Below are 209,824 nucleotides of genomic sequence, written 5' to 3'. Positions count from 1 at the left end.
TCTTGCTGGAATTAGCGAAGGAAACATGCACCAGCAGTAGGTGAAGCATCAACCATTTAATCCGCTTACTCTAATATTCTCGCTACTAAGTTAATGTGGTAACCCCGGAAACATTGTTCATCGCCGCATGGATTCTTATTGGTGGCGCCTATCTTTTAACGTAATTTATAGTAATGAAGCTTTGGTGTATTAATGATGTTCTTTGAATACAGATCAATCGGATTTAATTCGTAACCGTCCATTTGTGACGCATTTTTATGTGTTGACGGTGTATTGAGGCTTCCAGTTCCAGGGCAGGAGGTCATCGATCTGGTTTGAGGGGTATCCGTTGGTCATGCGGGTGAGGATATCTTTCAGGTAAGCATAGGGCTCGATGTTGTTGAGTTTGGCTGTTTCGATGAGTGAGCAGAGCATGGCCCAGCGCTGTCCGCCGCCATCACTGCCAGCGAACATGTGGTTCTTGCGACCGAGAGCTACAGGACGGATAGCGCGCTCCACGGGGTTGGTGTCCAGTTCAATGCAGCCATCGTCAAGGAACCGGCACAGTGCGTCCCAGCGCGTGAGGGTATAGCGAATGGCCTCGGCCAGGGTGCTTCTGGCAGCGACGCGATGCAGCGTTGCCTCCAGCCAGGGCTTCATGGCCGTGATCATCGGTGCGGCATGCTTTTGTCTTTCCTGCCATCGTTCATCCGGGGGCTTGTTGCGAATGTGCTTTTCGATGGCATAGAGGGCTGCGACCCGTTTCAGAACCTCGGCGGCAATGGGGGATTCAGTGGCTTGATGGACCTCATGGAACTTGCGCCTTGTATGGGCCCAGCAGGCCGCCAGATGAATGGTGCCTTTGGCGGTTAATTGCTCAAAGCCTGCATACCCATCGACATGAAGAACGCCCTTGAAGGATGTCAGATGGCTGGCTGGCCGCTCTGCCTTGCGATCAGGCGCGTAACAGTAGATGGCGGCGGGCGGATCAGTGCCGGCCCAGGGTCGCGGATCGCGGACATAAACCCATAATCGACCGGTTTTCGTGCGCCCGCGCCCCGGGTCAAGAACCGGGATCGGTGTGTCATCTGCAAACAGATGGGATGAGGCCAGAAGATGATGATGCAGCCGGTCGTACAAGGGCTCGAACCACCAGCAGGCGCCGCCTACCCAGTTGGCGAGGGTGGAGCGATTTAGATCAATGCCATGGCGGGCAAAGATCTGGGACTGGCGATAGAGAGGTGTATGATCGCAATATTTGCTGACCAGGACCTGGGCCATGAGGGCCAGTGTGGCCAGACCCTTTGCAATGGGGCGTTCCGGAGAGGGGGACTGGTGGATACGACCACAACTCCGACAGCCATACTTCGGGCGGCGGATCCGCACCACCCGGAACTGGGCCGGCACCCAGTCGAGCATCTCGCTGACCGTCTCCCCCGCGGGATGAAGCGTCCCGCCACAACCGGAACAAGCGGTATGTTCAGGATCCAGGGCAACCTCCGTGCGCGGGAGGTGATCGGGCAATCCCTTCGGTGATGGATCCTGTCTCCTTTCAGAGGCGGGCAGAACCGGTATCTGGCGGGCAACTTCGGTGCGGGCGATATCCTGTTCCAGGTCTTCCAAAGCCAGATCCAGCTGGTCCGGATCGAGCCGTTCCGAACGGCGGCCGTATTGGGCCCGTTGCAGCTGTTTGATGATCTGGCGGAGGCGGTTAATTTCCTCATCCCGGTGGGTCATCACACGCGTCATGTCGAGGACAAGACGTTGCAGAAGGGCCGTATCAGAGGGCAGATTGTTCAGGTCAACTTGCATGTCTGATTATACATCAGAACACCCCGTAAATGAATGATAAAACAACCTGTCAGACCTTGTTATCCAGCCTTTTCCGGCCGCCAGATCCGTTCCGGCGCGCGCCAGTCGATGCCCTCGATCAGCATCGACAGTTGGGCAGAACTCAGCACTATCTTGCCGCCGGGATCATCGGCCTGGGGCCAAACGAACCCACCCTGGTCGAGGCGCTTTGTGAACAGGCACAGGCCATTACCATCCCAGTAGATAATCTTGATCAGATTGGCCTTGCGGCCGCGAAAGGCAAACAGATGTCCCGAGAACGGATCCTCGGCCAGCACGCCCTGGACCAGCATGGCGAGACCGTCGAGGCCTTTTCTCATGTCGGTAACACCTATAGCAATATGAACCCGGACGCCTGAAGGGAGCATCATCATGACACAGCTCCTTCCAGAAGGATCACGAGACTGCGCATGGTCTCCGGATCCACATCAGGGGCAAAGCGGACCCGGCGCCCGCCGACAAGCTCCACCTCGATCCCCGGAGCGGACCGTTCGACGATGACCGGTGCTGGCGTTGGTTCGGGGGAGAGCAAGGGGAATGTGGCCGACGCATCACTGACCGTGACGGGCAGGAAAGTCGTTTCCGGCTGTTGCGATGAAGACGAGTCCTGTTTCCATTTGAACAGCAGGCGGGGTGCAATCCCATACCGTCGGGCAATCCCGGATACCGAGTTTCCCGGCCGGCAGGTCTCCTCTATGATACGCTTCTTGTCCGCCTCGTTGAAATTCCGGCGTGGTTCCGGAACCGTTGTTCGGCCGGAGGGGATGTAGCCTGGCGAGACCGGACCAGTTTCCCTGTTAATCATATGCTCAGTCATATGATTAAGGCCCCCGCCGCGCCGCCAGAGCAACTTGCCCTTGGGCACCGACCCGTCATCGCCAAGCGTCGCCCGCCAGTTCCCGAACCGTTTCAACGGCAGGCCGTGACGCTCGCAATATTCCCGCTGGTTCAGCGTGCCCCGTTGCCAGGCCTCAAGGTGAGAGCGCCAGAACGCCTCGAGTTCCGCCGACTTTTGTGAACTAACCCTTGCCATGTCATCTCCTCCTTCACGATAAAAACCGTCAGGAGAAAAGCGCATTTAGCCACCAACAAACAAGTGTGTCACAAATGGACGCTTACGATCAATCGGATTTATTTCCCTGTTCTCAACTATTAATTCCCTGATCAGAAATTAATTTTCCCTGTTAAGTTTCTTTGGATAATTCTGAAAACATTAATAAAAATAGTGATTTACGGTGGCGCGATGATTTAATTGGGGTCAAAATCGCCAAAAATCCCAGTATTTTCCCTGTTAAACAGGGAAAATGGCAGAGACGGGTTCGCATGGGACTGCTACCTCCGCCACCCACCCCTGATAATTCGTCTCTGATTTTACCTGGCGTCGTAACCGCCCGTAACAGGGCGATATTTCGCGGCCAATCCCTTTTTTGCTCTTGTCTCCGGACCGTCAGATAGCGGTCATTCGGGCGCAAATTACCCGCCAGTCTGATGGTAGGGTGAGTTTCCCTTGAACAGGGCGTTAGCAGGGAATAATTGATAAAAAAGCCGTTAACAGGGTGCTGACCGGGAGCAGTCTTATACGAGTGCAATTTCTTCTACGGGAAGCATTCTAGTTTGAGATGTATCCAGAAAATTCTGCTGATCAGCGAGTGCTTTCTGTCCCTGATCCGAGGCTAAGGCACGCTCGAAATCACTGAGATTGTCGAACCAAAGCTCAACCATGCCGTCAAATAGGGGATCCCCTGAATCGGACGGTTGTGCATAGTTAAACACATACTTTTTAAGTCCTGGTAGCCCGCAAGTAAGAGGGCCATGTGTGTTTGTACTATAGGCTTGGTAAGCCTTACGACTCATGTCGCTCCGTTTTTTGACAAGAAATATTATCTTGAACATTTAAACCTCACTTTTTTTCTGTATCTGTTTGTTATGGCCTCTATGCAGCCGGATTGTTTGGCTGTCTCACAGCCTTAAGTACGGAAGCAATTAATCTCAGTTACATTTTGGCTACCCGTCTTAGACAATTTTGATGTCCTTAATGTTGCTTCCAGTAAGCTTTTGTGGCTCTCAATATAAAAGATATATCGAGTGCGAATAAGATTAGAAATTGCCACAAACGGGTTGTTTCTGCCAATCAGGGAAACTAATTATCAATGGAGGGGAGGGTTAAATGAAAAGCAGGTCTGTGACTTCGGTTAGTTTGGTACTATTACCTGAGGCGATGGCATCTACTTTGATTAGCTTGTTTGATGTACTCAGCGCAGTGGGCACATTGGCGAATAACACTCACGTATTTGAGGTTAGTATAGTGAGCGATTCTTTGGAGCCTGTGACCACCGCAAGCGGAATCACAATCGCCCCGACTAAAACCTACACCCAGGTTTCACATACGGACATTGTAATAGTGCCTTCGCTGCTAACCCGCGAAAATCGATGGCCCACAGAAAAGTATCCGCAATTGATTGATTGGCTGAAAAGGCAACATATTGGCGGCGCGGTGATGTGTTCTGCGTGTTCGGGGATTTTTCCGCTTTTGGAAGCTGGCTTATTCAATCAATACCCGGTTACATGCCATTGGTCGTCTGTTAAAACTCTTAGAAATAGTTTCCCTGATGTGCAGGTACAAATTGAACGTACCTTGATCGTTTGCGGCGAAGAAGACAGGCTGATTATGTCTGGTGCTGCCGGGTCCTGGCAGGATTTAATTCTATATTTGGTGAACCGTTTTGCCGGACCAAGTACAGCCGGTCTTACCTCGAGCTACTTTCTTTTAAATTGGCATCCAGAGGGCCAAACGCCCTATATTCCATTTCAGGAAGACGTCAGTCATGGCGACGGAGTGGTTAGTAAAGCGCAGGCGTGGATCAGGGAACATTCACACGAATCTATTCAGGTAAACACCCTTACCAGCCAATCGGGCTTGCCGGAGCGTAGTTTTAAAAGAAGATTCAAGAAAGCTACAGGGTATACAACAATCGAGTATATACAGCGTTTTCGAGTAGAGCAGGCAAAACACCTTTTGGAAGCAAGCGGTTTACCGATTGATGAAATTGCCCATCGTGTAGGCTATGACGAACCGGCTTTTTTCCGCAGGCTATTCAAGAGAATTACCTCAATTACGCCAAGCGCTTACAGGACAAAATTCTGTGCTCCCGAGACCATCCGACAAAAACTATAGATGGTAACCGGCATGTCAGAAGAAAATCGATTTTTGACTATTCGCCCATCGACAAGCCGCAAAGCATGACAAAAAGAAACACATTTCGCTATTTCAAAATACCACCTGATGTACATCAGGTTTACGTTGTCCTATCGCAACGTCAAAGATTTTCTCCATGAAGGAGGATTCAACAGCTGTCATGAAGCGGCATGGGAATCCAAATAAATATATCGGATAGTTTACGTTCATATTGTGCCGCCATGAAGTCCGTCGGAAACGCCGAGGTTCAAGAGGTTTGCCGTTGGAAGAACAATTGCTGTGAAAATTCCCATCACCCGTTCCGACGACGAAAGCAAGCTATGCCGAAATTCAGGCGCCTACGAAGTTTAAAAAAATTCATCTCAATCCATGCATCAGTCCATAACCACTTCAACTCGGAACGCCATCTCAACTCAAGACCCACATTCAAAGTTCAACTTGACGTTGCTATTGCCGAGTGGCAGCAACTCAGTGCGGCATAATAGGGGAACCCTTATGCCGAATTATGCCAAACAGTGACTACGCCGCATTCGTCGGACTGCGCCAAAATATGACTCAAACATCAAAACGTTCTTCAAGTATTGCCGCGATCCGCAGGGCAAATCGAGCAGATGCCACCGGAAGCGTACGCCCTTTTAACTGGCCTAGGAAGAGATTGCCGACGGGGACATCCTTGCTCGAAATTTCCTTTGTAACAAAGGGTCGTTCAGAGTCTTGTTTAAGGCCAATCGGTATCTGAAAACCTAAACAATTTTCCTGCAACACATAATGCCGGATGAATTCGAAGGAATCCGTTTCAACAATCGGTGCGGTCGTTCTTGAAAGGCGATGCGCTGATGCCTCAATCAAATGCCGAATTGCGATATGAGTTGTGGGTAAGATATGTGGGTAGTCTAAACAATCTCGCAATCGAATCTCATCCGCTCCCGCTAAGGGATGGTCCGGCGACATTAAAACGGTAACCGGCTGGGGAATCGCACAAATCACTTCAAAATCGACAAGGTGAACAGGCTCGAACACCAAGGCAAGGTCACTGGCGAATGTGCTTAACTCTTCCTCCGCCTGCGCCCTGTCCCTTACATTTACAGAAAAACTGACTCCGGGATGTTCGGCTCTATATTTCGCAATTTCGATAGGCAGGAAATACGGTAGAAGGGCTTGAGAGCAAGCAATTGAAATGTGCCCCCGGCGCTCCCCTGAAAGATCGGCCACCTGATTTTGCACTCTTATCAAATCCGAAATTTGGCTTCTTATATGCTGCAACACCAGCTCACCAGCCGGGTTCAAGCGAACACCACGGGAGAGCCGCTCGAATATTTGCGAGCCAAATTCTGACTCAAATCGCTGTATTCGCCGGTTTAGGGCGGACGCCGTAATGTTCATATCTTCAGCCGCCTTCCGGATAGAACCGGCTCGGCTTACGGCTTCGATTAAATGAAACGTCTGTAAATGCTTCACAATCGACTCTCCTTTTGCAATCGATGCAAAAAATGCACCGCTTTTGTGAATTTATAGCATTGGAAATAACACAAAGAAAGAGGCACGGTTTAAAGCGCTACACAAGAATCCCCATTCGAGTTTTATGCGCTGAAAGGAATTACGATGACTCTATCAACGTCCAGAAGAAATTTTCTTAAAATCTCAGGTGGGGCACTGGGTGCAGCCAGCTTACCTTTCCTGAAAGTATTGCCCGCACAGGCGGCCAGTGGCGATGTCATCGTCGCTGTAACAGGTCAAACAATAAACAGCCTTGATTTGCACCGGAAAGGAACCAACAGAGCCAGCTATCAAATCGCCGTTAATTGCTATGACCGCTTGGTATCCTTTGGAACGAAAGAAGCCCCTGGCGGTGGACTATCTTACGATTACACCAAAATCGAGCCAGAACTGGCGGAAAGCTGGAGTATTTCTGACGACGGATTAAAACTCACCTTCAAAATTAAGTCGGACGCAACCTTCTGGGACGGAACAAAAGTCACAGCAGCGGATGTCAAATGGTCCTTTGACCGGGCTGTTTCTGTTGGTGGTTTTCCGAGTGTCCAGATGAAGGCCGGTGGGCTGGTCAAGCCAGAGCAGTTTGAAGCAATTGATGATGAAACATTTGTTATAACCCTGGAAAAAGCCTCCAAACTTACTCTCCCGGATTTGGCCGTGCCGGTACCTTTTGTCATTAACTCAAAAGTCGCGAAAGCCAATGCAACGGAAAAAGATCCCTGGGCAACCGATTATCTTCACAATACCCCTGCCGGGTCCGGTGCTTTTAAAGTAATCAAATGGAATCCTGGTGAACAGCTTGTGTACGAACGCAATGACAACTGGGTCGGTGGGCCACTTCCCGCGATCAAACGCGTCATAGTCAGAGAAGTTCCCAGCCCCTCCACCCGTCGTGCCTTGATTGAAAAAGGGGACGTCCAGTTATCCTTCAATATTCCGAATAAGGATGCGAAAGAGTTGGCGGATAAAGTGGATGTCTACTCAACACCGATAGAAAATTGCATGCATTGTGTTGGTTTGAACTATACGTTCGAGCCTTTTCAGGACCCAAATGTTCGAAAAGCAGTCGCTTACTCTATTCCGTATGAAGAAATCTTTCAAGCAGCTGCATATGGCAGAGGTGCCCGCTTGTGGGGCGGTCCTGAAACAATCGACTCAATCGAATGGCCACGCAAATCTCCCTATTTTACGGATCTGGATAAGGCGAAAGATCTTATGGCCAAATCCGGCTTTTCCGAAGGTTTCTCTGTTCCCTTCTCCATCAGCCTCGGGCTGGCGGACTGGATGGAACCGACAGCGTTGCTGATTCAGGAAAATCTGGAAAAAATCGGCATATCGACTGAGATCGAAAAAATTCCAGGTGCCAACTGGAGAACCGCCGCATTGGTCGAGAAGAAGCTCCCGCTCCACCTGGAAAACTTCGGTGGGTGGCTGAATACGCCCGATTACTATTTCTTCTGGGCATACAAAAATGGGCATCTGTTCAATTCCTCCAACTACATGAACCCGGAGATTGAAAGCCTCGTCGACAGCACATTGCATATGCCAATGGATGATCCAAAATATGCACCGAATGTTATGCGTATGTTCGAGATTGCCTTCGAAGATCTTCCGCGAATTCCACTTTGGCAGCCAGCTCTCAATGTTGCGGTGAATGGTGCGAAGGACTACGAATTCTGGTTCCATCGTCAATTGGATGTCCGTCCTTTGAAGGGAGCTTAATTGATGCCTCCTCGTTTGCGCGCCATCCTCCAAAGGCTTGTTCAGGCTATTCCGGTTGTCGTTGGTGTTGTGGTCATCAGTTTTGTGTTGACCCGCGCGCTGCCAGGTGATCCTGCCGTCTATTTTGCTGGAGCGGCCGCAGACGAGGAGTCAATTGCCCAGATCAGAACGTCAATGGGCCTGGATAAACCTTTGCCTATTCAGTTCCTAAAATATGTAACGGATTTGTTGCAGGGTGATTTCGGTCAGTCCGTATATAGTGGACAGCCGGTCGCCGAAGATCTTGCAAGCCGATTGCCTGCATCACTGGAGCTTACCCTGACCGCATTGATCCTCTCTTGCGCCATCGCCATTCCAATCGGCGTATTTGCCGCCAAGAATCCTGGATCATTAATCGATCAATTATGCCGAATATTGGTAACCGCCGGAGTATCCCTGCCCACTTTTTTTACAGGGATACTGCTTATCTATATTTTTTATTATCTCCTTGGATTGGCCCCGTCTCCTCTTGGACGGCTGGATTTCTTGTACATCGAACCAGACGACGTTACGGGTTTCTATTTAATTGACGCGGTCATTGCCGGAGACTGGGAAACCTGGTTTGCCGCTCTCAAGCAACTTATCCTTCCCGCAATTACACTTGCTCTTTTTACATTGGCCCCGATTGCCCGAATGACACGTGCCGCCATGCTGAGCGCTCTGTCGTCTGATTTCATTCGAACAGCAAGGGCGGCCGGGTTAAGTGATCACAAAGTTACATACGGATATGCCTTCCGGAATGCGCTTCTTCCGATCATCACCACGTTAGGTATGGTCTTTTCATTCTCTCTCGGCGCGAATGTGTTGGTGGAGAAAGTCTTTGCCTGGCCCGGCATTGGATCCTATGCCGTTGAAGCTCTGGTAGTGTCGGATTACGCGGCAGTACAAGGGTTTGTACTCGCCATGGCGCTCCTGTTCGTTACCCTCAATCTCATCATCGATTTGACATATAGCCTTATCGATCCTCGCATAGGATTTGATACAGAATGACAGAAATCAGTGAAAATGCGAATCCGGGATCTGACAGCAAATCAACCAGCATTTCCCATACTCTTTATGTTCTTAAAGAGAACCCTGTCACGTTAATCGCCTTTGCTCTGTTCGGCTTCTACGTCCTTTCCGCTATCTTCGGGCAGTACCTGGTTCCCTTTGATCCGCTTGCGTCAGATTCAGAAAACGTCCTGCAACCGCCCAACTTGAAACATTGGTTTGGAACCGATGCGCTCGGGAGGGATGTTTTTAGTCGGGTTATTTCTGCTACCAGGCTTGATCTCCTCATTGCTGTATCCGCTGTCGCTATTTCATTTGTTGTCGGCTCAATCCTGGGAAGTGCGGCTGGCTATTGGGGCGGGAAGCTGGATATTATACTCAGCCGCACACTCGATACCATTATGGCATTCCCCATTTTTGTATTGGCGATGGGAATTGTCGCCGCACTTGGAAATACAATAGAGAATATCGTTTACGCAACCGCCATAATCAATGTTCCTTTCTACGCTCGGCTGGTTCGGGCGGAAGTCAATATCCGCCGCAATTCGGGCTTCGTCCAATCTGCGAAACTCTCCGGAAATTCGGATCTTCGGATCTTGGCGCTACAAATTTTCCCCAACACTCTGCCCCCCATGATGGTCCAGATTTCCCTCAATCTGGGATGGGCAATCCTGAATGCCGCAGGCCTGAGTTTTATCGGCCTCGGGGTACGTCCCCCGACACCCGAGTGGGGTATCATGGTCGCCGAAGGTGCGAATTTCATTGTTTCTGGGGAATGGTGGCTTGCCGTTTTCCCGGGTCTTTGGCTTATGCTGGCGGTCTTCACCTTTAATCTGCTAGGCGATGGCCTTCGCGATATGGTTGACCCACGGCAAAGGACCTGAACATGCTATCAATTCAAGACCTGAGTGTATCTTTCAAGACTCGACGAGGCACAGTCGATGCGGTCCGGGGTGTTTCTCTGGACGTTCCCAAAGGCCAAATATTGGGAATTGTAGGTGAATCCGGTTCAGGCAAATCGGTAACGTCTTATGCACTGATGCGTATTCTTGATAGAGGCGGGGTAATTCGCCAAGGGGAGATCAACTACAGCGGAATTGATCTACGTCATGCTACAGAAAGGCAAATGGCAGAAATCCGTGGCCGCGAGATATCAATGATCTTTCAGAATCCGCGCGCGGCCCTCAACCCTATACGGAAAGTCGGACATCAGTTAGAGGACGTCCTCCGCCAACATGCCCAAGCCACTCGATACACCGCAAAAGAAAAAGCGATTGAAGCCCTGGAAGCCGTGAAAATCAAAAATGCAGCGGAACGCTACAATGCCTACCCGTTTGAGTTATCCGGCGGAATGTGCCAGCGTGTCGTTATTGCCATCGCACTTGCCTGCAACCCAAAGCTTTTAATCGCAGATGAACCGACGACCGGCCTGGATATCACCACGCAAAAGGCGGTAATGGATCTGGTTCTAGAGTTAATTCGGGATCGAGAGATGAGTGCCATCCTGATCACCCATGATCTGGGCCTCGCGACAGAATATTGTGACCAAATCTCTGTTATGAAAAACGGAGAAGTTGTCGAACAAGGGACCCCCCAGAAAATATTCTCATCGCCAGAGCATCCCTATACCCAAAAGCTCGTGAAGGCGACACCCTCGAAAGGCAGCTCTATTCGGGACCTACTACCGGACGGCGCGAATTCCCCATTACCGCCACGCCAAATCAGTGAGGTTCCTTTGATTGAAGTTGAAGATCTCAGGAAAACATATATCGGAAAATCTGGGCCTGTCGATGCTGTGAAAGGTGTGTCATTCAAAATTTTTGAAGGCCAAACAGTTGGTCTCGTTGGCGAATCCGGCTGCGGGAAATCAACGACATCTTCCATGCTGGTGCGGCTTCTGGACAGCAGTTCAGGCAGTATATTATTTAACGGCGAAGATCTGACCAAAGTGCCTGCCAAGGCATTTGCCAAAGATCCACGGCGAACGGATATCCAAATGGTTTTTCAGGATGCAACTGACAGTCTCAATCCGCGTTTTACCTCCCGGCAATCCATTGCAGACCCTCTTAAGCAGCTTTTGAAGTTGCACGGGGCGGCCCTGAACGAACGGATTGAGGAATTGGCCAGTCTTGTTGGCCTGCCCTCACATCTTCTTGATCGTTTTCCCCACCAACTTTCCGGGGGACAGAAAGCGCGTGTCGGTATCGCAAAAGCGATCTCTGTAAATCCCAAGTTCCTGATCCTGGATGAACCGACAGCGGCTCTCGACGTGTCCATTCAGGCGATCGTCCTCAACCTCCTCGCCGACTTGAGGGCCAAGCTGGGAATGAGCTTCCTGTTTGTCAGTCACGATTTGCAGGTAGTCAAGCTCTTGAGCGACTATGTCATTGTGATGCGTGACGGCGAGATAGTTGAACAGGGCACAACGGATATTGTCATGAACCAGCCCTCCTCTGAATACACCCGGACCCTCTTGTCTACCGTGCCAAAGCCCCCCAAAGGCTTGACAGCAGCTTGATTACTACAGGTATTTTTGATGAATAACATCCCCTTTACAATATCCGTATTGCATGATTCCTACCGAAATGGAACACCGCTCACGGAAATAGTTGAGCAGGCTTACTCGCGAATTGCATTGGTCAACGACCCAGGCATCTTTATTCATATGCTGAATATAGAGGAAGTGATCGCGGCAGCCCGCGAGCTCGGGGAATTTGATGACAGCAAGCCTTTATGGGGTATTCCCTATGTTGTTAAAGACAACATTGATGTAGAAGGGATGCCGACTACGGCGGCATGTCCGGACTTTACCTATATTGCAAAAGATGACGCCTTTGTCGTCAAATGCCTGAAGGAGGCCGGCGCGTTATTATTGGGGAAAGTCAACCTTGATCAATTTGCCACAGGTCTTGTCGGGATCAGATCGCCCTATACACCACCGAAAAATGCGATAGACCCCAGTATCGTACCGGGCGGCTCCTCATCAGGCTCTGCTGTATCTGTCGCTCATGGCTTTGCCTGCTTTTCCCTTGGAACGGATACTGCAGGCTCAGGCCGCGTACCCGCTGCACTGAACAATATTGTAGGGCTGAAGCCAACACTCGGGGCCTTTTCCGCTTCCGGGGTGGTTCCCGCCTGTCGGACCCTCGATACCATTTCCGTATTCGCGTTGACGGTTGAAGATGCCTATAAGGTATTTGAAGTTGCTTGCAAATTCGATGAGGCGGATAGCTACTCGCGAAGGATTTCGGCTAAACCTCTGCCCACCATTCCGCCCAAAATCATAGTGGGAGTCCCTGACCCGAAATCTATCAAATTTTTCGGGGACAAAATACAGGAGGCCTCTTTTCGAGAGGGTCTTGATGACCTGACGAAACTTGGCGCAGAGATCATCGAAATTGACTTCACGCCATTTTATGACGTGGCGCAAATGCTTTATGAGGGGGCTTGGATTGCCGAGCGCTATACAACTATCGAAAAGCTGATGGAGACAAATCCCGACGCAATCCACCCTGTCACGCGTGAAATTATCTCCGCCGCAGAGAAGTTTTCCTCTGCAGACGTTTTTCGGGGCATGTATAGGCTGGAACATTTAAAGCGATTAGCGGAACCGATATTGGCGGCGTTGGACTATTTATGCGTTCCGACCATCCCGACATTTTATAAAGTGGAAGACCTGGAGAAAGATCCTGTAACACCGAATTCCAATTTCGGGACTTATACCAACTTTGTCAATTTATTGGATATGTGTGCCGCTTCCTTCCCGATCGGCCCAAGAAGTGACGGGCGCCCGGGTAGCTTGACCCTACTCGCGCCCGCAGGAAAAGACGCGGAAATTGCGGTGATCGGCCAGGAAATTCAATCCCGGCTGCAGCGAAAAATGGGTGCTACTGATTGGCCCACTCCACCATTTCTTCAGCAGAAGGCTGGCAGCGTACGTGCCAACGAAATTGAAATCGCGGTGTGTGGCGCGCATATGTCCGGTTTGCCGCTAAACAAGGAACTGACTTTGCGCTGTGGACGTTTCATCAGAAAGGCGTCAACTGCAAACGAGTATCAGTTTTATGCCTTGGCCGGAGGGCCACCAGATCGCCCCGGCCTGGTTCGCACAGAACCCGGAAAGGGATATGAAATAGAGCTTGAAGTCTGGGCGCTGCCAAAAGAAGAACTGGGCTTCTTCATGGAAAACATTCCGTATCCGCTTGCGATTGGAACGGTGCAATTGAATGACGGGACCAACTTGAAAGGCTTTGTCTGCGAAGCAGCCGGAGTACACGGCGCGAAGAACATCAGTGATCTCAAAACCTGGCGCCGTTACGTGGCCTGAATAATCTCGATATATTGTTTTGGCAGTGCAAATGCGCTGGCAGATGCTATCAGAAGAAAAGAGGTTGTTGTCCTATTTGCCATCTCCCGCTCTCCCTAATTGAAAAAAAGAAACTCATTTCGCTATTTCAAAACACCACCTGAAATCATCCGCCTTGCGGTGATGATGTACGTCAGGTTTCCGTTGCCCTTTCACAACGTTAAAGATTTTCTCCATGAAGGAGGATTCAACAGCTTTCATGAAGCGGCATGGGAATCCAAATAAATATATCGGATAGTTTACGTTCATATTGTGCCGCCATGAAGTCCATCGGAAACGCAGAGGTTCAAGAGGTTTGCCGTTGGAAGAACAATTGCTGTGAAAATTCCCATCTCCCGTTCCGGCGACAAGAGCAGGCTATGCCGAAATTCAGGCGACTGTGAAGTCTGCGAGAATTTGTTTCTATTCTCTCATCAGTCCATAACTTCTTCAATCATGAACGTCACCTAACCAGCCGAGAAGAATTGGTGCTTCAGAGAAATGCCGCACTGGCCGAGTGGCAACAACTTGGCGCAGCATAATGGTGGCACCTTATTGCCAATTGCGCCAAAAGGAGACGAGAGCGCATTCGTCTGACAATTTCCTTAAGAAAGAGCTGCTTTTCCATAGCAAGACGTTGTTCCTTAGATATATAATATTCCTATAATATCAGAAATACCAAAATGGTATGTTGGCTGAAAATTGAAAAACTTTTCTGATTCAACATAGTAATTGATATATATTGATATAAATTTTGATCGGAGCCGCCAGTTGGATACGTTGTGTAAACCCTGTTATACAGGCGATTGTTCAATTTTTTTTGATCGATTCATAAAAAAATTAATTTATACGGTTGTGCTATTTGGAGAATCTTGTTGTAATCAGTTTATACAGGAAGGTGAACTAATGGATTTGTTTTATCTACTGAATAGGAAAAGAGGGGACCAATTTGGTTGATACAGTGGAGGAGCATGCGTTCGTCGAATTCGACCGTGTGCAGAAGAGTTACGATGGCGAGACTTTGGTTGTCAAAGATCTGAACCTCTCAATGCCGAAAGGCGAATTCTTGACGATGCTGGGGCCATCGGGGTCGGGAAAGACGACATGTCTCATGATGCTGGCCGGATTTGAAACGGCGACTCATGGGGATATCCGGTTGGATGGGAAAGGCATTAACAATATTCCGCCACATAAACGCGGAATTGGCATGGTGTTTCAAAACTATGCTCTTTTCCCCCATATGACGGTAAACGAGAACCTCTCATTTCCGCTTGAAATTCGCAAAATGAGCAAATCCGAGCGTGAGGAAAAAGTCAAACGCGCGCTTGAGATGGTACAGATGGGGGCTTTCGGCGCCCGCCGTATCGCCCAGTTATCTGGCGGACAACAGCAGCGCATAGCGCTGGCGCGCGCTCTGGTTTTTGACCCCAGTCTGGTTTTGATGGATGAACCGCTGGGCGCGCTTGATAAACAGCTTCGCGAACATATGCAGTTTGAAATTAAACGCATTGCCGATGACTTGGACATTACAGTGGTTTATGTGACCCATGACCAGACAGAAGCCCTGACCATGTCGGATCGGGTTGCGGTGTTTGATGATGGGCGTATCCAGCAGCTGGCGCCGCCCGATCAGCTCTATGAAGAGCCTGAAAACAGTTTTGTTGCTCAATTTATCGGCGAGAATAATACGCTTGATGGCGTAGTGGAGGAAATCCGTGGCGATCAGGCGTTGGTTCGGCTTGATGGCGGCGGCATAATTGACACGACGCCGGTGAATGTAAGTAAAGTTGGAGAGCGTACCAAAGTCTCAATTCGTCCGGAAAGAGTTGAATTCGGTCGTGATCGTCTGGGTGAAGATGCCCATACGCTCAATGCTGAAGTGCTTGAGTTTATCTACATGGGTGACATCTTTCGTACACGTCTGAGAGTGGCGGGAAATGAAGATTTCATTGTCAAGACACGCAATGCTGCTAATCAGGTCCGGTTTGAGCCGGGCCAACAGATTGAGATTGGGTGGTTGGCAGAAGATTGTCGGGCACTTGATGCTTGATAACAGGGAAGCCCTGGCGACGACAACCTTGCAAAAGGCGGATTGTGTTGGGGTATCCCGTGTACCAATTAGTATCACAATAAAATAACTGAGTGATTTTACAGGAGGTTTTTATGAAAATGTTTACAAAACTGTCCATAGCGATTGCTTTTACGGCTGTCAGTGCGACAGCGGTAACAGCAGCTGATATGGCAGATGAAATGACGATCGTGTCTTGGGGTGGAGCCTATTCAACATCTCAGATGAAGGCTTATCATGAGCCTTATATGGAGAAGACCGGCATTAATATCATTAATGACGAGAGTTCCGCTGAAGCAGTCGCAAAACTGCGGGCGATGGACGAAGCCGGGAATGTAACCTGGGACCTTGTGGACGTCGTTGCATCCGATGCCATTCGTCTTTGTGACGAAGGACTGGCTGCGGAAATCGACCATGACAAGGTTTTGGCAAACGCTCCGGATGGCACGCCTCCAAGTAAAGACTTCGGGGACCTGATTGTTTCTGACTGCTTTATTCCGCAGATCGTTTACTCCACTGCTTTCGGGTACCGCACGGATTTGGTGGGCGATAAAAAACCAACCGATATTTGTGCTATTTTCGACACCAAGACCTGGCCAGGTAAACGGTCACTGGAAAAGCGTCCGATCAATAATATGGAGTGGGCTCTGCTGTGTGACGGAGTCGCCAAGGGCGATGTCTATGATGTCCTCGCGACTGAGGAAGGGCAGGAGCGGGCTCTTGCCAAGCTCGGCACAATCAAGGACGATGTAATCTGGTGGTCTGCCGGTGCTGATACGCCTCAGCTTCTGGCCGATGGCGAAGTTATTATGGGTTCGACATATAACGGTCGGCTGTTTTCATTGATTGAAGAGCAGAACCAGCCTGTGGCAATGCTCTGGGACGCCCAGGTGTTCGACCTTGACGGCTGGATTGTTCCGGCTGGTCTCAGTGATGAACGTAAGGCTCGCGTAATGGACTATTTGAAGTTCGCGACGGATACCCAGCGTCTTGCTGACCAGGCGAAGTATATCTCTTATGGCCCGGCCCGGAAATCATCTGCGCCGCTGGTTGGCAAGCATGCTGACCTTGGTATCGAGATGGCGCCGCATATGCCGACTGATCCGGAAAATGCCAAGAATACGTTCTTGTATAACTACGAATTCTGGGCAGATTATCGCGACGATATTGACGCGAAATTCCAAGCTTGGTTAGCCCAATAAAACTATAAAAGAGCAGGTGCATCGGCACCTGCTCTTTTTGCATGCCGGCAGGGAGATTCCGGCCAATTTTAGAATTTTAAAATGGCGACTTAAGAATGAGTGATTCCACCGACAATGGTCCCGTATTATCTGCTGATGGGACACCCCTAAAGCGCAGCCTGAAACGCTCTTTGCGTCTGCAGAAGTTCAGGGCTTTATTGTTAATTGCCCCATTACTTGCATTCATTCTGATCACGTTTATCGCGCCTATTGCCGACATGTTGTTTCGTTCGGTGGAAAACAAGATTGTCGAGGAAACCCTACCTCAAACTGTTGCCCTGATAGATACAGACGGTGAAATTGAATCCATCGTGCCAAGCGAGAAAGTCTTTTCTGCGCTTTATGTAGACATGTTCGTGGCGGCAGAAAACAAGGAACATACGCGCCTCGGCACCCGCCTTAACTATGAGGAATCCGGAATTTCATCTCTTTTCCGGAAGTCAGGGCGCCGGGTAAGCCGCCTCGACGTGGAAGTTTACAGGGACCAATTCGAAGATGTTGATCCCAGCTGGACGGAAATTGCAACCTGGCAGTCTCTTGCTGATGATGCGACTGCCAGGGAGCTGCTGCCAAGGGCCATGTGGGCATATGATGCCTGGCGGGATTATGTGATTGCCGATGGCGACAATCCGGACGAAGAAGCTCTGGAAGATTTCATGTATGTCGCCCTGTACGATGATCTGCTGGCGCTTGATGATGCTTCCGAAGCCAGTGATTTGATCCAGAAAAGTGCGGCTGCCGTTCCGGATTTCGAGACCGTCAATTTTAAGGAAGCCTTCGTCACATTTGACAAGGACTGGACTAACGAAGATGTCTGGAAAACCCTGCGAACCTATTCTTCGCGCTATACAGAGGGGTATTTTCTGAATGCCATAGACCTTCAGAAGGATTTTGAAGGGTACTCGGTGCGCCCTGAGAATGAACGGATTTATGGCGTCTTGTTCATGCGGACATTGTTTATGTCCCTTGTTATTACCGGCTGTGCGATTTTGCTGGGCTATCCGATTGCCTGGCTGATGTCGAACCGCCCAATGCGGGAAGCCAACCTGCTCATGATCATGGTTCTGCTGCCGTTCTGGACATCCTTGCTGGTCCGGACATCGGCATGGAAAGTCATGCTGCAGCAACAGGGCGTGATTAACGACACCCTCGTCTGGCTCAATCTGGTGGATGAGGCCGGGCGATTGGTGCTGATTAATAACCAGTTTGGCACAATTGTAGCCATGACACACATACTGCTGCCCTTCATGGTGCTGCCGCTGTATTCGGTTATGCGCACAATCCCCGAGACCTATACCCGCGCCGCGAAGTCGCTCGGGGCGACAAACTGGACGGCCTTCTGGCGGGTTTATTTCCCGCTGTCCGTACCCGGTATTGGCGCCGGCTCAATCCTGGTGTTTATCCTGTCAATTGGCTACTACATCACGCCGGAAATCGTTGGCGGTACAACGGGTACATTTATTTCCAACCGGATTGCCTACCATATTTCCAGTTCTCTCAACTGGGGCCTTGCCGCCGCCCTCGGAACAATCCTGCTGGCCGTCGTCTTGCTGCTTTACTGGGTATATGACCGTATTGTCGGCATTGATAATGTAAAGTTGGGGGGGTGAAAACATGATTGCACAAAAAACAGAAAAACCCGTTGTCGCCTCAAACCAGCTTGTAGCTGGAGGCGGCGCGTTCTTTGCTGCCGTATTCGGTTTACTGTTCGGCATGACGCAGGATATTCCGCTGATTGGCTTGATTGGCGGGCTGGTGCTCGGCGGTATCGTCGCCTTCGGCATCGTGAAGATTGCCAAATCCCGGCGGATTTCCCAGATTGTGATGGTCATTCTCGGATTAATATTCGGCTATCTGCAGGCGCAGATTTCCGGGGCCATCATCGGGGCTATTTTTGGCTGGGTTTTTACCTGGTTCGTCTTCTGGCTTGCAACAGGGGATTACCGGCGTCGGCTGCCGTCTTATGCAACACCGGGTCAGGTATTGTGGCATCATACCTTCGTGGTTATTTGCTGGGCGATTTTCTTATTTCTGATCACACCGATTATCGTTGTGATGCCGCTTAGTTTCAATGCCGAGAATTTCTTTACCTTTACGCCGGCTATGTTGAACTTTGATCCTGCGGGTTACTCACTCAAGCATTATGAAGATTTCTTCACCAATTCCGACTGGCAGGGCGCGCTCAAGAACAGTTTTGCGATTGCTCCTGTCGCGACATTGCTGTCGGTTTCACTGGGGACGCTGGCGGCAATCGGGCTGAGCCAGCCGTTTGTACCTTTCCGCCGGGCAATTATGGCGATCCTGATTTCTCCCATGATTATGCCGTTGATTATTTCTGCGGCCGGGATGTACTTTTTCTACAGCCGTGTTGGCCTGCAAGGGACGTATTTGGGCGTTGTCTTGGCCCATGCTGCTCTTGGTATACCCTTCGTCATCATTACTGTGACAGCGACACTTGTCGGCTTCGATCACAGTTTGACCCGGGCAGCCGCAAATCTTGGTGCAAATCCGGTGACGACATTCTTCAGGGTGCAGATGCCGCTTATCCTTCCAGGTGTTATTGCGGGCGGCCTGTTCGCATTTATTACTTCCTTCGACGAAGTCGTGGTCGTTTTGTTTGTCGGGTCGGCGGGGCAAAAAACATTGCCTTGGCAAATGTTTACCGGCCTGCGCGAACAGATCAGCCCGACCATTCTTGCCGTGGCAACGATCCTGGTAGTGCTGTCAATTCTGATGCTGACCACTCTTGAAATGCTCCGCAGACGTTCTGAGAGATTGCGTGGCATTTCGCCTGGTTGATGGAGCTTTTCAAGGGCGTCATCAAGAACAAGAGATCGCCAAAAGATTTTCCCGTATGAGCCTGCACTCTAGATGGCGGTCACGAAACCGTTCAGTATGGAAGGGTGCGGATATGGCTGGCGGACTGAGTGCGAAACCGCATGTGCCTTCATCGTCCAAAGGATTGGAACGATGAAGGATCACATTAAGGGCATTGGGCTATCAGGCGGCAGATCTCTTGGCGTCGATCAGATCGTAGCCCGCCTTTTCGATAAGCGCCTTGTGTAGAATTTCAACAGCCTCGTTATAGCTCCCATCGGGGAAGGCGAACTGGATATCGACGCCGCGCCCTGAAACATGGGTGGCGAGAAGTTCGAGATCGGAACTCTCAATGGCCGAAATTGCGCTGCCGAGCAGGTTCTTTGCCCGAAGATTTGCCCCGATTGCCGAGACAATATCGACTTTGCGGGTCTGAATGTCCGCGCCGGGTTGATGCTTCTGGATATTCTCAATCACACGGCGTATCTGCTTCAAAGGTGCGGAGACATAGAAGGACATCGTATTTGCATTCATGCTCCAGCTGACGAGCGGTACCTTGAAGCGACGGAAAGCCGTCAGGGCTATCTCGCCGGAGCCCGGGATGCCAACCATATCCTGGTCAAACACCTCGACTTCAAAGGCATTTTCAAGGCCGGTCACAATCTCGATGCGGGCCTCGTCAGGTTTCCAGCTCTCGTCAATAACCGTGCCGGGATGATCCGGCTCAAATGTATTGACAATGCGAAGGGGAATGCCCTGTTGTCGCAAACCTTTCGCGGCCCGGGGATGGATTGCCTCCATACCCATGTTGGACAGCTGATCGGCGACATCATAGTTTGTCCGGCCAATGGGTTGCACCTTGTCGGCACCGACGATCCGGGGGTCGGCGCTCGAAAGGTGGAACTCCTTATGAATGACAGCCTCTTTGGCGCCGGTAACACAGGCAATCGCGGAAAACGTCACTTCTGAATATCCACGTCCGTAAATTCCCATCAGGCCGTCGGCGGCCTGGGTGTAGCCGGTGACAATCGGCAACACCTTCTTTACGTCGATGTCGGCGAAGGCATTGCGGATGCGGTCTTCAAGGCTCATGCTTTCGCTTTCGCGCCAGCCCGAAAGATCGACAAACTCCGCGTTTACGCCACGGCGGCGCAGCAACAGCATTGTGTTATGGGCGCTGTGGGCCTCACCAATGCCGCTTATCATTTCCCGCACCGTCATCAGATGCTCTTTAAGCTTGAAATGACCGTATCCGCAGATACGCTGCAAATCGATCAGGCAGCTTCGAACGCCCTCGACCCGTTCCTGTACGAAGCGGTCGGCGAGTTTGCGGTCAGCTTCGTCATCAAAGGCGTTGGCATTGAGTTCCAGCATATGGCTTTGCACCCTGGATAAGGCATCGCCCCATGCCCAGTCATTTTCCGACCCGGCATAGAGTGCAAAAACACCCGGTTCGCCCGTTTTTTTGTTTTCCAGCAGTAGATCCGTGACGCCGCCATAGGCAGAAACAACGAAAATCCGGTTATAGAGCGCTTCCGCTTTCCTGTCGCCGATCAGGATGTTATCGAACACCACCTCGATATTCGACATCGAGGTGCCGCCAATCTTGTGGACGGTATGAGTCTTCCGTTCCTCGGCTATTTTTGCGCTTTTGGAGGCTGGACTTTGATTACTGATCATTGGTTTCCCGTTTCCGCGCACTCAAGCGTCTTGAAGCGCTTCTTCGTTCAATTGGTAGGCGCCGTCCGCATCATGGACCTCGCGACCGTTAAGGGAAGGATTAAAAGCACAGGCGAGCTGCATATCCTCGGTTCCACCCCGCAGGATATGCTGGTCATTCTTGTTCAGGATATAGACAGTGCCGGGCTCGATCTTGTAGACCTTGCCGTCGCTGACAGTTTCTACTTCACCATTGCCGGAGATGCAGTACACCGTCTCGAAATGGTTCTTGTACCAGATCGGCGTTTCCGACCCGGCATAGATCGTCGTGATATGGAACGAGAATCCCATGCCGTCGTCGGCGAGCGAAAGGCGCACGCTTTTCCATGTGTCAGTTTTTATTGTGCGGTTCGAGTTCTCACACTCTTTAAGGGTGCGAACGATCATAGTAGTCTCCTGAAAATTTATTAGTCATTTTGTCTCAGTTACTCAGCGGCGATCAGATCTGAATTTCCTGCATTAATAGCTGCGGCAAACGCCTGCTTGAGGATTTCCAGTCCGCGGGTCAGTTCCTCATCCGTTATGGTGAGGGAGGCGAGGCATTTTACAACTTCGCCATGCGCGCCGGAGGTTTCGATGACCAGTCCGCGCTTGAAGGACTCCTCTACGATACGTCCCGCGAGATCACCAGATTCAACAACAATGCCGCGCATCATCCCGCGCCCGCGGAGTTCAACAACTTGCTCGGCGTAGTTTTTCTGGATTGCTTCAAAGCCATTGCGTAACTTTTCGCCTTTATCCTTCACACTGTTTGCAAAGCTATCATCCTTCCAGAATTTTTCGATAGCGACAGTGGCTGTAACGAACGCATGATTATTGCCGCGAAACGTGCCGTTATGTTCGCCGGGCTCCCAGATATCAAGTTCACGGTTAATAAGCGTAACGGCAAAGGGCAAGCCATAGCCGGAGAGCGACTTCGAAAGCGTTACCATGTCCGGTTTGATGCCCGCCGGTTCGAAACTGAAAAAGGTGCCTGTCCGCCCGCAGCCGGCCTGAATATCGTCGACGATCAGCAGGACATCATGCTTGCGACATACTTTTTCCAGATTCTGCAGCCATTCCATACGTGCGGCAGTCAGCCCACCTTCACCCTGGACGCATTCGACAATGACAGCCGCAGGGAGGTCGATACCGCTGGACGGATCGCCCAGTACACGGTCGAGATATTCCGTACTATCTGTTTCCTTACCGAGATAGCCGTCATACGGCATGGCTGTACTTCCCGGCATATCCACGCCTGCAGCGCCGCGATGATGTTCGTTTCCTGTGGTCGCAAGGGCGCCAAGTGTCACCCCGTGGAAACCGTTAGTAAAACTAATGATATTGCTGCGCCCCTTGGTCTTGCGGGCCAGCTTCAGCGCGGCTTCGACGGCATTTGCGCCGGTCGGGCCAGTAAACTGCAACACATAGTCCATGTCGCGCGGCTTAAGGATATGTTCTTCAAATGCTGTCAGGAACGCAGCCTTGGCCCGTGTATGCATATCAAGGCCATGGGTAATACCGCACGAGCCAAGGTATTCCATCAGGGCATCGCGCATGCCCGGATCATTATGTCCATAGTTCAGGCTGCCGGCCCCGGCGAGGAAGTCGATATACTCTTTTCCATCCTCATCCGTAAGGGTAGCGCCTTGTGCCTTGTCGAACACAACTGGGAAGGATCTTGCGTAGCTCTGAACTTGCGATTCACGTCTTTCAAAAATAGAGATAGCGACCTCACTTTTTTGCTGGGTTAAAGAAATAGCCGTTTCATAAGCCATGTAGCTGCGATCCGGGTACCGGATGCATCCGCTCAGTTTGACTAAATAATAGGATGTTTCCGGTTTTTATGCCGCGCTGGAGAGTGCCGACATTATATCCGCCCGCTTGAACGGTCCGATATTCCAAAGCATTTCCGTATTTTGTTGACCATCGAAATGCTCTTCCTCGTCGAACAGGACATCTCTGTCTACGTCAGCGCCCATTTCCCGGGCGATCGATTTAAAGACACCGTGGGACGCCTTGTTATCGGGCGTAATCGTCGTCTTGATATATTTTACCTTTTTTGCCGAGGAGCGATGCAGGATATCGAAGATCATGCGTTTGCCGAGAGACAACCCCCGTGCGTCAGGTGAGACAGCGACCTGCCAGACAAACAGACTTTCTTCATCTTCGGGGATCATGTAGCCAGACACAAAACCGACGACCTCCCCATCAATTTCCGCCAGGGAACAGGTCTCGCTAAAGTGTGAGCACTGCAGCAAATTACAATAGACAGAATTTTCGTCGAGAGGCTTGCACTTCTCCACCAGGTCATTGATGGCAACGCCGTCTTCGGGGGACGGGCGCCTGAGAATAATTTCTGGGTCACGGTCTTTCGTTGAACTCATCGTACTTAACTTCCCTCATATTATTATATCAATTTACAATATAATTTTCTTGCGTATGACATAACCAGCCATCGCTCTCATGTCAACCAAGTCACCAAAAATTAATAATTTATTTTATTATCGTGTGTTTAAAGCTACTATATGGGCCGGTTTCTCCGGTAATGGGTAATATAAATACATTGATATTTGATTGAAATTTCGCTACTGCAGAATTTATGGAAGATGATTCATCAATTTTGAGCTATGTATCGTTCCCGGACAGTGCCCGCAACCCGCACAGGATAACGCATATGGATCAGCTGAACGAAGCGCTTGTCTCTATTCGCAAGATTTTGCGAGCGACAGAACTGCATGGAAAAGCCCTCAGGGTTGCAACAGGATTGAAGACGTCTCAATTGATTGTCTTGCAGGCCCTTGAAGAATCACCCGAACTGACAGTTGGCGAAATTACGGAGCGCGTGCACATGGCCCAGGCCACGGTGACCATGATCGTAAGTCGTCTCGATGCGATGGGGTATGTACAGCGGACGCGAGGCACCAGCGACAAGCGGAAAGTCTTCGTCAGCCTGTCTAATGCCGGAACTGAGGCTCTGGCCCAGGCGCCGGAAGCCCTGCATCAGCGGTTTGCTGAGCAGTTCGAACCTTTGGCCGTTTGGGAGAAGACAATGTTGATCGCCTCCCTGCAACGGGTCGCCGCGATGCTGGATGCCTCAGACATAGATGCTGCACCGCTGTTGCAGTTGGGAGATGCTCACGTGCATGACACAGGCGTCAAGTAGGAGAGCAATTTCTCTATTGTCGGTGATAGTTGCTTAGATGGCACCAAGATAGTCGACAATTCCATCCGCAGCGACAGCCCCGGTGGCGAAGCATCCCTGTAAAAGGTAGCCTCCCGTCGGTGCTTCCCAGTTCAGCATTTCACCCGCAACAAATTGCCCGCTCGTGCCTTTAATCATCAGCTTGTCAGTGAGGCTTTCAAACTTCACGCCGCCTGCGGATGAGATGGCGCGAGCGATCCCCTGCATGCCGACGAGGGGAACGGGGAGGGCCTTTATTCCTTTTGCGAGTTTGTCGGGGTCCGTGAAGTCGGATTTGGGCATGAATTCATGGAGCAGGGCAATATGCAGCGGCGAAAGCCTGAGTTTCTTTCGAAGGAAATTCGAGAGGGACATTTTGCCCTGGGGAACGGAAATCTGCCGGGCAACTTTCTCTTCCGATATAGCGGGTTTCACATCCAGTTCCAGCGTGACAGAATTGCTTGTTTCTAAAGCTTCACGCAAGGGCTTGCTAAGGGCATAGATGGCGCTGCCTTCAAGGCCTGCTCTGGTAATGACAAGATCGCCGGGAACAGTTCGCCCTTGAAAGGAAAGCCGGATGTTCTTGAGCGGGGCTCCCTCGAACTTACCTAGGAAGAAATCACTCCAATCAACATTAAAGGCACAATTACTGGGTTGTAGCGGAGAAATTTCGACGCCCTTCTCCCGCATCGGGCCGATCCATGCCCCGTCGGAACCAAGATGTCCGTAACTGCCGCCTCCCATGGCGTAGAGAACGGCATCGGCGTCAAACTCAAGGGTTTTTCCCTCTGCGGTCCGGAAAATGAGGATCTTGTTTTCTTTGGTCTCGATCCAGGAATGCTTAAGGTGAAACTGCACCTTCTGCTGATCAAGATGTGTTAGCCAGGCCCGCAAAAGGGGTGTCGCTTTCAGGCTCGTTGGAAAGATGCGGCCGCTGGTCCCCGTGAAGGTTTCAATGCCGTGCGCCTTGGCCCAGCTGATCATGTCCCCAGGTGAAAAGCGTTTGAGATACGCAGAAAACCGGCCCGAATTCTCCTCATATTTTTGAGTGAACTGCGCGATGTTCTCGGAATGCGTCAGGTTTAGCCCGCCACGTCCCGCAATCAGGAACTTACGGGCGACCGATGGTTTGTGGTCGAAAAGATGTATTTCGAGGGAAGAATGTTGGCTCAGGACCTGCGCGGCCATCAGTCCCGCCGGGCCCGCGCCGACAATCGCCACAATTTTTCCGGAACCCGTCGTCATAAATGCCCTGCCTGCTTGATATATGGAGGTCCGGTTATAGTGAAAAGGGATGGGCAGTCAAAGCGGAATACGGTCCAGAGGCATCCGGACATTAAAAAAGGCGCGACCCGAAGGCCGCGCCTGGACGAAAGTAGCGGATGATTACATCTTAGGGAGAATCGTAATATCGCGGATTTCGCTGGAGGCTCCTTCAATCATGCCTTTGCTGTCCGCTTTGCCGGTTTCCAGATCAACACTGTAAAGGGTGTTCTGGTTCACGAGCCAGGCTGTATTTTTCATGTCCGATGTTGTCTGGACATCAAATGCGTAAGCGCCGGAACCGTCAAAGCCGAACTTACCGATTGCAGCAAGCGTGCCGTCATTGGGGGATGTCTGGCGGATCAGGGCGCCGATTTTGGAGTCAACGTCATACATGGCTGTTTTCTCCGGCTTGCCATAGCTATTGATATAGGCGGCAGCGGCGATTTCCGGCATTTCGTCCTTGTGCATGTCACCCTCCTGATAGGCAAGGCTGCCATCGACAGTGACGGCACCTGTATCGACATTAACGCGGTGGTTCGTCGTGCCGGACATGTAGCGGAGCTTGTCTGCGGCCGGATTGAAGTCCACAATGACGGGGCCGCCATTCATGGGAAGGGCCTTGTCCATTTTAGAAAGCTCAGTTGCGGCGCCGGACATTGTGTCGATTGTGACAACGGTGTTGTCCGGGGTCACTCCGATCAGCATGCCGTTGGACGGACGAAGATCAATGCCGACAAGGCTGTCAACGCCTGTGACATCCATGGTGCCGGAGACAGTAAGCGTGTCCGTATCGAACATAACCAGTGTTTTATCGCCAACCAGGCCGATTGCGGGGGCGGCCGCAACCGCAGAAATTGAGAATGCAAGAGCTGCGGAAGTTGCAAGTGTCAAACGTAACATGTGAGAACCTTTCTGTAGTTCAGTTGTTGATCACGGAAGAGCGACGCTTTTCGACGGCTCTAACCTGAAGACACGGCAGCGACGGTTTTGGATGCAAAAAAATAAATTTTTTATTTTTTCTTGAATTTACTGGGGCATTTTGGTGCATATTAAAGGCTGAGATGTAGAGAGTTTTCCAATTTAGGATATTGATGTGACCGAAGCCGCCAGTTCTGAAATTTGCTCTGTTGAAGAGGCTGTTGGCATTTGCGCGGCGGGTGACAACCGGGGCATCGATATGATCCTGAGCGAAGAAGGCGGCAGATTACTTGGGGTCGCCATGCGTATGTTGACGCGCCGCGATCTCGCGGAAGAGGCTGTGCAGGATACAATGGTGCAAGTCTGGCGCAAGGCCTCTCAATACCGGGCGGAGACCGGTTCGGCAAAGGGATGGCTCTATACGATATTGCGTAATCGGTGCCGCAACATTCTGCGCGACGAGACACGTTTGACGGCCTTGCCCCCGGATGAGTTGACGATGATGCAGGACGCCCGCCAGGAGAGTGTCACGCTGGAAGGCTGGGAGATATTACCGGGAACGACAAGATTAAAAGACTGTCTTGCGTCCCTCGATGCCTCCGGACGGGAAGCGATTCTGTTGGCGCATGTCGCCGGTTTCTCCCACGGCGAAATTTCCGCGCGACTTAAAGTTCCGGTGGGGACGGTAAAGTCCTGGGTCCGGCGAAGTCTGGTGTCTTTGAGGGGGTGCCTGTCATGATCAATGACAAAGACGAAATTGCCCGTCTTGCCGACGAATATGTCCTTGGCCTGCTTGAACCGATGGAGGCCGAGGCCGTTGAGGTGGAAATGGAAACGAATCCTGACCTCGCAAAAGCGGTCGGAGAATCACAGGACTGGTTTTTGCCGCTGGATCTCAGCGCAACCAGCGAGACGTTGAGGGAAGGTTTCGCGGACGAAGTGAAGCAGGCGCTCGGGCCGGAGCAGGAAGCCGCGTCCGCAACATCAAAGGTGGTGCCGATGACCGCCAGTAAGAAGAAATCGCCTTGGTTGTCGAAACAGGGCCTCTGGCCCGCGATTGCCGCGACCATTATCGGAATTATTATCGGCAGCTATCTTCCGTTAAACCGGCCAGAGCCGGTCATCGTTGCCGTATTGGTGGACGCCAACGGTGTCGCGCAGGCAATTGTCGAGGATTACGGAAACTCCGAAGCGCAGATCAGGTTCGTCTCGGATGTCGAAGTGCCGACTGGTAAAACCATGCAGCTCTGGACGCTGCCGTCACCGGAAACCGGCCCGGTCTCGCTCGGTGTCTTGCCGGGCGTCCAGCCCGCCGTTGTGGACGGACCAAGCCTACCCGCGCCCAAACAGCAACAGCTGTATGAAGTGACCTTTGAACCGCTTGGCGGCTCTCCTACGGGCAAGCCGACAGGACCTATCCTTGGCAAAGGCCTCGGGGTGCTGCAAGGCAGCTGACGCTGTCATGTAAAGTTCACAAATCTGTTCCTGTTACGACACATAACTCTCTTACTATCCCCCTCACAATGGAAGAAATCGCCGGAGCGTCTCCGGTGAGGGGGATGTGTGTCCGAGGGAAATACCGAAAACAATCAGGAAGCGCGGCGTCACTGGATGGGTGTTCTCGCCCGGGCGAGCGTGGACGATCTTGAAGATCACTGGGTAAGAGAAGGAGAGGGCGTTGACTACTCTTTCTTGCGCCCGCCTGAAACCGGCCTTGTGATGACACAGGGCCGCGCCGGCGGGACCGGCCAGCGGTTCAATCTTGGCGAGATGACCGTGACCCGATGTGCCGTCCGGTTTTCGGAAGGGATTGTGGGGCATGCCTATGTCATGGGCCGGGACCGGCGTCATGCGGAGCTTGCCGCGGCGTTTGACGCCCTCATGCAAAGCTCTCCGGGTTGGGGTGAAATCCAGGCCCGCGTTATTCAGCCACTTGACGATAAGTTCAACGGGGCGCGGGAATTGCGGTCAAGAAAGGCCGCCGCGACGAAGGTGGATTTCTACACGATGGTGCGCGGTGAGGACTTGGCATGAGGACATCAGAGACAGCGCCCTTATCTGGCGGTTTCGAAAATAGCGTGCTGGATGCCACCGCCTGCTTTCGTGTCGTACTGGATGCCATGTCCCGACCGGCGAAAATTCATTCCTTGCCAGTTTCCATCAGTCCACCGTGTGGATTGAGCGTTGGAACGGTGGCTGTTTTGCTCACACTTGGCGATATGGATACGCCGGTCTGGCTTGCGCCGGAATGCGATACGGCGGAGGCGCGGGCTTATCTGCGCTTTCACGCGGGCTGCCCGATCCTTGATGATCCGGAACAAGCCGTCTTTGCCGTGATGTCGGTCGAGCGGGACCTCAGCATCACGGAAGAACTGTCGCTGGGATCAGCGGAATATCCGGATCGCTCGGCAACGGTCATTCTGGAAAGTGAAGGGCTGATTGAAGGCGAGGGACCATTATTCTCCGGACCGGGTTTCGATAAGCCGCGCCGCTTTTGCGTGGAAGAGCAGCCAGCGTCCCTTTGGTCGCGCGTCGCAATCAATCAGACACTCTTTCCGCGCGGGCTTGACTGGATATTCACCAGCGATAGCCAACTTGCGGCATTGCCGCGCAGCACGAAAGTAGAGGTTTAAGCATGTATGTGGCGGTCAAGGGTGGAGAGAAAGCCATCGAGAATGCGCATCGCTATCTGGCCGAGGAGCGGCGAGGTGATCCGGCTGTTGAAGAGCTCAGCCTGAAGCAGATCGCAGAGCAATTGAGCCACGCGGTTAGTCGGGTCATGGCGGAAGGATCCCTGTTTGATTCGGAGCTCGCCGCGCTGGCCATCAAGCAGGCGCGGGGGGACCTGATCGAGGCGATTTTCCTAATCCGCGCCTACCGGACCACATTGCCGAGATTTGGATACAGCGTGCCGATTGACACAGCCAAAATGGCGCTGGATCGCCGGGTGTCCGCGACGTTCAAGGATTTGCCGGGCGGACAGATACTGGGGCCGACATTTGATTATACTCATCGGCTTCTTGATTTCGCCCTGGCAGCGGAAGGACTGGAGACGGGAAGCGCCAAACAGGCGGAAGTACCGATTGAGGAAGACATTCCCCGCGTGCTTGAGCTTTTGAATAAAGAGGGATTGATCGAGACAGCCGCTCCTGATGACCACAGCGACAGCCAATCCGTCGGCGATTTGACACGGGAGCCGCTTGAATTTCCGGCAGGCCGGGACTTGCGACTACAGAATCTGGCGCGAGGCGATGAAGGCTTCATTCTCTCCCTCGGATATTCAACGCAGCGCGGTTACGCCCGCAATCATGCCTTTGTCGGCGAAATCCGTATTGGCCATGTCGCCGTTGAGTTCGTTCCCGAAGAACTCGGCTTTGCGATCGAGATCGGGGACATTCTGGTCAGCGAATGCGAGACCGTGAACCAGTTTCAGGGCTCCAAAAAAGTACCGGCGCAATTTACACGTGGCTACGGCCTCGCCTTTGGTCATTGTGAGCGCAAGGTAATTGCCATGGCGCTGGTGGACCGGGCCTTACGCGCAGAAGAACTTGGCGAGGAAAGGAACGCGCCTGTGCAGGATGAGGAGTTCGTCCTTTCCCATAGTGATAATATTCAGGCGACCGGCTTTGTCGAGCATATCAAACTGCCGCATTACGTTGATTTTCAGTCGGAACTGGAGCTGGTGCGGCGGCTGCGTTCAAACGCGCTGAGAGATCAGGAAACACTGGAGGCGGCGGAATAATATTATGAGCAAATTTGAGAATGCCGCCTATAACTTTGCCTATCTGGATGAGCAAACAAAAAGAATGATCCGCCGCGCCCTTTTGAAAGCGGTTGCCATTCCGGGGTATCAGGTGCCGTTCGCCAGCCGTGAAATGCCGATGCCCTACGGATGGGGGACCGGCGGAATACAGGTGACGGCGGCCGTGATCGGTCCGGAGGATGTCCTGAAGGTCATTGACCAGGGTTCCGATGATACGACGAATGCCGTCAGTATCCGCAATTTCTTCAAAAAGACGACCGATGTTGAAACGACTGAGGATACGGCAAAGGCCAGTCTGATCCAGACCCGTCATCGCATTCCCGAAACACCGCTGACCGATGGCCAGATACTGGTCTATCAGGTGCCGATACCGGAACCGCTCAGGTTTCTGGAACCCCGGGAAACCGAGACACGAAAAATGCATGCGCTGGAGGAATACGGGTTGATGCATGTGAAGCTGTACGAGGATATATCCCGCCACGGGGATATTGCGACAACCTACGCCTATCCGGTAAATGTTGCCGGGCGATATGTGATGGACCCGTCACCAACCCCGAAATTCGACAACCCGAAAATGAATAATATGCCCGCGCTGCAGCTGTTCGGGGCGGGACGGGAAAAGCGCATCTATGCGATACCGCCCTATACCGAGGTCGTCAGTCTCGATTTTGAGGATTATCCCTTCACCATCCAGAAATGGGAGGAACCTTGCGCCCTTTGCGGCGAGACGGAGAGCTTTCTGGATGAAGTGATATTGGATGATGCGGGCGGGCGGATGTTCGTTTGCTCTGACAGTCATTATTGCAAGTCGCGGCAGGAGCAGGGGTATAGCGGTTCGCAGTCTCCCGATACGGAGAGAGCACCGCGGGAGGTGACGGAGTAATGACGATGAATTCACTTTTGACGGTCGAAAACCTTACCGTAAAATATGGCGACCGTGTTGGCTGTCGGGATGTCAGCTTTGATCTGTTTCCCGGCGAAGTCTTGGGCGTAGTCGGAGAATCCGGGTCAGGAAAATCCACGTTACTGAATGCGGTTTCGGGGCAGTTAGAGCCGAGTGGTGGTCGGGTCTCATACAAGACACGGCTGAACGATCGAAGCGATATATACAAGATGACAGAGCCCGAACGGCGCTTTCTCATGCGAACGGACTGGGCCTTCGTCCATCAGAATCCACGCGATGGGCTTCGGATGTCGGTCAGTGCGGGCGCCAATATCGGAGAGCGTCTGATGGGCGTTGGGTGGCGGCATTATGGAGAAATTCGGGAGGCGGGTCTCAATTGGCTCGAAAAGGTGGAAATTGATGATGATCGTGTGGATGATCTCCCCTTGACTTTCTCCGGTGGCATGTTGCAGCGGCTGCAAATCGCCCGCAACCTTGTCTCCAAGCCGCGTCTTGTCTTCATGGATGAACCCACCGGCGGCCTTGATGTCTCGGTGCAGGCGCGCCTTCTGGACCTTTTGCGGGGTCTTGTCTCCGATCTTGGGCTGTCGGTCATGATCGTGACGCATGATCTCGCTGTCGCCCGGCTTTTGTCACACCGGTTGATGGTGATGCAGGGCGGTCGGGTTGTTGAGAGCGGCCTTACGGATCAGGTGCTGGATGATCCGCAGCACCCCTACAGCCAGCTACTCGTTTCCTCAATACTGCAGGTTTAGGAGCATAAACCCATGGAAATGCTGAGAGCGGAGAATGTCGGTAAAAGCTTTACCCTGCATGTCCAGGACAGCACCGTCATCCCGGTTTTCGAACATATCGATTTTGCCTTGAAAAAAGGCGACTGTGTTGCGCTCACGGGGGCGTCTGGCGCCGGCAAAAGCACCTTCATGCGGATGATCTACGCGAACTATATCTGTCAGGAAGGTATAATCCGAGTGCGTCATGGCGAGGACTGGGTTGATATGGTGAGTGCTGCGCCGCATACAATCCTGGATGTCCGCCGCCGAACCATGGGGTATGTCAGCCAGTTTCTGCGGGTCATTCCGCGTGTCGCAACCCTTGATATCGTTGCGGATCCGCTGAAAGCTATGGGGATCGGGGTTGAGGCAGCCCGCGACAGGGCGGCCGTCATGCTGACGCGCCTGAACATACCGGAAGCGCTCTGGTCCCTTTCGCCCCTCACATTTTCCGGCGGGGAGCAGCAGCGGGTCAATATCGCTCGCGGTTTTGTCGCCGATTATCCGATCATGCTACTCGATGAGCCGACAGCATCGCTGGACGCGGGTAACCGCGCCGTCGTTCTCGATCTTATATCGGAGGCGAAAAAGCGCGGCTCGGCTTTGATCGGCATTTTCCATGATGAGGATGTCCGGGATGCCGTTTGTACGTCCGAGTTTGAAATTACCAAGTTCAGGGCTGTAAATGATGGCTGAGCAGATTTTTACCAATGCCCGGCTCGTCCTTGCCGATGAGGTTGTTGAAGGTACCTTGGCGGTTCGGGACGGCGTTATCACCGCTATAGACAGGGACCATTCCCGGCATGGCTCGGCAATTGATCTTGAAGGTGATTATCTGATGCCGGGTTTCGTCGAACTCCATACGGACAATCTTGAAAAGCATATGACACCGCGACCCAAGGCGGAATGGCCGCCGGTTTCTGCCGTTATCGCGCATGACGGCCAGATGGCAATGAACGGGATTACAACTGTACTCGACGCCATGGGGCTGGGCGATGTTAATCAGGGCAGTGCCCGCATGGCGCGGCTCAACGACATGATCGACGGGATTGGAGAGGCGCAGGCCAAAAACCTCCTCAGGGCGGAGCATTTCCTGCATTTGCGGTGCGAGGTGAGTTATCCCGATCTGCCGGCCGTGCTTGATCGTCAAATCGGGAATCCGCATATCCGGATGCTGTCTGTCATGGATCATACACCGGGACAGCGCCAGTTTGTCAGTCTAGATGCCTATTACACCTATTATCAGGGGAAATATGGCCTTTCCGACGATGAAATGGAGGCTTTTATTGCTAGTCGCCAGCTTGATCATGCGCGTCACAGCCAGAAGCACAGGAAGCTTGTTGTCGAGCTTGCCCGGCTCCATGATATCGTTCTCGCCAGCCATGATGACGCGACGGTTGACCATGTGACGGAAGCGGTGGAAGATGGCATCCGGGTTGCCGAATTTCCGACAACCGTAGAAGCGGCAAAGGCATCTCATGATGCCGGACTGCAAGTCTTGATGGGAGGGCCGAATATCGTGCGGGGTAAATCACATTCAGGCAATGTGTCGGCCCGGGAATTGGCGCGGCTTGGCTATCTCGACGTAATATCGAGTGACTATGTGCCGCACAGCTTGTTGTTCAGTGCGCTCCAGCTCGTCGACGAGATTGAAGATATCACGCTGCCTCATGCCATTCGCCTTATCAGCAAGACACCGGCCGAGAGTATCGGCCTTACGGATCGTGGCGAGATTGCCGTGGGCAAGAGGGCTGATCTGGTGCATGTCCATCACACACCGCATCATCCCGTCATTCGGGGTGTCTGGGCAAATGGACGACGCATTGGCTGAGGTCGGGATACTCTTTCTGGTTGTCGGGCCAAGTGGGGCAGGCAAGGATACCTTGCTCGACCGGGCACGGGAAAAGCTGCACGGGGATGACCGCTATGTCTTTGCCCGCCGCGTTATAACCCGGCCAAGCGAGCCCGATTATGAAGATCATGAAAGCGTAAGCCCTGACGAATTTAACCGGCTGTTGGAGGACGGAGCGTTCTCTCTCTCCTGGGAGGCGCATGGCCTTAAATACGGTATCCCGATGACATATGAAGTGGAGCGGCAGAAGGGTCGGCATGTCATTGCCAATGTTTCCCGACAGATCGCTGTGGAGGCCCGGAAACTGTTTTCGCCCGCCCGCATCGTTGTTGTTACGGCGCCGAAAGAGCTGCTTGCGGCGCGTTTGTCCCTTCGAAGCCGGGAAAGCGCGGCGGAGATAAAAGCGCGCCTGAGCCGGCAGGCACCGGAAATTTCGGATATCGACGGGGCCGTCATAATCGAAAACAGCGGAACAGTTGCGGACGGAGTGACAGCGTTGCTGCGGGCGCTAAAGTTCCGTGATCTGGCCGCCACCCCCTAGCGGATAGCGTTTCAGCAGGCGAAACGGCTTACTATCTCCGGGATCACCAAAAAGGGAAATATCCCGAACAGTAACCGGCGTTACCAAAGCCGGGGCCATGTAGTCTGTCAGTTTTTTCTCTAATGTGGCGCGCTCAGAGGATCCGAGACGGCCTGTCAGGGTCATATGGAACCGGAATTCCTCCATGACATATGGATACCCCCATTGTGTGAGAAGGTTTTCTTGCCGCGGGGTGAGATTGTTTCTGCGGCGCGCAAGTTCCTCATCGCTCGCGGGCTGCCGGAAATCATCCAGTTCCTTCACGCAACGATCGGCTAACTCATTGAGAGCTTCAACCGGTGGCATGGGAACGATGGCCAGAAAATCACCAAGCGGACGGACGACCATATCGACGACATCGAAAGGCGCGATTTGCGCTGCCAATTTTTGAACTTCGAGGTCGAGTTCCCAAACGGTGCGGTTTTCGCGAAGGAAGAACGGAGGTTTCAATGTGCCGTGAAAGCCATAGCGGGACGGGGCTTTTGTGATATTCACGATATCCTGCGGCCTGATTCCGTCAATTTGCGGCCAGTCCAGCTCTTTGCCCGTTTCGGGGTCGGTACCAAGCCAATGATTGCCGAGTCTGGCAAGACGCGATCCACTCTCGGGCGCGAAATAGAGGGCGTACCGCTTAAAATCCTCGGACATTTTCAAAATCTGCTCAGGTGACGAGTTTGCGTAATCTCTGCGACAATAGATCAAGCAGGCTGACGGAGACAATAATTAGGATCATAACAGCGGCGGTTTCTGCGTAATAAAAACCGCGGATATACTCCCAAAGCAGCATGCCAATCCCGCCTGCACCCACAATACCAAGTACGGTTGCGGAACGGACATTGGATTCGAACCGATAGAGGGAGTAGGAAATCCAGAGCGGCAGCACCTGCGGAATGACACCGTAAATGATTTCATGAAGGGCATTTGCGCCGGTCGCCCTTATGCCTTCAATAGGGCGGGGGTCGATAGATTCGACCGCCTCGGAAAACAGTTTAGCCAGAACGCCGGTTGTATGTATCCAGAGCGCCAGAACGCCCGCGAAAGGTCCGAGACCGACGGCGACGACGAAGAGCATCGCGAATACCATCTCGTTAATCGCCCGAAACATATCCATAAGACGCCGCGTCGGCTGACATATCCACCAGGGGACAATATTCTCCGACGACATAATACCGAAGGGGATGGAAAAGAGAATGGCGAGCGCCGTTCCCCAAACAGCTATCTTAAAAGTAATAATAATTTCAGAGACATACATCTTCCACTCGGTGAAATCCGGCGGGAAAAAGCCCGACGCAAACTGTGCCATATTGCCGGCATCATTATACAGATCCATGGGACGCATATCCGCATCCTCCCACGACCAGGCAAGCAGCAGGAAAAATAAAGCCCATCCAATGAGGGAAACGACAGAGCGTTTAAGGTCACGAGGGGGCGTTTGCGGATCGGAGTGGCGGTGCGTCACGGTTGTCATGAGGTGGCCCTTGGCGGTTTATGCAGATAATTCTGCAGGTAGATACGAAAAGGGGCGTCGGCAGGAACCGACGCCCGAAATCCAGTCAACCGGGTTACTGATTGGCGACCATGATATCAAGATCGGCAAGTTGCTTGTCGATCATTGAGACCTTTTCTTCTTTTTCTTCTGCGGAAGCGCCTGCCGCATTCATGATCTTAATCTTGTCCTTGAACAGGGCGAGCTGACGGATCGGATAAAGCTGGGTGTTGTTGCTTTCCATGAAGAAGCCCTGTCCGTCGCTAATATTGGCAAGAACTTCCTTTGCAGCCTCAGTGTCACCGAAACGACCGTAGGAAAGAAAAAATCCCTTGATCTCCGACTTCAGTTCTTTCGAGAGATCTTTTCGATAAACCATTGGATCTGAAGGAATAAGCGGGGATGTCCAGATCACCTTGATTTTTGAGGCAGCATCCGGTGCCTTGAGCTGGGAACGGCCAATCTGCTCAGAGTTGTTGGCGGCAATATCGACCTGCTTGTTGGCGGTGGCCATCAGGTTGGTTTCATGGTTGGCGTTGCGGACGGTTTTGAAGCATTTCTTCGGATCAACGTTATTTTTGGCGAAAACATAATATGTCGGCACCAGGAAGCCGGACGTCGAGTTCGGATCGCCAATCCCGAAGTTCAAGGACTGGTCACATTTGAAAATATCTTCAAGGCTGTTGATCTTGTCATTATCGGCATGGGTGATGATATGGGAATAATATCCTTGCGTCCCATCTGCCTTGGATGTCTGGGCAAAGACTTCACCACCGGCGCGATCCACGGCTTCCATGCCGGATTTATTTCCGAACCAGGCGATCTGCACCTTGCCAAAGCGCATGGCCTCGATAACACCGGCATAATCGGGAGCAAAAAAGGCGTTTACTTTACGGCCAAGCGCTTTTTCCATATCCGCCATGAAGGGGAGCCACTGCTCTTTCAGGTTGGACGTCGATTCTGTGGAAATAATTCCGAAATTGATTTCCTCCGGATCGCCCTCCAATGGCTTGAAGTCGGCAAAGGCGGCTGTGGCTGTCAGGGTTGTCGCCGCAATTACGGCGGCAGATAGGAATTTGCGTATCATCTAGTCGTCTCCATGAGAAAAATGCCTGAAAGGTTGTTACTGACAGACGGTTATTGGGTGAGGCTGCTACCTCGCTGCGTAGGCCAGAACCAGATCACCGTCGGCTTTTGGCTGGGCGGGCTGGTCGGCACTCTTGCTCTCTGCCTTGCGGCGTTGTTCTTCGGGCGACAGAAGCTCAATACTTTCGGCGCCATATATTTCCTGCAGGAATTCGGGTGTGAGAAGGTGGCTCGGGCCGTCAAATACGACCTCGCCCTCCCGCATTGCAATGGTTCGGGGGCAATATTTGATGGCATAATCGACCTGATGCAGGGACACCAGGACGGTGACACCGTCTTCGCGGTTCACATGCGCCAGATTGTCCATGACCTTCCGCGATGACGCGGGATCGAGGGAAGCAATGGGCTCATCCGCGAGGATCAGTTTGGCGCCCTGCACGATTGTACGTGCGATAGCGGCCCGTTGTTGCTGTCCGCCGGAGAGATTGGAGGATCGTTGTGAGGCGTGACTGGCAATACCCACGCGCCCGAGTGCATTCATGGCTTTTTGCTTTTCTTCCATGGTGAAAATACCAAGGAGGGTCCGCCAGCTCGGTGCCACACCAAGGACACCCATCAGGACATTCGTCAGAACCGTCAACCGCCCGACAAGGTTAAATTGCTGAAAAACAACGCCGATTTCCCGGCGATGTTTGCGCACACCCTTAGCAAGCGTCCCGTCTTTCTGGATGGCCGTGCCAAATACGTTGATTTCACCGCGACCCTTGTCACTGACAACCAGTCCGGCAATATGTCGAATGAGGGTGGATTTTCCAGAGCCTGAGGCACCGATCAGCGCCACCATTTCCTTTTCGCCAAGTTCTACGGAGACATTTTTTAGTGCCTTGTTCGCACCGAATGTCTTGTCCAGGTTCCTGACGGAAATGGCCACCATGTTCATTCTCCCCTCTGTGATTCTTGCGTCGGGAAGAAAATTATGGCTCCTCGGTATCAGAACGGTGATAGTACTGTGACAGTTTTGTGAAATAGATGGATGGCATGTCGTCGGAGGAGACAAGAATATCAAAACTCCCGATCTGGGTGGGGCGCATCCGGATGGAACCGCTCGACGGCGGTCTTACCAACCGGAATTATCTGGTGAGAGATTCAAAACGCCGCGCCGTGGTGCGACTCGGCTCGGATATCCCACATCACCATGTCTATCGGGCAAACGAACTGGCAGCGAGCCGGGCGGCCCATGCGGCAGGCGTTTCCCCGGAAGTCCTGTATGCGGAGCCGGGCATATTGGTTCTCGATTATATCGCGGGGATAACCCTGACCGAAGACGATGTCCGGACATCTGGATACCTTCAGAGAATCATTCCTCTTATACATGCGGCCCATAGCCGAATTCCGGAGCATCTGGATGGGCCGTCAATGAATTTTGACGTTTTCGCCATTCTGCAGGATTACAGAAAAACTCTTAAAAGGGAGGGCAGCCAGTATATTAAAAAGCTGCCTGAACTGCTCAAGATTGCGGCCGGTCTGGAAAAAGCGGCTGGAGTTTCGGAAACGATCTTCGGGCATAATGATTTGCTGGCGGCGAATTTTCTCGATGACGGAAAACGGCTCTGGCTCATTGATTGGGATTACGCCGGATTTAATACCCCGCTGTTTGATCTTGGCGGGCTGGCCTCCAATAACGGTTTTTCCGAAGAGATGCAAAGAGGTCTTCTGGAAAGCTATTTCAGCGCGCCCCTGGATATCGCGCTGTGGCGACAGTTTATGGCGATGAAGGCGGCCTCTCTCCTGCGGGAGACCATGTGGAGCATGGTTTCTGAAATTATGTCCGAGCTCAGTTTTGACTATGCCGCCTATACAGAAGAAAATATAAAAAGATTTGAACAGGCCTATGACGAATTCCGCCAGATATAAGAGACATTCATGAAAGAACTTCCCAGAACTGCAAAAGCCGTTGTGATCGGCGGCGGCATTGTCGGCTGCTCGACCGCCTATCATCTGGCGAAGCTCGGCTGGACGGATACGGTCCTGCTGGAGCGGAAGAAACTCACCTCCGGGACGACCTTCCATGCGGCCGGGCTGGTCGGTCAGCTCCGTTCCAACGCCAATATCACTCAGCTTCTTGGCTATTCCGTTGATCTTTATGACCGACTGGAGAAAGAGACCGGCCTTGGAACCGGATGGAAGATGAACGGTGGGCTGCGCCTTGCCTGTAACGAGGCGCGTTGGGAAGAGGTTAAGCGACAGGCGACAACGGCGCAGTCCTTCGGGTTGGAAATGCAGCTTCTTTCGCCCTCTGAGGCGCAGGCGCTATGGCCGGTCATGACGGTCGACGATGTGATCGGCGGTGCCTATCTGCCAACGGACGGGCAGGCGAACCCCTCTGATATAACTCAGGCGCTGGCAAAAGGTGCGCGGATGGCCGGAGCATCGATTTTTGAGGATACTGCCGTTTTTGATATCCAGATCGAAGACGGAAAAATAAAGGGTGTTCAAACGGATAGAGGATTTATTGAATGTGAAATCGTCGTTTGCTGCGCCGGGCAATGGACACGCGAATTCGCGGGACGATTCGGCGTGAATGTGCCGCTGGTCTCCCTTCAACATCAGTATATCATCACCGAACCGATCAAGGATCTGCCGCGTGATCTGCCGACATTGCGCGATCCGGATCGGCTCACTTACTATAAGGAGGAGGTGGGTGGCCTCGTCATGGGCGGGTATGAGCCGAACCCGATGACCTGGGCAGTGGACGGTATACCGGAGGATTTTCACTATACCTTGCTGTCATCCGATTTCGATCATTTCGAGCCGATGATGGAACTCGCGCTTGGCCGGGTGCCAGCGCTTGAAACGGCGGGGATCAAGGAACTGGTGAACGGGCCCGAGAGTTTTACGCCGGATGGAAACTTTATCCTGGGCGAAGCACCGGAGCTGAAGAACTTTTTTGTCGGAGCAGGCTTTAATGCGTTCGGGATTGCCTCCGGCGGCGGGGCGGGGATGGTGCTTGCCGAATGGGTTACAAAAGGCGAGCCGCCATATGATCTCTGGGCTGTCGATATCCGGCGCTTCGGTCGTGTGCATTTCGACACGGACTGGGTCCGCACCCGCACCATTGAGGCCTATGGCAAGCATTACACCATGGCCTGGCCGCATGAGGAACATGCCAGCGGTCGGCCGAACAGGACGTCTCCGCTCTATGAGCGATTGAAGACGGCTGGAGCCTGTTTCGGGGAAAAGCTGGGATGGGAACGACCGAACTGGTTTGCCGATCTTGCGGCAGGGGAGGCACCGAAGGATCAGTATAGCTTCGGGCGGCCAAACTGGTTTGACGCCGTCGCGCGGGAGCATCGCGCGGCACGGGAGGCGGCTGTGTTGATAGATCAGACCTCTTTTGCAAAATTCACCCTGAAAGGCCCGGACGCGGAGGTGGCGCTGGACTGGATTGCCGCCAATGATGTTATGAAGCCCGATGGCTCGCTCATCTATACGCAGATGCTCAATGACCATGGCGGAATTGAATGCGATCTCACGGTGGCGCGGATCGGTCCGGAGGAATATTACATCGTAACCGGAACCGGCTTTGCCACGCATGATTTTAACTGGATTTCACGGAACATCCCGCCCGGCATGAAGGCAAAGCTTATCGATATTACACCGACAATGGCTGTCTTGTCCCTGATGGGGCCGCATGCCCGGAGAATCCTTGAGGTAGTAACTGCCGATGATGTGTCCGATAAGTCATTCCCGTTTGCCAGCTTCAAGACCATAACCATCGCTGGATGCGCCATCCGTGCTTTGCGCATTACTTATATGGGGGAACTGGGCTGGGAGCTGCACCTGCCGGTCGAACAGGCAGGAACGGTGTATGACATGTTGATGGCTGCGGGGCGGGAATTCGGGCTCGCAAATGCCGGTTACCGTGCCATTGAAAGCTGCCGGCTGGAAAAAGGATACCGGGCATGGGGATCGGATATCGGACCCGACCACACACCGCTTGAGGCCGGGCTCGGCTGGGCGGTCAAGCTTAAAGCCGGTCGTGATTTCAAAGGCCGCGCCGCCATTGAGGCTCAGAAGAGAGATGGCGTCAGGAAGATGCTTGCTTGCTTCACTGTGGATGATCCGGATGTTGTCCTGCTCGGGCGGGAAACCATTTACCGCAATGGGGAGCGGGTAGGCTGGCTTTCCAGCGGCGGCTATGGTCACACAATTGCAAAATCCATCGGCTATGGATATGTTCGAAGTGCAGTGGGTGTTGACGTGGATTTTGTGCTGGATGGTACATATGAGCTGGATGTAGCGCTCACCCGTGTTCCCTGCGAAGTGCATCTAAAACCGCTTGTCGATCCGTCGATGAAGCGGATCAAACAATGAATTTTGAGTAGAGAGCTAGCGATGACGAAACTCGACTTTTCCGAAATAACCAAGGACAATGTTGTCGATTTTATCGCCGGAATTTTCGAACGGCGCGGGGCGGAGGAGTATCTGGGCGAACCCGTTACGATATCAGAGCATATGTATCAGAGTGCGCAGTTGGCCGAAGAGGCAGGCGCGAGTGAGGAATTGATTGTTGCCGCGCTGCTGCATGATATCGGGCATTTTACTAATGAATTTCCGGATAATGCAGCCGAACTGGGCATCGACAGTCATCATGACCGGGCAGGGGCCGCAGTTATCGCCCCGTATTTTCCGAAGATGGTAACAGATTGCGTGCGCCATCATGTTTCGGCAAAGAGGTATCTTTGCGCGACGGATCCGGATTATTTTGCCAAACTGTCAGATGCGTCCGTTCTCAGCCTCGAGCTGCAGGGTGGCCCGATGACGCCGGAGGCGGCAGAGAGATTTGCTCGCAATGGTGATGTCGAGGCAATTGTGCAGGTTCGCAAATGGGATGACGAAGCCAAGGTGCCGGGCAAGAAAACCAGGCCTTTCGAGTATTATGCGCCGATGCTGCAACGGGTTGTAGGCAGGGCGGCAACAGATTAAGCCGCCACCGACTTTAGCCGGTCCCGCGTCATTTTCATGAACGCACTCACCAGATTGCCTTTTCCGCGCTCCTTGAGGCAGATCAGCGCCTCGTCCATCAGAGGCTTGCAGCCGGAAATGGGGATTTTGCAAAGCCGTTCATCATGACCGAACTCCGCTTCCGAGACGATGCCGATGCCGGCGCCGCTCGCAACGATTTCCCGGATCGCCTCGCGTCCGACCGCTTCAATCGTCGGTGTCAAGGTTATGCCTTCGGAGGCGGCAATCTGCTCTAGCTTGTAACGGGTTTTCGAGCCTTTCTCCCGAAGGACCAAGGGTTGCTGGGCCAGTTGCTGCAGGGAAATGGAGGTCAGTTTCGCCGCCGGACTGTTCTTCGCGGCAAAGGCAATAATCGGAGTCGAGCTCAATTTGATAACCTCAAATTCTCGGGACTCGGGGATTTCGCCAAGTACACCGATGTCCGCCTCATAACTACAAAGCTTATCAACGATCTCGGTCGTGTTTCCTGTGCTGACGGAAATGAACACGCCCGGATATTTCTGACGGAATGGCCCCAGTACCGGATTCAGATGCTGCACGGAATCGGCAATGATCCGCAGTTTGGCAGAACCTAGAGCCCGCGATTCCGATAGCAGGACATGTGCCTGATCCTCCACATCAAACATGCGGTGTGTAATCTCAAGCAGCTTTTTCCCGAAATCCGTAAGGGTAATCTGCTTTTTTTGCCGGCTGAACAACAAAACGTCATACTCGGACTCTAGTTTTCTTACCTGATCCGAAACGGCAGGCTGGGTTAATGACAGGGCCTCGGCTGCGCGTGAAAATCCGCCATGGATGGCGACATTATGAAAGGCGCGTAACTGAACATATCGCATATTTAGTCCGATCGAAAATATAACCCAAAATACCTGTAACCCGAAGTTTCTTCAGGCTCTATAAAATATCGTTTTAATTTATATGTCAATTTTAAATAACGATTTTACAAATATTACGTTGGGGATTACGTTTTGGATCACTTCTGAAATTTTTTGCCTGGAAGGGCTTGGAGCAATGGCAGTGGATCATGACAAGGTGTCGAATGTGGCGTTTCCTCCTCCGCATATGGGGGAGCCTTACCTGCTGACGCCCGGTCCCCTTACAACGTCCCTGAAAGTCAAACAGGCCATGCTGAAAGACTGGGGTTCCTGGGACGGAGACTTCCGGGCGATGACGGCGGCCATGTGCCAGAAACTGCTAGCCATTGCCGGAGACGGCGGCACGGAATTTGACTGTGTTCCGATGCAGGGCAGTGGCACTTTCGCCGTCGAGGCGATGCTCGGCACCTTTCTTGCCAGGGACAGCAAGACACTGGTGCTTGTGAACGGGGCTTATGGAAAGCGGATCGTTGATTCACTGCGGTATCTCGGGCGCGATCATCTGGTGATTGACAAGGGCGATTACATGCCGCCGCGCGGTGACGAAGTGGCGGCGGCCCTGGCGAACGATCCCGCAATTACCCATGTTGTGTTGGTACATTGCGAGACCAGCTCCGGCATTCTCAATCCCGTACAGGAAATATCCGAAGTTGTTGCTGCGGCGGGCCGTAAATTGCTGATCGATTCCATGAGTGCATTTGGCGCACTGCCATTAGATGTGCGCGAGACGCAGTTTGAAGCCATGGTATCTTCCGCTAATAAATGCATCGAAGGCGTGCCGGGATTCGGCTTTATTATCGCCCGCAAGTCGGCATTGGAAGCTGCGGCGGGAAACAGTCATTCCCTCAGCCTTGATGTGCATCAGCAATGGGTTAATTTCAAGAAAACCGGACAGTGGCGTTTTACACCGCCAACGCATACCGTCGCTGCCTTTACGGAGGCGCTGAACCTGCATGAGCAGGAAGGTGGCGCTCCCGGGCGGCTCGCACGGTATGAACGGAACCGGGATGTCATGGTGGCGGGAATGCGGGATCTGGGGTTTGAGACGCTGCTCAAGGATCGCTGGCTGTCGCCGATCATTGTCACTTTTTTCAATCCCGCCCATCCAAATTTTAGTTTTCCACAATTTTACGACCTGATGAAGGGGCGGGGCTTTATCATCTATCCGGGCAAGCTGACGGTGGTAGACAGTTTCCGGGTCGGCTGTATCGGCCGTCTGGACGAGCATGTTATGCGCCAGGTCGTGGTGGCCGCCCGTGAATCGCTTGCCGAAATGAATGTAGACAGTGCCTGTCCGCCGGAATCTGCCTTGAAGGAACGCGCCAGGCTGGCCGCATAGACTTTCTCAGAACTGGAGTTTTTTGATCCATGAATAAAATGTCGCGAAATGATATTACCGTAAATGACCGGAGCTATCCCTTTCCGGGCCGGACAGCGGTTGTCATCTGCCTCGATGGATGCGAGCCTGCCTATATCGATGCGGCGATTGAGGCCGGGGTGATGCCGACGATGAAGCGCATTCGGGAAAAAGGCACTATGCATCTGGCCCATTGCGTCATCCCGAGTTTCACCAATCCCAACAATATGTCGATTGCGACGGGCCAGCCTCCTGCCGTGCATGGTATTTGTGGAAACTTCCTTCTCGACCCCGATACGGGGGAAGAAGTGATGATGAATGATCCGAAGTTTCTTCGCGTGCCGACAATCTTCAAGAGCTTTTATGACGCCGGTGCCCGCATTGCCATTGTGACCGCCAAGGACAAGCTCCGGGCACTTTTGGGGAATGGCCTGAAGTTTGATGAGGGAAGGGCAATCTGTTTTTCGACGGAGAAGTCCAATACCACAACACTGGAGGAACATGGCGTTGATAATGCATCGGAAGAACTCGATATCCCGGTGCCGAGTGTCTACTCTGCGGAGCTTTCCGAATATGTCTTTAACGCAGGTGTCAAGCTGATGACGTCCTTCATGCCGGACCTGATGTATCTCACGACAACGGACTATGTCCAACATAAGGCCGCGCCGGGCACAAAGGACGCCAATGCCTTTTACGAGATGTTTGATTCCTATCTTACGAAGCTCGACTCCCTCGGCGCGGCGATTATCGTGACGGCCGATCATGGTATGAAAGCCAAGCACAAGTCGGACGGAACGCCGGATGTGATATATTTGCAGGACCTGTTGGATAAGTCGATCGGGGAGGGCGCTGCGCGGGTCATCCTGCCCATTACGGATCCGTATGTGGTGCATCATGGAGCGCTTGGTTCTTTCGCGACGGCCTATCTGAAGCCGGATGTGGACAAGATGGCCGTGATAGAAAAAATAAAGGCGACGGAAGGTATCGATCTCGTGCTGGACCGGGAAGCCGCCGCGGCGCGCTTTGACCTGCCTGCGGACCGGATCGGGGATATCGTCATTGTTTCGGGAGAGAATCAGGTGCTGGGCACGTCGGCGGACCGGCATGACCTTACGGCCCTGGATGTACCGCTGCGTTCCCACGGTGGATTAAGCGAGCAGGTTATTCCCTTTATTTCCAATGTAGCAATACCTGATTTGCCGGAGGCGCCGGAGCTGCATAACTATGATGCGTATTATTATGTAACGCGCGCCGCCGCGACGGCCTTTGCAAAATGAACCAGATGACGGCAGGAAAAGCGGCACGTTCAATCCGCAAGGAAGCGATGCGGATCGGTGGCCGAAAGGTCACGACAAAGGATGTTGTCGAGGTTCGTTATCCCTACACCAATGAAGTGATTGGAACGGTGCCTGCCGGCACCGCAGAGCATGCGCGAGAGGCATTTGAAATAGCAGCAAGATACAAACCCAAACTCACCCGGTATGAACGACAGCAGATTCTTCTGCGGGCAGCAGAGCTTATCCGTCAGCGGCGGGAACAGTTGGCGGATGTGATCACGCTGGAGCTCGGCATCTGTCAGCAGCATGCGCTCTATGAAACCGGCCGTGCCTATGACGTTTTCACGCTCGCGGGGCAGCTCGCTATTCTCGATGACGGGCAGATTTTCTCCTGCGATCTGACTCCTCACGGGAAAGCCCGTAAAATCTATACCAAGCGGGAGCCGGTGAATGTGATTTCAGCGATCACGCCGTTTAATCATCCGCTCAATATGGTGGCCCACAAAATTGCCCCGGCGATCGCCACGAATAACTGTGTTGTCTGTAAACCAACTGAGCAGACGCCGCTGACGGCGATTGCCCTTGCGGATATCCTTTATGAGGCGGGGTTACCGCCGGAGATGTTTCAGGTCGTGACCGGTTGGCCGAAGGACATCGGCGAAGAGATGATCATTAATGAGCAGATTGATATCATTACCTTTACCGGGGGTGTCCCCGTCGGCAAGATGATTGCCGCCAAGGCGGGGTACAAGCGCCTCGCGCTGGAACTGGGCGGAAACGATCCGCTGATTATTCTCGATGATCTGAGTGATGGCGATCTGGTCAAGGCGGCGGAAATCGCTGTCGCGGGCGCCACGGGCAATTCGGGGCAGCGCTGCACTGCCGTCAAACGCATCCTTGTTCAGGAAAGTATCGCGGACAAGATCGTGCCGCATATCCTTGAAAAAGCGAAGAAAATCAAATTTGGTGATCCCGAGGATCCGGAAACGCAACTGGGCTGCGTGATTCATGAACAGGCGGCGGAGGTTTTTGAAAACCGGGTCTTCGCGGCCGAAAAGCAGGGCGCCAAAATTCTCTATCATCCGGAACGGAAAGGGGCCTTGCTCCCGCCGATCGTTGTTGACCATGTTCCGCATGACAGTGATCTGGTGTTTGAGGAGACGTTCGGACCGATTGTCCCCATTGTTCGTGTGCCGAATGATGATGTTGAGTTGATGAAAATTTCCAACTCGACGCCGTTTGGACTCTCCGCAGGCGTTTGCACCAACCGGCTTGATCGGATTACGCGATTTGTGGACGGGCTCGATGTCGGGACTGTCAATATCTGGGAGCAGCCGGGATACCGTATCGAAATGTCGCCTTTCGGCGGCGTGAAGGATTCGGGGAATGGCGTTAAAGAGGGGGTGCTGGAGGCAATGAAATTCTTTACGAACGTCAAAACCTATTCACTGCCATGGCCGACAGAATAATGCTATAGTCATCAAAAGCGACGCCCCCAACGTCTTTGCGCAATACAGTAATATCGTTTAAATTTATATGTTTATAAGTATAATAGATTTCTTCTATTTGTCACATTGCGCCAGTATTGAAATGAGTACCGATAGATTATCGTCCGGATAAAGATCAGATATGATCCTAAAGGGCCGGTTTATTTCAGTTATTTCTAAATTACTTACTAAGGGAGAGCGAAACGATGATAGACTTTAAGAAGGTAGCGTTGGCAGCTGCCGGGGGCCTGTTGGTTGCCGGTAATGTGACGGCAGGCGAATTGACTGTTTATACGGCGGTTGAGGCAGAAGACCTGAAACGCTATGCCGAAGAATTCAACAAGGCCCATCCGGATATCGAGATCAAGTGGGTGCGTGACTCCACCGGTGTTGTCACTGCCAAGCTGCTGGCTGAAAAAAATAATCCGCAGGCCGACGTGATCTGGGGTCTGGCCGCGACATCCCTTTTGCTGATGAAATCGGAAGGTATGTTGGAGCCATATGCACCGGCAGGTGTTGAAAAGCTCGACAAGAAATTTGTCGACAAGAGCACGCCTCCTGCCTGGACAGGCATGGATGCCTGGGTAGCATCTGTCTGCTTTAATACAGTGGAAGGTGAAAAGCTTGGCCTGAAGGCGCCGACTTCCTGGAAAGACCTGACGAAACCTGAATATAAGGGCCATGTCATTATGCCGAACCCGAACTCATCGGGAACCGGCTTCCTGGATGTTTCCAGCTGGCTGCAGATGTTCGGTGAAGAAGGGGGCTGGGAATATATGGATGCCCTGCACGAAAACATTGCCCGCTACACCCATTCAGGATCCGCCCCTTGTAAACTGGCGGCGTCCGGTGAAATTCCGATTGGCGTTTCTTTCGCCTTCCGCGGCGCCAAATCCAAGGCTGATGGTGCTCCGATTGAAATTATCGTTCCGGAAGAAGGTGTTGGCTGGGATATGGAAGCAACTGCCATCGTCGCCGGTACAGACAACATTGAAGATGCCAAAAAGCTGGTCGACTGGACCATCACCAAGGAAGCAAACATGATGTATAACACCGGCTATGCCGTTGTTGCTTATCCGGGTGTTGCCAAGCCGGTCGAATTTTTTCCGGAAAACCTGACCGAGAAGATGATCGACAACGACTTTGAGTTCGCGGCGAATAACCGCGCGGCCATCCTTGAAGAATGGCAGAAGCGTTACGATTCCAAATCCGATCCCAAAGGCTGATACAACAGCAAACAAAAAGAAGGCATCGCAATTGCGGTGCCTTCTTTTTATAATGATCGAACAGACGCCGGATTATCATAAGGGGGTATAATGGGTGCGGAGACTTCGCGTGTGAAAAGCGCTGACGGTGACCAGCAGGAATCCTATCTTCGGATAGATAATTTGTGGAAGGCCTTTGGCGATTTCATTGCACTGAAAAATATCTCGCTCACTATCTCTGATGGGGAATTTGTCTGTTTTCTCGGACCCTCGGGCTGCGGAAAAACGACCTTGCTTCGGGCTATTGCCGGCCTTGATTTGCAAACCTCCGGCGGTATCGAACAGGCGGGGAAGGACATCTCCAACCTGCCGCCGGCTGAACGGGATTTTGGCATTGTTTTCCAGTCCTACGCCCTCTTTCCTAATCTGACAATTGAGAAAAATATTTCCTTTGGCCTGGAGAATGCGGGCCTGTCCAAGTCGGTGATTTCGGCGCGAGTAAAGGAACTTCTGGAACTTGTTGGATTGCCTGAACAGGGGAAGAAATACCCGGCCCAGCTTTCCGGTGGTCAGCAACAACGTATTGCACTTGCCAGGGCCATCGCCATGTCCCCGGGGCTGCTCTTGCTGGACGAGCCATTGTCCGCCCTTGATGCCAAGGTTCGGGTCCATCTGCGCCATGAAGTGAAGGAACTTCAACGCAAGCTCGGGATCACCACAGTGATGGTCACCCACGATCAGGAGGAAGCCCTGTCCATGGCGGACCGGATCGTCGTCATGAACCATGGCGTGATCGAGCAGATCGGTACACCGACGGAAATTTACCGGGAGCCGGCAACCTTGTTCGTTGCCGATTTTATCGGGGAGATGAACCAGATTGCAGCAACGGCAGCCGAAAAGACCGCGGATGGAAGATCGGCTGTCAAAATCGGATCAAAAGTGTTTACTTGCGGCGATCATGATTTTCCGGCGGGCACAGATGTTATTGCGGCGGTCCGTCCGGAGGATATCGTTCCCCATGGCGCCTACTTTCACGACAAGATTGCTGAGACTGAAAATGCTATTGCCTGCCGGATAAAGGAGATGGAGTTTCTCGGCTCGTTTTGGCGGACCCGTCTGTCAAGCGACACGTTGGGCGATGCCGAAATTTTCGCGGACTTTTCCATTAACGCCATCAGGCGGCTGGATATTGCCGAAGATATGGATATCGCCGTCGAAATTCCCGGAAACCGGCTCAAGATATTCGCTGCCAAACAGGATGTTCATTGATGTCAGTGACAACGTCGGATCGTTTACCTAAGGGACGGCCGCTTACCGCCAAACTCGGGCGTGACGACTGGTTGATGCGCTCCTTTATTCTCGTGATTGCGCTTTACTTGGTGCTGACTCTGGCCTTCCCGCTTTATGCAATGCTCTCGAAGGCCTTCTCGACCTTTCAGTTCGACCTGACACAAATTGAATTGCAGGTCAGTGACGAGCAGGGGAACTTCGGTGGTGAAATCCTCTCTGCCGCAGCGCTGAATGAGGAACTCGACGCCATTCCTGAAGACGACATGGCAACGAGCAGTGACGGTCGGTTGAGCCTGGTACCGCTGTTTCCCGATTTCAGCTTCCGAAGCCCGGTCCTGTATAAAGTCCGCGGGACGACACCGGAGGCTGTTTATCTGATCGGGTCGGAGCGTAAAGTCGGAACGGACTGGAATGAAGTCGATTCCAATACGTTCCGTAAAGTGGTGTTGAGGCCGGTCAAGTCCGTCGGCTTGAGTAACTTTACGACCTATTTTTCGACACCGTCCCTGTTTCAGTCTATCGGTAACTCTGTCTTTATTTCAGTCGTCAGCACGATCGTGACGGTAAGCCTCGCCTTCGCCTTCGCCTATGCGCTCAGTCGAAGCTGCATGCGTTTCAAGGGGGTGTTCCGCCTGATTGCCATGGCGCCTATTCTGGTGCCGTCGCTGCTTCCGGGAATTGCGCTGGTTTACCTGTTTGGCAATCAGGGCATGCTGAAAGAGTTGATGATGGGGGAATCCATTTACGGCCCTTATGGTATCGTCCTGGGTTCGGTGTTCTTCACCTTTCCTCATGCCATGATCATCATCACAACGGCTCTCGCCATTTCCGACGCGCGGCTATATGAGGCGGCGGTGTCCCTCAGGGCCAGTGCCTGGAAGACCTTCTGGACCGTGACAATACCCGGTGCGCGCTACGGCCTGATATCGGCCGCCTTTGTTGTGTTCAATCTGGTGATAACCGATTTTGGCCTGCCCAAGGTTATTGGCGGGCAATACAATATGCTGGCCGTTGACATTTACAAGCAGGTGATCGGGCAGCAGAATTTCGAGATGGGCGCGGTGGTTTCGGTCGTCCTGCTGATGCCGGCCTTTCTTGCATTCGCTGTCGATCGGCAGGTACAGAAAAAGCAGGTCGCTTTGCTTTCGGCGCGTTCTGTAGTGTATGAGCCAAAGCCCAGCCGACGGTTTGACTGGATATGCTTTGCTTTCTGTACTCTGATGGCTATCTTTATCCTGGGCATTCTGGGAGTTTGCCAGTTTGCGGCGCTGATCAAGTTCTGGCCCTATGATCTTTCCTTGAGCCTGAAAAATTATAGCTTCGACCTCATGGATGGCGGCGGATGGGACGCGTATCGTAATTCTATCAAGCTCGGCATATTGACTGCGTTTTTCGGGACGATTGTTGTCTTCACCGGCGCCTACATGGTGGACAAGACGCGGGGCTTCCGCACCGGGCGGAGCCTGTTCCAGTTTCTGGCCATGTTGCCCATGGCGATCCCCGGCATGGTTCTGGGCCTTGCCTATATCTTCTTTTTCAATAATCCGGACAATCCGCTCAGCGCCATTTATGGCACGATGGCCATTCTGGTGATCGTGACGATTACCCATTTCTATACAGTGTCGCATCTGACGGCAGTGACGGCGCTCAAGCAGATGGATGGAGAGTTCGAATCCGTTGCTGCGTCTTTGAAACAACCGTTCTACAGGCTTTTTGCACGGGTGACGGTGCCGGTCTGCATGCCGGCCATTCTGGATATTGCGATTTATCTGTTTGTGAATGCCATGACGACGGTTTCGGCCGTGGTTTTCCTCTATTCCACGGATACCGCGCTGGCGTCCGTTGCTGTGTTGAATATGGATGATGCTGGTGATATTGCGCCTGCGGCCGCCATGGGGATGATGATTTTCTACACCAATGCTGCCGCGCGTATCCTTCATCTGATAGTATCAAAAGGCATACTGAAGCGAACGCAGGCCTGGCGGACGCGCTAAAAGGTTTTCAAGGCGATCCAGATGGAATTTGATCGGGAAAATACACATGTCTATTACGCGGATATTGGCGAAGAGGGCGACCTCGACCTGAACCGCTGCTGGATGGCGTTGAGTGATGCCGAAAAGGCACGTGCGGGACGTTTCCGTTTTGATCTTCACCGGCATCGCTATGTGCGGGCGCATGGACAGATGCGGCATATCCTTGCGACCTATCTTGACGCGCCCGCAGACCGCATTCCGATAGAGACGGGACATCGCGGCAAGCCCTTTATCTCCACAGAAAAAATTTACTTCAACATGTCCCATTCCGCAGACACCGGTGTTTTCGTGGTGACCCGGAGCGGGGAAATCGGCATCGACGTCGAGATGTTCGATCGCAAAGTGGAAGTGGATGATCTCAGCCGTCATTATTATACGCCGTCCGAGCAGGCCCATCTTGCGTCTTTTGATGGTAACAACAGACGGGAGCTGTTCTTCTGGTTGTGGACGGCGAAGGAAGCGCGGATGAAGGTCACAGGGGAGGGATTGGCGCTGGATCCCCGTCATATAGATGTGGAAATTGTGGCCGGTAAACCGGTTTCCTACCGGTTACCGGAGCGGCCCAAGGCGAGCCTGGCTCATGTAGTCCTGCCGGAACTTGCCGGGGCCTGCAGCGTGGCCGGGTTGTTCACGCCTTTGCTGGATATAAAGACGTTAGCGGTTTCGGGCTAAATGGCCGTCAGCTTTTGATGTCCAGCGTGACTTTTTGAAGTTCGTTCCAGACTTCGAACATTTTTACATTCGCCTTGTAGCTATGCAGAGCGAGGTTCTGATTAATAATCTCGCTCGCAAGATCCACATTCGGGCTTTCAATGAGGCCTTCGTCATTGGCAAGGGGGTTATTTGGGGCGAATCCACTAACTGTCGCCGGGTCGCGCTCGCGAACCCTTACGGTTGGCGCACCTGCCTCATCCGTGGTCTGGACCGGCTCAACCGCTTTATAGGATTCATTTTCGCCTTTGGCGCCAGGGGTACCGACGGTATTGGCATTGACGATATTCTGTGCCGATACCTCTACCCGTTTTGTCGCTGCCGTCATCCCGCTGATAGTGGAACCGAGTATGGTGGTCATGATTGTCTCCAATCAATACAATTTTAAATAAACTTTATACGAATATAATAATTCATATAAACACTTTATAAGAGCGTATTCGTTAACAAATCGTTAAGAGAATGGGGTGTTCCTGATTACAAAGGCCCGCCAGCGGTCCAGAAGATAGAAAAGATCTTCGCGCTTTCCCTCCTGCTGCCGTCCGCCATCTTCAAAAAGCGGCTCGATTAGATATCTGTCCGGTGTTAGCGTCAGGGAAAAAGCATTACCGGTGATCTCAAATCCACCCCCAAGCGCGTTTGCCGTTCTATCGAACAAATAGTCGATAAGGGCAATATCTCCTTGAATTTCTGTTTCAAGAAATTCCTCCAATATCTTGTTTTCCGGAGATATTTCCGCTGTAATCAAACCGGTTTTTTCGTCGCGCGCCATCAATATTTCCAGCATGCAACCCCTCTCAATCGGCGACATAGAGTGGATAGGCTGTATTTATGTTTCCGTTTGGGGAACGGTAGCCCTCGATCAGAAAGTCATGACCTGACCGCCCGCGCCATCTTGCCCCGTCGGGAAGTTCATTCGTCGAGATGGCGAGAAGGATGCTGTCGATAATTTCCTCTTTCGTAAGCTTATTCGGAAAAAAGCTGGAGAATTTCTCTTTCCACCGCTTTTCCGCAGGATCATAAATTTCGACTGTGGCCGTATACACGCCGGCGCGGTTCGGCCCCGAGAGTCTCTCTTTTATGCGCGAATGGCCGTCGCGGCCGCTCCGCGGGGCAACATGAAATCCTACGGGCTTGCCCCGGCGATTGATCTCTCCCTCAAAGATATGAGGGATATCAAGGGAGGCTGCAGTTGTTGTTGCCGTATCAGGGGGCTGGTCGGAAAATTGCGGGGATAGCGCGAGATATGCTGCAAGAGCGGCCAATAAGACAATGAAAAGTCCCGCCTTTTTAAGCGGAGATAATTTGCGAACGGGTTTTCGACCGCTAGCCCGCCCCATTGACAAAACTCTCAACCAGGCTTTTCGCCACAAGGTTCCAGCCATCGACCAGCACGAAGAAGATCAGCTTGAAGGGGAGCGAAATCATCACTGGAGGCAACATCATCATACCCATGGACATCAGGATGGACGCGACGACCATATCGATCACAATAAACGGCACGAATAGCAGGAAGCCGATTTCAAAGGCGCGCTTGAGTTCACTGATCATGAAGGCGGGGACAAGTACTTTGAGGGGAATTGCCTCTGGGCCTTCTGTCTCTGGTGTTGCACTCAGGTCCATGAACAACAATACATCTTTTTCGCGGGCGTGCTGAAGCATGAAGGTCCGGAAGGGAGCGACCGTTCGATCAAAGGCTTCCGCCTCGTCAATCTGCTCGTCAATCAGCGGGACAATCCCGTTCTCATAGGCACTTTCAAAGGTTGGGGCCATGATAAAGGCCGTCAGGAACAGGGCGAGGGAGATAATAACCACGTTCGGAGGTGTCGACTGAACCCCCAGCGCGCTTCGAAGCAAGGAGAGTACGACAATAAGCCGCGTAAAGGATGTTGTGACAATCAGGATTGCCGGGGCAAGGCTGAGAACCGTCATCAGGACGACCAGCTGAACGATCCGCCCGGTTAGCGGTCCGGCGTCCTCCCCGAAATCAAGGGATACGGACTGCGCCAACACTTCCAGCGGGAGGGCCAGAATCGCAATCGCAAATGCCAGACCGAGCAGGGACCCCTTGTTTTCTGCCAAAAAGCGCAAGCCGCGAAATCCGGATAATTTACTCATGAGAACTCATCCCGCTCTGTGCGGCAGTATTTTTTATTGGGATATTCTGCTCGACCACCAGATCTCGCTCTGGTCCGAGGAGCAAAAGATGCTCCCGATCGTCGCGCTTGACCAGAACAAGGCGTCGCTTTGCATCGATTGCAATCACATCAGTAACGGAAAGCCGTTTCGGGCTGGAAGGATCGCGGGTTACCCTCGGAACCATGCCAAATCGCCGTGCGAGCAGCGTAATGAGCGCAATGAGGCCAAGGACAACAAGCAGGCCGACAATATATTTCAGGTATTGTACGGGTTCCATATGCCTGCCATTTTTGTCTTCGTCCGGTTAAATTACGCGTCTTGGACACACAGTAGCGGGCCTTTGCGAATTTGAAAACTATTCTTTATGCATGCCGCTTTCCATGGCGTGAATATCACGGCCCAGCGTATCATGCCGCTGCTGGATTTCGTTAGAAAGGGCGTTCAGCGATTGCATTACCTGGTTCATGAATTTGGTGAGTTCAATCCGGTCGTCTCTTGGGGCGCTCTGGACACGGCCCTGAACGCGGACGATTTTTTCAGGCAATGATGCCATATCAACCATGATGCCATTTCGGGTCTGTTCCAGATAGACCGAAATATCATTCAACAGATCCGAAATTTCCGAATTTATTGTCGACATGTTTTCCATCGATAGCGCTATTGTTGTACTGGTTGTTAATCCTGACACCGGTATAGATATGACAAAATCTCCGAAACCGCGGCGAATGCCTCAAGCGGGATAGGGCAATCTACCTCGATTTCCGATAGTATTTGTGCCAGATCGGAATCGGTGCGCACCTTTACACCACGAGCGAACGCCAATTGCAAGATTTGTTCGGCGACTTCACCTTTTCCGCTCGCGGTCACCCGGGCGAGGGCGTCCGGATTTTCCGCATAGCTAAGCGCGACGGCAATGGTGCCATCCGTGCTGTTGTGAGGATCATTTTCGTTCTGGGTCATGTGTTTCTCCGGCCGGATGTGGCCAGTTTGAGGGACGGTAACGGATGACAATTAATATTTCTTTACTTCTTTCCTAATATTAGAGCAGTTGATGTCACTTCCCTCTTGCAACTCTGAAAGGGAAGGATTATGTTCCGGTTCGCCGGACAATGGCAACTCAGCCAATTTATATTGTCGACGGTACTGTGCAGCATTACTGACAGGGGCAATTGCTCCGATTTGCACAACAGAAACTGAACAAATGTCTTAGAGACACGAACGGTCGTCCTGAAACAGGACTGGCCCTGCAACATTGAATGCTCCCGTCGTTCAATAAGTTAAATGCGCGCGGTGGAGGCCTAGAGACTAGAGGAGTGATTTGTATATGAGTGATTTGGAAAATGCGTTAAAAGGTAAGTCCGTTGCTATTCTTGTCGCCAACGGATTTGAAGAATCCCATATGACGAGCCTGCATAAAAGCCTGGTCCTGACCGGAGCAGAGGTAAAGATCGTTTCACCGGAGAAGGGCGTCGTGAATAGCTGGCATGGGAACGGCTGGGGACACTTCTTCCCGGCAAATGCGCATCTGGCTACATCCATGTCCCATCACTTTGACGCCGTTGTTATTCCAGGCGGTACGCGCCACGTCAATCGCCTGATCTCCGATCCGCAAACCGCGCGGTTCATGCGCGGCTTCATGGAAGACAACAAACCGGTTGCCCTTTTGGAGGGAGCCCCGAAAATTCTGGCTGAAGCTGACTTGCTGGCGGATCGAGCCGTCATCGCCTTTGACGAAGTGAATGATGCATTGACGGAAAAAGGGGTTAAGCTGATCGAGAATGACTTCCATGTCGATGACATGTTGGTGAGCAGCAAATTTGCCGATGATACGCTGGTCGAAAAGTTTGCGGATCGTATTATGAATTACGAACCCGAGGCATGGGAAGCTGCCTGAAACCTTCCAATTCGATGAATTGATAAAAACGCTCCTGGTTTCGGGGGCGTTTTTTTTGGGCTTAAGCGGCGGATAGGGCAATAATTTACAGTCTGTTAACATTTATCTTCTAGTTTAGGGTCAGGAAAAACCGCGAACAGAAGCGATTTAGATATGAATTTGGATAAAATTCCAATCTTCGCCGCCCTGACGGAGAAAATGAAATGGCTTACTGCCCGGCAGAGTGTGCTGGCGCAGAATATCGCCAATTCAGATACGCCGAACTATCGGGCGCGGGATCTCAAGCCGCTGGAATTTCGCGAGATGATCGAAGGGCCGAAGGAAGAAGATGGCGTGCAGATCAACCGGACGAATATGAGACATATTTTTGTTGATGAAATCGCGTCATACGAGACAGTAATCAACCGCGATTCAAGCCAAACGACACCGACCGGAAACGCGGTCCTGCTTGAACAAGAGATGATGAAAGTTGCGGAAACGCAAATCCAGTATGAGCTGACAACGTCGCTCTACAAGAAAAATCTGGGGATGTTGAAAACAGCCCTTGGTCGCCGTTAACCGGATCGAGAAAGGATACCGATAACATGGATCTTCTAAAAACGATGACAATCTCGGCCTCAGGCATGGATGCCCAGGGGCAGCGTATGCGGGTTATTTCGGAGAACCTGGCGAACAAGGACAGTATGGGCAAGACGGCCGATGAGGATCCCTATCGCCGGAAAATCATTTCCTTTCGCAATGTTCTGGATCGTGAAACGAATGTGACGAAAGTCAAGGTCGGGCGTATTTCCGAGGACCGGACAGATTTTGACCTGAAATTCAATCCAAGCCATCCGGCAGCGAATGCCGACGGGTATGTCAAGATGCCCAATGTCAATTCCCTGGTTGAGATGATGGACATGAAGGAAACCCAAAGGTCTTATCAGGCCAATCTCGGTGTGATTGAGGCATCGAAAAAGATGATCATGCGAACGCTGTCAATTTTGCAGCAGTAATGAATAGGGACGAGCGGAGAGTAGAAAATGGCTGATACGAGCGCAATTGCGGCAACGCAGGCCTATTCAAAAGCGATAAACAATGCCTTGGGCGCCAAGCCTGATGCCGCGTCTTCTGACGCAGCGGCGGTTGGCGGGCCGAGCTTTGCCGACATGCTGGCGGAAGCGGGCACCGAAGCAGTTGATGCAGGTATTGCCTCCGAGCAGATTAGCCTTGAGGCTGTCACTGGAAACGCTGGCCTTGCGGACATCGTCACGGCCGTCAGTAATGCCGAGGCAACTCTTGAAACCGTGGTCGCGGTACGTGATCGTGTAATTCAGGCTTATCAAGACATCATAAAAATGCCAATCTAGGCTGTAAGGTTAATTTACAGCAAAAGGATTGACGCGATATGAGCCCAACCGATGTCGTCGACGTAGTACGCGAAGCGATTTGGGTCCTTTTGGCCGTTGCCGCACCGGTAATGCTTGTCGCATTAGGCGTTGGACTGGTGATTGCCCTTATTCAGGCATTGACGCAGGTACAGGAAATGACGCTTGTCTTCGTGCCCAAGATTCTGGCGATCTTTCTGTCTTTAATCATTTTCATGCCCTTTATGATTTCGTCGATGATCGGGCTGATGGAACAGATAGCCCAGCGTATCGCGGGCACATGACCACCGGTGGCCGCTAGATGCTGGATGAGTTTCTCAGCGTTAATATTTTCGCCTTTCTTCTGGTTTTCATCCGCCTTGGCGCGGCCTTCATGGTTGTTCCGGGTTTTGGGGAGGCATTTATCCCGCCCCGCGTGCGTCTTGGCATTGCCCTGGCGGTAAGTTTGCTGGTCTTGCCTTTCGCGGCCGATCAGATTCCGGTGGAACCGGCGACACCGATTGAGCTGCTCCTCCTCATGCTGGGTGAGATCGTGATTGGTCTGGTCATGGGCGGTGTGTTGCGATTGCTGCTTAGCAGTTTGCATGTCGCCGGAACGATCATTGCGCAGCAATCCGGACTTGCCGCCGCCCAGTTTTTCGATCCCGCCCAGATGACGCAGGGCGCCATTACCAGCACATTCCTGACCCTGATGGGGCTGACGATGATTTTCGTTACCGATATGCATCATATTTTTATCGAGGGGACTTTTGCGACTTACCGCCTTTTTCCCGTCGGGCAGGTGCCTGATTTTGGTAATATAAGCATACTGATAACGGATTTTGTTCAATTATCATTTAAACTTGGATTCCAGATGTCCGCGCCATTTCTGGTGTTTGGTATTACGTTCTATATCGGGATCGGCCTTATTAACCGGCTGATGCCGCAGGTGCAGATCTTTTTTGTCGCCATGCCTTTGCAGATTATCCTTTCTTTTGCAATTCTGGCGATTACAATCGGTGCCAGTATGATGTGGTTTATTAATTATTACGAGGAAGCGCTGATGCGTTTTCTCGGGGAGTAGGGCGGATGGCTGACGATTCAGATGATGCCCAAAAAACCGAAGAGCCGACCGCGAAAAAGCTGGAAGATGCCTTCAAGAAGGGGCAGGTGCCCAAATCCCAGGAGGTTGGCCATTGGTTTATGACGATCGGAATCACGCTGGTTGTCATGATTTTTATTGCCGGGCTTGGCAATGGCCTGACATACGACCTCCTCAAGTTTATCGAACAGCCGCACACAATTGCGACGGACCGCTTTCATCTGGGTCAGGTATTTGGCGATCTGGGCTGGGAAATCATCTGGGTCGTGGCCCCGGCGCTCGGGACATTGATGATTGCCGGGCTGCTCGGTAATCTCATACAGCATCGGCCCGTTTTTTCGGCTGAGCGGATTAAGCCAAAGCTTGAGAAACTCTCACTGCTGAAGGGCGCCAAGCGGCTGTTTTCCCTCAAATCGATTGTGGAGTTCCTCAAGGGAATTTTCAAAATCACTCTTGTCGGCTCCATCGCCATCCTTTTTGTTTTGCCGTCGATGGATCAACTGCCCGTCGTTGTCTCCTATGATGTGCTGCAGGTCTTGAACCTTATGCAGGATCAGGCGCTGTTGTTGCTCGCCGGTGTTGTTGCGGTAATGAGTGTCATTGCCGGACTCGATTTCATGTATCAGCGCTACAACCACATGAAAGAACTGCGGATGACGAAGCAGGAGATCAAGGACGAGTATAAACAGACGGAAGGTGACCCGATGATCCGCGCCCGGCTTCGGGCCCTCCGTGCGGAGCGTTCGCGACAGCGAATGATGCAGTCAGTACCGGAAGCCGACGTGATCATCACCAACCCGACCCATTTTGCCGTCGCGCTGCAATATAAAGCGGAAGACGAGCGGGCGCCGGTCGTTGTTGCCAAGGGTATGGATAATATCGCCGCAAAAATCCGTGAAATCGCGAACGAGAATGATATTCCCATCGTCGAGAATCCGCCGCTTGCCCGTGCTCTGCACAAGGCTTGTGATCTTGATGACGAAATTCCCTATGAGCATTTCAAGGCCGTCGCTGAAATCATTGGTTATGTTATGCGGCTGAACAAGAACAAGCTGAAGAACTAGGCGGGTTGATGCAGAAACTAATTAGCAGACGGCGGCGCAACCCGAAATTTTCCCTGGGCATGGATGCCCGTCAGCTTGCCGCGGCCTTTTTTCTTTTGGCGGCCCTGATTGTAATCTCTGCGCTGTTGGGACAGGAATTGGGTCTTGTCAATATTATCATCCTCAGTGCTATGGTTGTTGCCGCAATGGGAATTGGCCTTTGGTACCTGATCTTTCATGGCCTGCGACAGGCTGCGAGCGGAAATCTCGACCTGCTATCTGATATCATTTCCACGAGCCCTGAAGGGCGGTTGCTGACAACGAAAGATGGGCGATTTGTTTACGCAAATGATGCCTATTGTACGCTATTGGAGCTTTCGCAGAAGGAACAGCCACAAACATTGGGTGAATATTTTGCGGCGGATAGTGAGGCAAGCGAGAAAATAGACAAGCTCCTGAAAACGGCGGTTTATGCGGGGACCACCGGCGGGCGGATCGATATTGAGACGAAAACCGGGCGGTGGCTTTCTATTCTTGCCCATACCATGGATGTTATGCCGGATAATATCATCTGGTACATAACGGAAACCACGCGGCAGCACCGGCTAGAAGAAGACGAGCGGATCGCGCGTCAGAAATTGTCGGAATATTTCAACAATGCGCCTGTCGGCTTCTATTCGCTGGATGGCGACGGAAAGCTCCAGTTTGCCAACCGGATATTTGCCGACTGGCTTGGCTATCAGCAGGAAGAATTAACAGACAGCCTGATTTCCTTTACGGATCTTGTCGTCAAAACCAATGAAAACCAGTTGGACCTGATGGAGATTTTCTCCGCAACCGGCCCGCTTTATGAAGGGGAACTGACCTTGCGCCGCCGGGACGGCACTTTGCTCCCTGTCCATGTCACCCAGACAATTGTTCGAGATGACGAAGGCACGGTTCTGGGATCCCGCTCCGTGGTACGGGAGTTGCTGCAGGAGCAGGAATGGCGTGAACGTGTTGCGAATGCGGAGCTACATTTCCGGCGTTTCTTTGAGGCAGCGCCGATTGGTATCCTGCTACTTGATAGTGACGGCATCGTCAAGGAAGCAAACCCGGCCTTTCGTGCGCTGACCGGAACGGTGATCAACAAGGCAATCGGTAGTCATGTGACGACACTCGTGCAGGACAGTGACCATGATCTCTTGCGCCAAAAACTGATCGAGGCAAGCGCCAGTGAATTGGCAGCCCCTTCAGTTGAAGTCAAACTACTTGGCACGACAGAGCGGGCAGCAAGCTTCTACATTAGCGCTATTGCCGGTGAAGACCCTGATTCCGGGCGCCTGCTTGTCCATGTAATCGATACGTCGGCGCAACGAAGCCTGGAAGTACAGTTTGCGCAAAGTCAGAAGATGCAGGCCGTTGGCCAGCTTGCTGGCGGGATTGCGCATGATTTCAATAATCTCCTGACAGCGATGATCGGGTTTTGCGATCTGTTATTGCTTCGCCATCAAGTCGGTGATGCTTCTTATTCCGATATCAACCAGATCAAGCAGAACGCCAACCGCGCCGCTGGTCTGGTGCGTCAGCTGTTGGCTTTCTCGCGCCAGCAAACCTTGCGGCCGGAAGTGACTGACCTGACAGACGTACTTGCAGAACTGTCAAACCTGCTCCGACGACTGATCGGGGAGGCCATCGAGCTAAAAATAAATCACGCCCGTGACCTCTGGCTGGTCAAGGTTGACCGCGGACAGTTTGAACAGGTTGTTATTAATCTCGCGGTGAATGCGCGCGACGCCATGTCTGGCGACGGCCTGCTTACATTCGAGACGGAAAATGTGACGGTCCGGCCAAAACAAAAGGAATTCAATGAACTTATTCCGCCTGGTGATTATAGTCTGGTGCGGGTCTCGGATACGGGAACCGGCATTTCGAAAGAAGTGATCGGCAAGATATTCGACCCCTTCTTCACTACCAAGAAAGTCGGCGAGGGCACGGGCCTTGGCCTTAGTACCGTTTACGGCATCATCAAACAAACAGGCGGCTTCATCTTTGCCGAGAATAATGAGGATGGTAAGGGAACAACATTCAGTATCTATCTGCCGCGCCATATGGAAGCAGCCAAATCTAAAGAAAACGGTGAAGCGTTGCAGCAACCCGCTCATCGTGATTTGACAGGGAAGGGAACCATCCTCCTGGTGGAAGACGAGGATCCTGTCCGGCTTTTTGCGGCCAGAGCCCTTGAGAACAAGGGATACACCGTCCTTCAGGCGGATTGCGGTGAAATGGCGTTGGAAGTTGCCCATGATCATGATGGTGAAATTGATCTTCTCATTACTGACGTCGTCATGCCAATCATGGACGGTCCGACACTGGTCAAGAAGATCCTCGGCGAGAAACCGGATCTGAAAGTAGTCTTTATTTCCGGATACGCCGAAGATGCGTTCCGCAAGGACCTTGATTTTGATGTCAGTAAAATCGACTTCCTGCCAAAGCCCTTTTCGCTGAAAGAAATCGCGACGAAGGTAAAAGAAGTTCTCGTACGCGATTGAGGTGAGTAGGGTATGAGAATGGCAATGCAAGGGGTCTTGCATTGAAAGGGCCGGGCATAGGCTGGAATGCATTAACCATGGTTGTCGTGGAGGGCATAATTTATCTTTTCTGGATTGGCACACAAGGAGCCCTGTACCTACGCCAGATTGTGAAGCACTCCAGTGGCAATATAAATACGGTGATACCGCAGCATGGAATAAATACGTTCATCGCGCCAACACCAACAAGTCCAACCGCTCAACCTAATACAACGGCCTTACAACTGGTCAGCACGCATTCTGTAATAAATAATAATCCAAATGAGAACGATGATGATGCAGCGAATGATTCTGAAGATGAGGATCAGAAATCACAAAGCGATGGCAGAACTCAAAACGTAAATCCTGAGTTACAAGGAGACGGTACTGATGATTCATCCGAGAAACCATAAAATAGTCTTCGTTACCAAGCGTATGTAATTTAACACTTGTTTGACAAACTTTGCTTCCCGCCGGAACTTTAAACCGGCGGGAAGTTTTTTTGAGTTCGGCAAAAGGTAAAGGATTTTTTCAGGAAAAAATTCATTCAAACGTTAATGACTTGACATAAGAAAAGCATTTGTTAGTATTTCTGTGCGCAAAGATGCGCAGAAAATTCGAGCGACGTAGCTGAACACCATACAGTGGGATGATGCTTGTCGCTTTTTTTGTGTTGTGTTCAGTCGCGTCCGATTCTAACAGGAGGACGTGATAAATGAGACGAATTCTAACAGGTGTATGTTCCCTCGCGCTTACGGCAGGTCTATGTATGGGGACCGCAGTTGCTGACACAAAGATTGGTGCAATTTTTGATCTGACCGGCGGCTTAAATATTTACGGTGTACAGCAAAACAACGCTTTGCAATTGGCGGTGGAAGATATCAATGCCAAAGGCGGCGTGCTGGGCGAGCCCATCGAAGTCATCACTTATGATGCCCAGTCAGAGCTGAGCAAATATACCCAGTTTGCGAACACGGCTATTCTCCGGGATGACATCACCGCGCTTTTTGCGGGCCTGACCAGTTCCTCACGCGAGGCCATCCGGCCTATCGTTCGTAAGGCGAAAATTCCCTATTTTTATTCTTCTCTTTATGAGGGCGGGGCATGCGATAAAGAAACATTCGTGACCGGCTCTTCGGCGTCACAGCAGATGTCCAAACTGATCGAGTGGGGCGTCAGCACTTACGGTCCAAAGATTTATATTATGGCTCCCGATTACAACTTCGGAACCATTTCCGCCCATTGGGTTCACGAATATGCCGAACAAAATGGCGGTGAGGTTGTTGGTGAAGATTTTCTGCCGCTAACGGTTTCAGACTATGCGCCTACCTTGCAAAAAATTCAGGCTTCCAAGCCTGACTTCGTTGTAGCATTGCCGGTGGGTGCCAACCAGACTGGTTTCCTTGAGCAGTTCGCGGCAGCTGGCCTGAAGGATCGCATCGGTATTGTTTCCACCAACTATGGCTCTGGCAACCAGCAGGTTGTTGTCTCTCCGGAGGCAGGAAAGGGCATTATCGCCAGCGCTGGTTACTTTATGGAAGTGGCGAATGACGAAAACGCGGAGTTTGTCAAGAAGTGGCAGGCTAAGTACGGCACGGAAATTCCCATCGTATCTGGCGCCGTTGACGTCTGGAATGCAGTGCATTTATGGGCACTCGCGGTGAATAAGGCGGAAACCTCCGACAGCGCTGCAGTAATAGAGGCACTTGAAAGTGGACTCAGCTTTAAGGCTCCTAATGGGACGGTATCTCTCGATCCTAAATCGCATCATTTGAACCAGAACATCTATATTGCCGAAGGCAACGCCGATCACGGTTTTGATATTCTGGTGACATTTAACGATGTACCGGCGGCTTTCGAAGCTGAAAAATGTGATCTTATCAAGAATCCTGGCATAGCAGAGCATTTTACACCTGAGAGCTGACATTAAGGAAGGGAGTGCCTTCATCAACAGACGGCACTCCCAATTTTGGAAAAAAAGAAAATGGATTATTTTGCAACAGTTCTGATTTCGTCGCTTTCGAGTGCTTCAATACTACTGATCGCGACTCTCGGATTGGCAGTTGTGTTCGGTCTAATGGGCGTAATTAATTTGGCGCACGGGGAATTTATTATGCTGGGCGCTTATTCTGCCCTAACGGCGACGCAACTCGGAATTCCCTTTATCGCGGCCATTCCGATCGCCGTAATTTTGACAATGGCCTTTGGCGCCTTGGTCGAGATAATCATTATACGTCGCCTTTACGGGCGATTGTTCGACACAATGCTGGCCACATGGGGATTAAGCCTGGCCTTGTACCAGGGCGCAGTATTGATCTTCGGCTCAGTATCTCCTGGCATTGGCATGCCGCAAATGAATTTCAATGTTGGAGATTATACTCTGGCAACTTATCCAATTTTCATGATTCTCGTCGCTGTCATCATGCTTGCGGGCATTTATTTGCTCTTGACGCGTAGTGTCTATGGCATGAAGGCGCGAGCAGCCATTCAGGTGCCTGATATGGCGCGGGCTATTGGTATAGATTCAGCCCGCACAAATACGCTGACGTTCGCCATTGGGTGCGGACTGGCCGGGTTTGCCGGAGCAATCCTCCTCCCTATTGTTCCGGCAACCCCGTCCATGGGCTTTGCTTTTGTTATCAAGGCGTTTTTGACCGTCGTGATTGCCGGCCCAGTCACACTTGCGGGCAGCGCGCTCGCAGCTATTGGCGTTGGTACCGGCGCCAGTGTTGTCGCCAGCTTCATGACATCTGTTGCTGGCGACCTTTTTTTCTTCATTCTGACAGTTGTTTTACTGCGGCTTTATCCTCTGGGAATTTCCGCCAAGTGGCGCATGAAGTTGTAAGGGGGAAGAAATGAAAAATAACATAACTCTCGCTGAAAAGATCTATGGATCTATTGGCTATACAGCTCCGCTTGTTGTCGTTATCGTGGCACTTTCCGCCTCTGGCCTGCTCGATCCTTATTTGGCATATGTCGCGTCATTGTGGGTGATTTTTGGCCTTCTAGGTATGAGCCTGGATCTGGTATGGGGGCGCGGTGGCGTGCTCAGCTTGGGGCAAACCGCGTTTTATGGGCTGGGCGGGTACTTTGGCTCGGTTGTCGCTATCAACTTCTCACATCTCACGGGGAACAGCCTGATTTGGGCGTTGCCAACGGGTGCAATTTGCGGCGCATTGACGGCAGCTGTCATTGGCTACTTTATTTTCTATGCCCGTACCGGACCCCTTCAAACGACAATTCTTACCTACACTTTTACCATTCTTCTTTGGACGCTATCCCAGTCGTTCAAAATCACAATTGGTGACGCCAAAATAGGCGGAGATAATGGCATGGCCAATATCCCCGGCATGATTTTGGGCTTTGGGAAGGATGCACAACAACTTGAACCAAATGCCATGTTCGCGACGGTGGTTCTTATTTCAGCGGTTATATATTTCGCAACCCGCAAGCTTATGAGTGGCCCGTTTGGGAGAATTGTAGACTGTATTAGGATTGACGGCGAGAAAACCGAATTACTTGGCTATGATATACGCAAGTATCAACTGCAGAATTTCATGGTTGCTGGCGCTATCGCAGGTCTCGCCGGCGCCTTGTTTGCTGCGTGGTCAAATTACTTGAACCCGTCGATTTTCTCCGTACAGGAGGCATTGATGGTGCCTATATATGTGCTCGTCGGCGGGGCGGGGACATTGTCAGGGGCATTTATTGGCGCTGTGTTGATTGGCGGGCTTTCGTTCTGGCTGGGCGGGGGAACCATTGGCGGTCAGACGACCCTCATACTTGGTTTAGTCCTGATTGTCCTGGTGGTCTTCTTAAAGAACGGAATATTGGGCGCATTAGATAATTTGTGGCTCCGCTTTCTTCCTGATCGCAATAAGGTCGTGAATTCCATTCAGCCCGTGACGATTGATTCTGCGGTAGTGGAAAATATCCTGACGGATGCTGAAATTGCCGCCGGTCCGCCAAAAACTCTAGAGACGAGAAATGCCGTGAAGGCATTTGGCGGCGTTGTTCCGGTGAACGAGGTTTCCCTGAAGTTTGAGCCGGGTCTTCCGCACTCCGTCATTGGGCCAAACGGTGCTGGCAAAAGTTCATTTCTTAAAGTCTGTGTTGGGATGTATCCGCCCGATTCCGGTAAAGTCCTGCTTGGGGGAGAAGTCGTGTCGCATTCTCCTATTTTCGAATGTGTATCAAAGGGACTTGGGGTCAAAAACCAGAAACCACAGGTATTTGGCGAACTTTCGATTTTCGAAAACTTATGGACCGCCGCATATTCGATGACGCGCGACAAGGAAAAAGCCAACCGGATTGCCGATCAGATACTGACAATGCTGGGCATGCATGAGCAGGGAGATGTTGAAGCTTCTGCCCTGTCCCATGGACAACAACAATGGTTGGATATTGGCATGGTGCTGTGTCTCACTCCACGAACAATTTTGTTCGACGAACCAGCGGCAGGTATGACGAACGAAGAAACACGAGAGCTTTCCCGACTGGTAAGGATTCTCGCCAAGAAGACCACGGTCCTGGTGGTTGAGCATGATATGGAGTTCGTGCGGACGCTGGAAGGCATGGTAACCGTTCTTCACCAAGGAGCCTTTTTTGCAAAGGGTGATATCGGAGAATTACGGGCCGATGATCGTGTTTTGGATATTTACCTGGGGAGACGGAAGCATGTTCAGAGTATCTGACGCGACTGGTGGTTACGGGAAAACTGTCATTATTCATGATGTAAGTCTCAATGTTAAGGAAGGCGAGATTGTCGCTCTTCTGGGCCGCAATGGTGTGGGCAAGTCAACATTGATGAAATACATGACGGGCATTATTCCAGCAAAAAAAGGTAAGGTGGAAATCGCTGGACGTCCCGCACCCAGCACCACTTTCGGGCGGGCTCGGGCCGGATTGGGATATGTGCCGCAGGGACGTTTTGTGTTTCCGCGCATGTCTGTCTCCGAGAATATTGCCGTTGCCGCCGCCACGAACGGCAAAGACCCGTCCGAAGCTGTTGAAGAAGCCCTGGAGGAATTCCCTCTCCTCAAACCAAAAGCAGCGGATCTGGCTGGCGGATTGTCTGGTGGACAGCAACAAGTGCTGGCGCTGGCCAGAGCCCTTGCGACGGATCCATGTGTCTTATTGCTAGATGAACCTACGGAGGGTGTACAGCCGTCTATTATTGACGAAATTGCCGGAACCCTTCTTCGCATAAATAAGGAAAGAGGCCTTTCAATGCTTGTCGCAGAGCAGGACCTGGATTTTTGCCTTTCTATTGCGGAGCGAGCCTATGTGATGGAAAGAGGCGCTATACGGCTCGAAACAGATCGCGAAAATCTGCAAAAGGATAAATCATTGCAGCAAGAGTTGCTGGGAGTGTGACATGAATAAAGAGACAGCATTATCTGACCTGCAAAAGCAACACATAGAGGCAACTCTTGTGAGAATAAGAGGAGGACTAGCTAAACAATGCGATCCGAATCTTGAACCGGCACATATCTTTATTCCGGAGATTTTTAGTGACAGAACAATTGAGTATTGAGAGAAATTGGACTGTCAGCTCTCAGTCCAAAGCCATGGCAGCCGGCGATGTTTCGGCGATGGAATTAGCGGAAGTCGCTCTCCAGCAAGCAGCGGAAAAATCTGTTTTAAATGCGGTCGTTTCGTTGGATCCTGAAATTGTTCGCCGACAGGCGGCGGAGTCCGATGAACGGAGGGCATCCGGACAAACCTTGAGTGAGATTGATGGCATCTGTATTGCGGTAAAGGATAATTTCTGGACGAAGGATTATCCGACAACCGCCTGCTCTAATGCGACCCCGCGGGTTCCAGAAAAAACAGATGCATTTGTAATTGCGAAGCTCCGATCGGCAGGGGCCATAATTTTCGCTAAAACGAATATGCATGAATGGGCGTATGGCGCAACGAACGCGACGTCAAACATTGGCCCGTCCCGAAACCCACACAATATTGAATACACAACGGGCGGCAGCAGCGGAGGATCTGCGGCAATGGTTGCTGCAGGAATTGTTCCAGCTGCTTTGGGGAGTGACACCGGGGGTTCGGTTCGCATACCTGCTGGCGCCTGTGGGATATATGGGTTCAAACCAAGTTATGGCCGCGCATCTCGGCACGGCGTGCTACCGTTATCCTGGTCCTTGGATGCGCCGGGGCTGATGGCCACGACCTTGCATGACTTAGAAATGCTGTTGCCGTTTTTCTTGGGCGCGGATCAGGCTGACCGAACAACGGCCCTGTCAAGGCCCTACACACCCAGTAGAACCACTGATAACCTAAGACTTATAAATCTTGTGGGCGATGGATTGGAGCGCAGTGACGAGGTGGATATCGTGCACAGCAGGGCTCTGAGGCAGGTTCAAGGCGCTGCGGAAATTCGCACATCAGGTATTCCCGGCGTAGCATCATATTTCGCAGCATGGGAAGCGATTCTCCATGCGGAAGCATCAAGTTATCATCTTGAGCAGATGACGGAAGACCCGTCAGGGTACAGTCCTGTCACCCGATCTCACCTTGAGGCCGGAAAGATGCTGTTGGCAACTGAACTGCTGAAAGCCCAACAACTGCGCACTGAGTTTTGCCTGGCCTTAGAAAAGCTCTGGCAAGATGCGGACGCTTTGGTCTTGCCGACCCTTCCTGTCACCGCACCAAAAATTGGCGAAGACTGGCAGGAATTTGGGAATTTGCGGGTTACTAGTCAGGACAGCATGACCTGGTTTTGCTGGCTTGCCAATCTTGCAGGGCTGCCGTGTATCTCTATTCCGTGCGGCATATCCAGTACCGGCATGCCAATAGGAATGATGGTCATGGCGAAAGCGGGTGAGGATGAAAAACTAATTGATATTGTGCATAAAATGGATTTTTCTATCAATCCTTGATAGGGTAGATTGATGAAACAAAACCCGTTTAGCTTCGGCGTCCTGTTCTCGCAATCAGGAATGATGGCGGTAACAGAGATCGCGCATTTGCAGGGTGTGTTACTTGCCTGTGATGAAATTAACATGGGGGGCGGGATAAACGGCCGCTTGCTTGATCCGATTATATTTGATCCACAAAGTGATGCCTCAACTTATGCCCGAATGACAACGGAACTCTTGTTGCGGCACAACGTCAATGTGATTTTCGGTTGCTGCCTTTCATCAAGCCGAAAGCGGGTTTTACCAATTGTTGAAAGGTTCAACGGGGTCCTTTTTTATCCCTCAGTCTATGAAGGATTTGAATACTCACCAAATGTTATTTATGGCGGTGCGACACCAAATCAGATGGTTATTCCGCTGTTGGAATATTTATTTTCCAGGGAATGGAAAAAAGCTGTCCTTATTGGGACGGATACTCTTTTTGCGCGCGAAATAAACCGGATTGTGGCGGAGTTTTTATCGGAAAGCGGCGGAAATTTTATCACAAAAAATTATGTGCCCCTCGGGACGCCTAAAGAGGTTTATAAAAATATAGCGCTCCGCGCCATAGAAAGCCAACCTGACATAATCCTCTCGACTTTTGTCGGCGGAGAAATTCAAAAATTTTATGAGTGCTTTTCAGAATTAGCTGAAACCCACAAATTGCCGCCAATTGCGTCTTTGACGACGACTGAATCTGAGTTGGCGAAACTTCCTGAGAACGCACGCTCCGGTCATTTGACGGTTTCGCCATACTTTGGTTCAGAGGACAGCGTATCAAACAAAAAGTTTGTCGAACTGTATAAATCGAAGTATGGAGACACGCATCAACCAAGCGTTTATACTGAGACGACGTATAGTCAAATTCACTTGCTTTGCGAAGGCCTGAAGTGGTCGGCCAGTGATTCAAGTCAGGATATTTTAAGTTCGCTTTCCAATATTATCTTGGACACGCCGGGCGGGCAAATTTCACTGGACAAGAATACGAATCATACTATTCTGAAGAGAATGATCGGTGAGTCCAATGAAAATGGTGAATTTGACATCGTTTGGAGTAGCCCTGAAGTTGTGAATCCTGATCCGTACCTGATGAGTTATGACCGCCTGATTGTTCCTAAAAGGATGATATGATCGACTCAGATATATCTATTCTGAGAACCTTACGCAAAACTCATACACTCGTCTTACACCCAGATGATGAGGATGGTGTGGCGTTGACACGTCATTTGGCCCGGATAGGATGTGTTGCTGAAAGGGTGTGGCCCGCGCCATCTGAACTGCCGGCGGAGGTCAATGTAGTTTTGTTCCTTCTCAGTCCGGACGAGGACAGCAATTCATATGAATGGATGAGTTCTGAAGTAGATGTGGCGCGCATTGCAATCATTTCCTATGAGACCCCTGAAATTCTTGTACAGTTAGATAAACTTAATGCACACAGCATCCTCACGAAACCCATACGGCATTTTGGTGTTCTTGCTGCCGTTACCAATTCTATTCAAGTTGCAAGCCACATCGCTCGGTTAAGGCGACGAATCCAATTGCAGGAAGAAACTCTCAAAGGTCGTCGTAAGGTGGAAACGGCAATCGGTATTTTGCGAGAGTCCAGAGGTATTTCCGAAGAGCAGGCCTATCGCCTGCTCAGAGAAAAATCGATGAGGGACAGGATTCCAATCGGCGAAATTGCTGAAGCTTTGATAGTCTCAAGTGACTTGTAATCCTGAAAATGGCAATGTTCGGCGTGGTCCGATTGCTTAAAATTCTATACGGTTCACTTCTGCAATCATGAGACGGAAATCCGGGGCCGATATACTTTGTAGGAGTGTTCGGAAAAAGATATGCAAGACACTGTTACTGCATTAGTTATTCTTCCACGGATGCAACTATTTTTCCGCGGGACTTGGTGGGTTAACGCGTGATGAAGTGGGATAGTAATTCCATGACTTATCAATATATTTTGGGCCGCAAAAACTCCGGAAGTGTTTCCGAAGGCTTTTGAATTGGCTCCCCGAACAGGATTCGAACGAGTATACCCGGATTTGCAACCCGCTGCGTCACCACTCCGCCACCAAGCCTCTAACTTGTGGTGTGTTGCCAAAAGCCTAGGTTTTGTAAGGCTTTCGGCAGGGAGTCTCAAGCGCAGCGATGGCGTGCGGAAGCGGCCCGCCGCTGCGTCAGGCCCCGACTTTAACGCCCGACTGGAAATGATCCATGGGCCCGTAGAGCTTGAGGATTTCGGCGAATTCTGTGCGGTCATAGAATTCGCAGTCGCCCGAGGTGAATGCCTTCGCCACCTCAACGGAAAAACGCGCGGCGGCCTCAACGTCGATCAGATGTGTCGCCCCGGTGGCGCAGCCGGCAACCGGCACTTCCGTCGTGATGGCTACACCGACGACTGGCGCCGCCGTCGCCGTGCAGGGCTGCAAAATGCTATTGAGGTGATAAAGGCCGTTGCCGTAAGGGGTGATGTCCTGCTGGGTGAGGGCAAATACATGTGGCAGTTTGCCTGTCACCTGCGCCATCAGATCGAGAAGATCGTCGCTGGTTTTCAGGATATAGCCTGACTTCACAGTCGGGGAGATGGCAAAGCCCCGGTGATTTAGGATCTTGTTGCCCTTGGTCGTATCGACCGAGAGGATGGCATCCATCTCCGCCGCGACTTCCCACGCATTCTTGATCTCCATGGGGATCGGCGAATCCATGAAGGGAACGGGCTTGTGCGGCCGGGTCGGCGCATCGGGGCAGATATGGGTCGTGAAGATGACATCGCCCGCGAGCCGGTCGCCCTGCATCGCCATTTTTGCGAGTTTCGCCGCTGCCGCCAGCACGGCTAGCGCGCCATCACCATCGGAGACGAACCCGATCCGCTCCGGCCGGGCACCAAGGCCGCCGAGACGGCCGATAATGCCGAGGGTCGGGGCGTCTCCGCCCGCTGTTTTCCCGCTCGTTCCCGGTATGTTGAACTTGATGAAGTCCGTCGCGCCGTTGTCGGAGGTGGCGCGCTTGATTTCGCACTCGGCCTTCCCGGTGTCCCTGATATACTCCTGCACCAGGGCGCCGCTCGCCGCCGGCGAATCCAGAATTTCAAAGATATCGATGATTTGTTTCAGCATGGTTCGTCGCCGTCATGTTGTTATTTCCCAGCTTCAGGCTACCTTGCTTTTGGAAAAGCTGACTATGAGGGCGACTACGTATTCCGTTACAGCACCAGCACCTGGCGGATCAGGCCGGAGACCGTGGTAACACCGAGTTTCTTCATTACCCGGCCGCGATGGATTTCGACGGTCCGGTGGCTGATGTCGAGGACGCGGGCGATCTCCTTGTTGGACAGCCCGGCGACGACATTCTCGGCAACCTCGATCTCCCGACGGGTGAGCTGCGGATAGGCCTGTGACATGCGCACGGCGATATTCTTCCTTTCGCGTGCGCGGGTATCAGTCATGGAATTGAGCTGCATCCGGAGCGAGCTTGCCAGAATATTGCGGGCCGTGGCGACGGGTTTTCCACTCTGGGCACTGACTTTCTGCGCCATTTCACCGGAATAGGCCATGCTGTACATGACGATGAAGTCGCAGTTCCGCAAGTTGCTGGTAATATCGTCGATATTGCCGCTGGGGCCGGGAAGGGTATAGCTGACCGACTGGCGGATGGCGGAGCCGTGGGTGAAGATGTTCTCGGTTCCCTGCAGGTCGACGGAATAGATGATACCGACGCGGCAACCGACCATGGAAAGGGACTGCACCCATGCTTCGACAATCGTCTGGCCGTTGAGAAGCGGGGTTTTTGTCACAATGTCATGTTGCAGGCCGGTGCTGACGATGACAATGAAGTCAAAATTTTCCTGATCCAGCTTCTCACAGAGCGCGGCTATCCTCTGTTCCACGAAATCCGCCGAGACAATCTTGTATTCGCCATTCGCGAAACGGGTGTGCAGGGTGATCTGGTTGGGGGAGAGGGGGAGCCGGTCGAATTCTGACGGGTCAATGCCGTCTAGGGCACCGAATTCCTCGATGATGATCTCGGTATCGAGCTGGCGGACGAGCTGCGGCACGATGTCAGGCCGGGGGGCCTGGCCGATCGTGACGAAAGCAATTCTCGGTAGTCGCGCCATCTTTGCTCCTTCGTTGAAAATGCCGTTATAATCGCACTTTTCCGCGAAATTCAAGGCATCAGGAGGGTGTAAGGGCTCTTACGTATTTCATCAATCCGTAACAAGGTTCAAACTTCCCATACTGAATAAATCAATTTTCAGAATATTCGGGGGCAAGTCAATGAGCATGAAAAAGATCAACGGCAAGCGGCTGGCACTGGTAACGATCGGACAGGCGCCCCGCGTGGATATCACCCCGGATATGATGAGCGGTTTCGAGACTGAATACGACATTACCGAGTTTGGGGCACTGGATGGCCTGACAAAGGAGGAGGTCGCCGAACTGGCGCCTAAAAACGGCGAGGCCTGCCTTGTCTCCCGCATGACCGATGGCAGCGAAGTTGTCTGCTCCGCCGAGGAGATCGAGAAACGGCTGGAAACCCTCTTCAAGAAGATCGACCCGGAAAAATTCGACGCAATCCTGATGCTCTGTTCGGGCAAGCTGGACGCGGCGGTTCATACGCTGCCTGTCTTTTCTCCTTATGACACTCTCAGTGCAGAGATTGACGAGCGCCGTGCCGCGAAGAACATGGTCGGCGTCATTTCGCCTCATGCGGACCAGATCGGCAAAATGCAGGAGCATTTCACATCCGAAGATGAGGCGCGCTTCGCTTCGGCGTCCCCCTATGCGGTCGACGAATTCGCTAAGGCGGGCGAGACGCTGAAGGAGACGGATGTCATCATTATGAATTGTATGGGTTTTGACAGCGCCATGGCGGCGAAGGTCGAGGCGGCGGCAAATGTGCCGACGATGACCGTGCGCCAGCTGTTCATGAAGCATGTCGGACAAACATTACGGCAGAAGGCCCCGGCATAAGGGGTCAGGTGGGAATAGAGCCGCATAAAAATCGCGGCAGTGTAGAATTCAACCTGGAGGACGAGAAGATGAATAACCTAAGTAGACGTAGTTTTGGCAGGCTTGTGAAAGTCTGTGCCGTTGCGGGGGTCGCGATGGCGAGCCTTGGGACGGCGACACAAGAAGTCGCCGCGTTCGAGCGGGTCGATGGTGGCAAGATTCTGGTCATCGCCGGGCGCCAGCCGGTCTCGACCCTGGACCCGAGCATCAAATACAACGCCTCCATCCGTAGCCTGCAGCAGGCGCTCTATGATGCGCTGGTGAAATATGACGGCAATCCGCCGGAAGTGAAGCCGTGGCTTGCGGAAAGCTGGGAGCAGAGCGAGGATGGCAAGACCTGGACCTTCAACCTAGTTAAAAATGCCAAGTTCCACAGCGGTAACCCGGTCAATGCCGAGGCGATCAAATATTCCTTCACCCGCACGCTGGAGCTGAAGCAGGGACCGTCCTGGATGCTGTCGGACTTCCTGAAGCCTGAAGGTATCGTGGTTGTTGATGATTACACGGTGCAGTTCAATCTGGAAAAACCCTATGCGGCGTTTCTTTCCTTCATTCCGTGGTGGTACATCATGGATCCAGCCGTTGTGAATGCCCATGTCGAGGATGACGACTATGGTCAGAAATGGATGACCGAGAATGAAGCAGGCAGCGGCCCCTACACGCTGAAACGCTTTGATCAAGGCACGCTCTATGAAGTCGCGCGGGTCAAGGATTACTGGAAAGGCGACGGCGGCTCCAATATCGAAGGGATCGTCTACAAGCTGGTTCGTGAAACCTCGGCGCAGCGCGCAGCACTGATTCGCGGTGAGGCAGATATCGTGCTCGATCTTTCCCCTGACGAATTTGAACAGGTTGCCAAGGCCGATGGGATCAAGACCTCCACCGAGCCGGCGCTGACCGCCTTCGGCCTGAAGTTCAACACCCAGGGCAAATACATGTCCGACAAGAACCTGCGCAAGGCCGTTGCCTATGCCTTCGATTATGACGCGCTGGTCTCTATCTTCAACGGCAACGCCGTCCTGCAGACGAGCCCGTTCACCGATGATATCAAGGGCAAGATCGATGTGCCAGGCATTCCGCGCCACGACATGGAAAAAGCCAAGGAGTATCTGGCGAAATCCCAGTGGCCGGATGGCGGGATCGAGCTGGAATATGTCTATGTTCAGGGCCTCGAGATCGAACGCCTGATGGGTCTTGTGCTGATCGACAAGCTGAAAGGTCTGAATATCACCGTGAAGATGGTGCCGCTGACTTGGCCGAACCTGGTCGCACGTGGTTCATCGGCGGAAACGTCGGCGGACATGATGGCGATCTTCGCAACGCCGGTCTCCACCGATCCAGACGCGGTTGCCTATCAGTATCACCCGGAATCCTGGGGCAAGTACTATGGCACGCATTTCTACGAAAATCCGAAGGTTACGGAACTGATCGAGAAGGCGCGCTATACCACTGACTGGGAAGAGCGGGCGCCGATGTATGCGGAAATCCAGAAGCTGATCGTCGAGGATCAGCCGGAAATCTTCGGCATGATGCGCAAAAGGCTTATCGCCTATCGCGACTATGTCACCGGTTTCTCCTATACGCCGGTCCGTATGACATCGGAAATTGACTATTACGGCTTAGGCATCGGAAAATAACTCCCTTCCTGCCTGTCCTGTCGGATCTATAATGATCCGGCAGGACCCTTTACATGCCTGAGGAAATGACATGCTTTATATGATCGGTAAGCGCAGTATTCTGATGCTCGGCATGCTTCTGGGGCTGCTGATTATCACTTTCACCATTTCCCATGTGGCCCCGGGCGATCCTGCCGCCCTTGCCGCCGGTCCGGATGCGACCAAGGAAATGGTCGAACAGATCCGCGAGAAATACGGCTTCAACAAGCCGCTGGTGGAGCAGTTCTTTATCTATGTGGGGGGCATTTTCGAGGGTAATCTCGGTCGTTCCGTCTATACGACGCGACCCGTGGCGCAGGACCTCATGGTCTATTTTCCGGCAACGCTGGAACTTGTGATCTATTCGATCCTGTTTGCGATTGTTCTTGGCATTCCCATGGGCGTTATCTCCGCCGTCAAACAGAACGGCTGGGTTGATAATATCGTCCGCCTTATCTCTTCTTCCGGCGTCGGGCTGCCGATGTTCTGGCTCGGTCTGATGTTACAGCTCTATTTCGGTTTGCAGCTCGGCTGGTTTCCGCTCGGCGGCCGTCTCGATTTGATGACCGACCCGCCGACGACGATCACCGGCATGTATACGATCGATGCGCTCCTGACGCTGCGTTTCGGCGTCTTTGTCGAGGCGCTCCATTACATGGTGTTGCCGGCGGTGGCGCTCAGTTTTCCGGCGCTCGCCTCCATTGTCCGGGTCAACCGCGCGGAAATGATTGAGACGCTGAGCCTTGATTACGTCACCAACGCGCGGGCGCAAGGCATCTCCCGTTTTCGCATGATTGCAGTCTATGCGCTTAAAAACGCGATGCTACCGACCCTGGCGATCATCGGTTTGCGCTTCGGCTGGATGCTGGGTGGGACGGTATTGATCGAATCCGTCTTTGACTGGCCCGGCGTCGGCCTATACGCGCTGCAGGCCGTTACCGCCTCCGATTTTGAACCGGTCATGGCCGCGACCCTGATCCTCGGCGCCTGGTTCATGCTGACCAATTTTCTCATCGATATCATCTACGGCATACTCGATCCCCGAGTTCGCCAACAGGCATAGAGAGGGGCTGATGACCGACATTATTGACGACGCCGCAGAGCCGACGTTCCGTGAACGTCACGCCAGCACCATCCGTACCTGGCGGCTGTATGCGCGGACCTTTCGCAATAACGGCGCGGCGATGCTCGGGCTGATCATTATCACCGGGTTCATGTTTCTGGTGATCTTCGGCCCGTCCATCGTGCCCTATCCCGAAGACGCCCTTGGCGCAACCCATATCGAGAACAAGCTGCAGCCGCCGAGCGAAAAACATTGGTTCGGTACGGACGAGGTGGGTAATGACGTTTACACCCGCGTGGTTGTCGGCGCCCGTGTCTCGCTGCAGATCGGCCTGATCATCACCGGCATTTCCATGCTGATCGGCGTGCCGCTCGGGATTATCGCAGGCTATGTCGGCGGCTGGGTGGAAGAGTCGATCATGCGGGTGACCGACGTCTTTCTCTCTATTCCCGGGTTGATCCTCGCCATTGCGATTGTCGGAGTGCTGGGGCCGGGGATCGGGAATGCGATGCTCGCCATCTCGCTGGTCTGGTGGCCGGGTTATGTCCGGCTGGTGCAGGCAAAAACCCTCTCGTTGAAGAGCGCGATCTACGTCGATGCTGCCCGGTCCATGGGCGCGAGCAAGATGCGGATTGTCTTCATACATATCCTGCCCAACTGCCTGTCGCCGATTATCGTCAAGGTCAGCATGGATATGGGCATGGCTATTCTCTATGCGGCGAGCCTTGGCTTCCTCGGTCTTGGCGCGCAGCCGCCGTTCCCCGAATGGGGCGCAATGATCAGCGTCGGGAGAAACTATCTGCCGGACTGGTGGTGGTATTCCTTCTTTCCGGGCCTCGCCATCTTCCTGACGGTGCTCGGCTTCAACCTGCTGGGCGACGGCCTAAGGGACATTCTGGATCCGAAGGGGAGAGAATAATGACGGAGCTTCCGGTTCTTGAAATTCGCGATTATCGCTTGAATTTCAATACGTTCGACGGTGTTTATCATGCACTGGACGGCGTTAATCTCGCAGTCGGAAAAGGACAGTCCCTCGGGATCGTGGGAGAGACGGGCTGCGGGAAATCCGTGACGGTCCGGAACGTACTCGGCCTGCTGCCAAGCCCGCCTGCCGAAGTGATCTCCGGCGAGATTCTCTATAACGGCAAGGACATGCTGAAAGTCACACGGGAGGAGATGCAGAAGATCCGCGGGATCGAGATTGCCATGATCTTCCAGGACCCGATGACCTATCTCAATCCGGTGTTCACCATTGGCACGCAGATGGTCGACGTGATTCTGACCCATCAGAAGGCCCTCGATAAGCGCGCCCGAAAGAACAAAAAGCAAGCCCGGGCCCATGCGATCGAGATGCTGCGCAAGGTGCATCTGCCAAATCCGGAGAGCCAGATCGACCGCTATCCGCATGAGCTCTCAGGCGGGATGCGGCAGCGGGTGCTGATCGCCATGGCGCTCTCGGGCTCGCCGAAGCTGCTGATCGCGGATGAGCCGACAACTGCACTCGATGTGACGATCCAGGCGCAAATCCTCGACCTCATCGCGGAGCTAGTGGAGGATATGGGCCTTTCCGTTGTGATCATCACCCATGATCTCGGCGTGGTGGCGAAAGTCTGCGATAATGTCGCAGTGATGTATGCGGGGCAGGTGGTCGAGTATGGCACGATCGAGGAGGTGTTCGGCAATCCGAAGCATCCCTATACGGAAGGGCTTTTGAAATCCATTCCGCATCCGGGCAAACCACCGGAGGAGCTTTATGGCATTCCGGGCTTCCTGCCCAATCTGCTGACCCCACCGGCGGGTTGCCGGTTTCAGGCACGCTGCCCCAAGGCGATGGAAATTTGCGGAACGCCACCGGTAAACCGGAACAACGCGGCCCACGACCGGACTGTGCTGTGTCACCTTTTTGAGGAAGGATTTGCGGATGCTTGAAACCCATGATCTGACGGTCGGCTTCCGGGTCCGCGCCGAAGGCAAGAAAGCCATCCTGACGGCGGTCAACAAGGTTAATATCCGTATCGAGAAGGGCGACGCTCTCGGGCTGGTGGGCGAATCCGGCTCCGGCAAGTCGACGGTGGGGCGGACAATCCTGCATCTGAACAGGGCGACCGGCGGCAGTGTTATGCTTGACGGGCAGGACATCACTCGCCTGAATTCAGCAGATGAAAAGGTTCTTCGCCGCCGGGCGCAAATGGTGTTTCAGGACCCGCACTCGGCGCTGAATCCGCGCATGACGATCATGCGCTCGGTCGCCGAACCGCTGATCCTGCATACGAAACTGCGCGGCGCGGCATTGCGGGAGAAAGTCGGATCGCTGCTGGAAATTGTCGGACTACAGAAGCAGTTCCTTTATCGTTATCCTCATGAGCTTTCCGGCGGGCAGAAACAGCGCGTCTGTATCGCGCGGGCCATTGCGCTCAACCCGGAGCTTCTGGTGCTGGACGAGCCGACCTCGGCGCTCGATGTGTCGGTGCAGGCGCAGATCCTGGAATTCCTGAAAGCGATCCAGAAGGAACTCGACCTCACCTATCTCTTTATCTCCCATAATCTTGCGGTGATTCGTTATGTCTGCAACCGCGTCGCCGTGATGTATCTCGGCCAGATCGTTGAGCAGGGAGACACGGAGGAAGTCTTCAGCAACCCCAAGCATCCCTATACCCGGGCGCTTCTGGAGGCGGTGCCGCTGCCCGAACCCGGGCAACCGAGGCGCAGCAAGCCGCTCACCGGCGATATCCCGAGCCCGCTCAACCTGCCGAAGGGCTGCTTTTTCAATACGCGCTGTGAAAAGGCGATGGCGGGCGTGTGCGACGTGAAGCCGATTCCCAATTTCACCACCGATGACGGACGGCTCGTGCGCTGCGTTCTCTACGATCCGGAAATGCAGCCAAAGGCCGTGGCCGCCGGTTAAATCCGCGCGTTTGAGATATTGCGGACGATCAGCCGCATCAGTTCCCCGCCTGTGGAGACCCCCATTTTTGCAAGCATGCGGGCGCGGTGGATTTCGACCGTGCGCGGGCTGATGCCGAGCTCCGCGGCAATTTCCTTGTTGGCGAGTCCCTTGATCAGATGGTCGAACACCTGACCCTCCCGCTTTGTCAGCTTTTCGAGCCGCAGGCTGAGCGCGCTCCCCTCCAGCAGTTCGGCGCTGGTCGAGGTTTTCCGGCTCTGTTTGAGGATTTTCGCAAGGGTGCCGGAGATGATCCGCCGCATCTGCACCACGGGCCGGCCGGATTCCTGCTTGATCAGCTCCCGCATCCGCCCGTCATAGCCGACGGAATTGAGAACGATGATATCGCAGTCGGCGAGCTTTTTCGCGGCATCGATGAGGGCCGTGTCGCTGAAGGCTGGACCATAGACGGACTTGATCCGGGACGCGCCGAATTCCTTTCCCGGCGCGAGCTGGCCCTTCAGGGGGCGGACCTGCCCGACCTTCTGGCCGGCGATCAGGATCGATTCCATAAACCGGTCGAGAACATTCTGTGCATGGACGACATAGGGGTTGGTGGTACCAAGATCGAAGACACCGGTGGAGGCGATGACCGTCAGGTCGTTAATGCTCTTGCCGCGCCCCTCGCACAGCTCCAGTATCCTGTGGCGCAGCCAGCTTTCCGAGATAGCGACGATGGACCCGTCTTTCAGGCTGGTCGCGATGCCGGTTTCATCGGGCCGGGGTTCCAGTTCCATGATTTCGGCGAACGGCATATCGTCAAGCGCGCCGAGTTCCACCACCTCGACCTTTTCCGGCAGGTCGGCGACGATTTCGTCAATCATGTCCTGTCGTGGTGATTGCCCGGCGGTGATGAAGGTGATGCGTTGCAAGCGGATGTCCTTGTCCTGGTCGCTCAGTATGAGCCCATAGTATATCGCGCCAGATGTCGCGCGCCAGTTTAAAGGAAACATGAAACCGGCCTCTAGGTGCCGCTACGTATTTATGTAAACCAGCGATCGATCTAGGGTTAGGGCATCCTATCGAAACGAGATTGCGAGATTAAAATGGCTGAACAGTTAGGGCACGCATCGACAGCGCAAGGCGAGGAACGCCCGCTTGGAACCGGAGAGCGCTATATCACTGCGGAGGAGGTCGAGGCGCTGGCACTCGGTGCCTGGATACTTGGAACAGGCGGCGGCGGCTCGCCCTATCTCAATCTCCTGAATGTGCGGGAGCTTTACAAGAAGGGGCACCGGGTTGTCCTTAAAGACCCGATGAGCCTGCCCGATGACGCGCTGGTCGCGGTTCTTTCCACGCAGGGCGCGCCGATTGTCGGGATGGAACGGCTGGCGGACCCTGAAAATTCCCTGAAACCGCTGCGTATTCTCGAAGATTATCTCGGGCGCCGGTTCGATGCGGTGATGCCGGTGGAAATCGGCGGCGGCAACGGCATGCTCCCCCTTGCGGTTTCCGCGATTTCCGGCCTGCCGACGATTGATGCCGACAGCATGGGCCGCGCCTATCCGGAAGCCCAGATGACGAGCTTTTCCGCCGCCGGGCTGCAATGTTACCCGCTTGCCATGGCCGATATCCGCGAAAACGAGATCCTCATCAAGACCGCTGACAGCTGGAAATGGATGGAGCGGATCAGCCGGAAAATATGTACCGAGCTGGGGTCCACCGCCTCCACCTGCAAGGCGCCGCGCTCGGGCGCGGAAGTCAAGAAGTTCGGTGTGCTGCATACGACGACGAAGGCGATCAGCCTTGGCCGCGCCGTGTTCGAGGCGCGCGAGAAGCATACCGACCCTGTCGCGGCGATTGTCGAGAATTGCAAGGGCCTCAAGCTGTTCAAGGGCAAGATCACGGATATTGAGCGGCGCACGACGGAGGGTTTCCTGCGCGGGCGCGCCGAACTTGAGGGGATGGATGAGGATCAGGGCAGGCAATTCACCCTCGATTTCCAGAATGAATATTCCGTCGGATCGCAAAATGGCGAAGCCGTGGTGATGACCCCGGACCTGATCTGCGTTGTCGACAGCATCAATGGCGACGGTATCGCAACGGAGACCATCCGCTATGGCCAGCGGGTCACGGTGCTGGCGCTTCCGGCGCCGGAAATCTTCCTCACCCCGCGCGGTCTTGAGCTTGTGGGCCCGCGCGCCTTCGGGTTTAATTTCGATTATAAATCAGTATTTTAAGGGAATAATCTCATGCAACGCATTGGCATTGATGTCGGCGGTACAAACACGGATGCGGTTCTCGTCGATCAGGACAAGGTGGTTGGTGCGGTCAAGACCCCGACGACCCGGGATGTCACCGGCGGCGTGCGCAAGGCGCTCGAAGACCTCATTTCGCTTGTCGGGCCGGAGGCGAAGAACGCGAGCTCCGTCACCATCGGCACCACCCATTTCCTGAACGCGGTGGTCGAGCGGCGGCGGCTCAACAAGGTGGCGGCGGTGCGGCTGTGCCTGCCCGCCTCCGCGAGCCTGCCGCCCTTCGTCGACTGGCCCGAAGATGTCGCTGCTCTGGTCAATGGCGGGCGCTATCTGGTGCAGGGCGGCCATGAATATGACGGGCGGGAGATTGCCCCGCTCGACGAGGCGGAACTGTCCCGCATCGGCAGGCAGATCGCGGCGGATGGCATCACCTCCGTCGGGATCAGCGCCGTCTTCTCGCCGCTCAATACGGAATTCGAGGAACGGGCGCGGCAGATTATCGAGACCGAATGCCCCGGCGTGCGGGTCACCTGTTCGCACAGCCTTGGCCGTCTCGGCCTGCTGGAACGCGAGAACGCGACGCTGCTCAATGCCGCGCTTCTGGACCTCGCGGAAGAGGCAACGGATGCCTTTCAGCAGGCCCTCGAACAGCTCGGTATCACTGCGCCGCTCTATATCGCGCTCAATGACGGGACGGTGACGAATGCGGAAATGACGCGGAAGTTCCCGGTCTACTGCTTTGCCTCCGGCGCGACCAACAGTATGCGCGGCGCGGCATTCCTGTCGAGGATCGAGAATGCCATCGTCTGCGATGTCGGCGGGACGACGACGGATATCGGCAGTCTCGTCAACGGTTTCCCGCGCGAGGCCAACAGCACCGTCACCGTCGGCGGGGTACGGACCCTGTTCCGCATGCCGGACCTGATTTCCATCGGCATCGGCGGCGGCACGCGCATTCATGACGACCCGCTTGATGTCGGGCCGGACAGCGTTGGATTTCGCCTGACCGAGGAGGCGCGGGTCTTCGGGGGCTCGCAACTGACGCTCACCGACATTGCGGTTTCGAAAAAGCTGATGGCGGCGGGGGACGCATCGAAAATCGCCGATCTTGATCCGGCATATGTCGAGAAGGTGCTGGCCATCGTGCATGATCGGATCGCCAGCAATGTTGACCGGATCAAGACGGAGGCGGCGGATGTGCCGCTCATCGCGGTCGGCGGCGGCGCACCTTTGATCCCGACAAAAATTCCCGGCATCTCGCATGTCCATCATGTCGAGAATTATTCCGTCGCCAACGCAGTCGGGGCGGCCATCGCCCAGATCAGCGGTGAGGCGGACCAGGTGTTCCAGGGTCTCAGCCGCGATGAGGCGCTGGCCGAAGCCCTCAAAATCGCAGGAGAGCGGGCCATCCAGTCCGGCGCAGCGGAAGGCACTCTCAAAACCATCGAGATGGAGGATTTGCCCATCGCCTATATCCCCGGCCATGCTATCCGGGCAAGGGTGCGTGTCATCGGTGATATCGCGGCGCTTTCGGGATCGTAACCCAGAAAATTCTTATATTCGTCACTCGGAGTTTCAAGGAGTTATTTATCCGAAGCGGAAAATGAAAAAGGCAAGCCTTCTATTGAAATGATTATAGGTATTGCTGATTATTTCACGCACTTAAATGTCCATTGGCTACTTACTGGCGAAGGTTCGTTTCTTAGTCCAGTAGCGTATGATGAAGATGGATGGAGTATCCCGAGAGAATGTCATTTAGATTATCGTTGTTTGCTTAATGTTTTTACGCTTATTGTGGAGAAGTTGGGAGAAGACTGACTCATTCGACAAAAGGGTCCGCAATCAGGAAAAATATCTATAACCTATTGAAAACTATGAATTTCATATTGAGGACCCTTCAATATTCATGAAAATCAATAACTTAACTCCATTTCATGGAAAAATAGCTCCATCCGAATCTATCTAATATGGAAAAATAAAAGAATCCGGATCATAGGTCACTGGGGAGGCGTTATTGATCTCCTGGCCTGGAACAAATCAAAAACAATTCCTATTTTCCCTTAATTAACAAGCATATATAAAGTTCTTGCAAATAAGAACAAAACATGTACATTTATGGCAGTTGCATCCGCTACAGACCTATGGAATAAGGGGAGATCGATGGTAAATTCAGCTCTGAAACTCGTTGAAGCAGGTGGCATGGACAAGAAAAAAGCGTTGGAAGCAGCCTTGAGTCAGATCGATCGGGCCTTTGGTAAGGGATCGGTCATGCGGCTCGGCCAGCAGGAGACCCTGGATGTGGCGGCGGTACCGACCGGATCGCTCGGTCTTGATATCGGACTCGGAATCGGTGGACTCCCAAAGGGGCGCGTGGTTGAGATTTATGGACCGGAAAGCTCCGGTAAAACTACCTTGGCGCTGCATGTGGTGGCGGAAGCGCAGAAGCAGGGCGGAACTTGCGCCTTCATCGATGTGGAACATGCGTTGGATCCGGTTTATGCCCGCAAGCTTGGCGTGGATGTGGATGAATTGCTGATATCGCAGCCGGATACGGGAGAGCAATCGCTGGAAATTACCGATACGCTGGTCCGCTCTGGCGCGATTGACGTTCTGGTGGTTGACAGTGTCGCGGCACTGGTGCCGCAAGCGGAGCTGGAAGGAGAGATGGGGGATACCCATGTCGGGCTGCAGGCACGGCTAATGAGCCAGGCTTTGCGGAAACTGACTGGTTCCATCTCGCGCTCCAACTGCATGGTGATTTTCATCAACCAGATCCGCATGAAGATCGGGGTAATGTTCGGCAGCCCGGAAACAACATCCGGCGGGAATGCCCTGAAGTTCTATGCGTCCGTTCGGCTTGATATCCGCCGGATTGGGCAGATCAAGATCAAAGATGACATTGTTGGCAACCAGACCCGGGTCAAGGTCGTGAAGAACAAGGTGGCGCCGCCGTTCAAGGTGATCGAGTTTGACATCATGTATGGCGAGGGAATCTCGAAGACGGGTGAAATTCTCGATCTGGGGGTCAAAGCGGAGATTGTCGAGAAATCCGGCTCCTGGTATTCCTACGATAGCCAGCGCATCGGGCAGGGACGGGAACAGGCAAAAATTTTCCTGAAGGAAAACCCGGATATTGCCAAGGCAATTGAGCAGAAAATTCTGGCAAATGCTGGTGTCCTCTCAGAGGTGCTGCAGGGTAATCCGGAAAGCGATACCGCTCATGATGAACTGATGGCGGATGATTGATACGACATCTTCATGAATCTATAAAAAGCCGGCCCTGAAGGCCGGCTTTTTCTTTGAAGCAGTCTGAAAGCTAATCAGGCCATTTCTTTTTGCAGGTTCGCATCCAGTGCATCGAGGAACTGGTTCGTGGTCAGCCATGGCTGATCGGGGCCGACCAGCAGCGCGAGGTCTTTCGTCATCTCACCGCTTTCCACAGTTGCGACGCAAACCCTCTCGACGGCCTCGGCGAACTTCTTGAGCTCCTCATTATTATCGAGCTTGGCACGATGCAGAAGGCCGCGCGTCCAGGCGAAAATGGAGGCAATGGGGTTGGTCGAGGTTTCCTCGCCCCGCTGATGCATCCGGTAGTGGCGCGTCACAGTTCCGTGGGCGGCCTCGGCTTCGACAGTGTTGCCGTCCGGGGTCATCAGAACGGAGGTCATCAGGCCAAGGGATCCGAAGCCTTGTGCAACCGTGTCCGACTGGACATCGCCATCATAGTTCTTGCAGGCCCAGACATATTTGCCAGACCATTTCATGGCGCAGGCGACCATATCGTCGATCAGGCGATGTTCATAGGTTAGGCCGCGCTTGTCGAACTCTGCCTTGAACTCATCCTGGAAGACTTCCTCGAAGAGGTCCTTGAACCGTCCGTCATAGGCTTTCAGGATGGTGTTCTTGGTCGAGAGATAGACCGGCCAGTTCCGGTTGAGGCCATAGTTCATGCAGGCCCGCGCAAATCCGCGAATGGAGTCATCCAGGTTATACATGCTCATGGCAACGCCACCGGAAGGGAAGTCAAACACTTCGAATTCCTGGGCTTTTCCGCCGTCAGCAGGTTCGAACTTCATGGTCAGTTTGCCAGGGCCCTTTACAACCTTGTCCGTTGCGCGGTACTGGTCGCCGAAGGCATGACGGCCGATAACGATGGGATCTGTCCAGCCCGGAACCAGCCGCGGCACGTTAGAGCAGATGATGGGTTCGCGGAAGACGGTACCGCCCAGAATGTTGCGGATTGTGCCGTTGGGGGATCGATACATCTTTTTAAGGCCGAATTCCTCGACCCGCTGTTCATCCGGCGTGATCGTGGCGCATTTGACGCCGACACCGTATTTGATAATGGCGTTTGCCGCATCGACCGTGATCTGGTCATCGGTTGCGTCGCGTGCTTCCATCCCGAGGTCGTAATATTTAAGATCGATATCCAAATAGGGGAGGATGAGCTTGCTCTTGATAAAGTCCCAGATGATCCGGGTCATTTCGTCGCCATCCAGTTCCACGACTGGATTTTTGACTTGAATTTTTGGCATATCGACGTCCTTCTTAGCCTATGGGTTATTTGTTCTGCGGCTGCAAAATATCACTGACGGCGAACTGTGCAAGCGCATCCGTCAAAAAAACTGGGTTTTATCGCTAGAATTTTGAAATATCGGCCCTGAATTCCGCCTCCGGCTCGTTCATAAGGGTTGGAATGATCTCCTCCAACCGTTCGACTACAGTAAAAAACTCGCGCGCTTCCGCCTCGACGAATCCTGCATCGATCATATGGTCCATAAGATCGAGCAGCGGTTGCCAGTACTTCTTGTGATTAACCAGCAGGATCGGCTTGTCATGCAGGCGAAGCTGACGCCATGTGATCATTTCGAATGTTTCATCGAGGGTTCCGAGCCCGCCCGGCAATACAGCAAAGGCATCGGACATCTGAAACATCATTTCCTTGCGGGCATGCATGCTGTCGACAACATGGAGCTCTGTCAATTTCTCGTGACCAACTTCAATATCATGTAGATGACGAGGGATAATCCCGATAACCTGTCCATTAGCCGCAAGTGTGGCATCGGCGATGACGCCCATCAGCCCGACGTGACCGCCGCCATAGACAAGCCGGATACCATTTTCGGCGAGTGCTTGTCCGAGGGACTTGGACGCGTCAATATGAGAGGGGTCCGTCGGCATCCGCGAGCCGCAGTAAACGCAAAGGGAAGATATTTTGGTCATAGATCAGACTATATTGGTAAAATACGGAATATGAGAAATATATTTGCCGTCATTGTTTGCTGTTTCCCGATCCTTGCGTCAAGTTCTGCTTTCGCGGGAGAAGCGGATGTGACTGACGTCAAGGTAGTGAAAGTTGACGCTGACGTCTTCCGGTTCAGTGTGACCGTTCGTCATGCCGATGAAGGATGGGAGCATTATGCGGATCGTTGGGAGGTTCTCGATATGAACGGAAACAGTCTTGGCAGCCGGGTGCTTATGCATCCCCATGTAAACGAGCAACCCTTTACCCGATCCATGACGCTATCCCTTCCGATGAATGTGAAAGAGGTACGCGTTCGGGCACACGACAAGTTGCACGAATACGGTGGTGAGGAGATGGTTGTCGCGGTGCCGGATTAATTGGACCTCTTGGGAAGCCGGCAAGATAATGCTATGATTCTGTTTATAAGATTTAACTGCAAGGGAGTGATGAGATGAGAGTAATGCTGACCAAAACCGCAATTGCCGTGCTGGCGGGCGGTGCTATGTTCCTTGGGATTGCCAGCGCGCATTCCGAATCCACAGGAAATAAAGAAGCGGACTTCCGGATTGCCGAAATGAAAAAACTTGGCGGCAATATGGGCGCCATCGCCAAGGTCGTCAAAGGGGAGGCGAACTATACTGAAGCCCTGATTGACAATGCGAAGGAAATTTCTGCAATCGCGGCAAATATGGCGAAACTCTTTCCTGAGGGCTCCGGCGTTGAAGCCTCTCGCGCCAAACCTGAAATATGGGATGCTCAATACGCAGCAGATTTCCAGGAGGATATAGACGCTCTCCAGGCTGCCAGTACGCAGCTGGTTGTCGCGGTTGAATCGGGGGACGTTGCGATGATTGGCGCGGCCTTGAAAGAAACCGGCGGCACCTGCGGCGGTTGCCATAAACAATTCCGTAAACCGAAGGAATAATTAGCGGTTGGTTTTTGGGGTGATCTTTCAAAAAGGACAAAAGCGACCTTCGATAAGAAGGTTCGCTTTTGCCCTTCTTGGTGCCACGGCGATCCTGCTGACTATTGGAGCAAACGATAGTCCGGCCCAGGAGGACGAGGATAAGGGCGCTTATCTTACGGCGGCCGGTGGGTGTTACGGCTGCCATACCGATATAAAGAACGGTGGCAAGCCGTTCGCTGGAGGGCGACCTCTGGAAACTCCGTTCGGGATTTTCTATACACCGAATATAACGGCCGATCCGGGAACGGGTATTGGACGCTGGACGGATGAAGAATTCCTGAAAGCCCTTAAAGAGGGGTTAGGGCCGTCCGGTCATCCCTATTTCCCCGCTTTTCCCTATACCAGCTATACCAAGATGACAGATGAGGACGCGCTTGCGATCAAGGCGCATTTGATGTCTCTGGCGCCAGTTGTTCTGGAGAACAGGCCCCACGACGTTTCTCCTCCATTTTCCTGGCGTTGGCTGCAATGGGGCTGGCGCCTTCTCTTTTTTGATGAGGGTCCTTATGTGCCGCCCTCCGATGCGACAGAACAGGTGGCCCGCGGAGGGTACCTGGTGGATGCTTTGACCCATTGCGGGGAATGTCATACGCCGCGCAATTTTCTGGGCGGGTCGGACAAAAGCCTTTATCTGGCCGGTGCGGCAAATGGTGCGGAAGGGGAATTGGTGCCCAATATTACCCCCGATGATGCCACCGGGATCGGAGATTGGTCAGAAGGGGATCTTGTCAGTTTCATGAGTGATGGCATGATGCCTAATTTTGATAATGTACAAGGCTCGATGGCCGAGGCAATTGATCACAGCCTGTCCAAACTAACGGAAGAAGACCGCGCCGCGATTGCCGCATATTTGAAAAGCATTCCGCCAATAGAAAATAAGGTTAAACGGTCCGATCCCTGAATTTCCATGAATTTTACTAAAGATTGCGTGAACAGCCTCAGACGTTCATAATAGCATCATATAAGGTTAATTGAGTGAGGCTCCGGTGCGCGTATTTGGTATCCTGGCAATATTGCTGCTTTTGGTGGCTGGTCTGTTTCTCTACCGTAGTGACATTTTCTCCGGTTCTGTGCCGCAAGGCCCAATTGAGTCGGCTCCTCCTTCAGCGACAGCAACTGGCGGTGAGGGGACGGCGACAGAAGATAAGACAGCCGACAGCTCGACAGAAAAGAACACGAAACAGGCTTCCGTCTCTTCCGCCACGGTCATTGACAAGGAACTTGACGATGAGTCAGAGACCGAGGGCCAGAAGATGGCGCTCCTGCGCCCCAGTTTCGATGTTATCCGTATAGACCGCAATTGTGATCTTGTTGCGGCGGGGCGGGCGGTGCCGAACGCGGCGGTGGAAATATACATTGGTAGTGAAAAAGTGGGCGACGCGACAGCGTCCAAGAATGGCGATTGGGTCTTTATCTCCAGCAGGCCGCTTCCTTCCGGCTCGCAGACGGTTAATCTCAGCGCGCAGAATCCGGATGGCCAGCAGCTGGAATCCGGCACTCTTGTTGTCATGAATGTTCCCGATTGCACAGTCCCACTTGAACAGCGGGCGCCCGCCATCGCGATGATGGTCCCGAAGGAAGACATCCAGAAGACGGACGACGGTCAATCCGTTAAGCTCTTACAAGTTCCCGAGGCGAAAGGAGATGTTTCCGCCGCCAAGGAACTCTCCCTTGGCTCGGTAAACTATGATGACAAGGGCACGCTGGGGCTGTCGGGGCGGGGGCTGCCGGGAAACAGTGTCGTTATTTATGTTGATAACAAGCCGGTCGGTACGGCTAATATTGACGCGGACGGCAATTGGGAGCTTGTGCCGGATCAATCCATTCCCGCGGGCAATCATACACTCCGTATTGATCAATTGGATACAGCCGGGAAAGTTATTTCGCGTGTCGAACTTCCCTTCCAGAAAGCCCCGGCAAGCGATGTCGTCCTTGCACAGGCAAGTGGCGGACTAAGTGCTATTGTCCAGCCGGGGAACAGCCTGTGGCGTATTGCCCGGCGTGTCTATGGTGAAGGGATGGAATATACTGTGATCTATCAGGCCAATCAGGACCAGATCCGTGATCCCGATCTGATTTTCCCGGGGCAGATTTTCAACCTTCCGGGCAAGCAATAGAGCGTAATCCAGCCTCCGGAATGTGGCCACGGTCACAATTATCCGATCAAAACAGAATTCCCGTCTTTAATCGCCAGCTATTACGCTATGTTAGCAAGACTTGCAGCCACAGCGGATAGAATATGAGCAGCCAGAAATTCGACACGCATTCGCACCAGGAAAGACGGAGTCACTTTGCGACCCTGCGGTCTCTGATTGAGTATCTTTGGGTTGAAGGACGGCGCGATCTGAAGTTTCGTGTTGTTCTGGCGTTTACCCTGCTGGTCATGGCCGAGGTGGCGTCCGTTTACACACCATATCTGATGAAATTTATCGTTGATGACCTGACCGGTGATGTGAACCCGGTTGTCCTCATGCCGCTGGGGCTGATTGTCGCCTTCGGGGTCGCCCGCGTTTTGACGCAGTCCTTTTCCGAGTTGCGCGATGCGGTGTTTGCCAAAGTCGGGCAGCATGCTATCCGTCAGGTGGCGCTGAATACATTTCGGCATTTGCACCGGCTTTCCTTGCGTTTTCATCTCGACCGGCAGACCGGCGGTTTAAGCCGGGTGATCGAGCGGGGCACGAAGGGGATCGATTTCCTGCTTCGCTTCATGCTTTTCAACATTGTCCCGACGGTCTTGAAAATCCTCTTTATCTGCGGAATATTGCTTGTTGAATATGGCTGGCTGATGTCGCTGATCACTTTCGTTACGCTGCTCGGCTATATATATTTCACCCTGGCGGTCACGGAATGGCGGTTGAAATATCGGCGGACCATGAATGAGAAGGACAGCGAAGCCAACACCAAGGCGATTGATAGTCTGCTGAACTTTGAGACCGTGAAATACTTCGGCAACGAAGACCATGAAGCGCGCCGGTTCGATCGGGCGCTTGCTTCCTATGAGACGGCGGCGGTAAAGAGCAATACGACGCTCGCTTACCTCAATATAGGACAGGGGTTGATTATCAGCTCCGGATTGGTCGCGGTGCTGCTACTCTCGGCGAAGGGGGTGGTTGACGGGGAATATACGGTTGGTGATTTCGTGGCAATTTATGGATTTTTGATGTTACTGATGCAGCCGCTTAACTTTCTTGGCTTTGTCTATCGGGAGATTAAGCAAAGTCTGGTCGATATGGAGAAGATGTTTGAGCTGCTGACCGTCTCCCGCGAAATCGACGATGCGCCGAATGCGGTACCGTTGGTACCTGGCGGAGGCGAGATTGAATTTCACAATGTCGATTTCGGCTATGGAGCGGATCGGCAGATTCTGCATGGTGTGTCTTTCAAGGTCCCGTCCGGCAAGACCACGGCGATTGTCGGCCCGTCGGGAGCGGGTAAATCGACCATTTCGCGCATCCTTTTCCGCTTTTATGATGTCGATCGGGGCAAGGTAACCATCGACGGGCAGGCGATTGACGAGGTGACGCAGGATTCCCTTCGCGCGGCTATCGGAATCGTGCCGCAGGATACGGTTCTCTTCAACGATACGATTCGGTATAATATTGCTTACGGGCGGCCGGGCGCTAGCGAGGCGGAAATCGAAGAGGCGGCGCGACTTGCAAGCATCGACGGTTTTATCGAGAAACTGCCGGACGGATATAATGCGATGGTGGGGGAGCGTGGGTTAAAGCTCTCCGGCGGCGAAAAACAGCGGGTTGCCATCGCAAGGGCGATATTGAAACAACCGCGAATACTGCTCTTTGACGAGGCAACGTCGGCGCTTGATTCCCATACGGAGAAGGAAATCCAGGCAAGCCTCGCTGAAGTGTCAAGAGACCGCACGACCCTTGTCATCGCCCATCGCTTGTCCACCGTCGTGGAAGCAGATGAGATCATTGTGCTTGAAAACGGGCGGATTCAGGAGCGGGGCCGCCATCATGATCTTTTGGCGCAAGGCGGAAAGTATGCGACCATGTGGGCTCGCCAACAGGAAGCGGCGAACTATCAGGAGAAACTTGAGCAAATCAAGGATTAGGCGTTAGAATTCGGCTGTTGGTAACGCACTTATCTTTTTGTTCTTTTTGACGCTAACATGCGTTATGACCTAGGTTCAGTATCAGACCGCGTGGTGAAGGGACTCTATTATGGATACGTTAAAATCAGTATTGGTGCCTATAAACAAGGAAGGGCATCGGTTTATCGCCATATTTGCGGCGATTACCCTGGCGCTGTTCCTATTCACCTGGCCACTTCTGGGTTGGATTGGGGTAATCCTGACGCTGTGGTGTGTATATTTTTTTCGTGACCCTGACCGGAATGTCCCGACGCGGGACGGCCTGATCGTCAGTCCGGCCGACGGCGTCGTGCAGATGATTGAACGCGCCGTTCCGCCGGAGGAGCTTGGCATGGGCCCCGATGCCCGCCTGCGCGTCAGCATCTTTCTCAATGTCTTCAACGTTCATGTCAACCGCGTACCGTTAGGCGGAACAATCATCCGGCAGGTTTATCGGCCCGGCAAATTTCTCAATGCGGCGCTCGACAAGGCGTCGGAGGAAAATGAACGACATGCGGTCCACTTGCGCGATGAGAAGGGAAATGACATCGTTTTTGTCCAGATCGCCGGTCTGGTTGCACGGCGTATCGTCTGTTATCTTACGGATAGTCAGGAAGTAAGAACGGGGGAGCGCTTTGGCCTGATCCGGTTTGGCAGCCGCACCGACATTTACCTTCCGGACGGAGTGGAGCCGCTTGTCGGACTCGGTCAGTCAATGATTGGCGGGGAAACGGTCATCGCTGATCTCCATGCGAAAAACGAGGCGCCGATGGCAGTGGAGGTCCGCTAAATGCCTGTACAACGTCGTCGCCGCCTGCGGTTTATGCCGCTCAATTCCCTGATCCCGAATATATTGACGATGCTGGCGCTTTGCGCAGGTTTAACGTCGGTTCGCTTTGCGCTCGACGAAAAGTGGGAAATGTCGGTGATTGCGATTCTGGCGGCCGGGGTTCTTGATGGCCTCGACGGACGGATGGCGCGGCTGTTGAACAGTGCCTCCAAATTCGGGGCGGAGCTCGACTCACTTTCTGATTTTGTCAGCTTCGGTGTTGCCCCTGGTTTGGTTCTATTCCTCTGGACGCTTGAGAGCGGGCTCGGTGGTGTCGGCTGGATTATCTCACTGATTTTTACGGTTTCCTGCGGCCTTCGGCTGGCGCGATTCAATTCGATGCTGGAGGAAAAACAACCCGCCTGGGCGAGCCGGTATTTTACGGGTATCGCAGCGCCGGCAGGGGCGTCGATTTCGCTGCTCTTTATGGTCATCAGCTTTTATACCGGTGATGATTTCTTCCGCTCTCCCATTCTGAACGCGGCCTGGATGCTGTTCATGGCCTTTATGATGGCGAGCCGTATTCCGACCTTTTCGATAAAGCGGATCCGTATCGCCCGGCGCTTTATCATGCTGATCCTGCTTCTTGTCGGCGGTCTGGCGGCGGTGCTGGCCAGCTACCCCTGGCAGCTGTTATCACTCATCGCCATTATCTACATGGCAACCATTCCATTCTCCATTCTGAGCCATCGGCGCTTGCAAGAACAGGAGGCACGGAAGGCGTCCAGTCCAGAAGAAGATGATGAAACTGCGGCCGATGATAGCGATGATGACAGGGACAAGGAAGCCGGGGACGCCTGACTGGGTCAGGCCTCCCCGCTCTAGTTAGGCTGGTGCTATTCCGCTGGCTCGGGATGTGCTGCTGTATTCCTTTTCTCTGCTTTGCGAACACGTCGACGCTCCAGAGCTCCGTTTACATTCGCGCCTAGCATCAGAAGCGCCGGAGTCATCACGAGCGTCAGCAGCGTTGCGAAGGTCAAGCCAAAGGCAACCGCTGTGGAAAGCTGAACCCACCATTGGGAGGAGGGGGCCCCAACCACAACGCCCCGGCTGATAAAGTCGATATTGATCTGAAGCGTCATTGGTAACAGCCCGAAGATCGTCGTAATGGTTGTCAGCAGCACCGGCCGAAGACGTTGGGCGCCGGTACGAAGAACCGCCTCCATCGCATCCATGCCTTGGCGATGCAGATGCGTATAGGTATCAATCAGCACAATGTTGTTATTCACGACAATCCCTGCCAGTGCAATCACACCAACCCCGGTCATGACGATGCCAAAGGGCTGTCCGGTGATGATGAGGCCAACGAACACACCGATGGTGGACATAATCACGGCCGTCAGGATGAGGAACGCGTGATAGAAGCTGTTGAACTGCGTCACCAGAATGATCGCCATGACGAAGAGAGCCACGGCAAAGGCTTTTCCTAGGAATTCTTGTGCCTTTTTCTGTTCTTCGTCCTCGCCTTTGAAAACGTAAGAGACTTCCGGATCGATATTGGCCTCATTTTCCATCCATGCCTGAATTTCCTTTACTTTTTCGTCAACAAGGACGCCTGCCACCACATTCGCCTTGACGGTCATGATCCGCTCCCCGTCGGCGCGGTTTATATTGCCGACCTTCTGACGTGCCTCCCGCTTGACGAAGTTGGAAATGGGAACCATGCCGTTCTCGGTCATGACCCTCAGGCTGTCCAACTGGTCCATGGTTCTCTTGTCATCGGGAAAACGTAATCGGATATCGATTTCATCGTCCGCATCATTGGGGCGGTATTCATCCGCCTTGATCCCGTTCGTCACAAGCTGAATGGTTTTGCCAACCGTTTGAATATCCGCGCCAAACCGTCCGGCCTGTGCCCGATCCACCGTAACCTGCCATTCAATGCCGGGAATGGGACGGCTGTCCTCGATATCGATCAAGTCTTTTACGTTATTCTCGAGGTGATTACGGATCTTTGCTACCTCGGCCGGTAAAAGCTCAGGATTACGGGACGACAGCTGTATCTGGACGTGCTTTCCCGTTGGCGGGCCGTTGTCGGGCTTGCGCGTTTCAACCATTATGCCGGTAAGATGCTGCGTTCGTTCGCGGATATCCTCGAAAACCTCATCCGCCGAGCGACGCTCCTGCCAGTCCTTGAACTCGATCTGGATGGTGCCGATTACGTCTTCCGATACATCCTGCTGCCCTTGCGCCGGGCTGCCCGTTCGGGTGTAAAGTGCTTCAAAATCATCAAGTTTCAAGACTTCGTTTTCGACCTGCCGGACCAGTGTATCCTTCTCATCAGTCGACATGTTGCCGCGTGCGTGAATATAGACAAGCGCCATTTCCGGCTCGACCTTCGGAAAAAATTCGACACCATTTCCATGGGTTGCGTAATACATTTGTACGCCAACCAAGGTAGCCAAGCCGACCAGCACAATTTTCAACGGATGGCGCAAACAGACAGAGAGAAACCGGACGTAGCGACCGGTAAAGCCACCGATGGAGCGAATATCGCCAGTCTCTGCCGCCGCGAGCGCGGCAAGCGTATTGGAGTTGGTTGAGCCGGCCCGGCCGAAGACCGACCCGAGAGTAGGCACAAAAATAAGAGCCATCAGAAGGGAGCCGGTCAGCGTCGTGATCAGGGTGAGGGGGAGGTACTTCATAAACTCCCCGACAACGCCCGGCCAGAACATCAACGGCATGAAAACCGCGAGGGTTGTCGCTGTCGAGGCGATGATCGGCCATGCCATACGCTTGGCCGCCAGGCTGTAAGCTTCCTTTTTGTGGATGCCTTCGGCCATTTTCCGGTCGGCAAACTCTGTCACAACGATCGCTCCATCCACCAGCATCCCGACGGCGAGAATCAGGCCGAACAGGACGACGATGTTAATGGTCAGGCCAAACAGATACATATACAGAATGCCGATCAGGAACGACCCCGGAATAGACAGTCCGACGAGGCCCGCTGTGCGCACGCCAAGCGCGCTGATCACCACGATCATCACCAGGATAATTGCACTGATGATGTTGTTCTGAAGGTCAGACAGCATTGTCCGGATATCGCCGGAGCGGTCCTGCGTATAGGTGACAACGACATTTTCCGGCCAGTATTTCTTCTCTTCGGCAACCGCGCGTTTCACATCCTCAATCGTTTCGATGATATTCTCGCCGACCCGTTTTTTGATCTCCAGCGCCACTGCCTGTCGGCCATTGAGCCGGGCATAACTGTCTGCATCCTTGAACGTACGGCGTATCTCCGTCACATCCCGGAGAGTAACAACGCCATCGTTATTGACCTTCACGGGGATATCGAGGACATCAGCAGCGGTCTTGTAGAGCCCGGGCACCTTGATGGAGAAACGCCCCTTGCCAGTATCCATGGAGCCCGCGGCAATCAGTTTGTTGTTCGAGACAACTGCATTTGCGAGTTCGGCGTTTGAAATCTTGTAGCTTTCCAGCTTAACAGGATCAATGATGACTTCGAGAACTTCTTCCCGGTCTCCGCCGATATCCGCCTCCAGAACGCCGGGAAGGCCTTCAACCCGATCTTCAAGGTCCTTTGTCAGTTTAATAAGAGTGCGCAAGGGGACATCGCCCGACAAGGTCACCACAATGACTGGAAACAGGGCGAAGTTCACTTCGTTGACGGTCGGATCATCCGTTTCCTGTGGTAGCTCGGTCTTGGCCAGATCGACTTTCTCCCGGACATCCTGAAGCGCCTTGTCAACATCGAAACCGGCATCAAACTCAAGCGTGACGGAGGCATGCCCCTCTGATGCAACCGCAGTCATTTCCTTCACCCCCTCGATTGAGCGGAGTTCCAGTTCCATCGGACGGATCAGCAATCGCTCTCCATCCTCCGGGGAGATGCCCTCATGGGTCATGGAGACATAGATAATCGGGATGTTGATATCCGGATCGGATTCTTTCGCGATATCGATATAGGCATACGCCCCGGCGACAAGAATAAGCAACAGGGCGGAGATGACCGTCCGGGCGCGGCCGATGGCGGCGTCAATTATGGCATTCATTGGGATGCCTCGGCGACATAGAGGTCAGGTTGCACTTTATCCCCGTCGCGAACAAAATCCTGCCCCACGACAATCAGCCTGACTGTCTCCGGCAGGCCCTGCACCCAGATCCCATCGGGCGTATCGGCAAGAATCCTGACAGGATAAAATTTGACCATGTTCTCAGCGTCCACGGCCCGGAGGCCGAGAACGCCAGAATCATTCAGTGTAAGATAAGCCGGGGAAAGAAAATGCGCCTCGACTGAATTTGTTTTGAAGGTAATTTCCGCAGTAACGCCGCTTCGCAGCTTGTACCCCTCATTCGGAACCTCAAGCTCAACCCGAAACGTCCGTGTTTCAGGGTCTGCCATGCTGCCGATGAACTTGATTTCACCTGTCACCGTTTCGCCCGTCACAAGCTTCGCGGAGCCTTCACCGCCAACGGAGATATCGCCGACCTGAAGTTCAGAGATCTGTCCCGTGATCAGCAGCGGATCGCTTTCGACAATTGTCGCAATGGTATTACCGTCCTTGACGAAGTCCCCGACTTCGGCATTTCTCTCCTCGATATATCCATCGAAGGGGGCATTGATCACAAGATCGTTAAGGCGGATTTTCATCGCCGTCACTTGCGCGTTGGCACTATCGAGAAGAGCCTTGGCGCTTGCCAGTGTGGTATCAGCGCTAAACCCCTTCTTATTCAGCTTTTGAGAGGCGTTATATTCTATTTCCCGCTGCCGGACGAGGGCCTGGGCCTCCTGCAGGCGTGCTTCATTGTCTTTTACATCGAAGCTAGCGATGCGGTCACCGGTTTTGACGCGGTCACCATCATTTACATGAACCTTTTTGACCCGCCCGGAAATTTCAGCTTTCAATTCGACGACCCGGTTTGCTTCTGTCTTGCCATGGACGATAATTTCTCGCTGCCGTGGCTGAGCCGTGAGGTTGAGATAACGCACGCCCATGACTTTATGGGTGTTTTCCGCTTCCTTGTTGCTTTCGGTGGATTCTTCTGCGTTTGTCGCGGCGGAGGCATCTCCCGCGCCGTTCGTCTTATCACCGCCGGTGTTGAACTGTCCGGACGCAATCCAGGCCGTCACGCCAAGGGCGATGACAATAGCAATGATGATTGAGCGGTTCACAGTGATACCTCTTTGTTGTCGAGTATGTCCAAGTTTACATTATTCAGCGGCACGAGTTCCCATAAGGGCATCGGCTTCCAGCAGGTGGCGGTTTTCCTGCAGGTAATCAATTTCCGCCTGATACACGGCGCGGCCATAACCGCACAGGAACTGCTCCCTGTCTGTCGGGAGATCGGCGCAATCACTATTCATAGACTCAATCTTGCGCTGACTTTCCAAAATTCTTTCATCTATGAGTTCGGCAATTGTCGCCGCGGGCAGCAGATGAGCGAACATCAACGTGACCAGAAATTCGGAACGAAACCGATCCGACGCCGGTTTTTTCATGATTTCATTCAGGAATTTATATCGGCCAGATGACGTTATTGAGTAAATCTTCTTGTCGGGGCGCTTTTCCTGAGCAAAGGCCCGGCAGGAAACGAGCCCTTCCTCCGTCAGCTTGTTGAGCGACGGATAAATGGAGCCGTAACTCGCATGGAACATTAATCCCAGCCGTTCCTCGAATGTCTTTTTGATTTCATAACCCGAGGCATCTCCCATTGTGAGGATGCCAAGGCATAAGGTTCGAATATCCATAAAGTCGCTTATTCCAACAGATTTTCGGGATTTATAACTTTCACAGACCCGAGAGTTGCCATATATTTCGAAAGAAAATATATCAATCCGATATAATTGCAATTTTAATATAACCCTATTTTGCGGGATTGGCATGTGACTGGCGTCACGAAACAAATAAATCGTGAATAATTTTATCCAACGCATAAAAAAAGCGGCTTAGTTGCCGCTTTTCATCATGTCACCAATATCTGATGCTGCCGACTACATTTTCCGGTAGAAGATGTGATTGCCGATGCTGGTAGTCTGTTTAAACTTCTTCGACCAGCTCGGTGAGACATAGGTTGCATGGTAGAAAGTCGCTTCGCCGGAAAGATCCCGGAGATTTCCATCCATAACAAGACCGGCAACCATCAAGGCGCGCTGCCATGCCGACTTATCCATCGCCGTATCAGACTTGCCGTCACAGGCGAAGGAGAACTGGCAGGCATTACGGCGCGAGCTGCCCTCGAATACGACTGCACAGTAGGATTTTGCTTTTACCTGTACCCGGTTATGAACGACCTGTGCAACGGCAATCTGTCCGCTGAAGGGCTCTCCGCGGGCCTCGAAATAAACGGCTTGTGCGAGACATTTCAGATCAGGATCATCGGATTTCGAGGCGACGATGGTCGTTGAGCCAGGCATGAAGGTCGCCATTATGAAAAATAGCAGAGACAGAAAGGTCACTGTCAGTATGCTCAAGGTTTTTAGATACATTTGCGCCCCCACTACTCAAGGTTAGACTCACGCTTATATCAGACGACGGATATATTAAGCGGTCGGAAAGGGGCAAAATTATGGCAAAGTCTCTGTATTGCGGGATTCCCGACGGCGAACACGGAGCTGCTTGACCACTTCCAGCTTCTCTTCATTGTTCATCAGGGCCCAGCCGCCAATCTCATTTCGAGTGCGAAAACACCCCAAACAGTATTGGTTCTGCATATCCATGCTGCAAATGCCCGTGCAGGGAGACGGGAGATCGGGAACGTTTTTTATTTTTGGATTCTTGCGGCGCATGTCAGGCTTTCGTTTTTGCTGTTTCCAACGCTTTGATCAACGCATCGAATGGCAGCAATATACAGTTATGTCGGCTTTTATGGGCCGAGACGACATTAAAATACTCGAGCTTTTTCCACTCCGGTGTAACCTGAACCGCTTTCCCGTGCAACATGGACTGCAGGTTATCCCGTATTGCGGATACCTCCGCCGGTTCCTTGCCAATGGCATTTTCGCCAATAAGCGATGCGGCGGCCTGACAGAGAACACAGGAGCGGTTCTGATGTTTCAGGTCGGTAATCCTGCCATCCTCCAGCTTGACCTGCAGGGTGATCCGATCGCCACAGGTCGGGTTATCCAGGGTCTCTGTCGCATCGGGGTTGTCAAGGGTGCCGTCGCCCACGGCATTCGCCGCAAGCCGCAGCAGGTTTTTCTGATACAGTTCGTCAATCACGTATTTTACTCATTTCCGTTGCAGGGTGGCGAGGGCGTCCGGTGTATCAATGTCCGTGAAGATACTGTCCTTCCCGGCCTCGACAGTGAATACCAGTGGCTCGTTCTCCACAATCAGGGATTTCGCACCAATATCGCCGGTTATGGCGAGAATATCGTTCTTGAGGTTGCTGGCAATCAGAACCGGATTTCCCCGCTTACCCTGAAACGTCGGGACGATGATCGCGCGGCCTTCTTCAACATCAAAAGCGTCTATTAAGGAATTGAAAAGATTATGTTTTACCAACGGCATGTCGCCTAAGCAGATAAGCAGGCCATCATATTGGTCAGCAAGGGCGCGAAAGCCGGTTTTCAGGCTGCTGCTCAATCCCTCTTCATAATCCGGGTTATGAAAGTTCTTGATGTTCATTTCATTGAAAAATGCAGAGACCCTTTTATGTTCATGCCCCGTGACGCCATAAACACCATCTGCCTTTGATTTTAAGGCCTGTTCAGCCGTGTGCTGGAGCATTGGCTTACCATTAATGTCCGCGAACAGCTTGTTTTCGGCGCCCATGCGCCGCGATTGCCCTGCCGCGAGGATAAGAACCGCAATTGATTTCCCATTCTTCTGATTAGCCTCTTTCTTTTGGGTTCTGGGTTGCGGGCGACTCGGAATTTCTTTCAGCAGCCCGCCCGCACCCATATCCATGATGTCGGAAGAGATGACGGGAATATCCGCCAGAAGCCGCTCCAGAACCCAGTCAAAGCCGTTCAGCTTGGGGGAGCGGGTACAGCCCGGCAGGCCAATGACCAGCGTCTCGTCAATATGCCCCAACAGCAGCAGGTTTCCGGGGTCCACCGGCATTCCGAAATGATCAATTGTCCCGCCTGCATGTGTGATTGCCATCGGAACAACGTCTTTCCTGTCCGTGATGGCGGAGGCCCCAAATATCAGAATGGCCTCGCATCCTTCCGATTTTAAGTCGGAAATAGTCTTAGATAGCGGCTCCTCATGATGCTCGCACTGGCGCCGAAGATCAATCTGGTTGCCGCATTTCCGAAGCCGGTCCTGAAGAACGTCCTCCGATTTCCTGACAACGCTGTCCTTGGTATTCGGCAACAGGGTTGAAATGACGCCGATCTTTCTTTTCCGAAAGGGGCGGACCGAGAGAATGGGTGCCGCTGCCTGCATTGCCCGCTGTGCCGCGTCTTTTACTTTTTCTTTCGGGACTGCAAAAGGAATAATCTTGACAGTTGCGAGCATTTGCCCGTCATCGACAACTACATGGTTTTTGACAGTGGCAACCGTGATTGTCTCGTCAATGTGATTGATTTCGGTTACGAGCCGCTCATCGACAACCGCAACACCGCGCACGGCGGCAAAAAGATTGGCGCGCCCGGTGAATGGCGGCTTTACGGTGACATTCTCCCCGGCGCAAGGGGCGGCAATCGCGGCGGCAGCGTCATCTTCCGCCATGTCTGTATTTTCAAGCCGCGCCCCAATAACCGTTTCTACTCCATTGTTTTCAATGGATTTAATGTCCGATTGGGCAAGGATATATCCTTTCTTCAGAAGCTTTCCCGGAGCGATCTCGACGGCGTGGGCAAGGATAACGCCTTCTGCTTCACGGATTGGAATACGGTCGAAAATCATCAGGCATCCTTTTGCCGGAGGACGGCAGTCATTTCCGCCATGATGGAAATGGCAATTTCCGCCGGGGATTTTGCGCCAATATCAAGGCCGATGGGGCCATGGATGCGGGCGAAATCCGTTTCAGAAAACCCCGCGCCGAGTAGGCGTTGCTGCCGTTTGGCATGGGTGCGACCACTTCCCAACGCACCGATGTAGAAGGCATCCGATTTCAACGCGCATTGCAGTGCCGGATCATCAAGCTTGGCGTCATGGGTAAGGGTCACGATGGCGGAGCGGCGGTCAATACTCAAGTCTGTAAAGGCCTCGTCCGGCCAGCGGTTATCAAGCGTGACATTCGGAAAACGGAAGTCGGAGCCGAAACTCCGCCGTGGATCAATGACCGTGACATCATAATCCGCCGACGCCGCCATCGGGACAAGCATCTGCGCGATATGGACCGCTCCGACAACAAAAAGCCTGAGCTGAGGGTTGAAGATATTCAGGAAAACGGGGCCGTCGTCACTTTCGAAGGTGGCGGGCTTATCATATCGAAGAGCGTTTCTTGCCGCTTCTTCTATATCTGAATTATCTTCATTATCGAAAGGATAGAGGAGTTTTTGATCTCCAGACTTTAAGTTTGTTGCGAGCACGACCTGGCGTTTTGCCGTACGTGCCTGTTGCAGTTCTTCCAGCAGAGTCGTTTTCATGACGCCACCTCAGTCGAGCTTTTCTACGAAGACATTGATTTTCCCGCCGCAGGCAAGGCCGACTTCCCAGGCCTCATCATTACTGACGCCGAATTCGAGGGTTTTCGGAGTGCCGCTTCCGATAACCTCCAAGGCTTCCTGAATAACAGCGCCTTCAACGCAACCGCCGCTGACGGAGCCAATCATCTGGCCGGTTTCATCAATGGCAAGCTGGCTTCCGGCGGGACGCGGTGCAGAGCCCCATGTGCTGATGACGGTGGCAATGGCAACCTTACGCCCGTCTTTATTCCAGGCGAGAGCCTGACCGAGGATATCGTCGGCGGGCAGAGTGGGTAGGGCATCGATCATGCAGCAAAACTCCTTCTCTCGATTTGGGCGCCCATGGGTTCGGATAGAATATCAGCCAGATCTTTCAGGCTGTTGAGATTATGGATCGTACGAAACTGGTCGACATGAGGCAATATCGCCTTCACGCCCTTGGAGCGGGGTTCAAACCCCTGATAGCGCAATAGCGGATTAAGCCAGATTAGCTGGCGACAGGATTTATGCAGCCGTTCCATCTCGACACCGAGTCCTTCTCCTGCATCCCGGTCCAGCCCGTCGGAAATAAGCAGCACGACAGCGCCTTGTCCGAGAACCCGGCGGGACCAGAATTTGTTAAATTCCCGTATCGTAGCGCCGATCCGCGTGCCGCCGGACCAGTCTTCGACCTTCTCGCTTACCGCATCCAGTGCCGCATCGACATCACGATACTTCATATATCTCGTTATATTGGTGAGGCGGGTGCCAAATACAAATGTGTGGACCCTGTCCCGGTCATTTGTAAGGGCATGCATGAAATGCAGCAGCATCCGGCTGTACTGGGTCATGGATCCGGATATGTCACAGAGAATGACCAGCGGCGGATGGCGGGTGACGCGGGATTTGAAGCGCAAGGGGATACTGGCGCCGCCGCTTCTGAGGCTGGCCCGCAGGGTGCGTCGCATATCGATTGCACCGCCATGAAAATCGGCGCGATGCCGTCGCGTCTTCACGCTCAGGATGGGAAGCTGCATCGAGGCCATGGCCTTTTTCGCCAATTCCATTTCCTCTGCCGTCATGCTCTCGAAATCCTTGGACTGGAGCAGTTCGTTGTCCGAGGCGGTGAGCGTTGCGTTGATTTCTATCTCCTCGCTCTCGCCTTCTTTTTCAGGGTCCGGCGCCGGCGAGGGGGCGAGTGCATCGGAAAGACGTCGGTTGAGTTCGGGTTGATCGTCCCGTTTTGTGCTGTCGAGAAAGGTTGTCGGCAGCATCATGTCCATCATCTTCTTGAGTATTTCCGGATTGCGCCAGAAGACATGAAAGGCCTGATCGAAGATATCCCACTGATCGCGGCGATTGACGAACACGGAGTGCAGCGTCCAGTAAAAATCATCACGCCGGCGAATACCGGCGACTTCCACCGCACGGATTGCCTCGATCACCCGGCCGGGACCGACGGGCAGGCCAGCGCGGCGCAATGTCCGTGCAAAATGCAGGATATTCTCCGTGAAAGTCCCACCTGCCTGTGCCTTGGGTTCGTTCATTTTGTGCCGAGTTCCTTGTTGATCTTCTGGATGATCTCGGCGGCTTCGCTGCCTTGTATCTTCACAATGTCATCCTGGTATTTCAACAGAACGCCCAGCGTATCGTTGATGACATCGGGATCGAGCGAGATGATATCCAACTCCGTCAGGGCGGACGACCAGTCGAGTGTTTCGGCAACGCCGGGCAGTTTGAACAGATTGGGGTCCCGGCGCAGCGCCTGAATGAAGAGGACGATTTGTTCCGATAGCCGCGCATCGACACGAGGCAGCTTCCGGGCAATAATTTCCTTCTCCCGTTCAGCATTGGGGTAATCAACCCAGTGATAGAGACAGCGCCTTTTCAAGGCGTCATGTATCTCGCGCGTCCGGTTCGACGTGATAATGACGATCGGTGGCTCTTTTGCTCTGATCGTGCCAAACTCGGGAATAGTCACCTGAAAATCGGAAAGCACTTCCAGGAGAAACGCCTCGAATGGTTCGTCCGTCCGGTCCAGCTCGTCAATCAACAGCACCGGCGCACCGCTCACGTTGCTTTCCAGCGCTTTAAGAAGGGGCCGCTTGATCAGGAATTTTTCCGAGAATATATCGCTGCTGAGACGGTCCTTGTCCGCCGTTTCCGTCGCCTCGGCCAGCCGTATTTCGATCATCTGGCGGGCATAATCCCATTCATAGACGGCTGAACTGACATCCAGCCCTTCATAGCATTGCAGACGGATCAGCGGGCGCTTGAGCTGGTCTGCGAGAACCTTGGCAATCTCGGTCTTGCCAACACCTGCCTCTCCTTCGAGAAAGAGCGGTCGCCCCATTTTAAGCGCCAGGAAGAGGACAGTCGCAAGGCTTCTGTCGGCGACATAGTCCGCCCCTTGCAGCATTTCCTGAACGGCATCGATGGATTGAGGTTGTGTATCTGGCATTTTCGTCGGCTTTCACCTATGTATTTGGTCCTGACAGCGCCTTAGAGACTGGCCGCCTATTATCAGGAGTTAAGATAAAAAACAGGAAAGGGGAAGCCAAAACTTCCCCTTGTCATTGCGCTATGCCTTGAAATAACGCGCTAGGACGCGGCCTTGATCGCCCGCGCCGCCATCACCGAGATCAGGTTCGCACGATATTCAGCCGAGGCATGAATGTCCGCATTAAGCCCCGAGGCCTCCGTTTTGATACCGGAAACCGCGTCGGCGGAGAAATTTTTCTCCAGCGCCGCTTCCATTCCTGTCTGCCGGAAAACGCAGGGGCCCGCACCGGTTACAGCAACACGAACGCCATTTGGCGACTTGGAGACAAAGACTCCGGTGAGTGCAAAACGGGATGCCGGGTTCGGGAATTTCGCGTAGCCTGCTGTTTCCGGAATCGGGAAGGAGACCTTGGTAATGATTTCCCCGTCTTCCAGTGCGGTTTCAAACAGGTCGACGAAGAAATCCTCAGCCGAAATGCTGCGCTTGTTGGTATGAACGGTCGCACCCAGGCCGACAAGGGCGGCCGGATAATCCGCGGCCGGATCATTATTCGCGATCGATCCCCCGATTGTACCGCGGTTGCGCACCTGAGCATCACCGATATGGCTGGCGAGATAGGCAAGGGCTGGGATGGCCGACTTGACCTCGGTCGAGGCGGCGACATCCGCATGGCGTGTCATCGCACCGATGGTCAATTCCGAACCGTTGGCCGATATACCCTTCAGATCAGAGATTCTACTGAGATCGACCAGCTTTCCAGCTTCGGCAAGCCGAAGTTTCAAGGTCGGAATCAGCGTCTGGCCACCGGCGAGAAACCGATCGTCTTCGCCAATGGCCGAGGCGGCTTCACTTACCCCTGAAGGGCGCTCATAATCGAATGAATACATTTGATTTATTCCTTCTTAATTGCTGTTGATGGCGCGCCATACTTTTTCAGACGTTGCCGGCATATCAATATCCTTGCCAATCGCATTGACGATGGCGTTCATAAGTGCCGCCGGGGCTGCGATGGCCCCAGCCTCCCCGCAGCCCTTGACACCGAGTGGATTACTGGGGCAGGGGGTGTTGGTCGTCGAGACACGGAAGTTTGGAAGATCATCGGCCCGTGGCATACAGTAATCCATATACGATCCGGTGAGCAGCTGACCGCTCTCGTCGTCATAGATTACCCCTTCCAGCAAAGCCTGACCTACGCCTTGCGCGACGCCGCCATGAACCTGACCATCGACAATCATCGGGTTGATGATGTTGCCAAAGTCATCGGACGCAACCCAGTCGACAATTTCCACTTCGCCCGTATTCGGGTCGATCTCGACTTCTGCAATATGGGTACCGGCCGGGAAAGTAAAGTTGAGCGGATCATAGAACGCATTCTCCGCCATCCCCGGTTCCAGATCGGCCGGATAGTTATGCGGCACATAGGCAGCGAAGGCGATCTCACCCATGGTCATCTTCTTGTCCGTTCCGGCAACCGAAAAGACACCATGCTCATGCTCGATATCCTCAACCGAGGCTTCCATGAGATGAGCGGCAATCTTTTTAGATTTCTCGACAATTTTGTCGACGGCCTTGGAAATGGCGGAACCGCCTACGGCCAATGACCTAGAGCCATAAGTTCCCATTCCGAAGGGGACCTTGCTGGTATCGCCATGCACCACCTCGACGCTATCAATGGGAACGCCGAGCTTATCGGCGATGAGCTGTGCGAAGGTTGTTTCATGTCCCTGGCCATGGCTGTGGCTGCCCGTAAAGACGGTCACGCTTCCGGTCGGATTGAAACGAACTTCCGCTGACTCCCAGAGGCCAACCCCGGCCCCGAGAGAGCCTACCGCAGCAGACGGCGCAATGCCGCAGGCCTCGATATAGGCGGCGCAACCGATCCCCCGAAGCTTGCCTTTGGCTTCTGACTCTGCTTTGCGGGCGGCGAAACCGTCATAGTCGATCATCTCTTTTGCACTGTTCATGGAAAGCGGATAATCGCCAGAATCATATGTCATGATGACCGGAGTTTCATAAGGATAGGCATCGGGCTGAATAAAGTTTTTCAGCCTGAACTCCGTCGGATCCATACCAAGATCCCGCGCCGCCGTGTCCATCATCCGTTCCACCACATAGGTAGCCTCCGGCCGGCCGGCGCCGCGATAGGCATCGACGGGGGTGGTATTGGTGAAGCCGGCCTGCACCTCGACATAGATATTCGGGATTTTATATTGCCCGCTCAGCAGGGTGCCATAGAGATAGGTTGGCACGGCACTCGCAAATGTCGAGAGATAGGCACCCATATTTGCCTGGGTCGAGACACGGAATGCCAGAATCTTGCCATCGTTATCTGTGGCGAGTTCTGCATGGGTCACGTGATCGCGGCCATGGGCGTCGGTGAGGAAAGCTTCAGACCGGTCCGCCGTCCATTTTACCGGGCGATTAATCTTTCTTGCGGCCCAGATCGTCGTGGTTTCCTCGGCATAGACAAAGATCTTGCTGCCGAAACCACCGCCGACATCCGGAGCGACGACACGCAGTTTGTTTTCTGGCGCAATCCCAAGGAAGGCGGACATGATCAGCCGCGCCACATGCGGGTTCTGGCTGGTCGTATACAGGGTAAGCTCGCCGCTGCCTGGATCAAACTCGCCAAGCGCGGCACGTGGTTCCATCGGGTTGGGGGAGAGGCGATTGTTCACAAGATCGATTTTCGAGACATGCGCCGCGTTTGAGAACGCAGAGTCGACGGCAGCCTTATCTCCAAGTTCCCAATCATAACAAAGATTTCCAGGCGCTTCTTCATGTATTTGTGGAGCGCCAGGTGCCAGAGCCTTGGCAATATTCGTAACTGGCGTCATCGTCTCGTAATCGACTTCGATCAGTTCCGCTGCATCTTTTGCCTGTTGCAGGGTTTCCGCAATGACAAAGGCCACCTGATCGCCGACATGGCGCACGGCATCGACGGCCATGCTGTTGTGAGGCGGCGCATTATGGGGTGATCCGTCCTTGCTGGTAATCCCCCAGCCGCAGATCAATCCGCCGATCCCGTCGGCGGCCATATCCGCACCGGTAAAGATATCGACAACGCCCGGAGCGGCCTTGGCGGCGGTGAGGTCAATATTGTTGATTTTTGCAAAGGCATGCGGGGAGCGCAGGAAATATCCATAGGCTTGCCCCACTTTATTCATATCATCGAGATAACGACCGTTCCCCGTGATAAACCGCTGGTCTTCTTTACGCCTGACTGAGGCGCCGATTCCATTTTCGACAGACATTGATCACCCTCCCATATTCTCCGAAGCTGCTTTGACTGATTTGACAATGTTATGATAGCCCGTGCATCGGCAGATATTTCCTTCAAGCTCGGTCCTGATTGTCTCTTCGGAAGGATTCGGGTTGCGCTTGACCAGGTCAACCGCACTCATGATCATGCCCGGCGTGCAGAAGCCGCACTGCAGGCCATGATGTTCCCGGAAGGCGGCCTGCATCGGGTGAAGCTCACCATCTTTTGCCAGACCTTCTATGGTTGTGATATCCGCGCCATCAGCCTGAACGGCCAGCATGGTGCAGGACTTAACGCTGTCGCCATCCACATGCACCGTACAGGCGCCACACTGGCTGGTGTCACAGCCGACATGGGTGCCGGTTAGTCGGAGATTATCGCGGATAAACTGAACGAGAAGGGTGTTGGGTGCAACGTCGGCACTCACCTGCTTCCCATTAACTGTCATGGTAACCGATGTCATATAGTATTCCTCCCTTGGTCAAACGTCATTTTTAAGTACTGACGATTTGTTAGACTTCTTGGTCACTTTTATTATCTATTGCTGCCGGACATCCACTTTATCTAGCGCGGCGTCCGGACCAGTAAAGCATTTACAGGAACTATCCTTAGCCGCCCGCCAGATAGAACAGAATGATTGCCGCAATAATACCGAGCGGTATAAGAATGCCGGGTCTCATCCAGTCTGGCGAAGAGCCTTTCTCGGCAGCTGGCGGATTGTCGGATTTCGGGGTCGATGATTCCGGCACCGATTCAATTGATGCGGACTCTGCCGCTGCCTCAATTGGCGTATCTTCTGGTCGCGCGTTTGTGTTGGCTTCACCGCCGCTCACCAGTTCATTGAAGTTTGCAAAGAATTCACCGGCGAGTTTTTTAGCCGTTCCGTCGATCAGGCGGGAGCCGATTTGTGCCATCTTTCCACCTACCGATGCATTTACGTCATAGGAGAGAAGGGTTCCATCGTCCGCATCCGTCAGGGAAATATCCGCGCTCCCTTTGCCGAAACCCGCGGCGCCGCCTTTACCTTCGCCGGTAATTGTATAGCCATTGGGAGCGTCAATATTGCTTAAGGTAACGTTGCCTTTGAAGTTCGCGGATACCGGTCCAACCTTAACCTTCACTGTCGCGGTAAATTCCGTATCGCTAACTTTCTCGACAGTCTGGCATCCGGGAATGGATTGCCGCAGAATTTCCGGATCGTTTAACGCATCCCAGACCTTTGTCCGTGGCGCGTAGATCAATTCCTCACCGTTCATCTGCATGATGTGTCTCCCGTGGTTGGGGCGTCCCGCTTCAGATTAGCCTACTCCAAGAAAGCGGGGAAGGGCAAGTGTGTTCTATGGACTATAGCTTGGAAACCGGGCGGTCGACCAGATGCGGCGCAACGTTGAAAAAATTAATGCCAACCAGTAACTTGTCTGCTGTCGTCCCGTTCGAGGTCATGGGCAGTATCGCCCTCTCATAGGGACGCAATGTTCCGTTAATGAGTCGACTTGCATTAACCCGGAAAACCGGCACCTGATTGGCAACGGCGTGTTCGTAATCAGAGAGAACATCCACAATATCCTCTTCCCTCACGATGTCTTCAAGATAGCAACCGGCAATCGATTTCTGGTACACCGGATTCACGGCAGAGCCTGCCAGGCGGATGTAATACCGTGGTTTCGTCTCGAGCACATCCATGAGGACAATATGTCGAAGGCATTGGGGCACGTCGACGGGATTGAAGTGCTGGCGGTGCGGGATAACCGGTGCTGGCTCTAGACTTTGCCAATATCGGACAAGTTCAACAAGCGCGGGACTCGAGATATCGGCCAGGGACAATGTGCTGTTCTCTCTTCGCAAGTTAATCTACTCCTGTTCGAAACAGAGTGCTTATAAAATAATTCGAGGGATTTTACAAACAGAACAAACTCTTAAAAGTAGTATGAGCGCTGATTTCCGGAATTCGTCATTTTATGTTGTATTTTTAACAACATGGATCGTCCGGCGTTAAGCCCGGGTTAACCATTCGTCTTTAGTTTGAAGGCCTTGATCACTTTATGAGAATCCCTGATGCGCCCTGTCACCCGTTCCACATTTGATATTATCCATTGGTTGAAAACCCGGACTTGGGCTTCCGGTCAGGTGTCAGAAACGCCTTTCCTGATGAAACTGCTGTATTTGTCACAAGCCATTTATGCGGCATCCCATAAGCAACGGAAGCTGATGCCCTCGACATTTCTGGCGACGGTATCGGGACCGATCGAGCCGGATATATTCCTGGCGCTGGAAAATAATTTCATGATCCGCGAACCACTCTCTCCGAGTACGGAAGTGGAAAAGTTTCTGCGTTCATTTTATGAAAATTTCAAGGACAAGGGAATGATTGAGCTGGATCTGATCCTGTCACAGGATACAGCGATCCGGTCGGCGCTGGCCCGGGGGCGTAACGGGGAAATAATGCTCGCAGATATGGCGTCCGCTTATCGGAAAGGCGTGCCGAGGCTACGGGAATCAGATGGCACATCCGAGCCGGTTCAGCCTTACGATGAAAATGGTCGTTCCGACCTTGATGCGGCGCCGAATTCAGCGCAGGAAGTTCGCTTTACGGCAGACGGTCGCTCGGTCACCAGATGGATGCCGAAAAGGCGGATCGTCAGCCGGGAACGACCGATACTGAATTAACCGCCTTTGCCGATATCGCCGTTACGGCGTAAATTGATACAGAAAAACCAGAACAACGCCCAATAGCGCAACGATAATCACCACGGCCGTGCTTGAGGCCGTGGTTCGCGCCATGACCTTCCCGCTGCTGTGTGTTTCGTTTACGATACCAATAAAATAACGAAGGACGTGATTTGCAATGCCAAGTGACCAGTCCCAGACGATCAGTATCAGACGGCCAATCGCCAGAATCAGACGTTTCAACGGAACCCGGTAGAACCAGTCGAAATCGAGGTTCGTTGATCTGAGCTCCGACGGATAAACCTTGAAACGTATCAGCAGCATGAAGGCAAGAACGGCGAAAAGCAAAAGCTGCAGAGCCGAAACAATATGCCCGAACGAGTATGGGTTATAGGTCGGCGCATAAGGCAGCAGCTCAAACAGCAGGCCCGGGAAAACACCGATCCCGATGCAGAAGAAGGCAGCGATACCCATGGCGATCAGCATATTCACGGGTGCTTCCTGCACCCGGATGCCCCGGTCCTTGGAAAAGAAGGTGAAGAACGGCACTTTAAGGCCCGAATGATCCATTATCCCAGCGCAGGCGAATAACATAACCGGCCAGATAATATTCAGTCCCCCGTTCAGGGCCGCCGACTGGATCATGGCTTTGGAGACAAACCCGCCTGTCAGCGGGAAGGCCGCGATTGAAACGGCGCCGATGAGGCAGAAGACGGTCGTGACCGGCATGGATTTATAAAGACCGCCCAACTCGGTCACTTTGACGGTCCCGGTCCGGAACAACACGGCTCCCATGCACATGAACAAAAGGCTCTTGTACATGATATGAACGAAGACATGCGCCGCCGTGCCATTAAGGGCCAGCTCCGTGCCGATGCCGACACCAATGACCATATAGCCAAGCTGGCTGTTGAGGGAATAGGCGAGGACCCGCCGCAAGTCATTTTCCAGCACGACATAGATGATTGGCAAAACGATCATCGCGCCGCCAATCGGAATCAGGATGTCGGTTCCGGGAAAGGCCCGCGCTAGCGCATAGATGGCCAGCTTGGTTGTGAACGCAGACAGGATCACGGTGCCGGTGACCGTCGCTTCCGGATAGGCGTCCTGCACCCAGTTATGAAGCAGCGGAAAGGCGCTCTTGATCCCGAAGGCCACCAGAATCAGGCCGCCTGCGAGGCTCGTAAGGCCGATATAGTCAAAGGCAATGGAGCCGGTATCCTGATAGTAGAGAACAATTCCGCCCAGCAACAATACACCGGAGGTAACCTGAATAATCAGATAGCGCATGCCCGCTCGGTAAGCCCTCTCGGTTCGGCTCGCCCAGATCAGGAAGACGGAGGAAATTGCCGTCAGTTCCCAGAAGGCGAACAGCGTGATCATATCCCCTGCGAAGACGGCCCCAATGGCAGAACCGATATAGATCAGGGCGACGAAAGGCTGGATTGTGTCTTTCACATGGGCGGCATAAACCATCCCCATAAAAGCGGCGATACAAAAAATAGTCCCGAAAATTCGCGACAAGGGATCAATACGCGTAATCTCAAGGGATAGCCCCAGAAATTCATAATGACCCCAAGTTCCCAACCCTAGAGAATAAATCTGTATGATGGCAAGGACAGGCAAGGCCAGAACAAGGAGAGAGCGGATAAAACCGCTGGTGAACGGTACGAGAACCGCCCCAACTATCAGGATTAATCCGGGATTGAGGCCTTCAATCATAATAATCCTCATCCCGCATCAGAAATCTGCGGAGCTTTTTGGCAAGGAGGATCATCATCACATAACCAATCACGCCAAAAAATGTGTAGAACACGAAGAAATCTGCCAGTTCGAACCGGCCTTGCTTAAACAGGAGGATATCGAGCAGGGTCAGGACTTTGGGCAAGGCAACCAGCACACAGAGACCAATTACACCGTAAAATATCTTGTTGATATTTCCCGGCTCCTCCAGCCAGTATTTTTTTTCGTCATCCGGGTTTGACATAATATCCAGTCCCTATGGCGTCAAAATCGGTTCGATCAGTGTCATGATCGGATCCGCAAGGAAGAAAAGTATCACGCAGGCGATGGCGGTCAAGACAGGCGGCAGCACGCAAAAGAACGGCGCTTCCTGTATGTTCCGCCATGAGAAATCGGATTTTTCGTATCCGACGGGTGTCTGAGGATCGCTTTGGCCGAGCGGTGGATAGAAAAAGCCCCGCGCGACGATCGGCAGCAGATAGGCGATATTGAGGAGCGAGCTGACCAGCAGTACGATCATAAGATATATCTCGTCCGCTTCTGCCGCGCCGAGCATCAGATAGAACTTGCTCCAGCTACCGCCAAGGGGCGGCAGTCCGATGATGCTAAGCGAACCGATCAGGAAGGCGATAAAGGTAATCGGCATCTGCCGGCCGAGCCCACGCATATCGCTGATTTCCGTTTTATGCACAGCGGTATAGATCGCACCGGCGCAGAAGAAGAGGGTGATCTTGCCAAACGCATGCATGACAATCTGAAGCGCGCCACCCGCCACCGCCATGGAGGTCGCCATGGAGGCGCCGAGTACTACATAGGCAAGCTGACTGATTGTCGAATAGGCGAGCCGGGCTTTAAGGTTATCCTTGGTGAGTGCGACCACCGAGGCCGCGATAAGCGTATAGGCGGCGACCCATGTAAGCCACTCCGCCGCACCGGTTTGGCTCAGAAAATCAATCCCGAAGATATAGATGACGACTTTGAGCACCGCGAAGACGCCCGCCTTCACGACCGCCACAGCATGAAGGAGCGCGCTGACCGGCGTCGGCGCAACCATCGCGGCCGGAAGCCAGCGGTGGATCGGCATCAGCGCCGCCTTGCCGATACCATACATAAAGAGGAATAGCAGGACACCTGTGACCCCGGCGCTGGCATGGCCGTCAAGAATACCGCCCTTCACGAAATCCACCGTGCCGGTGAGTGTCCATGTCCAGATAATCGCGGGCAGGAAAAGCCCGATTGAGGTGCCGATCAGAATGCCGAGATAGATACGGCCGCCTTTCAGTGCTTCAGCATTTTGCTTATGGGTGACCAGCGGATAGGTCGACAGCGTCAGGACTTCGTAAAAAACGAATAACGTGAGGAGGTTACCAGAAAATGCAACGCCCATAGTTGCGGCAATGGCGATGGCGAAACAGACGTAGAAACCGGTCTGGCGGGGTTCGTTATTGCCGCGCATATAACCGATCGAATAGATCGAATTGATGATCCAGAGGGAAGACGCGACAGCCGCGAACGTCATCCCGAGCGGCTCGACCTTGAGGGTCAGGCCGATCTCCGGCAGTAACTGGACCAGAACCACGACCGGTTCCACACCATTCATGACGCCGGGCAGTATGCTGAAAACGTTGAGGCAGAGCAGAACCGAGGTGACCAGCGTGACGGTTTCACGGATATTGGGCGCGGAAGCGGCGATCGCAATCCCGATCGCGCCGAGAAGCGGAATGATGAGAGCCAGAATAACGTGGGTTTCAAGGGTGAACATGATCTTATGCGCCCCCCATCAGGAAACTCGAAACGGCCTTGGCAAAGCCGACGTTGAAACTGGTTTCGATACCGAAGTAGAAGCTTCCGAGGATGAAAATCCATGTCGGGATGATCAGGGAGAGCGGCGCCTCCTTCGTTTCGGTACCCTCCGGCGGCGGGCGGAAATACGCGACTTCCACCACACGCCAGATATAGATCACCGCCAGCAGGCTCGACACCATCAGCGCGGCAACAAGGGCATATCCGAAATATGAGCCTTTTTCGAGAACAGCTACGACCAGATACCATTTACTGATAAAGCCGGGTGTGAGCGGGACGCCGATCAACCCAAGGCCGCCCAGTGCAAAGCCGAATGTCGTCACCGGCATGCGCCTGCCAATCCCATGCAAATCCTTGAGGTAAGTCGAACCGATGACATAAAACATGCATCCGACTGAGAGGAAGAGGCCCGTCTTGACAATCGCATGGTTGAAAATATGCACGACTGAGGCTGTCAGGCCCGACTCACTCGCCAATGCGATACCGAGAACCATGTACCCGAGCTGGGCCACACTCGAATAGGCCAGCAAGCGCTTGAGATTCGTCTGGTAAATTGCGACCGCTGACATCGAGAGGAATGCCAGTATTGCAAGCGGCATCAGGATGTCCGTCAGTCCCAGCCCGGCAAAGCTGTAGTCGGGGCCGAAGACGGTAAAAATGAAGCGGATCAGGAGATAAACCGACACCTTCGTTGCCGTGCCTGCAAAGAAGGCCGTCACAATATTGGGCGCATAGGTATAGCTGTTGGGTAGCCACACATGCAGAGGGAAAAGCGCAAGCTTGATGCCAATCCCGATAACGATAAATCCGACAGCGGCGAGAATGGGCCGCGTTCCCTCAATCTCGGGAAAGCGCGTCGCGATATCCGCAATATTCAGGGTTCCGGTCATCATATAGATGAGGCCGACGCCAATCAGGTAGAATGTCGCGCCAACGGTGCCGAGGATCAGATACTGGAAAGCGGCGGTCAGCGCCCGCCGGTCTGTTCTCTCTCCCATCGCGATGAGCGCATAGGAGGACAGGGACATAATTTCCAGAAAGACGAAGATATTAAAGGCATCGCCGGTGATGCAAATACCGAGCATGCCGGTAAGCGAGAGCAGGTAGGCGGCAAAGAACAGGCCAAGCTGATGGGCGGGCACTTCCTTTGTAATGCTCTCACGCGCAAAGAGCAGGACACCTGTACTGATTCCACTGATCAGAACAAGCATGAAGCCGCTAAGCGGATCAACGACGTACTCAATCCCCCATGGCGGCGCCCATCCGCCCAGTTCATAGGAAATGGGACCGGATGTGGTAACGGAAAACAGTAATGACAGGCTGACATAGAAGCTGAATGCGCTGATGATCGTTGTCAGGGCCCAGGGCAGCGTATTGCCGCGAAAAAGCGCGCAGAAGGGTGCGGCCATCAACGGCGCGAGGGCGACCAGAATTGGAAACTGGGAACTCAGCGATATCATTTTAGGCTCCATCCTCCATGTCGAGGATGTCGTCTTCTTCGATTGTGCCAAATGATTCCTTGATACGGACTACCAGCGAAAGGCCGAGAGCCGTGGTCGCGATACCAACAACGATGGCGGTCAGGATCAATACATGGGGCAGCGGATTTGAATAGATAGGCTCCGCCGTATCAAGGGGGCCGCTGACAACAATTGGCGCGGTGCCGCCGGTTATCTTGCCCATGCTGATATAAAAGAGAAACACGGAAATCTGGAAGAGGGACAGGCCAATCATCTTTTTAACGAGATTACTACGGCTCATTACCGTATAGAGGCCGATCATCAACAGAATGATAAAAACCCAGTAGTTGAAGAAACCAAAGGACATCAGTCTTCTCCCTGCTGCGCGGCTTCTTCAATCAGGTCCGCACGACCGACGAAAGCGTAGAAAATGGCCAGCATGGCCGCCGTTACAGTGATGCCGACACCAAGCTCTACCAGCAGGATGCCGATATGCTGACCGGCGACCGGATCGGAGGAAAGCACATTATAATCAAGGAAATTGCCGCCGAGCAGCATACTCACAATTCCGACACCGCCATAGAGAACCACACCTGCGGAAATCAGGAATAGAATGGCTTTTTCATTGATGACCGCCCGCGCCAGATCCAGGCTAAAGACAAGGGCGTAAAGTATGATTGCTGCCGCGAAGATTACACCCGCCTGAAAACCGCCACCGGGTCCAAAGTCACCATGAAACTGCACATATAAAGCAAAAACAAAGATGAAAGGAATCAATAGTTTGGCGATGACGTGGGGCACCAGGTCATGGTTGCTGCCAAGTCCGCTCAGGCTACTACCCTTGCCATCGCGGTTTCTGTCCAGAGGGATGTCCTTTGCGTCTTTTTCAGCATCGATGCGTTTGCGGCGGCGCTGGCGCAGGATTAAGAGAACGCCGATCCCGGCTGTAAAAATCACGGTGACTTCGCCAAATGTATCATAACCGCGATAGCTTGCGAGAACGGAGGTCACCATATTCGGGATGCCGATTTCCGTCGGGCTTTCCTGAACATAGCGGGGAGCGACGTGTGTCTGCACCGGGTTTTCCGGATGGCCAAACTCGGGCATTTCATAAGTCGCGTAATACAGTACGGCACCGACCACAACACAGATGACGAGGGGGCCCAAAGCGAGTTTCGGGCGTTCCTTCTCCTGCGATCCGACAAGGGCGAGGGTGCCGATATAGAGAACGGTGCTGATTCCGGCGCCGACGGCCGCTTCGGTAAAGGCGACATCCACGGCATCAAGACTGATAAAAATCAGCGCCATCGTAAAGCTTACGATCCCGAGCAGCATCGTCGCGACAAAGAGGTTGCGCACCATCAGGACCGTCATTGTTCCTGCAATCAGCAACAGCATCAGGAAAATATCTACAAAGGCAGCGATGGTCTTGTCCCCCTCTCGGACTTCTGTGATTGATTATGTTTCGTCATCTGTCTTCTCCTTTGGACCGAAGCCATCCAGTTTCGGCTTCAAACCCGCGACAAAACTGGCCTGCGCAAGCGCGTAGGATGAAGTCGGGCTTGTGAAGAAGACAAAAACGATGATCAGCAGGAGCTTGACAGTAATCAATGAAAACCCGCTTTGCAGGGCGAGGCCGATGAATATCAAAAATGTCGCAAGCGTATCGGCCATGCCACCGGCATGAATGCGGGTATAGAGATCCGGCAGGCGCAGCAGGCCATATCCGGTGATCAGGAGCAGGACACTCCCCGCCAGAATTAAAATCCATGTGGCGATATCGAGGGCCAGTTCCATTATGTGTTATCCCTCGGTTTAGAGAGGGTGCCGCGCAAGGTGCCAAACTTGAAATATTTCAGCACGGCCAATGTGCCGATGAAATTGACCAGGGCGTAAACCAGAGCAAGGTCAAGGAAATCAGGCCGCCCTCCCAGAAACCCCATAACGCCAATTAGCAGGACTGTTTTGGTCCCGATAGCATTGACGGAAAGGATGCGGTCGTATGAGGTCGGGCCAATAATCGCGCGGGTAAGCGCAAGGGCAATGCTGACAAGGATGGCAATTGCAGCAATGGCGTAAATCGTCATGCTTCCTCCATTACCGTGGTGACCCGGCGGTCCATGTCTCCGCTTTTGATCCCGGCTGCGGAAACCTCCGTCATGGAATGAACCATGACCTGGTCGCCATCGAGATCCACCGTCACCGTGCCCGGTGTCAGCGTGATTGAGTTTGCATAAATCACCCGGCCGAGGTCAGATTTCTGGCTGGCGGTTACGGTGAATATGCTGGGCCGTAAATATTTGCGCGGGAAGAGGACGCATTTCGCCACATCAACATTTGCCTTGAAAATCTCGATGAACAGCCATCCCCAATAGGTGATGATGCGGGGCCCCAGATGGAGAGGATGCCCTTCGTGATCCACGACATCCATGCGATAGGCGATAAGAGCGGACAAAAGGCAAGAGGCGACGCCAAATCCGATGATAAGCGGTGTATATATCCCCGACAGCAATAGCCAGACCGCCATTAGCACGAGAAACAAACTGAGGGTTTTTAACAAAGTCCTGCAATCCCTGTCGTCGGCATCTGTTAAAATTAAAGGGAACAAAATTTGCGGCTGATCCCTGACTCTTTCTCCGTATATGCCATGGGTTTTTCCCTGCTGCAAGCATCAACCATGCGATAAACTGCTGCGGCCGATTTATCATGATGCCAAATACTTCTTTTGCCATACCATGTTACCCGTAACCTGCATCAAATACTCAACCAATTCGAATATTGAAAGTTTCCTTAAAAATGTGTTAAACTCTTCCTCTGGCGAGACGATACAGGACGTCCGCCAAGTTCGGGAGTAATATATGACAGCCAAAATTGAACAATTACGGAGTAAGCAGGAAGAGACAAAATCGATCGAGTCCCCGGAAGCAACCTTTGAAATGACAGGCCGTGTTAAATGGTTCAACACGGTCAAGGGTTTTGGTTTTTTGACGCCAAATAACGAACCGGGCGATATTTTTCTCCATCTTTCTTGTCTGCGCGAGGCCGGTCATGAGTATGTGGCGGAAGGTGTAAGCGTAACCTGTATTGTCGTGCGTCGCTCGAAAGGGCTTCAGGCAATCAAGGTTCTCGATATTGACACGTCGACGGCAGTTCCTTTCGAGCCGCGAGTGCCGGAAAAGAACAACGTCACCAACCATCCTGCGGTGCAGCCGCAGGGCGATTTTGTCGAAGTTGAAGTAAAATGGTTCGATCCGGTTAAGGGGTATGGCTTCCTGACCCGTGGGGACGGCACGCAGGATATTTTTGTCCATATGGAGACTTTGCGCCGTGAAGGGGCGTTGCCCGTTCAGGCTGGCCAGAGGATGAATGTGCGGATCGGCGATAGCGAAAAGGGACCGCAAGTCGCAGAAATTCAGCGTCCGGAATAATTTCTATTCCGGACGAGAATCGCTTCTTCTTCCTTTCATTCACCGCCTATTGCAGGGCAGTGGCATAGTCTTCTACAGGCTTGATCGTCTCGATCAGGCCCTGTTTTTTCATGAATTTTGCGAAACGGTCGTATCGACCTATATCGAGAGCCGCGGGGCGCAATGCGAAGCGGGGAATCGTCGCGCTCCAGGCCCGCCGATTTAGCTCGTCATCAAGTTCTTTATGATTCTTGATGAACAACTTCCAGCTTTCCTCCGGGTGATTGATGAGATATTGCGTCGCTTCCTCCAATGCCTCGACAAACGGGATCAACCTTGGATCATTCAGTTTTGCTGAATTGGCGACAACGATAAGCTCGTCATAGGCTGGCACGCCCTCTTCCTCGGGATAGAAGGCCCGTCCCGGATATCCTTCAATATCCATCTGGTTTAACTCGAAGTTTCGAAAGGCGCCGATGACGGCATCCACCTGTCCGGACAGGAGGCTGGGGGAGAGTGAGAAATTCACATTGATGAGGGTCAGGTCTGACAGGGAGATGCCATGCGGTTCCAGCATGGCTTTAAGCAGCGCCGTTTCAAATCCACCAATGGAATAGCCGATCTTTTTCCCTTTGAGGTCGGCAAGGGTCGCTATAGGGCCGTCTTTAAGAACCACGAGGCTGTTGAGGGGGGTAGCCACCAGTGTGGCAATCCGCTTGAGAGGCAATCCTTCCGCCACTTGCATATGAAGTTGGGGCTGATAGGAGATCGCCAGGTCCGCCTTGCCGGCCGCGACCAGTTTTGGTGGATCATTCGGATCAGCCGGGGCAATCATCTCGACATCAAGTCCATGCTTTTTGAAGATTCCCTTTTCATCGGCGACAATCAGGGGGGCATGATCCGGGTTGACGAACCAGTCCAGTAGCAAAGTCAGCTTTTCCGCGGCGCTGACCGTTGTGCTCTGGATCGCGAGAACGAGCAATAGGGAAAGAAATAGTCGTTTCATTTACAAACTCCGTTTTTGGGGGGCAGTGTCGTCCTGATCCGAAAGCCAGGGCAAGGCGCGCCGGAGGCTATGATCGATCAGGTAATAGAGGAGAAGCGCCATGAGGGTCAGGACCAGCAGGCTGGCGAACATCAGGTCTGTCTGTACACGGGCGTTGGCATGGAGCATCAGGTAGCCGAGGCCGGAAGAGGCGCCAACCCACTCGCCAACCACGGCCCCGATCGGGGCTATGGCGGCGGCGACCCGGATGCCCGACGCGAGGGAGGGAAGAGCGTAGGGGATCTTGATATAGCGATAGAGGCGGATAAGGTTCCCAAGACGACCCTTGCGGCCTGATTGCTGCAAAAGAGCGGCGAGGTTCAGCCATGCAGGCTCCGTCCGGTTAAGGCCATCCAGAAACCCGACGGTCACCGGGAAATAGATGATAAGCAGGCTCATGACCACTTTTGGGGCAATGCCATACCCCAACCAAAGCACGAGCAGCGGTGCGATCGCGAAGACGGGAATCGCCTGGCTCGCGATTAGAAGTGGGAAAACCCATTGTTTTACAGGTTGATAAGCGGAAATCATGAGAGCCGATATCATCCCGAACATAACACCGAGAACAAGGCCCAAAAGAATTTCGGAGGCCGTAGTGAGCGCATTCTCTGCAATTAGTCCAGCATGATTTAAGAGCGCTTCCATCACGATCAGTGGTGAGGGGAGTATGAACTTCGGCAGATCAAGAAGAGCGGCTATCGCTCCCCAGAGGAGAAACAACCCGGCTATTGTTATCAGGATACGGAAAATCTTCATGGCTGCTGTCCCGAAGCGGCCAGCCGCGCCATAATATCGGAGTAATGATGTTTCAGAACGTCGTCTGTTGGATCGCGTGGAATGCGGCCCTCAGGAATCAGCGGGGGAGAGAGAGTGGCAGGGTTGCCCGAAAGAACATGAATGTTATGTCCAAGCCGCAGGGCCTCCAGCGGATCATGAGTAATAAGCAAGACCGTCTTGCCGGTCAGCATTTCCGCTGCCAGATCCTGAAGACGGAATTTCGTAATGGCGTCGAGCGCGGAAAAAGGCTCATCCATCAGGACAATCGGCGCCCCTTCCATTAATGTCCTGGCGAGGGCGACGCGCTGGCGCATGCCGCCGGAGAGAGTGGAGGGAAGGGCATCCTGCCGGTCCGCAAGCCCGACGTGGTCGAGGAGAGCGCGGGCACGGTCAATATCTGGGGTTTCACCCCGCAGCCGCCCTCCAATCAACAGATTATCCAAGACCGTCGCCCAGGGCAGGAGTAGGTCTTGCTGATCCATATAGGATAATCGGCCCGCGAGCGAGCCACTATCACTGACCGTTATACGGCTTTCCCCTGGCAGTGGGATAAAGCCGGCGAGAATTTTGAGGATACTGCTTTTGCCGACACCACTCGGTCCCAGCAGACAGGTGATCCGGCCAGGCTTCAGCGTCAGGTCGAGATTGCCGAGGATCAACTGCCCGTCAAATTCGAGGCAGTCGAGATTCAGCATTATGCCGACAGGTGACGGACCTTCCGATGGGTTATTCATCGGCTTCGGCATAGAGAAATTGTCTGGGCGTTCCGGTTCCATTGACCTCTCGTTCCTACGCAGGTATTAACCTGATCAGGTTCGGGGTCGTTCCGCGTATCGGAACCTCTCAGCCAACATGGCTCCCCCCGAGGAAGCCTCACTATAAAGAAAATACGTTCGCAGACAAGGGATTATTCGGCCGAATGGCATCATTCATCAGTTCGCGTATCGGTTTTATATCCGTGCTGACAGGATTGATTTCATTGCTGTTTTTTGCGGCGGGGTCGATGCTTTACGCACAGACGCTCAGCCAGAGCGAAAGACTCGTCCTGAAAACCTCCGAGCGAAGCATTCTCCTGGATGTTGAAGTTGCGGATGATGCCGAGGAACGGAGTAAAGGGCTGATGCATCGTCATGCCTTGCCGCCAATGCAGGGAATGCTTTTTGACTTCGGGAAAACCCGGAAAATTACGATGTGGATGAAAAATACAGAGATTCCGCTAGATATGTTCTTTGTGGATGCGGCCGGAAAAATTCTATACATCAAGAATGGCGCAATCCCTCATTCCCTGGATATTGTCACCTTTGACGGCACTGCCCGGGCGGTGCTTGAGTTGAACGGGGGATTTGCGAAAGAAAATTCTGTTCAGGTCGGGGATGTTCTGTATCATCCCATTTTTGAAAATCAGTAACCGCCGGAAAAACAATGAACAAGAAAACACCCGGAACCCACCCTGTCCCAGATGGCTTTGAAATTGTTGAAAGAAAGGCACCGTTCACACAAGCAAACGGCCCTTTCTATGAGAAGATTACTGGCGAGGGCAAGCTGATCCGGGCTTTTCGGGTTGAAGAACGTCATCTCAACAGTATCAAGGTAGTGCATGGGGGGATGATGATGACATTTGCGGATTCCGCGCTGGCGGCATCCGTCGTTCATGAAACCGGTCGACGTTGTGTGACTATCAAGATGAACTCCGAATTCCTTTCGCCGGCGCGGGAAGGGGACTGGGTGGAATCCGATGTTGAGGTGATTCGAAGCACGCGGACGGTCGTCTTTGTCCGCGGTGAGTTGAGGGCCCGTGGCAAAGCAATATTCAAAGCCGATGCCATATTCCACTATGTTCATGTGGGCGCTTAGAAAAATTCTTAATTCTGACTTGCGAGCCGGGCTTTGTTAGTATAGATGATCCTTTCACCGAACGGGGCGTAGCACAGCCTGGTAGTGCGCTCGCTTTGGGAGCGAGAGGTCGCAAGTTCGAATCTTGCCGCCCCGACCATATTGAAAACCCTGTGAATCAATGATTTGCAGGGTTTTTTTATTGCGCCGGGCCAGAATATACATGACGATTCTATGAAGAATTCTGGATTGTTGCGCTTTCCGTTGCCGTCACGTAAATTTTCATTAGAATATTATAAAGATATTTTTTGGATGGAGGTGACGGGTCAATGAAAGAAAGTGTCATATATAAGGTCTTTAAGAGACAGGCACGTTTCTCGGTTTTCCTACTGGGCCTTTTGATTGCACCTGCTATCGCCCAGGCGGATACATTTACTGGTCTCAAGCCCGCTTCGCCACAGCCGGATGCCGCCGATCTCAAGCCTGGCCTGGCGGTGACCTATTACGGTGTGAAGGTCGACAGTATCAAAGAGCTTGAAGAGAATATGGGCTATATGGATGGCAAGCCGGGAGAGCCTATCCCAATGCTAAATTATCAGGTTGGCAATGGTAATGTTTTGACAGCGAACAGTAATGATATGGTCGGTGCGATCATCAAGGGCTTTATCAAGATGGAACAGCCCGGTCGCTATGTTTTTATGGTGCATTCAAATGACGGAGTCTGGGTATCCATCGGAGACAAGCTGATCTATGAAGACCCGGACGTGCATGCCGACCGCTTTTCTGATGAAATAATTGTTGAGATTTCAGAGCCGGGCTGGTATCCGGTCCATATCAAGTATTTCGAGAAAAAGAACACTGCGACATTGGAGCTTTACTGGGAAGCGCCGGGCTTTGGCGAGCTGGACTATGTGCCTGCCGAGGTCTTCAGTCATACTGGAGAGTAACAGAGAGATGACAATGAAGGCGAGAATTTTCCAACCGGCAAAGAACGCCATGCAGTCGGGTCGCAAGGGCACAAAGCACTGGCGGCTTGAATATGCGCCCTCCGAAGCAAGATATATTGAGCCGTTGATGGGCTGGACCGGGTCAAGGGACATGAACGCCCAGGTGACGGTCGATTTTGACGATAAGGAAAGTGCCATTGCCTTTTGCGAGTCGAACAACATTCCCTATACGGTTTTTGAGCCCAAGAAGCGCCGCCTTCATTTGAAGGCCTATGCGGAAAACTTCGCCTATACACGGGTTCGCGGCTAGCATCAGATCGAGTTTCGCAGAATAACGGCCCCGTAGCTCAGCTGGATAGAGCAATTGACTTCTAATCAATAGGTCGCACGTTCGAGTCGTGCCGGGGTCACCAATTTTTTTGCCCGACCGGTTGTGGTCGGGCATAACATATTTGATACCTGTCAGCCCTTCAATGCATTATCTATAGGTGTATAATCGAGCCCCAGATCGCGGGAGACGGGTTCACAGGTGATTAGGCCATTCCATACATTCAGGCCATTCGCGAGATGCCGGTCATCCCGCAGTGCCTGTTTCCAGCCTTTGTCCGCAATGCGCAGGGCATGGGGCAGGGTGACGTTATTCAACGCGTAGGTGGAGGTTCGGGCGACACCGCCGGGCATATTGGCGACGCAGTAGTGAACAACCCCATCAACCACATAAGTCGGGTCCGCGTGAGTCGTCGCCTTGGAGGTTTCGAAGCATCCTCCCTGATCAATCGCCACATCGACAATGACGGCACCTTCCTGCATGGTGGAGAGCATTTCTCGGGTCACGAGCTTCGGCGCGGCGGCACCCGGAATGAGCACGGCGCCGATCACCAGATCGGCCTCCATCACCAGTCGCTCCAGAAGGGCATTTGTCGAATAAATCACCTTGGCGGAGGATTCGAAATGGTTTTCGAGTCGCTCCAGGGTTACCGGGTTGCGATCAAGGATTGTGACGTCAGCATGTAGGCCAATTGCCATCTGCGCCGCATTAAATCCGACAACGCCGCCGCCGATAATCACAACCTTGCCGGGCGCAACTCCGGGCACGCCACCAAGGAGAACGCCACGTCCTCCATGGGCTTTTTCAAGCGCCGCAGCTCCAGCCTGAACCGACATGCGGCCGGCCACTTGACTCATTGGTTTCAAAAGCGGGAGGCCGCCAGAATTATCCGTTACCGTCTCGTAGGCGATGCAGACGGCACCTGATTTGATCAGATCGTGGGTTTGTTCCGGATCCGGCGCAAGGTGGAGATATGTATAGAGAATCTGGCCTTCGCGCAGCATGGCTCGCTCAACCGCCTGGGGCTCCTTTACCTTGACGACCATTTCGGAGCGGCCAAAAATTTCCTCTGCCGTCCCGACAATTTTGGCGCCAACGGCCTCATAATCCTCGTTCAGTGCGCCGATATCACGGCCCGCATTTGTTTCCACCAGAACTTCATGCCCACGGGCAGTCAGTTCCCCGGCGCTTTCCGGTGTCAATCCGACACGGTATTCGTGATTTTTGATTTCCTTGGGTGTTCCGACGATCATGCTGTTCTCTCCCCCAGACAGATCAATTTTGAATGATAATATTATACAGCTTTTGCGTGAAATTTTTTCCGAAAAATATTTTGTTTGTGCGGAATTTTAGTATAAATTCCTGATTAGATGATAATTATTGGGAAATATTCCAATGGATAGCTTTGATCGTCAAATTTTGTTGGAGTTGCAGCGTGACTCAAGCCAGCCTATTTCGGAAATCGCGGAGCGGGTAAATCTCTCTCTGTCTGCCTGTCATCGCCGCATCAAATTGTTGGAGGATGCTGCCGTTATTGACGGTTACATGGCGCGGCTGGACAAGCGCTCGCTCGGTCTGGAAGTTGACGTTTTTGTCGAGATTTCACTGACATCGCAAAGTCAGGAGACACTTGATTTTTTTGAAAAAGCGGTAATGACCTATGACGAGATACTGGAGTGTCATCTGACAACGGGGAACGCAGATTATATCATGCGCGTAACGGCGAGCGATGTGCGAGACTATGACCGCATCCACAGGAACTGCCTGGCAAAGCTGCCCCATGTGGCAAGCATGCGGTCAATCTTTGCCTTGCGGGCGATCAAACCCTGGAAAGGGTACCCGGTCTTTGGAAACTATCAGAAAGCGCCGTGACGACCCTCGCCGGCGGCAAAGCGGGCCGCGCCGGCCTTTGCTTCCCTCTGTTTCGCTTCCTCCGCGGCCATCATTTCGAACTGAATGGCTTCCGCGTCGGTTTTGCCTTCCTGCATGTAAACGCTTTCCCGGTCTGACAGCATGGCAATTTGTGGAAAGTCCGCAATTTGCAGGGCGAGTTCTTCTGCGGCGGCTAGCGCTGTGCCATTCGGGACGACGCGTGTGACCAACCCCATGGACAGGGCCTCGTCTGCGGGAACCGGTCGCCCGGTCAGCATCATGTCAAGTGCCCGGCCCATGCCGATGACGCGCGGCAGGCGAACGGTGGTTCCATCGCTCATCGGGACACCCCAGCGACGGCAGAAAATACCGAACACCGCCGTTTCCTCGGCGATCCGGATATCGCAGTAAAGGGCAAGTCCCATGCCGCCGGCGCAGGCATGACCGGCAATGGCGCCAATCAGCGGCTTTGAAAGCGGCTTGTGAAACGGTCCGTCCTGATGACCAGCCCAGGCCTTGTAATCGATCCGGTTCGCGGCTTCTTTCAGGTCCGCACCTGAGCAAAAAGCACCGCCCGCCCCGGTGATGACAGCGACGCGCTGGCTATCATCCGCCTCGAAAGCGCGAAAGGCGGTTGAGAGGAGTTCCATCGATTCCTGATCGAGCGCGTTCCGGACTTCAGGCCGATTGACGATAATCGTTGTAACGGGTCCCTTTGATTCGGTTATTATTTTTTGTTTGTTTGTCATGGGTTTCGCTTTCATTTGAGAGCGTTTAAAGAGATGCATTTGAGCAGACCAACCCGAGGTGACGGTTATATACGCCCCCGTATACCGCCATCGGATCTTCGCAAAGATCAGTTCAGACGTTTGGTCACAAACCCCTCTTCGCGGGGGTATTTCTCCTTAATGCAGGTCTCCGCCTTCTGCGGGTTTTCCGCTTCGACAGCAAAGCGGCATGGAGTGGCCCAGCGCATTGAAATATGGGGATGTTCCTGATTGTTGTCGAGCGCGTTACGCGCTTCTGTATTGTAAACGGAAAAAACGTAGGTACTCATTATCTCGCTCTAACTTTTACTCTCGGGCTTGTGCCCATTTTCGTCAGGGAGCTAATGACGAAAACATCCCTGACCGGCGACAGTGCTAATCGTTCGTCATGACACTGTAACATTAGGCAAGTTTAAACTGCAACAATATCATATTTACGCCGTTTATTACCTCGATTTCCGTCATTTTTCCGGCGCAACGAGAGAAGCCGAGCTTTCCATCTGTTTCCGGTAATCCCGGGTAACATCCAATGCGTGCTGGACAATTTTCTCGGTCACGGGATTATAGGGTTCTGTCGGGTAGGATGCCGTGAATTTAAGGCTGGGAGGGTGCCAGACGCACTGAATTTCCTGTAGGCGGCCATTTACAATATCAGCCTGAATCATCTGTCGCGGAAGGTTTGCAATGCCGACACCGTCAAGAGCCATCCTATGAATAGCTGCGAGTGAGCTTGAAGAATAAATACGGGTGGGCAATTCCGTATTTTTTCGGAGTTGTCGCGATAATTCTGCATAGGGCCGCGTATTCCGCGCATAGGTGATGAGAGGAGAGGCGGCCAGTTCGTCAAGGGAAAGCTGGCGATCTGTTTCAATCTGGAGTGAGGGGGCTGCAGCCCAGATAACGTCAAACTCGATCAGGTCGTGATTTTCAATCTGGAAATCCGTCACCGGCCCCATCAGCAAGGCAAAGTCGATTGCGCGCTCGATCAGTTCTTTTCGCAAGTTGGGTGTCGTGTCAACAACAAGGTCAATCTCGATTGCCGGAAACTTTTGATGCAGGCCAGACAGGAATTCAGGCAGGAACGTATGGACAATTGCTTCTGAGAATCCGAGACGCAGTATGCCGACAAAATCCTCGTCATGGCTGATCTTGTCGACCAGCATGGCAGATGTCCTGAGAAGTTTCTCTGCATATGGGAGAAGCTCAAGCCCCTTGGCGGTTAGATGAATGAAACCTGTGTCCCGCTCGAACAGGCGGACACCGAGCGTTTCCTCCAACCGGGCAATCCGGGAGGATATTGCAGGTTGTGTCGTATTCATTTTCTCGGCCGTTTTACGAAAACTGCGCAAAGAAGAGACCCAAAGAAAAGTCTGGAGTTGGGTGAGGTTGATATTTCCGGGAACCATAAAAATTGCCTATCAAGTTCATATGATTTCAGTAAGAAGTATTTATATATGAATGATGAATGGCTGTCAGGCCGCCGCCGGAAAATATTTTTTCGCAGCGCGGCAAACAAAGGCTTTCACGATAGGGGGGCTTTCGTTATTCTCACCACAAGAAAAAATAATGTCTGACATCAATAAGATAAAAGAGGAAATAAGTATGTCCGCAGCACCCGCTCCTACACGTGAAGATTGGCAAAAGCTTGAAGGCGAAATTTCGATCCGGAACAAGGCATTCATCAATGGCCAGTATGTCGATGCCGCATCCGGCAAAACATTCGACTGTATCAGCCCGCTTGATGGCCGTGTTCTGACCCAAGTCGCTTCCTGTGATGTTGAGGACGTAAACCGTGCCGTGACCGCGGCGCGCGCCGCCTTTGATTCCGGCGCCTGGTCCCGCGCCGCGCCCGCCAAACGCAAGGCGGTCCTGCAGAAATTTGCCGGTCTGATCATGAAGAACAAGGACGAACTGGCGTTGCTGGAATGTCTCGACATGGGGAAACCCGTTAAATGGGCAGGCGCCGTAGATATACCGGGATCTGCGGGCAGTATTTCCTGGTATGCCGAGGCGATTGACAAGGTTTATGATGAAATCGCACCAACTGATCGCCGCCGGTCCCTCGCGCTGATCACGCGGGAGCCGATTGGTGTTGTCGCCTGTGTGGTTCCATGGAATTTCCCATTGCTGATGGGGGCGTGGAAATTTGCTCCGGCATTGGCAGCAGGCAACAGCGTGATCCTAAAACCGGCAGAACAGTCTCCGTTGACAGCGCTGCGGATTGCGGAACTGGCGATTGAAGCTGGCATCCCCGAAGGTGTCTTCAACGTCCTTCCCGGCTTTGGCGAAACAGCCGGTCAGGCTCTTGGCCGGCACATGGACGTGGATGCGCTTGCGTTCACCGGCTCGACCGAGGTTGGCAAGATGTTCATGCGCTATTCAGGGGAAAGCAACCTGAAAGCCATTGGCCTCGAATGCGGTGGTAAGAGCCCGAGTCTGGTTATGGGCGACGCGGACCTTGATCTTGCCGCCAAGAAAATTGCCATGGGCGTCTTCTTTAACCAGGGTGAAGTTTGCACTGCGGCCTCCCGCATTGTTGTGCAGGACAGTGTAAAGGACGAACTGATCGAGAAAATCTCGAATGTTGCGAAAACCCTGCAGCCGGGCGATCCGCTGGATGCCAAGACAATTGTCGGCGCCATGGTCGATAAAACCCAGACAGAGCGCGTCATGGGCTATATCGGCAAGGGCCAGGAAGAAGGGGCAAAACTGCATTATGGCGGCAATCAGGTCATGCAGGACACGGGCGGTTTTTATATCGAGCCGACGATTTTCGATAATGTGTCGAACGATATGACCATTGCGAGAGAGGAAATCTTCGGTCCGGTTGTCAGCACGATCACCTTCAAGGATATGGAAGAGGGCATCAAGATTGCCAACGACACGATATACGGGCTGGCGGCTTCCGTCTGGACACGGGATATCTCGAAGGCGCATCAGCTGGCTCAGGCACTCCGGGCCGGGACAGTCTGGGTCAATACCTATGACGACGTCGATATGTCAACGCCGTTCGGCGGTTACAAGCAGTCGGGCAATGGCCGGGACCGCTCTCTTCATGCTCTTGAAAAATACACTCAGTTGAAAACAACCTGGATCAATATCGCCTGATCGCTGAGTTTCAAGAAATCTGGGAGGAAAAAATGAAGAGTTATCAGTTTGAAGAATACGGGGCGCCGCTGGTGGAAAACACCGGCGACGCTCCGGTCGCGACGGGGGATCAGGTCCTCATGGATGTCACTGCCTGTGGCGTCTGCCATAGTGATATTCATATCTGGGAAGGGCATTTTGATCTCGGCAATGGCAAGCAGCTTAACATCAAGGGGGGGCGGGAGCTTCCCTTTACGCTTGGCCATGAAATTGTCGGCACGGTAACGGCAGTCGGCGAGAATGTGACGGACGTTAAAGTCGGTGACAAGCGCGTTGTCTATCCGTGGATCGGGTGCGGAGAATGCGCGACCTGTGCTTCGGGTGAGGAACAGCTCTGTAACCGTCCGTGCCAACTCGGTATTGACGTGGCCGGCGGGTATTCCGATACCCTGATCGTACCGCATGCGCGTTATCTCCTCGACTACGGGTCCCTGCCCAAGGAACTGGCCTGCACCTATACATGTTCGGGTCTGACGGCCTATAGCGCGCTGAACAAGGTGAAATCCCGCACCGACGGCGGGAAACTGTTGATTATGGGCGCGGGCGGTGTTGGTCTTGCGGCGATGGCAATTGCAGAATCCGTGACTGATGCCGAAATTTATGTCGCGGATATCGATCCGGCAAAACGCGAGGCTGGATTGCAGGCAGGGGCGATTGCGGCAATCGATCCATCCGATCCGGCAGCCTTTAAAAGCTTCATGGGTACGACAGGTGGCGGTGTGAATGCCACCATCGATTTTGTAGGCGCGGAAAGCAGTGCGGCCTTCGGCGCCAAGGTTCTTGCGAAAGGGGGAAAGCTTGTAATTGTCGGGTTGTTTGGCGGCAGCTTCTCCATGCCGCTTCCGATGTTCCCGATCAAGGCAATGTCGGTCGAAGGAAGCTATGTCGGCAACCTTCAGGAAATGCGGGAGTTGATGGAACTCGCAAAGGCCGGAAAACTCAACGAACTCACCATTGTTCCGCGTCCCATGAAAGAAGCCTATAACACGCTTGAGGATTTGCGTGCCGGGAAAGTCGTCGGCCGCGTTGTTCTGCAAAGCTAGGCTTTGATAGTGCATTAAAAAAAGGCGGCATTTTAAGTGCCGCCTTTTTTTGTGTCTTTGCCGTAAATTTTCAGTGAATAGGACCGGCTATCTCCATGTCGATCAGTTCGCTGACGACGCGGATGAGTTCGATGCAGGCATAGAGATCTTCCTCGGCCTCGCAATTCTCGCGCAAGGTTTGCGCTTCGGCATGGAGCATATCGATGGCATTTTCTCCCTGATGGATGATCAGGTTATGGGCCGTACTGTATAAATCCACCGTCGTGTCCGGGTGCAATTCAATTGTGTTCATCATGGCGTCTATCCTTGCGCGAAGCCAACTTTCCAATATGCCGCTAATTTTAGGAAAATACTCTTAAAGGAAGGTTAAGGTCGGAAGACGCGCGTGCGGATTTTCTAAAAAGGGAGTTCTACCGCATTGGTGAGGAAGCGCATGAAGGGCGTAGCTTTTTGAAAAGCATCATCCACTTCTTCAATGAAATCAGGCTGTGTGATACGCTCAACGGAACTGAGCGGCTTAGTGATGAAGAGAGTCTTGCGTTTCAGATCCTCGATTTCCGGATGATCCGGCGAGAACCCTTTTGGAGCACGTTTCAGGCTATCGCCCCAGATGCCGTCAAATGTATCCTGAAAGTCGGGGTCTGCTTTCACAGCTTGCCATTTTTTCGAATTTTCATCGATCGCCCGGCGAATTGCTCTAAGAGCCGGAGCAGGTGGCAGATATATCCCGCCACCAAAGCGGACACCATCCAGTGCGATATGCACATAATAGCCTGGTGCATGGGCGTCGCGACCGGCCTGATGGCGAAACTGGCAGGCGAGATGCTCCTTGTACGGCTTTGGATCACGGGAGAAGCGGACATCGCGGTAGATACGGAACATCGAGCCACCATGCGGACGGGCATCGGCAATATACATGGGCGCGATTGCCTCAAGTCGCGGTGCCATGGCCTCGATGAAATCACACATGGGATAGACGACTACATCCTTATATCGCTGTTTGTTTTTCGTGAACCATTCCCGATTGTTATTTTCAATTAATTCGGCATAAAATCGCAGGAGGTCTTTGGGAAACCCGGGGAAATTTGTGGCCATCGTCAAACTCTATGCTTTCCTTAGGTCGATCACCCGCTTTGCCTTGCCAAGGGAGCGCTCGATAGAGCACGGCGCGCAGATATCGATGGTTGCGGTTACCCCAAGGATACTTTTTATCCGTTGCTGCAGATTATCGGCTGCGGTCTGATCCGATGAGCCGGACAGCGTATGTTCAACGCGCACGGTGAGGGTGTCGAGGGCGCTTTCCCGCCGGATTTCAAGAACATAATGAGCGGACAGCCCGTCTGTCTGAACCACCAGCTCCTCGACTTGCGACGGGAAGAGGTTGACGCCGCGAATGATCAGCATGTCATCTGTACGCCCCGTGATTTTCTCAATGCGGCGCATGCTGCGGGCGGTGCCGGGAAGCAGGCGGGTGAGATCGCCTGTACGATAGCGGATAACCGGGAAGGCTTCCTTTGTGAGTGTGGTAAAGACAAGCTCGCCTTTCTCGCCGTCGGGCAAAACCTTGCCCGTTTCCGGATCGATAATTTCAGGATAAAAATGATCCTCCCAGATAACAGGACCGTCCTTGGTCTCGATACATTCATTGGCAACGCCGGGCCCCATCACTTCTGAAAGGCCATAGATATCGAGGGCGTCAATATCGAAACGTTCCTCGATCTCGTTGCGCATGGCCTCGCTCCAAGGCTCAGCTCCGAATATCCCGGCCTTTAATGGTGACTTTCGCGGATCAAGCCCCTCCCGTTCGAACTCCTCTGCAATAGCCATCATATAGGACGGGGTGACCATGATAATGTCCGCGCCGAAGTCATTTATGATCTGAACCTGACGCTCTGTCTGTCCACCCGACATGGGAACAACAGTACAACCAAGCCGCTCAGCTCCGTAATGCGCGCCAAGGCCACCGGTAAAGAGACCATAACCATAGGTGACATGGACAGTATGTTCACGTCGTCCGCCACTCGCGCGGATGGAGCGGGCGACAAGGTTTGACCAGTTATCAATATCGCCCTGCGTATAGCCGACGACCGTTGCCCGGCCAGTTGTCCCGGAGGAGGCGTGAAGTCTGACGATATCTGCTTTTGGTACAGCAAACATGCCGAAGGGATAATTATCGCGAAGGTCCTGCTTTTTGCAGAAGGGAAACTTCGCGAGATCCTCCAGAGATTTTAGATCATCGGGTTGAACACCGGCGGCATCAAACCGTTCCCGAAAAAGCGGAACATTCCGGTAGGCATGCGACAAACTCCATTTGAGACGATCGAGTTGCAGGGCCAAAATTTCATCCCGGCTGGCAATCTCGATCGGATCAAGTTCTTCCCTTGACGGTGGGGTCAGACGCATGTCTCCCTCATTCGTTATACGCGTTCGATAACCGTGGCGATCCCCTGGCCGACACCGATGCACATGGTGCAGAGCGCGTAGCGCCCGCCGGTGCGGTGAAGCTGATACATGGCCGTTGTGAGCAGACGCGCACCGGACATACCGAGTGGATGACCAAGCGCAATTGCCCCGCCAAGCGGATTGACACGCGGATCATCATCCTTCAGGCCCAATTCACGCATGACAGCAAGGCCCTGCGCGGCGAAGGCTTCGTTGAGTTCGATAACATCCATGTCGCCCATTGTAAGACCCAACCGGGCGAGCAGCTTCTGGCTGGCAGGTGCGGGGCCGATCCCCATGATCCTTGGCGGAACACCGGCTGTGGCGGCCCCCAAAATGCGGGCCTTGGCGGTCAGGCCATATTCCTCGATCGCATCATCGGAAGCGAGCAGGATGGCGCAAGCGCCATCATTCACTCCGGAGGCATTTCCGGCAGTGACAGATCCGCCCGCCCGGAACGGAGCTTTCAACGCGGCAAGCTTTTCAATAGTGGTTGCCCGTGGATGCTCGTCTTTATTCACAATGATCGGATCGCCCTTGCGCTGCGGAATGGAGACAGGAATAATCTCGTCATTGAAGGAACCATTGGCTTGCGCCGCAGCGGCCTTCTCCTGGCTGCGCAGGGCGAAAAGATCCTGATCTTCGCGGCGGACCTGATAGTCCTCCGCCACATTCTCCGCCGTTTCGGGCATGGAATCGATGCCGTACTGGTCCTTCATCTTCTTGTTGACGAAGCGCCAGCCAATTGTGGTGTCAAAAATCTCGGCATTGCGAGAGAAAGGCGTCGTCGCCTTACCCATGACGAACGGTGCCCGGCTCATGCTTTCGACGCCGCCGGAAATGCCGAGATTGGCTTCCCCGGTCATAATCTGTCGCGCGATAGACGCTGTCGCGTCCATGCCGGAGCCACAAAGCCGGTTGATCGTGGCGCCGCCAACACTTTCGGGCAGGCCGGCGAGAAGGGCACTCATACGGGCAACATTGCGGTTATCCTCTCCAGCCTGGTTGGCGTTGCCAAACATCACATCATCAACCTTTTCCCAGTTGACGGATGGATTGCGTTCCATCAGGGCCTTGATCGGAATGGCGCCAAGGTCATCCGGGCGAATGGCGGACAAGCTGCCGCCATATCGGCCGATCGGGGTTCTGACTGCATCACAAATATAGGCGTTTTTCATTTTTCTTCTTTCTCATTGAGACCCGGGATCATCTGTCCCTTGATCGTGTGGGAATTGCCCCGAAACAGGGCGACGGTTTGACCTTCCTCGTCCGTAACGGAGATATCGTAAAGGCCGGTGCGGCCCGTCCGGCTTTTTTCTATTGCGCTTGCGGTGAGCAGGGTATCGGGCCCAACAGCCTTAAGGAAATTAATCTGTGCACCTTGTGCCACGGTATTCTGGTTATAGGCATTGCAGGCATAGGCAAAGGCCGTATCCGCGAGGGTGAAGACATAGCCGCCATGGCATATTTTATGCCCGTTCAGCATAAAATCGGCGACGCGCATGGTCATTATGGCGCGTCCGGGGCTGATGTCTTTCAGCGCAATGCCGAGATGCTGTGCCGCTATGTCCTTGCGGTACATCGTTTCACCGACGGTTCTGGCAATATCCTGCGGGCTCAGCCTTTCGTTCTCCGGCATGTCAGCGGCCCTTGAAGTTGGCTTTCCGTTTGCCAAGGAACGCGGAAACGCCCTCGATGAAGTCTTCTGTCTGGCTTGCCTTCTGCTGGAAATCCCGCTCGACCGCCAGCTGCGTTTCAAGATCGTTGCCAAGACTCTCGTTCATGGCCTTCTTGATCAGCGTATACCCCGCGGTCGGCCCGGAGGCTAAGCGTTTTGCGAGCTCCTCTGCTGCGGGCATCAGCCCGTCGTCCGGATAGCTTTTCCAGATCAACCCCATCTTTTCGGCGTCTTCGGCCGGGAGTTTGTCCCCTAGCATGGCGAGGCCCATGGCCTTACCCGATCCCACGAGGCGCGGCAGAAAATAAGTGCTGCCGGCATCGGGTACGAGACCGATATGGCAAAAGGCCTGAAGAAAATAGGCGGACTTGGCGGCGAGCACAATGTCGCAGGCGAGGGCCAGGCTCATGCTGGCCCCGGCCGCGATACCATTGACCGCGGCAATAACAGGTTTGTCAAGCGCCCGGACAAAGAGGATCAGTGGATTATAGTTTTTCTCCAGTGTTTCTCCAGCATCCAGAGCCCCGCCCGACGCGCTGCTTGAAGATAGATCGGCGCCTGCGCCAAAGGCCCGGCCTTCGCCGGTGATCAGGACGGCGCGAACGTCATCGCCCTTCAATACCGGCATAATCGAGCGCAATTCCTCATGCATTTCGTCGCTGAAAGAATTCAGCTTGTCCGGCCGGTTCAGCGTGATTTTCGCGACTCCATCCTGGACATCGAACTTAATCGTAGCGTAGGTCATGGTTCCCGTACTTTCTTGTTTGTTGGTTTTCCGAAAGCTTGTTTGCCAGAGATTAATCGAATAATCAGGGGGATAACAGGATTTTTCTTCTATATTCAGAGGTGGCGTGAAGAAGAGCTTGAACGTTAAGCAGAAATCCGGCGGAAAGGACGAGAAGGAATAGAGCCTATATTTTAGCGCGAGAGCGCTGGCTCAGCGTGTTTCACACAATTGCGACCCGATTTTTTCGCAGAATACAGAGCCTGATCCGCTCGGTTGATAAATGTCATCACATTCTCTCGATTTGCATATGCTGTTACACCAAGTGACATTGTGATTTTACCAACTTCCTTCTTGGTGGAGCGCTTGATGAGCTTCTTCGCGGAAATTGCCATTCGCAGGTCATTTGCAATATTGACGGCTTCAGACAATTCAGTGTTAGGAAGAATGACGCTAAATTCTTCACCTCCATATCTCGCGGCGACAGCGCTACCGTCTATTCCCTTCGCCAATGTGCTCGCGACCAGTTTTATCACCTGATCTCCGAAGGTGTGACCATGTGTGTCATTGAAATCCTTGAAGTGGTCAATGTCGGCCATGATCAGGCACAGGTTTGCTTCTTTTTCTTGTGCTTCACTTACTTTCTTCGCAAGTTCCATATCGAAACTTTTGCGATTGGGAATTCCGGTAAGGGAATCGGTGTGGGCTTCCTGCTGAACAAATTGCAGCCGTCTTTTCAGGTCCGCTATTTCGCGGGACGCACTGTCGATGCCCTGTTGTAAGCTGATTGTATTGCCGGACATGGAATTAGTCTGGCTGACAATCTCGTCGATGATACCTTGCAGTTCTGCTCCGCTCAACTCTTCAACTTTTTCAGCAAAGCTATTCAGGTTTTCCCCATACGAAGAATAGTTGGCAGAGCTTTCGTTGAGATTACCCAACATTTCTTCCATGGATTTTTGAACCAACCGGCTCGTTTCCTGGACCGCTCTGCCTTCTTTTTCACGAGTGAAAAATTGTGCATAAAGGTCAAGGCCGATTTTGTCTGTATACTTTCCGTGTTTGGTAATTAGTTCATTAACAGCCCGCGTTAGATCCGGATTGGATTCCTGTATATACTCATACCAGATGGCATAATTATGAGGAGTTTGTCGGATCCCTCTTTCTTCCATCAGCGCCATTGCTTTTCTGGCATTGACGCGGACTTTTTCAAAATCATCTATCGGCAACAATTTTATCATCCCCCAATAACGAAATTTTTCCGAGACTGTACTGTGCAAATGCGGGTTTGTCAGTATACAAAGTCCATGAAATGGTAAAAAATTGTGGAAAATGAGAACTGTTGATATTATTAGGGAATTATCTTACAAATAATTGTAATTATTGTTTAATTATTCTATTAATACATGTATTACTATACGCCTAGATAATTATGCTTTACTTCCTCACTTTCGAGTAATGCCTGGCTCGAACCTTCCCAGACGATAGAGCCTTTCTCAATGATATAGTGGCGATCTGCGATGTCGGCGAGGGCGCGGATATTCTTGTCGATGACCAAGATAGCTTGCCCTTCCTTTTTTAAGCTGACGAGGCATTGCCAGATTTCCTGGCGAATGAGTGGTGCAAGCCCCTCCGTCGCTTCATCAAGCAGGAGAATATCCGGGTTGGTCATCAGTGCGCGGGCGACGGCTAGCATTTGCTGTTCTCCGCCGGAAAGCTGGCTTCCCATGCTATGCTTGCGTTCCTGAAGTTTGGGGAAAAGTGTCCAGATTGTCTCCAGTGTCCAACGGCTATTGCCGGAAGGGCCAGCATGCGCCGTTGCTATCAGATTTTCTTCAACATTCAGATTGGGCGATATCATCCGGCCTTCGGGGACCACCCCGATACCCATTCGGGCGATACGGTAAGGTGAAAGGGAGGTTATATCCTTGCCTCGGAACTTTATGACACCACTGCGCGCGGGTGTAAGACCCATAATTGAGCGGATCGTTGTTGTTTTTCCCATGCCGTTTCGGCCCATCAGGGTGACGACTTCTCCTTCCTTCACAGCCAGCGACATATCGAACAGAACCTGGCTTTGTCCGTAAAAGCTGTTGATGGCATTTACTTCGAGCATGGCTCAGCTTTCCTCCCCGAGATAGGCCTGACGGACTTCTTCGTTGTCACGGATCTCATCGGGTGTTCCTGTCGCAATTGCCCGACCATAGACAAGAACGCTAATTCTGTCAGCAAGGCTGAAAACCGCATCCATGTCATGTTCAATCAACAGGATGCTGTAACGTGATTTCAGCGCCGCGAGACGCTTGATCAGGCGCTCGCTGTCTTCTCCTGACATGCCGGCCATCGGCTCGTCCAGCAGTAGCATCTTTGGCTTCGTCGCCAGCGCGATAGCGATTTCAAGTTGCCGTTGCGCCCCGTGGCTCAGGCTGTAAACGGGCGTGTTGGCCTGCCCCTCCAGTTCCAGTTCCTGCAATATCTTGTGGGCCGGTTCGTTGAGTTTTTTGCTTTTTCCGACCATTTGCCAAAATTGAAAGGAATGTCCACTATGCGCCTGAACCGCTAGGCGAATATTTTCGAGAACCGTAAAATTCTGAAAGAGGGAGGTAATCTGGAACGACCGGGCAAGCCCGAGATGAGAGCGCTTCGGTTCCGACAGCCGGCGCAGGTTCCGTCCGCCAAAAATGATCTTTCCAGCGTCCGAAGAGATTTCTCCGGTCAGCTGCTTGATCAATGTGGTCTTTCCCGCGCCGTTGGGCCCGATAATGGCGTGCAGCTCCCCTTCGCGCACGGTGAGTGACAACTCATCCGTAGCCAGCAGTCCGTCGTAGCGCTTTACCAAATTCTCGACGATTAGAATATCATTCGCCGTCATGGGTCTTTCCTAGGCTGCGGGAGAAAGCTGTCAATGCCATTTCGGGCAAACAAAACGATCAGGATCAGAAGCGGGCCGAATATCAACTGCCAGTATTCGCCGACGTGAAGACCGCCAATTGTGAGTGGGATGGAGGAAAGCAACTCTTCCAGCATCAGAAAGGCGAGCGCCCCGTAGAGCGGGCCGAACAAGCTGGCCATGCCGCCCAGCACAATCATGATGATAAGATCACCGGAACGGGTCCAATGCATCATATCGGGGCTGACAAAATCATTGAGGTTGGCCATCAGGAACCCCGCATACCCGGCTATCGTGCCAGCAATAACGAAGGCCGTCAGGCGGTATTTATAGGGTGAGAAACCAATGGCGCGCATTCTCGCCTCGTTCGATTTGGTGCCGCGAATGACATTGCCAAAGGGTGACTCGACAAGTCGGTGCATGAGGTAGAGCACCACAAGAAGCGACACAAATATCAGATAATAGAGACTCTTTTCATCATTCAGATCAATCAGGCCCAGCATGTCACTGCGTGAATAAATCGTCAGGCCGTCATCCGCGCCGTAGGTTTCCACGCCGACGGCACTGAAATACAGCATTTGGGAGAAGGCCATGGTGATCATGATGAAATAGACGCCGCGTGTCCTGAGGCTGATGGCGCCGATAATCAGGGCGATGAGTGCCGACCCCAGTAACGCGGCGGTGAGTTGTATATAGCCGTTCAACATCCAGTCGATGCCATCCTCGAATGCATGGAAGGCCCCAATGCCGACGCAATAGGCGCCGACGCCAATGTATGCTGCATGACCGAAGCTGACCATTCCGCCATATCCGATCAGCAGGTTGAGGCTGAGAGCGGCAATGGCTAGGATCAGAATTCTCGCAACAAGTCCGGTATAGAAGCTGTCGCCCATCCAGTCCGTGAGGAAGGGGATCATGCCGAGAAAGACAAGCAGGGCTGTATTCAGAATGTGCCGTGAAGACAAGATCATCGGCCAACCCCTTTGGGCGGAAAGAGGCCTTGCGGCTTGATGGCAAGGACGAGGGCCATTAACAGATATATCATCATCGATGAAATCGCTGGGGCGGCCGTTGAGGCACTAGCCTCCGGCAGGACCAGGTTCAATATCTCTGGCAGAAAGGATCGTCCCACCGTATCAATCAGGCCGATCAGGATGGCGGCGATAAAGGCGCCCTTGATCGAGCCGATCCCGCCAATAACGATAACAACCAGGGTCAGGATCAGAATGCTTTCCCCCATGCCGATCTCCACTGACAGGATAGGGCCAGCCATTAGTCCGGCGAGCCCGGCGAGCGCGGCACCAAGACCGAATACAAGCGTAAATAGCAGCCTGATATTGATCCCGAGCGCGCCGATCATTTCGCGGTTGCTTGCGCCTGCCCGGATCAGCATGCCAAGCTTTGTCCGGGTCACAATGAAATACAGCAGCCCTGCGACGAAGAAGCCGACAAGAATAATCGCGAGGCGGAAGGCCGGGTAGGGCGCCCCTGGAATAATCTCGACCGTCTGGTTCAGAAAATCCGGAAGTGGGATCACCAGTCCGATCGGCCCCCAAATCAGGCGGGTTGCCTCATTAAAGAACAGGATCAGGCCAAAGGTCGCCATGACTTGATCCAGATGGTCGCGGGCATACAAGGTTCGAAGTGCGATCATCTCGACAACGACGCCCAGAAGGAAGACGGCCGGTAATGTCAGGAGCGCGCCGAGCAAGAAGGAGTCCGTCCAGCCTGTGAAGGTTGCACAAAAATAGGCGCCCATCATATAGAGCGATCCATGTGCCAGATTGACCATGTCCATGATGCCGAAGACAAGCGTCAGACCAGCTGCCAGCAGGAACAACAACAGGCCAAGCTGGAAACCGTTGAGTATTTGCTCCAGCAATAACAACCAGTTCATGGATACGCCTTATCGTGAATTTGACTTAAGCTTAAGAAAAAAGCGCGTAGGCCCAATCGACATACGCGCCTTCTCCGTTCTCATCAGAAGGGCTGACGGTTTATTTCATGCTGCATTCTTGCGCATAGGGATCCTGATGATTTTCATACACGGTTGAAACGATCTTCGTCGTATAGTCACCATTTTCATCTTTGACTACTTGGCGCAGATAGAAGTTCTGGATCGGAATATTGTTGTTACCGAATTTCAGTTCCCCACGCACGCTCTGGAATTCTGCGGCTTTCAAGGCGCTACGTACGGCGTCCCGATCACTCAGGTCGCCATTCACTTTTTCAACTGCACTGTTGATCAGCATGATGGAATCATAGGACTGCGCCGCATAATGGCTTGGGTAGTGGCCATATTTTGCCTTGAAGTCGGTTACGAATTTCTTGTTTGCCGGAGTATCAAGATCAGGTGACCAGAACATGGTCATAAGACTACCTTCCGCCAGCTCGCCAATCCGTGGCAGGCTGATGCTGTCGATCGTGAAAACCGTATAAAGCGGAACGGTTTTGGCCAGTTCGGCTTGGGCATATTGCGTGATGAACTGAGCACCATGCTTCCCGGGGTAGAAGACAAATAAGGCATCCGGCTCGGCGGCACGGACTTTTGCCAGTTCAGCAGAAAAGTCAAGTTGGGCCGGGAATTTTGTCATGTCCTTGCCGACGACTTCACCTTTAAAGGTCCGCTCAACGCCGCTGACCATATTCTTTCCCGCGGCATAGTTCGGGGCCATGATATAAAGCTTCTTGATACCGCGTTGGTTTAGAACTTCTCCCATTGCCATGGTTGTCTGGTCATTCTGCCAGGAAGTCGAGAACAGGTCTTCATGGCAAAGCTTGCCTGCAAGAGGGCTCGGGCCAGCATTGGAACTGATCATGAATGTGTCGTTATCAACAGCGCTTTTGTAGGAGGCCATCAAAACATGGCTCCAGATGTAACCGGCAATAAAATCAACGTTATCCTTCTTGACCAGCTTGTCAGTTTTCTGCTTGCCAATTTCCGGTTTGAAGCCATCATCTTCATAAATAACGTCAATATCGCGCCCGGCCATTTTGCCGCCAAGATGTTCAACTGCAAGATCGACAGCTTCGCGCATGTCTTTCCCGATCGCGCCGGCACCAGTCGTTAATGTCGTCACAAAGCCGATTTTTACGGCATCCGCCGCGCTGGCCATCGCCGGGGCGCCCAACAACGCTACCGCGGAAATCAGGCTGATATATTTCTTGTTCACAATAAATTCTCCCTGTGCTGTATCAGAAACGGATTGTCCTGCACTACTCCCATAAGTGGCCTATAGAATAAGAGTTTTTGCCTTCGGCGCAAAGAATTTGTTTTTCCTGCCATGCATCCGATTGCATTGGGCCGATGTTAATTGAAAGCCTTGAAGGTTATCATCGTAAAGGTGTCCTTGATGCCGGGAAGGGCCTGGATCTGTTCATTCACGAAATGGCCGGTATCCTGATCATCATTGAGATAGCATTTCATCATCAGGTCATACTTACCTGAAATTGAGTAAACCTCCGAGACATGCTCGACATTTTCCACCGCTTCTGCGGCGACATGGTACGCCTTGCCAAGCTCACATTTCACCATGACAAAAATTGTTTTCACAAAAGGATACCTTCCCGCAGAGCTTCTGCCGCTACATAATCCGGTGTGTAAAATGTTGTTGTATAATACAAATTTTGGCGGGAGTTGAAAGCAAAAAAGGCTTCCCTTGGGAAGCCTTGTGCCGGATCCTGATTTATTTCTGGGCTGTCTTGCCGAGCGGAATTTTAAAGAAGGCTGGCACATTATCGCCGAGGCCGACAACGGGGGCATCCCCTTCATCGTTGGCGTGGCGGGGCGTACGCCTCTTCGGTGCAGAAGGGCTGGCTGCCTTGTTTTCCTTTTTAACAGACGGCTTCGGAGTGCTTTCTGTTGCCGGTTCAGATTTCTTGCGGGCCGCTCTCGCTTTTGGCGCCTCATCTGCATTGCGGCGCCGACTACTCTTTGGATTGCGCTCTGCTTTTTTCTCGCGTTCAGCGATCTCTGCGGCCTCTTCGCTGACCTCTTCCATTCCGTCCAATGTCAACAGGGGAATTTTTCGGCCCACCAGTTTTTCAACAGCATCAAGATATTTGGTTTCGCTTTTTGTGGCGATGGTATAGGCATGGCCTTCCTGACCGGCGCGACCTGTGCGTCCGATACGGTGGATATAATCCTCCGCATGTGTTGGAACGTCGAAGTTAAACACATGGCTGACCGCACTGACATCGATACCGCGGGCGGCAACATCGGAACAGACGAGGATCTTGATTTCGCCGTTCTTGAACTTGTCGAGGGTTTCCATGCGATGGCTTTGGCTCATGTCGCCATGCAATGCACCAGCGTTGAACCCATGTTTGACAAGTGATCCATGCAGGATATCAACATCTTTCTTGCGATTGCAGAAGATAAAGGCGGTCCTGACTTCTTCCCGTTTTAACAGCTTGCGGATAGCGGGGCGTTTTTCGGCACGCTGTACTACATATAGCCCTTGCGTCACCGTCGCTGCCGTTGAGGTCGGCGCAGAGACGGCAACTTCCTTCGGGTTCATCAGGAACTTATCCGCCAGCTTGCGCATTTCCTTCGACATGGTGGCGGAGAAGAAGAGTGTCTGTCGCAATGGCGGCAATAGCCCAACAATTCGTTCAACATCCGGAATAAAGCCCATATCCATCATCCGGTCGGCTTCGTCAATCACAAGTGTTTTTACGCCATTGAGAAGCACTTTGCCGCGCTCGACATGGTCAAGCAGGCGGCCCGGTGTTGCAATCAGGACATCGACGCCCTTATCGAGCTTGGAGTCTTGGTCGGAAAAAGACATGCCGCCAATCAGGAGCGCCATGGAGAGTTTGCTGTATTTACCGTATGTCTCGAAATTGTCGGCGACCTGTGCCGCAAGTTCCCGCGTTGGTTCCAGGATCAGGGAGCGCGGCATGCGCGCCTTCGCCTGACCGGAGGCGAGAATATCAATCATTGGCAAGGTAAAGCCCGCCGTCTTGCCGGTGCCTGTCTGGGCTGTGCCAAGAACATCGCGCCCCATCAGTACGTAAGGAATCGCCTTTTCCTGTATGGGGGTTGGATTTTCGTAACCGGTTTCCTTAACCGCTTTCAATACTTCGGTACTTAGTCCGAGATCTGCAAATATCATATAGTGTGAACTACCGTTCGAATAAATATAAAATCTTCGTAAAACAGAGCGCAATCTAGAGAATTAATGCACTCTGTCAAATGTTTCCTGCGAATTTTCCAGTAAAACCGCGCCTGAGAAGGCTGTATTACACTAAAATGCCAAAGGATTAAAGTTAACGGTTCTCAAGCTGGTGTCTTGACTGTAAAAGAGATTTCAACCTCTAAAAAGCAAAACGCATCATAAATTACATCATATTGCAAAAAAATGACAGAAAAACATTCACTTGTCCTTATTCCCGGGTTGCTCTGTACCGGTGATTTATGGCGCGACCAGATTGACGCACTGGATGATATAGCGAATATCACCGTCGCAGATCATACGCGCGACGATACAGTGCCCGCGATCGCCAGTCGATTGTTGTCAGAGGCACCCGAGCGTTTTGCCCTCGCGGGATTGAGCATGGGCGGTTATATCGCGCTTGAGGTTATGCGACAGGCGCCGGAACGCGTCACTCATCTTGCGATCATGGATTCGCGTGCCATAGCGGATACGCCGGAGGAGGGGCAAAGGCGCCTCGATTTTATCAATCTGGTTGAGAAGGGATCGGCTTTCAAGGGGGTGACCCGTAGTTTGTTGCCTATCCTGATTCATCCCTCCCGTCTTGAGGATGAGGAATTGACAGATCGTATTTTCAAGATGGCGGAAGATGTCGGGAAAGAAGCGTTTATCAGACAAGAGCGTGCCTTGCTTGCGCGTGAGGTACTGTGGGATGTGCTGAAGACAATCTCCTGCCCGACGCTGGTTCTCTCCGGCGCCGATGACAAACTGATTCCGGCTTCTGTCCAGCGGGAAATGGCCGTGGAAATCCCGACTGCACAATATGTGGAGATTCCCGAGTGCGGACACCTGCCGACGATGGAAGAGCCGGAGATTACCAGTAAATATATGCGCCACTGGCTCGCACGGAGTTAAATTTTCGCCTAGACGTCGAGGTCCTCAACATATTGGGCGTTCTCCTGAATAAAGGCGAAACGCAGCTCTGGCCGTTTGCCCATCAGGCTTTCAACGCGGTCGGCTGTTTCACCAAATTCCTCCATCGGGACATCGACTTTCAGCAGCACCCGGTTTTTCGGGTTCATCGTCGTTTCCTTGAGCTGCGCCGGCGGCATCTCACCAAGGCCCTTGAACCGGCTGATATCAACCTTGCCACGGCCCGTCATTTCTGTCTCCATCAGGCGGTCCTTATGGGCATCATCCATGGCGTAGAGTGTCTTACCCCCTTGCGAAAGACGGTAAAGCGGTGGTTGCGCCAGATAGAGGTGGCCATCGGTGATAAGCTGGCGCATCTCGCGATAGAAGAAGGTCATCAGTAGTGAAGCGATATGGGCACCGTCGACATCGGCATCGGTCATGATGATGACCTTGTCATAGCGGAGGTCTTCGCTCCGGTATTTGTCGCGCAGCCCACAACCGAGCGCCTGAACAAGGTCTTTCAGTTCCTGATTGGCGTTAATCTTGTCATTGGTTGCGGAGGCGACGTTAAGGATTTTTCCGCGAAGCGGCAAGATCGCCTGCGTTTTACGGTCACGGCCCTGTTTGGCGGAGCCGCCAGCACTATCACCCTCGACTATGAATATCTCAGTACCTTCGCGTCCGCTCTGGCTGCAGTCAGCCAGCTTGCCGGGAAGGCGAAGACGGCTTGTCGCCGTTTTACGGCTGGTTTCCTTTTCCTGTCGGCGGCGGAGACGTTCCTCTGATTTTTCGATCACCCAGGCGAGCAGGTTATTCGCCTGATCCGGCGCCGCCGCCAGCCAGTTGTCGAAGTGATCTTTGATGGCAAGATCGACAAGTCGGCTTGCCTCGGTCGTTGTCAGTTTTTCCTTGGTCTGCCCTTGAAACTGCGGGTCTGGAATAAAGACGGAAAGTACCGCAGAGGCGCCGGAGAGAATATCCTCCGCCGTAACCTGTGCGGCCTTCTTGTTATTAATCAGCTCCCCATAGGCTTTCAGGCCGCGAAGAAGCGCCCCGCGAAACCCAAGTTCATGGGTGCCACCCTCGGGCGTCGGAACCGTGTTACAATAGGAGTTGAGAAAGGACATGTTCGTCAGCGGCCAGGCAATTGCCCATTCAACGCGTCCCCGGTCATTGTCCAGTTCGACCCGGCCCGCAAAGGGTTCCTGCGTGACAGCTTTGACGCCGTCGAGGGAGGCATCCAGAAAATCGCGTAAACCACCCGGAAAGTGAAGTGTTGCCTCCGCCGGTGTGTCGTCCTTGATCAGTTCCTCGTCGCATTTCCAGCGGATTTCCACGCCCCGGAAAAGATAGGCTTTCGAGCGGACCAGCTTGTATAGTCTGGCCGGGCGAAGCGCCGTGCCTGCCTCGAAGATTTCCGGATCGGGATGAAACTGGACTGAGGTGCCGCGGCGGTTCGGCGCGGCGCCGATTTTTTCAAGCGGAGTCTGGGGCGTACCTCTTGAGAATTCCTGCCGCCAGAGTTCCTTTTCGCGAGCGACCTCCACTATCATGCGATCGGAGAGGGCATTCACCACGGAAATACCGACGCCATGCAGCCCGCCCGCTGTGTGATACACCTTGTTTGAAAATTTACCGCCCGAATGAAGCGTCGTCAGAATCACTTCCAGCGCCGATTTGTCCTTGAACTTGGGATGTCGGTCAATCGGGATGCCACGTCCGTTATCGCGAATGGCGAGGGAGCCGTCGGCGAAAAGCTCAACCTCGATCCGGGTGGCGTGACCGGCGACGGCCTCATCCATGGAGTTATCGAGTACTTCTGCGGCCAGATGATGACGCGCGCGCTCGTCTGTGCCGCCAATATACATGCCGGGGCGGAGCCGGACAGGCTCCAGTCCTTCAAGGACCTCAATATCCTTGGCGGAGTAATCAGAGTTTTCAGATTTCGGTTGTTGGAAAAGATCGGACATAAAGCTGTTTCGCTGACCTAAAAGTTACGCTTTGCAGGATAAAACCTGTTTTTTCAACTTGCTGAAAGTGTATAACTTATACCCCTAACACATAGCAACTAGGAAGCCCATAGATCATGACGAGTGAATTCCGTGACCCTGTTATCCGTACTGCGCCGATGCCCAGTGACTGCAACAATAACGGCGATATTTTCGGGGGCTGGGTTCTGTCGCAAATGGACATGGCAGGCGGAATTCTTGCCGCGCGACGGGCAAAGGGACGCACTGTGACAGTTGCGGTCGAAGCGATGACCTTCCATCAGCCGATCAAGGTTGGCGATGTCGTCAGCATTTATGGGGAGATCGAGCGGGTAGGGCGGACGTCGGTCGCGGTGAAACTGACGACTATCGTCACGCGTAAACTGAACCCGGAAGAGATTAAGGTGACCGAAGGGACTTACATATTTGTTGCTATCGATGACAACGGCAATCCGCGTCCGGTTGATTGAGATCACATATAACAAGAAAGGCCACTGATTCCTCAGCGGCCTTTTTTTGATTTGAAGCGATCTTAAACGCTGTAATACATATCGAACTCGATTGGATGAGGCGCATGTTCAAACCGGAACACGTCTTCCCATTTCATGTTGATGTATCCATCAAGCATGTCATCGGTGAAGACGCCGCCCTTTTTCAGGAACTCGCGGTCTGCATCAAGAGCTTCCAAAGCCTCACGAAGGGAGCCGCACACTGTCGGGATGTCTTTCAGTTCTTCCGGCGGTAAGTCATACAGATCCTTGTCCATGGCATCGCCCGGATGGATCTTGTTCTGGATACCGTCAAGGCCTGCCATCATCATTGCCGCAAACGCAAGATAGGGGTTCGCCGTGCAGTCCGGGAAGCGAACTTCAACACGCTTTCCGTTCGGGCTCGGAGAGTAGGGGATACGGCATGAAGCGGAACGGTTGCGCGCGGAATAGGCGAGCAGGACCGGTGCCTCGAAGCCCGGGATCAGGCGCTTGTATGAGTTGGTGCTGGCATTGGTGAAGGCATTGAGTGCCTTGGCATGCTTGATTACGCCGCCAATGTAGAAAAGTGCTGTTTCGGACAGGTCCGCATAGCCCGACCCGGCGAAGGCCGGCTTGCCGCCTTTCCAGATAGACATATGAGTGTGCATTCCCGATCCGTTGTCGCCGGAAACCGGCTTCGGCATGAAGGTAACCGTCTTGCCGTAAGCATGAGCGACGTTATGAACGACATATTTCTGCTTCTGGATTTCGTCTGCAGCACCCACAAGGGTGCTGAATTTCATGCCAAGTTCATGCTGGCTCGGTGCCACTTCATGGTGATGCTTCTCAACCGAAAGGCCAATTTCTTTGCAGACAGAAACCATTTCACTGCGGATGTCGGCGCCGCTGTCAACAGGCTGGACCGGAAAGTAGCCGCCTTTGACGCGCGGACGGTGGCCACTGTTGCCGCCTTCAATTTCAACTCCGCCCATAGTCGGGGATTCGACATCACTGAGTTTATAAAAGGTATGATGACTGCCGTTTGCGAACTGTACGTCGTCAAACATGAAGAATTCCGCTTCGGGCCCGAAATAGGCCGTATCGCCGATTCCGGTGCTGGCGAGATAGGCTTCTGCCTTTTTCGCAACGGAGCGCGGATCACGCTCGTAGCTTTCACCGCTCATTGGATCGAGAATATCGCAGAAAACGATCAGGGTCGGGCGGGCTGCAAACGGGTCCATGACCGCCGTTGAATTATCCGGCATCAGGGTCATGTCTGATTCATTGATGGCTTTCCAGCCGGTAATGGACGAGCCGTCAAACATCACGCCATCTTCAAACATGTCCTCGTCGACAACATCCACATGCATGGCGAGATGCTGCCATTTACCTTTCGGGTCGGTAAAACGAAGATCCACATATTCGACTTCATTTTCCTTGATCATTTTAAGAATATCAGCAGCCATTGTAACGTCTCTCTGTTTAACTGTTCAGGGAATGGGTTCGCCGCCCGTTTGCCGGGCGTGCTTAAAATTCAGATCGCTTCAGGGCCTTTCTCGCCCGTCCGGATGCGAATAACTTCTTCGACGGTGGAGACGAAAATCTTCCCATCCCCGATCCGTCCTGTTCTGGCGGCCTGTTGAATGGCTTCCAGCGCCCTTTCAACCAGCGAATCTTCCAGAACAATCTCGATTTTCACCTTGGGCAGGAAATCCACCACATATTCCGCACCGCGATAGAGTTCCGTGTGGCCTTTCTGGCGGCCGAAACCTTTCGCTTCGGTTACAGTGATGCCCTGTAGCCCGACTTCGTGAAGGGCTTCCTTCACTTCATCAAGTTTGAACGGTTTGATGATCGCTTCGATTTTTTTCATAAGGCAGGTCTCAACTAAATTTAGATGTCAGATCGTCCAAGGTGACTTCGCCCTTTCTATAGCATGAGGCGTGCCAGAATTGGGAAGTAATTTTAACGGCGCGCGGAGTCTCAAAAAACTGCGGTTTCCAGAACCTCCCGAGCGGTTGGGGGCAGGTTGGCTAAAAAATAGGCGATTAAAAAACAGGCAAATGATTAAAAATTAATCAGATGATATCTTGCGCAGTTTGTAGAGACCCTTGAAGTCGTTGGGATCCGCTACTTCACCCTTGCGAATGATCAGAAGTTTCTCCTGACGGGCGAGATGAATGGCCTGCTGGCGCACGGCTGTCATATATTTGCGCCAGACATCCTTGGGCGCGGTTGGTTTTGCGCGATCGGCAGCAATGGCGGCGGCAATTTCCTGCGGCGCGACATCTTTTCCCGAGCTCACAGCGCGAAGGATATAACCGATGACCGGATCTTCTTCGGCGGGGTTCTTGGCGGTGTCGTCGGAATTATTGCGCTCGTCAGTCATTGTGCGGTCCTGATGATAGGTGAGGGGCGGTTGTAATAGTCAATCAGCAAAAATGCAAGCAGTGCCCAAACGGCTTTCCGTTTTTCAATAATGGGGCGGCTTCTCGGCATCCGAAGAGGCAGGCAGCGTACCCTCAAGAGATATTATGCGATCATGGGCGGAGACGAGTTTTCGCTTGAGAAGCTCAATCTCCTGCCATTGCCGGTTCACCATGTCGCTGAGTTCACCAATGGTTTGTTCCTGCTCCGTGAATTTGAGCTCCAGGTCGGTAAGACGCTTTTCGTCCATGGCCTACAGTCCTTTCAGGAAGTCGTCGAAGCGGTCCATGGCGCGTTCGATATTTTCCAGCGAGTTGGCGTAAGAGAAGCGGACATAGCCTTCGCCTTCCGCGCCGAAGCTGGTCCCGGCGATTACCGCGACACCTTTTTCATTGAGCAGGCGGTCCTGCATCTCTTTCGCGGACAGCCCGGTGCCGGAAATATTTGGGAAAGCGTAGAAAGCGCCTTTCGGCAGGACGCAGCTTACGCCCGGCGCGGCATTCAGGCGCTCGTGGATCAGGGCGCGACGCGTATCGAACGCTTCCATCATCATATCGACGGGCCCTTGGTCACCCTTGAGAGCCTCAATCCCGGCAAACTGCGCGGCGGCGTTCACGCAGGAATGGAAATTGACGCAAAGGCGCTGGGCATGGGGAACAAGATTTTCCGGCCAAAGCCCCCATCCCATTCGCCATCCAGTCATGGCATAGGTTTTCGACCAGCCGTCGAGAACGATCAGCCGGTCGCGTAAATCCGGGAACTGCAACATGCTGCAATGACCTTCTCCGTCATAGGTCATGCGGCTGTATATTTCGTCCGATAATACATAGACTTCTGGGTGTTTCTTCAGACCTTCAGCAAGCTTTTCGAGTTCTGCTTTGGGAACAATGCCGCCGGTCGGATTGGCGGGTGTGTTGAGAATGATCAGTCTCGTCCGCTCGGTAATCTGAGAGAGGACGGTATCGGCATCGAACGAAAAGCCGTTCTCCTCAATCAGGCGGATCGGAACCGGGGTCGCGCCGGTGTACCGGATCATGCTTTCATAAATCGGGAAGCCGGGATTCGGATACATGATTTCCGCGCCATCCTCACCGAACATCTCAATGGCGAAGGCCATGGTGACCTTGCCGCCGGGAACGACGATGATGTGATCCGGGTTTACGGTGACGCCGCGATATCTGGCAATATCCTCGGCCACAGTCTCGCGAAGTTCCGGGATGCCGTTGGCGGCTGTATAGCCATGCGCGCCGCTTCGAAGCGCCTTGACCGCCGCCTCGACGATATTCTCCGGTGTGGGAAAATCCGGCTGCCCAATACCGAGGTTGATCACGTCCATACCATCGGCCGCCAACGCATTGGCGCGCGCCAGTACATCGAAAGCGGTTTCGGTCCCCAGACGGGACATTTTCTCTGAAATGGCCATTCTCTTCCTCACGTCTCCCTATTATGGGTCAAGATATGCCGCCCTTTCGGGGCCGGGGCAAGGAAAGAATCCAATCCCGCCGGGCTTTGCATGGTTTTGCTTGAAATTGCCGTTTATCCGGGCATAACTTGTGTGCGCAATTAATATCTGACAGGAAATAGCGTGAAAAATACCAGTGATGTGCTCGGCGGCTTCGGGACGACGATATTCGAGGTTATGTCCAAGCTTGCGATCGAGCATAAGGCGATCAACCTAGGGCAGGGGTTTCCCGATGAGGACGGCCCGGCGGATATCCGGCACGCCGCCGCCAAGGCAGTGGAGGAGGGGCCGAACCAGTATCCGCCGATGATGGGTATACCGGAGCTGCGTCAGGCCGTTGCCGCGCATGATGCGCGGTTCTATGGCCTCAGTGTCAATTGGCAGACGGATGTGCTGGTGACGTCCGGCGCGACGGAGGCGCTGGCGGCGAGCATGCTCGGGCTGATCAATCCGGGGGACGAGGTGGTCCTGTTCGAGCCTCTCTATGACTGTTACCTGCCGATGATAAAGCTCGCGGGCGGTATTCCGAAATTCGTCCGGCTGGATCCACCCAATTGGGAAATTGATCCAGACAAGCTCCGCGCCGCTTTCAGTGACAGGACGAAGCTCATCCTGATGAACAGCCCGATGAACCCGACGGGCAAGGTTTTTTCGCGCGAGGAGCTGGAACTGATTGCAGAACTCGCCATCAAACATGATACCTACGCGATCTGCGATGAAGTCTATGAGCATATTATTTTCGGTGACAAGAAGCATTTGTCACTCATGACTCTGCCAGGCATGGGGGAGCGGACGGCGCGTATCGCTTCTGCGGGCAAGACATTTTCGCTGACCGGCTGGAAAGTCGGCTATCTTACTGCGACGGCGGAACTGACTGTTCGCATCGCCAAGGCGCATCAGTTTCTCACCTTCACCACGGCACCCAACCTGCAAAAGGCGGTCGCCTATGGGCTGGCGAAGGAAAATGATTTCTATGACGACTTGAGGGCGTCGATGCAGTCGAAGCGGGACATTTTCCGCGATGGTCTCAATCGTATCGGCTTCACGACAGCGGAGTGCGATGGCACCTATTTCATCAATGCGGATATCAGCTCGATCGGTTTTGACGGCACGGATGAGGAATTCTGCCGCCTGATCACGACGGATGCCGGAGTTGCCGCCGTGCCGTTCAGCGCCTTTTACCAGTCGGCGGGTGCGCGTGATAATTTTGCCCGTTTCTGTTTTTGTAAAAAGACCGAGGTACTGGAAGCGGCGATTGAAAAACTTGCTGATTTTTTTAAACCGGCAGGCTAAAGTTTTCTTGACCGGTCTCGATAGGATCGCTAAACAAGGCGGCTCCTGCGGCGAGCGTAGCTCAGTTGGTTAGAGCGCCTGACTGTGACTCAGGAGGTCGGGGGTTCAAGACCCCTCGCCCGCCCCAAATCAGAAGCCCCGAAGTCTCACGATTTCGGGGCTTTTTTGTGCCTTAATTAAGGTTAGAAAATATCCAGACCTTGAGGTGAATCTACATTAAGATAAACGGAAATTTGGTTTCCTGTAATTAATGGAGTATTTTATACCAATGAAAATTCTCATGAAATTCAGAGCATCTACTCTTTGCTGGATTCTATGTATGGCAATTACAAATTTGGTATTTACTACCTCTTTTGTCTTTGCAGATAATACAACTGATTTTTTTGAAGCGTCAGATTGTGCTGCCAGAAAAACGCCAATAACAGAAGCTTGGAAAACGTTGTACGATAGGCCTAAAGATATGGAAGATAGTGATCCGATGATGGAACTCTATATACTTGCGTTAGCCTTTTACAAGGATTGCGGAATTGATTTGTCAGCATTACCCATGGAAAAAGGCATTCCAATTTTGGGTATATACAGTTCAATGCTTGATACACGTATTATGAACCGTATTTATTTGAATCAATAATCTTACTAATCGTTGCTCCCTAAAAAATAACAAAAACAATTCAGTTTTTGTTATTTTTTACTAATTATTTCATTCCACCCAAACATTTAATGTACAGCGCCAGCTGCCTACGAAGACAACGTCGGTAAAAAACGGCAGGAAGAAAGGCTGAGATGATGTTGCTAATACGGCAGCATCGTTTATCAGCAGTTTTTCCCGCTTACATCATTTTTTTTCCGAGTCAGCACTCAACCTAGGATGCTTTCCTCACCCTGTCTATGGGGTGTTGGTTGCGGAAGCCGACGGCGATCCGGTTCCAGACATTGATCGTGCTGATCGCAATCGTCAGATCCATAATTTCTTTTTCGGAAAAATAGTCCCTGAGGGGTTCGAACGCCGTGTCGGGAGCGCCGGTGCCTGCAACATTGGTCAAGGCTTCTGTCCATTCCAGCACAGCACGTTCGCGGTCATCGAAGACAGGGGATTCACGCCAGACGCTGATAAGGTTGATCCATTGCTCGCTCAGACCGCTCCGCCTTGCTTCCTTGGAATGCATATCGACGCAATAGGCACAGCCATTTATTTGCGAAGCGCGTAACTTGAGCAGGTGAATAAGATGCGGATCAAGGCCTGATTGTTTGGCAACATAATTCTCCAGGCCAAGCACTGCTTGAATGGCTTCCGGGGACGCTTTGGTAAAATCCAGTCGGGCTTGCATGATAATCTCCTTTTTTGGGTTAGCTTTTAGTAGTTGATTTACGTTCATGAAGGGCAAGAAATCGGCAGCCCCGTTCCATGATCGATCCGTCATCCGTTGCGCTCAGGTCTGTAATGAGGTCGGCGATAGTGACGTTGCGAAGTTCCGCACGATAGGCCTGCTCCGCGCGCAGCATCGCCGCATTGATGCCGCAGGGTTTGACAAATGTGCTCTTTGGCAAGGGATTCGGGCCTCGTTGGCGGATTTCCTTGCATCGGAAAGCGGGTTCGGCCCCTTCAACGGCCAGTACGATGTCAAGAAGGGAGATATTCTCAGGGGAACGGTTAAGGCGATAGCCGCCTTTTGGCCCCGGAACAGTCGTGAGTATGCCGCGGCTGGACAGCGCCTGGAGGTGCTTCAGAAGGTAGCTTGTGGAGACGCCGTGAAATTCCGCCAAAGCGGCGGCAGACAGGACGCCATTTTCGGAAAGTCCGCACATCATGGTGACGCTGTGAATTGCCTGTTCTATGCCTGCACTTAGTTTCATGGAAGTCTCTCGAAAATCATGGATAAAATATATCTATGATTAGTTTATGTCAATATGGAAAGACGAAAATCAGCAAGAATGGATGTTCTTCAGTCCTCAGAAGAGGGTTTTTTCCAATTGTAATTCTTTCGCTTCTTCTGCTGTTTGCCGATCCAGACTTCCGCTTTCCGGCGCCAGCGGCGGAGATAGGGAGAGTCGGCGGATAGAATGATGAGGCCGAGGGGGATCATCCAGAAGCCGAGGACGGGCAGGAAACCGAGAATGCCGCCAAGAACGAGAGCCCAGCCTAAGATCAAGCGCCCAAATCTGGTCTTCGGCTTTTTGATGTTGGGTTTTCTCATGAATTCCGTCGCTGTGGCTTTCGTCGCGGGACTTTCCATATGATATCAAAAAACGGCGTCGTCAAGGAATGGCGGTTGCCCGAAACGATCTCAACGCCTAATCTCTTTTCCGGCACTAATATCAAGCGGGGGATGATATGACCGACGATCTGGCCTATGCAACGGCGACAGAATTACTTGAGGGATACCGGGCAGGGACAATCTCGCCCGTGGAGGCGACACAGGCCGCCCTGTCCCAGATCGAGAAATACAATGGCGCACTCAATGCGTTTGTGCTGGTGGATGAGGATTATGCGTTGGCCAGCGCCCGGGAATCCGAGGCGCGCTGGCAGGCGGGAACACCAAAAGGACTTGTTGATGGCGTTCCGACGACGATCAAGGATATTTTGCTGACGAAAGGCTGGCCGACACTGCGGGGTTCGATGAGCGTCGATGCCGCAGGGCCGTGGAATGATGATGCACCCTCCGTCGCTCGTCTGAAAGAACATGGCGCGGTCATCCTCGGAAAGACAACTTCGCCGGAGTTTGGCTGGAAGGGGGTGACCGATAGCCCGCGGACCGGCATTACACGGAATCCGTGGAATACGGACATGACGCCGGGCGGATCCAGCGGTGGTGCGTCTGCGGCCTGTGCATCGGGCATGGGCGTGCTGCATGTCGGAACGGACGGTGGCGGTTCCATTCGTATACCTGCCTCCTTCACCGGGATATTCGGAATCAAGCCGAGCTATGGTCGGGTGCCTGCCTGGCCTCTCTCACCCTTCGGAACAGTGGCGCATGTCGGGCCGATGACTCGGACCGTGACGGATTCTGCCCTGATGCTGCGGGTAATGAGCGGGCCGGATGCGCGCGACTGGACGACATTGCCCTTCGTCGACACAGACTATGTTGCGGCCCTGTCCGCCTCGATCAAGGGAAAGCGGGTTGCCTATAGCCCAACGCTCGGCTATGCGGCCGTGGATCCGGAGGTTGCGGCGGCGGTCAAGAGGGGGGCTGAACTCTTCGCGGAACTTGGCGCAAATGTTGAAGAAGTAGATTTTCTTTTTGAGAATCCCTTGCCGATTTTCAATGTTCTCTGGTGGTCGGGCGCACGCTTTGCCCTTCGAAACCTGACGGACAAACAGCTGAACGAGCTTGATCCCGGTCTGCGCCGCGTGTTCGAGGAGGCGGCCTCCATCACGCTCACCGATTACTTGGAAGCGGTTCAGGCACGCGGTGAGCTTGGCAATCGAATGAAGCAGTTTCACGAGACCTACGATCTGCTGCTGACGCCTTCGCTTGCCATTCCGGCATTTGAGGTCGGCAAGCTCGCGCCGACAGAACTGGAGGAGGTTGGCGGCTGGGTGGACTGGACGCCGTTTTCCTATCCCTTCAATCTGACGCAGCAGCCAGCCTGCTCCATTCCCTGTGGTCTTAATTCAGAGGGGCTGCCGATCGGGTTGCAGATCGTCGGGCCAATGCAGGATGACGCAGCGGTTCTCAATGCGGCCTATGCCTTTGAACGCGTATCGCCCGTCGCCTCGGCGCGGCCGGACCTCACAAAAATAGTCTGATAAAATGTCTCTGCCGACCGAACTGCTCAGCGTTGAGGAAATGTATCTGGCGGACCGCCTTGCGATTGACGGCGGTGTGGCGGGTTCCATGCTCATGGAAACGGCTGGTGAGGGGATTGCGATTCAGATACAGCGAAAATGGCCGCCCGGTCGTGCCCTCGTTCTATGCGGACCGGGGAATAACGGGGGGGACGGTTATGTTGTCGCCCGCCGGTTGCAGGAGGCAGGCTGGCAGATCGATCTTGCGTCCATCTCCGATCCGGAGTTGCTGAAAGGGGATGCGGCGCTTATGCGGGACCAGTGGAATGGCCCGATTTTGTCGCTTGCACGGGCCGAGGTGGCTGATATTGATCTTGTTGTGGATGCCGTCTTCGGAGCAGGCTTTTCCCGCTATCTTGAGAGCGATCTCGCCTCTTTTTTTGCGCGGATAAAACGGGAGTTGATTCCGGTCGTCGCCGTCGATATGCCAAGCGGTGTCAATGGAGATACCGGCGCGGTAGATGCAGGCGCCATTCCGGCGGCGATGACCGTCAGCTTCTTTCGCGCTAAACCGGGACATTTCCTCTACCCCGGCCGCGCCTATTGCGGCGAGTTGAAGATTATCGATATAGGCATCGATGCGGACTATCTTGAGGAAATTGACCCAGAGACGCATTTGAACGACCCGGAGCTCTGGCGGGACGATTTACCGTCACTCGGACCAGAGATACAGAAATATAGCCGTGGCCATGCGGCAGTTGTTGGCGGCGGCATTGCCTCAACCGGGGCAGCGAGGTTGGCGGCGCGCGCAAGTCTGAGGGCCGGGGCAGGGGCGACAACTGTCGTCAGTCCGCCATCGGCGCTGCAAACATATGCGGCCGCGCTGGAGGCCGTAATGGTCATCGCCCTCTCAGAAGGGCAGGCATTTGAGGACTGGCTTCGCGATAAGCGGATCGGAACTGTCCTTGTCGGTCCGGGCAATGGGGTTACCGAGCGGACACGAAAATTTACAAGCATCGCACTGGAAAGCCCGGCGAATGTCATTCTCGATGCGGATGGCCTGACGGTCTTCAGGGATGACCCCGATACGCTGTTCTCGCTCATCGCGGAGAAGGAACATGGGGAAGTGGTGATTACACCTCATGAGGCGGAGTTCGAGCGTATATTCTCACTCGCAGGATCAAAACTGGATCGGGCGAGAACAGCGGCGTCTTTGTCAGGAGCTGTGGTCCTGCTGAAAGGGGCGGATACCGTTATTGCAACTCCCGACGGCAAGGCCGTCATTAATTATAATGCCCCTCCATATCTTGCGACGGCGGGATCCGGCGACGTTCTAGCGGGCCTGATCACGGGATTTTTCTCGGGCGGAATGAGCGCATTTTCTGCCGCCTCGGCAGCAGCCTGGATACATGGCGAGGCAGGCAGTATGGTAGGGCCCGGATTGATTGCCGAGGATATTGAAACTGTCGTTCCGTCAATTTTGCGCAAACTTTTAGACAGTCATAAAAAAGCCTAAAATGCGATGCACTTTTCAACAGTTTTTTTACGAATTTCCCGTATTGATTATTTATAACGGAAAAATTCGGCATTTTATTTTGGGTGAGTAGCATGTTTTTCAAGAAGCAAAGTTTACGCGATCGGATCGCTTCGGGCGACATTTTTTACCGCGGCATGATGTTGAGCCTGCAAGAACAGGCAAAAGTTCTTCGCATTACAGATGATGACCAGGGTATTCCGCATGTCCATTATGAGAAAACCGTTCTTCGGACCGGATATCAGGAACATGCCGGAACGAATGTACTGGCCCTTGCGATTTTCGAGCGGGATTTTCACGCGGCATAATTCAATTGTTCCCGTGTGACGGTCATCCGGCTTTTGGAAACAATCCATTGCCAATGTCCCTGTTTCCTTACTGACAGGTTGTAATCGGCGTTGATTTCACCCTGCCGATAGATGCCTTTTCCGTTGTTTTTACTTTTCTCGCCCTTTATTGGGAATTCCCCTAGTCAATCCCAGAAATCATATGCTATAGACAGCCGCTCCCGGTTCGGGCGGTTGCAAAATTTTGTGAGCGCCGCCGGGTTTAAATTCGAGATGCGGGTGTGGCGGAATTGGTAGACGCGCTGGTTTTAGGTACCAGTTTCTTACGAAGTGGGGGTTCGATTCCCTCCACCCGCACCAGGATATAAAGGAAGCTTTCGGGCTGGCGTTTCTCGTCACAGGATGTGAGGAGGAGCGTTTATTGCTAAATAAAAGATGACGGGCGATCGTTCATGCAAATTACACAAACTAACTCTGACGGCCTAAAGCGGGATTTCACGATTGTTGTTGAGGCTGCGGAAATCGACACCAAGGTTACGAACAAACTGACCGAGGTTGGCGCGGATATCAAACTTCCGGGGTTTCGTCCGGGGAAAGTGCCGCTTGCCATTTTGCGTCAGCGTTTCGGCAAATCCGTCATGGGCGAAGTGCTTGAGCAAACGGTCAATGAGGTAAGCCAGAAGGCGCTGGATGACAACTCCCTGCGCCCGGCCCAGCAGCCAAAGATCGAAATCACAAAATTCGATGAAGGGGAAGATCTCGAATTCACGATTGAAGTTGAGATTATGCCGGACTTCGAGCCGATGGATTTTTCAAAGCTGAAGCTGGAAAAACTTGTTGCTGACGTTGAGGACGACAAGGTCGACGAAGCCTTGACCGAAATTGCCGGTCAACAAAAGAATTTCGTTGCCATCACCAGCAAACGCAAATCGAAAGAAGGCGACGCGCTTCTGATTGATTTCGTTGGCAAGGTGGATGGGGTCCCCTTTGACGGCGGATCCGCGGAAGGTCATCAGCTGGAGCTCGGTTCCAATTCCTTCATTCCCGGCTTTGAAGAGCAACTCGTTGGGGCGAAGGCCGGTGATGATGTCGAGGTCAAGGTGACGTTCCCGGAAAATTACGGCGCGGAAAACCTGGCGGGCAAGGATGCTGTATTCGATGTCAAAGTCCATGAAGTGCGTGAAGCGGCGGATGTCGAGATCAATGACGAGTTCGCGACCAAACTCGGCCTTGAGAACCTTGATGCCTTGAAGGACGCGGTCCGAGGTCAGATCGAGCAGCAGTACAACCAGCTTTCACGACAGTCCCTGAAACGCAAGATGCTGGACGCCATGGCGGAAGCACATGATTTCGACGTTCCTCCCGGAATGAAGGACAGTGAATTCGAGAATATCTGGAAACAGTTTGAGCAGGAGCTGGAGCAGTCCGGCCAGAAGCTGGAGGATCAGGATCAGTCCGAGGAAGAACTGCGCGAGGAATATACAGGCATCGCCGAACGCCGCGTGCGTCTTGGGCTGCTGCTCGCGGAAGTCGGTCGGATCAACAATATCGAAGTCTCTCAGGAGGAGGTCAACCAGGCCATGGTGGCGCAGGCCCGCAACTATCCGGGTCAGGAACAAATGATTTTTGAGATGTTCCAGAAACGCCCTGAAATGCAGGCGCAGCTTCGCGCACCGATCTTTGAAGACAAGGTTATTGACTTCATCTCGGAACTGGCAACGGTCACGGAGAAAAAGGTCTCGGTTGACGAACTGATGAAGGATCCGGACGAGGAAGAGGCCGCGAAACCAAAGAAAAAGCCAACCGCCAAGAAAAAGGCTGCGGCTGAAAAAGGGGAGACGAAGAAAGCCACACCCAAGAAAGCGGCGCCTAAGAAACCGGCTGCGAAAAAACCAGCCGAAAAGAAATCGGCCGAAAAGAAATAATCCGAATTTCATTGATGTGGATTTACAGTTGCGTTCGTCGCTCCTATATGCTGACGTGGCGCAACTGCTAAACTTAAGGAAAATCGAGAATGGTTGATGTCATCGACACCTATATGAATAATCTGGTTCCAATGGTCGTGGAGCAGACAGCTCGCGGAGAGCGGTCTTACGATATTTTCTCACGTCTTCTGAAGGAACGGATTATTTTTGTCACCGGACAGGTTCAGGATGGCATGGCGGGGCTGATTACAGCGCAGCTTCTGTTTCTGGAAGCGGAAAACCCGAAAAAGCCGATCTATATGTATATCAACTCTCCGGGGGGCGTGGTTACGTCTGGCCTGGCAATCTATGATACGATGCAATATATCAAGCCGGACATTGCGACGGTTTGTATCGGTCAGGCAGCGTCCATGGGCTCATTCCTGCTGACAGCCGGGACCAAGGGCAAGCGCTACAGCCTTCCCAATGCCCGTATTATGATCCATCAGCCGTCAGGTGGTGCGCAAGGACAGGCGACGGATATCGAAATCCAGGCTCGTGAAATCCTGAAAGTCCGGGCGCGGCTGAACAAGCTCTATGTCGAGCATACAGGGCAGCCGCTCGATGTGATTGAAGCCGCGGTGGAGCGGGATAACTTCATGACTGCCGAAGAGGCAAAAGAGTTTGGCCTCGTCGATGAAGTTGTTGTTAAACGTCCCAGCCTGGATGATGAGGACGATAAGAAGTCCAAATAAGCCAGTTTTTGCGCAGGCGGGTATATAATTTTTCGTAAAGCAGGCGGTTTTGACGTCCTGTTAACGGAAAGTTGAGTCAAATTCCGTATTATGCAGGTTCGGGACAATCATGGCGTTTCGCATTCCGTGATTTCGCCAAGGTAAACATTATTGTTGTCGCCCGCGACGACGACGGCTAATATGCAAAGTCGAACGGACTATTGGAGTATTTATGACCAAATTAAGTGGTGGAGATTCGAAAAATACCCTGTACTGCTCCTTCTGCGGCAAAAGCCAGCATGAGGTCAGAAAGCTGATCGCGGGACCAACAGTGTTCATTTGCGATGAGTGTGTTGAGCTGTGCATGGATATCATTCGTGAAGAACACAAAAGCACCCTGGTAAAAACGAGCGATGGTGTTCCGACGCCAATGGAAATCTGCAAGGTTCTGGATGATTATGTGATCGGCCAGTTTCATGCGAAGCGGGTTCTTTCCGTCGCGGTCCATAACCATTACAAGCGGCTTCATCATAGCGGAAAGTCGGACGATGTGGAGCTTGCGAAATCCAATATCCTGCTGATCGGCCCGACGGGTTGCGGCAAGACGCTGCTGGCACAGACATTGGCGCGTATTCTGGACGTCCCCTTTACCATGGCCGACGCAACAACCCTGACTGAGGCCGGCTACGTTGGTGAGGATGTAGAGAATATCATCCTCAAACTATTGCAATCTGCTGATTATAATGTTGAGCGGGCGCAGCGCGGTATTGTCTATATTGACGAGGTCGACAAGATCAGCCGTAAATCCGACAATCCGTCGATTACCCGGGATGTATCGGGTGAGGGCGTTCAGCAGGCATTGTTGAAGATTATGGAAGGAACCGTTGCCTCCGTTCCGCCGCAGGGGGGTCGCAAGCATCCGCAGCAGGAGTTCCTGCAAGTGGATACGACGAATATCCTGTTTATTTGCGGCGGCGCGTTTGCCGGACTGGACAAGATCATCGGTTCACGCGGCAAGGACACCTCAATCGGCTTCGGCGCTTCAGTGGAAGCGGAAGAGGATCGTAATGTCGGTGAAACATTGAAGGATGTCGAACCGGAAGATCTTTTGAAGTTCGGACTGATCCCGGAGTTTGTCGGGCGTTTGCCGGTTGTCGCGACGCTTGAAAACCTGGATGAAGAAGCGCTGATCGAGATTTTGACGACGCCCAAGAATGCGCTGGTCAAGCAGTATCAGCGGCTGTTCGATATGGAAGATGTCAATCTGACCTTCACGGAAGACGCCCTGTCGGCGATCTCGAAGAAGGCGATCGTCCGTAAAACAGGCGCCCGGGGCCTCCGGTCGATCATGGAAAATATCCTTCTGGATTCGATGTATGATCTTCCTTCGCTCGAAGGTGTGGAGGAAATCGTTATTAACGCCGAGGTGGTTGACGGTGGTACCCAACCGCTCCATATATATGCTGATCGACAGGACGCGACGAGTAGCGCGTAGTCCTGCCTTTAGGGGGAAGGACGTTTTCCTTCCCGCTCTTTTTTTTAGTCAGGACCAGCATATATTTCCCGCCCGTGCGGGCACTTCAAATCGCCGGTCCCAGAAGGCAACATGATGATTGATACACCCCGTACGCAGATTTTTCCGGTTCTCCCGCTCCGTGATATCGTCGTTTTCCCGCATATGATCGTGCCGCTGTTTGTTGGCCGCGACAAATCCGTGCGCGCGCTTGAGGACGTGATGAAGGACGACAAGCAGATCCTTCTTGTGGCGCAGAAGAATGCGAGCCAGGACGACCCGGGGGAGGATGACATTCATCGTGTCGGAACCATTGCTTCCGTTCTGCAGTTGCTGAAGCTCCCTGATGGGACGGTAAAGGTCCTGGTTGAAGGCGGCGAGCGTGCGCGGATTGATGAGTTTCTCTCGAACCCGGATTTTTTCCAGGCCCATGCCGAAATTATGGAAGAGAAGGACGCTGATACGCCGGAGCTTGAGGCGCTGGCCCGTTCTGTAATTTCCCAGTTCGAGCAATATGTGAAGCTCAACCGCAAGATCCCACCGGAAGTGCTTGTCTCGCTTAACCAGATTGACGAGCCGTCTAAGCTTGCAGATACAATGGCATCGCATATGGCGTTGAAGATTTCAGAGAAGCAGGAACTGCTGGAAATTGAATCGGCAGCCGAACGGCTGGAACGGGTCTATGCGCTGATGGAAGACGAAATCGGTGTTCTGCAGGTTGAGAAGAAAATCCGTAGCCGGGTCAAACGCCAGATGGAGAAGACCCAGCGCGAATATTATCTCAACGAACAGATGAAGGCGATCCAGAAGGAGCTTGGAGAAGGCGAAGATGGCCGCGATGAACTGACGGAGCTTGAAGAGAAAATTGCCAAGACAAAGCTGACGAAGGAAGCGCTCGAAAAATGTAATCAGGAGATGAAGAAACTCCGGAACATGAGCCCGATGTCAGCAGAGGCGACAGTTGTCCGCAATTACCTCGACTGGATCACCAGCCTGCCTTGGAACAAGCGGACCCGCGTCAAGAAGGATCTTGTGCGCGCCGAAAAAATCCTGAACGATGACCATTACGGGCTGGAAAAGGTCAAGGAACGCATCCTTGAATATCTTGCCGTGCAGCAGCGGATGAAGAAAATCCGTGGCTCGATCCTTTGTCTTGTTGGTCCTCCCGGCGTGGGTAAAACTTCGCTCGGTAAATCTGTTGCGAGAGCGACAGGCCGTAATTTTGTCCGCGTGGCTCTTGGGGGCGTGCGGGACGAAGCGGAAATTCGCGGTCATCGGCGGACCTATATCGGCTCGATGCCGGGTAAGGTCATCCAGTCGATGAAAAAGGCGAAATCCAGCAACCCGCTTTTCCTTTTCGATGAGATTGACAAACTGGGGAATGACTTCCGTGGCGATCCGTCTTCGGCGCTGCTTGAAGTGCTCGATCCGGAACAGAACACAACATTTGCCGACCATTATCTCGAGGTCGAGTTCGACTTGTCCGAAGTAATGTTTATTTGTACGGCAAACTCTCTCAACATGCCGGGGCCGCTGCGCGATCGTATGGAGATCATCCATCTTTCGGGGTATACCGAAGATGAGAAGGTGGAGATTGCCAAGCGCCATCTCGTTGAAAAACAGATGAAAGCCCATGGCCTGAAGAAGACCGAATGGTCGATTACCGACGATGCGATCCGCGATCTTATCCGCTACTACGCCCGCGAAGCCGGCGTGCGTAACCTGGAGCGGGAAATCGCGAAACTGTGCCGGAAATCGATCAAGGAGATCATTACCGATGGCGTCAAGTCAGTCGCCATTACGTCTGATAATCTTAAAGACTACTCCGGTGTCCGGAAGTATCGCTTCGGCGAGGTAGAGGAAACGGATCAGGTCGGCCTGACGACGGGACTTGCCTGGACCGAAGTTGGCGGCGAACTGCTGACGATCGAAGCGGTCAAGCTTTACGGCAAGGGCCGGATGCAGATTACCGGTAAACTTGGTGATGTGATGCAGGAATCCGTACAGGCTGCAAAAAGCTTTGTGCAGTCGCGCTGTCTGGAGATGGGCGTGAAGCCAACAGATTTTGACAAGCATGATATTCATGTCCATGTGCCGGAAGGGGCGACCCCGAAAGATGGCCCGTCCGCCGGTGTGGCAATGGTCACATCGATTATCTCGGTCCTGACAAACATTCCGGTGAGCAAGGACCTCGCCATGACCGGAGAGGTTACCCTGCGTGGGCGGGTGCTGCCGATTGGCGGCCTGAAGGAGAAACTACTTGCTGCCCTACGAGGCGGCATCAAAACAGTTCTGATCCCGAAAGATAATGAAAAGGATTTGGCGGAAATTCCTGACAATGTAAAAGCGGGTCTCAAGATTATTCCGGTTTCGGAGGTTTCAGAGGTGTTGAAACATGCTCTGACAAAACCGCTTGTGCCCTTGAACTGGAGCGAGGAAGAACTGGCGAAAGAGCTTGCCGGGGCGTCGGCTCAGCGAAAAGTTGAGGATGGGGTAACAACCCACTGACTTTAATCAAAAACCGGGTCAAAACCGCAGAAAAGTTGGGGATATCTTGATTTTTCCCTTTGACCCGGCGCAACCGACAAACTAGTATGCGACCGTCTTAAACGAATTTATTGATAAGATATGTTCAAGTCTAAATTGAAGGGGGCTTATAGTGAATAAGAATGATCTCGTTGCCGCAGTTGCTGATATTTCAGGCCTGGGGAAAGCAGAAGCAGGGAAAAGTGTTGATGCGGTACTCGAAGCGGTTTCCAAAGCTTTAAGTGGCGGTGACGAAGTGCGCCTGGTCGGCTTTGGTACGTTCAGCGTCGCTGATCGCAAAGCCTCTGAAGGCCGCAATCCTCGCACTGGTGAAACCATCAAGATTCCGGCTTCTAAACAGCCGAAATTCAAAGCTGGTAAAGCTTTGAAAGATACGGTTAACAAGTAACACAAGCGGTTACGGTAAAATATGGAAGCCAGATCCAATTTTCTGGATCTGGCTTCATCTTTTTTACTTCCCATTGCCGGTGTTGATTGATATACACGGGCTCGCTTGAATATGGGTGATTAGCTCAGCTGGTTAGAGCATCTCGTTTACACCGAGAGGGTCGGGAGTTCGAATCTCTCATCACCCACCATATTCCCACAAACACTTCAATTTAATTCGCCGCTGTGCAAGCACCGGTATTCGCGATTGCTTTGGTATAATTCCCATGAAACGGCGGAATGATATTGCTGATTCCTGGTTTGCTTTTGATAAATGACGGTGCGATTTACTTGAGTGGATCGTGTGGTGATTTTTGAAAACTTGGGTATTTTTAAAAGCACAGTCAGAGCTCAAAAATTAATTCTGAAAATATGTTTATGCTGCTTGACAGCACCGTTTGGGTCCAATACAAAACAGCGTCCCTGCGGGGGTGTAGCTCAGTTGGTTAGAGCGCCGGCCTGTCACGCCGGAGGTCGCGGGTTCGAGCCCCGTCACTCCCGCCACTTTCCCCCAAATGATAATCGCTCGCAACTGACCTGTGTGAAATAATCGTGGGCACTCCAGTGGCTGCCGTGCATTTTCAATTAAGGCGGAATTTTGTTGCTAAATCGGTTTTCTTCCGTATAACCCGACACTATAATGCTGTATGTATTTGGTAGGAGGGATTGTCACCCGCCAGGCCAATCAAGGCCTGCCTCAGGGTGTCGGATTGTAATATTATGGAAGCCTTGCTTATAGAATATTTACCCATCCTGATTTTCTTGGGGTTGGCGGTCGGGTTGTCAGCGGTTATCGTGATTGCCTCGATGATTGTGGCGGCACAGCATCCAGATGCCGAGAAGCTCTCTCCCTATGAATGCGGCTTTGAGCCGTTTGATGATGCCCGTAATCAGTTTGATGTCCGGTTTTATCTGGTCGCCATTCTGTTCATTATTTTCGATCTTGAGGTGGCGTTTTTGTTCCCCTGGTCGATTTCCCTGGGCGGGGTGGGGCTGTATGGTTTCTGGTCCATGATAGTGTTCCTTGGCATCCTTACGATCGGCTTTATTTATGAATGGAAGAAGGGAGCTCTGGAATGGGAGTAAGTTCTGAACCGGTCGGTGTGGAACCTCGTCCCGGTGCACAAGATCAAGATTCATTCTTTCGCGAGATCGGCAATGAGCTGGACGACAAGGGATTTGTCGTCACCCAGGTCGACAAACTGGCGAATTGGGCCCGGACTGGCTCACTGTGGCCGATGACGTTCGGTCTCGCCTGTTGTGCGGTGGAAATGATGCACGCTTGGCAACCCCGCTATGACATGGAGCGTCTGGGCGTTGTCCCGCGCGGATCGCCCCGTCAATCCGACGTAATGATCGTCGCGGGAACACTTACCAATAAGATGGCACCAGCACTCCGCAAGGTTTATGACCAGATGGCGGAGCCGCGCTATGTGATTTCAATGGGGTCCTGCGCCAATGGCGGGGGATATTATCACTATTCCTATTCCGTTGTTCGCGGATGCGACCGGATCGTCCCTGTCGATATTTATGTGCCTGGATGCCCGCCGACGGCGGAAGCGTTGATTTACGGCGTGTTTCAGCTGCAGAAGAAAATTCGTCGCACCGGAACATTTTTGCGCTAATCGGAAGGGATCGTCAGTAACATGAATGAAGCGCTTGAAGAGCTGGGCGAGTTAATCGCGGCCGAGAATTCCGCCGACGTCATTTCGACTAAGGTGGCGTTCGATGAGCTGATCGTCAATGTACGGGCGGAATCGATTGATAAGGTGATTGAATTCCTCCGCAATGATTCTAATTGCAAGTTTGAAGTTTTATGCGACGTTTGCGGTGTGGATTATCCGACACGTGCCAAACGCTTTGACGTCGTTTATAACTTGCTGAGCCTGCGCCATAACCAGCGTGTTATTGTGAAGGCGGAAACAGATGCCCGTACCCCGGTTCCTTCGGTAGTCGGTTTGTTTCCGGGCGCCAACTGGTTTGAACGGGAAGCCTGGGATATGTATGGAATCATGTTTTCGGGCCATCCGGATTTGCGCCGTATGCTGACCGACTATGGTTTCGAGGGACATCCGCTGCGCAAGGACTTTCCGCTGACCGGGTATGTCGAGTTGCGCTATAGCGAAGACGAGAAGCGCGTTGTCTATGAGCCGGTCAATCTGACGCAGGAGTTCCGCAAGTTCGACTTTGAAAGCCCCTGGGAAGGAGCCAAATATGTTTTGCCCGGTGATGAAAAAGCGGAAGGGCAGGGCTGATGGCTGAAATTCAGATCAAGAATTACACGCTGAACTTTGGACCCCAGCATCCGGCCGCCCATGGCGTGCTCCGTATGGTGATGGAGTTAGACGGTGAAGTTGTTGAGAGGATCGATCCGCATATCGGGCTTTTGCATCGTGGTACGGAAAAACTGATCGAGCATAAAACCTATATGCAGGCGATGCCCTATTTCGACCGGCTCGACTATGTCGCGGCAATGAGTCAGGAGCATGCCTTTGTTCTGGCGGCGGAAAAGCTACTGGGTTGCGAGGTGCCGTTACGCGCACAGTATATCCGCGTCCTGTTTTCAGAAATCTCCCGCGTTCTCAACCACATCATGAATGTCTGCGCGCAGGCCATGGATGTCGGAGCAACGACGCCGATGCTCTGGGGCTTTGTTGAGCGGGAAACGCTGATGGAGTTTTATGAGCGGGCAAGCGGTGCGCGCATGCATGCGGCCTATTTCCGGGTTGGTGGTGTTCATCAGGATATTCCGGAAAAGCTGGAAGAAGATATTCGCACCTTCATCAAGCAGTTCCCGTCCATTCTGGATGATATCGAAGCCCTCCTGACTGAGAACCGTATTTTCAAGCAGCGGAATGTGGATATCGGGGTTGTTTCGCAAGAGGATGCGATGGCCTGGGGGTTTTCTGGCGTGATGTTGCGCTCCACCGGTCTCGCATGGGATTTGCGAAAAAGCCAGCCCTATGATGTCTATGGCAAGATGGATTTCGATATTCCGGTGGGCCTGAATGGCGATTGTTTTGACCGTTACCTGATGCGGATGGAGGAAATGCGCCAGTCCTTGCGGATTATGGAACAGTGCCTCGATCAGATGAAGCCGGGCCCTGTGCTCTCAACGGATCCGAAAGTGGCGCCGCCGCGCCGCGCGAACATGAAAACGTCGATGGAAGCCTTGATCAATCACTTCAAGCATTATACCGAAGGGGTCAAGGTGCCGGAAGGCGAGACCTATACGGCGGTGGAAGCGCCCAAGGGTGAATTTGGTGTCTATCTGGTGTCGGACGGGTCGAACAAGCCCTATCGCTGCAAGATCAGGGCGCCGGGATTTGCTCATCTGCAGGGGATGGATTTCCTGACCAAGGGGCATATGCTGGCCGATGCGTCCGCAATTTTGGGAAGTTTGGATATCGTATTTGGTGAGGTGGATCGGTGAGTCAGGTCATTGAAACGGGCAAGGCGTTCGAGTTCACGCCCGAGAATGTGAAAAAGGCGAAGGTCTTTATCGCCAGGTATCCGAAGGGACGCCAGCAGAGCGCGGTGATGCCGCTGCTTGATCTGGCGCAGCGCCAGAACGAAAACTGGCTCTCCAGAGAAGCATTGGAATATGTCGGGCGGTTTCTGGATGTGCCGTATATGCGGGTGCTGGAGGTCGCGACGTTTTATACGATGTATAACCTGAAGCCGGTCGGGAAATATTTCCTCCAGCTTTGCCGGACGACACCCTGCTGGTTGCGCGGGAGTGATGACCTGGAAGCAGTCTGTAAGAATAAACTTGGCATCGCTAATGGCGAAACGACAGAGGATGGCATGTTCAGCTTGCTGGAGGTCGAATGTCTTGGCGCCTGCGTCAATGCACCTGTGGTACAGATTAACGACGATTTCTATGAAGACCTGAATGCTGAAAATTTCGAGGCTGTTCTCGATAAGCTCGCCAATGGGGAAGATGCGCCCAAGGGACCGCAGATAGACCGGATCAATTCCGCACCAGAAGGTGGCCCGAAAACATTGCTGGAAAAGACGGGGGACGCCTGATGCTGAAAGATCAAGACAGGATTTTCACCAACCTTTACGGCATTCATGACTGGAAGCTTGCAGGCGCAAAATCCCGCGGTATCTGGGACAATACCAAGGCTCTTATCGAGATGGGACACGACGGCATCATTGATGCAGTCAAGGAAAGCGGCTTGCGTGGACGCGGGGGCGCAGGCTTCCCGACGGGATTAAAATGGTCGTTCATGCCCAAGGAATCCGATGGCCGCCCAAGCTATCTTGTGGTCAATGCCGACGAATCCGAGCCCGGCACCTGTAAGGATCGGGAAATTATGCGGTTCGATCCGCACCGACTTCTGGAAGGATGTCTGGTTGCCGGTTTCGCCATGCGCGCTATTGCGGCCTATATCTATATTCGCGGCGAGTTTGTGCAGGAAGCCATCAACCTCGAGATTGCCATTCAGGAAGCCTATGAGGATGGCCTGATTGGTAAGAATGCATCCGGATCCGGCTATGATTTCGATATCTATCTGCATCGCGGGGCCGGGGCTTATATCTGTGGTGAGGAGACGGCGCTTATTGAAAGCCTTGAGGGCAACAAGGGCCAACCGCGTCTGAAACCGCCGTTTCCGGCGAATGTCGGCGTCTGGGGCTGTCCGTCAACGGTCAATAATGTGGAGAGTATTGCGGTTGCACCGGAAATTCTTAGGCGCGGGGAAGGCTGGTTCTCCGGTCTTGGCCGCCCGAACAACACCGGAACCAAGCTTTTCTGTATTTCGGGGCATGTAGAAAAACCCTGCAATGTCGAAGAGGAAATGGGCATTCCGCTCAAGGAACTGATCGAGAAACATGCGGGCGGTGTTCGCGGTGGCTGGGATAACCTGCTGGCGATTATTCCCGGCGGATCTTCCGTGCCGCTGCTACCCAAGGAAACCTGCGATACGATGCTGATGGATTTCGACAGCCTGCGCGACGCCCAGAGCGGTCTTGGCACGGCGGCGGTCATCGTTATGGACAAATCGACGGATGTGATCCGCGCGATCGAGCGGTTGTCGCATTTCTACAAGCATGAAAGCTGCGGTCAATGTACGCCCTGCCGGGAGGGAACCGGCTGGATGTGGCGGGTGATGCAGCGTCTCGTCTCCGGGGAAGCGGAGATCGAGGAAATTGACATGCTGATCAATGTATCGAAACGGATTGAAGGTCATACCATCTGCGCCCTTGGCGACGCGGCGGCCTGGCCTATTCAAGGGCTGGTGCGGCATTTCCGCCCGGTCATCGAAGAACGTATTAAATCACGGAAAGCCGTTAAGGCCGCCTGAGGGTTGTCTTGAGCGGGGAGCGAAGTATGCCGACACTTACAGTAGATGGGACAGAAGTCACAGTCGATCCGGGAACAACGGTGCTTCAGGCCTGTGAAGAGGCGGGCGCGGAAATACCGCGTTTTTGCTATCATGAGCGACTGTCGATTGCCGGCAACTGCCGCATGTGTCTGGTGGAGATGGAGAAGGCACCGAAGCTGATCGCCTCCTGCGCCATGCCCGCGAGTGACGGTATGGTAATCCATACCAATACCCAGAAAGTGAAGGAAGGCCGGGAAGGAGCGATGGAGTTCCTTCTGATTAACCATCCGCTGGATTGCCCGATCTGCGATCAGGGCGGCGAGTGTGACTTGCAGGATCAGTCCATGGCCTATGGCTCCGGTAACAGCCGCTATCATGAAATGAAGCGTGCGGTCGCCGAAAAGAATATGGGGCCACTCATCAAGACAACCATGACCCGGTGCATTCATTGCACGCGCTGTGTGCGTTTTGCGACGGAAGTGGCAGGGGTCGAGGATCTGGGTGCGATTAATCGCGGCGAAAACATGGAAATCGCAACCTATCTGGAGCAGGCGTTGGATAGTGAATTGTCCGGCAATATCATCGATCTGTGCCCGGTCGGCGCCTTGACGTCGAAACCCTATGCTTTTGCCGCCCGTCCGTGGGAGCTTTCCAAGACCGAAAGCATTGATGCGCTGGATGCGGTCGGGGCAAATATCCGCGTGGACAATCGCGGCAAGGAAGTCATGCGAATTCTTCCGCGTCTGCATGAAGATGTGAACGAGGAATGGCTCTCGGACCGTTCCCGCTTTTCCTATGATGGATTGAAGGCGCAGCGGCTGGATACACCGTACCTCCGCAAGAACGGTAAGTTGGAGCCGGTTAGTTGGGGCGATGCGTTTGATGCGATTGCGGCGAAACTTGAGGGCGTTGCGGGAGAGAAAATCGGGGCGATAGCGGGCGATCTTGTGTGCGCAGAAAGCATGAAGGCCCTGAAAGACCTAATGGATTTGCTTGGCTCGCCGAATATTGACTGTCGTCAGGATGGCGCAGCGCTCCCTGGTGGAGTGCGGAGCGGGTATCTTTTTAACAGCACGATTGCTGGTATCGAAGAAGCGGACGCATTGCTGATTGTCGGCAGTAATCCGCGCCATGAGGCCGCCTTGATCAATGCCCGCATTCGCAAGCGCTGGAAAATGGGGAATTTCCCGATTGCGCTGGTGGGAGAACAGGTCGATCTTGGCTATGGCCATGAGTATCTGGGCGCTGGACCCGCGACGTTAGCAGATGTCGCAGTGGGCAAGCATTCGTTCGCCAAAATCCTGAAAAAAGCAAAGCGGCCGATGATTATCGTTGGGCAGGGCGCGCTCAGCCGGGCTGATGGCGCGGCAGTGCTCGCGCTTACCAAACAGATTGCGGATGATTTCGGTCTTGTCTCTGATGACTGGAACGGTTTCAACGTGCTCCATACAGCGGCGGCCCGCGTTGGCGGTCTGGATCTCGACCTAGTGCCAGCAGAGGGTGGTAAATCCGCTGTGGAAATGCTTGATGGATCGCTAGATGTGCTCTTCTTGCTGGGCGCGGACGAGATCGATACCTCGCGGCTTGAAAAAAGTTTTGTGATTTATCAGGGTAGTCATGGCGACGCGGGCGCGGCGGCGGCGGATGTGATCCTGCCAGGCGCAGCCTATACCGAGAAAGACGCTGTTTGGGTCAATACGGAAGGCCGTCCACAGCTGGGGCGGCGCGCGATCTTCCCGCCGGGCGACGCGCGTGAGGACTGGACAATCCTGCGGGCTCTGTCAGAAAAGATCGGCAAAACGTTGCCTTACAATACATTGGCCGAACTTCGGGCGGCGATGATTGAGGTAGCGCCTCATTTTGCCGATATCGATGTGGTGACACCGGCGCCCTGGGGTGATTTTGGGATGCAAGATACGACAGATGACAACGCTTTCGTCAATCCGATTACGGATTACTACCTAACCAATCCGATTTCACGGTCAAGCCGGATCATGGCGGAATGCAGTGCGACTTTCTCTAAGGTAAAGACTGAGGAGACCGGCACAAATGGTTGAGTTTTGGGATATTTATCTGCTCCCGGCACTGATTATTGTTGGCCAGATACTGCTGATTGTGGTGCCGTTGCTGGTGGCGGTTGCCTATCTGACGCTCTATGAGCGAAAGGTCATGGCGGTGATGCAGCTTCGCAAGGGACCGAACGTGGTGGGTCCGTTCGGTTTGTTGCAACCTCTTGCCGACGGCGCCAAGCTCTTCTTCAAGGAAACGGTAGTGCCGACCGGTGCCAACAAGGTCCTATTCTTGCTGGCCCCGATGCTCACCTTTATCCTGAGCCTGATTGCCTGGGCAGTCATCCCGTTTGATGAAGGGATGGTGCTGGCCAACATCAATGTAGGCTTGCTGTATCTTTTTGCGATTTCCTCCCTCGGTGTTTACGGGATTATTGTGGCGGGGTGGGCTTCCAACTCGCGCTATCCGTTTCTGGGTGCACTTCGTTCAGCGGCACAGATGGTTTCCTATGAAGTGTCGATCGGGTTCGTGATCGTGACGGTTCTCCTCTGCGCCGGGACAATGAACCTTTCCGGCATAGTTCTCTCGCAGAAGGGGAGCCTCGGCCTCTTGAACTGGTGGTTTGTCCCGCTGTTTCCGATGTTTATTATCTTCTTTGTCTCGATCCTGGCGGAGACCAATCGGCATCCATTCGATTTGCCGGAGGCGGAAGCGGAGCTGGTTGCGGGCTATCAGACAGAATATTCCTCGATGGCGTTTGCGCTCTTCTTCCTCGGTGAATATGCGAACATGATCCTGATGAGCGGCATTTGCACCGTTCTCTTTCTGGGGGGATGGCTGCCACCGGCGGACTGGGCGATCTTTACCTGGATTCCCGGGATCATCTGGTTCGGCATCAAGATTGCGGTATTGCTGTTCGTCTTTATCTGGGTGCGGGCAACACTGCCGCGGTATCGCTATGATCAGTTGATGCGGCTTGGTTGGAAAGTATTTCTGCCCTTCTCGCTGTTGTGGGTGGTGTTGACGGCCGGTTTCCTTGTCTATTTCGACATGATTCCGGCTTAGGAAGAAAACAATAGAATGATCTCCTTCCGTATGGGTAGGGGTACAAACGAGATAGTGAAAAGGCTGTTTGAATATGAGCTTTATCGATAAACAGGCACGCAGTCTGCTGTTGGCGGAAATCGTCACCGGTCTGGCGACGACCTTCCGCTATATGTTCAAGACAAAAGCGACCATCAACTATCCCTATGAAAAGGGCCCGCTCAGCCCGCGGTTTCGCGGGGAGCATGTGCTGCGCCGATATCCTAACGGGGAAGAGCGTTGCATCGCCTGTAAACTGTGCGAGGCGGCCTGCCCGGCGCTGGCGATTACGATCGAGTCCGAACCGCGTGACGACGGTAGTCGGCGAACCACACGTTATGACATCGATATGACCAAATGTATCTATTGCGGGTTCTGTCAGGAGGCCTGTCCGGTGGACGCCATTGTGCAAGGACCGAATTTCGAGTTCGCGACGGAAACCCGGGAAGAGCTTTTCTTTGACAAGAAAAAATTGCTCGATAACGGGGACCGCTGGGAGCAGGAAGTTGCCCAGAACCTGGTCGCTGACGCGCCCTACAGATAATCGAAAGTAACAAGTGACAGCTATGTGCAAGACGGAAAAGACGATAACGGGAAGAGGGGCGCGATGATTATCTCGACGATTGCTTTCTATCTTTTTGCGGCGATGACCATTGCCTCGGCCTTTATGGTGATCTCGGCGAAGAACCCGGTTCATTCAGTGCTTTACCTGATCCTGGCCTTCTTTAACTCGGCGGCACTGTTTGTGTTGTTGGGAGCGGAATACCTCGCGATGACTCTTATTGTCGTATATGTCGGCGCGGTTGCGGTGCTGTTCCTTTTCGTTGTCATGATGCTGGATATCAATTTCGTAGAACTTCGTCAGGGCTTCCTGCAGTATCTGCCGATCGGGGGATTGGTCGGGTTGATATTGCTGATTGAGCTGATCCTTGTGGTCAGCGGCTGGGCCCTGTCGCCTGACGCAATCAAGGTTGGGGCTGAGTCCGCGCCGGTTATGACGGGCCTAACCAATACGGAACAGCTCGGCCATGTGATCTATACAAAATATGCCTATCTGTTCCAGATTGCCGGCATGATCCTTCTGGTGGCGATGATCGGGGCGATTGTCCTGACCAACCGTCAGCGCGCCGGGGTACGTAAGCAGAATATCGCGAAACAGGTCTATCGTCGGCCTGAAGAGTCAATGGCCGTCCGTAAGGTTGAGCCCGGACAGGGTGTGTAAGGGGGAATTATGGAAATCGGTCTCGCACATTACCTGACAGTGTCCGCGATTTTGCTGACCCTCGGTATCTTCGGTATTTTTCTGAACCGGAAGAATGTCATTGTGATCCTGATGTCGGTGGAGTTGATGCTGCTGGCCGTCAATATCAACCTCGTCGCCTTTTCCGCCTATCTGGACAACCTTGTCGGACAGGTCTTCGCGCTGTTTATCCTGACGGTGGCGGCAGGTGAGGCGGCCATCGGGCTTGCCATTCTCGTCGTTTACTTCCGAAACCGCGGTACGATTGCGGTTGAGGACATTCATCACATGAAGGGTTAAGACAGTATCATGATGTACGTCCTCATTGTTTTTCTACCATTGCTCGCGGCGTTGATTGCCGGCCTGTTCGGGCGTTCTATCGGGGATCGGGGAAGCCAGCTGGTTACCAGCGGCGCGGTGGTAATTGCGGCCATCCTCTCCTGGGCCTCGCTTTACCAGATTGCGTTTCAGCAGACGACGGAAGTCGTAGAGCTGATGACCTGGATAAATTCCGGTGATTTTGATGTCTCCTGGGCACTCCGGATCGACAGCCTGACGGCGGTAATGCTGGTTGTGGTGAACACAGTGTCTGCCGTCGTTCATGTCTATTCCATCGGCTATATGTCTCATGATCCGCATAAGCCGCGGTTTATGTCCTATCTATCGCTCTTTACCTTTGCGATGCTGATGTTGGTGACCTCCGATAACTTCGTTCAGCTGTATTTCGGCTGGGAAGGGGTCGGGCTCGCCAGTTACCTGCTGATCGGTTTCTGGTACAAGAAGCCTTCTGCAAACGCAGCAGCGATCAAGGCATTCGTCGTCAACCGGGTGGGCGATTTCGGCTTTGCACTTGGTATCATGGGGATTTATTTCGTTTTCAACTCCGTTAGCTTTGATGAGGTGTTTGCCGCCGCGCCCGATCAAGTCGGGCAAAGCTTTGAATTCCTCGGCTTTCAGGTTGATATCCTGACGACGCTATGCCTTCTGCTGTTTATCGGCGCTATGGGCAAATCGGCGCAGCTCGGGTTGCATACCTGGCTACCAGATGCGATGGAGGGCCCGACGCCAGTGTCCGCGCTTATCCATGCGGCGACAATGGTGACGGCCGGAGTCTTTATGGTGGCCCGCTGTTCACCTCTGTTTGAATATTCGCCCGATGCGTTGATGTTTGTAACGGTAATTGGCGCATCAACAGCGTTTTTTGCGGCGACTATCGGCCTTGTGCAGAATGATATCAAGCGCGTGATCGCCTATTCGACCTGTTCGCAGCTTGGCTATATGTTCTTTGCCATCGGTGTCGGCGCCTATCCCGTCGCCATCTTCCATCTCTTCACCCATGCTTTCTTCAAGGCGCTGCTGTTCCTCGGCGCGGGTTCCGTCATTCATGCGGTGTCCGACGAGCAGGACATGCGCAATATGGGCGGACTGTGGAAGCATATCAAGATCACCTATGTGATGATGTGGATCGGATCGCTGGCGCTTGCCGGGGTTCCCTGGTTTGCCGGTTATTTCTCAAAGGATGCGATTATCGAGGCCGCGTTCGCCTCCGGCAGCAATGTCGGCATGTACGCCTTCTGGATGGGGGTCGCCGCCGCGGTATTGACGGCGTTCTATTCCTGGCGCCTGCTGTTCATGACCTTCCATGGCGAACCGCGTGCGAGCAAGGAAGTGATGTCGCATATCCATGAAAGCGCGAATGTCATGCTGATCCCGCTTTATGTATTGGCGGCTGGCGCGGTGTTTGCGGGTATGGTTTTCTATCCCTTTATGGTCGGCCATGGGTATGAGGAATTCTGGGGCGACGCGCTCTTCTTCATACCGGAAAATCACATCATGCATAATTTCCATGATGTGCCGGGCTGGGTCATCGCAACTCCGCTGATCGCGACGGCGCTTGGTATACTGGTTGCTTTCAACATGTATATCCGGCGGACAGACATTCCTGTTCAGCTGGCCAAGACTCATTCGGCGCTCTATCAGTTCCTGCTGAACAAATGGTATTTTGACGAGCTGTATGACTTCATCTTCGTGCGTCCCGCCAAAGCCATTGGCCGCTTCTTCTGGACTTTCGGGGACGGCAAGGTGATCGACGGGCTGGGGCCGAACGGGATTGCCGGGCGCGTCCTCGTCTTGGCACGCCGCGCATCCCAGCTACAGAGCGGTTACATGTATCATTATGCGTTTGCCATGCTTCTTGGTGTCGCGGCGTTTGTTTCTTACTTTTTCTTCGCGGGTGGACATTAAGTCATGCTTGATTGGCCAATCTTATCAACGGTGACATTCTTGCCCCTGATCGGGGTGTTGCTGATCCTGCTGACCAGTGGCAAGGAAGAATCGGCGGCCCGCAATGCGAAATGGGTCGCGCTCTGGACAACGTTGTTTACCTTCGTGATCTCGCTCTTTATCTGGATTAACTTTGATACGGATACGGCGGCGTTCCAGTTTGTGGAAAAGGCAAGCTGGCTCGGCAATAATATCAACTATCATATGGGCGTGGACGGCATTTCGATGCTGTTCATTATCCTTACCACCTTCCTGATGCCGCTCTGCATCCTGGCGAGCTGGGAAGCGATCACGGTGCGGGTACGCGAATATATGATCGCCTTCCTGGTCATGGAAGCATTGATGATCGGTGTGTTCTGTGCGCTGGACATGGTTCTTTTCTACCTCTTCTTCGAGGCGGGCCTGATTCCAATGTTCCTGATTATCGGTGTCTGGGGCGGGAAGGAACGGGTCTATGCCAGTTTCAAGTTTTTCCTCTACACACTCATCGGGTCCGTGCTGATGCTGGTGGCGATGATCACCATGTATTTCATTGCGGGCACGACGGACATTCCGACCCTGATCGACTTTAACTTTGATCCGCACCTCCAGCTCTGGCTCTGGCTGGCTTTCTTCGCCTCCTTTGCGGTCAAGGTGCCGATGTGGCCGGTGCATACCTGGCTGCCTGATGCCCATGTTCAGGCGCCGACGGCGGGCTCGGTTATTCTGGCGGGCGTTCTGCTGAAGATGGGAGGATACGGTTTCCTGCGATTCTCGATCCCGATGTTCCCGGAAGGATCGGAATATTTTGCACCGCTCGTGTTCGCGCTCAGTGTTGTCGCAATTATCTATACCTCGCTCGTGGCACTCGTGCAGAAGGACATGAAGAAGCTGATTGCCTATTCGTCTGTCGCGCATATGGGCTTTATCACCATCGGTATCTTCACCTTTACCCAGCAGGGACTTGAAGGCGGCATTCTGCAGATGATCAGCCACGGCATCGTCTCCGGCGCGCTGTTCCTCTGTGTTGGCGTGGTTTATGACCGCCTGCACACGCGTGAAATTGCCCGCTACGGTGGCCTCGTCAATCGCATGCCGAAATACGCGCTGATCTTCCTGATTTTCACGATGGCGACAATCGGCCTTCCCGGCACCAGTGGCTTTGTCGGTGAATTCCTGATCCTGGTTGGCGCCTATCAGGTCAATACGACAGTGGCCTTTATCGCGACGATCGGCGTTATCCTCGGCGCGGCCTACAGCCTCTGGCTCTATCGCCGGGTTGTCTTCGGTGAATTGGTGAAAGAGGATCTGAAGAATATCATGGATGTCGGCCGTCGTGAGATATTGATCTTCACGCCGCTCATCATCGTGGCCTTCTGGATAGGCATATATCCGGATTCGTTTCTCGATGTCATGCATGCGTCGGTGCTCAATCTGATGGATCAGCATGAGACGGCCATGCAGGCCAGTAAAACAATACTCAACGCGGCTAAGTAGGTAGGTTCAAGAAATGGTTTTGCCCGATTTTTCAATCGCCCTTCCGGAAATATTCCTCGCCTGCGTTGCTATGGCGCTGCTAATGGTCGGCGCTTTTCGCGGAAACAAGTCTACAAGCCTGATTTCCTGGCTGTCTGTGCTCGCCTTCATCTTTGCGGGTTTCCTGGTTCAGTTCGAAGGCCATGCGACGGTTACCACTTTCGGCGGGCTGTACCGAGATGACAATTTTGCTGTCTTCATGAAGACGCTGTGCTTAGGCGCGTCCGCTTTCGCCATCATCATGTCGATTGATTTCAACAAGCGCGAAAAGCTGGTCCGGTTCGAGTTTCCGATCCTGATCGTGATTGCCACGCTCGGCATGATGGTCATGATCTCGGCCAATGATCTCATGACCATGTATCTCGGGATTGAGTTGATGAGCCTGTCCCTCTATGTAACAGCTGCCTTCAAACGCGACAGCGTCCGCTCGACGGAGGCCGGCCTGAAGTATTTTGTTCTCGGTGCCCTGTCCTCTGGCATGTTGCTCTATGGCGCCTCCCTGATTTACGGCTTCTCCGGCACGACAAATTTCGATGTATTGCGCGATACCTTCACAAGCGGGGAGGCGGAAGTCGGCGTTGGTCTGTTGATTGGCCTCGTTTTCCTTATCGCGGGTCTTGCGTTCAAGGTCTCCGCCGTGCCGTTCCATATGTGGGCACCGGATGTCTACGAAGGTGTTCCGACCCCGGTCACAGCCTTCTTCGCGGCGGCTCCGAAAGTGGCGGCGATTGCCCTGTTCCTCAGAGTTTTTGTAACGCCCTTTGGCGATCTGGTCGATCAGTGGCAACAGATTATCGTCTTTGTCTCCATTGCCTCTATGATCCTCGGTGCCTTTGCCGCGATCAACCAGAAGAATATCAAGCGGCTGATGGCTTACTCCTCAATCGGACATATCGGCTATGCGCTTGTCGGTCTCGCGGCAGGCACGGAAGAAGGCGTACGCGGCGTCCTGATCTATATGGCGATCTATGTGGTGATGAACATCGGCACATTTGCCTGTATCCTCTCCATGCGACAGCGCGACGGTATGGTGGAGGATATTTCCGAACTCTCCGGACTCAGCAAGACACGCCCCTGGATGGCGTTCTTCCTTTTACTGTTTATGTTCAGTCTCGCCGGCATTCCTCCGCTCGCCGGATTCTTTGGAAAATTCTATATCTTCGTGGCGGCCGTCAATGCGGGCCTTATCCCGCTTGCCGTTGTCGGTCTGGTGACCTCGGTGGTTGGTGCTTATTATTATCTCCGGATCGTCAAGATCATGTATTTCGATGACGCGGCGGAAGGGTTTGAGCCGGTTAGCCGGACCCAGACGATCGTTATGACAGCTTCCGGCCTGTTCGTTGCCTTCTTTGTCATATTCCCGGCTCCCTTGCTTGAAGGAGCGGAGTTTGCGGCGGCTGTGCTGTTCCCGTGATCCAGACAGGCGGTGGCGGAATTGATCTCCCGCCCTTTTTTAAGCTTGCGGCGTTTGACACGGTCGGCAGCACGAATACCGAGGCGCGCAACCTCGCGGACACCGGTGCTCCGGAAGGGCAAATTGTCTGGGCGAAACGACAGGAACAGGGCGTTGGCAGGCGCGGCCGCAGATGGGTAAGCCCCGAAGGGAACTTGTACTGCTCGCTTATCCTCCGGCCAGATTGTGATCCTGCCGCAGCCGCCCGGCTTTCCTTTCTGGTTGCCCTTGCCATTCGTCAGGCAATCGCGACCTTCCTGAAACCGGAAACATCTCTCCAGTTGAAATGGCCTAATGATGTCCTGATAGACGGGTGCAAGTCCGCCGGAATCCTGCTGGAAAGCAAGGTAAAGCCGGATGGCCTGATGGACTATGTAATTATCGGCACTGGCATCAATATCGCGAGCTACCCTCAACTTACCGATGGGCTTCCCGCCATATCACTTGAGGAGGCGGGCGCGAAGGTTTCGATCGAGTCATTGCTCTCGGCCTATTCCTATGCATTACTAGAACTCTACACGACCTGGAAACAGTATGATTTCGCGCCGATCCGCGATCTGTGGCTGTCTCATGCCACCGGTCTGGGGGAGCGGATAACGGTGAAACTCTCCAATGAGACATTGGAGGGAACTTTCGCTGGGCTGGAAGATAACGGGGCGCTTGCGCTTATTCTGGATAGCGGTGAAAGAAAGCTGATCTCGGCGGGAGAAGTGTTTATAGTCCCTCCCGTCAGCTAATCCAAGGAGATGTCCATGCTACTGGCAATTGACGTTGGAAATACGAATATTACCTGTGCGGCCTATAAGGACCGGGCACTTGTCAATGAATGGCGTATATCGACGTCCGGTTCCCGCACGGCGGAGGAATATGGTGTCTGGCTCAGCCAGGCGATGGCGATTGACGGGTTGAAGCTAAATGAGGTGACACATGCGATTGTGGCGACTGTGGTGCCGGAAACCCTCTTCAACATTAAAGGGTTTTGCCGCCGTTATTTCGGCGTAACTCCTCTTGTCATTGGGGAAACAAATGTGGATCTGGGGATGACACCGCTGATTGATCGTCCGTCCGAGGCGGGTGCGGACCGACTTGTCAACGCCGTCGGAGCGCACTCCCTCTACGGCGGGCCGCTGGTGGTGATCGATTTTGGAACGGCGACGAACTTCGATGTGGTTGACGGCGATGGTAACTATATCGGTGGTGTAATCGCGCCGGGCGTCAATCTCAGCCTTGATGCGCTTTATAGGGCGGCAGCCAAGCTTCCACGCATTGCTGTCGAGCGGCCAGCAAGGGTGATTGGCAAAAATACGATCGAATGTATGCAGGCCGGAATCTATTGCGGTTATATCGCGATGGTGGAGGGACTGGTGACACGCATACGCGAAGAATATGGTGCCGAGATGAAGACGGTTGCGACTGGCGGTTTGGCTCCGCTTTTCTCGCGCGGGACCGAGATGATCGAGATTGTGAACGGCGATCTGACCCTCGCGGGTCTTGTTGAAATTTTTTACAGGAATAGCTGAAAACCCGTATGAACAAAATTGATCGCGACCTGCAGGAAGGTTTGTACTTCCTCCCCCTTGGCGGCAGCGGGGAAATTGGCATGAACCTCAACCTTTACTGCTGCGACGGTAAATGGCTGATGATCGATTGCGGGATATCCTTTGCCGATGACCGGGCGCCGGGCATCGATGTGATTGTTCCCGATGCAGCCTGGATTGCGGAGCGGCGCGAAGACCTGCTCGCGATTATTGTAACCCATGCACATGAGGACCATGTTGGCGCGGTCGCCCGTCTCTGGCCGCAATTTCGTTGCCCGGTTTATACCAGCCCGTTTACGGCCGAAATCCTGTCTCTCAAGCTGGCGGAGGAGGGGCTTGAGAATGAGGTGGAAGTTAATGTGATCGCGCCAGGGAGTTCAATCTCTCTTGGCGATTATCATATCGACTTTGTTGATCTCACCCATTCCATACCGGAAATGCAGGCCCTGATGATCACGACGCCACATGGTCGGGTGCTCCATAGCGGTGACTGGAAACTTGATCCCGATCCTGTCGTCGGCCCGGCCAGTAACCTTGCCAAGATGCAGAGGGTTTCCGACGCAGGCGTATTGGCGATGATTTGTGATTCCACCAATGTCTTCAAGGAAGGTGTTTCCGGCTCGGAGTTGGATGTGCAAAACAGCCTTGACCAACTCTTTCGGGGCATTCCGTCGGGGCGGATCGCGGTTACGACCTTTGCGTCGAATATCGCCCGCCTTATGACAATCGCCAGCGTTGCCGAGCGGAACGACCGTCATGTCGTCCTTGTCGGCCGTTCCCTGCACAGAATGACGCAAGCAGCAAAAAAATCAGGTTACCTCAATGACTTGCCGCCATTTCTTGATGAAAAAGATGCGGGCCATATTCCGCGGGATAAGATATTGCTGCTCTGTACCGGTAGCCAGGGAGAGCCTCGCGGAGCGATGGCCCGGATTGCCCGCGGAGAGCATTCCCATGTTGAGCTCTCGCAAGGCGATACCGTGATTTTCTCGTCCAAGGTCATTCCGGGAAACGAGAAAACACTGTATGCGCTGCATAACCAGCTTACTGAATCCGGTGTCAATGTTATCACGGAAGCCGATGAATTTGTTCATGTTTCCGGTCATCCGGCGCGAGACGAACTGACCGATATGTACCGGATCGTGAAGCCGGAAATTGCGATCCCCGTTCATGGGGAGGCGCGCCATATCCGCGCCCATTGTGAATTGGCGCGGTCCCTCGGCGTGAAGCAGGCGATTGAGATCACAAACGGAAATATCCTGAAACTTGCACCGGGGGTGGCTGGGATTATCGCCGATGTCCCCTCGGGCCGTCTTGCGGTTGATGCCGGCGGGCTGACTCCGCTGGACGGGGAGTTTCTCTCAACACGCCGCCGCCTTGTCTACAACGGGAGTGTCAGCGGGGTTGTCTTTGTCAATGAAAAGGGCCAAATAACAGAAGACCCGATAATACGGCTGCGAGGGGTGCTTGATGAAAGTCTGTTTCCGGAGTTGCAAAAAGATCTGAGAGAACAGATAATAGAGGGCCATAACCGCTTGAAAAAAAGTGAAAAACTGGATGATGACAAGGTCGAGCTGTCGGCGCATAACGCGGTTCGTCGGGTGTTCCGCAGACTTGCCGGGCGACGGCCGATTACGGATATTTATGTCATCAGATTTGAAGATGAATAAGGATATATGACAAGATGATTGGACGATTAAATCATGTGGCCATCGCGGTCCCCGATCTTGAGGCCGCCGCGGCGGTTTACCGTGATACGCTGGGCGCGAAGGTTAGCCCGCCACAGGACGAGCCGGACAACGGTGTGACAGTTGTCTTTGTCGAACTGGATAATACCAAGATCGAGCTTCTTCATCCGCTGGGGCAAAATTCCCCTATCGAGGGGTTTTTGGCGAAAAACGCGTCGGGCGGTATTCATCACGTCTGCTATGAGGTGGAGGATATTATCGCGGCACGGGATCAGTTGAAAGCCAAGGGCGCCCGGGTGCTGGGAGATGGAGAGCCGAAGATCGGCGCTCATAAGAAGCCAGTTTTATTCTTGCACCCCAAGGACTTCAGCGGAACTCTTGTCGAATTGGAACAGGTATAGAGGCAACATAGAATGTCCATTGTCGGCGGCATTGTTATTTTTACGATTACCTGGATGCTCGTTCTTTTTACGGTGCTGCCTTGGGGGGTGAGGCCGCAAAGCGAGGAAGAGGGTGAGATCGAACCCGGGACAGTCGAGAGCGCGCCGGCAAACCCTCGCATATGGACGAAATTTGCCATGACAACAGTAATAACGATTGTGCTGTTTGTCGCTGTCTGGACGATTGTCGATCTTGATTTGTTTGATATCCGGGCCTATTTCCAGGACATATAGGAGGGTCGGCAAGACGATGATCCGGTTTCTTATGGCGGCGATGCTCATGGGGTCATTTGCGGCAACCGCCGCCGCGGAGGACGAGATACGGCTGGAAGTATCCCGCGTGGCCTGTGAGCAGATTGTTAAGTACAAGCAATCACCGGATGTTACCTATCAGCCGGGCGTTGATGTGCATGGAAAGCCTGTCGCTCCGGCGGATCTTGAGGATCAGCGCGCAAAAATTCCCGATCAAATATACGTAAACCTGGCATTGCCATTAAAGGACTTGCTTGAAAGCTATAACCCGAAACTGGCGGAAGCGGAGGTGAATGTCGGCATTGTCGAATTTGATATTGCCTCCGGACAACTACTTTATAATGGGCAGGAGCTGACGGATCCTGCCGAAAATGCCATCGCCAACGAATGCCGAAAGCGGTATCAATAAAGTGAAATCCTTGCAATCTGCTCAAATCCCGTTAAAAGTCACCAAAACCCGCAATATTCAATCGTTCTGAGGCTCATATGCGTCTGTCCCGTTATTTTCTGCCGACCCTGAAGGAAGATCCCAAGGAGGCACAGATTGTTTCCCACCGGTTAATGCTGCGGGCCGGAATGATTCAGCAATCGTCTGCCGGGATTTACAGCTGGCTGCCGATGGGCTTCAAGGTGATGAAAAAGATCGAGCAGATCGTACGGGAGGAACAGAACCGGGTAGGGGCACTGGAAATTCTGATGCCGACCCTGCAGCCGGCAGACCTCTGGCGGGAATCGGGCCGCTATGATGATTACGGCAAGGAAATGCTTCGTATTACGGACCGGCATGAACGCGATATGCTGTATGGCCCGACGAATGAGGAGCAGGTGACGGATATTTTCCGCTCCCATGTCAAAAGCTACAAGAACCTGCCGTTGAACCTGTACCATATCCAGTGGAAGTTCCGTGATGAGGTGCGTCCGCGTTTCGGGATCATGCGCGGCCGCGAGTTCCTCATGAAGGATGCCTATTCATTCGATCTGGATTATGAAGGCGCCAAAACGGCTTACAACAATATGTTCGTCGCCTATCTCAAGACATTTGCACGGCTTGGGGTGAAAGCAATCCCCCTTCGTGCGGCAACGGGCCCGATCGGTGGTGACTTGTCCCACGAATTTATTGTTCTTGCGGATACCGGCGAGAGCGAGGTTTTCTATCACAAGGACATCCTGACCCTTGAGACACCGTCGGAGGCGAGTTACTCCGCAGAGGAATTGCAAGGTATCGTCGATAAATGGACCAGCTACTATGCGGCGGCGGATGATATGCATGATCCTGCCACCTGTGATATCGATGACGCTGATCTGGTCACCCGGCGCGGAATTGAAGTGGGCCATATCTTCCATTTCGGGGATAAATATTCAAAAGCCATGGGCGCAACTGTCGCTGGCCCTGAGGGGAAAGACGTGACCGTCTCCATGGGTTCCTATGGTATCGGAGTTTCGCGGCTTGTGGGCGGTATCATCGAGGCATCCCATGACGATGCCGGTATCATCTGGCCGGAGAGCGTTGCACCGTTCAAGGTTGGCCTGATTAACCTCAAAAGCGGGGATGAGGCCTGTGATGCAGCCTGTGAGGATTTCTATAACAAGCTGCGCAATCAGGACATCGATGTGCTGAATGATGATACGTCGGGACGGGCTGGTGAGAAATTCGCCAATATGGATCTTATCGGTCTGCCGTGGCAGGCAACAATCGGGCCGCGTGGCGTGAAATCCGGCATTGTTGAAGTGAAAAATCGTGCCACGGGCGAAAAGCAGGAACTGGGCCTGGACGATGCCCTGCAATTGCTGGTAGGCCTGAACTAGTGTTTTCCCGCTTTGAATGGACGATGGCGCTTCGCTATCTTCGTGCCCGGCGACAGGAGGGGTTTATCTCCGTTATCGCCACTTTTTCGTTTCTTGGGATCGGGCTTGGCGTGGCAACCCTGATTATCGTGATGTCTGTCATGAACGGGTTTCGCGCGGAGCTGCTGGATCGTATTCTCGGGTTGAACGGTCATTATGAAGTCCGGGCACCGGCAGAGGAGCCGCTGGTTGATTTTGGCAATGTCGTGGCGCGGCTTGCCGATATTCCCGAAGTCGTGCGTGTGACGCCGATTGTCGAGGGTCAGGTGATGGCGTCCGGCAAGGCTGCAAGCGGCGCGCTCGTCCGGGGGATCTCACCAAACCAGCTGGCCGCTCTTGATGTGATATCCACCGGCATTATTGACGGTTCGCTGGATGATTTCGGCAATGATAACTCGATTGTCATCGGATACAGGCTCGCCCGCACCCTTGGTGTTGCGGCAGGTGACAAGGTGAAGCTGATCTCGGCGCAGGGCACGCCGACGGCCTTTGGCACCATGCCGCGGGTCAAAACCTTCGATGTGGCCGGGCTGTTCGATACGGGTATGTATGAATATGACAGCGGCTATATCTATATGTCGCTGAATGCGGCGCAGAACTATTTCCGCCTTGGCGACGGGGTGACGGCGCTTGAAGTCTTCGCGACGGACCCGGACACGGCCCTCGCCATTCGGAGCGAAGTTATCAACGCAGTGAATATCCGGGCCTTTATCTATGACTGGCAGCAATCCCGCGCGAGTTTCTTCAATGCGTTGGAGGTGGAGCGGAATGTGATGTTCCTGATCCTCACCCTCATCATCCTGGTCGCGGCGTTCAATATCATTTCCAGCCTGATCATGCTGGTGAAGGATAAGGGGCGGGACATCGCGATCCTGAGGACCATGGGGGCAACCCGCGGCATGATCATGCGGGTCTTCTTCATTGCGGGAGCCAGCATTGGCGTCGTCGGAACCCTTTTTGGCTTTCTGCTGGGGCTTGGCTTCTGCATGAATATCGACAAGATCAAGGGGCTGATTGAGGGGATTACCGGGGCAGAGCTGTTTTCCGCGGAAATCTATTTCCTCTCGCATTTGCCGGCGAAAATAGATGCGGCGGAGGTGACGACGGTCGTTGTCATGGCGCTTGTCATTTCGCTGCTGGCAACGATATATCCCTCCTGGCGCGCCGCGCGCCTCGATCCGGTGGAGGCGCTTCGATATGAGTGACCCGGTCCTTAAACTTGAAAATATTGGCCGAACCTTTACGCAGGGTCAGGAGAAGCTTCTGGTTCTTGATTCCGTTGCGCTTGATATTCGACCCGGTGAGATCGTCGCCCTTTTGGGGCCTTCCGGATCAGGAAAATCAACATTGTTGCAAATCGCGGGCTTGCTGGAGCCACCAACGACAGGCACTGTGCGGATTGCCGATATAGATTGCAGCAAGGCGCGGGATGGCAAGCGGACAGAGGTTCGCCGTGACAAGATAGGTTTCGTCTACCAGTTCCATCATTTGCTGCCGGAGTTTTCAGCTCTTGAAAATGTCATGATGCCAAACCTGATTGCAGGAATTTCGAAGGCGCAGGCGAAACAAAAAGCAACGGAACTGCTGGAAAAAATGGGCCTGAAAGACCGGCTCTCCCACCGCCCAGCCAAACTTTCCGGCGGGGAGCAGCAGCGCGTCGCCATTGCCCGCGCGCTCGCCAATGACCCGGTTTTGCTGCTGGCGGATGAACCGACAGGCAATCTAGATGAGCAGACCGCAGAGATTGTATTCAAGCAGTTCCTCGATGCTGTGCGGGATCGTCAGGTGGCCGCACTGGTGGCGACACATAACACCGATCTGGCCCGCCGCATGGACCGGATTGTGCAGGTTCGCGATCATCATCTGGTGGCTGATTAGTTTTTACTCCTCCTATTTTGTTTTTTGGCAGTAGCTTTAGGCCTTGCTCCTGTGATTGCCTCTGCATTCCCTGACTTGTTGGTTAAGAAATTGTAAAGCTATTGTCGGCAGTATTCCCCAATATTCACAAAGACTAGGGGCGTCGGGTAGCCATGCCGAAATTCAGATTGATTCAAAGTATTCTCAAATGTGGCATGAGGTGGCGTCAAGTCAGCCTTCTATTGCTGGGACTTATGGTCGCCCTGATGGCAACTACAGTGAATGCTCAACAGTCGGACGTTGATAACGCGGCGAGGACAGCATTTGAGTTGCATAATCAACAGAAATATTCTGACAATCTACGAAAAATTCTGCTTGAAAATCCAATTTCACCTCCAGACACGTCAAGCCCACGGGCGACACTTGAAAGCTTTGTCTATCTCGTCAGTGAAGCACGTAAAATATGGCTCGATGTACGCGATGATTATGCGGTTAGCGACACTATTATTTTATCTGAGGTCTTGGAGGGACGGCTGGAAGAACTTCGGACAATTCTTGACAAGGCCGCCCAGACTTTTGATTTAAGCACCATACCTGCAAGTATCCGGGAACAGGTCAATATTGAGATCACGCTGCAACTCCATGAAATATTTGACAGAATGGATCTTCCGGCAATGGGAAGCATTCCCGGCTATGAAGTCGGCGTTTTCCCCGGCGCGAATGAAGCTGCCAAACTGGACGCGAGCTGGTCAGTTCCAGGAACCAATATTGTGATTTCCCGTGTCCAGAGTGGCAGTGAACAAGGCGCTTTTCTTTTCTCCAAAGAGACGGTTGAACGCATCCCTGAGGATTATGAAACGATCAAGAATTTTCCGTTGAGACACGACTGGACGGAAGATCTTTATAACTACTATATCTATACTCCGGGCGGATTTGTGGCTCCCAAATGGTATGGCTTTATACTTATGGGGCCTGATTGGCTGCAAGAGAAATTCTATAATCAGGCGGTCTGGCAGTGGGTAATGTTCGCACTCCTAACCATCATGGCTATAGCTGCGCCTGCAACATTCTTTCATCTTACCCGTAGTAATTTGGAAGAGGATATGAGCGCGGGTCGGCGGATGCGCCAAATGATTCTATGTGGGTCTGTGATCGGTTTGGCCTTGCTCTATCGCTATACCTGCGACAGCCATATTAATATCACCGGCGGCCTTATGCAGGGAATCAGCACGGTGACAACGGCCATTATCTGGTCTTGTGTGGCTTTGCTGACCTATCAGTTTTTGAATTTCATTTACGCGTCTGCCATCCGTAATCCGGCTGTCCCGACGGACAGTATCGATGCAAGCCTGTTGCGAACCGGATTTCGCGTCTTTTCATGCACGATCGCGCTGATCATTATGGGCTATGGTGCGACACAGATCGGAATACCGGTCTATGGTGTGATTGCCGGCCTTGGCGTTGGCGGTCTGGCGATCGCCCTTGCCGCGCAGCCAACAATCGAAAACCTGATCGGCGGGATCATTCTCTATGCAGACCGGATGGTCAAGATTGGCGAATTCTGTCAGTTTGATAATCTTTCGGGAACGGTCGAATCCATCGGTATTCGCTCAACCCGTATTCGGGCGCTTGACCGCACCCTGATTACGATATCGAACGCCGACTTGGCCAAGCGCAAGATTACGAACTACAGTCGCCGCGATCAGTTTCACCTGCGTCATCGCATAGGCCTGAGATATGAAACGACACGGGCCCAGCTATCGGTCATCATCGACGATATTCTTGCATATCTGGAAGATCATGATCGCATACAGTCAGATCCTTTGCGGGTGAGGTTCGTGGAACTTGGCGACTACTCTCTCGATATCGAGATCTATGCCTATGTCGCGGTTACCAGCATGCCCGAGTTTCTTCGGGTTCAGGAAGAAGTCCTGATGCGGATTGTCGAGATTGTCCGCGCGCGCGGTGCAGATTTCGCTTTTCCCTCTACAACGACTTATCTGGCATCGGATAGCGCACCTGAGACTGGCGCGACACTGCGCGGCTGGCCTGAACAGGATTTGTCAAAGCCGTACTCCAGTATATCCTAAATATGACAACGAATCCGGAAGGATGCTAGTCCGGCATAGGCGCCAACGCGGCCTAGAAAGTGCATGGACGAACATAGAGGCTACAGGACGATCGTGGAGAGCGAAAGCTTTATCTGGCGTTGGCGTAGCACCCTATTTTCATGCGCAGAATAATTTTATTTGACAAAAGAACAAAACAAGAACATTCTATGTATCAGCGGACAACAGGAGAGCTGACATGGATGTGAACCAGATAATTAAAAGCGGATTTGAATGTGCGGCCTTTGCAGGCGCGCTCGGGGTGATGGTGTTCTGGGCGGATATTGTGGCGGGCCTTGCCGGGCAGCTCTAGTGGTATGATCTTCGAATAGGACAGAAGGGGAGTTATCCACAAGAAATTTGACGGGAGGGGCTGACAAGCCCTGACCTTTCATGAAGGACGTGCAATAATGGGGCGGCTGAAATCACAGATTGGAGATTTGCCGTTGTCCAGTGCCCTGCCTGGCCCCCGTTTTATTCATTTGCGCGTTCATTCCGCCTATTCCCTCTCTGAAGGGGCGGTGCCGGTCAAGGATATCAAGTCGCTTTGTATCTCGAATGATATGCCGGCGGTGGCGATAACGGACACCAGCAACATGTTTGGTGCGCTTGAATTTTCTCTGGCGATGCAGGGGGGCGGGGTGCAGCCGATTATTGGCTGTCAGATCGCCCTTACGCGCGAAGATGGGATTGACCGCAATGGGCGCCGGCCAGAGCCGGACCCTGTCGTCTTGCTGGCTCAAGACGAGGCGGGCTATAACAATCTCCTGAAATTGACATCCCATGCTTTTCTGAAAACGGAATCGGGTGAAACGGCGCAAGTGCCGATGGAACTGCTCGAACGGCACGGCGGCGGCCTGATTTGTCTGACCGGCGGCGCGGAAGGTCCCATTGGGCGATTGATTGCCACGGACCAGCTGGCGGCGGCGGAAGACTACACACGAACTCTTGCCCGTATTTTTGATGGCCGCCTTTATATGGAACTTCAGCGCCATGGCCTTCCGCTGGAACAGAAGACGGAGCCGGGTTTTCTGAAGCTTGCTTATGAATTGGACATTCCCCTCGTTGCGACCAATGAAGTGTTTTTTGTCGATCGCAGCATGTACGAAGCGCATGATGCGCTTCTGTGTATCGCCGCCGGGAAATATGTTGGCGATCAGGAGCGAATCAAGCGCACGCCCGAGCATTATTTCAAGTCACAGGCGGAGATGGTCGAGCTGTTCTCGGATCTGCCGGAGGCAATCGACAATACGGTGGTTATCGCCCGCCGCTGCGCGATCGCCTCTCCCACACGTGATCCGATTCTGCCTGCGTTTTCGTCGGCCGAGGGCCGGGATGAGGCAGGGGAGCTGGCGGCGGCGGCATCGGCGGGCCTGAAAGTCCGTCTTGAAAAAGAAGTTTTCACGGATGGGATGAGCCAAGAGGAACGAGACGCCACAGCGAAAAAATATGTCGATCGCCTCGATTATGAAATCAGTGTGATCAATGAAATGGGCTTTCCCGGCTATTTCCTGATCGTTGCCGATTTCATCCGGTGGTCGAAGGAAAATGATGTCCCCGTCGGGCCGGGCCGCGGGTCCGGTGCGGGCTCGGTCGTTGCCTGGGCCCTGACCATTACCGATCTTGACCCGCTGCGCTTCGGACTCTTATTCGAACGGTTCCTCAATCCGGAACGGGTGTCAATGCCCGACTTTGATATCGATTTTTGCCAGGACAAGCGTGAAAAGGTTATCCGCTATGTTCAGGAAAAATACGGCCATGATCAGGTGGCCCAGATCATTACCTTTGGAAAGCTGCAGGCGAAGGCGGCGGTTCGCGACGTGGGCCGGGTATTGCAGATGCCCTATGGTCAGGTAGACCGGATCAGTAAGATGATCCCGGCCAATCCGGCCAATCCGGTCAGTTTGCAACAGGCGCTCGATATCGAGCCGCGTCTGCGGGAGGAACGGGCGAACGATGCGGATGTCGCCCGATTATTGAAAATAGCGCTTCAACTTGAAGGGCTCTATCGTCATGCGTCGACCCATGCAGCCGGTGTGGTCATTGGTGATCGCCCGCTGGAAGAGCTGGTGCCGCTCTATCGTGATCCGCGCTCCGATATGCCGGTGACGCAATTCTCGATGAAATACGCGGAAACGGCGGGACTGGTGAAATTCGACTTTCTCGGCCTCAAGACTCTCACGGTTCTGGACCGGGCAAAGATGCTGCTGGCGCGCCGGGGAATCGAGATTGACTATGCGAAGGTGCCGCTTGATGATCCGGGGGTGTTCGAACTGCTCTCCACCGGCAACACCATCGGGATATTCCAGCTTGAAAGTTCCGGCATGCGAGACATGCTCCGGAAAATGCGCCCCGACGCGTTTGAGGATATTATCGCCATCGTCGCACTATACCGGCCGGGCCCGATGGAGAATATCCCGACCTATATCCGCCGCAAGCACGGAGAAGAGGAGCCCGATTACCTGCATCCCGAGCTAAAGCCGGTATTGGAGGAAACCTACGGCGTTATCATCTATCAGGAGCAAGTGATGGAAATCGCCCGGATGCTGGCAGGCTACAGCCTGGGCGATGCTGACCTGTTGCGCCGGGCCATGGGCAAGAAAATTCAGTCGGAAATGGATCAACAGCGCGCTATTTTTGCGCAAGGCGCGAAGGAGAAGGGGATTTCCCCCAAGGATGCCACTCATATTTTTGATCTGGTGGCAAAATTCGCAAACTACGGCTTTAACAAATCCCATGCCGCCGCCTATGCGCTCGTCTCCTATCACACGGCATGGCTCAAGGCGAACTATCCGGTGGAATTCATGGCAGCGTCCATGAGCCTCGATATGAACAATACGGACAAGCTCAATATCTTCCGTCAGGATCTGGAGCGGATGAAAGTGCCCATCCATCCACCGTGCCTCAACAGGTCGGATGTCGAGTTTTCCGTGGAGTTTGAGGGAGATCAGGGCGCCGTGCGCTATGCGCTTGCGGCGGTGAAAAATGTCGGGCGGGAGGCAATGGCTGGGATCGTGCGCGAACGCGGCGAGAATGGCCCGTTCAAGGACCTGTTCGACTTTGCCGCGCGCCTTAACCCTAAATATATGAACAAGCGCCAGGCGGAAAATCTCGTCCGGGCCGGTGCGTTCGACGACATGCTGGATCACCGATCCCAGGTTTTCTCTTCAATCGAAACCCTTTTGCGTCAGGCGCAGCAATCGGAAGAAGAGCGTGGCTCGGGCCAGGTCAATCTGTTTGGTGGAGAGTCCGAGGCACTGACCGTCCGTCCGGCATTGCCCGATGTTGCCCGCTGGACAGCGATGGAGCAATTGAAGCAGGAGTTCGACGCCATCGGTTTTTACCTCTCGGGCCATCCGCTCGATGCATGGGACAAGACACTGGATAAAGCAGGTGTTCGCGATGCGGCCAGCTATTTCGCCGGTCTTAGCACTGCGGAGAGCGCAGCAACGCTTGCGGGCACGGTGATGGGCAAGCGCGAACTCCGGACGCGGAAAGGAAAACCGCTTGCCTTTGTTCAGCTTTCCGATGCGACGGGCGCCTTCGAGGTCACCATGTTCGCAGAATCGTTGGATAAGTATCGTGATCTTCTGGTCGTCGGGCAGTCACTTGTGCTGCGCGTAACGGGAAATCTCGATAACGATCAACCAAGGCTTACGGTGCAAAGCTTGCAGCGGTTGGAATCACTGGCGGCGAATATTGCCGACGGCGTGCGGATATTCGCGAATGACGACAAGCCGCTTGCGGAAGTCGCGGCCATCCTGAAACAGGGCGGGCGGGGCCGGGGTCGGGTGGCCTTTGTCCTCAATCTGGAGGCGGAGGCAAAGGAAGTTGAGTTTGACCTTTCAGACCAGGTGAATATCACGCCGGAAGTCCGACAGGCCCTTAAATCCGCCGTCGGGGTTATCGATGTTCACGATATTTAGCGGCAGTTGGCGGAATTCCACGTGAATCCGCATTTTTCCCTTGCATCCGGGGGCCGAGGGGCCTATTTACCGCACTGTTAAATTCACACGTGGGTTTTGGGTCAGGCTGTGTTGGTCTTTCCCATCCGGTGTCCTGAGGATTATCCAACGGACCACAGCTCACGGAGGTTCAACCGGAAAAGGAGATTGCAGAATGGCTCTGCCAACTTTTACTATGCGTCAGCTTCTGGAAGCTGGTGTTCACTTTGGCCACCAATCACGTCGCTGGAACCCGAAAATGGGTCCTTACATCTTCGGCGCACGTAACAAAATTCATATTCTTGATCTGCAACAGACGGTGCCGATGCTGTATCAGGCACTTAAAGTTGTGCGCGATACGGTTGCCGGTGGTGGACGCGTCCTGTTCGTCGGTACCAAGCGTCAGGCGTCGGACGTGGTTGCGGAAAGCGCCAAGCAATGCGCTCAGTTCTACGTCAACCATCGCTGGCTTGGCGGTATGCTGACCAACTGGAAGACCGTTTCGGAATCGATCAAGCGGCTGCACAAGCTTGAAGAACAGCTTTCAGAGGAACATACAGGCCTGACCAAGAAGGAAGTCCTGAAAATGACCCGCGAGCGTGACAAGCTGGAACGGGCGCTTGGCGGTATCAAGGAAATGGGCGGTCTTCCGAATGTGATTGTCGTGATCGACACCAACAAGGAAGAGCTGGCCGTTCAGGAAGCCAACAAGCTTGGCATTCCGGTTGTAGCAATTCTGGACAGCAACTCCGATCCAGATGGCATTACCTATCCGGTACCGGGCAACGACGATGCACTCCGCGCGATCAGCCTGTATTGTGATTTGTTCAAGCAGGCGGTTATCGATGGTATTTCCATGGAAATGGCAAGCCAGGGCACGGACCTTGGCGCGGCAGAAACTCCGGCAATGAGCGAAGACCTGCCGGAGGAGCCTGCTGCGGAAGAGGAAAAGGCCAAAGAGGAAAAGACCGAAGCGGCACCGGAACCGGAAGTGACTGAGGCAGCTCCTGAAGCGGCTGCGACCGAAGGTGATGAGGAAAGCGCGAAAGCGTCTTAAATCTGAGAGGGTCGCCTGTCTCCCATTTTAAAGGGCAGGCGTTTCCCCCTTTTAAGAATATAAACGCGAGGATGAATTATGACTGCTATTACAGCGGGACTTGTTAAAGAACTCCGTACCCGGTCCGGGGCGGGCATGATGGATTGTAAAAAGGCGCTGACGGCAACGGACGGCGATATCGATGCGGCAATTGACTGGCTTCGGACCAAGGGCCTGGCCACGGCTGCCAAGAAATCCGGCCGTGTGGCGGCTGAAGGTCTCGTTGCCGTTTCTGCGAGCGGGACGAGCGGCGCCGTTGTTGAGGTGAACGCCGAAACCGACTTTGTGGGCCGGAATGAAGATTTCCAGGCCCTAGTGAAGGGTATTGCCGCGGTTGCCGTGGAAAAAGAAGGCGATATTGACGCAATCAAGAGCGCCCCTTTCCCGGGTGGTTCGGGCACTGTTGAAGAGAAGCTCACGGAAAGCATCGCCACGATCGGTGAGAATATGGCGCTGCGTCGTGCGGCCTATCTGAGCGTTGAGAAGGGTGTCGTGGCCTCTTACATTCATAACTCTGTCACCGAGGGCCTCGGCAAGATCGGTATTCTGGTCGCGCTGAAAAGTGATGGCGATGTTGATAAGCTTGCAACGCTCGGCAAGCAGATCGCAATGCATGTTGCGGCGACGAGCCCGCAATCAGTTAGCGTGGCTGAACTCGATCCGGCGGCGGTTGACCGTGAACGTGCGGTGCTTTCGCAGCAGGCACGCGAATCCGGGAAGCCGGAAGAGATTATCGATAAGATGGTCGAAGGTCGCATTAGCAAGTTCTACAAGGAAGTTGTTCTGCTGGAGCAGACTTTTGTGGTCGACGGCGAAAATACGGTCAAGGCCGCTATCGATCTCGTTGCCAAGGAAATCGGATCGCCAATTGAGGTTGTTGGCATGGTGCGCTTTGCTGTGGGCGAGGGGATCGAGAAAGAAGAAAGCGATTTCGCTGCGGAAGTGGCGGCTGCTGCTAGATAGCGGTGACAGGATACGAAAATCTATGGCGGTCTCAATCAGAGGCCGCCATATTTTTATGTGCGGCTTCGCGGCTTTTCAAATGATACTTTTTCTGTATGCTGTCATGCCGATGCGGTTAACCATATGTAGCAGTTTTGGGAAATAATATGTCGAAAACACCTCAGTACCACAGGGTTCTCCTGAAATGTTCCGGTGAAGCACTTCTTGGAAACCAGCAATATGGTATTGATGTCGAGACCGTCTCCCGCATAGCCAAGGACATACGCGCTGCCCACGATATGGGCGTGGAGGTTTGTGTTGTTGTCGGTGGCGGTAATATTTTTCGCGGTATTTCCGGTACGGCGAAAGGGATGGACCGGTCCAGCGCCGACTACATGGGCATGCTGGCGACCGTGATGAATGCCCTTGCCCTGCAAAATGCGATTGAAGCGGAAGGAATGGACAGCCGTGTGCTTTCCGCCATCCCGATGTCAGCGGTATGCGAACCTTATATCCGCCGACGGGCCGAACGACATCTTGAGAAAGGCCGCATCGTGATCTTCGCGGCGGGTACCGGCAACCCTTATTTTACTACGGATACTGCCGCCGCCCTTCGCGCCGCCGAAATGAAGTGCGATGCGCTGCTGAAGGGCACCAACGTGGATGGTGTTTATGACAAAGACCCACGCAAGCATGACGATGCGGAGCGGTATGAGACCCTGTCGCATCTCGACGTGCTGGCCCGGGACCTCAAGGTCATGGATGCTGCGGCGATCTCGCTCGCACGGGAGAACAAAATTCCGATCCTCGTCTTTTCCATTCAGGAAGAAGGGGCCTTTGCCCGGGTTCTCCGGAAAGAAGGATGTTTCACAGAAGTTGTTTTGGGGGTGTAAGATCACTCGCGCGATACTAAAGAATGCCAAGAAAACTGTCTTGGCGATGGAGGAGAAGAAAGAATGGCAGCGCCGAACATGAAAGATCTTGAAAAACGCATGCAGGGCGCGCTTGAAGCGCTCAAGCATGAGTTTACAGGGCTGAGGACGGGCCGGGCGCATATCAGCCTGCTCGATACCGTCATGGTGGAGAGTTATGGAAGTTCCATGCCGATAAATCAGGTCGGAACGGTGAGTACACCTGAGTCACGCTCCTTAAGCGTTCAGGTATGGGACAAGAATAACGTGAAGGCTGTCGAGAAGGGCATCCGCAATTCGGGCCTCGGCCTCAATCCGGTTGTTGACGGCATGGTTGTCCGTGTTCCAATTCCTGAATTGACGGAAGAACGCCGTGCCGAGCTTGCCAAGGTTGCCGCAAGTTATTCTGAAAATGCCAAGATTGCTATCCGAAACGTCCGTCGTCACGGCATGGATGATGCGAAATCAGCGGAGAAAGACGGCGATTTTTCCGAAGATGATCGGAAGAAGGCCGAAGATGTTATTCAGAAGCTGACTGACAATTATGTCGAAAAGGTCGATGGAATGCTGTCTGAAAAGCAGCAGGAAATCATGCAGGTTTGATATATGGAAGTCTCGCCCTCTATCACATCAGGTGATTGCCAGATCCCCGAGCATGTCGCGATTATTATGGACGGAAATGGACGCTGGGCGACCAAACGCTCCCTCCAGCGCCTGCGCGGCCATGAGCAGGGGGCAGAAGCTGTCCGTGAGGCTGTGAAGGGCTGCGGTGAACTGGGCATTCGCTATCTGACGATATTCGCCTTTTCCTCTGAGAACTGGAGCCGCCCGGTTGAGGAGATCAATCACCTGATGGGGCTTTTCCGCTTCTTCTTTCAGAAAGAGGTCAAGGCATTATGCGAAGCGGGCGTAAAGGTAAAATTTATTGGTGATATCAGTCGATTACCTGACGATATTCAGGAATTGATCAAGGACCTAAAAGCGCGGACGAAGGATAATTCCAAGCTGAACCTGACGATCGCGCTCAGCTACGGCAGCCAGGCGGAGATTGCCGGTTCCATGCGGCGAATTGGAGAAAAAGTCAGGGCCGGAGAGATAGAGCCGGAAGACATAGATGAGACTATGGTCGCGCGACATCTTGAAACCGCAGATCTCCCTGATCCAGACCTTCTTATCAGGACCAGTGGTGAACAACGGCTCAGCAATTTCCTGCTTTGGCAATGCGCCTATACGGAATTCGTTTTTCTGGATGTTCTCTGGCCGGATTTCCGAAAAGAGGACCTGATCAGCGCCGTTGAGGAATTTGGAAGCCGGAACCGTCGATACGGGGCGATATAAGTGTTGCTGTCTTCACTGACGTCCCTGCAACAACGTGTCGTATCGGCACTTGTATTGGCGCCCATTGCGATCGGAGCGCTTTATCTTGGCGGCGTTTATTTTCTGGTCTTCCTGATCGGGGCCTCGGCCATCATGGCCTATGAGTGGTGTCGGGCCTCTGTCGAGACCACTCCCGGCATTGTCACAGCCATAACCGCCCTAACGGTTATTTCTGTCTTGGTAATGACGTATAACTCTAATATATTTCAGCTAATTGCGATCATTATTTCTGGATCTGCTTTAACGGCCGCTGTCGCCGCTTTCTTGAGCGGAAAGGAGCGGATTGTCTGGGCGTTTTTCGGTCCCATATGTATTGGAGTGCCGGTCGTCGCGCTGATGATGTTGCGTTCTCTGCCGGATACCGGCTTTGCGCTGACATTTGGCCTGTTTCTCGTAATCTGGGCAACGGACATTGGCGCTTATTTTAGCGGAAAGTCGATCGGCGGGCCAAAAATAGCACCGTCAATCAGCCCCAATAAGACATGGGCCGGCCTGATCGGCGGTATTATTGCAGCCATGATTGTCGCCTTCGGAGTGAACAGTCTGCTCATCGACGGGCAGGTTGCGACAATTGGTATACTGGGTTTGGGTGCCGTTTGTGCTATATTTGCGCAAGTGGGTGATTTTGCCGAGTCGGCATGGAAGCGTCATTTTGGCATAAAAGACGCCAGCAACCTCATACCTGGACATGGCGGCGTTATGGACCGGCTAGACGGAGTGTTTCTGACAGCGCCAATCTTGATGGCAATATTGATGTGGAATGGGATTTAGGATGAGTAGTAGTCCGGTAGCAAGAAGTATTTCCCCAACCCAACGTCTTGGGAAACGCAGTGTTAGCATTTTTGGCTCCACCGGCTCAATCGGGGTTAATACGCTGGACCTGATCTCCGCTGCACCGGAAAAATTTACAGTCGAAGTGTTGAGCGCGAACGAGAATGTCACCTTGCTGGCCGCCCAGGCGCGGCAATTCGGGGCGAAGCGCGCCGTTATCGCCAATGAGGCTAAATATGCGGAGCTTAAATTATTGCTCTCTGGGAGCGCTATTGAGGCCGCCGCAGGACGTGACGCCCTGATCGAGGCGGCCTCCTGCAAGGTAGATTGGGTGATGCTCGGGATCGTTGGCGCGGCGGGGCTGGCGCCGACACTCGCCGCGGTAAAGACTGGCGCGATCATTGCCATTGCGAATAAAGAGGCGCTGGTTTGCGGCGGGGATCTGGTTCTTGCGGATGTCAAGAAATACGGCGCGACGCTGCTTCCCGTCGATAGCGAACATAATGCGATTTTCCAGGTGCTGGACTTCGATCAAATTAACAAAGTGGAGCGCCTTGTCCTGACGGCGTCCGGCGGCCCGTTCCTCGATTTTTCATTGGATCAGATGAAATCAGTCACGCGCGATCAGGCACTTGCCCATCCGAACTGGGATATGGGGGCGAAAATTTCGGTCGATAGCGCGACGATGATGAACAAGGGGCTTGAGTTTATCGAGGCGGTTCGCCTGTTTCCTGTATCGCCGGCGCAGATCGATATTCTCGTCCACCCTCAATCGGTTATCCATAGTATGGTTGAGTATCGCGATGGCTCGGTGCTCGCCCAGATGGGCGCACCCGATATGCGGACCCCGATATCCTATACATTGGGTTGGCCGGAACGCCATGATTTCAAGGCGGAGCGGCTTGATCTTGCAAAAGTCGGTTCTCTGACCTTTCAGAACCCCGATCCGGTGAAATTTCCTGCTCTGCGGCTCGCCCGTGAAGCGCTAAATACTGGAAAATCGGCACCGACGATCCTAAATGCTTCGAATGAGGTTGCGGTCCACGGTTTCCTGAACGGAGAAATACGCTTTCTGGATATCGCCAGTATCGTAGAGGAATGCCTGAACCGCGCGAGTATCACTGAACTGACCGCGATTGAAGATATTTTTGAATGTGATGCGCAAAGTCGGGACTTGGCCCGCTCTGTCATGACGTCAATTTCGACTAAAGTATAAAACGGTAAAGTAATATGGATTTTCTGATAAATAACTGGATTTATATCCCGGCCTTTATTGTTGTCATTACGGTTCTGGTATTTGTCCATGAATATGGGCACTACAAGGTGGCGCGGCTTTGTGGCGTGAAAGTCGATGTCTTTGCCATCGGATTTGGTCCGGAACTCTGGGGGCGGTATGACAAAAACGGGTGTCGCTGGAAAGTCTGCGCCGTGCCCTTCGGCGGGTATGTGAAGTTTCATGGGGATGCGGGCGTTGCCAGCGATGCCTCGGATGAGATTGAGGATATGTCTGAAGAGGAGAAAAGGACCAGTTTTCATCACAAATCCCTTCTTCAGCGGTCGGCGGTCGTTTTTGCCGGGCCGGCCGCCAACTTTATCTTTGCGATCGTTGCCATGGCGATCCTCTTTATGGCGCTCGGGCAGGCACAAACGCCACCTGTTGCCGGAGAAGTTCAGCCAAATAGCGCCGCTGCCGAGGCAGGAATCGAAGTTGGTGATCGTGTGATATCCGTGAATGGCTCCGCCGTTGACAGTTTTGAGGAGCTGCGGCGGACCGTTCTCGTCGGTCTTGACGAACCTCTCAATATGAAAGTTGATCGTGACGGTCGTATGATTGATTTGGCTGTCACGCCGCATATCGTAGAGGAAGTTGATGCGGACGGGAATATCCAGAAAATCGGCCGCCTTGGCATCGTGTCAACGGGACGGGAATTTGTCAGGCATGGCCCGATCAGTGCGCTGGCCAGTGCGGTAGATCAAACATGGTTTATCACCACCGCGACATTGAAGGGGGTCGGGCAGATGATCTCCGGTGCGCGGGATACGAAGGAACTGAGCGGCCCGCTCGGTATCCTGAAAATGTCTGGCGATGCGGCCAAGCGCGGGGAGGACCTCGTTGATAACGCATTATCCCTGTTTAATTTCATGATTTTCGTTTCCATCAGTCTTGGCCTGATCAATCTCTTCCCGATCCCGATGTTGGACGGCGGACATCTTGTTTTTTATGCCTATGAGGCGGTTCGCGGGAAGCCACCTTCTGCAAAAGCCATGGAATTCAGTTTCCGAATTGGACTATCCCTCGTTCTGATGCTAATGGTATTTGCCACATGGAATGATGTTAACAAACCTTGGGTAAAAGATTTTTTCACCGGCTTGTTTTCCTGACAGGCAAGGTCTGCTAGAACTGTTCGACGATAATTGAGGCTGTCCGCTCAGGGGGGTGGGAATTTGCGCGTATTTTTGTTACTTGCAGTGTTCGCATTTGCAACACTCTCGACGGTGCTGACAGCCAGCCAGCCGGTTTTCGCGCAATCATCCGTCATTATTTCCGAAGTCCGGGTTGAGGGAAACCAGCGGATCGAGGCCGACACGGTCAGATCCTATCTGTTGGTGACAGCAGGGGCGCCCTATGACCGGTCCCGCGTCGACCGGTCCCTGAAGGCGCTTTTTAACACCGGTCTATTTGCGGACGTGACCATCCGGCAGGAAGGGGATGTGGTGATCGTTAATGTGGTTGAAAACCCGATCATCAACCGTCTGGCGTTTGAAGGAAACCAACGGATCGAAGACGAAACCCTGACGGCGGAAATTCAACTGCGGCCGCGCATTGTCTATACCCGTGCACGGGTGCAGAACGATGTGCAGCGGATTATTACGGTCTATCGACGGAGCGGTCGTTTTGCGGCAACAGTTGAGCCCAAGGTTATCCTGCTTCCTGAAAATCGCGTTGATCTTGTGTTTGAGATCAATGAGGGAGAACAGACGGGGATCAAGAAAATCCGGTTCTTCGGCAATAAGAACTTCAGTTCCAGCCAATTGCTCGGAGAAATCTCGACCGAGGAAACCCGCTGGTATAATTTCCTGTCCGATTCCGATACTTATGATCCGGACCGCCTGACCTTCGATCGTGAGTTGCTGCGCAAATTTTATCTCTCCAAGGGTTATGCGGATTTCCGCGTTGTCTCCGCGATAGCGGAACTGACACCGGATCGAGATGGTTTTTTCATTACCTTCGCAGTGGAAGAGGGCGCAAAATATAAATTTGGCGCCATCGACGTGAAGAGCGAAATCAAGGACCTTTCCGCGGAAGCGTTACTGGAACAGGTAACGACGATTGAGGGAGAGACCTATAACGCAGACAAGATCGAAGATACCATTCAGAAAATTACCTTTGAGCTTGGCAAACTGGGGTATGCCTTTGTCAATGTCCGTCCGCGCATTGATCGGGATCGCGAAAACCTGACGATCGCCGTCACCTATGAGGTCAACAAGGGCCCTCGTGTCTATGTTGAGCAAATCAATATCACCGGGAACGTCCGGACGCTTGATTATGTGATCCGACGGGAGATGAAGCTTGCGGAAGGGGATGCCTTTAACACGGCGTTGTTGCGCCTCTCCCAATCTCGCGTCCGCGGTCTCGATTTCTTCGAAAAGGTTGAAGTGACCCAGGAAGAAGGAACGGCGCCGGACAAGACTATCATCAATGTTGATGTTCAGGAAAAATCAACCGGCGAGCTCAGCGTCGGTGCCGGCTTCTCGACAACTGAGTCCGTGTCGGCAAACCTCCAGATCCGGGAGCGTAACCTGTTGGGGCGTGGTCAGGATTTACGGTTTGGTGTATCTGTCGGTGCGCAAAGCCAGACGATTGATATTGGGTTCACGGAGCCCTATTTCCTTGATCGTGACCTGAGTGCCGGTTTCGATATTTTCCGGACGGTTCGCGATTATCAGGACGAAAGTGGATATGATCTGGAACGCACCGGCTTTGTGTTGCGGTCGGGCTTTCCCATCCGTGAATATGTTCGCGGGGATGTTTTCTACAGCCTGGTGAATGAGAAAATTGATAATCTGGCCCTAAACGCTCCGGTGGCTATTCAAAAGGCGGCTGGGGAGTACCTCATTTCCTCGGTCGGCTACACCATCACGATCAGTGATCTGGACGATACGCTATTTCCGACAACCGGAAGTAAATATACATTTGGACAGACGCTGTCCGGTATTGGCGGGGACGTTCGCTCTCTTGCCACGAATGCCAGTTATATCCGGTTTTTTCCGGTCTATGAGAATGATGTTGTCCTGAGTACCGGTATTACAGGCGGTTATATTTTTGGACTTGGGGAAGACGTTATCCTTGCGCAACGCTATAATGTCGGTGGACGTAACTTCCGCGGTTTTGATAACCGCGGTATCGGGCCGCGGGATCTGGCGTCCGGGGATGCGCTTGGCGGTAACGCTTATTTTGTTGCAACCGCCGAGCTTCGCTTCCCGGTCGGTCTGCCGGAGGAATATGGCGTTCTCGGTCGGACGTTCCTTGATGTCGGAACCTTGACGACCATTGATGATGATGACCCCGGCATTGCGGATGACCCTAGTATACGGGCAGCGGTCGGCGTTGGCTTGAACTGGGTCTCACCGTTCGGTCCCATTCAGATAAATGTCGCGGTTCCTTTATTGAAGGAAGATTACGACAAGGAAGAGATATTCCAGCTCGACTTCGGGACGCGATTCTAGGATAAGGAAAAATGATCTCAAGAATTCTGCTCAGTGCCATATTCCTGCTAATTTTAATGCCGGCTTTCACTCAGACGAGCTTTGCCCAATCTGCGTCAAAAGCGAAAATCGGCGTTATTGATATGCAAAAAATCATGCGCGAAATAGAGGTTGCCAAGGATATCAATGCGCAAATGGCCGCCTATGACGACGAGGTAAATGCGGAGCTTGCCGCGGCGGAACAGAAATTGAAGGATGAGAAAACCCAGATTGAACGTCAAAAAACCCTGGTAACGCCCGATGCTTATTCTAAAAAGCAGGCTGACTTTAATCGCAAGGCGGCGGCATTCCGTGTCAATGTACAGGAACGAAACCGGCAATTGCAGCGGAGCCGGATCAAGGCACTCGACAAGGTCAGGGAACAGATGATTCCAATTGTCCGGACGGTAATGGATGAATATGGCGCAACGCTGGTTGTCGATGTGAGTGAAATCCTGTTTGCCGAAAAGCCGTTGGAGATTACGGATGTATTGATTGATCGCCTCAACAAGGAACTGAAAAAAACCAAGGTTGAACTCGTCCCCTTGAAGAAAAGCTGATGCCAGATCCTCTATTTTATGGAGTTGCGGGGCCTTTCTCCCTTGCAGAACTTGCTGAGTTGCCGGACGTGGAGCTGGCACCGGAAGTTGACCCAAACGTAATGATCTCCGATGTTCGCCCACTGGATCAGGCCGGGGAAGGGGATTTGACATTTCTCAGCAATCCGAAATATCTGGATCGGTTTTTAAGTACGAATGCAACGGCCTGCATTGCCGCGCGGACGGCCCTCAAGAATTTTCCGAAAGGGTTGTCCATTCTGGTGGCGAAAGATCCTTATAAAGCCTACGCACGAATTGCCAATAAATTTTATCAGCCGGTGCTTGGGAGTGGCGATATTCATCCGACAGCGGTGATATCACCCAAGGCAAAGCTTGGTAAAAACCCCTCCATTGGGCCATATGTGGTGATTGAGGAAAACGTCGTTGTCGGGGACAATTGTATCATCGGGCCCCATTCTTACTTAAACCGGGCGGTCAAGCTCGGGGCGGACTGCCGTCTTGGTGCCGGCGTGGTGTTAAGTTTTTGCCATATAGGCGATAATGTTTTTATTCATAATGGTGTGAAAATTGGCCAGGATGGTTTCGGATTTGCGCCTGATCCAGTACAGCATGTGAAAATTCCACAGCTCGGTCGTGTCATTATCGGATCAAATTGCGAATTCGGGGCGAATACGACAATTGACCGCGGCTCTGGTCCGGATACAGTCATAGGCGACAACACCTGGCTTGATAACCTGGTTCAGGTCGCCCATAACGTGAAGATCGGTAAAGGTGTCATTATTGCCGCCCAAACCGGCATTTCAGGCAGTACGGTGATTGAGGACTTTGTGGTTATCGGGGGACAGGTCGGCCTTGCGGGTCATATTACGATTGGAAAAGGGGCCCAGATTACGGCAAAATCGGGCGTTATTTCGGATGTGCCGGCTGGGGAGACATATGCAGGCTTCCCCGCACGTCCCCGTCGGCAGTTTTTCCGCCAGATGGCTATTTTGGGTAAATTATCGAATAACAAGGGTACTGTAAAATGACTGAAGAACGCTCCTCTGGTACGGCTGACGCCCTCGATATTCTCAATATTCTGGATATGATACCGCATCGCTACCCGATGCTTCTCGTGGATCGGATGATTGAGATTGTTCCCAATGAGTCTGCGGTTGGTATCAAGAATGTGACGATGAATGAACCCCATTTCCAGGGGCATTTCCCCAACCGGCCGATCATGCCGGGGGTGATGATTGTTGAATCCATGGCGCAGACAGCGGGTGTTCTTGTGATCAAGAGCCTCGGCGCGGAATCTCAAGGCAAGCATGTCTTTTTTATGTCGATCGACAATGCGCGCTTCCGCAAGCCCGTAACGCCGGGTGACACCATGCATGTTCATGTCAAGGTGAAGCAGAACCGCGGAGCTGTCTGGCGATTTTCCGGCGAAGTCCTTGTGGAAGGAAAGAAAGTTGCAGAGGCTGATTTTTCCGCAATGATCGTCGACTAGAAAGACAGGTAACCGGCTGTAACACAGCTTGATTTGTGATCCGGGCCGTTCCGCGTTAGCTATAGCGCACATTTTTCATTTATACGTTAGATTGACTGGGTACCGTATGGGCAGAATTCATCAGACAGCAATTATCGAGGACGGAGCCTCGGTACATCCAGACGCCGACGTCGGCCCATTTTGCGTGGTTGGCAAGGATGTGATGCTTGCCGCTGACGTAACGCTGAAATCCCATGTCGCCGTTGCGGGCAATACGAAGATCGGAAGTGGAACAACCATATTCCCCTTCGCGTCTATCGGCCATGCGCCGCAGGATCTGAAATACAACGGGGAAAACTCTGAGCTTGTCATCGGGGAGAACTGCACGATACGGGAGCATGTTACGATTAATCCCGGCACTGAGGGCGGCGGGATGCAGACCAGGATTGGCGATAATTGCCTATTGATGATTGGCGCGCATGTCGCCCATGACTGTATTCTCGGCGATCATGTTATCCTTGTGAATAATGCGACCCTGGGCGGGCACGTCATGCTTGGTGATTTTGTGATTATTGGCGGATTGTCGGCAGTACATCAGTTTGTCCGGATCGGGGAACATGCGATGATTGGCGGGGCCTCTGGAGTGGAAACGGATATCATCCCCTTCGGCTCGGCCACAGGAAATCGCGCGGCTCTTGGCGGACTTAATCTCACGGGAATGAAACGGCGCGGCTTTTCGCGTGATGATATTCATGCACTGCGCAGTGCCTATAAATATCTTTTCTCCGGAGATGGAACCTTCGCGGAACGTTGCAAATCTGTGCCGGAGGAATACAGCAAATTCCTGTCGGTTCAAACAGTCCTCAATTTCGTCAATGAGGAAACAAAGCGTGGATTCTGTCATCCGGAATAACACAAACTCCATGCGGGTCGGCATCGTCGCTGGTAGCGGAAGCTTGCCTCTCGCGCTGGCTGAGGCCTTGCGGGGGGACGGGAAGGCACCCTATCTTCTTCTGGTGGAAGGGGAGGCCGATCCGGCGGAATATAAGGACTTTCCGCATGAGGTTATTCGGATCACCAAGGTCGGGCGGTTCCTGAAGGCACTTGCGCGTGAAAAATGCACCCATATTACCCTTGCCGGTCCTGTAAAACGGCCTGATCTCAAGAATCTCGTCCCGGATATGGAAGGTGTGAAATTGCTCGCCCGGATAACCGGGGCCAGCCGCAAGGGGGATGATGGCCTGATGCGGGCAATTACAAGCTACATACAGGAAAAAGGATTTACAATTATCGGTGCCCATGAGTTGGCGAGAGACTTGCTGGTGCCCACTGGCCAGCTTGGTAGGGTTTCGCCGACTGAGCGGGACAAGGCGGATATTACGGCAGGTATGCGTATCGTCAAAGCGGTCGGCGCGCTCGATATCGGGCAGGCCGCCATCATTCGTGATGGCTATGTCCTTGCGGTCGAGGCGGCGGAAGGAACGGACGGTCTGTTGTCGCGCTCTGCGGCCTTCGCATGGGAAGAACGGGCGGGGGTTCTGGTGAAACTCTCGAAACCGGGTCAGGAGCTGAAGGCGGATATGCCGACAATCGGACCGGATACCGTCACTCTGGCAGCTGAAGCGAATTTGCGGGGCATTGCCCTGGAAGAGAAGAAAACTCTCATCCTTGATCTTAAAGAATCGATCCGGCGGGCGGATGCCGCGGGTATTTTCCTGATCGGCCTGGATCCCGAGAGCGGTTCATAATGTCGGCCGTAGATCGGTATAAAGTTTTTATTCTGGCGGGCGAAGCTTCCGGGGATGCGCTTGCCGCGCACCAGATGGCGGGATTGAAGGCAATGTCGCCGGATATAGAGTTTCAAGGCGTTGGCGGTCCTCTAATGATGGAGCAAGGCCTCAAGAGTCTCTTTCCGATGGAGGAGCTGAGCGTCATGGGTCTGGTTGAGGTGTTGCCAAGGCTTCCTCAACTGCTGAAACGGATCAGACAAACGGCCACTGCCGTGAGAAAATTCTCACCGGATATTTTTATCACCGTCGATGCGCCAGATTTCAGCTCTCGCGTGGCCAGGCAACTCAAGGGAAGTGATTTCCCGAAAGTCCATTATGTCGCTCCCTCCGTCTGGGCATGGCGTCCGGGTCGGGCAAAGAAAATAGCTGGGCTGTACGATCACCTGCTGACGCTTCTGCCATTTGAACCACCATATTTTGAAGCAGTCGGGTTATCCGCAGACTTTGTTGGCCATTCTGTCATCGAGAGTGGCGCGGACAAGGGCGATGGACCCGCTTTTCGGGCTCGGCACGGTATTAAGCCGGATGAACGCCTCCTGATGCTGCTGCCCGGAAGTCGGCGCGGAGAGGTCACGCGCCATCTGCCGGTTTTTAAGGAAGCGGTCGAGAAGCTTCGCTCTGACATCGGCGCCTTTCGGATTGTTACCCCCGTTATTGGTCGAGCCGGGGTTATTGTCCGGGAGGAAGTTGCGAATTGGGACACCTCCGTCCTGGTTGTTGACGGAGAAGACGAGAAATATGATGCTATGGCCGCCGCTGATTTGGCGCTTGCAGCGTCCGGCACAGTCGCATTGGAACTGGGGCTCGCCCGGTTGCCAACCGTCATTGCCTATCGGATGAATGCGATCACCAGCTGGATCGCGCGGCGCGCGGTGAAGCTGGACTATGTTAATCTGGTAAATATTCTAATGGGGAAAGAGGTTGTCCCCGAACATATTCTTGAAAATTGTACGGCGGATAATCTGTCAAATGCTCTCGCCGAGCTTTTCCGTTCAGAGGAAAAGCGCCACCAACAGATTGTTTCCTATGGCGAGGCCATGGTAATGTTGGGGGAAGGCGGCGAGGCACCCGGCGTGCGCGCGGCGGGGATCATCATGGAACTCATTGCAAGGAATAGAACAACATGAGCGGCGACGATAAGAATAATTTCAGACTGCTACACACGATGATCCGGGTCAAGGACCTGGATAAATCGATCAATTTCTATGTCGATAAACTGGAGATGAAGCTCCTCCGGCGGACAGATTTTCCGGGCGGGAAATTCACGTTGGCCTTCGTGGGTTATGGCGATGAAAAAGACACAGCCGTTATTGAGCTGACCCACAACTGGGATCAGGAAGTGCCCTATGATCTAGGCGATGGTTTCGGGCATCTTGCCCTTGGGGTGCAGGATATTTACGGAATTTGCGAGAAGCTGGCGGTACAGGGAGTCAATATTCCGCGTCCGCCCGGGCCAATGAAACACGGCACCTCCGTGATCGCTTTTATCGAGGACCCGGATGGCTACAAAATAGAGCTTATTGAACGGAAATAAGTGGTTACGCGCCGCCGAAATACCAGACGGCCGCAAAGAAGAGCAGCATTGCCGCCGGCAGCAGGATCATCGAGAGTTTCTTGATCCGATAGAGAAACGGCGCCCGATTGTCATTGGCCGCCCTGAGATAGAGCCGCCCGGCTGGTTTGACGCCTCCGGTTGGGACCGAAGGCGTCATTTTTTTGCTTGTTGGTGAGGCTCCGCTCATCCGATCACCGTTTGCTGATGTCAACAAAGGGACGCTCGGTTGCCCCTGTGTAAAGCTGACGCGGCCGCCCGATTTTCTGTGACGGATCTTCCATCATCTCGTTC

211 protein-coding genes, 6 tRNA genes and 1 riboswitch (1 of these 218 running past the window's edge) are annotated in these 209,824 nt (G+C 53.2%); of the genes, 132 read left to right on the top strand and 85 right to left on the bottom strand.

The features are described 5' to 3' along the window. Nucleotides 1-255 precede the first annotated feature (255 nt). The 4 genes from AACZ19_RS14265 to AACZ19_RS14250 form a co-directional block, all read right to left on the bottom strand. Entirely contained in the window at nt 256-1,791 is a 1,536-nt protein-coding gene (locus AACZ19_RS14265) for an IS66 family transposase (protein ID WP_339635110.1), read from the bottom strand. A gap of 59 nt (nt 1,792-1,850) precedes the next feature. After that, nucleotides 1,851-2,204, bottom strand: coding sequence for an IS66 family insertion sequence element accessory protein TnpB (gene tnpB, locus AACZ19_RS14260; protein WP_339635108.1), 354 nt, complete (start codon nt 2,202-2,204; stop codon nt 1,851-1,853). After that, the gene (locus tag AACZ19_RS14255) at nt 2,201-2,863 is read right to left on the bottom strand and encodes a transposase (protein ID WP_339635106.1); all 663 of its coding nucleotides are present in this window, start codon (nt 2,861-2,863) and stop codon (nt 2,201-2,203) included. The genes tnpB and AACZ19_RS14255 overlap by 4 nt, the downstream gene beginning before the upstream one ends. A 542-nt stretch (nt 2,864-3,405) precedes the next feature. After that, on the bottom strand, nt 3,406-3,723 hold the full coding sequence (locus AACZ19_RS14250) for an EthD family reductase (protein ID WP_339635104.1): 318 nt from the start codon (nt 3,721-3,723) through the stop codon (nt 3,406-3,408). Nucleotides 3,724-3,997: 274 nt separating this feature from the next. Here AACZ19_RS14250 and AACZ19_RS14245 point away from each other — a divergent pair, with 274 nt between their 5' ends. Next, entirely contained in the window at nt 3,998-5,005 is a 1,008-nt protein-coding gene (locus tag AACZ19_RS14245) for a helix-turn-helix domain-containing protein (protein WP_339635102.1), read from the top strand. A 576-nt stretch (nt 5,006-5,581) separates the two neighbouring features. On the opposite strand, the gene AACZ19_RS14240 is transcribed toward AACZ19_RS14245, so the two are convergent. Beyond that, nucleotides 5,582-6,484: a LysR family transcriptional regulator gene (locus AACZ19_RS14240; RefSeq protein ID WP_339635100.1), complete on the bottom strand. Its 903-nt coding sequence runs from the start codon at nt 6,482-6,484 to the stop codon at nt 5,582-5,584. A 144-nt stretch (nt 6,485-6,628) separates the two neighbouring features. On the opposite strand from AACZ19_RS14240, the gene AACZ19_RS14235 reads away from it, so the two are divergent. The 9 genes from AACZ19_RS14235 (at nt 6,629) to AACZ19_RS14195 (ending at nt 19,724) form a co-directional block, all read left to right on the top strand. Next, nucleotides 6,629-8,242, top strand: coding sequence for an ABC transporter substrate-binding protein (locus tag AACZ19_RS14235; RefSeq protein ID WP_339635098.1), 1,614 nt, complete (start codon nt 6,629-6,631; stop codon nt 8,240-8,242). Nucleotides 8,243-8,245: 3 nt separating this feature from the next. Continuing rightward, complete coding sequence (locus AACZ19_RS14230) at nt 8,246-9,271, top strand: ABC transporter permease (RefSeq protein ID WP_339635096.1); 1,026 nt, start codon at nt 8,246-8,248, stop codon at nt 9,269-9,271. Beyond that, on the top strand, nt 9,268-10,155 hold the full coding sequence (locus AACZ19_RS14225; protein WP_339635094.1) for an ABC transporter permease: 888 nt from the start codon (nt 9,268-9,270) through the stop codon (nt 10,153-10,155). The genes AACZ19_RS14230 and AACZ19_RS14225 overlap by 4 nt, the downstream gene beginning before the upstream one ends. 2 nt (nt 10,156-10,157) lie before the next feature. Then, complete coding sequence (locus AACZ19_RS14220) at nt 10,158-11,789, top strand: ABC transporter ATP-binding protein (RefSeq protein WP_339635092.1); 1,632 nt, start codon at nt 10,158-10,160, stop codon at nt 11,787-11,789. Nucleotides 11,790-11,807: 18 nt separating this feature from the next. Then, nucleotides 11,808-13,598: an allophanate hydrolase gene (gene atzF, locus AACZ19_RS14215; protein ID WP_339635091.1), complete on the top strand. Its 1,791-nt coding sequence runs from the start codon at nt 11,808-11,810 to the stop codon at nt 13,596-13,598. A gap of 967 nt (nt 13,599-14,565) precedes the next feature. Continuing rightward, entirely contained in the window at nt 14,566-15,666 is a 1,101-nt protein-coding gene (locus AACZ19_RS14210) for an ABC transporter ATP-binding protein (protein ID WP_339635090.1), read from the top strand. A 113-nt stretch (nt 15,667-15,779) separates the two neighbouring features. After that, nucleotides 15,780-16,886, top strand: coding sequence for an extracellular solute-binding protein (locus AACZ19_RS14205; RefSeq protein WP_339635089.1), 1,107 nt, complete (start codon nt 15,780-15,782; stop codon nt 16,884-16,886). 95 nt (nt 16,887-16,981) lie between these two features. Beyond that, a complete protein-coding gene (locus AACZ19_RS14200; protein WP_339635087.1) occupies nt 16,982-18,535 on the top strand; it encodes an ABC transporter permease in 1,554 nt (517 codons plus the stop codon). Nucleotides 18,536-18,539: 4 nt separating this feature from the next. Continuing rightward, nucleotides 18,540-19,724, top strand: a complete 1,185-nt coding sequence (locus tag AACZ19_RS14195) for an ABC transporter permease (RefSeq protein WP_339635085.1) — start codon at nt 18,540-18,542, stop codon at nt 19,722-19,724. 201 nt (nt 19,725-19,925) lie between these two features. Here the strand turns inward: AACZ19_RS14195 and AACZ19_RS14190 are convergent, their stop codons facing one another. From AACZ19_RS14190 to ectA, 4 genes are all read right to left on the bottom strand, one after another. Beyond that, nucleotides 19,926-21,422 carry an aspartate kinase gene (locus AACZ19_RS14190; protein ID WP_339635083.1) on the bottom strand — a complete coding sequence of 499 codons (1,497 nt, stop codon included), beginning with the start codon at nt 21,420-21,422 and terminating at the stop codon, nt 19,926-19,928. 21 nt (nt 21,423-21,443) lie between these two features. Continuing rightward, complete coding sequence (locus AACZ19_RS14185; protein WP_339635082.1) at nt 21,444-21,848, bottom strand: ectoine synthase; 405 nt, start codon at nt 21,846-21,848, stop codon at nt 21,444-21,446. Nucleotides 21,849-21,886: 38 nt separating this feature from the next. Continuing rightward, complete coding sequence (gene ectB, locus AACZ19_RS14180) at nt 21,887-23,218, bottom strand: diaminobutyrate--2-oxoglutarate transaminase (RefSeq protein ID WP_339635080.1); 1,332 nt, start codon at nt 23,216-23,218, stop codon at nt 21,887-21,889. A gap of 66 nt (nt 23,219-23,284) precedes the next feature. Then, nucleotides 23,285-23,827, bottom strand: a complete 543-nt coding sequence (gene ectA / locus AACZ19_RS14175) for a diaminobutyrate acetyltransferase (RefSeq protein WP_339635078.1) — start codon at nt 23,825-23,827, stop codon at nt 23,285-23,287. A 290-nt stretch (nt 23,828-24,117) separates the two neighbouring features. On the opposite strand from ectA, the gene AACZ19_RS14170 reads away from it, so the two are divergent. Further along, nucleotides 24,118-24,606: a MarR family transcriptional regulator gene (locus tag AACZ19_RS14170; RefSeq protein WP_339635076.1), complete on the top strand. Its 489-nt coding sequence runs from the start codon at nt 24,118-24,120 to the stop codon at nt 24,604-24,606. A 33-nt stretch (nt 24,607-24,639) separates the two neighbouring features. Here the strand turns inward: AACZ19_RS14170 and AACZ19_RS14165 are convergent, their stop codons facing one another. Then, nucleotides 24,640-25,869, bottom strand: coding sequence for a TIGR03862 family flavoprotein (locus AACZ19_RS14165; RefSeq protein WP_339635074.1), 1,230 nt, complete (start codon nt 25,867-25,869; stop codon nt 24,640-24,642). Nucleotides 25,870-26,010: 141 nt separating this feature from the next. Continuing rightward, on the bottom strand, nt 26,011-26,790 hold the full coding sequence (locus AACZ19_RS14160; RefSeq protein WP_339635072.1) for a DUF4394 domain-containing protein: 780 nt from the start codon (nt 26,788-26,790) through the stop codon (nt 26,011-26,013). Nucleotides 26,791-26,983: 193 nt separating this feature from the next. On the opposite strand from AACZ19_RS14160, the gene AACZ19_RS14155 reads away from it, so the two are divergent. The 10 genes from AACZ19_RS14155 (at nt 26,984) to phnN (ending at nt 34,641) form a co-directional block, all read left to right on the top strand. Then, on the top strand, nt 26,984-27,547 hold the full coding sequence (locus AACZ19_RS14155) for a sigma-70 family RNA polymerase sigma factor (RefSeq protein ID WP_339635070.1): 564 nt from the start codon (nt 26,984-26,986) through the stop codon (nt 27,545-27,547). Then, complete coding sequence (locus tag AACZ19_RS14150; RefSeq protein ID WP_339635068.1) at nt 27,544-28,263, top strand: anti-sigma factor; 720 nt, start codon at nt 27,544-27,546, stop codon at nt 28,261-28,263. Before AACZ19_RS14155 ends, AACZ19_RS14150 begins: the two co-directional genes overlap by 4 nt. A 108-nt stretch (nt 28,264-28,371) precedes the next feature. Beyond that, nucleotides 28,372-28,842, top strand: coding sequence for a phosphonate C-P lyase system protein PhnG (phnG, locus tag AACZ19_RS14145; protein WP_339635066.1), 471 nt, complete (start codon nt 28,372-28,374; stop codon nt 28,840-28,842). Then, nucleotides 28,839-29,441 carry a phosphonate C-P lyase system protein PhnH gene (phnH, locus tag AACZ19_RS14140; RefSeq protein WP_339635064.1) on the top strand — a complete coding sequence of 201 codons (603 nt, stop codon included), beginning with the start codon at nt 28,839-28,841 and terminating at the stop codon, nt 29,439-29,441. Before phnG ends, phnH begins: the two co-directional genes overlap by 4 nt. Nucleotides 29,442-29,443: 2 nt before the next feature. Continuing rightward, the gene (locus tag AACZ19_RS14135) at nt 29,444-30,550 is read left to right on the top strand and encodes a carbon-phosphorus lyase complex subunit PhnI (RefSeq protein WP_339635062.1); all 1,107 of its coding nucleotides are present in this window, start codon (nt 29,444-29,446) and stop codon (nt 30,548-30,550) included. A 4-nt stretch (nt 30,551-30,554) separates the two neighbouring features. Beyond that, the gene (locus AACZ19_RS14130) at nt 30,555-31,454 is read left to right on the top strand and encodes an alpha-D-ribose 1-methylphosphonate 5-phosphate C-P-lyase PhnJ (protein WP_339635060.1); all 900 of its coding nucleotides are present in this window, start codon (nt 30,555-30,557) and stop codon (nt 31,452-31,454) included. A gap of 5 nt (nt 31,455-31,459) precedes the next feature. After that, nucleotides 31,460-32,230, top strand: coding sequence for a phosphonate C-P lyase system protein PhnK (gene phnK / locus AACZ19_RS14125; RefSeq protein ID WP_339635058.1), 771 nt, complete (start codon nt 31,460-31,462; stop codon nt 32,228-32,230). 12 nt (nt 32,231-32,242) lie between these two features. Beyond that, nucleotides 32,243-32,944 (top strand): phosphonate C-P lyase system protein PhnL, encoded by a 702-nt coding sequence (gene phnL, locus AACZ19_RS14120; protein ID WP_339635056.1) that lies wholly within the window; start codon nt 32,243-32,245, stop codon nt 32,942-32,944. After that, entirely contained in the window at nt 32,937-34,079 is a 1,143-nt protein-coding gene (locus AACZ19_RS14115; protein WP_339635054.1) for an alpha-D-ribose 1-methylphosphonate 5-triphosphate diphosphatase, read from the top strand. The genes phnL and AACZ19_RS14115 overlap by 8 nt, the downstream gene beginning before the upstream one ends. Further along, entirely contained in the window at nt 34,060-34,641 is a 582-nt protein-coding gene (gene phnN / locus AACZ19_RS14110) for a phosphonate metabolism protein/1,5-bisphosphokinase (PRPP-forming) PhnN (RefSeq protein WP_339635052.1), read from the top strand. Before AACZ19_RS14115 ends, phnN begins: the two co-directional genes overlap by 20 nt. Here the strand turns inward: phnN and AACZ19_RS14105 are convergent. The 4 genes from AACZ19_RS14105 to phnC all read right to left on the bottom strand — a co-directional run bounded on the left by AACZ19_RS14105 (nt 34,609) and on the right by phnC (nt 38,186). Then, complete coding sequence (locus tag AACZ19_RS14105) at nt 34,609-35,328, bottom strand: DUF1045 domain-containing protein (RefSeq protein WP_339635050.1); 720 nt, start codon at nt 35,326-35,328, stop codon at nt 34,609-34,611. The genes phnN and AACZ19_RS14105 overlap by 33 nt on opposite strands. Nucleotides 35,329-35,341: 13 nt before the next feature. Beyond that, a complete protein-coding gene (gene phnE, locus AACZ19_RS14100) occupies nt 35,342-36,148 on the bottom strand; it encodes a phosphonate ABC transporter, permease protein PhnE (protein ID WP_339635048.1) in 807 nt (268 codons plus the stop codon). Between the two features lie 94 nt (nt 36,149-36,242). Continuing rightward, complete coding sequence (gene phnD, locus AACZ19_RS14095; protein ID WP_339635046.1) at nt 36,243-37,253, bottom strand: phosphonate ABC transporter substrate-binding protein; 1,011 nt, start codon at nt 37,251-37,253, stop codon at nt 36,243-36,245. A gap of 66 nt (nt 37,254-37,319) precedes the next feature. Further along, the gene (gene phnC / locus AACZ19_RS14090; protein WP_339635044.1) at nt 37,320-38,186 is read right to left on the bottom strand and encodes a phosphonate ABC transporter ATP-binding protein; all 867 of its coding nucleotides are present in this window, start codon (nt 38,184-38,186) and stop codon (nt 37,320-37,322) included. Nucleotides 38,187-38,290: 104 nt separating this feature from the next. Between phnC and AACZ19_RS14085 the strand changes: the two genes are divergently transcribed. The 3 genes from AACZ19_RS14085 to AACZ19_RS14075 are packed head-to-tail and all read left to right on the top strand — an operon-like array spanning nt 38,291 to nt 42,238. Beyond that, the gene (locus AACZ19_RS14085) at nt 38,291-39,166 is read left to right on the top strand and encodes a phosphotransferase (RefSeq protein ID WP_339635042.1); all 876 of its coding nucleotides are present in this window, start codon (nt 38,291-38,293) and stop codon (nt 39,164-39,166) included. A gap of 9 nt (nt 39,167-39,175) precedes the next feature. Next, nucleotides 39,176-41,626, top strand: coding sequence for an FAD-dependent oxidoreductase (locus AACZ19_RS14080; protein ID WP_339635040.1), 2,451 nt, complete (start codon nt 39,176-39,178; stop codon nt 41,624-41,626). A gap of 21 nt (nt 41,627-41,647) precedes the next feature. Then, nucleotides 41,648-42,238 carry an HD domain-containing protein gene (locus AACZ19_RS14075; protein ID WP_339635038.1) on the top strand — a complete coding sequence of 197 codons (591 nt, stop codon included), beginning with the start codon at nt 41,648-41,650 and terminating at the stop codon, nt 42,236-42,238. On the opposite strand, the gene AACZ19_RS14070 is transcribed toward AACZ19_RS14075, so the two are convergent. Further along, the gene (locus AACZ19_RS14070) at nt 42,235-43,113 is read right to left on the bottom strand and encodes a LysR substrate-binding domain-containing protein (protein WP_339635036.1); all 879 of its coding nucleotides are present in this window, start codon (nt 43,111-43,113) and stop codon (nt 42,235-42,237) included. The two genes, AACZ19_RS14075 and AACZ19_RS14070, sit on opposite strands and share 4 nt — an antisense overlap. A gap of 175 nt (nt 43,114-43,288) precedes the next feature. Between AACZ19_RS14070 and AACZ19_RS14065 the strand changes: the two genes are divergently transcribed. From AACZ19_RS14065 to AACZ19_RS14035, 7 genes are all read left to right on the top strand, one after another. After that, the gene (locus AACZ19_RS14065; protein WP_339635034.1) at nt 43,289-44,491 is read left to right on the top strand and encodes a 2-aminoethylphosphonate--pyruvate transaminase; all 1,203 of its coding nucleotides are present in this window, start codon (nt 43,289-43,291) and stop codon (nt 44,489-44,491) included. A gap of 29 nt (nt 44,492-44,520) precedes the next feature. Then, complete coding sequence (gene phnA / locus AACZ19_RS14060) at nt 44,521-45,786, top strand: phosphonoacetate hydrolase (RefSeq protein WP_339635032.1); 1,266 nt, start codon at nt 44,521-44,523, stop codon at nt 45,784-45,786. Then, nucleotides 45,783-47,255 carry a phosphonoacetaldehyde dehydrogenase gene (gene phnY / locus AACZ19_RS14055; protein ID WP_339635030.1) on the top strand — a complete coding sequence of 491 codons (1,473 nt, stop codon included), beginning with the start codon at nt 45,783-45,785 and terminating at the stop codon, nt 47,253-47,255. The genes phnA and phnY overlap by 4 nt, the downstream gene beginning before the upstream one ends. Nucleotides 47,256-47,479: 224 nt before the next feature. Continuing rightward, the gene (locus AACZ19_RS14050) at nt 47,480-48,499 is read left to right on the top strand and encodes a putative 2-aminoethylphosphonate ABC transporter substrate-binding protein (RefSeq protein WP_339635028.1); all 1,020 of its coding nucleotides are present in this window, start codon (nt 47,480-47,482) and stop codon (nt 48,497-48,499) included. A 90-nt stretch (nt 48,500-48,589) separates the two neighbouring features. Continuing rightward, entirely contained in the window at nt 48,590-49,747 is a 1,158-nt protein-coding gene (locus AACZ19_RS14045; RefSeq protein WP_339635026.1) for a putative 2-aminoethylphosphonate ABC transporter ATP-binding protein, read from the top strand. Beyond that, nucleotides 49,747-51,762, top strand: coding sequence for a putative 2-aminoethylphosphonate ABC transporter permease subunit (locus tag AACZ19_RS14040; RefSeq protein WP_339635024.1), 2,016 nt, complete (start codon nt 49,747-49,749; stop codon nt 51,760-51,762). The genes AACZ19_RS14045 and AACZ19_RS14040 overlap by 1 nt, the downstream gene beginning before the upstream one ends. A 21-nt stretch (nt 51,763-51,783) precedes the next feature. Then, nucleotides 51,784-52,473, top strand: coding sequence for a 4'-phosphopantetheinyl transferase superfamily protein (locus AACZ19_RS14035; protein WP_339635022.1), 690 nt, complete (start codon nt 51,784-51,786; stop codon nt 52,471-52,473). Nucleotides 52,474-52,480: 7 nt separating this feature from the next. Here AACZ19_RS14035 and AACZ19_RS14030 read toward each other — a convergent pair whose 3' ends face one another. The 7 genes from AACZ19_RS14030 to AACZ19_RS14000 form a co-directional block, all read right to left on the bottom strand. Beyond that, nucleotides 52,481-52,873, bottom strand: a complete 393-nt coding sequence (locus AACZ19_RS14030) for a flagellar basal body rod C-terminal domain-containing protein (RefSeq protein ID WP_339635020.1) — start codon at nt 52,871-52,873, stop codon at nt 52,481-52,483. A 93-nt stretch (nt 52,874-52,966) separates the two neighbouring features. Beyond that, complete coding sequence (locus tag AACZ19_RS14025) at nt 52,967-53,299, bottom strand: hypothetical protein (RefSeq protein WP_339635018.1); 333 nt, start codon at nt 53,297-53,299, stop codon at nt 52,967-52,969. Nucleotides 53,300-53,309: 10 nt separating this feature from the next. After that, the gene (locus tag AACZ19_RS14020) at nt 53,310-53,852 is read right to left on the bottom strand and encodes an EndoU domain-containing protein (protein ID WP_339635016.1); all 543 of its coding nucleotides are present in this window, start codon (nt 53,850-53,852) and stop codon (nt 53,310-53,312) included. After that, nucleotides 53,839-54,630: a flagellar type III secretion system pore protein FliP gene (fliP, locus tag AACZ19_RS14015; protein ID WP_339635014.1), complete on the bottom strand. Its 792-nt coding sequence runs from the start codon at nt 54,628-54,630 to the stop codon at nt 53,839-53,841. Before fliP ends, AACZ19_RS14020 begins: the two co-directional genes overlap by 14 nt. Beyond that, entirely contained in the window at nt 54,623-54,928 is a 306-nt protein-coding gene (locus AACZ19_RS14010) for a flagellar biosynthetic protein FliO (RefSeq protein ID WP_339635013.1), read from the bottom strand. Before AACZ19_RS14010 ends, fliP begins: the two co-directional genes overlap by 8 nt. Nucleotides 54,929-55,006: 78 nt before the next feature. Continuing rightward, on the bottom strand, nt 55,007-55,291 hold the full coding sequence (locus AACZ19_RS14005) for a hypothetical protein (protein ID WP_339635011.1): 285 nt from the start codon (nt 55,289-55,291) through the stop codon (nt 55,007-55,009). A 35-nt stretch (nt 55,292-55,326) separates the two neighbouring features. After that, the gene (locus AACZ19_RS14000; RefSeq protein WP_339635009.1) at nt 55,327-55,611 is read right to left on the bottom strand and encodes an EscU/YscU/HrcU family type III secretion system export apparatus switch protein; all 285 of its coding nucleotides are present in this window, start codon (nt 55,609-55,611) and stop codon (nt 55,327-55,329) included. Nucleotides 55,612-55,975: 364 nt separating this feature from the next. Between AACZ19_RS14000 and AACZ19_RS13995 the strand changes: the two genes are divergently transcribed. The 17 genes from AACZ19_RS13995 (at nt 55,976) to AACZ19_RS13915 (ending at nt 71,208) form a co-directional block, all read left to right on the top strand. Continuing rightward, nucleotides 55,976-56,545: a DJ-1/PfpI family protein gene (locus AACZ19_RS13995; RefSeq protein ID WP_339635007.1), complete on the top strand. Its 570-nt coding sequence runs from the start codon at nt 55,976-55,978 to the stop codon at nt 56,543-56,545. A 153-nt stretch (nt 56,546-56,698) separates the two neighbouring features. Beyond that, nucleotides 56,699-57,103 (top strand): flagellar basal body rod protein FlgB, encoded by a 405-nt coding sequence (gene flgB / locus AACZ19_RS13990; protein WP_339635005.1) that lies wholly within the window; start codon nt 56,699-56,701, stop codon nt 57,101-57,103. 26 nt (nt 57,104-57,129) lie between these two features. Next, complete coding sequence (gene flgC / locus AACZ19_RS13985; protein ID WP_339635004.1) at nt 57,130-57,540, top strand: flagellar basal body rod protein FlgC; 411 nt, start codon at nt 57,130-57,132, stop codon at nt 57,538-57,540. 27 nt (nt 57,541-57,567) lie between these two features. Continuing rightward, nucleotides 57,568-57,894, top strand: a complete 327-nt coding sequence (locus tag AACZ19_RS13980) for a flagellar hook-basal body complex protein FliE (RefSeq protein WP_339635003.1) — start codon at nt 57,568-57,570, stop codon at nt 57,892-57,894. 38 nt (nt 57,895-57,932) lie between these two features. Further along, on the top strand, nt 57,933-58,196 hold the full coding sequence (gene fliQ, locus AACZ19_RS13975) for a flagellar biosynthesis protein FliQ (protein WP_339635001.1): 264 nt from the start codon (nt 57,933-57,935) through the stop codon (nt 58,194-58,196). 17 nt (nt 58,197-58,213) lie between these two features. Next, nucleotides 58,214-58,975, top strand: a complete 762-nt coding sequence (fliR, locus tag AACZ19_RS13970) for a flagellar biosynthetic protein FliR (protein ID WP_339634999.1) — start codon at nt 58,214-58,216, stop codon at nt 58,973-58,975. A 5-nt stretch (nt 58,976-58,980) separates the two neighbouring features. Beyond that, on the top strand, nt 58,981-60,057 hold the full coding sequence (gene flhB, locus AACZ19_RS13965) for a flagellar biosynthesis protein FlhB (RefSeq protein ID WP_339634997.1): 1,077 nt from the start codon (nt 58,981-58,983) through the stop codon (nt 60,055-60,057). Between the two features lie 8 nt (nt 60,058-60,065). After that, a complete protein-coding gene (locus AACZ19_RS13960) occupies nt 60,066-62,567 on the top strand; it encodes a PAS domain S-box protein (RefSeq protein WP_339634995.1) in 2,502 nt (833 codons plus the stop codon). 41 nt (nt 62,568-62,608) lie between these two features. Next, entirely contained in the window at nt 62,609-62,998 is a 390-nt protein-coding gene (locus AACZ19_RS13955) for a hypothetical protein (protein ID WP_339634993.1), read from the top strand. A 356-nt stretch (nt 62,999-63,354) separates the two neighbouring features. Further along, nucleotides 63,355-64,509 (top strand): ABC transporter substrate-binding protein, encoded by a 1,155-nt coding sequence (locus tag AACZ19_RS13950; protein WP_339634991.1) that lies wholly within the window; start codon nt 63,355-63,357, stop codon nt 64,507-64,509. Nucleotides 64,510-64,554: 45 nt separating this feature from the next. Continuing rightward, nucleotides 64,555-65,430, top strand: coding sequence for a hypothetical protein (locus AACZ19_RS13945; RefSeq protein WP_339634989.1), 876 nt, complete (start codon nt 64,555-64,557; stop codon nt 65,428-65,430). Between the two features lie 10 nt (nt 65,431-65,440). Beyond that, the gene (locus tag AACZ19_RS13940) at nt 65,441-67,279 is read left to right on the top strand and encodes an ATP-binding cassette domain-containing protein (RefSeq protein WP_339634987.1); all 1,839 of its coding nucleotides are present in this window, start codon (nt 65,441-65,443) and stop codon (nt 67,277-67,279) included. Next, nucleotides 67,263-67,961: an ABC transporter ATP-binding protein gene (locus tag AACZ19_RS13935; protein ID WP_339634985.1), complete on the top strand. Its 699-nt coding sequence runs from the start codon at nt 67,263-67,265 to the stop codon at nt 67,959-67,961. The genes AACZ19_RS13940 and AACZ19_RS13935 overlap by 17 nt, the downstream gene beginning before the upstream one ends. A gap of 1 nt (nt 67,962) precedes the next feature. Continuing rightward, a complete protein-coding gene (locus AACZ19_RS13930) occupies nt 67,963-68,121 on the top strand; it encodes a hypothetical protein (RefSeq protein ID WP_339634983.1) in 159 nt (52 codons plus the stop codon). Then, nucleotides 68,099-69,475 carry an amidase gene (locus AACZ19_RS13925; RefSeq protein ID WP_339634981.1) on the top strand — a complete coding sequence of 459 codons (1,377 nt, stop codon included), beginning with the start codon at nt 68,099-68,101 and terminating at the stop codon, nt 69,473-69,475. Before AACZ19_RS13930 ends, AACZ19_RS13925 begins: the two co-directional genes overlap by 23 nt. 12 nt (nt 69,476-69,487) lie before the next feature. Beyond that, entirely contained in the window at nt 69,488-70,624 is a 1,137-nt protein-coding gene (locus AACZ19_RS13920; protein ID WP_339634979.1) for a transporter substrate-binding domain-containing protein, read from the top strand. Further along, a complete protein-coding gene (locus AACZ19_RS13915; protein WP_339634977.1) occupies nt 70,621-71,208 on the top strand; it encodes an ANTAR domain-containing protein in 588 nt (195 codons plus the stop codon). The genes AACZ19_RS13920 and AACZ19_RS13915 overlap by 4 nt, the downstream gene beginning before the upstream one ends. Nucleotides 71,209-71,664: 456 nt before the next feature. Here AACZ19_RS13915 and AACZ19_RS13910 read toward each other — a convergent pair whose 3' ends face one another. Together AACZ19_RS13910 and AACZ19_RS13905 are read right to left on the bottom strand one after the other, a co-directional pair. Then, nucleotides 71,665-72,603: a DUF1177 domain-containing protein gene (locus tag AACZ19_RS13910; RefSeq protein WP_339634975.1), complete on the bottom strand. Its 939-nt coding sequence runs from the start codon at nt 72,601-72,603 to the stop codon at nt 71,665-71,667. A gap of 86 nt (nt 72,604-72,689) precedes the next feature. Beyond that, the gene (locus AACZ19_RS13905) at nt 72,690-73,601 is read right to left on the bottom strand and encodes an AroM family protein (RefSeq protein ID WP_339634973.1); all 912 of its coding nucleotides are present in this window, start codon (nt 73,599-73,601) and stop codon (nt 72,690-72,692) included. A 160-nt stretch (nt 73,602-73,761) separates the two neighbouring features. Here AACZ19_RS13905 and AACZ19_RS13900 point away from each other — a divergent pair, with 160 nt between their 5' ends. The 6 genes from AACZ19_RS13900 (at nt 73,762) to AACZ19_RS13875 (ending at nt 80,119) form a co-directional block, all read left to right on the top strand. Continuing rightward, nucleotides 73,762-74,457 carry an AroM family protein gene (locus tag AACZ19_RS13900; protein WP_339634971.1) on the top strand — a complete coding sequence of 232 codons (696 nt, stop codon included), beginning with the start codon at nt 73,762-73,764 and terminating at the stop codon, nt 74,455-74,457. Nucleotides 74,458-74,525: 68 nt separating this feature from the next. Further along, the gene (locus AACZ19_RS13895; protein WP_339634970.1) at nt 74,526-76,133 is read left to right on the top strand and encodes an ABC transporter substrate-binding protein; all 1,608 of its coding nucleotides are present in this window, start codon (nt 74,526-74,528) and stop codon (nt 76,131-76,133) included. A gap of 70 nt (nt 76,134-76,203) precedes the next feature. Then, the gene (locus tag AACZ19_RS13890; RefSeq protein ID WP_339634968.1) at nt 76,204-77,214 is read left to right on the top strand and encodes an ABC transporter permease; all 1,011 of its coding nucleotides are present in this window, start codon (nt 76,204-76,206) and stop codon (nt 77,212-77,214) included. Nucleotides 77,215-77,224: 10 nt separating this feature from the next. Continuing rightward, a complete protein-coding gene (gene nikC, locus AACZ19_RS13885; protein WP_339634966.1) occupies nt 77,225-78,133 on the top strand; it encodes a nickel transporter permease in 909 nt (302 codons plus the stop codon). Next, nucleotides 78,133-79,143, top strand: coding sequence for an ABC transporter ATP-binding protein (locus tag AACZ19_RS13880; protein ID WP_339634964.1), 1,011 nt, complete (start codon nt 78,133-78,135; stop codon nt 79,141-79,143). Before nikC ends, AACZ19_RS13880 begins: the two co-directional genes overlap by 1 nt. Next, complete coding sequence (locus AACZ19_RS13875) at nt 79,136-80,119, top strand: ABC transporter ATP-binding protein (RefSeq protein WP_339634962.1); 984 nt, start codon at nt 79,136-79,138, stop codon at nt 80,117-80,119. Before AACZ19_RS13880 ends, AACZ19_RS13875 begins: the two co-directional genes overlap by 8 nt. Here the strand turns inward: AACZ19_RS13875 and AACZ19_RS13870 are convergent. Further along, entirely contained in the window at nt 80,116-81,111 is a 996-nt protein-coding gene (locus tag AACZ19_RS13870; protein ID WP_339634960.1) for an AroM family protein, read from the bottom strand. The genes AACZ19_RS13875 and AACZ19_RS13870 overlap by 4 nt on opposite strands. A 93-nt stretch (nt 81,112-81,204) precedes the next feature. Between AACZ19_RS13870 and AACZ19_RS13865 the strand changes: the two genes are divergently transcribed. From AACZ19_RS13865 to recA, 3 genes are all read left to right on the top strand, one after another. Then, nucleotides 81,205-82,338, top strand: coding sequence for a DUF917 domain-containing protein (locus AACZ19_RS13865; RefSeq protein WP_339634958.1), 1,134 nt, complete (start codon nt 81,205-81,207; stop codon nt 82,336-82,338). Between the two features lie 12 nt (nt 82,339-82,350). Next, nucleotides 82,351-83,898, top strand: a complete 1,548-nt coding sequence (locus AACZ19_RS13860; protein ID WP_339634956.1) for a hydantoinase/oxoprolinase family protein — start codon at nt 82,351-82,353, stop codon at nt 83,896-83,898. Nucleotides 83,899-84,516: 618 nt separating this feature from the next. Continuing rightward, on the top strand, nt 84,517-85,602 hold the full coding sequence (recA, locus tag AACZ19_RS13855) for a recombinase RecA (protein WP_339634954.1): 1,086 nt from the start codon (nt 84,517-84,519) through the stop codon (nt 85,600-85,602). A 74-nt stretch (nt 85,603-85,676) separates the two neighbouring features. Here recA and AACZ19_RS13850 read toward each other — a convergent pair whose 3' ends face one another. Together AACZ19_RS13850 and AACZ19_RS13845 are read right to left on the bottom strand one after the other, a co-directional pair. Beyond that, entirely contained in the window at nt 85,677-86,891 is a 1,215-nt protein-coding gene (locus AACZ19_RS13850; RefSeq protein WP_339634952.1) for an NADP-dependent isocitrate dehydrogenase, read from the bottom strand. Between the two features lie 103 nt (nt 86,892-86,994). Continuing rightward, nucleotides 86,995-87,579 (bottom strand): TIGR00730 family Rossman fold protein, encoded by a 585-nt coding sequence (locus tag AACZ19_RS13845; RefSeq protein ID WP_339634950.1) that lies wholly within the window; start codon nt 87,577-87,579, stop codon nt 86,995-86,997. 108 nt (nt 87,580-87,687) lie between these two features. On the opposite strand from AACZ19_RS13845, the gene AACZ19_RS13840 reads away from it, so the two are divergent. From AACZ19_RS13840 to AACZ19_RS13810, 7 genes are all read left to right on the top strand, one after another. Beyond that, nucleotides 87,688-87,978, top strand: coding sequence for a hypothetical protein (locus AACZ19_RS13840; protein ID WP_339634948.1), 291 nt, complete (start codon nt 87,688-87,690; stop codon nt 87,976-87,978). Nucleotides 87,979-88,052: 74 nt separating this feature from the next. Next, nucleotides 88,053-88,526, top strand: a complete 474-nt coding sequence (locus AACZ19_RS13835; RefSeq protein ID WP_339634947.1) for a cytochrome c — start codon at nt 88,053-88,055, stop codon at nt 88,524-88,526. Nucleotides 88,527-88,545: 19 nt separating this feature from the next. Beyond that, complete coding sequence (locus AACZ19_RS13830; protein WP_339634945.1) at nt 88,546-89,469, top strand: cytochrome c; 924 nt, start codon at nt 88,546-88,548, stop codon at nt 89,467-89,469. 85 nt (nt 89,470-89,554) lie between these two features. Further along, nucleotides 89,555-90,685, top strand: a complete 1,131-nt coding sequence (locus tag AACZ19_RS13825; RefSeq protein WP_339634944.1) for an Ig-like domain-containing protein — start codon at nt 89,555-89,557, stop codon at nt 90,683-90,685. A gap of 122 nt (nt 90,686-90,807) precedes the next feature. Next, nucleotides 90,808-92,640, top strand: a complete 1,833-nt coding sequence (locus AACZ19_RS13820) for an ABC transporter ATP-binding protein/permease (RefSeq protein ID WP_339634943.1) — start codon at nt 90,808-90,810, stop codon at nt 92,638-92,640. Between the two features lie 109 nt (nt 92,641-92,749). Then, nucleotides 92,750-93,448 (top strand): phosphatidylserine decarboxylase, encoded by a 699-nt coding sequence (locus tag AACZ19_RS13815; RefSeq protein WP_339634941.1) that lies wholly within the window; start codon nt 92,750-92,752, stop codon nt 93,446-93,448. Further along, nucleotides 93,449-94,288 (top strand): phosphatidylcholine/phosphatidylserine synthase, encoded by an 840-nt coding sequence (locus tag AACZ19_RS13810; protein ID WP_339634939.1) that lies wholly within the window; start codon nt 93,449-93,451, stop codon nt 94,286-94,288. A gap of 35 nt (nt 94,289-94,323) precedes the next feature. Here AACZ19_RS13810 and AACZ19_RS13805 read toward each other — a convergent pair whose 3' ends face one another. From AACZ19_RS13805 to AACZ19_RS13730, 16 genes are all read right to left on the bottom strand, one after another. Beyond that, on the bottom strand, nt 94,324-97,500 hold the full coding sequence (locus AACZ19_RS13805) for an efflux RND transporter permease subunit (protein ID WP_339634937.1): 3,177 nt from the start codon (nt 97,498-97,500) through the stop codon (nt 94,324-94,326). Further along, entirely contained in the window at nt 97,497-98,621 is a 1,125-nt protein-coding gene (locus tag AACZ19_RS13800) for an efflux RND transporter periplasmic adaptor subunit (RefSeq protein WP_339634935.1), read from the bottom strand. The genes AACZ19_RS13805 and AACZ19_RS13800 overlap by 4 nt, the downstream gene beginning before the upstream one ends. 39 nt (nt 98,622-98,660) lie before the next feature. Beyond that, nucleotides 98,661-99,197: a PadR family transcriptional regulator gene (locus tag AACZ19_RS13795; protein WP_339634933.1), complete on the bottom strand. Its 537-nt coding sequence runs from the start codon at nt 99,195-99,197 to the stop codon at nt 98,661-98,663. Nucleotides 99,198-99,440: 243 nt separating this feature from the next. Next, a complete protein-coding gene (locus tag AACZ19_RS13790; RefSeq protein WP_339634931.1) occupies nt 99,441-99,863 on the bottom strand; it encodes a cell wall hydrolase in 423 nt (140 codons plus the stop codon). A gap of 150 nt (nt 99,864-100,013) precedes the next feature. After that, nucleotides 100,014-100,235, bottom strand: coding sequence for a DUF1289 domain-containing protein (locus tag AACZ19_RS13785; RefSeq protein WP_339634929.1), 222 nt, complete (start codon nt 100,233-100,235; stop codon nt 100,014-100,016). 1 nt (nt 100,236) lies between these two features. Then, the gene (locus AACZ19_RS13780; protein WP_339634927.1) at nt 100,237-100,668 is read right to left on the bottom strand and encodes an iron-sulfur cluster assembly scaffold protein; all 432 of its coding nucleotides are present in this window, start codon (nt 100,666-100,668) and stop codon (nt 100,237-100,239) included. A 9-nt stretch (nt 100,669-100,677) separates the two neighbouring features. Then, nucleotides 100,678-102,303 (bottom strand): molybdopterin-binding/glycosyltransferase family 2 protein, encoded by a 1,626-nt coding sequence (locus tag AACZ19_RS13775; RefSeq protein ID WP_339634925.1) that lies wholly within the window; start codon nt 102,301-102,303, stop codon nt 100,678-100,680. Continuing rightward, nucleotides 102,303-102,989, bottom strand: coding sequence for an XdhC family protein (locus AACZ19_RS13770; protein WP_339634923.1), 687 nt, complete (start codon nt 102,987-102,989; stop codon nt 102,303-102,305). The genes AACZ19_RS13775 and AACZ19_RS13770 overlap by 1 nt, the downstream gene beginning before the upstream one ends. A gap of 9 nt (nt 102,990-102,998) precedes the next feature. Beyond that, a complete protein-coding gene (locus AACZ19_RS13765) occupies nt 102,999-103,337 on the bottom strand; it encodes an XdhC family protein (protein ID WP_339634921.1) in 339 nt (112 codons plus the stop codon). Further along, entirely contained in the window at nt 103,334-104,554 is a 1,221-nt protein-coding gene (locus AACZ19_RS13760) for a VWA domain-containing protein (RefSeq protein ID WP_339634919.1), read from the bottom strand. The genes AACZ19_RS13765 and AACZ19_RS13760 overlap by 4 nt, the downstream gene beginning before the upstream one ends. Continuing rightward, on the bottom strand, nt 104,551-105,468 hold the full coding sequence (locus tag AACZ19_RS13755) for a MoxR family ATPase (protein ID WP_339634918.1): 918 nt from the start codon (nt 105,466-105,468) through the stop codon (nt 104,551-104,553). Before AACZ19_RS13755 ends, AACZ19_RS13760 begins: the two co-directional genes overlap by 4 nt. 140 nt (nt 105,469-105,608) lie before the next feature. Continuing rightward, nucleotides 105,609-106,397, bottom strand: a complete 789-nt coding sequence (locus AACZ19_RS13750; protein ID WP_339634916.1) for a xanthine dehydrogenase family protein subunit M — start codon at nt 106,395-106,397, stop codon at nt 105,609-105,611. 15 nt (nt 106,398-106,412) lie between these two features. Then, nucleotides 106,413-108,764 carry a xanthine dehydrogenase family protein molybdopterin-binding subunit gene (locus AACZ19_RS13745; protein WP_339634914.1) on the bottom strand — a complete coding sequence of 784 codons (2,352 nt, stop codon included), beginning with the start codon at nt 108,762-108,764 and terminating at the stop codon, nt 106,413-106,415. Between the two features lie 3 nt (nt 108,765-108,767). Beyond that, complete coding sequence (locus AACZ19_RS13740) at nt 108,768-109,235, bottom strand: (2Fe-2S)-binding protein (protein ID WP_339634912.1); 468 nt, start codon at nt 109,233-109,235, stop codon at nt 108,768-108,770. 145 nt (nt 109,236-109,380) lie between these two features. Beyond that, nucleotides 109,381-110,034, bottom strand: coding sequence for a carbon monoxide dehydrogenase subunit G (locus tag AACZ19_RS13735; protein ID WP_339634910.1), 654 nt, complete (start codon nt 110,032-110,034; stop codon nt 109,381-109,383). A gap of 82 nt (nt 110,035-110,116) precedes the next feature. Further along, nucleotides 110,117-110,617, bottom strand: a complete 501-nt coding sequence (locus AACZ19_RS13730) for a PAS domain-containing protein (RefSeq protein WP_339634908.1) — start codon at nt 110,615-110,617, stop codon at nt 110,117-110,119. 210 nt (nt 110,618-110,827) lie between these two features. Between AACZ19_RS13730 and AACZ19_RS13725 the strand changes: the two genes are divergently transcribed. Next, nucleotides 110,828-111,439 (top strand): hypothetical protein, encoded by a 612-nt coding sequence (locus AACZ19_RS13725; RefSeq protein ID WP_339634906.1) that lies wholly within the window; start codon nt 110,828-110,830, stop codon nt 111,437-111,439. A 21-nt stretch (nt 111,440-111,460) separates the two neighbouring features. Here AACZ19_RS13725 and AACZ19_RS13720 read toward each other — a convergent pair whose 3' ends face one another. The 9 genes from AACZ19_RS13720 to AACZ19_RS13680 are packed head-to-tail and all read right to left on the bottom strand — an operon-like array spanning nt 111,461 to nt 119,005. Further along, nucleotides 111,461-113,161, bottom strand: coding sequence for a Na(+)/H(+) antiporter subunit D (locus AACZ19_RS13720; protein WP_339634904.1), 1,701 nt, complete (start codon nt 113,159-113,161; stop codon nt 111,461-111,463). After that, entirely contained in the window at nt 113,154-113,426 is a 273-nt protein-coding gene (locus AACZ19_RS13715; protein WP_339634903.1) for a hypothetical protein, read from the bottom strand. The genes AACZ19_RS13720 and AACZ19_RS13715 overlap by 8 nt, the downstream gene beginning before the upstream one ends. Before the next feature lie 12 nt (nt 113,427-113,438). Continuing rightward, nucleotides 113,439-114,944, bottom strand: coding sequence for a monovalent cation/H+ antiporter subunit D family protein (locus tag AACZ19_RS13710; RefSeq protein WP_339634902.1), 1,506 nt, complete (start codon nt 114,942-114,944; stop codon nt 113,439-113,441). Between the two features lie 4 nt (nt 114,945-114,948). Beyond that, entirely contained in the window at nt 114,949-116,445 is a 1,497-nt protein-coding gene (locus AACZ19_RS13705; protein WP_339634900.1) for a monovalent cation/H+ antiporter subunit D family protein, read from the bottom strand. A gap of 1 nt (nt 116,446) precedes the next feature. Then, nucleotides 116,447-116,812 carry a cation:proton antiporter subunit C gene (locus AACZ19_RS13700; protein ID WP_339634898.1) on the bottom strand — a complete coding sequence of 122 codons (366 nt, stop codon included), beginning with the start codon at nt 116,810-116,812 and terminating at the stop codon, nt 116,447-116,449. Next, nucleotides 116,812-117,852, bottom strand: a complete 1,041-nt coding sequence (locus AACZ19_RS13695) for a DUF4040 domain-containing protein (protein WP_339635112.1) — start codon at nt 117,850-117,852, stop codon at nt 116,812-116,814. Before AACZ19_RS13695 ends, AACZ19_RS13700 begins: the two co-directional genes overlap by 1 nt. Nucleotides 117,853-117,903: 51 nt before the next feature. Beyond that, nucleotides 117,904-118,242: a monovalent cation/H(+) antiporter subunit G gene (gene mnhG / locus AACZ19_RS13690; RefSeq protein ID WP_339634896.1), complete on the bottom strand. Its 339-nt coding sequence runs from the start codon at nt 118,240-118,242 to the stop codon at nt 117,904-117,906. After that, nucleotides 118,242-118,532 carry a monovalent cation/H+ antiporter complex subunit F gene (locus AACZ19_RS13685; RefSeq protein WP_339634894.1) on the bottom strand — a complete coding sequence of 97 codons (291 nt, stop codon included), beginning with the start codon at nt 118,530-118,532 and terminating at the stop codon, nt 118,242-118,244. Before AACZ19_RS13685 ends, mnhG begins: the two co-directional genes overlap by 1 nt. Beyond that, a complete protein-coding gene (locus AACZ19_RS13680; RefSeq protein ID WP_339634892.1) occupies nt 118,529-119,005 on the bottom strand; it encodes a Na+/H+ antiporter subunit E in 477 nt (158 codons plus the stop codon). Before AACZ19_RS13680 ends, AACZ19_RS13685 begins: the two co-directional genes overlap by 4 nt. A 298-nt stretch (nt 119,006-119,303) precedes the next feature. On the opposite strand from AACZ19_RS13680, the gene AACZ19_RS13675 reads away from it, so the two are divergent. Next, nucleotides 119,304-119,873, top strand: coding sequence for a cold-shock protein (locus tag AACZ19_RS13675; RefSeq protein WP_339634890.1), 570 nt, complete (start codon nt 119,304-119,306; stop codon nt 119,871-119,873). A 46-nt stretch (nt 119,874-119,919) separates the two neighbouring features. Here AACZ19_RS13675 and AACZ19_RS13670 read toward each other — a convergent pair whose 3' ends face one another. The 3 genes from AACZ19_RS13670 to AACZ19_RS13660 all read right to left on the bottom strand — a co-directional run bounded on the left by AACZ19_RS13670 (nt 119,920) and on the right by AACZ19_RS13660 (nt 122,450). Further along, the gene (locus AACZ19_RS13670; protein ID WP_339634888.1) at nt 119,920-120,858 is read right to left on the bottom strand and encodes an ABC transporter substrate-binding protein; all 939 of its coding nucleotides are present in this window, start codon (nt 120,856-120,858) and stop codon (nt 119,920-119,922) included. Beyond that, a complete protein-coding gene (locus AACZ19_RS13665; RefSeq protein WP_339634886.1) occupies nt 120,859-121,653 on the bottom strand; it encodes an ABC transporter permease in 795 nt (264 codons plus the stop codon). Then, the gene (locus AACZ19_RS13660) at nt 121,650-122,450 is read right to left on the bottom strand and encodes an ABC transporter ATP-binding protein (protein ID WP_339634884.1); all 801 of its coding nucleotides are present in this window, start codon (nt 122,448-122,450) and stop codon (nt 121,650-121,652) included. Before AACZ19_RS13660 ends, AACZ19_RS13665 begins: the two co-directional genes overlap by 4 nt. Further along, nucleotides 122,444-122,547: riboswitch (TPP riboswitch) on the bottom strand. Its footprint overlaps the gene before it by 7 nt. A 46-nt stretch (nt 122,548-122,593) precedes the next feature. On the opposite strand from AACZ19_RS13660, the gene AACZ19_RS13655 reads away from it, so the two are divergent. The 6 genes from AACZ19_RS13655 to AACZ19_RS13630 all read left to right on the top strand — a co-directional run bounded on the left by AACZ19_RS13655 (nt 122,594) and on the right by AACZ19_RS13630 (nt 124,867). Continuing rightward, on the top strand, nt 122,594-123,082 hold the full coding sequence (locus tag AACZ19_RS13655; protein WP_339634882.1) for a DUF192 domain-containing protein: 489 nt from the start codon (nt 122,594-122,596) through the stop codon (nt 123,080-123,082). A 14-nt stretch (nt 123,083-123,096) separates the two neighbouring features. Then, the gene (locus tag AACZ19_RS13650; RefSeq protein WP_339634880.1) at nt 123,097-123,528 is read left to right on the top strand and encodes a PaaI family thioesterase; all 432 of its coding nucleotides are present in this window, start codon (nt 123,097-123,099) and stop codon (nt 123,526-123,528) included. A gap of 62 nt (nt 123,529-123,590) precedes the next feature. Beyond that, nucleotides 123,591-123,667 (top strand) — tRNA-Pro (locus AACZ19_RS13645). Nucleotides 123,668-123,836: 169 nt separating this feature from the next. Then, nucleotides 123,837-124,454 carry a PA14 domain-containing protein gene (locus tag AACZ19_RS13640; RefSeq protein WP_339634878.1) on the top strand — a complete coding sequence of 206 codons (618 nt, stop codon included), beginning with the start codon at nt 123,837-123,839 and terminating at the stop codon, nt 124,452-124,454. A 13-nt stretch (nt 124,455-124,467) separates the two neighbouring features. Beyond that, nucleotides 124,468-124,764, top strand: a complete 297-nt coding sequence (locus AACZ19_RS13635) for an ETC complex I subunit (protein ID WP_339634877.1) — start codon at nt 124,468-124,470, stop codon at nt 124,762-124,764. A 26-nt stretch (nt 124,765-124,790) separates the two neighbouring features. Beyond that, a tRNA-Arg gene (locus tag AACZ19_RS13630) sits at nt 124,791-124,867 on the top strand. Nucleotides 124,868-124,916: 49 nt separating this feature from the next. Here AACZ19_RS13630 and ald read toward each other — a convergent pair. After that, nucleotides 124,917-126,035 carry an alanine dehydrogenase gene (gene ald / locus AACZ19_RS13625; RefSeq protein ID WP_339634875.1) on the bottom strand — a complete coding sequence of 373 codons (1,119 nt, stop codon included), beginning with the start codon at nt 126,033-126,035 and terminating at the stop codon, nt 124,917-124,919. 142 nt (nt 126,036-126,177) lie between these two features. Here ald and AACZ19_RS13620 point away from each other — a divergent pair, with 142 nt between their 5' ends. Further along, the gene (locus tag AACZ19_RS13620; RefSeq protein WP_339634873.1) at nt 126,178-126,654 is read left to right on the top strand and encodes an Lrp/AsnC family transcriptional regulator; all 477 of its coding nucleotides are present in this window, start codon (nt 126,178-126,180) and stop codon (nt 126,652-126,654) included. Here the strand turns inward: AACZ19_RS13620 and AACZ19_RS13615 are convergent. From AACZ19_RS13615 to AACZ19_RS13605, 3 genes are all read right to left on the bottom strand, one after another. Next, nucleotides 126,639-127,403: a crotonase/enoyl-CoA hydratase family protein gene (locus AACZ19_RS13615; RefSeq protein WP_339634871.1), complete on the bottom strand. Its 765-nt coding sequence runs from the start codon at nt 127,401-127,403 to the stop codon at nt 126,639-126,641. The two genes, AACZ19_RS13620 and AACZ19_RS13615, sit on opposite strands and share 16 nt — an antisense overlap. A gap of 107 nt (nt 127,404-127,510) precedes the next feature. Continuing rightward, nucleotides 127,511-127,711, bottom strand: coding sequence for a hypothetical protein (locus AACZ19_RS13610; RefSeq protein WP_339634869.1), 201 nt, complete (start codon nt 127,709-127,711; stop codon nt 127,511-127,513). Nucleotides 127,712-127,882: 171 nt separating this feature from the next. Then, nucleotides 127,883-128,827, bottom strand: a complete 945-nt coding sequence (locus AACZ19_RS13605) for a LysR family transcriptional regulator (RefSeq protein WP_339634867.1) — start codon at nt 128,825-128,827, stop codon at nt 127,883-127,885. A gap of 196 nt (nt 128,828-129,023) precedes the next feature. On the opposite strand from AACZ19_RS13605, the gene AACZ19_RS13600 reads away from it, so the two are divergent. Both AACZ19_RS13600 and AACZ19_RS13595 read left to right on the top strand, forming a co-directional pair. Beyond that, nucleotides 129,024-130,529, top strand: a complete 1,506-nt coding sequence (locus AACZ19_RS13600) for an aldehyde dehydrogenase (RefSeq protein ID WP_339634865.1) — start codon at nt 129,024-129,026, stop codon at nt 130,527-130,529. A 32-nt stretch (nt 130,530-130,561) separates the two neighbouring features. Then, nucleotides 130,562-131,611, top strand: coding sequence for an alcohol dehydrogenase (locus AACZ19_RS13595; protein ID WP_339634863.1), 1,050 nt, complete (start codon nt 130,562-130,564; stop codon nt 131,609-131,611). A 70-nt stretch (nt 131,612-131,681) separates the two neighbouring features. On the opposite strand, the gene AACZ19_RS13590 is transcribed toward AACZ19_RS13595, so the two are convergent. The 14 genes from AACZ19_RS13590 to AACZ19_RS13525 form a co-directional block, all read right to left on the bottom strand. Beyond that, nucleotides 131,682-131,906: a hypothetical protein gene (locus tag AACZ19_RS13590; protein ID WP_339634861.1), complete on the bottom strand. Its 225-nt coding sequence runs from the start codon at nt 131,904-131,906 to the stop codon at nt 131,682-131,684. Nucleotides 131,907-132,007: 101 nt separating this feature from the next. Beyond that, nucleotides 132,008-132,706, bottom strand: coding sequence for a DUF2461 domain-containing protein (locus AACZ19_RS13585; protein WP_339634859.1), 699 nt, complete (start codon nt 132,704-132,706; stop codon nt 132,008-132,010). Between the two features lie 9 nt (nt 132,707-132,715). Then, a complete protein-coding gene (gene paaK / locus AACZ19_RS13580; RefSeq protein WP_339634857.1) occupies nt 132,716-134,014 on the bottom strand; it encodes a phenylacetate--CoA ligase PaaK in 1,299 nt (432 codons plus the stop codon). Between the two features lie 14 nt (nt 134,015-134,028). Further along, a complete protein-coding gene (gene pcaF, locus AACZ19_RS13575; protein ID WP_339634855.1) occupies nt 134,029-135,231 on the bottom strand; it encodes a 3-oxoadipyl-CoA thiolase in 1,203 nt (400 codons plus the stop codon). Beyond that, nucleotides 135,228-135,692: a hydroxyphenylacetyl-CoA thioesterase PaaI gene (paaI, locus tag AACZ19_RS13570; RefSeq protein ID WP_339634853.1), complete on the bottom strand. Its 465-nt coding sequence runs from the start codon at nt 135,690-135,692 to the stop codon at nt 135,228-135,230. Before paaI ends, pcaF begins: the two co-directional genes overlap by 4 nt. 1 nt (nt 135,693) lies before the next feature. Continuing rightward, a complete protein-coding gene (locus tag AACZ19_RS13565; protein ID WP_339634851.1) occupies nt 135,694-136,476 on the bottom strand; it encodes an enoyl-CoA hydratase-related protein in 783 nt (260 codons plus the stop codon). Nucleotides 136,477-136,649: 173 nt separating this feature from the next. Then, complete coding sequence (locus AACZ19_RS13560) at nt 136,650-137,684, bottom strand: GGDEF domain-containing protein (protein ID WP_339634849.1); 1,035 nt, start codon at nt 137,682-137,684, stop codon at nt 136,650-136,652. A 185-nt stretch (nt 137,685-137,869) separates the two neighbouring features. Continuing rightward, nucleotides 137,870-138,571 carry an ABC transporter ATP-binding protein gene (locus AACZ19_RS13555; RefSeq protein WP_339634847.1) on the bottom strand — a complete coding sequence of 234 codons (702 nt, stop codon included), beginning with the start codon at nt 138,569-138,571 and terminating at the stop codon, nt 137,870-137,872. Nucleotides 138,572-138,574: 3 nt separating this feature from the next. Further along, a complete protein-coding gene (locus AACZ19_RS13550) occupies nt 138,575-139,327 on the bottom strand; it encodes an ABC transporter ATP-binding protein (RefSeq protein WP_339634846.1) in 753 nt (250 codons plus the stop codon). After that, the gene (locus AACZ19_RS13545; RefSeq protein ID WP_339634844.1) at nt 139,324-140,316 is read right to left on the bottom strand and encodes a branched-chain amino acid ABC transporter permease; all 993 of its coding nucleotides are present in this window, start codon (nt 140,314-140,316) and stop codon (nt 139,324-139,326) included. The genes AACZ19_RS13550 and AACZ19_RS13545 overlap by 4 nt, the downstream gene beginning before the upstream one ends. Beyond that, nucleotides 140,313-141,242 carry a branched-chain amino acid ABC transporter permease gene (locus tag AACZ19_RS13540; RefSeq protein ID WP_339634842.1) on the bottom strand — a complete coding sequence of 310 codons (930 nt, stop codon included), beginning with the start codon at nt 141,240-141,242 and terminating at the stop codon, nt 140,313-140,315. The genes AACZ19_RS13545 and AACZ19_RS13540 overlap by 4 nt, the downstream gene beginning before the upstream one ends. A 100-nt stretch (nt 141,243-141,342) precedes the next feature. Continuing rightward, on the bottom strand, nt 141,343-142,518 hold the full coding sequence (locus tag AACZ19_RS13535) for an ABC transporter substrate-binding protein (protein ID WP_339634840.1): 1,176 nt from the start codon (nt 142,516-142,518) through the stop codon (nt 141,343-141,345). Nucleotides 142,519-142,655: 137 nt separating this feature from the next. Further along, the gene (locus tag AACZ19_RS13530) at nt 142,656-142,898 is read right to left on the bottom strand and encodes an Lrp/AsnC ligand binding domain-containing protein (protein ID WP_339634838.1); all 243 of its coding nucleotides are present in this window, start codon (nt 142,896-142,898) and stop codon (nt 142,656-142,658) included. 133 nt (nt 142,899-143,031) lie between these two features. Further along, on the bottom strand, nt 143,032-144,462 hold the full coding sequence (locus AACZ19_RS13525) for a DEAD/DEAH box helicase (protein WP_339634836.1): 1,431 nt from the start codon (nt 144,460-144,462) through the stop codon (nt 143,032-143,034). Nucleotides 144,463-144,708: 246 nt separating this feature from the next. Here AACZ19_RS13525 and AACZ19_RS13520 point away from each other — a divergent pair, with 246 nt between their 5' ends. Next, the gene (locus AACZ19_RS13520) at nt 144,709-145,416 is read left to right on the top strand and encodes an alpha/beta hydrolase (RefSeq protein ID WP_339634834.1); all 708 of its coding nucleotides are present in this window, start codon (nt 144,709-144,711) and stop codon (nt 145,414-145,416) included. Nucleotides 145,417-145,424: 8 nt separating this feature from the next. Here the strand turns inward: AACZ19_RS13520 and parE are convergent, their stop codons facing one another. Continuing rightward, nucleotides 145,425-147,386 carry a DNA topoisomerase IV subunit B gene (gene parE, locus AACZ19_RS13515; protein WP_339634832.1) on the bottom strand — a complete coding sequence of 654 codons (1,962 nt, stop codon included), beginning with the start codon at nt 147,384-147,386 and terminating at the stop codon, nt 145,425-145,427. Nucleotides 147,387-147,502: 116 nt separating this feature from the next. On the opposite strand from parE, the gene AACZ19_RS13510 reads away from it, so the two are divergent. Continuing rightward, entirely contained in the window at nt 147,503-147,874 is a 372-nt protein-coding gene (locus tag AACZ19_RS13510; protein WP_339634830.1) for an acyl-CoA thioesterase, read from the top strand. A 62-nt stretch (nt 147,875-147,936) separates the two neighbouring features. Here AACZ19_RS13510 and glnA read toward each other — a convergent pair whose 3' ends face one another. From glnA to AACZ19_RS13485, 5 genes are all read right to left on the bottom strand, one after another. After that, on the bottom strand, nt 147,937-149,340 hold the full coding sequence (gene glnA, locus AACZ19_RS13505) for a type I glutamate--ammonia ligase (protein WP_339634828.1): 1,404 nt from the start codon (nt 149,338-149,340) through the stop codon (nt 147,937-147,939). A gap of 68 nt (nt 149,341-149,408) precedes the next feature. Beyond that, complete coding sequence (locus AACZ19_RS13500; protein WP_293962718.1) at nt 149,409-149,747, bottom strand: P-II family nitrogen regulator; 339 nt, start codon at nt 149,745-149,747, stop codon at nt 149,409-149,411. Between the two features lie 201 nt (nt 149,748-149,948). Then, on the bottom strand, nt 149,949-150,263 hold the full coding sequence (locus AACZ19_RS13495; protein ID WP_339634824.1) for a DUF3253 domain-containing protein: 315 nt from the start codon (nt 150,261-150,263) through the stop codon (nt 149,949-149,951). Nucleotides 150,264-150,347: 84 nt separating this feature from the next. Next, nucleotides 150,348-150,551 carry a SlyX family protein gene (locus AACZ19_RS13490; protein WP_339634822.1) on the bottom strand — a complete coding sequence of 68 codons (204 nt, stop codon included), beginning with the start codon at nt 150,549-150,551 and terminating at the stop codon, nt 150,348-150,350. Nucleotides 150,552-150,554: 3 nt separating this feature from the next. Then, nucleotides 150,555-151,724 (bottom strand): pyridoxal phosphate-dependent aminotransferase, encoded by a 1,170-nt coding sequence (locus tag AACZ19_RS13485; protein WP_339634820.1) that lies wholly within the window; start codon nt 151,722-151,724, stop codon nt 150,555-150,557. A 162-nt stretch (nt 151,725-151,886) separates the two neighbouring features. On the opposite strand from AACZ19_RS13485, the gene AACZ19_RS13480 reads away from it, so the two are divergent. The 3 genes from AACZ19_RS13480 (at nt 151,887) to AACZ19_RS13470 (ending at nt 153,687) form a co-directional block, all read left to right on the top strand. Then, on the top strand, nt 151,887-153,056 hold the full coding sequence (locus tag AACZ19_RS13480; RefSeq protein ID WP_339634818.1) for an aminotransferase: 1,170 nt from the start codon (nt 151,887-151,889) through the stop codon (nt 153,054-153,056). Between the two features lie 50 nt (nt 153,057-153,106). Continuing rightward, nucleotides 153,107-153,183 (top strand) — tRNA-His (locus AACZ19_RS13475). 192 nt (nt 153,184-153,375) lie between these two features. Next, nucleotides 153,376-153,687: a hypothetical protein gene (locus AACZ19_RS13470; protein WP_339634816.1), complete on the top strand. Its 312-nt coding sequence runs from the start codon at nt 153,376-153,378 to the stop codon at nt 153,685-153,687. A 232-nt stretch (nt 153,688-153,919) separates the two neighbouring features. Here the strand turns inward: AACZ19_RS13470 and AACZ19_RS13465 are convergent, their stop codons facing one another. The 3 genes from AACZ19_RS13465 to AACZ19_RS13455 form a co-directional block, all read right to left on the bottom strand. Beyond that, nucleotides 153,920-154,384, bottom strand: a complete 465-nt coding sequence (locus tag AACZ19_RS13465; protein WP_339634815.1) for a carboxymuconolactone decarboxylase family protein — start codon at nt 154,382-154,384, stop codon at nt 153,920-153,922. A gap of 19 nt (nt 154,385-154,403) precedes the next feature. Continuing rightward, entirely contained in the window at nt 154,404-154,910 is a 507-nt protein-coding gene (locus AACZ19_RS13460) for an Rrf2 family transcriptional regulator (RefSeq protein WP_339634814.1), read from the bottom strand. A gap of 89 nt (nt 154,911-154,999) precedes the next feature. Next, nucleotides 155,000-155,251, bottom strand: coding sequence for a PGPGW domain-containing protein (locus tag AACZ19_RS13455; protein WP_339634812.1), 252 nt, complete (start codon nt 155,249-155,251; stop codon nt 155,000-155,002). Nucleotides 155,252-155,388: 137 nt separating this feature from the next. Here AACZ19_RS13455 and AACZ19_RS13450 point away from each other — a divergent pair, with 137 nt between their 5' ends. The 52 genes from AACZ19_RS13450 (at nt 155,389) to gloA (ending at nt 209,512) form a co-directional block, all read left to right on the top strand. After that, nucleotides 155,389-156,804, top strand: coding sequence for an amidase (locus AACZ19_RS13450; protein ID WP_339634810.1), 1,416 nt, complete (start codon nt 155,389-155,391; stop codon nt 156,802-156,804). 4 nt (nt 156,805-156,808) lie between these two features. Continuing rightward, nucleotides 156,809-158,299, top strand: coding sequence for an NAD(P)H-hydrate dehydratase (locus AACZ19_RS13445; RefSeq protein WP_339634808.1), 1,491 nt, complete (start codon nt 156,809-156,811; stop codon nt 158,297-158,299). Nucleotides 158,300-158,391: 92 nt separating this feature from the next. Next, the gene (locus tag AACZ19_RS13440) at nt 158,392-158,625 is read left to right on the top strand and encodes a hypothetical protein (RefSeq protein ID WP_339634807.1); all 234 of its coding nucleotides are present in this window, start codon (nt 158,392-158,394) and stop codon (nt 158,623-158,625) included. 254 nt (nt 158,626-158,879) lie between these two features. Beyond that, a tRNA-Leu gene (locus AACZ19_RS13435) sits at nt 158,880-158,964 on the top strand. Between the two features lie 92 nt (nt 158,965-159,056). Further along, entirely contained in the window at nt 159,057-160,529 is a 1,473-nt protein-coding gene (gene tig / locus AACZ19_RS13430) for a trigger factor (RefSeq protein ID WP_339634805.1), read from the top strand. An 89-nt stretch (nt 160,530-160,618) separates the two neighbouring features. Then, nucleotides 160,619-161,263 (top strand): ATP-dependent Clp endopeptidase proteolytic subunit ClpP, encoded by a 645-nt coding sequence (gene clpP, locus AACZ19_RS13425; RefSeq protein WP_339634803.1) that lies wholly within the window; start codon nt 160,619-160,621, stop codon nt 161,261-161,263. Nucleotides 161,264-161,474: 211 nt separating this feature from the next. Beyond that, the gene (clpX, locus tag AACZ19_RS13420; RefSeq protein ID WP_339634801.1) at nt 161,475-162,737 is read left to right on the top strand and encodes an ATP-dependent Clp protease ATP-binding subunit ClpX; all 1,263 of its coding nucleotides are present in this window, start codon (nt 161,475-161,477) and stop codon (nt 162,735-162,737) included. Between the two features lie 114 nt (nt 162,738-162,851). Next, nucleotides 162,852-165,263, top strand: coding sequence for an endopeptidase La (gene lon / locus AACZ19_RS13415; RefSeq protein ID WP_339634799.1), 2,412 nt, complete (start codon nt 162,852-162,854; stop codon nt 165,261-165,263). A 151-nt stretch (nt 165,264-165,414) separates the two neighbouring features. Further along, nucleotides 165,415-165,690, top strand: coding sequence for an HU family DNA-binding protein (locus AACZ19_RS13410; RefSeq protein ID WP_339634797.1), 276 nt, complete (start codon nt 165,415-165,417; stop codon nt 165,688-165,690). Between the two features lie 113 nt (nt 165,691-165,803). Continuing rightward, nucleotides 165,804-165,880: transfer RNA gene (locus AACZ19_RS13405), tRNA-Val, on the top strand. 275 nt (nt 165,881-166,155) lie between these two features. Then, a tRNA-Asp gene (locus AACZ19_RS13400) sits at nt 166,156-166,232 on the top strand. 216 nt (nt 166,233-166,448) lie between these two features. Continuing rightward, nucleotides 166,449-166,814, top strand: a complete 366-nt coding sequence (locus AACZ19_RS13395; RefSeq protein ID WP_339634795.1) for an NADH-quinone oxidoreductase subunit A — start codon at nt 166,449-166,451, stop codon at nt 166,812-166,814. Further along, nucleotides 166,805-167,353 carry an NADH-quinone oxidoreductase subunit B family protein gene (locus tag AACZ19_RS13390; RefSeq protein ID WP_339634793.1) on the top strand — a complete coding sequence of 183 codons (549 nt, stop codon included), beginning with the start codon at nt 166,805-166,807 and terminating at the stop codon, nt 167,351-167,353. Before AACZ19_RS13395 ends, AACZ19_RS13390 begins: the two co-directional genes overlap by 10 nt. A 21-nt stretch (nt 167,354-167,374) precedes the next feature. Next, on the top strand, nt 167,375-167,983 hold the full coding sequence (locus tag AACZ19_RS13385) for an NADH-quinone oxidoreductase subunit C (protein ID WP_339634791.1): 609 nt from the start codon (nt 167,375-167,377) through the stop codon (nt 167,981-167,983). Beyond that, nucleotides 167,983-169,161: an NADH-quinone oxidoreductase subunit D gene (locus tag AACZ19_RS13380; protein WP_339634788.1), complete on the top strand. Its 1,179-nt coding sequence runs from the start codon at nt 167,983-167,985 to the stop codon at nt 169,159-169,161. The genes AACZ19_RS13385 and AACZ19_RS13380 overlap by 1 nt, the downstream gene beginning before the upstream one ends. Continuing rightward, nucleotides 169,158-169,760 carry an NADH-quinone oxidoreductase subunit NuoE gene (nuoE, locus tag AACZ19_RS13375; RefSeq protein ID WP_339634786.1) on the top strand — a complete coding sequence of 201 codons (603 nt, stop codon included), beginning with the start codon at nt 169,158-169,160 and terminating at the stop codon, nt 169,758-169,760. The genes AACZ19_RS13380 and nuoE overlap by 4 nt, the downstream gene beginning before the upstream one ends. After that, the gene (nuoF, locus tag AACZ19_RS13370) at nt 169,760-171,040 is read left to right on the top strand and encodes an NADH-quinone oxidoreductase subunit NuoF (RefSeq protein ID WP_339634784.1); all 1,281 of its coding nucleotides are present in this window, start codon (nt 169,760-169,762) and stop codon (nt 171,038-171,040) included. The genes nuoE and nuoF overlap by 1 nt, the downstream gene beginning before the upstream one ends. A 26-nt stretch (nt 171,041-171,066) precedes the next feature. After that, nucleotides 171,067-173,118, top strand: coding sequence for an NADH-quinone oxidoreductase subunit NuoG (nuoG, locus tag AACZ19_RS13365; protein ID WP_339634782.1), 2,052 nt, complete (start codon nt 171,067-171,069; stop codon nt 173,116-173,118). After that, nucleotides 173,111-174,136, top strand: coding sequence for an NADH-quinone oxidoreductase subunit NuoH (gene nuoH, locus AACZ19_RS13360; protein WP_339634781.1), 1,026 nt, complete (start codon nt 173,111-173,113; stop codon nt 174,134-174,136). Before nuoG ends, nuoH begins: the two co-directional genes overlap by 8 nt. 73 nt (nt 174,137-174,209) lie before the next feature. Then, nucleotides 174,210-174,698, top strand: a complete 489-nt coding sequence (nuoI, locus tag AACZ19_RS13355; RefSeq protein ID WP_339634780.1) for an NADH-quinone oxidoreductase subunit NuoI — start codon at nt 174,210-174,212, stop codon at nt 174,696-174,698. A gap of 24 nt (nt 174,699-174,722) precedes the next feature. Further along, nucleotides 174,723-175,376, top strand: a complete 654-nt coding sequence (locus tag AACZ19_RS13350; RefSeq protein WP_339634778.1) for an NADH-quinone oxidoreductase subunit J — start codon at nt 174,723-174,725, stop codon at nt 175,374-175,376. Between the two features lie 9 nt (nt 175,377-175,385). Beyond that, nucleotides 175,386-175,694, top strand: a complete 309-nt coding sequence (gene nuoK / locus AACZ19_RS13345) for an NADH-quinone oxidoreductase subunit NuoK (RefSeq protein ID WP_339634776.1) — start codon at nt 175,386-175,388, stop codon at nt 175,692-175,694. 9 nt (nt 175,695-175,703) lie between these two features. Then, nucleotides 175,704-177,638 carry an NADH-quinone oxidoreductase subunit L gene (gene nuoL, locus AACZ19_RS13340; RefSeq protein ID WP_339634774.1) on the top strand — a complete coding sequence of 645 codons (1,935 nt, stop codon included), beginning with the start codon at nt 175,704-175,706 and terminating at the stop codon, nt 177,636-177,638. Nucleotides 177,639-177,641: 3 nt separating this feature from the next. Then, complete coding sequence (locus AACZ19_RS13335; RefSeq protein WP_339634772.1) at nt 177,642-179,153, top strand: NADH-quinone oxidoreductase subunit M; 1,512 nt, start codon at nt 177,642-177,644, stop codon at nt 179,151-179,153. A 19-nt stretch (nt 179,154-179,172) separates the two neighbouring features. Continuing rightward, nucleotides 179,173-180,606: an NADH-quinone oxidoreductase subunit NuoN gene (gene nuoN / locus AACZ19_RS13330; RefSeq protein ID WP_339634770.1), complete on the top strand. Its 1,434-nt coding sequence runs from the start codon at nt 179,173-179,175 to the stop codon at nt 180,604-180,606. Beyond that, complete coding sequence (locus tag AACZ19_RS13325; protein ID WP_339634768.1) at nt 180,603-181,382, top strand: biotin--[acetyl-CoA-carboxylase] ligase; 780 nt, start codon at nt 180,603-180,605, stop codon at nt 181,380-181,382. The genes nuoN and AACZ19_RS13325 overlap by 4 nt, the downstream gene beginning before the upstream one ends. 15 nt (nt 181,383-181,397) lie before the next feature. Continuing rightward, a complete protein-coding gene (locus tag AACZ19_RS13320) occupies nt 181,398-182,165 on the top strand; it encodes a type III pantothenate kinase (protein ID WP_339634766.1) in 768 nt (255 codons plus the stop codon). Nucleotides 182,166-182,173: 8 nt separating this feature from the next. After that, nucleotides 182,174-183,853, top strand: coding sequence for a ribonuclease J (locus tag AACZ19_RS13315; protein WP_339634764.1), 1,680 nt, complete (start codon nt 182,174-182,176; stop codon nt 183,851-183,853). Between the two features lie 14 nt (nt 183,854-183,867). Beyond that, nucleotides 183,868-184,272, top strand: a complete 405-nt coding sequence (gene mce / locus AACZ19_RS13310) for a methylmalonyl-CoA epimerase (RefSeq protein WP_339634762.1) — start codon at nt 183,868-183,870, stop codon at nt 184,270-184,272. 12 nt (nt 184,273-184,284) lie between these two features. Beyond that, nucleotides 184,285-184,545, top strand: coding sequence for a DUF1467 family protein (locus AACZ19_RS13305; RefSeq protein WP_339634760.1), 261 nt, complete (start codon nt 184,285-184,287; stop codon nt 184,543-184,545). A 16-nt stretch (nt 184,546-184,561) separates the two neighbouring features. Then, a complete protein-coding gene (locus AACZ19_RS13300; protein ID WP_339634758.1) occupies nt 184,562-184,972 on the top strand; it encodes a hypothetical protein in 411 nt (136 codons plus the stop codon). 77 nt (nt 184,973-185,049) lie between these two features. Continuing rightward, nucleotides 185,050-186,369, top strand: a complete 1,320-nt coding sequence (gene proS / locus AACZ19_RS13295) for a proline--tRNA ligase (protein WP_339634756.1) — start codon at nt 185,050-185,052, stop codon at nt 186,367-186,369. Next, nucleotides 186,369-187,613: a lipoprotein-releasing ABC transporter permease subunit gene (locus AACZ19_RS13290; RefSeq protein ID WP_339634755.1), complete on the top strand. Its 1,245-nt coding sequence runs from the start codon at nt 186,369-186,371 to the stop codon at nt 187,611-187,613. The genes proS and AACZ19_RS13290 overlap by 1 nt, the downstream gene beginning before the upstream one ends. Next, complete coding sequence (locus tag AACZ19_RS13285) at nt 187,606-188,286, top strand: ABC transporter ATP-binding protein (protein ID WP_339634753.1); 681 nt, start codon at nt 187,606-187,608, stop codon at nt 188,284-188,286. The genes AACZ19_RS13290 and AACZ19_RS13285 overlap by 8 nt, the downstream gene beginning before the upstream one ends. A 245-nt stretch (nt 188,287-188,531) precedes the next feature. Further along, nucleotides 188,532-190,355: a mechanosensitive ion channel family protein gene (locus tag AACZ19_RS13280; RefSeq protein ID WP_339634751.1), complete on the top strand. Its 1,824-nt coding sequence runs from the start codon at nt 188,532-188,534 to the stop codon at nt 190,353-190,355. A gap of 428 nt (nt 190,356-190,783) precedes the next feature. Further along, nucleotides 190,784-194,299: a DNA polymerase III subunit alpha gene (gene dnaE / locus AACZ19_RS13275; RefSeq protein ID WP_339634749.1), complete on the top strand. Its 3,516-nt coding sequence runs from the start codon at nt 190,784-190,786 to the stop codon at nt 194,297-194,299. A 193-nt stretch (nt 194,300-194,492) separates the two neighbouring features. Beyond that, a complete protein-coding gene (gene rpsB, locus AACZ19_RS13270; RefSeq protein WP_339634747.1) occupies nt 194,493-195,374 on the top strand; it encodes a 30S ribosomal protein S2 in 882 nt (293 codons plus the stop codon). A 78-nt stretch (nt 195,375-195,452) separates the two neighbouring features. Further along, complete coding sequence (gene tsf / locus AACZ19_RS13265) at nt 195,453-196,376, top strand: translation elongation factor Ts (RefSeq protein ID WP_339634745.1); 924 nt, start codon at nt 195,453-195,455, stop codon at nt 196,374-196,376. A 146-nt stretch (nt 196,377-196,522) separates the two neighbouring features. Further along, the gene (gene pyrH, locus AACZ19_RS13260) at nt 196,523-197,248 is read left to right on the top strand and encodes a UMP kinase (RefSeq protein ID WP_339634743.1); all 726 of its coding nucleotides are present in this window, start codon (nt 196,523-196,525) and stop codon (nt 197,246-197,248) included. Between the two features lie 63 nt (nt 197,249-197,311). Continuing rightward, a complete protein-coding gene (gene frr, locus AACZ19_RS13255; RefSeq protein ID WP_339634741.1) occupies nt 197,312-197,869 on the top strand; it encodes a ribosome recycling factor in 558 nt (185 codons plus the stop codon). A 3-nt stretch (nt 197,870-197,872) separates the two neighbouring features. After that, nucleotides 197,873-198,604, top strand: a complete 732-nt coding sequence (locus tag AACZ19_RS13250) for an isoprenyl transferase (RefSeq protein WP_339634739.1) — start codon at nt 197,873-197,875, stop codon at nt 198,602-198,604. Next, nucleotides 198,605-199,414 (top strand): phosphatidate cytidylyltransferase, encoded by an 810-nt coding sequence (locus tag AACZ19_RS13245; protein ID WP_339634737.1) that lies wholly within the window; start codon nt 198,605-198,607, stop codon nt 199,412-199,414. A gap of 1 nt (nt 199,415) precedes the next feature. Continuing rightward, the gene (gene dxr, locus AACZ19_RS13240) at nt 199,416-200,630 is read left to right on the top strand and encodes a 1-deoxy-D-xylulose-5-phosphate reductoisomerase (RefSeq protein WP_339634735.1); all 1,215 of its coding nucleotides are present in this window, start codon (nt 199,416-199,418) and stop codon (nt 200,628-200,630) included. A 14-nt stretch (nt 200,631-200,644) separates the two neighbouring features. Then, on the top strand, nt 200,645-201,796 hold the full coding sequence (gene rseP / locus AACZ19_RS13235) for an RIP metalloprotease RseP (RefSeq protein ID WP_339634733.1): 1,152 nt from the start codon (nt 200,645-200,647) through the stop codon (nt 201,794-201,796). Between the two features lie 63 nt (nt 201,797-201,859). Next, nucleotides 201,860-204,142, top strand: a complete 2,283-nt coding sequence (bamA, locus tag AACZ19_RS13230) for an outer membrane protein assembly factor BamA (RefSeq protein WP_339634731.1) — start codon at nt 201,860-201,862, stop codon at nt 204,140-204,142. A gap of 11 nt (nt 204,143-204,153) precedes the next feature. Continuing rightward, entirely contained in the window at nt 204,154-204,720 is a 567-nt protein-coding gene (locus tag AACZ19_RS13225; RefSeq protein WP_339634729.1) for an OmpH family outer membrane protein, read from the top strand. Next, nucleotides 204,720-205,748 (top strand): UDP-3-O-(3-hydroxymyristoyl)glucosamine N-acyltransferase, encoded by a 1,029-nt coding sequence (lpxD, locus tag AACZ19_RS13220; protein ID WP_339634727.1) that lies wholly within the window; start codon nt 204,720-204,722, stop codon nt 205,746-205,748. Before AACZ19_RS13225 ends, lpxD begins: the two co-directional genes overlap by 1 nt. After that, nucleotides 205,745-206,209 carry a 3-hydroxyacyl-ACP dehydratase FabZ gene (gene fabZ / locus AACZ19_RS13215; RefSeq protein ID WP_339634725.1) on the top strand — a complete coding sequence of 155 codons (465 nt, stop codon included), beginning with the start codon at nt 205,745-205,747 and terminating at the stop codon, nt 206,207-206,209. The genes lpxD and fabZ overlap by 4 nt, the downstream gene beginning before the upstream one ends. 106 nt (nt 206,210-206,315) lie before the next feature. Next, entirely contained in the window at nt 206,316-207,101 is a 786-nt protein-coding gene (gene lpxA, locus AACZ19_RS13210; RefSeq protein WP_339634723.1) for an acyl-ACP--UDP-N-acetylglucosamine O-acyltransferase, read from the top strand. Then, nucleotides 207,079-207,936: a UDP-2,3-diacylglucosamine diphosphatase LpxI gene (gene lpxI / locus AACZ19_RS13205; protein WP_339634722.1), complete on the top strand. Its 858-nt coding sequence runs from the start codon at nt 207,079-207,081 to the stop codon at nt 207,934-207,936. The genes lpxA and lpxI overlap by 23 nt, the downstream gene beginning before the upstream one ends. Next, the gene (lpxB, locus tag AACZ19_RS13200; RefSeq protein WP_339634721.1) at nt 207,936-209,105 is read left to right on the top strand and encodes a lipid-A-disaccharide synthase; all 1,170 of its coding nucleotides are present in this window, start codon (nt 207,936-207,938) and stop codon (nt 209,103-209,105) included. The genes lpxI and lpxB overlap by 1 nt, the downstream gene beginning before the upstream one ends. Next, nucleotides 209,102-209,512: a lactoylglutathione lyase gene (gene gloA / locus AACZ19_RS13195; protein ID WP_339634720.1), complete on the top strand. Its 411-nt coding sequence runs from the start codon at nt 209,102-209,104 to the stop codon at nt 209,510-209,512. The genes lpxB and gloA overlap by 4 nt, the downstream gene beginning before the upstream one ends. A gap of 4 nt (nt 209,513-209,516) precedes the next feature. Here gloA and AACZ19_RS13190 read toward each other — a convergent pair whose 3' ends face one another. Together AACZ19_RS13190 and gltA are read right to left on the bottom strand one after the other, a co-directional pair. Next, nucleotides 209,517-209,690 (bottom strand): hypothetical protein, encoded by a 174-nt coding sequence (locus AACZ19_RS13190; RefSeq protein WP_339634719.1) that lies wholly within the window; start codon nt 209,688-209,690, stop codon nt 209,517-209,519. Between the two features lie 34 nt (nt 209,691-209,724). After that, nucleotides 209,725-209,824, bottom strand: the final stretch of a protein-coding gene (gene gltA / locus AACZ19_RS13185; protein WP_339634717.1) for a citrate synthase. 1,205 nt of this gene lie beyond the right edge of the window; the window shows 100 of its 1,305 coding nt (coding positions 1,206-1,305); its start codon lies off the right edge, out of view; its stop codon occupies nt 209,725-209,727.

The organism is uncultured Sneathiella sp. (genome assembly GCF_963973085.1).
Classification (GTDB): domain Bacteria; phylum Pseudomonadota; class Alphaproteobacteria; order Sneathiellales; family Sneathiellaceae; genus Sneathiella.
This window is presented reverse-complemented; position numbering and strand designations above follow the sequence as displayed.

What these genes read in the sequence shown, in the direction of transcription:
- AACZ19_RS14265 (WP_339635110.1), bottom strand. Translation starts at nt 1,791, where the DNA reads ATGCAAGTTGACCTGAACAATCTGCCCTCTGATACGGCCCTTCTGCAA.
- tnpB (WP_339635108.1), bottom strand. Translation starts at nt 2,204, where the DNA reads ATGATGATGCTCCCTTCAGGCGTCCGGGTTCATATTGCTATAGGTGTT.
- AACZ19_RS14255 (WP_339635106.1), bottom strand. Translation starts at nt 2,863, where the DNA reads ATGGCAAGGGTTAGTTCACAAAAGTCGGCGGAACTCGAGGCGTTCTGG.
- AACZ19_RS14250 (WP_339635104.1), bottom strand. Translation starts at nt 3,723, where the DNA reads ATGTTCAAGATAATATTTCTTGTCAAAAAACGGAGCGACATGAGTCGT.
- AACZ19_RS14245 (WP_339635102.1), top strand. Translation starts at nt 3,998, where the DNA reads ATGAAAAGCAGGTCTGTGACTTCGGTTAGTTTGGTACTATTACCTGAG.
- AACZ19_RS14235 (WP_339635098.1), top strand. Translation starts at nt 6,629, where the DNA reads ATGACTCTATCAACGTCCAGAAGAAATTTTCTTAAAATCTCAGGTGGG.
- AACZ19_RS14230 (WP_339635096.1), top strand. Translation starts at nt 8,246, where the DNA reads ATGCCTCCTCGTTTGCGCGCCATCCTCCAAAGGCTTGTTCAGGCTATT.
- AACZ19_RS14225 (WP_339635094.1), top strand. Translation starts at nt 9,268, where the DNA reads ATGACAGAAATCAGTGAAAATGCGAATCCGGGATCTGACAGCAAATCA.
- AACZ19_RS14220 (WP_339635092.1), top strand. Translation starts at nt 10,158, where the DNA reads ATGCTATCAATTCAAGACCTGAGTGTATCTTTCAAGACTCGACGAGGC.
- atzF (WP_339635091.1), top strand. Translation starts at nt 11,808, where the DNA reads ATGAATAACATCCCCTTTACAATATCCGTATTGCATGATTCCTACCGA.
- AACZ19_RS14205 (WP_339635089.1), top strand. Translation starts at nt 15,780, where the DNA reads ATGAAAATGTTTACAAAACTGTCCATAGCGATTGCTTTTACGGCTGTC.
- AACZ19_RS14200 (WP_339635087.1), top strand. Translation starts at nt 16,982, where the DNA reads ATGAGTGATTCCACCGACAATGGTCCCGTATTATCTGCTGATGGGACA.
- AACZ19_RS14195 (WP_339635085.1), top strand. Translation starts at nt 18,540, where the DNA reads ATGATTGCACAAAAAACAGAAAAACCCGTTGTCGCCTCAAACCAGCTT.
- AACZ19_RS14190 (WP_339635083.1), bottom strand. Translation starts at nt 21,422, where the DNA reads ATGATCAGTAATCAAAGTCCAGCCTCCAAAAGCGCAAAAATAGCCGAG.
- AACZ19_RS14185 (WP_339635082.1), bottom strand. Translation starts at nt 21,848, where the DNA reads ATGATCGTTCGCACCCTTAAAGAGTGTGAGAACTCGAACCGCACAATA.
- ectB (WP_339635080.1), bottom strand. Translation starts at nt 23,218, where the DNA reads ATGGCTTATGAAACGGCTATTTCTTTAACCCAGCAAAAAAGTGAGGTC.
- ectA (WP_339635078.1), bottom strand. Translation starts at nt 23,827, where the DNA reads ATGAGTTCAACGAAAGACCGTGACCCAGAAATTATTCTCAGGCGCCCG.
- AACZ19_RS14170 (WP_339635076.1), top strand. Translation starts at nt 24,118, where the DNA reads ATGGATCAGCTGAACGAAGCGCTTGTCTCTATTCGCAAGATTTTGCGA.
- AACZ19_RS14165 (WP_339635074.1), bottom strand. Translation starts at nt 25,869, where the DNA reads ATGACGACGGGTTCCGGAAAAATTGTGGCGATTGTCGGCGCGGGCCCG.
- AACZ19_RS14160 (WP_339635072.1), bottom strand. Translation starts at nt 26,790, where the DNA reads ATGTTACGTTTGACACTTGCAACTTCCGCAGCTCTTGCATTCTCAATT.
- AACZ19_RS14150 (WP_339635068.1), top strand. Translation starts at nt 27,544, where the DNA reads ATGATCAATGACAAAGACGAAATTGCCCGTCTTGCCGACGAATATGTC.
- phnH (WP_339635064.1), top strand. Translation starts at nt 28,839, where the DNA reads ATGAGGACATCAGAGACAGCGCCCTTATCTGGCGGTTTCGAAAATAGC.
- AACZ19_RS14135 (WP_339635062.1), top strand. Translation starts at nt 29,444, where the DNA reads ATGTATGTGGCGGTCAAGGGTGGAGAGAAAGCCATCGAGAATGCGCAT.
- AACZ19_RS14130 (WP_339635060.1), top strand. Translation starts at nt 30,555, where the DNA reads ATGAGCAAATTTGAGAATGCCGCCTATAACTTTGCCTATCTGGATGAG.
- phnK (WP_339635058.1), top strand. Translation starts at nt 31,460, where the DNA reads ATGAATTCACTTTTGACGGTCGAAAACCTTACCGTAAAATATGGCGAC.
- phnL (WP_339635056.1), top strand. Translation starts at nt 32,243, where the DNA reads ATGGAAATGCTGAGAGCGGAGAATGTCGGTAAAAGCTTTACCCTGCAT.
- AACZ19_RS14115 (WP_339635054.1), top strand. Translation starts at nt 32,937, where the DNA reads ATGGCTGAGCAGATTTTTACCAATGCCCGGCTCGTCCTTGCCGATGAG.
- phnN (WP_339635052.1), top strand. Translation starts at nt 34,060, where the DNA reads ATGGACGACGCATTGGCTGAGGTCGGGATACTCTTTCTGGTTGTCGGG.
- AACZ19_RS14105 (WP_339635050.1), bottom strand. Translation starts at nt 35,328, where the DNA reads ATGTCCGAGGATTTTAAGCGGTACGCCCTCTATTTCGCGCCCGAGAGT.
- phnE (WP_339635048.1), bottom strand. Translation starts at nt 36,148, where the DNA reads ATGACAACCGTGACGCACCGCCACTCCGATCCGCAAACGCCCCCTCGT.
- phnD (WP_339635046.1), bottom strand. Translation starts at nt 37,253, where the DNA reads ATGATACGCAAATTCCTATCTGCCGCCGTAATTGCGGCGACAACCCTG.
- phnC (WP_339635044.1), bottom strand. Translation starts at nt 38,186, where the DNA reads ATGGTGGCCATTTCCGTCAGGAACCTGGACAAGACATTCGGTGCGAAC.
- AACZ19_RS14085 (WP_339635042.1), top strand. Translation starts at nt 38,291, where the DNA reads ATGTCGTCGGAGGAGACAAGAATATCAAAACTCCCGATCTGGGTGGGG.
- AACZ19_RS14080 (WP_339635040.1), top strand. Translation starts at nt 39,176, where the DNA reads ATGAAAGAACTTCCCAGAACTGCAAAAGCCGTTGTGATCGGCGGCGGC.
- AACZ19_RS14075 (WP_339635038.1), top strand. Translation starts at nt 41,648, where the DNA reads ATGACGAAACTCGACTTTTCCGAAATAACCAAGGACAATGTTGTCGAT.
- AACZ19_RS14070 (WP_339635036.1), bottom strand. Translation starts at nt 43,113, where the DNA reads ATGCGATATGTTCAGTTACGCGCCTTTCATAATGTCGCCATCCATGGC.
- AACZ19_RS14065 (WP_339635034.1), top strand. Translation starts at nt 43,289, where the DNA reads ATGGCAGTGGATCATGACAAGGTGTCGAATGTGGCGTTTCCTCCTCCG.
- phnA (WP_339635032.1), top strand. Translation starts at nt 44,521, where the DNA reads ATGAATAAAATGTCGCGAAATGATATTACCGTAAATGACCGGAGCTAT.
- phnY (WP_339635030.1), top strand. Translation starts at nt 45,783, where the DNA reads ATGAACCAGATGACGGCAGGAAAAGCGGCACGTTCAATCCGCAAGGAA.
- AACZ19_RS14050 (WP_339635028.1), top strand. Translation starts at nt 47,480, where the DNA reads ATGATAGACTTTAAGAAGGTAGCGTTGGCAGCTGCCGGGGGCCTGTTG.
- AACZ19_RS14045 (WP_339635026.1), top strand. Translation starts at nt 48,590, where the DNA reads ATGGGTGCGGAGACTTCGCGTGTGAAAAGCGCTGACGGTGACCAGCAG.
- AACZ19_RS14040 (WP_339635024.1), top strand. Translation starts at nt 49,747, where the DNA reads ATGTCAGTGACAACGTCGGATCGTTTACCTAAGGGACGGCCGCTTACC.
- AACZ19_RS14035 (WP_339635022.1), top strand. Translation starts at nt 51,784, where the DNA reads ATGGAATTTGATCGGGAAAATACACATGTCTATTACGCGGATATTGGC.
- AACZ19_RS14030 (WP_339635020.1), bottom strand. Translation starts at nt 52,873, where the DNA reads ATGACCACCATACTCGGTTCCACTATCAGCGGGATGACGGCAGCGACA.
- AACZ19_RS14025 (WP_339635018.1), bottom strand. Translation starts at nt 53,299, where the DNA reads ATGCTGGAAATATTGATGGCGCGCGACGAAAAAACCGGTTTGATTACA.
- AACZ19_RS14020 (WP_339635016.1), bottom strand. Translation starts at nt 53,852, where the DNA reads ATGGGGCGGGCTAGCGGTCGAAAACCCGTTCGCAAATTATCTCCGCTT.
- fliP (WP_339635014.1), bottom strand. Translation starts at nt 54,630, where the DNA reads ATGAGTAAATTATCCGGATTTCGCGGCTTGCGCTTTTTGGCAGAAAAC.
- AACZ19_RS14010 (WP_339635013.1), bottom strand. Translation starts at nt 54,928, where the DNA reads ATGGAACCCGTACAATACCTGAAATATATTGTCGGCCTGCTTGTTGTC.
- AACZ19_RS14005 (WP_339635011.1), bottom strand. Translation starts at nt 55,291, where the DNA reads ATGTCGACAATAAATTCGGAAATTTCGGATCTGTTGAATGATATTTCG.
- AACZ19_RS14000 (WP_339635009.1), bottom strand. Translation starts at nt 55,611, where the DNA reads ATGACCCAGAACGAAAATGATCCTCACAACAGCACGGATGGCACCATT.
- AACZ19_RS13995 (WP_339635007.1), top strand. Translation starts at nt 55,976, where the DNA reads ATGAGTGATTTGGAAAATGCGTTAAAAGGTAAGTCCGTTGCTATTCTT.
- flgB (WP_339635005.1), top strand. Translation starts at nt 56,699, where the DNA reads ATGAATTTGGATAAAATTCCAATCTTCGCCGCCCTGACGGAGAAAATG.
- flgC (WP_339635004.1), top strand. Translation starts at nt 57,130, where the DNA reads ATGGATCTTCTAAAAACGATGACAATCTCGGCCTCAGGCATGGATGCC.
- AACZ19_RS13980 (WP_339635003.1), top strand. Translation starts at nt 57,568, where the DNA reads ATGGCTGATACGAGCGCAATTGCGGCAACGCAGGCCTATTCAAAAGCG.
- fliQ (WP_339635001.1), top strand. Translation starts at nt 57,933, where the DNA reads ATGAGCCCAACCGATGTCGTCGACGTAGTACGCGAAGCGATTTGGGTC.
- fliR (WP_339634999.1), top strand. Translation starts at nt 58,214, where the DNA reads ATGCTGGATGAGTTTCTCAGCGTTAATATTTTCGCCTTTCTTCTGGTT.
- flhB (WP_339634997.1), top strand. Translation starts at nt 58,981, where the DNA reads ATGGCTGACGATTCAGATGATGCCCAAAAAACCGAAGAGCCGACCGCG.
- AACZ19_RS13960 (WP_339634995.1), top strand. Translation starts at nt 60,066, where the DNA reads ATGCAGAAACTAATTAGCAGACGGCGGCGCAACCCGAAATTTTCCCTG.
- AACZ19_RS13950 (WP_339634991.1), top strand. Translation starts at nt 63,355, where the DNA reads ATGGGGACCGCAGTTGCTGACACAAAGATTGGTGCAATTTTTGATCTG.
- AACZ19_RS13940 (WP_339634987.1), top strand. Translation starts at nt 65,441, where the DNA reads ATGAAAAATAACATAACTCTCGCTGAAAAGATCTATGGATCTATTGGC.
- AACZ19_RS13935 (WP_339634985.1), top strand. Translation starts at nt 67,263, where the DNA reads ATGTTCAGAGTATCTGACGCGACTGGTGGTTACGGGAAAACTGTCATT.
- AACZ19_RS13930 (WP_339634983.1), top strand. Translation starts at nt 67,963, where the DNA reads ATGAATAAAGAGACAGCATTATCTGACCTGCAAAAGCAACACATAGAG.
- AACZ19_RS13920 (WP_339634979.1), top strand. Translation starts at nt 69,488, where the DNA reads ATGAAACAAAACCCGTTTAGCTTCGGCGTCCTGTTCTCGCAATCAGGA.
- AACZ19_RS13915 (WP_339634977.1), top strand. Translation starts at nt 70,621, where the DNA reads ATGATCGACTCAGATATATCTATTCTGAGAACCTTACGCAAAACTCAT.
- AACZ19_RS13910 (WP_339634975.1), bottom strand. Translation starts at nt 72,603, where the DNA reads ATGCTGAAACAAATCATCGATATCTTTGAAATTCTGGATTCGCCGGCG.
- AACZ19_RS13905 (WP_339634973.1), bottom strand. Translation starts at nt 73,601, where the DNA reads ATGGCGCGACTACCGAGAATTGCTTTCGTCACGATCGGCCAGGCCCCC.
- AACZ19_RS13900 (WP_339634971.1), top strand. Translation starts at nt 73,762, where the DNA reads ATGAGCATGAAAAAGATCAACGGCAAGCGGCTGGCACTGGTAACGATC.
- AACZ19_RS13895 (WP_339634970.1), top strand. Translation starts at nt 74,526, where the DNA reads ATGAATAACCTAAGTAGACGTAGTTTTGGCAGGCTTGTGAAAGTCTGT.
- AACZ19_RS13890 (WP_339634968.1), top strand. Translation starts at nt 76,204, where the DNA reads ATGCTTTATATGATCGGTAAGCGCAGTATTCTGATGCTCGGCATGCTT.
- nikC (WP_339634966.1), top strand. Translation starts at nt 77,225, where the DNA reads ATGACCGACATTATTGACGACGCCGCAGAGCCGACGTTCCGTGAACGT.
- AACZ19_RS13880 (WP_339634964.1), top strand. Translation starts at nt 78,133, where the DNA reads ATGACGGAGCTTCCGGTTCTTGAAATTCGCGATTATCGCTTGAATTTC.
- AACZ19_RS13875 (WP_339634962.1), top strand. Translation starts at nt 79,136, where the DNA reads ATGCTTGAAACCCATGATCTGACGGTCGGCTTCCGGGTCCGCGCCGAA.
- AACZ19_RS13870 (WP_339634960.1), bottom strand. Translation starts at nt 81,111, where the DNA reads ATGTTTCCTTTAAACTGGCGCGCGACATCTGGCGCGATATACTATGGG.
- AACZ19_RS13865 (WP_339634958.1), top strand. Translation starts at nt 81,205, where the DNA reads ATGGCTGAACAGTTAGGGCACGCATCGACAGCGCAAGGCGAGGAACGC.
- AACZ19_RS13860 (WP_339634956.1), top strand. Translation starts at nt 82,351, where the DNA reads ATGCAACGCATTGGCATTGATGTCGGCGGTACAAACACGGATGCGGTT.
- recA (WP_339634954.1), top strand. Translation starts at nt 84,517, where the DNA reads ATGGTAAATTCAGCTCTGAAACTCGTTGAAGCAGGTGGCATGGACAAG.
- AACZ19_RS13850 (WP_339634952.1), bottom strand. Translation starts at nt 86,891, where the DNA reads ATGCCAAAAATTCAAGTCAAAAATCCAGTCGTGGAACTGGATGGCGAC.
- AACZ19_RS13845 (WP_339634950.1), bottom strand. Translation starts at nt 87,579, where the DNA reads ATGACCAAAATATCTTCCCTTTGCGTTTACTGCGGCTCGCGGATGCCG.
- AACZ19_RS13835 (WP_339634947.1), top strand. Translation starts at nt 88,053, where the DNA reads ATGAGAGTAATGCTGACCAAAACCGCAATTGCCGTGCTGGCGGGCGGT.
- AACZ19_RS13820 (WP_339634943.1), top strand. Translation starts at nt 90,808, where the DNA reads ATGAGCAGCCAGAAATTCGACACGCATTCGCACCAGGAAAGACGGAGT.
- AACZ19_RS13815 (WP_339634941.1), top strand. Translation starts at nt 92,750, where the DNA reads ATGGATACGTTAAAATCAGTATTGGTGCCTATAAACAAGGAAGGGCAT.
- AACZ19_RS13810 (WP_339634939.1), top strand. Translation starts at nt 93,449, where the DNA reads ATGCCTGTACAACGTCGTCGCCGCCTGCGGTTTATGCCGCTCAATTCC.
- AACZ19_RS13805 (WP_339634937.1), bottom strand. Translation starts at nt 97,500, where the DNA reads ATGAATGCCATAATTGACGCCGCCATCGGCCGCGCCCGGACGGTCATC.
- AACZ19_RS13795 (WP_339634933.1), bottom strand. Translation starts at nt 99,197, where the DNA reads ATGGATATTCGAACCTTATGCCTTGGCATCCTCACAATGGGAGATGCC.
- AACZ19_RS13790 (WP_339634931.1), bottom strand. Translation starts at nt 99,863, where the DNA reads ATGCCTGGCTCAACGACCATCGTCGCCTCGAAATCCGATGATCCTGAT.
- AACZ19_RS13785 (WP_339634929.1), bottom strand. Translation starts at nt 100,235, where the DNA reads ATGCGCCGCAAGAATCCAAAAATAAAAAACGTTCCCGATCTCCCGTCT.
- AACZ19_RS13775 (WP_339634925.1), bottom strand. Translation starts at nt 102,303, where the DNA reads ATGATTTTCGACCGTATTCCAATCCGTGAAGCAGAAGGCGTTATCCTT.
- AACZ19_RS13770 (WP_339634923.1), bottom strand. Translation starts at nt 102,989, where the DNA reads ATGAAAACGACTCTGCTGGAAGAACTGCAACAGGCACGTACGGCAAAA.
- AACZ19_RS13765 (WP_339634921.1), bottom strand. Translation starts at nt 103,337, where the DNA reads ATGATCGATGCCCTACCCACTCTGCCCGCCGACGATATCCTCGGTCAG.
- AACZ19_RS13760 (WP_339634919.1), bottom strand. Translation starts at nt 104,554, where the DNA reads ATGAACGAACCCAAGGCACAGGCAGGTGGGACTTTCACGGAGAATATC.
- AACZ19_RS13755 (WP_339634918.1), bottom strand. Translation starts at nt 105,468, where the DNA reads ATGCCAGATACACAACCTCAATCCATCGATGCCGTTCAGGAAATGCTG.
- AACZ19_RS13750 (WP_339634916.1), bottom strand. Translation starts at nt 106,397, where the DNA reads ATGTATTCATTCGATTATGAGCGCCCTTCAGGGGTAAGTGAAGCCGCC.
- AACZ19_RS13745 (WP_339634914.1), bottom strand. Translation starts at nt 108,764, where the DNA reads ATGTCTGTCGAAAATGGAATCGGCGCCTCAGTCAGGCGTAAAGAAGAC.
- AACZ19_RS13740 (WP_339634912.1), bottom strand. Translation starts at nt 109,235, where the DNA reads ATGACATCGGTTACCATGACAGTTAATGGGAAGCAGGTGAGTGCCGAC.
- AACZ19_RS13735 (WP_339634910.1), bottom strand. Translation starts at nt 110,034, where the DNA reads ATGCAGATGAACGGTGAGGAATTGATCTACGCGCCACGGACAAAGGTC.
- AACZ19_RS13725 (WP_339634906.1), top strand. Translation starts at nt 110,828, where the DNA reads ATGCGCCCTGTCACCCGTTCCACATTTGATATTATCCATTGGTTGAAA.
- AACZ19_RS13720 (WP_339634904.1), bottom strand. Translation starts at nt 113,161, where the DNA reads ATGATTGAAGGCCTCAATCCCGGATTAATCCTGATAGTTGGGGCGGTT.
- AACZ19_RS13715 (WP_339634903.1), bottom strand. Translation starts at nt 113,426, where the DNA reads ATGTCAAACCCGGATGACGAAAAAAAATACTGGCTGGAGGAGCCGGGA.
- AACZ19_RS13710 (WP_339634902.1), bottom strand. Translation starts at nt 114,944, where the DNA reads ATGTTCACCCTTGAAACCCACGTTATTCTGGCTCTCATCATTCCGCTT.
- AACZ19_RS13705 (WP_339634900.1), bottom strand. Translation starts at nt 116,445, where the DNA reads ATGATATCGCTGAGTTCCCAGTTTCCAATTCTGGTCGCCCTCGCGCCG.
- AACZ19_RS13700 (WP_339634898.1), bottom strand. Translation starts at nt 116,812, where the DNA reads ATGTCCTTTGGTTTCTTCAACTACTGGGTTTTTATCATTCTGTTGATG.
- mnhG (WP_339634896.1), bottom strand. Translation starts at nt 118,242, where the DNA reads ATGGAACTGGCCCTCGATATCGCCACATGGATTTTAATTCTGGCGGGG.
- AACZ19_RS13685 (WP_339634894.1), bottom strand. Translation starts at nt 118,532, where the DNA reads ATGACGATTTACGCCATTGCTGCAATTGCCATCCTTGTCAGCATTGCC.
- AACZ19_RS13675 (WP_339634890.1), top strand. Translation starts at nt 119,304, where the DNA reads ATGACAGCCAAAATTGAACAATTACGGAGTAAGCAGGAAGAGACAAAA.
- AACZ19_RS13670 (WP_339634888.1), bottom strand. Translation starts at nt 120,858, where the DNA reads ATGAAACGACTATTTCTTTCCCTATTGCTCGTTCTCGCGATCCAGAGC.
- AACZ19_RS13665 (WP_339634886.1), bottom strand. Translation starts at nt 121,653, where the DNA reads ATGAAGATTTTCCGTATCCTGATAACAATAGCCGGGTTGTTTCTCCTC.
- AACZ19_RS13660 (WP_339634884.1), bottom strand. Translation starts at nt 122,450, where the DNA reads ATGGAACCGGAACGCCCAGACAATTTCTCTATGCCGAAGCCGATGAAT.
- AACZ19_RS13655 (WP_339634882.1), top strand. Translation starts at nt 122,594, where the DNA reads ATGGCATCATTCATCAGTTCGCGTATCGGTTTTATATCCGTGCTGACA.
- AACZ19_RS13650 (WP_339634880.1), top strand. Translation starts at nt 123,097, where the DNA reads ATGAACAAGAAAACACCCGGAACCCACCCTGTCCCAGATGGCTTTGAA.
- AACZ19_RS13640 (WP_339634878.1), top strand. Translation starts at nt 123,837, where the DNA reads ATGAAAGAAAGTGTCATATATAAGGTCTTTAAGAGACAGGCACGTTTC.
- AACZ19_RS13635 (WP_339634877.1), top strand. Translation starts at nt 124,468, where the DNA reads ATGAAGGCGAGAATTTTCCAACCGGCAAAGAACGCCATGCAGTCGGGT.
- ald (WP_339634875.1), bottom strand. Translation starts at nt 126,035, where the DNA reads ATGATCGTCGGAACACCCAAGGAAATCAAAAATCACGAATACCGTGTC.
- AACZ19_RS13620 (WP_339634873.1), top strand. Translation starts at nt 126,178, where the DNA reads ATGGATAGCTTTGATCGTCAAATTTTGTTGGAGTTGCAGCGTGACTCA.
- AACZ19_RS13615 (WP_339634871.1), bottom strand. Translation starts at nt 127,403, where the DNA reads ATGACAAACAAACAAAAAATAATAACCGAATCAAAGGGACCCGTTACA.
- AACZ19_RS13610 (WP_339634869.1), bottom strand. Translation starts at nt 127,711, where the DNA reads ATGAGTACCTACGTTTTTTCCGTTTACAATACAGAAGCGCGTAACGCG.
- AACZ19_RS13605 (WP_339634867.1), bottom strand. Translation starts at nt 128,827, where the DNA reads ATGGTTCCCGGAAATATCAACCTCACCCAACTCCAGACTTTTCTTTGG.
- AACZ19_RS13600 (WP_339634865.1), top strand. Translation starts at nt 129,024, where the DNA reads ATGTCCGCAGCACCCGCTCCTACACGTGAAGATTGGCAAAAGCTTGAA.
- AACZ19_RS13595 (WP_339634863.1), top strand. Translation starts at nt 130,562, where the DNA reads ATGAAGAGTTATCAGTTTGAAGAATACGGGGCGCCGCTGGTGGAAAAC.
- AACZ19_RS13590 (WP_339634861.1), bottom strand. Translation starts at nt 131,906, where the DNA reads ATGATGAACACAATTGAATTGCACCCGGACACGACGGTGGATTTATAC.
- AACZ19_RS13585 (WP_339634859.1), bottom strand. Translation starts at nt 132,706, where the DNA reads ATGGCCACAAATTTCCCCGGGTTTCCCAAAGACCTCCTGCGATTTTAT.
- paaK (WP_339634857.1), bottom strand. Translation starts at nt 134,014, where the DNA reads ATGCGTCTGACCCCACCGTCAAGGGAAGAACTTGATCCGATCGAGATT.
- pcaF (WP_339634855.1), bottom strand. Translation starts at nt 135,231, where the DNA reads ATGAAAAACGCCTATATTTGTGATGCAGTCAGAACCCCGATCGGCCGA.
- paaI (WP_339634853.1), bottom strand. Translation starts at nt 135,692, where the DNA reads ATGCCGGAGAACGAAAGGCTGAGCCCGCAGGATATTGCCAGAACCGTC.
- AACZ19_RS13565 (WP_339634851.1), bottom strand. Translation starts at nt 136,476, where the DNA reads ATGACCTACGCTACGATTAAGTTCGATGTCCAGGATGGAGTCGCGAAA.
- AACZ19_RS13555 (WP_339634847.1), bottom strand. Translation starts at nt 138,571, where the DNA reads ATGCTCGAAGTAAATGCCATCAACAGCTTTTACGGACAAAGCCAGGTT.
- AACZ19_RS13550 (WP_339634846.1), bottom strand. Translation starts at nt 139,327, where the DNA reads ATGACGGCGAATGATATTCTAATCGTCGAGAATTTGGTAAAGCGCTAC.
- AACZ19_RS13545 (WP_339634844.1), bottom strand. Translation starts at nt 140,316, where the DNA reads ATGATCTTGTCTTCACGGCACATTCTGAATACAGCCCTGCTTGTCTTT.
- AACZ19_RS13540 (WP_339634842.1), bottom strand. Translation starts at nt 141,242, where the DNA reads ATGAACTGGTTGTTATTGCTGGAGCAAATACTCAACGGTTTCCAGCTT.
- AACZ19_RS13525 (WP_339634836.1), bottom strand. Translation starts at nt 144,462, where the DNA reads ATGATATTTGCAGATCTCGGACTAAGTACCGAAGTATTGAAAGCGGTT.
- AACZ19_RS13520 (WP_339634834.1), top strand. Translation starts at nt 144,709, where the DNA reads ATGACAGAAAAACATTCACTTGTCCTTATTCCCGGGTTGCTCTGTACC.
- parE (WP_339634832.1), bottom strand. Translation starts at nt 147,386, where the DNA reads ATGTCCGATCTTTTCCAACAACCGAAATCTGAAAACTCTGATTACTCC.
- AACZ19_RS13510 (WP_339634830.1), top strand. Translation starts at nt 147,503, where the DNA reads ATGACGAGTGAATTCCGTGACCCTGTTATCCGTACTGCGCCGATGCCC.
- glnA (WP_339634828.1), bottom strand. Translation starts at nt 149,340, where the DNA reads ATGGCTGCTGATATTCTTAAAATGATCAAGGAAAATGAAGTCGAATAT.
- AACZ19_RS13500 (WP_293962718.1), bottom strand. Translation starts at nt 149,747, where the DNA reads ATGAAAAAAATCGAAGCGATCATCAAACCGTTCAAACTTGATGAAGTG.
- AACZ19_RS13495 (WP_339634824.1), bottom strand. Translation starts at nt 150,263, where the DNA reads ATGACTGACGAGCGCAATAATTCCGACGACACCGCCAAGAACCCCGCC.
- AACZ19_RS13490 (WP_339634822.1), bottom strand. Translation starts at nt 150,551, where the DNA reads ATGGACGAAAAGCGTCTTACCGACCTGGAGCTCAAATTCACGGAGCAG.
- AACZ19_RS13485 (WP_339634820.1), bottom strand. Translation starts at nt 151,724, where the DNA reads ATGGCCATTTCAGAGAAAATGTCCCGTCTGGGGACCGAAACCGCTTTC.
- AACZ19_RS13470 (WP_339634816.1), top strand. Translation starts at nt 153,376, where the DNA reads ATGGCAATTACAAATTTGGTATTTACTACCTCTTTTGTCTTTGCAGAT.
- AACZ19_RS13465 (WP_339634815.1), bottom strand. Translation starts at nt 154,384, where the DNA reads ATGCAAGCCCGACTGGATTTTACCAAAGCGTCCCCGGAAGCCATTCAA.
- AACZ19_RS13460 (WP_339634814.1), bottom strand. Translation starts at nt 154,910, where the DNA reads ATGAAACTAAGTGCAGGCATAGAACAGGCAATTCACAGCGTCACCATG.
- AACZ19_RS13455 (WP_339634812.1), bottom strand. Translation starts at nt 155,251, where the DNA reads ATGAGAAAACCCAACATCAAAAAGCCGAAGACCAGATTTGGGCGCTTG.
- AACZ19_RS13450 (WP_339634810.1), top strand. Translation starts at nt 155,389, where the DNA reads ATGACCGACGATCTGGCCTATGCAACGGCGACAGAATTACTTGAGGGA.
- AACZ19_RS13445 (WP_339634808.1), top strand. Translation starts at nt 156,809, where the DNA reads ATGTCTCTGCCGACCGAACTGCTCAGCGTTGAGGAAATGTATCTGGCG.
- AACZ19_RS13440 (WP_339634807.1), top strand. Translation starts at nt 158,392, where the DNA reads ATGTTTTTCAAGAAGCAAAGTTTACGCGATCGGATCGCTTCGGGCGAC.
- tig (WP_339634805.1), top strand. Translation starts at nt 159,057, where the DNA reads ATGCAAATTACACAAACTAACTCTGACGGCCTAAAGCGGGATTTCACG.
- clpP (WP_339634803.1), top strand. Translation starts at nt 160,619, where the DNA reads ATGGTTGATGTCATCGACACCTATATGAATAATCTGGTTCCAATGGTC.
- clpX (WP_339634801.1), top strand. Translation starts at nt 161,475, where the DNA reads ATGACCAAATTAAGTGGTGGAGATTCGAAAAATACCCTGTACTGCTCC.
- lon (WP_339634799.1), top strand. Translation starts at nt 162,852, where the DNA reads ATGATTGATACACCCCGTACGCAGATTTTTCCGGTTCTCCCGCTCCGT.
- AACZ19_RS13395 (WP_339634795.1), top strand. Translation starts at nt 166,449, where the DNA reads ATGGAAGCCTTGCTTATAGAATATTTACCCATCCTGATTTTCTTGGGG.
- AACZ19_RS13390 (WP_339634793.1), top strand. Translation starts at nt 166,805, where the DNA reads ATGGGAGTAAGTTCTGAACCGGTCGGTGTGGAACCTCGTCCCGGTGCA.
- AACZ19_RS13385 (WP_339634791.1), top strand. Translation starts at nt 167,375, where the DNA reads ATGAATGAAGCGCTTGAAGAGCTGGGCGAGTTAATCGCGGCCGAGAAT.
- AACZ19_RS13380 (WP_339634788.1), top strand. Translation starts at nt 167,983, where the DNA reads ATGGCTGAAATTCAGATCAAGAATTACACGCTGAACTTTGGACCCCAG.
- nuoF (WP_339634784.1), top strand. Translation starts at nt 169,760, where the DNA reads ATGCTGAAAGATCAAGACAGGATTTTCACCAACCTTTACGGCATTCAT.
- nuoG (WP_339634782.1), top strand. Translation starts at nt 171,067, where the DNA reads ATGCCGACACTTACAGTAGATGGGACAGAAGTCACAGTCGATCCGGGA.
- nuoH (WP_339634781.1), top strand. Translation starts at nt 173,111, where the DNA reads ATGGTTGAGTTTTGGGATATTTATCTGCTCCCGGCACTGATTATTGTT.
- nuoI (WP_339634780.1), top strand. Translation starts at nt 174,210, where the DNA reads ATGAGCTTTATCGATAAACAGGCACGCAGTCTGCTGTTGGCGGAAATC.
- nuoK (WP_339634776.1), top strand. Translation starts at nt 175,386, where the DNA reads ATGGAAATCGGTCTCGCACATTACCTGACAGTGTCCGCGATTTTGCTG.
- nuoL (WP_339634774.1), top strand. Translation starts at nt 175,704, where the DNA reads ATGATGTACGTCCTCATTGTTTTTCTACCATTGCTCGCGGCGTTGATT.
- AACZ19_RS13335 (WP_339634772.1), top strand. Translation starts at nt 177,642, where the DNA reads ATGCTTGATTGGCCAATCTTATCAACGGTGACATTCTTGCCCCTGATC.
- AACZ19_RS13320 (WP_339634766.1), top strand. Translation starts at nt 181,398, where the DNA reads ATGCTACTGGCAATTGACGTTGGAAATACGAATATTACCTGTGCGGCC.
- AACZ19_RS13315 (WP_339634764.1), top strand. Translation starts at nt 182,174, where the DNA reads ATGAACAAAATTGATCGCGACCTGCAGGAAGGTTTGTACTTCCTCCCC.
- mce (WP_339634762.1), top strand. Translation starts at nt 183,868, where the DNA reads ATGATTGGACGATTAAATCATGTGGCCATCGCGGTCCCCGATCTTGAG.
- AACZ19_RS13305 (WP_339634760.1), top strand. Translation starts at nt 184,285, where the DNA reads ATGTCCATTGTCGGCGGCATTGTTATTTTTACGATTACCTGGATGCTC.
- AACZ19_RS13300 (WP_339634758.1), top strand. Translation starts at nt 184,562, where the DNA reads ATGATCCGGTTTCTTATGGCGGCGATGCTCATGGGGTCATTTGCGGCA.
- proS (WP_339634756.1), top strand. Translation starts at nt 185,050, where the DNA reads ATGCGTCTGTCCCGTTATTTTCTGCCGACCCTGAAGGAAGATCCCAAG.
- AACZ19_RS13285 (WP_339634753.1), top strand. Translation starts at nt 187,606, where the DNA reads ATGAGTGACCCGGTCCTTAAACTTGAAAATATTGGCCGAACCTTTACG.
- AACZ19_RS13280 (WP_339634751.1), top strand. Translation starts at nt 188,532, where the DNA reads ATGGCAACTACAGTGAATGCTCAACAGTCGGACGTTGATAACGCGGCG.
- dnaE (WP_339634749.1), top strand. Translation starts at nt 190,784, where the DNA reads ATGGGGCGGCTGAAATCACAGATTGGAGATTTGCCGTTGTCCAGTGCC.
- rpsB (WP_339634747.1), top strand. Translation starts at nt 194,493, where the DNA reads ATGGCTCTGCCAACTTTTACTATGCGTCAGCTTCTGGAAGCTGGTGTT.
- tsf (WP_339634745.1), top strand. Translation starts at nt 195,453, where the DNA reads ATGACTGCTATTACAGCGGGACTTGTTAAAGAACTCCGTACCCGGTCC.
- pyrH (WP_339634743.1), top strand. Translation starts at nt 196,523, where the DNA reads ATGTCGAAAACACCTCAGTACCACAGGGTTCTCCTGAAATGTTCCGGT.
- frr (WP_339634741.1), top strand. Translation starts at nt 197,312, where the DNA reads ATGGCAGCGCCGAACATGAAAGATCTTGAAAAACGCATGCAGGGCGCG.
- AACZ19_RS13250 (WP_339634739.1), top strand. Translation starts at nt 197,873, where the DNA reads ATGGAAGTCTCGCCCTCTATCACATCAGGTGATTGCCAGATCCCCGAG.
- dxr (WP_339634735.1), top strand. Translation starts at nt 199,416, where the DNA reads ATGAGTAGTAGTCCGGTAGCAAGAAGTATTTCCCCAACCCAACGTCTT.
- rseP (WP_339634733.1), top strand. Translation starts at nt 200,645, where the DNA reads ATGGATTTTCTGATAAATAACTGGATTTATATCCCGGCCTTTATTGTT.
- AACZ19_RS13225 (WP_339634729.1), top strand. Translation starts at nt 204,154, where the DNA reads ATGATCTCAAGAATTCTGCTCAGTGCCATATTCCTGCTAATTTTAATG.
- lpxD (WP_339634727.1), top strand. Translation starts at nt 204,720, where the DNA reads ATGCCAGATCCTCTATTTTATGGAGTTGCGGGGCCTTTCTCCCTTGCA.
- fabZ (WP_339634725.1), top strand. Translation starts at nt 205,745, where the DNA reads ATGACTGAAGAACGCTCCTCTGGTACGGCTGACGCCCTCGATATTCTC.
- lpxA (WP_339634723.1), top strand. Translation starts at nt 206,316, where the DNA reads ATGGGCAGAATTCATCAGACAGCAATTATCGAGGACGGAGCCTCGGTA.
- lpxB (WP_339634721.1), top strand. Translation starts at nt 207,936, where the DNA reads ATGTCGGCCGTAGATCGGTATAAAGTTTTTATTCTGGCGGGCGAAGCT.
- gloA (WP_339634720.1), top strand. Translation starts at nt 209,102, where the DNA reads ATGAGCGGCGACGATAAGAATAATTTCAGACTGCTACACACGATGATC.
- AACZ19_RS13190 (WP_339634719.1), bottom strand. Translation starts at nt 209,690, where the DNA reads ATGACGCCTTCGGTCCCAACCGGAGGCGTCAAACCAGCCGGGCGGCTC.